Below are 230686 nucleotides of genomic sequence, written 5' to 3' on the forward strand. Positions count from 1 at the left end.
AAGTACAACTCCGCATTTGATTTTTGCCACTTTAATTAGTACTTCTGAAGAAATACGTCCACTAAATACGATGACCTTGTCTTCCATTGAAATCGAATGTTTGAGGCAGTAACCATATATTTTATCTAGTGCGTTATGTCTGCCGATGTCCGTTTTCGCGACAATAATTCCATTTTTATCACATAGTGCCGCATTATGGACACCACCTGTTTCCTGGAAAATCGTAGAGGAATTTTGCATTGTATCCATGAGGCGAAAACAATCCCCTATAGAAATGACTTTCTCCTTCGTTTCAATTGGCTTTACGGTTCTTGCATCATTATAGAAATAAAAGCTTTGGCGGCTTTTTCCACAGCAAGAAGATACAATTCGCTTGGAGTGGAATTTTTCATTTAATTTATTCACTCGATGTGTCGTCACAATTGCTTTTCCAGTTAATTCAATAATTTGAATGTCTTTAATATCCTCATAACGACTAATGATCCCCTCTGATGCCAAAAATCCAACTACAAGGTCCTCAAGATCTTCTGGGCTACAGACAAGTGTTGCGAATTCTTCCCCATTTAAAACAATCGTAATTGGATACTCTGTAACGATCGTATCCTCGACAAGTTGAACCTTCCCGTTTTCATAACGTAACACTTGGTTAGTTACAAGTAGTTCCTGACTCATTTTCCCCTTCTCCCCCGTTCTATTTATTTTGCATTTAAATCAACGGATTCATCGAAAACAAAAACCGTCATCGCAATATCTTGATCAATATTAATATCCGAAAAAAGCCGCAGCACCCTTGCTCCGATTAAATGTTCAAACTTTGCCACTACTTCTGGCTTTTTATAGATTTCCTTTACCATTTTTGTCCGTGCCTGATGAACCATTTGTTTGCCTTGTTCCGAGGTAATCATAAACTTTTCAACATTGGTCAAATTTCCTCTCATTTCACTAATGGCCCAGTTTCCGGTAAAACGAGTGCTAATTTCCTTTGGCCCATTACCAACATACTCTTTTCTGATCTCCCGAACAAGCATACTAAATTGGTGTTCTAAGTTTTTTGCCATCAGTAACGACTCCTTCATAGGTTGGTAAGTCAAATATTGATTATAAAGAGGCGTTCCATTCGGTCATAAAGTGAAACTTCCATCAGGGGGGAGGTTCTTTCTCCTCCACTAGTGGTTAGTTACGCAATGCCTTATTGATTTATCTAAGAGCTAAAGCCCAAAGATAAATCTTATTTCACCAATCAAAGCTTTACGGGCAGTTGAACTCCCTTCTATCTTCTTTTATTGTACTCAGAATTTAGATGTGGGTGCCTAGGTGCCCGTTAAGCTTGATAAGTCCGAATGGAATTTCCTCTTATTATTTTATTACCCTTTTAATCCTTCCCCAACTCCTTTTAGGAGATTCATCCCAAAAGTAATGGCCCGATTCATATCTGGATCCTTTAATGCCTTCATAAGATCTAGAATGCTCGTTTGCGAATCTGATTGAAGCCCTTGTTGTGCTTTTTCTAACCCTTTAGCGACACTGCCCATTAGCTTTTTGGTCGTTTCTGGATCCATTTGCGTTAATACGCCGCCAGCAGCCATGGCGTTGTTAATCAGATTAGTAACCGGCTCACGCGTGATTTGTCCAACCGCAATTTTTGCCACTTCTTCTTTTGTTTTAACAAGGCTGTTTGCTGCCTCTAAAATTCCGCTGTTGTGTAATTCCTGTAATAGTTGGAGTGTTTCAAGCAAGGAATCTTTATTTTCCGCTACTTCACTTAGTAGACTTTCTAAAGTTTGTTCCTTTTTTTGCTCTTCTGTCAGCTCAATTCTTTTAATTTTTCTAATTGGCGCAGCCACTACGCATTCCTCCTGTCATATGAACCAGGTTGTACATGTTCATTTATAGTTGAAATTGGAACATAGTCGCCACGTTCCCATTTACGATAAATTTCAAGTCCCATTTGCGGTGTACGTGTCGCATGACGGTGATTGTATTTAGGAAGCGGATTTTCTCCTCCATCTACTTCTAAAACTTCCATGCGTACCTTCGCTTGTTTATACGCAGGTGTGTTTGTAACAACATCAAAGCCGTTTCCTGTCAATAAGTTTACCGCACTTTCATGACTTGCTGAGTGCATTGGTACATAAACAGTTTTGCCTTCCACACGATCGGTTACAAGAACTGGAAGCTTGATTCTTCCGTATGGTGATATCAAACGAACAAGCGATCCATTTTTAACCCCGCGCTCTTTTGCAAGCTCAGGAGAAACTTCAACAAATACTTTCGGGAACTTATATTGTAGTCCTTCTGATTTGTGCGTTAAGTTTCCTTCGTGGAAGTGCTCAAGCAAACGACCATTATCAAGAGATAAGTCGAATTCCTCTGGGAATTCTACTGGCGGCACATAGTCAAACAATCCAAAACGAGCTTTCTTATCAGGGAAGTTAAAGCCATCCAAGTATAAGATTGGAGTATCTGTTCCATCTTGAGATCCCCAACAGAAGCTACCCCATCCCTCAAGGTAATCATAGTCACATTGTGAGAAGAATGGTGTTAGGCTCGCCATTTCATCGAAGATTTCACTTGGTCCAGCATAGTTCCAGTTGAAGCCCATACGATTTGCAACCTGTTGAAGAATCCACCAGTCTTGTTTGCTATCGCCTGTTTCTTCTAGAGCTTGATATAAACGTTGAACACGACGCTCTGTATTTGTAAACGTTCCTTCTTTTTCTAATGAAGGTACTCCTGGTAAAATCACATCTGCAAACTCAGCTGTTGTTGAGAAGAAGATCTCTTGAACAACAAGGAAATCTAATTTTGCAAGCATATCTTGTGTATGGTTGGAATCAGCATCGACCCATGCCATATCCTCCCCAACGATATACATGCCTTTCAAATTGCCTTTATCAATTTGTTCTAGCATTTGAATGTTATCTAGACCCGGTTTTGCAGGCAATGTTACTCCCCATGCTCTTTCGAATTTCGCACGGATTTCATCGTTTGCCACTTGTTGATATCCAGGGAAAATATTTGGCATTGTACCCATGTCTGATGCACCTTGTACGTTGTTATGTCCACGTAATGGGAACGCACCAGCATTTGCGCGCATCATGTTTCCTGTTGCAAGAAGAAGGTTAGCAATTGCTACAGATGTATGAGATCCAGCAATATTTTGTGTAACTCCCATTCCCCAACAAATTGCTGTTCCATCTGCATCACGAATCATTTCTGCCATTTGGATTAAATTCTCTTGAGAAATTCCAGTGATTCTCTCTGCTTCTTCAAGTGTATATGGTGCCATCATTTCTACGAATTCACCATATTGGTTTACATGCTTTTGAATAAATTCTTCATCATGCCAACCTTGATCAATGATGTACTTTGTAACAGCAGATAACCATACATAGTCAGTACCTTGATTTGGACGAACAAATAAATCAGCACGGTCACCCATTTCATGTCTGCGTACATCCACTGTAATTAACTTTTGGCCATGCAGCTTTTGAGCACGCTTAATGCGTGAAGCAAATACAGGGTGTCCTTCTGCAGGAGCACATCCAACAAGGATCACTAGGCCTGCACCAGCGATATCTTGAAGTGTTCCAGTGTCTCCTCCAATACCCCCTGTTTGCTGTAAGCCCCAAGAAGCCGGTGATTGACAATAACGGGAACAGTTATCAACGTTGTTTGTTTCAAATACTTGACGAGAAAGCTTTTGAACTAAATAGTTTTCTTCATTTGTTATTTTCGAAGAAGAAATGAATCCTAATGCATCGCTTCCATAAGTATCTTTAATCCCGCCTAATTTCTCAGCAACAAGAGTTAAAGCTTCATCCCAAGTTGCTTCTACAAACTGGTCACCTTTACGAATCAATGGTTTTGTAATTCTTTCTTGTGAATTAACGAAATCCCAGCCGAATTTTCCTTTTACACATGTAGATACACTATTAACTGGTGCATTTTCAGATGGCTGAACTTTTAATATGTGGCGATCTTTTGTCCAGACCTCGAATGTACAGCCAACCCCACAGAATGTACAAACAGTTTTTGTCTTTTCGATTCGCTCGTCACGCATTGCTGCTTCTGCTTCTGAAACAGCTAAAATCGTTTGATAGTCGGGTTCTACCGCTTTTACTAGGTCAATCATCGGTGTAAGTAAATCATCACTCATAGAAGTCATAAACCCAGCTTCACCAAGCATTGATTTTTCCATTAAAGCATTACACGGACAAACCGTCACACACTGTCCACAGGAAACACAGGAGGATTCGTTAATGCTTTTTCCGCCATCCCATAGGACACGAGGCTGTTCAGCTTCCCAGTCAATAGTCAATGTTTCGTTTACTTGCAAGTCTTGACAAGTTTCAACACAGCGACCGCACAAGATACATTGATCTGCATCATAACGATAGAATGGATGTGACATATCCACTTCATATCCTTTTGAGCGATGTGGACGTGTTTGGTGCTCAATTCCCATCATCTCTACCGTATTATGTACACGGCAATCTCCGTTGTTATTATCACAAACCGTACAATACAATAAATGGTTTTCTAAAATTCTATCCATTGCTTCTTCTTGTGATTTTCTTGCAATCTCAGAAGATGTAAGAATATCCATTCCATCCTCAACGACTGTTGAACAGGCGCGCATAATGTTGCCATCTACTTCACACATACATGTATCACAACTTTGCACTGGACCAAGAACTTCCGAATAACAAATATGTGGATGCTGGATGTCCTGTGATAGAAGATAATCTAGGATTCGTGTTCCTTTTTCGATTTCGTGTGTAGTACCATTAATTTGAACACTAACCTTTTCTGTAGAATTTGCCTTTTCCAAAGCCTTCGCTTTTTCCAAAACATTCACCATGTCCGTCATGAATGAGTCCCCCTTTTTCATCAAATCCCATAAGAAAGTTTTAAATATATTAATATAGTAAACTGTTTCACTATGAGAACTATCTAAACAAAATTCATAATAACGAGCCTTTTCAATTACTACTAATCAGTTTTAAATTTTTCAAAATCTCAACAGCTGTAAAAATCAACCTGATTTGAAAACCATTAGATTTTATAATAGGCTTTTTAATCTTGCATACGAATGATTCTAATAACGCTTTCAATATAATTATTAGATTTTTCAAATTAAGGCATATAAAAAGGCCACCATAAAACAGGCTCTATGCATGCATACTTGCATAGATACCCCTTTATGGTGGGCTAAATTCTAAGCATTGTAAAATACCAGAAATCCTTCCCGCCAAAATTTAAATTAGAAAATCAGGATGAATATGCAACATAATGGTACACTTCATCAATGATTCTTCTAATTAATTTATAATTAGAATTATTATTATTACTATTAACACCATTACTATATCACAAACATATCCATTTTGTGAACACTTTATGACTTTTTATTTTTTTAAAAGGCAATAATTATAACTATTTTATGGTAAAGTGCGTGCAAGGTTAAATTCCTTTTCCAGATTATGGGTATATATAGAAAATTATGTAAAACCCGGAAAATTTGTATAGGGAAAGGAAAAAGGATTCCCCTAAAGAGAATCCTAAATTATCTATTTAAACTCTATTCCTTAGTTACAAAATTAGGGGTAAGTGAATATTTCCATTAATTAAATTCCTAAACCAAAAGAGAAGAGAATAATCGCTAAGATGGTTCCAAGTGCAGGGACAATTACTGTTAATGCCCCTACTGCATTATATGCTTCTTGATGGGACTCCCCACAAATCCCTCTAATCGTTGTGACAACATAGCCATTGTGCGGAAGAGAATCGAGCGCACCTGACGAAATTGAAACGACGCGGTGCAAGGCTTCTGTATTAACTCCCATATCCATATAATGCGGGGCAAGAAGTGGCAAGGCAATGGCCTGACCGCCGGATGAAGATCCCGTCATCCCTGCAATAACACTAACTGCAATCGCCCCCCCAATTAATGGACTTCCCGGGATATTTGTCATGGCATTTACTGCGGTTTCGAAGGCTGGCACTGCTTTTGCAACCCCACCGAAACCTACTACCGCTGCTGTGTTAGCAATAGCAATAAGGGCTCCTGTTGTTCCATCCGAAACAGCATTCCAAAAGGATTGAAAGTATTTACGATTCAAGATGTATGTTGCAATACACCCACCTAATAGTGCGATAATTAAAGCGGATTGCATTAAAGCATCATGGAAAATAAATGAAACCACTAATACAACAAGCAAAGGAATTAAACTCATTATTGGATTTGGCAGTGCGCGGTTTTCAGCTGCGGCCGGGTCACTGTCTCGACTAATGAAACGCTCCCCCTTTGCGACCGCTTTAGCGATCATTCGTTTAAGCCACCAATATCCAAAAACAGCCATAAATACAGCAACGATTGCACTAACTTCCCAGCCTGCATAAGGAGTAGTGCCTAAATATTCAATGGGAATCCAGTTTTGAATTTCCGGTGAACCGGCAGATGTCATTGTAAAAGTCACGGAACCAAAAGCCAATGCTCCAGGAATAAAACGCCGTGGCAGATCAGCTTGTTTAAATAAACTTAAAGCCATTGGGTAGACACAGAAAGCAACAACAAACAAACTGACTCCACCATACGTTAATACTGCACAGGCAATGACGATGGCTAACACTGCATTTTTCATGCCAAGCTTGCCAACGATCCACTCTGATACACTACTCGCTGCCCCGCAGTCCTCCATCAACTTTCCAAATATTGCTCCCAGTAAGAACATGAGGTACCAAGAGGTCACAAATCCTGTAAATCCGGTCATATAATTTCCAACAAAATTTGCCTCTCCTTCCGCCACTAATTGCGGAAATAGGGGCATTCCACTTAAGACGGCAACAAATAAAGCACTTAGTGGACCAGCAATCAGAAGATTCATCCCTCTCATTGTCAGGAAAATGAGAATTGCAAGACCACCAATTAACCCAATCATGCTTAACATTAATTTCCCTCCCCTGTAATATTCGTAATCGCTTACAAAAATGTAGAAATGTAAAAAGTCCTACACAACTATTTATATAAACAAACCTCTTAATCTAGAATGTTCTTTGAATTTTTTTTGTAAAAAATAGGATAATCAACTAATTTACGTCACTGCACGCATATGGCCAAATATTACATTTCAAAAGAACAGAGAAATCTACTTAAAAGAATGCATTAAAAAGGACGCCTTTCATGTTCAGAAAAGCGCCCAGTAACTGGGGATATGTATTCTCCGATTGTTTTCCATACTTTTAATTAATAAATCCAAATTGCTTGTCCAACAGGCTGGTTATAACATTCCTTACTTTCTGCCAAAATCCGCTTTCACTTCTCCCCATTTTTCGGTTTCCCATTTTAATAGTTGATTCTTATAATCATTGTCTTTTAGCCATTTTTCTGCTCTTTCAATCAATATCCATACTTGCTCAGTATCTTTATTTCTTTTTAGTGAAGTGTTCGCTTTCTTGTTTCTTACCCATTTTAAGGCAGTTAAGGAATCAGAATAGATTGGGACATCCATTTCCCGTTGTTTTAAAAAGCCTAGTCCATGGACAATCGCCAGAAATTCACCAATATTATTCGTTCCTAGAATTGGTCCAAAGTGAAATAAAACTTGGCCTGTTTTTGTATAAACCCCTTTGTATTCCATTGCTCCTGGATTCCCGCTACAAGCCGCATCTACAGATATACTTTCTTCTATATACGAGGATGGGCCTATAAGTTTGGATGTTTGTTGTGCATTTCCTTTCGGCTTTTGGGATCGTTTTGGTCTGCTCTCCCAACCATTTTTGAATGCCAGTTCTGCTTCTTCTAATGTGGGGAAAGCTTTGTATTTAGCTCCCGGTACACCTTGTACTTGCTGTTTACATTCTTCCCATGTTCCATAGATCCCTTCTTTGTTTCCCCTCCAGACGACATAGTATTTTTTAGAGTTTTTTCCCATGCTTAATGCTCCTATCAGATTTTCATCTATAATTTGTTTTCGATCGGTTTCTTTCCTTGGAGTGTACAGTGATTTTACCATAGATGATTGGAATATTTTAGTACAAAGGGCAATTCTTCCTACTAACACGAAAAACGCTGGGAATCCCAACGTTTCTCAAATCCACAGGACTTTATATATCAAAAGACTGTTTCACCAATAGCATCCTTGTTATCCCCTATAAACACTTTCACATGTTCCAGCGATTGGTTCATAAAAACAATGCAGCTTAAATTGACCTGTAAAAGGCTGGTCATACCATGTTGGAGGACATGGAGCATATGGATTAAAGTACCAAAGTGCATATTTGGCAGGATGGTCTCTCCAAAACTCCAAATTCTGTCTGGCTAATCTCCTTTCTGATTCTCTAGGCCTTTGATAAAAAACATTGCCTTTTTGCACGGCTTCAAACGAATAATTTCCACCTTGCACATGAAAAATAACTTGTTCTACGTTTGTCAATTCTTTAAAGTCAGTACAATCGGCTACTACTCGATTAACTATAACATTGCCAACATAGAGCATTCCTTGTTTGCCTTCACCTTCTGCTTCTGCCCTCATCATCCTGGCCATTAAGTCTACATCTTTACTTCGATATGCGATTCTTGCCATTTTACCACCTCCTACATATCGTATGAAAGTCAGCTTACAATCATGACCAAAGAACAGATGACTTCCTATTCATATCGGACCTGCCTCCTATTAAAATTTGTTTCAACCTCTCTCGAATTTTTTATTAAATTCCTAGGAATCGGCAAAGGGCTCTCAAAACATTCTTAGGTGTAAAATTAGAACTAAACTGATATAATATGTATAATATTCAGAAAATAAAAAATCACTGGGAGGGATGTTTATGATTATCGGGATCCCAAAGGAAATTAAAAATAATGAAAATCGTGTAGCAATCACACCTGCTGGAGTAATTTCCTTTGTAAGTAATGGTCATCGAGTATTAGTGGAAAAGGACGCAGGAATTGGAAGTGGATTTACGAATGATGACTATTTACATGCAGGTGCCGAACTCATTGACAAAGCCGCAGATATATGGCAGCAATCGGAAATGATTTTAAAAGTAAAAGAACCTTTAAAAAGTGAGTATTCTTTTTTCCGTGAAGGTCTTATCCTCTTTACATATCTTCATTTAGCCGCAGAACCCGAACTAACAAAAGCACTTAAGGAAAAACATGTGATCGCCCTTGCGTATGAAACGATTGCCATCGGGCGTACGCTACCACTCTTAACCCCCATGAGCGAAGTGGCCGGACGGATGGCTACGCAAATTGGTGCACAATTTCTTCAAAAAACAAATGGAGGTCAAGGAATTCTCCTTGCTGGTGTTCCCGGTGTAAGTCGCGGGAAAGTAACCATCATTGGTGGCGGTGTTGTTGGAACAAATGCCGCAAAAATGGCCATCGGACTAGGTGCAGATGTGACCATTATTGATGTAAGCGCAGATCGATTACGTCAATTGGAAGATCTGTTTGGAAACGAAATTCAAACGTTAATGTCCAATCCTTATAATATTGCAGCGGCTGTGAAAGAAACAGATTTATTAATTGGCGCTGTTTTAATTCCTGGATCAAAGGCACCTAAGCTTGTGACCGAAGAAATGGTAAAAACGATGAAACCCGGATCGGTGATTGTAGATGTTGCCATCGACCAAGGTGGGGTAGTTGAGACATGTGACCATGTTACAACCCATGACAGCCCTACATTCGTTAAACATGGCGTTGTTCATTATTCCGTTGCTAACATGCCCGGAGCTGTTCCAAGGACATCAACCATTGCGTTAACCAATGTCACCCTTCCATATGCTTTACAGGTTGCCAACCAAGGAGTCTACCAGGCTGTGATGAAAAACAGCGGGTTAAAGCTTGGGGTTAACACCGCAAATGGAGAAATTACTTATGAAGCAATAGCTCGAGATCTAGGGTATTCATATGTCCCTGTTGAAAAAGCATTTGAAAATGATCGTTCTCCAAAATAAAATTAAAGCTCTCGACGTTACATAAAAAGCGTTGAGGGCTTTTTTATCTATTGTTTGAAGACTATTTAATGGTAACTACAATCTTACTATATGTTAAACTTCAATTTATTAGATAAATTTATGTTCATATAACTGGTTGCTAGAAGCACATTAGGATAATTTAGTGTAATTGATAATACGCGAAGACACGAATTACAAACATCGCTAGTTCATTCCTTTACTAAGTAAACTTATATTGTAAAAAGGGAACGGACTATTTATTAAAACATAAATTGAAAAACATAATGGAGAAAGGGACTCACATGATTTGGGGAACTGGCGGAAATATCGTTTTAGAAGAAGTAATGATGGATTATTATCAGAATGGATTAAATCTAACACGAGATTAATCTCGTGTTTTTACTAAAAAAGTTTCTTCTATTCTACTAATTTGTGCATTTCGTTTAAGTAACTATTATACCACTTTTTCTCACACAACCAGTGGGCAGCTCCTTTTTTTATGGACATAAGAGAGCCATGCCCCTGTGGTTTGATTAAGCTGGAAAAACTTTAATGAATGCACCCATTTTTGTATAGCGAAGAGGAATTCCTTCTCTTGTATAGGCAAAGCGAATAAGTTGTTTTGCTTCTTGTACCGTTTGTACGTCTGTATATCCTTTTATTTGCGCTTCCATGATCTTTTGTTTTTTCTTATATTCAGGTGTTCCTTGAGTATACTGATTCATCGACTTCTTCTCCCCCCTCTATAGATTAGTAGGGCGAAAATTTAAACGACGAATCGATTAAAGTAAGACCCCTGGGATGCAAGTGACTAAACTCCCTACTAATATATTATCAGACTTCTACTTTTTTGCGACTAATATGAGAACTTCTGCAATTAAAGCAGTAACCGAACCGGCCAGGAACGAATCACCCTCGTTATCTAGTACAATAGCACTTTTTATAAATATAGATAAATGATAGAACCCTCCAATGTTGATTTCACATATTGTATAAGAAAAGGAGTTGATTTTATTGACTACGATTGTATTAGATCCTGGACATGGTGGAAGTGACTCTGGTGCCGTAAATGGATCCTCTTTTGAAAAAGTATTCAACATGGATATCGCTTTAAGGGCCCGTGAATATTTACTAAGAAATTATGATGTCGATGTAATCATGACGAGAACAGCGGATTCGTCACTTAGTTTGCCTACTAGAACCAATCAGGCTAATCAAGCGAAGGCAGATTATTATTGCTCTATTCATATTAATGCTGGCGGTGGAACAGGTTGGGAGAGTTACATTTACAATGGTGCCGTATCTGAGAAATCCGTTAAAGCTCAAGAGACGATTCACAATTATGTGATGAGCCAAATTCGCCCCTATGGAATTAAAGACCGCGGGATGAAACGAGCAAATTTCCACGTACTTCGTGAAACGAATATGCCTTCTATTTTGTTGGAAAATCTATTTATCGATACCACCTTTGACTTACACCTTCTGCAAAACAAGATGTTCCTAGATACATTGGGGAACGCGATTGGTGAAGGACTGGCTCGAGCATTAGCTCTTCCAAAATTAACTGTAGATGTGCCTCTATATGTCGTAATAGCAGGTAGTTTTTCAACACTAGAAAACGCCCACCAACGGAGACTCTTCTTAAGAAACCATGGAATAGAGGCTTTTGCGGTTGCAACAGAAGTAAATGGAGTTACGAAATATCGGGTACAATCGGGTGCCTTTCGTAACCGAGATCTAGCTGTAGTCAGACTGGACGTTGTTAAAAAGATTGGAATTAATGACGCTTTTATCACTACAAGGTAGGGGGTGACAATATGTCCATAGTTTTAAAGAAAAATTATATTTATACAGTAAAAAAAGGCGATACATTATATTCTATTGCTCAAAAATTTGGTAGTTCTGTTGATGCCATCCGACGAGCAAATCATTTATATAGTAAGATAATCGATCCGAATCTTATTTATCCTGGAATTGTTCTTGTCGTTCCTAGTCTTTCAGAAACCGGAAATGTAATTTATATGGTTCAATCCGGAGACACAGTTGCTGAGATTGCCTCTCGTTGCAGCACGTCTGTTGATTTAGTTGCTGGTATTAATGATTTAGATAACCCCAACTTAATTTTCCTCAATCAACCATTACGATTACCTGCATTTGTATATGAAGTACAAAAAGGTGATTCCCTAGCATTGATTTCGAAAAAGTTTGGCATTCCCATATCAAACATATCAGGAGCAAACCAGAAACGGCTCGTTTATCAATTGGATCTCATTTGGGAAGGATTTCATCTCATTATGCCTTTACCAACCTCGCAAAATATGGTCGTTTGGTCTCCACTTCCAGGAACAACAATGGTGGATGGTCAACGATTAGAAGGTCAAGCAAGAGCGTTCGAAGCCAATGTTTTATCTTTGTTAAGAGACAATAACGGTACGGTTGTTTCTAGCGAACGTTCTATAATGGCTGATAATGGGGCACCTAAATACGGTAATTTCACAAGTACTTTACCATTCAACAAGACTCCTACCTCAGATTCTGGTGAACTATGGGTTTACACAAGAAGTGCTGAAACAGGTGGTATCCGAGACTTAATAAAAACAAAAGTTTATTTTTAAGAAATATCTTTGTAAAACAATGCCACTAAAAATTGGACAAGCTAAGAAGGACAAATGTGTTAACACCAATTAACCATCACCCAAGCGTTAAGATACCTTGGGTTTTTTCTCGCCTTAAAACAAAGAAATAACCGGAAATTTTGTGGATTTCAATTAATTGAGATAGGTGCCCTTTAATTAATTTTAATTGTTAACTTTTAATGGTTTTTAGTTTACAATTAAAATTATTCCATTCGTGAATCTGGGGGGATTATATGTTTAAGTTACGTGGACATCATTTATTTTGTCTTTTAGGTTATCAGGGTATGGGCTATTCTCGAGATTATGTTGAAAATATGACACAGTTGCATCAAACGTTGAGAGATCAACCAGAGACGTGGATTCAACTTATTGAAGGGCCTGATCAATTATGTGCAAAGTACCCAAATTCAGGTGAATACCACTGTCATGATCAACATATTACCGCAAGAGATCATGTGATTTTGGAGAAATTAGGACTTATAATCGGACAAATGATAAAATGGAAAGACATTGAAGCATCGATTCGGAATAATGTGGTCCCTTCTGATATCCAAACCGTTTGCGAAACTTGCTCCTGGCGTTCTTATGGGGTTTGTGAAGAAGGGATTCAAAATATTTTAGAGGGTAAAGGCCTAAGAAAAGTTCAATAGGCCTCCTCTCACCTTTTATCATAACAGGTCACCTCGACCTCACAACTAAATATTTAAAACCACGTCAGCACCCTTGTCACTCACTACCTTAACTTTGTAATAGAATCATTTTAACCTTAATGCACTTTTACGACAAAGACGGTAATAGTTGCGGGGGGTTACTCCGATTTTTTTGCTAAGCAGCGATCACATTCCATTAATTGAGATACGATCTTCTCTTTATATTTTAGCCCACATTCAGGACAATATTTTTCTGCAACCTGACTATTAATATTAACTGTACTTTTTAACACGAAAATCCTCTCCTTTTTATAACAATTTTTCGGTTCCGCTTTCTGTTATAGTACAGTGTATGTGAGAGACTTAAAAAAATGTGGGCATTTGCGAAAATATTTATTAATATCTATAAAGTTTTAGCGCGCTTCATCGTAGGAAGCATGGAATAATATTTTAGTTTTCTAGATCTGTTACTCAAAACAATATACCTTAGTCTTAGACAAAGCTCCGTCGTTCCTATTATATTCAGTTATAGTTTTAAAGCTGTGATGTATCACATCGTTTCGACTAATGATTCCTATTAAAACCCCCATTCTTTCTACCATTACCTTCTTTGCTCTTCCTTTAGTAAAAATGCCGGTAATCGTTTCAATATCTTCATCCCATGCCACTTTATAAACCTTTGTTTGGGCAAGCTCCATTACATTCATTTTTCTAATCTTTTGAGCTCGATCTACAAAATTTCCTTCTTCAATTTGATAATGACCCGTAAAGAATGGTGTTCCAAAAATAAGATCATTGGGCTTACCTATATAACGCAGAACATCCTCAATACTTACATATCCTGCAATTTCATTTCGATCATTTACTACAGGGACACCGCTAATCCCATAATAAAGAAACTTTTCAATTACAGCTTGCATATTATCCCGTTCTTTTACCTTAATCACTCGCTTCTTCATGATTTGATGTGCCTTCATTTCTCATAACCTCCTCTTCTACTTCAATAAACTGTAATTTACCTTACCCTTAGTTATTTCTATGTCCTGATCAATTTCTTATTAATTGGCCTTATACTATAAAAATTTTCTTTAATAGTAGGATTATAATTAATATTTCTTCAATAATGGTCTTCTTTCCTTCTTTTAAAAAGATTTTCACGAAATAGAAGGAAACATTTCTTTTGTTCTCCAAAACGGCAAATAGAAAGCCCCTTTTGAATTATCTTTGGTGGTTTTATTACAAAATTAAAACCGTATAAATATTTGATTTCCAAATTCCCAAACAATAAAAAGAATCGGGGCCCCATAATAGACCCCGATTCTTTTTATTCTTTTTCACCCACTACTGTAAACCTTTCATTAAGGTGCTTTGGATTCTCAATTTCATCTACTACAGCAATTGCATAGTCGGAATAGCTGATATAACTTTCTCCTTTTGAATTCACTAGAAGGTGGTCTTTTCCTAATTGATAGGATCCCGTTCTTTTTCCTTCTGGATCAAAAACCGCTGAAGGACTGATAAATGTCCATGTTAGATCCGTTGTTCCTTTTAATTCTTGCAGATTTCTTGCCTGGCCTTTTGCTGTTGGTTTTACGATATCTGGAAATTCAGGCGTATCGATAAGTTCAACCGTTTTCTGTTCATCCACATATAAACTTCCAGCTCCACCTACCACAATGATTCTTGTGTCTATTCCTTTAACCGCTTTTATTAAAGCATGACCTGCATCCACATGGGCTTGTTCTTCCCCAAGGGGAGCACCGAATGCATTCACGACCACGTCAAAGGATTTAAGATCTTCCGTAGTTAGATCAAATATATCTTTTTCTATGGTTGGTACGTTCAAATCTCTAAGTTTAGAGGCATTTCTTACAATAGCAGTAACCTTATGCCCTCTTTCAACCGATTCTCTTAAGATGAGACTACCTACTTTTCCACTTGCTCCGATAATTCCAATTTTCATATGGTTTTCCCCCACTTTATATAGAAAAGTTGTTTTCATAACTAACATTATTTACTATGCCATTTTTTTATTAATAAATACTTAACTGATTGCTTGCCTAATTTTCGGTGCTACTTTGGTTGCTAATAATTCAATACTTCTTGCAACTTTCTCAAATGGGAGTCCACCGATATCTACTTGGGCAAGGAATCGGGTGTGGCCAAATAATTCATGTTGACGAAGGACTTTTTCAACGATTTGGTCTGGGCTTCCTACAAACAATGCTGTATCCTGACCAGCCATTTGTTCAAATTCTTCCCTTGACATTTTCATGCCAAGACCACGTTGCCGATTCACATAATACCAATAATTTGAATAATACGGATAAAACTCATCCTTTGCCTGCTGGGTGGTTTCTGCGATAAAGGCATGTCCAGTTACACCTACTCTCAACACTTCTGGAGAATGGTCAGCCTTCATAGCCGCTTGATGGTAAAGATCGACAAGCGGTTTAAACCGTTTAGGATCCCCACCTAAAATGGCCAGTGCCATTCCAACACCGAATGTACCTGCTCTTACCGCACTCTCAGGGGAACCACCTACACCGATCCAAATAGGAATTTGACTTTGAATTGGTCGTGGAGATATTTCAGCTTCTTTTAATGAAGGGCGAAACTTTCCCGACCATGTAACTTTTTCATTTTTATTTAGTTGTAAAAGCAACTCCATATGTTCTGTGAAAAGTTCATCATAATCATCCGTTCGATAACCAAAAAGTGGAAACGATTCGATAAAGGCCCCGCGTCCTGCCAAAATTTCAGCACGTCCATTTGAGATTAAATCCAAAGTTGCAAAATCTTCAAATAGACGAACAGGATCCAATGTACTTAACACACTTGTCGCGCTCGTTAATTTAATTTTCTGTGTTGCTTGGGCAATCGCTGCTAGTACGATCGCAGGAGATGAGACCGCATAATCGAGTCGATGATGTTCCCCTATCCCAAACACATCTAGTCCAGCTTCTTCAGTCAACACTGCAGCCTTAATAATTTCATCTAATCTCTGCTTCGGATTTGGCGTCTCACCAGACAGAGGATCTGGTCCAATATCGGCTAGTGTATAAATGCCAATTTCAAAGTCCTTGTTCCTTTCTTCGATCAAACGGAATTCCCCCTTCTTAAATAGCTAATACGACCCGATTACCGGAAGGATCCTGAGTGATCCATTCATTCTCTTCTTTTAAAACCGATGCCCCAATCTGTTGCAATTGGTTAATGGCGGCTTGGCGTGCTTCCTCATCTGCATAAACAAGTGTAAATGATTCGAGACCAACACTATTTTCTGCAGGTCTTGGAGCCCCAACTCCACTCCATACATTAACCGCAACATGATGATGGTACTTTTCATCGGACATGAAGAGTGCCTGACCAGCAAATCGACTGACCACGTCTAGTCCAAGACCCTTTATATAGAATTCCTCTGCTTGATCTAAATCGGCAACATGTAAATGGATATGACCCATCACAGTTCCTTCAGGCATTCCTTTCCAAGCTTTTCCAGACTTGGCGCACGTCAACAGATTCTCTATATCGAGCCGAATCGTTGTCATGGCCACATTATTCCCTTCCCATTTCCATGTCGAAGGATCTCTGTCACTATAAATTTCAATCCCATTTCCATCTGGATCATCCAAATACAACGCTTCACTTACTAAATGGTCCGAAGCTCCAAATCGGATACCCTTATCAATTAAATGAACAACGATATCAGCTAAATCAGATCTCTCTGGTAGAAGGATCGCAAAATGATACAAACCTGTTGCTCTCCCTTGTTTAGCGATTACATTTTCAGGTTGTTCCAACGATAAAATACTCGTTTTTCCATCTGTTGTTAGTCTTGCTGCTGAAGAAGTTTGCTCTAAAATATCGAGGCCAAGAACTTCTCGATAAAATGTTAATGAACGCTCTAAATTCTCTACCTTAATTTTTACATGTCCTACGAATGTGGTTGGTTTTGAGTGAAATCCCATGGTAATCCCCCTTATATTGAATTTTGAACTATTAACTTTAATAATCTTAACCTCTTACATCTTTTAAAATATAACTTTCCCTATTTCTGTTCATACATTTTAGTTAGTTTTTTATATATAGTTACTTTATGTAAGTAAGTTTATCTATATAATTAAATTCAGTCAAGTAATTTACTTTATGTTTGTAATACAATAGGGGTTTTTGTGTTATAATGGCATTTAAAGAGGTGGAATAAACTGTGAGTCAACCAACAATATGTCCAAAGTTCGAAAAGGCTATTTCGCTTATAAGTCAAAGATGGACGGCCCTTGTGATTTATCAATTATTATCGGGTCCAATGCGATTTAGCGAAATTGTATCATCAATCGGAATAAGCGGAAAAGTATTATCCGATCGTTTAAAAGAGTTAGAGCATCTTGGAATTGTGAAACGGAAAGTAATTCCTGAAACACCCGTTATCATAGAGTACTCTTTAACAGAAAAAGGCCTTTCAATTGAACCTATTCTTAGAACCATTGAAAATTGGTCTCAAACCTGGGTTGAGTTGGAATCGGAAAGGGCGAAAAATGAATAAATGGCAAAAAGACATGAACAGAAGAATTTCTAATGGAAATTACTTGGTTCATGTCTTTTATAGTAGAATTGAATAATTTAATGTTGTCCCATTATATTTCAACTAAATAGACACGCCCCTATAACTTTAAAAGGCGTCTGATGATATAACTAAATTTACACTGACTTGTTTACCTTTTCCAACTCTTCTGATAACTCATCTTGTTTTGCATGTTTATTATTCAATTTACGTATCTTATAAATGGCAATTAGCATAATAAACCATACAGGGGTAACCATCAATGAAACGCGAGTATCCTCTGCGATCGCTAGTACAACTAGTATAAATGCTAGAAAAGCAAGAATCGCATAGTTAGAAAATGGATAAAGCGGCATTTTAAATTTATTTATTTTTGCTAAATCTGGTCTCGTTTTACGGTATTTCAAATGACTAATGACGGTAATCCCCTATATGAAGATGAAGCATACGGTTGAAATACTTGTTACGAGAGTAAATACTCTTTCTGGAATCACATAGTTTAAGATCGTAGAGATTAAAACAACTCCAGTGGAGAAGAATAATGTATTTGCAGGAACTTTACGTTTATTCAAATTTGCTAGCTTTTCTGGTGCATTTTTCTCTTTTGCAAGTGAATAAAGCATACGGCTTGTACTAAAGATTGCACTGTTACCCGCTGAAGCTGCAGAGGTAAGAACAACAAAGTTAATCATACCCGCTGCCGCAATAATCCCCATTGCAGAAAAAACTTGGACGAACGGACTTTCAGTTGGCACGATTGATTTCCATGGGTATACACTCATGATGACAATTAGAGCACCAAGATAAAAGATAATAATCCGAATCGGAATGTTATTGATCGCTCGTGGGATTACCTTTTCGGGATTTTCCGTTTCACCGGCTGTAAGCCCTACAAGTTCAATCCCAACAAAAGCGAATACAACCATTTGAAATGAGAGGATAAAACCATTCATTCCATTAGGGAACATACCGCCATGACTCCATAAATTCGTAAAACTTGCTGTACCTGATGAAGTTGCAAATCCTTTAAAGATCAGAAAAAGACCAACAACTATTAGACTTAGAATAGCCATTACTTTAATTAACGCAAACCAGAATTCCATTTCTCCAAAAAGTTTGACGGTTGCTAGATTCATTATTAATAATACAACAAGGCAAATCAATCCCGGCATCCATTGAGGCACATTTGGAAACCAATATTGGGTATAAAGACCAACGGCTGTTAAATCGGCCATTGTAATCGAAATCCAACAGAACCAATAGGTCCAACCCGTGATAAATGCTGGCATTTCACCTAAATAATCTCGAACGAAGTCAACGAAAGAATGATAGTTTAAATTACTTAAAAGCAGCTCCCCTAATGCACGCATGATGAAAAAGCAAATAATTTCCTGTTACCAAATAAGCAAATAAAATAGAAGGTCCCGCTAAGTGGATAGACTTACCTGCCCCCAGAATAGACCTGTTCCGATCGCTCCACCAATAGCAATTAATTGCACATGCCTATTTTTTAAACCTCTTTCCAATTTCTGTTCTTGCATAAAGTCCCTCTCCCCGCTTTTTAGGATGTTTGCTAAGTTCTAATTGATTAAAATCTAACGTTTGTTGCAAGATTAAATATCTCCCATCCACTTCAAGAACAATATAATTTAAGTTTTTTTATACAGTAACGCTTACTTGGGTTAAAATCTTCCATAATAATATTCGCTAACCAGTTTAATTTACTTATTACTTCTTCTAAATAATATATTTATTTTCTATTATCCGCATCACCTCGTGCCTAATCATTTTATGCATTGAAGAAACTAGGTCTTTATTGATCTATTTTCTTCTAACCTTATTGTTATATAACTAATTTCTATTTTGTAAAAGTTATATAACAGAAAACAATAAATTTCCACTTAAATTTAAATTTTTTTAAAATACAATATATGAGCTAAATATTCAATACCGACAAAAACTAAGGGTCTTATAATTGAAAATAAAAAAGTCTATCGAATGAAGAAGATTAAAAATAAGGAAGAAGGAGGAAAGAAATTACGAAGTGGGAAAACAAATAATAATGAGGACAGCAAAGGGCTACCCTCATTATTATTTGTACACTTCATTTTAAAATTGTTCGTCCCTAAGAACCCCGTTCAAGATTAAAGGATCTAGTTACTCCGCTTGTTTTGCTAAGCAGCGACTACATTCCATCAATTGTGATTCCACTTTCTCTTTAAATTTTCCCCCGCATTCTAGACAATACTTCTCAGCCGCTTTCCTGTGAATGTTAACTGTACAATTTAACAAAAGAACCCTCTCCTTTTTACAACAATTTTGTCGTTCCACCATCTGTTATAGTACAGTATATGTGGAAAATTTAAAATAATGCAGGCTATGCATTACTTTTTCTTTTTTGAAATATTTAGATCGCTTATCCATTGCCGGGTACCTTGTTTAAACTGACAGGCGCTTGACACTTAAGCTCCTTTCAATTTTTTTCTCACAACTGCAATCAAAAAGAGGAGAGGTATGTAGCCAAAGAGGAAAATCGTTCCATAGTTTGCGTATAATCGAGCCCAAATAAACGAAAATTGAATGTCGATTAACATACTGTTTACAAAATGAAAAACGACAAGTATTCCAATTAATACATATGTCGGTTTTATTTTAGGAATCGTCATTTTAATCGAACGAATTGCTGACCATAGATAAATGCAAATAACAGGCATGACTGCTAATAGCCATGTAAAAATAAAGATAAACTCAAATCTCTCTAAAAATGGCAGTTTAATAATTTTAATCATTGTTAAAGTCGGCCATGTTAAACGTTCAAGCTTGCCTAGCGGAAAAAAGATGAACGTCATAACCGCAATAATTGTATATAAGAACGTAGTAAATAATAAGCCAAAATGCCCCCATCTTTGGGAACTTACTTTATCTTTAATAAAGGGAAAAAAAACGAGAACATTCTCAAATCCTAGATAAACTGGTACAGCTTCTCTTGCTGAAATGAAATGGTCTTTTACTCCCTGTAGATAAATGGGCTGGAGATAGGAAAGTTCAACATAACTAAGTAAATATAGCAAAGAAAGAATCATGAAGCTAGGAATGATGACTCCAAAAAAAGCAATAGCTGTGATAATCCTAAATCCTCCTGCAACAATGTAAAAAATGAGAAAAGAAAATAGCAAAGAAAATTCCCAGCTTGGAATTCCATCAAATACCCAAACCTGAAGAAGATCAATATAGGTATATAATGCAAAAAGACTAGAAATTAAAAAGTAACCTGCTAGGAAGATATTTAACATTCCTCCAAAAACCTTTCCAAACACATCCTTATGGAAAGATAGAATATCACCGGCACTAGAGTGCTTTAAAATAGATAACATCATGATAAAAATTACATGCATGACGAAACCTATTGCTAAAACAGAAAGCCAAGCATTATGGCCTGCTCCTTTTACGATCTGGGATTGAAAGGTTAGGGCAACAACCCCTGTTTGTGCGGAATGCATTAAAAAGAACAGAAAGTAGGGCGATACCATTTTATTTTCTTTTACCGTTGAGTTCATAATAATCCATCCTAAATATTAGCCTTCAAGGCCAGAGTGTGTAATTTTTATATTTACATCTACATGGATTGGCAAGTCAGGATATTGCTTATAAAAGGATTCCTTGTCCCATGTCTTATCCTTTGATCGTAATATATTTCCAATTCCGATCGGATCTACTTCATTTCTTTGTAAAGTGTTCAATAATTCCTCCAACCCTTTTTCTATCCTCATTTCAACTAATTTTTCTATCTTTGCAATTTCACCCTTTTTTTCAACGTTGTATCGATTTGGTAATTGATTTAAGCTCATTTGTAAATTTATACGACAATGTAACTCTTCCTCTTTCTGATCCCAATCCCAATTTTGCTTACTTTGAAAGGCCTGTACAATAATCATTTCACCTCGATTGTGAGAGCCATCAAGCTCCATTTTATAGGTTGCTTGTGTACGTGAATCCTTAATAAATGAAAATAAAACCGTTTGGTCTTGATTTAAATGAAGCTTCAATTTGTCATCTTTAAATACACCAACCCCTTCAACTGTGAGCCGGTCGTTTTTATCTATGGAAATCATTGGAACATAAGCATCCATTCCTTCTCCATAAAAGTGATTTAAAAATATGTGAAGGTTCATTCTAGGCAAATTCTGACGTTCTATATTTTGTTGAATCCGCTCATACAAGGTGAGGGATTTCTCCTTTTTAAAAATATTCAGTGCTTTCCGAGCAGAATCTGTAGCTGCTGCAATTTGTATATGAGTACCGAGCCGTGGAGTCACAATGAGCCGTTCAACCACATCCCGAATCCCTGCTTTAGCGTAACTATTACCAAGTAAGATAACCCTTATTTTTGCGATTTCAACGGGGGTGCTCGTATGTGTCGACATTTTTGATATTAGTAAAGAAGGATTTAAGGCATGTTCTTCTAAAGATTGAATTTCATCACTGTCCTTGCTCTTCGTATATTCAGGAAATAATGCCGTTCCGATTATTTCCCCATTACCTCCTTGGTCAAAACCAAATACGTGAGCAATACTCATTTTGTCAATAATTCTCGTTCTTGCGCAGCCGAAAAGAATCATGATACAAATGAACAGTAAGATTAAGAGTCGTTTCTTTCTTCCCATGTTTATCCAACCTTTATCAGATCATTATTCAGTATTAAGACCATCTTTCGGGTCCTTATTTGAAGCTGGTGAATATTTTTTTAAACTTAAAGGCCTAAAAAACCGAGGACGGTTATCGTATTTTAAAAAACTAGGCCTTACAAAAGAACTAGCAATTCCACCTTTTCGATAAGGAAAAATCGGAAGTAGATACGGAACTCCCAATGATTGAAGTCGTGCTAAATGTCCGACTAACAAGAGTAAGCCCACATAAATCCCTAATCCACCCCATATGGCGGCCAATAAAATAAAGGGATACCGTAATAACCGAACTGCATTAGACATTTTATAATTCGGTGTTGTAAAGGATGACAGGGCTGCAAGCGCGACAATAATGAGCAAAATATTACTTGTGAGGGCCGCCTCAACGGTTGCCTGCCCAATAACAATCGCTCCAACGATCCCAAGGGTTTGCCCAATTTTTGATGGCAGCCTGGCCCCCGCTTCTCTCAAAAGGTCAATGGTTATCTCTAAAAATAATACCTCAGCGACAGGCGGAAAAGGAACATTTGCCCGTGAGTAGATAATCGGACCTAATAATTCCTTCGATACTACTTCATAATGAAAGGTTAATATTGCGACATAAAAGGCAGTTGAAAAAATCGAAAACAACATCCCAAAAATTCGGATCAATTTAAAAAAGGATGCAATGATGGATGGAAGATAAAAATCCTCTGGATTAGAAAAAAATTCCATCAATGTAGCCGGTCCAATGACAGCGTAGGAAGATTTATCACTAATAAGAACAATCTGACCCTGTGTAAGTGCTCCTATTGTTCTATCAACCCGCTCAGTTGTTATATATGTAGGGAAAGGAGATGTGCTGTTATCCGAAATCATTTGTTCAAGCTGTGTATTGTCATAGGAAACATCGATATCTAATGCCCGTAGACGTTGTTTTGCTGTGGTTACATATTCCGGATTGGTAACACCCTCTATGTATATAATCGCTACTTTTTTCTCCGATCTTGTACCGATACTCATCTCTTCAATAATTAGATCGCTCGTGCTCAAATGCTCTCTAATTAAATGAAGATTCGTGGAGATATCCTCAATAAAACCAACTTTTGGTCCAATCACGCTAAATTCATTTTGAGTATCATTTACTTCACGTTGTCCCAGTCGAGGATAACTGATATTGACGAGGGCATATTCCTTTTTATTGTTTTTAAAATAGACAACAGCAGTTCCGTCGTGCAGTGCTTTACCTACTTCAATTGGATCTTTAATGATTTTAATATCATCGATTGGAATCATATTCCTTATATCGGAAACTTCTTTTATTTCGGATCCCTTATCTTTTAAAAAGGGTAATACTGATTTTTGAAGAATGTCTGAATCAATTAATGTTTTATAATAACTGATGATGATTTGTTCATTATTGACTGTAAGTGAAATTGTTGAAAAATCGCTTGATCTCTTGGCTTTATTAATTACTTCAGTAAACGTATTCTCTTCTGTTTCATAGCTTTTTTGGGCTTGTGGTCTAACTCTTCTCTTTCTAAACATTTCTTCACCTAACCCAGTACAAGTATTCTAATGATAATTATAGTATTCAACAATAGTACTGGAATTATGTTCAAAATAATTAAAAGTATAGAAACGTTGGAAGGTTTTTGTTTTCCATCTAAAAAGTTTTTTAATAATAGAGGAACTTTAGCAGCTGATATTTGAGGGGAAGTTGCGATCAGGGATCGATAATCCCGTTCTGAACAATAGACACCTGCCCACCATTAAAAATCTATGCAACGGGGGCAGGTCCTCTTCTAAGTGAAGGGACAGAATATCTAATCTAACTTAATTTTTTTCTTGGTAATGAATAGAAATTCTTGGAAAGAAAAATGTAATAACAAGCTTAGTTTATAACAATCTTTTTATCTTTTAATATTAATCTCTCGTCGTTCAATTTCCTTCCATAATAAATCGATAAATTCCTCATCGTTGATTTAATGGTGTTGACTACATTAATCTTGCAACGGTAAAGGTGGATTTTTATCTAGTAGTCAACCCTGCCCCCTCTTTCCTAATATATTTTTCCTTGCCGAATCCATTTTGTTGCAACCCATTTCTCACCTTCTATGATCGGTACGCTTGAATGTAAGGAAAGGCGGTCTGTTTGTCCTTTTTGATTTCCATAATGAAAATATAAGGCAGATCCCTTTTTCGGTGAAATCTGTAAATTTATTTTTGGAAAAACGGTTTCCCCGCCTTCTGTTACATCATTTAAATAGATTAAAAGAGTTGCGACTCGCTGCCCCCCTTTGGTAGCATCGACTTTACTGTTTGGAAAATAGTCATAATGAGCTTTATATTCGTCGCCCTTATTATAATGTAAAACCTGCAAACTTTCGCCATGGTCAATCGGATAATTCGTTGTCTCTTGTATTCTTCTTTCAATTTTATGAATAAGAGGCGTTTCCCTTAAGGCATATTCTGTCCCTTCACTTGTCCTTCCTGCTACGATTGTTCTTTCTCCTGAAGCAGCATCAATCACTTGCGAATGGGTTAAACGACTTTTCGAAAGGTTAATGAGTTCATCGCATTCCTCTATGCTAAGAAAATTGTCTAAATACATCATAAATGGCTTTTCTAGTCTCATAGTCACCTTTACCTCTCGATCACTTGCAGAAATCACATTTCCTTTTTTACCAATTGGAGGAATTTCTGGTTGATACGGGACTTGTTCCCTATCTACTGTTACGATAGTTTGATTTCGTATCATTTGAAATAAGAGAGTGTAAGAAAACCTCGCATCAAATCCCTTTTTAATTAACGCATCGACAAGTAATTCTGGATTCACGCCACTTCGTAATGCATCTAAGATCCAATCCTTTAATTCAGTTGAAATGCGGGTTATCTTTTCCAATTCGATCGCCCTTTCTATCTATAGTCTTATCTTTATTTTACATCACAAAGAATTTTATTAGAAATCTTTACAATAAATTTAAAAAAGTACAAATTTTCAACGAGACATGCTAAAATATTCTTAATATAGACAACTATTAAATAGTTAAAGTCGAACTTTGGAAGGGCATGTGGAAAACTTGTATAGAATGGTAATTGAGAGAGAAGACGACGTTCACATGGCTAGTACATTAGGAAAACGGGTGTCGGAAGAATATGGTTTAAATAAAAGCGACCAAACAAAACTCGTTGTCTCCATACTAGAACTTACTCGGAATATTGTATTTTATGCAGGCAAGGGAGAACTCTTTATTAAGCCGATTCCAAACTATGGGATTGAAATTCAAGCGATTGACAAAGGCCCTGGTATTCCTCATTTAGACCAGGTATTGAACAATAACATCCGCTCCAAAACAGGTCTTGGCCTCGGCTTATCCGGTGTCAGGCGGCTAATGGACGAGTTTGAAATTAACAGTGATGAAAATGGTACAAAAGTTAGAGCTGTCAAATGGTTTCAGGGAAGGAGGTATAAGCAATGGTCATGACAACACCTAATCAGCAGCTATACGGTTTAATCGAATTAGAACCGGATGGGCTTATTATAAGAGCCAATCCGATAGCAAAAAAACGATTACTCTCAGATCATAATGACTCACAAAACCTCTTTCAAAGAATTAAAAACAATGAACTAAAAACAAAGTTACATGAGTGTTTCATGGGAAAAGTAAGTGAATTTACGATTACGATTGATTCACATCCCTATTTTTTTCTATTTCACCGTTCATATAAAGACGATATCTTAAATCGAATTCATATTTATTTTTTTGATGTATTAAATATTCAAAACTCCATTGAACAAAATAACTGGAATAATCATTTATTATCGTCAATTGGTGAAATGGCAGCTGGAATTGCTCATGAAGTTCGAAACCCACTTACAGCGGTAAAGGGATTTCTCCAGTTAATGGACCAATCTTATAATGAAGAGTATTCTCATATTGCACAAAATGAGCTGGAACGAGCAATCCATATTTTAAACGACTTAATGAGTGTTTCTAAACCAGAGTTTTTCCAAGAAAAACAGACAAGCTTTCATGTGGTATCTGAAATTGAGTCAATTCTGCTATTATTTCAAAACCAGCTCTATCCGATCAATCTAATTAAACACTTTGAAAATGAAAATGCAATCGTCGTCGGACGAAAGGATCAAATTAAAAAAGCCATTTTCAATATCATTAAAAATGCAATTGAAGCCATGCCAGATGGCGGAACTTTAATGATCGATCAAACCGAAGACGTTAAATATGTCCATATATGTATCTCAGACTCTGGTGTAGGAATACCCAAGGATAAACTAAGATTACTAGGTACCCCTTTCTTTACACTCAAACAAGATGGAAAAGGAATGGGATTAGCCCAAGTGTTTAATGCCATTCAAAGCAATAATGGAAAAATTAGTGTCACAAGTGAAGAGGGCAGCGGTACTGCCTTTACTCTCACATTGCCAAAAACAATAAAACATGTTGATACATTAATGGGAGGTCAAACGATGATCGGAACGATTGATTCAAGGGTGGAATTATCAAGGTTTTTAAAGGAAAATATTAATTTCTATACACAAGAATGGATTAAATATCTAGAAGAAAATAAACCGTATATTGCTTCTCTATTGAAGGATAGCGGGGAATTAAATTATTTTTTGGAGCAAGGGAATCCAACCTTGAAGACATTAGCCAATAATATGACAGAGTTAAAACAAGAAGAAATTATGGACCAAGCAAAAGAAAGAGGAATTAACAGTGCCAAGACAGAGTTTCCTATTCATTTGGCTTGGGAGCTGTTTCAATCTTCAAGAGGAATTGCTTGGAATGCAATCAAAACGTTTTATATAGAAAGCGGTATCAAGCTTGAAACCGAAGAGTTTTTCACATTAGAACGTCATGTAAATGACATCATTGATTTATATATTGATTCTTACACTGCTTACTATGTGAGCTATAAAGAAGAACTGCTAAAAAGCCACCGGGAAACGGTTGATGAATTATCCGTTCCAATTATTCCAATGACAGATAAAGTATGTATTCTTCCAATTGTAGGTACGGTTGATACGTATCGGGCAAAGAAAATTCGGGAAAGAACATTAGTACGAGTAAAGGAATTAAAAGCAGATCAATTAATTATTGATATTTCTGGAGTACCATACGTTGATACAGCGGTGGTAAATCATTTATTTAAAATCGTTAAAGGAATCAAATTATTAGGCTGCTCGACGATTCTAACGGGTATTAGTCCAGAAATTGCCGACACAATGATCGAGTTGGGGATCGAAATTGATAATGAAGTCAAAACATTATCAGACTTACAACAAGCTCTACGAAGTTATTTTCAAGAAAACAATCAAAAGATATTTTAAATCCCTTTCAAATCCGACTGGCAAAACTAATCTTAAAAGGCTGTCAAATAAAGACAGCCTTTTATTTGTTATTCTTGTGTAAAAGTTAGGTCGTTGCTTCGAATCGTCATTAATTCATGACGGTCATAATTATTTTGCACTAACAACCTCATCGCTTGCGTCCGGATGGACTTTTCAATTACATTTCGCATATAACGTCCATTAGAAAAACTTGTTGGATTTAACGCCGTTTTCACCCAGTGAAGATGATCCCTTAATTTCTTTTCTGCTTCATGGCTTAATGTATATTCTTTTTCTTTTAACATAATTTCAGCAATGTCCATAAGTTGATTAATTGTATAATCTGGAAAGTCAATGACAAGTGGGAATCTTGATTCCAGTCCTGGATTCAAGGTGAGAAAATGATCCATTTCTCGAGAGTAGCCTGCTAAGATTAAAATAAATTCATGTTGCTTATCTTCCATATGTTTGACTAACGTATCGATGGCTTCTTTTCCAAAATCTTTTTCTCCCCCGCGGCCAAGGGAATAGGCTTCATCAATAAACAAAATACCACCAATGGCTTTTTTAATCAGGTCTCTTGTTTTTTGAGCCGTGTGTCCAATGTACTCCCCTACTAAATCTGCACGTTCTGCCTCAATCAGATGGCCTTTTGAAAGTACATTCATTTTATGAAATAATTTTCCAACGAGTCTGGCAACAGTGGTTTTTCCTGTTCCCGGATTTCCTTTAAACATCATATGAAGGGCTTGTTTCCCGCTTTTCAGGCCACTTTCTTCTCTTTTTTTATTAATATAAATCCATGCATATATTTCTTTTACTAATTTTTTCATTTCCTCCATGCCGACAAGGACTTCTAATTCCTCTTCAATCTCTTTTAAAGCGGCATGTTCAGAAGGAATGGTTTTGGGAGTGATAGAAGGCTTTTTGAGATTTTCTGTAATCGGATTTCGCTTCTGTTTGTTTAGAACAATACTGATTTGACCATTGTTCTTCATTCGCATCGGTTGTTCCAAACTCCTCACCTCTCAATCTACAAACAGTATACGCTTAATTACCACTATTTGTGACAATCGCCCAGTTTATATCCGGATCTATTGTTTTTTTAAAAATAGTTGAACAAAAAATTTCCTGTCACATATGTCCTATTGTTAAGTGCTTCATCTGAAAAGTAGCACTTTATTTTAATTGTATTCATGAAGTTGCTTGTTCATTAGTGAAAGTTTCATTTCTTTTCCTACATAACGAAAAAAGCATTTACACCAATTTAGGGGATGTAAATGCTTTTTTTCGTTATTTTGTTTGTTGGGCTACTTCTGTTTCGATGGTAACATTTCGTTGTGGAGAGAATGTTGAGATCGCATGTTTATAGACAAGCTGTTGTTTCCCTTCACTTTCTAACAATACAGTAAAATTATCAAACCCCTTAATTTGACCTCTTATCTGGAATCCGTTTAATAAAAAAACGGTACAATTTATTCCATCTTTACGAAGTTGATTTAAAAATTGATCTTGTATATTCACTGATTGCTTCATGTTAAAAAGCTCCTCCTCTTTTATCTCTACTAATATGTATTCGATTTTATTTTAAGCTTTCCTTCAATATAGGCTGAAATTTCACTATTTTTTTTTGTAAATTCATTTGAGCTTGAAGTTGCTGATGTCATATCAAACCATTCAACATCCATTTTGTTGCGAAACCAGGTCAGTTGTCGTTTTGCATAGCGCCTGGAGTTTTGTTTTAACTTTTCAACCGCTTCTTGGATTGGCACATCACCATCGAAATATTGATATAACTCTTTATAGCCAATCCCTTGAATAGACTGACAATTCCTCAAACCAGATCGGTATAGACTTTCCACTTCATGCAGAAGACCTTCATTTATCATCAGGTCCACTCTTTGATTGATCCTTTCATAAAGTTTTTCCCGTTCCATTGTTAGCCCAATCACAGCTGTATCAAATAACATCTTCGGGGATTGTGTTCTGACAAGCTCTGTCATTGTTTTGCCTGTACAATGAAAAACCTCAAGCGCGCGAATGACCCGTCTAAGATTATTCGGATGTATCCGATTCGCACTGTCTGGATCAATGTTTATTAGATGTTCGTGGATGTATTGATTTCCCTTTTCATTGGCTAGCATTTCCATTCTTTGTCGGAATGCTTCATCTGAAGGAGCCTCTGAAAATTGAAAGTCATACAAGACCGATTGAATGTATAGTCCTGTTCCCCCGACAATGAAGGGTTGCTTGCCCCGGCCAACTATATCACTGATTTTTTCCCGAACTAGCTCTTGAAATTGGGCAACCGAAAAAGATTCATGTGGGTCTAATAGATCAATAAGATGATGCGGAATTCCCTCCATTTCCGACGTTTTAATTTTCGCTGTTCCAATGTCCAATTTCTTATAAATTTGCATGGAGTCACCACTAATGATCTCTCCATTAAAAGCCTTTGCAAGCTCAATACTCATCTTTGTCTTTCCAACAGCCGTTGGACCTATTAATACGATAAGCTTACCTTCTGCGGTCAATCGTTTTACACTACCTTTTCATATAAGAATTAGATAACGAACCACAATCGTTCCAAATTATGGCTATTTTCACCTACTATTATGATAACATATTTATGAAAAAATGCAGTCAAACATCTACTCATTATGACCAAATTATTCGGAACTATTCACGAATCTTTTTTCATCTGTAATCCTTTTATTGTAATTGTCACATTTCTGTCATTTATTAAAGAGTTCGTCATACTCCTATGACTTCTTTTACATTTTATTTAAGACTTCATAACATTGCCGTCATTCGTCATTTTTCGTGTTAAAGTGATAAAGAATAAGAATGAAGTGAAATTAGGTGAATATATGTTATCTAGTCCTGAGATTGGTATTGATTTAGGAACTGCTAATATTTTAGCATATAGCAAGAATAAAGGAATTGTCCTCAATGAACCAAGTGTTGTGGCGTATAACAAAGCTACGAAAAAAATTCTTGCTTTTGGAAATGAAGCAAAAGAAATGATTGGCAAAACACCAGAAAACGTTGAAATCATTCGTCCACTTAAAGATGGTGTGATTGCCGACTTTGATACAACAACGGAAATGATCCGCCTTGTATTTAAGAAAACAGCTAAAGAGCTAGGTATGTCACTTCGTAAACCCAATGTAGCCGTTTGTACTCCTTTTTCATCCACCAATGTTGATCGGAGAGCGATTATTGATGCGGTGAAAAATGCAGGAGCGAAAAAAGTTTATACGATTGAAGAACCGGTTGCTGCGGCGATTGGAGCGGGCATGCCTGTTGATGAACCGGTTGCGAATGTAATTGTAGACATTGGTGGAGGGTCAACAGAGATAGCGATTATTTCCTTTGGCGGTGTGGTTGCTTGCCATTCCATTAAAATGGGTGGAGATCGTTTTGATGAAGATATTATTCAATATGTGAAAAAGAAGTATAATATTTTAATAGGTGAACCAACAGCCGAAGCCATCAAGAAGGAAATTGGACAGGCCTTACGACAACACGAGGAATTAACAATGGAGGTTCGTGGTAGAAACTTAGTCGATGGACTTCCTAAAACGATTACGCTTTCCTCTTTTGAAGTTTACGAAGCCTTGAGAGAAAGCCTATATCAAATCTTTGAAGCACTACGAGCTACACTGGAAGATAGTCCGCCAGAGCTTAGCGGAGATATTGTTGATCGTGGAGTCATCCTAACTGGCGGATGCTCTTTACTAAAGGGCTTAAAAGAATGGTTATCAGAGGTCATTGATGTCCCTGTTGAAATTGCCGAAAGTCCGCTTGAATGTGTTGCGATTGGTTCCGGAAAATCATTACAATACTTAAGTAAGCTTCCAACGGTTGCCACTTAACAAAAACGTCCATTTATAGGGGTTACTCCTATAAATGGACGTTTTTTAATATCTATTATTAATTACATAATAATGTTATGTTTTATCTATCAACCATTCATTCTCATATCCTGCATTTTAATAACATGACCGAAGAGCCATTCTATATCAAGGATTCCTCAATGAAACAATTACATAACACGTTTGAACATTTTTTCAAGTTCATATACAGATGTATGAATCATTATCGGTCTACCATGTGGACATGTGAACGGATCGGAAGCTAATCGTAGTTCGTCTAATAAAGCTTGAATCTCATCATTCCGCAAGTGACGATTTGCCTTAATGGATCCTTTGCAGCTCATCATAATCGCGGCCTCTTCACGAAGCTTTTTAATATCCACTTTTTTCATTAAAAGAAGCTGTTCGATCATCTCTTCAATGGTCTCCTTTTCCTCTCCTCTTGGGAACCACTGTGGATGCGACTTTACAATGTAACTGTTATAGCCAAAGGGTTCAAGAAATACGCCGACTTTTTCAAGTTCTGATCGGTACTCTTCGATTTTAATATACTCATCTGATGAAAATTCAAAGGTGATCGGAACAAGCAATTCCTGTAGCTCTGAAGCTACTTCACCGACTTTTTCCCGATAAAATTCATATTTAATTCTTTCCTGTGCAGCATGCTGGTCAATGATATATAATCCTTCCTCATTTTGAGCAAAAATATAAGTCCCATGCATTTGTCCGATCGGATATAACGGTGGAACACGGGAAGTCTTTTCTTGTTCATCAGGTTCTTCATATGAAGCAACTTGATGATCTTTTTCGATGTTTTGATCAAACTCAGCTTCACCCGTTGATTCAATCGTTTGAACTTCCTTTACGATCCCAGCATATTCAAATGAACTTTCTGCTTGATTTTCATCATCTACTCGCATTGGAGTGTCATCCTCTTTTTCTATTGATCTCTGAATAGATGAGAGCTTTGGATTTAGCGTAGGAGTCTCGATTTTATGGGTTGGCACTGGAATGTGATCAAGTTCTAACTTCGTTTGTTGAGATAGCTCCTTTTTCCCCTTTTCCCTAACAATTCCTGCTGGAATTAGTTCTTGCTTTTTAAATGCTGCCTTGATTGTATTTGCGACCAATTCATTTAATTCTTGTTCTTTACTAATCCTTACCTCTAATTTGGATGGGTGAACATTCACATCCACTAAAATCGGGTCCATCTCTATCGTAAGAATGGCGATGGGATATCGGCCAATGGGCAATAGGGTATGATATCCCTCTTGAATCGCTTTAACGAGCGAATAATTTTTGATAAATCGCCCATTAATCATCGTTGAAATATAGTTTCTCGATGCCCTTGTAATTTCCGGCAAGGCAATATACCCACTCAAATGAAAGTCAAGACTCGTCGCCTCAATGGGGATCATTTTTTTAACCGTATTCAGGCCATAAATCGCTGCTAATACTTGTCTAATATCCCCATTCCCAGTTGTATGAAGTAATTTTCTCTCGTTATGAAAAAGCCGAAAGGAAACTTCCGGGTGTGCGAGAGCTAATCGATTGGTCGTATCTGTAATATTCCCGAGCTCCGTATGAATCGTCTTCATATATTTCAAACGGGCCGGCGTATTGTAAAATAAATCCGTTACGGTGATTTCCGTTCCTTTACGGCTGGCGGCTTTTTCAAGCGAAACGACTTTACCGCCATCAACGATGATCTTTGTACCTGCATCACCAGTTGAAGTAAGCAACTTTAACTTTGATACAGATGCAATACTTGGCAAGGCTTCCCCACGAAACCCGAGCGTTCGAATGCGAAAGAGGTCATGCTCATCTTTTATTTTACTCGTAGCATGTCGTTGAAAAGCTCGCGGAACATCTCCCTCTTCGATTCCATCGCCATTATCACTAATTCTAATTTTCGCTAAACCCGCTTCTTCCAATTCGATATCAATGGCTGTGCTGCCGGCATCAACGGCATTTTCAACGAGCTCTTTGACAACGGATGCTGGACGTTCGACCACTTCACCGGCTGCAATTTTATTGGAAAGGGCATCATCTAACTGAATGATTTTCCTCATTTTTATTCACCTCCATCCAATTAACCCTTTATTTTTTTGTGTAGTTCATAGAGAACATTCATTGCGTCCATTGGTGTCATGTCTAAAATATCCAAATCTCTGACCTTGTCTAACACCTTTTTTTCCTTTGCTGTAAATGTTTGTGTTTTCCCTTTTGCTTGTTCCTCACTAAAGAAGGACAATTGCTCTTCTTCAATCATTGAATGATCGGTTGCTTCTATCGGTTTCGTTGTAATTGTTTCCTCGGCTTGTCCGACATTCTGTACGAGATCAGGAGATTCTTCTTGATGCCGCTTCGGATCTTGTTTTTCTAGCGAAGCCAAAATCTCATTCGCCCTTGTGATCAGTTCCCCAGGCAGTTGGGCTAATTTAGCTACATGAATTCCATAACTTTTATCTGTTGGGCCGTCCTTTATTTTATGAAGAAACACGACTTTCCCATTTTGCTCCATTGCACTTACATGAACATTCTTAAGATTGTCTAATTCTTTTTCCAATACAGTTAGTTCGTGATAATGGGTTGAAAATAATGTTTTGGCGCCAATAAAATGATGAATATACTCAATAATGGCTTGCGCTAACGCCATTCCATCATACGTAGAAGTTCCACGACCAATTTCATCGAATAAAATGAGACTGTTCTTCGTGGCATTGGCAATCGCATTTTTTGCCTCCAACATCTCAACCATGAACGTACTTTGTCCGGAAACTAAATCATCTGCTGCCCCAATCCGTGTAAAGACTTGATCAAATATCGGCAATACTGCCTCACTAGCCGGAACAAAGCAGCCAATTTGAGCAAGAATCGCGGTTAAGGCAATTTGCCGCATATACGTACTTTTTCCTGACATATTCGGACCGGTAATGAGTAAGACTTCCCTTTCTTTATTCATCACACAATCATTTGGGACATAGTGGTCAACATTCATCACTTTTTCTACAACCGGATGTCGTCCGTCTTTAATGACCATGACACGTTCATTTGAAAAATTAGGTCTTATAAATGAACGTTCTTCACTAATTGTTGCAAAGCATTGCAATACATCTAACTTGCTTACTGTTTTAGCTAAGGCTTGCAGCTCAGGAATATACTCTTTTATGTGCTCTCGAATTCCGGTAAATAAGTCATATTCTAAGTCCATGCTCTTTTCTTCTGCTTGTAAAATTAATGCCTCTTTTTCCTTCAATTCAGGCGTAATAAACCTCTCCGCATTTGAAAGAGTTTGCTTTCGTTCATATCTTCCCTCTTCCAATAAGTGAAGGTTTGCTCTTGTTACTTCAATAAAGTAACCGAACACACGATTGTAACCGACTTTTAAGGATTTTATTCCTGTTTTTTCCCTTTCTTCTCTTTCCAATTGTGCAATCCATGTTTTTCCATTTCTACTTGCATCACGATAGGTGTCCAGTTCCTCATTATATCCATCTTTAATGATATTTCCTTCTTTAATGGATATAGGCGGATTGTCTTCAATCGCCCTTTCCAATAGGTCTGTAACTTCTTCACTTGAGTCCATCTGTTGTGCTAATTTTGTGGCTTCTTCACTATCCAATCTTTCGACAATTTCACGAATCAAAGGGATTTGTTGGAGTGATTTTTTTAATTGAACAAGATCCCTGGCGTTGACATTACCAAATGCCACTCTGCCTGCCAGTCTCTCAAGATCATATACTTCTTTTAATTTCTCCCTTATTTCCTGACGTTCGAAAAATGCCTTTATAAGTGTCTCCACTAAATCATGACGTGCCTTAATGGCTGAAGGATCAATGAGAGGCCGGTCAATCCATTGTTTGAGTAAGCGCCCTCCCATGGCTGTTCTTGTTTCGTCTAACAGCCATAATAACGATCCTTTTTTCCCTTTCGAACGAATCGTCTCAGTTAGTTCAAGATTTCGTTTTGAATAATAATCAATTTTCATATATTGATAGATTTTATACGTTTTAACAGGCTGCAAATGTTCGAGGCTGCGTTTCTGCGTACGGTGTAAATAGTTGAAAAGCCTAGCACTTGTACTTTGCAGTTTAATCCCATCAATATCGGATAGAAGCGGTTGATACTCTGATCTAATTTCTTCATCTTCTTCATTTGAAATGGTCATCACTAAACGCTCGCAAATGAACTTTTTCCACTCCTCTTTAAAGGATGAAGAAACCACGATTTCTTTTGCTCCTATTAAGGAAATTTCGTTAAAAACCTCGTTAAAATCATTATTTAATACAGTTGCTCGCATTTCACCTGTTGATAAATCAGCATAAGCTAAAGCAAACGTTTCATCTGTAAAATGATTGATCGATGCAATATAATTATTTTCCTTTTCTGATAGGCCTTTCCCTTCCATCATCGTCCCCGGGGTTATCAGTTGTACAACTTCACGGCGCACAACTCCTTTTGCATGTTTCGGGTCTTCTACTTGCTCACATATCGCTACTTTAAATCCTCGCTCAATTAATTGTTCAATATAAGATGCCGCAGAATGATAAGGTACCCCACACATCGGGATCCTTTCTTCCCCGCCTCCACCTCTTGCTGTTAAAGTAATTTCTAGTTCTTGTGATGCTTTAATGGCATCTTCAAAGAACAGTTCATAAAAGTCACCAAGACGAAAAAATAAAAAGGCATCTTGATAGTCTGCCTTTACTTGTAAATATTGTTGAATCATTGGCGTATAACCGGCCATTTTTACCTCCAAAAAAATCAAATTAAGCCCCACCGAATTGGCGCTCACGCACGAAAATTTCAATTAAAAAATCCGAGGCACCGCCAGAGGCTTAACCTCATTCAGCTCTAGTTTGAAAGACCCTGAAGAAAATAACTTCATTTTGTACTCATACTTTAACTTTCAAAATAGGCTGCCGAATGAAGTTTTCCATATTTCTTCTAGACTTATTATATCATAAAATAATCTGGAACTTGGTGGGAGCTTTTAACAAGAAAAAACTAGGAAGTCGATCCTTCCTAGTTACAAGTTAATTTCCTTTTTTATCTAAGAAATCTGGATCAAGATCTTCAAAGTCTTCATCGTTTACATCATCAAATCCCCAATCAAAGTCTGATCCATGGCGTTTCTCAGGATATACATGAACAATTACTTTTGTCTCTCCTAACACTTCGACAACAAACTCTCTTTCAACATGAACCACAATTAGATCTCCATCTGAAATCAAACACTCTAAACAATTTGGTTGTTGGATGACTTGGGCAATGACATCCTGTTCGTCAAGGCAATCTTTATCTCGGTATTTTAGTTTAATGACATCACAATAGTCTACTGTTTTTGTTACCACTTCTGTTCTTGTATTATTGTTAAAAGAATACCAAATGTTTATATCGTAAGAGCCGTTAATCTCTACTTTCTTTCCAATCTTTTCCGCTTCATACGTATGATTAATAATCCAACAGCCAAGAATACTTGACGGGTTGTGTAGCGGCTTAACTGTGTGGTTAGACTTTGTAAATTTACGTCCTTTCGCCACTACCGCTTTTGTAATAATCTCTCTGTACTCTCCCATTGCGAGCGAAACCTCCTCATTTATTTTCAATTCATCCTATGCTAATTTGTAGGCTAGTGTGCGATGTTTTTTCACGATTATCTGAAAAATATAGGCATGTAGCATTGTATGTTTTTTAAACGAGAAGGTTCCGGAATGAAATGAACGAATCTTTAAGCACAGCAAAAAAAGGTTTGGCAATGAATCATCCAAACCTTTTTGTCATATCATAATGTTAATGGTGGGAACAACTTTTATTTTTAATTTCTGCTCCAGTTTCACCACTTAATAAATTCCCGCCTGTTGATTTAATGATCTCATCTGTTACGCGATTCGATATCGTTGTTGCAACTAATTGTAATAAATCATTTACTTCTACTTGAGATTCTTTAAATTCATTCACAATCGGAATTTCATCCAGTTCCTGTTCCAGGGCAGAGATTTTTCCTTCAGTCTTCTTCAAGGCTTCCACTTTACCATAATGTTGAAAATTTACCGCTTGTTTTTGAAGTGCCTTTATGGTTGAAATATGCTGACGTACTTTTTCATTTTCATGTATTTTCGCTTCAGCTTTTTTAAAAAAATCAACTTCCTCTGTTTCGGCAATCATTTTGGCAAGATCCTTTGCCTTTTCGACAATATCATCTTTTGTAAATTTCCCCATGGTTACACCTCAAATTTTTTATTTATTTATTCTACCATTTCTCCATTTAACGACCATGTTCTAGTCTCTGTAATTTTCACTTTAACAATTTTGCCAATGGCGGTTTTAGGACCTGTAAAATTAACTAGCTTATTTCTACGAGTATAACCAGCTAATACATCAGGATTGTTCTTGCTCTCACCTTCTACTAAAACTTCCACTACTTTGCCTTCATATTTCTTCATGGCCTCAGCAGATAATTCATTAACAAGAGCATTCAATCGCTGTAATCGTTCTTTTTTGACTTCCATCGGGACGTTATCTTGCATTTTTGCTGCTGGAGTTCCTTCACGAGGAGAGTAAATAAACGTGTACGCACTTTCATACCCTACTTCGCGATACAGGGACATCGTTTCTTCGAATTGCTCGTCCGTTTCATTTGGATAACCAACAATGATATCGGTTGTTAAGGCTACATCTGGAATCGCAGCTTTAATTTTACGAACTAATTCAAGATAGTGCTCCCGAGTATATTTACGAGCCATTATTTTTAACACATCAGTGGAACCTGATTGTACAGGTAAATGAATATGCTCAACTAAATTGCCGCCTTTAGCTAATACTTCAATTAGATGATCATCAAAATCACGAGGATGACTGGTTGTAAAGCGGACTCTAGGGATATCAATTTTTCTAATTTGATCCATTAAATCGCCTAGACCATATTTCATATCTGTAAAGTCTTTTCCATACGCATTTACATTTTGACCTAGCAATGTGATTTCTTGATATCCTTGAGCAGCAAGGTGACGTACTTCTTGGATAATATCCTCTGGTCTACGACTTCTTTCTTTCCCTCTTGTATATGGAACAATACAATATGTACAGAACTTGTCACAACCGTACATAATATTGACCCATCCCTTAATATTACCACGTCTAACCTTCGGAAGATTCTCAATAATATCTCCTTCTTTAGACCAAACCTCTATCACCTGTTCCTTTGACATATAGGCTTCATTTAAGATTTGTGGAAGACGATGGATATTATGGGTTCCAAAAACCATATCGACTTGTTGATATGTTGTTAAAATCTTATTTACGACCGATTCTTCTTGAGACATACAGCCACAAACACCGATTAATAAATCAGGTCTTTCTAGTTTTAAAGGTTTAAGATGACCAAGTTCACCAAACACTTTATTTTCTGCATTCTCGCGGATGGCACATGTATTTAACAAAATAACATTGGCATCTTCTACTGTGTCTGTTGGTTCATATCCGAGTCCAAGGAAGATCCCTGCCATTACCTCTGTATCATGTTCATTCATTTGACAGCCATAGGTACGAATATAAAACTTTCGACCTTGACCAAGGCCTTTGAATTCTTCCGGAATCTCAAAGTCTTTAAAATAGGAAACCTCTTCTTTTCCACGTTTTTTGGCTTCTTTTAAGGATGGCGCTACATAAACCGTTTCAAAATATTTGCTGTAATCCTTTGCGGATTTTTTGTCCGAAGGATCGATAACTTGTTGTCCAGCTTTTCTTTGTTGCTCGTTCATTTAAATACTAACCCCTTTCATATGAAAAGAAAAAAAATCATTCATATACATTGTAAACACACAACTACTCATTATAAACGCTGGATTTAAAACTAACAATAGTAAAACGGATGGAAAACAATATGTAATGGGGTAAAATCATCTTTCGAAGCTGATGATCGTAAAAATCCGTGACATCGACCGGAGACCTAAGCATTTCAGCTGAAGGTCGCATCCCTTTGAAACAAGGAAGGATTGCATTCCTTCTCCACATATAGAATTGGAAATTTTTTAAACCTTCCGAAGTCTTTGGGTACAAAAAGCATGTGCTGAGAAAAGTGTAAAATATAAAAAAAGCAAGTGATCGCATTGTCTATCACTTGCTTTTTTCCTATCCCAATGAATAGGATTATTTAAACTCTGCTACCAATTGTTTAAAGTGTTCTTCATTTAATTGAAGGTCTGCATGTACTAACGGCTCTTCAGAATAACCCTTTAATAATTGTTGGTATGACTGGCGTTCAGTATTTTGATAGATTAAACCTGTCACTAGTCCATTATGTTTCATCAATGTCTGCATCGCTTCTTCACGGTTAGATGGATCATAGCCTTCAACATCACTTAATTTAGTGAGATTTTCCTTAAACCAATCATACGTATTGATTTTATTATATGTGACACATGGGCTGAAAACATTAATTAAAGAGAAACCTTTATGGTTGATTCCGGCTTCAATTAGTGCGGTTAAATCCTTTAAGTCCGTTGAGAAGCTTTGTGCCACAAATGTAGCTCCAGCCGTTAAGGCCATTTCCATCGGGGAAACTGACTGCTCAATCGAACCATGAGGAGTCGATTTGGTCTTAAACCCAACAGCTGAACGCGGGGATGTTTGTCCCTTCGTTAAACCGTAGATTTGGTTATCCATGACAATATACGTGATATCGACATTTCTACGAATGGCATGAATCGTATGTCCCATTCCAATCGCAAATCCATCTCCATCGCCACCAGAAGCAATTACGGTTAAATCACGGTTTGCCATTTTAACACCTTGAGCAATAGGGAGAGAACGGCCATGTATGCCGTGTAATCCGTATGAGTTAATATACCCAGATATACGTCCTGAACAACCAATTCCAGAAATAACTGCTAATTCTTCTGGTTCTAATCCGACATTTGCTGCCGCACGTTGTATCGCAGCTTGCACGGAGAAATCTCCACATCCAGGACACCAGTTTGGTTTTACATTATTTCGAAAGTCTTTAAATGTTGCCATTTAGAACAGCTCCTTGCATTTGGTGTATATCTTTGCATTTTTCATAAACTTCATTTGGTTTAAATGGATTTCCGTCATACTTTAAGACATTATTGATTTTTGCTGCATGCCCGACATTCATTTTGATAATATTTGCAAGCTGTCCTGTAGCATTATTTTCAACAACTGCTACGGCTTTTGCATTCTCTACAAGTGGTAAAAGTTCATCTGTTGGGAATGGGTGTATTAAGCGAATGTGAGCATGATTCACCTTCAACCCATCTTTCTCAAGACGATCCATTGCTTCTTCAATTGCTCCGCGAGTTGAGTTAAAACCAATGATTAATAGATCTGATTTTTCATGTGGTGCATTTTTATAAACAGGTGTATCAAACTTAATGTTTTGCATTTTTCTAAAGCGCTTATCCATTTGAACTTGTCGATTTGCTGCTGCTTCAGATGGCTTACCTGTCTCATCATGTTCAACACCTGTTACATGATGGATTCCATTTTTAACCCCTGGAATGACTCTTGGAGAAACTCCATCTTCTGTTACTTCATAACGTTTGAAGTATTCTTTATTTTCAGTATCTGGTAAGTCCTCAGTGATTAATTTCCCACGACGAATTTCGACTTTGCTAAAATCTAATGGTTCAACCGTTTGCTTTCCAAGTGATAATTGTAAATCAGATAGTATAATAACCGGACATTGATACTCTTCTGCTAAGTTAAATGCTTCCGCTGTATCGTAAAAGGCTTCTTGAACCGTACTAGGAGCTAATACAATTTTTGGAATTTCACCATGAGTTCCATAAATCATTTGCATTAAATCCGATTGTTCTTGTTTTGTCGGTAATCCTGTTGATGGACCGCCTCTCTGAGTATCGACAATAACAAGAGGTGTTTCTGTTATACCAGATAATCCGATCGCTTCCATTTTAAGGGATAACCCAGGCCCCGCAGATGCAGTTAAAGCACGTACGCCACCATAATTTGCCCCAATTGCCATTGTTACGGCTGCGATTTCGTCCTCTGTTTGAATAACAGCCCCTCCTAATGGAGGCAAGTTTGTAATTAAGTATTCCATAATTTCAGAGGCTGGTGTGATCGGGTATGCTGCCATGAAACGGCATCCACCAGCAAGAGCACCTAGAGCAATCGCATCGTTACCAATCATGAACAAGCGATTTTTTCCGTCAGCCTCATTTAATTTAATTGTATTTGCAGAGTCACCGATCAATTCTTTTAAATGATCATAACCCGCCTTGATCGCTTCCATATTCTTATCTACTACTTGCTGACCCTTTTTGCCAAAAATCTCTTGAACTACATCTTTAAAAACTTGCATATCTAAGTTTAAGATTGCACATGTTGCACCTATCGCAACCATATTTTTCATTAAAGATGTCCCTAAGTTAGTTGCGATTTCTGTGAATGGAACCGCATACAGAGTTCCTAGAGAATCATCAGGATTTTTCGGATTAAATTTAGAATCTGCTATAATAATACCTGTTTTATTTAATTCCTTATAGTTAACTTCAATTGTTTCTTGGTCAAAAGCTACTAAAATATCAAGATCGTCTGAAACTGCACGTACTTGTGATGTACTCACCCGAATTTTATTATTTGTATGACCGCCCTTAATTCGCGATGAAAAGTGACGATACCCATATAAATAATAACCTAATCGGTTTAATGCAATTGAAAATATTTCCCCTGTACTTTCGATTCCTTCCCCTTGTTGCCCTCCAACTTTCCAAGAAAGCTGATTAACCATATTTCCACCCCTTTAGTTACGAAAAAAGTTTATGTCCCTATGTAGCTAGTATAGCATCTATCCGAATTTTCTTCTAATTAATTTGCTCACTTCTAGCAATTTTCTTTATATTTGGAATTCGAATAGTTCTAAACGATTTCATTCTATCCCCACAGCATAAAAAAAGCAATCATTTTACACTAAATTTTGTCTAAAATGTGAACATTCTCATTTATTGAAAGTATTTTATTTGTTTTCTATTTACAGGCTCATAATTAAATTATATCTTATATCATTCCTTTCAGATCCTGCTCAACCTTAAATAAAGTGTTTTTTCCTAGCCTCCCATCAGATTGACTGAAAAAAATCATATTCTCCTATAATTAGATCTATATTCTAACCATGTATTATCATTCTCTTTTACTCTTAGAATATAAAAAACCTGCTTCACAAAGTTAGCAGGTTAAGATGCTTCAGCAATAATACCTCCATAGTTACTTAAAAGCAGGCAGATATTATTGAATTCGCGGACACTCTTATTCTCTTATCTAGGTTCAATAATTAATTTGATTGCCGTTCTTTCTTCTCCATCGATTAAAATATCTGTAAATGCTGGAATACAAATTAAATCTACTCCGCTAGGTGCAACAAATCCTCTTGCAATGGCTACAGCTTTTACAGCTTGGTTTAATGCACCCGCACCAATTGCTTGAATTTCTGCTCCACCTCTTTCACGCAGAACCCCAGCAAGCGCACCAGCTACAGAATTAGGATTAGACTTTGCTGAAACTTTTAATATTTCCATTCCTAGCTCCTCCTTGTATCGTTCCCCCACTTTGTTCACGATTTCAATTGGAACAATTAGTTATATCATTCCACTGATACTATATTCAGTAAACTTAACACATATTCCAGCTTGGTCAAAAATAAAGCAAAACTTTCATAAATGGAGGGTTTTCTTTTATTCCCTACTGATGGCTAGTAGAAGCAAGCAGCCGCATGCTGGTACACAGACGTTAGTCTGTTTTGACTTTTCAAAGCTTAACGGGCAAGTTGATCTCCCAGTTTGTTCTTTTATTGTACAACAGAATCTTAAGGTCGGGGGTCTTACTACCCTCCCGTTAAGCTTGATAAAAAAAAGAAACAAAATAACAAGTGCCAGGCATTTACCGAAAAGTGGATAATGCCTGGCACTTCAAATACGCTTTTATGAATAAAACGGATGATCTTCATTGATTTGAATAGGTGTAATTTTTTTCGCCTTGCCTGTTTTTTTATCGATTTCAATACATACTGCACTAAGTTGAGCCCTACCTGTTTTAGGAGCCTCAAAACGTGCTGGTAATCCTGTTAAAAACCTTTTTAAGACAATGTCTCTATCCATGCCCAATATTCCATCATAAGGTCCAGTCATGCCTACATCTGACATGTAAGCCGTCCCATTTGCTAAGATCCGATGATCGGCTGTCTGTACATGGGTATGTGTCCCAATGACAGCAGAAACTTTTCCGTCTAGAAACCAGCCCATTGCTTGCTTTTCACTTGTCGCTTCTGCATGGAAATCAACAAAGATGATCGATGTCCTTTCTTTTGCTTCTTGTACTAATTCTTCCGCCTTTTGAAATGGACAATCGATTGCCGGCAAAAATGTTCTTCCTTGCAAACTAATAACTGCAATTTCATCGTTATTCATTTTTAAATAGACGATACCCTTACCTGGATTGTTCTTAGGAAAGTTTGCAGGTCTCACTAAATACTTTGCGTCATCAATAAATTCAAATATTTCACGATTATCCCAAGTATGATTACCTAGAGTAACTGCTTGTGCACCTGCTTCTAGAAATCCACGATATATTTTCTCCGTGATTCCTTTGCCACCTGCCGCATTTTCCCCATTAATGATGGTTACATGTGGACGATATTTTTCTTTTAATTTCGGTAGGTATTCTTTAACCATATCCCGACCCATTGAACTTACGACATCACCGATAAATAATATATTCATGTTAAAGCCTTTCTATTTATAATTAAGCATTTTTTGAATTGAAGTTAAATAAAAGCGGTGTATGATACACCGCTTTATTTTGCATATTCAACTGCTCTTGTTTCACGGATTACCGTGACTTTTATATGACCCGGATAATCTAGTTCCTCTTCGATCTTTTTGCGAATATCACGAGCAAGACGATGGGCTTCTAGATCATCAATTTGTTCAGGTTTTACTAATATCCGTACTTCTCGACCAGCTTGAATCGCAAATGACTTTTCTACGCCATCATAGGATTCTGATATCTCTTCTAACTTTTCAAGACGACGAATATAGTTTTCTAGTGTCTCTCTTCTTGCCCCAGGTCTTGCAGCCGATAAGGCATCAGCTGCTGCCACGAGGACAGCGATAATAGAGGTAGGCTCTGTATCTCCATGATGAGATGCAATACTATTAATAACAACCGGGTGTTCTTTGTATTTCTTCGCAAGTTCCACACCGATTTCAACATGACTTCCTTCTACTTCATGGTCAATGGCTTTCCCAATATCATGAAGCAAACCTGCACGGCGAGCCAATGTTTCATCTTCACCAAGTTCTGCTGCAAGCAATCCAGAAAGTTGAGCTACTTCGATTGAATGTTTAAGCACATTCTGTCCATAACTTGTTCTGAATTTTAAGCGGCCAAGGATTTTAATAAGGTCTGGATGTAATCCATGGACACCTACTTCAAAAGTGGTATGTTCCCCTATTTCACGAATATGCTCGTCAACTTCACGTCTAGATTTGTCTACCATTTCTTCGATTCGTGCAGGATGGATTCTTCCGTCTTGAACGAGCTTTTCAAGAGCTAAGCGGGCAGTCTCTCGTCTCACTGGATCAAAACCAGATAAAATAACCGCCTCTGGTGTGTCATCAATGATTAAATCAATGCCAGTCAATGTTTCCAGTGTACGAATATTACGTCCTTCCCTACCGATGATACGTCCCTTCATTTCATCATTTGGTAGGTTTACAACTGAGACTGTCGTTTCTGCAATATGATCAGCTGCACATCGCTGTATCGCCAAAGACAAAATTTCTTTTGCTTTCTTGTCAGATTCCTCTTTTGAACGAATCTCACTTTCTTTTATCATTACAGCGGTTTCATGTTTTAGTTCATATTCAACGCGCTCAATAATGATGGCCCTTGCCTCTTCACGAGTTAAGCTAGAAATACGCTCCAACTCTGATTGCTGCTTCTGAACGATCTCGTCCACTTTGCTTTCCATCTCTTCAATATGCTGTTGTCTTTTGTTAAGAGAATCATCTCTTTTCTCTAAAAGTATTTCACGTTTTTCTAACGATTCATCTTTACGGTCAAGATTTTCCTCTTTTTGCAATAAACGATTTTCTTGTTTTTGCAGTTCATTTCTTCGTTCGCGAATTTCACGTTCCGCCTCAATACGAAGTTTATGATTTTCATCTTTTGCCTCAAGCAAGGCTTCCTTCTTTAAAGATTCTGCATCACGTTTGGCATCTTCTAATATTTGTTCTGCTGCACCTCGTGCACCTGCAATCTTTGCTTCAGCAATCGATTTTCGAACAAAATAGCCAACAACTACACCGACGATTAGAGCAAGCAAAATGGAGATGATAGTAGCTAAAAGGTCCATCATTTCACCTCCTTCTGCTATTAAATTCTTGTTACTGTTTTAAGGTTCAACTTGTACATTTTTCAAAATCAAAATACAGCTCAAGGCTTTTATTACAGATAAAATGTAAAAATATACATTTTAATTGTAAAGCTGCAATTTTTTAATGTCAAGTGGTTGTCTTTACGGGTTTTACTAATATTTTCTAAAAATGGCAAAGTCTTTGTAAAAAGACTTTGCCATCACTTATTTAGTCAACTAAGTTTAGTTCATCTTGTTCGGCTTCCTCTTTATCTGGAGAAGCGACCTGAACACCATCTAATCCATAGTAATTGCGGATTTGCTGTTGTACTTCGGCACGAATATCAGGATTTTCTTTAAGAAATTGCTTTGCGTTCTCTCTTCCTTGACCAACACGTTCTCCATTATATGAGTACCATGAGCCACTTTTTTCAATTATATCAAGCTCGGCACCAATATCGACAATTTCTCCTTCTTGAGAAATTCCTTCTCCATACATAATATCTACTTCAGCTGTACGGAATGGAGGCGCGACTTTATTTTTGACAATTTTAATCTTAGTTCGATTTCCAACAATATCATTTCCTTGTTTAATCGCTTCAGCGCGGCGCACTTCTAAACGAACAGTTGAGTAGAACTTAAGTGCACGTCCACCCGGCGTCGTTTCCGGATTTCCGAACATAACTCCAATTTTCTCACGGACTTGGTTAATAAAGATTGCAATCGTATTAGATTTATTAATTGCACCTGAAAGCTTACGAAGGGCTTGTGACATGAGGCGCGCTTGTAATCCCATGTGGGAATCACCCATTTCCCCTTCAATCTCTGCTTTAGGTACTAAAGCTGCAACGGAGTCAACTACAACGATATCCACCGCACCGCTTCGAACAAGAGCTTCTGCAATTTCTAGTGCCTGCTCACCCGTATCTGGCTGAGATAAAAGCAATTCATCAATATTTACTCCTAATTTTTGTGCATAATCAGGATCGAGCGCATGTTCGGCATCGATAAACGCTGCTTGTCCACCTTTTTTCTGAACTTCTGCGATTGCATGAAGGGCAACGGTTGTTTTACCGGAACTTTCAGGACCATAGATTTCGATAATCCGTCCTCTTGGATATCCGCCTACACCAAGTGCAGTATCTAAGGCTAATGAGCCACTAGGAACGGTTGAGATTCTGCGATCTGTTTGCTCTCCCAGCTTCATAATTGAGCCTTTACCAAATTGTTTTTCTATTTGTTTTAATGCCTGTTCAAGGGCTACTTGTCGATCACTCACAAAATTTCCTCCTTTAATATAAAAACAGTATCGTAAATCCCCTACTGATTTTATTATTAATCTATGTTTAATATATATCTTTTTTATCTTTTTGTCTATCAAAATATCGAACGTTTATTCGTTATTTTTCATTGCCAAATCCTACTTAAAATTGAATAATTAGTTATGTTTCTATTAATATTATGTAATCATTTGCTATTAAAATTGAAAGGCAATGTTTCGTTAATCCGATATTGAAAAGAGAAGAGGCTGTTTTTAAGTTAACAGCCTCTCTTCCAAATCAGTTAATATTTTTTAATAAATAGTGGCATCCCCATTTAACTGTACGAATACGAATGTTTGTACGATTACCACTTAACGCTAACTTCTCAACTATTGTTGGTTTTCCTTTTATGCTAATTCCAACATAGACCGTTCCAACGGGTTTTCCTTCCAATTCATCAGGCCCTGCAACACCTGTAAAGCTAATGCCAATGTCTGCATTCATTATATTTGCCACGTTTTCTGCCAATTCTTGTGCGCATTGACTACTCACAACGCCATGAGAGTCAATCGTTTCTTTTTTTACCTTTACTACATTTTGTTTGACTTCAGGTGTATAACAGACAATCCCGCCTTTTAATAGCATTCCAGCACCTGGAGTCGCTGTTAATTCTTTTTGGAACATTCCCCCTGTTAAACTTTCAGCTGCTGCGATCGTTAATTGGTTTTCCTGCAAGACTTTAGAAAGTTCACTCATTAACGATGTTTCATTATAACCGTAAAAGTAATCCCCTACACGGTCTAAAATAAGTCGTTCTGTCCTTTCAATCATTTCAATTGCTTCTGTATCAGATTGATGCTTAGCTGTAATTCTTAATGTTACTTCATTATTTCCAGCTAGTGGCGCAATGGTAGGGTTTGTTTGTCCATCGATTAAATCTTCAATCTCTGTCTCTAACTGAGATTCCCCGATTCCAAAGAATCGTAACACTCTTGAAACAATTCTTTCTTTTAATTGTAGCTTCTCTATCAAATACGGTTGAGCATATGTTAAAAACATTGGTTCCATTTCTGATGGCACACCTGGGAAGAGCATATATGTATGGGTTTCTGTTGAATATGCGATCCCTGGTGCCATTCCGTGATCATTCGGTAGAATTTCTGAGCCTTCAAACACCAATGCCTGCTTTTTATTATTCTCTGTCATTATTCGACCTGTACGATTATAGTGCTCAGCTATCGTTTCTAAAGCTTTTTGATCCATCACAAGCTTCCGATTTAAATGGTCCGAAATGGTTTCTTTTGTTAAATCATCCTTTGTCGGTCCCAGTCCTCCCGTGAAAATGAGCAAATTCGAACGTCTTTCGGCTATTTCAATTACTTGCTTTAAACGAGCTGGATTATCACCAACAACTGTATGATAAAAAACATTAACTCCTAAGTCAGCTAAGTTTTTAGATAAAAAACGAGCATTTGTATTGGCAATTTGCCCTAACAATAATTCAGAACCAACAGCAATGATTTCTGCGTTCAAAAAAATCCCCCTTTTCGTATTTTATCACCCTTTATTTTGATCTCATAAACGGCTCTTTATTTTTCCAGAAATAATCGAGTCCCGACCAAACTGTAAAAAATAACGCCACCCAAAGTGCAATCATATCAAATGGAATCCCAAACCATTCGAAGAAAATATTATGTAATAATAACGAAGAAATAGCCACAATTTGAGCCCAAGTTTTAATTTTACCAAGCATATTAGCAGCGACTACTTCTCCTGCACCTGCCAAGACTAGGCGCAGACCTGTAACAGCAAATTCTCTACTAATAATAATAATGACAATCCAAGATGGTGCCATCTGCAGTTCTACTAATACAATCAGAGCGGCAGAGACAAGCAGTTTATCTGCAAGCGGATCAAGAAATTTCCCCATATTTGTTACTAAATTGTATTTACGAGCATAATAACCGTCAACCCAATCTGTGGTTGCCGCTATAATAAAGATTAAAGCACCAACAAAGTGTGTAACCGGCATGTTTGCTCCTAAAAACGTCATTTCTCCCCATGAGAAATCTACAAGCATAATAAATACAAAAATAGGGATCATAAATATTCTTGAAATCGTGATTTTATTAGGTAAATTCATTTACTACTCCTCCAATGAAACCTCCAATGTGTTTGGAAATAACTTACTTTTTATCTTGAATCTAAAATCGTGAAAAAAGTCATCAGAATGTGATGACTATTGATCGTCTTTTACATAACGAATGGTAATATTTTGACGAACAACCTCTGTTGGAGAAACAGCGTACTCTAACTTTTGGTCATTTACATAGATTTCTGTATCACTTGATCTTCCTGCTACAATCGTTATTTCTGCTTCTTGCGACAAGTCAAACGTTTGACTTTCTGTTTCACCACCTGCTTTCAATAATCCTTGAAAGAAAGAATTTCCACTCCCATTGCTAATACTTACCCAAGTTTCACCCGTTGACACCACTTTTAATTGGAATGTATCCGCACTTTTTAGCTCATAAGTAGATCTAGCGCCACTTGATTCAACAACGGTTAATTCTTGATTAACAGGTTCTGGTTCTGGTTCTTTGGTTTCCTCAGGTTGATTAGTATCATCTTTTGACTCTTCTTCGGCTTTTTCTACTGAATTGTCATTATTGTCCTTGTTATCATTTTCCAACTCTTTAGATTGCTCATATGTAACTTCTTGATTATTTTTCCCTTTTTCAGAAGCCAGATTTGTGTCAGTACCAGTGTTTTTTGAGAAAGCCCACCAAATAAAGACAAAAATACTTATAACAACAGCCACAACCAATAGCTTTGGCAATAAATCGATCACTTTAGAGTGATTCTCATGGAGCATTTGTTTTGTTTGAACCCTTGATAGTTGACCCGGAACATCTTCTGAATGCGTACTCGGAATCTCATTGTCAAATTCCTTGAACAGTTCTTCCGGATTTAGTCCAACCGCTTCTGCATATTGTTTAATAAAAGCCCGAACATAAAATGCTCCTGGCATCAAACTATAATTTCCTTCTTCAATGCCGATTAAATATCTTTTTTGAATTTTCGTAATTTCTTGTAAATCATCTAAACTTAAATTCTTCGACAATCTAGCTTCTTTCAATCGAGTACCAAGCTCTGACATTTGTAACACCTTCCTACTACTTAAAAATCAAACTCTCCGAATTCTGCAGTAGAAAACAAATTGTTTTTTTCCACAATATCGTATGAAATTTCTTCTTCTGGATGATGGCGAAGCTCAATAATATAGTCAAAATCATCCAAAGAATACTCTGTATTTTGCACAAAAATATCGGGATGCTCGATTACTTTTACTGCAGGTAATCTCATAATTTCACGTATAAGCTGCCAATGTTTTTCATTTGCTCTTCTTGTAGAAACAATTCCATCAATAATGAAGAGATTGTCCTCACTGTACTCCTCTTCAATTAGTTGATTGCGAATCGTTTGCTTTAATAAAGTAGAAGAAACAAAAAGCCATTTTTTATTGGCACACACACTAGAAGCCACGATGGACTCTGTTTTACCAACCCGTGGCATTCCTCTAATTCCAATTAATGTATGTCCCTTTTGCTTGAAGATTTCTGCCATAAAGTCAACTAATATTCCTAAATCATTGCGGACAAAGCGAAAAGTTTTTTTATCATCAGCGTCTCTTTGTATGTATCGGCCATGCCTGACAGCCAGTCGATCCCGTAATTGTGGTTTCCTTAATTTAATTAATTTTATTGTATCCATTGTCGTTAATATTGACTCTAACCTTTTAATTTGTTGGTCATCTTTCGCTAAAATGAGAAGTCCCCGTCTTTTTTCCTCTACTCCATTAATCGTTACAATATTAATAGACATCATCCCTAGAAGTGAAGAAATATCCCCAAGCAATCCTGGCCGATTGGCTTGTATTTCGTATTCTAAATACCATTCCTGCTTCTCCATTTCATTCCCCCTATTTCCTTCCCCCATTACCCCCTAGTTGTAAAATAAAAACCGTTCCATACGATATCTCATTATCGTATCATAAAGTGAAACTTCCATCAGTGAGGGCTTTCTTCCATCCCCCACTGATGGAAAGCCGAGGCCTGCAGCATGCTGGTCACGAAGACGTTGCCGTAGGCGTATTTAGTCTGTGTTCCACTTTCGGAGCTTTACGGGCAGTTGATCCCCCACCTATCTTCATTTATCATACTTAGAATCTTGAGTGAGGGTCTTACTGCCGGTTAAACCTGATAAATTCCAAACATCCCATAATTTTCATTAATACCATATTTATAATAGCTGATTTTACTATAAGATGAAAGAAAAAAGAGGATCTTTGCTCATAGATTGAACAAGAAATCCTCTATAACATGATTGGGAGATTAAACCCTAGTAATTCTCTTAATTATCTTGTACTAATTTAACCATTAATTTTGCAATGGCTTGTTGCTCTTCTGGTGTAGCAACAGACCATAAATCTGCAAGAACTCTTTCCTGATGGTTTTTAGGATCTACTTGCTTTGCTAAGTAATCACCAACTTGGTACGCAATTTCATTGATCGTAGATTGAGACATTCCTTGTTGCTGTGCCTCTTGTAGGCGATCACCTAAAAAGTCTTTCCATTGTTCCCAGTTTTCTAAAATAGACATATTTAAACCTCCTTAAATAGTATTACCTCGTTATTTTGTTTAAAGGAGGTTTAAATTATGCATGTTCCATCTAAGATTCAAGTAAAGAATAAGCGGGCATGGCTTATGTATACCAACCACCGTTAACACCTATAATCTGACCTGTAATATAAGATGAGCGCTCAGAAATTAGAAAAGATACAGATTCCGCTATATCTTTTGGGGCCGCTAACCTTCCCATGGGAATTTCACCTTTCACCATCTCGAGCTCTTCACTACTGAACTGTGAAAGCATCGTTGTATCTACCGCTCCAGGTGCAATCCCATTGACACGAATTCCATTCAAAGCCAATTCTTTACTAAGGGATTTAACGAAAGCAATTTGGGCACCCTTTACCGTTGAATAGACCACTTCACAGGCTGCACCTGTCTGTCCCCATATGGATGTGATCAATACGATGCTGCCACTTTGCTGTCGAATCATTTTGGGCAGTAACTCTTTCGTTAATAGCAGAGGAGAGGTCATGTGAATCATTGTCATTTTTTCTAAAGTAGCTGGATCTGTTTCAACAAATAACCCATAATGGCTTACCCCGCTATTGTGTACAATCGCATCAATGGTAAAAACATTTTCAACAATTTTTTTATAACCTTGAGGAGTGGATAGGTCCGCTTGTATCGGGATATATTCACCGTTGTAAATCGACAAAGCTTGAAGCAAGTCTCGAATGGATGAGACATTTTCGTTGTAGTGTAAATAAAGGGAATACCCTTCCTCGGCTAGTTTCATCGCGATGGCTTGACCAATTCCACCGCTCGCTCCTGTAATGAGAGCAAATTTATTCATTGTATCACTTCCTTGAAAATAACAATATACTCCCCTTATTTTACCACTACACGAAAAAAACGCCGACCATGCGGCGTTATTTTTTTGGAACAATTTGACAAACGGTAAATCGGTCTTCTGAAATAAATTCAGCTGCCGTTGTTTTGATTTGATCCAATGTGAGCGATTCCAGTGTTGGTACAATATCAAACAAATTCATTTCATTAAAGGCATAGCGAGTAAATTGGTTAGCAATATATTCGGGTGAATTGATCGCACGAAGGAATGTCCCGATCTTTTTCTTAATCGTCCGCTCTAACCCTTCTGCCGTAAAAGCATCCCCCTCTTTCGCGGCAAGCAACATCGTTTTAAGCTTATTTGCTAATTCATCTGGTTTACGAGTATCCCCGCCAATGATGGCAAAACCAAAGCCATTCTCCTGGCTATAGTCAAAGGAGAAAGTATCATCGATCAACCCTTCTGAATATAATTTATGATAGTTATCCGAACTTTTTCCAAATAGGATATCGAGGATAATATTTAATGATAACTCATTTTTCAACTGGTCTAATCCAGATAAATCTATTTTATTTGCCTTGATACCAACCATACATTTTGAGGTTTGAACATTCATTGGCAGGATTTGCTTGTCACGAGCTACTCCAACAGGTTCTTCCTCAAACTTACGTTTAATCTCGTGAATTTCAGCAAACTGCTTTTTATTTTGATTTTCCTTAATTTGCTTCATCGTCGCTTCAACATCAACAGGTCCAACAACGAATAACAACATATTGCTTGGATGATAAAACGTTCGATAGCATTCATACAATAAATCTTTTGTAATGTGAGAAATCGATTCAATTGTCCCAGCAATATCAATGCTAACAGGATGATTATGATACATATTTTCGATCACACCGTAATATAAGCGCCAATCTGGGTTATCATCATACATCGTAATTTCCTGGCCGATAATTCCTTTTTCTTTTTCAACTGTTTTTTCAGTAAAATAAGGTTCTTGCACAAAGTCCATCAAAGTTTCTAAATTTAACTCCACATCTGAAGTGCTTGAAAATAAGTATGCTGTTCTTGTAAACGATGTAAACGCATTCGCTGATGCTCCTTGTTTACTAAACTGCTGAAACACATCCCCATGTTCTTTTTCAAAAAGTTTGTGTTCTAAAAAGTGAGCAATTCCATCTGGAACTTTTAGATAGTCTTCTTTTCCGAGAGGAATGAAATGATTATCAATGGAACCGTATTTAGTCGTGAACGTAGCATATGTTTTATTAAATCCCTTTTTCGGCAAAATATATACTTCTAGACCATTAGTAAGCTTTTCATGATAAAGCTCTTCATGAAGTTGGCGAAATTGAATTTTTTCCATTCTTATTGCCCCCCTTCAGTTAAAAAGTAGATGGTATCTAAATCAATTTTATTTGCAACTTTCATAATGTCTGCTTTTGTTACCAAATCCATTTTGGTCATCCAATCATCAAGAGAAAAAACAGCCTTTGAAACCACATTATGATAAAGTATTTCGACGATTCCCCTTGACGTGTCAATGGTTTCTAAAAGTTGGTTCTTAATGACAGCCTTTGTTTGAACGATTTCTTCATCTGAGAAATCTCCTTCAGTCATGGCCTTCATTTGTTCCTTAATAATGGAAACTGCCTGATCATAATTTTTATTATCAATTCCTGACATCACGAGCATCAATCCTTTATGGCTTTCTAATCGGCTCGCAACATAATAAGCAAGACTCGCCTTTTCCCGGACATTTAAAAATAATTTGGAATGAGAAAAACCGCCAAATATTCCGTTATAAACTTGCAATGCATAATAATCGTTATCCCCATAATAAATATTTGTTCGATAGCCAATATTTAATTTGCCTTGCTTAACATCCTGAGTTTCTTTAATTTCTTTAACAATACCACTTGATTGCTTGGATTTACGATCTATGCTTTTAGGAGAACGGCTTTCAAAGCTCATTAATTGTTGGACTAACTTTTCTACTTCATCGCTATTCACATCTCCAACTACATATAAATCCAATTCATCTTCTAAAAGCGCTCGCTCATAGTATTGGTAAAGGTTAGTCGGTGTAATGGGCTCGACATCCGCTAATTCCCCATGAACATTTAAAGCATATGGTTCGTCTTTGCACATTTCCTGGATTAGACGAAAGTTGGAGTACTTCATTTTATCATCATAAATTGATTGAATCCGTTGTTTTAAGGAACGTTTTTCATTATCGATTGTAGCTTGGTCAAAGGTCTGTGCCTCCACGTTTGGATTTTTAATCACCTCTGCTAAAAATTGGATGGCTTTTTGTAACAATGGCGTAGAATTGGATAAAAACTTTTCATTTGCGATTTCAACCGTAAAACTAATCACATGATATTCACCTTTTTTAGCTAAATCAATATAAAATAAAGCACCATATAAATCATCCAAGTAAGATCTTAATGCTGCAGTGGTAGGATAGTGTTTTGAACTACTTTGCAATACATGTGGCAGCAAAGCACGTTTCGTTACATCCTCGTGATTTAATGGGGCTTTCATTTTAAACACGATCGTATTTGTTTTAAATTTATCTGTAGGGATTACATGAAGATTCATCCCTTCTAATTCAATCACTTTTTCTGAAAAAACATCCATGAACTTTCCTCCTTCTATTCGCTTATTTAAGCTTATGCTCATACTATATAAGTTATTTTCTACCTTATCCAACATATTCCTACTATACCTTTATTTTCCTTCCCATATCAAGTTTATGGAAGCCTTAAAAGACATTATCTAATATAACTAAAAAAAGTGCAGACCATTCATCTGCACTTTACATATACCCTAATAATGCTAACTTATATCCTCTGAAGATTTCCCCATGAGTACAGTTCGAGGCTTACTCCCTTCATAAGGGCCGACAATGCCTCTTGCTTCCATTTCGTCGATTAATCTAGCTGCTCTTGTATAACCAATCCGAAATCTTCTCTGTAGCATGGATACAGAAGCTGTCTGCATCTCCAGTACTAAATCAACCGCATCAGGATAAAGTTCATCGTCCACTTCGCTATTCGTTTCAGGAATATCCTCTGGAATCATATTTTCTTGATACTGGGCTTTTTGTTGACCAATAACAAAGTCGACCACCTCTTGGACTTCTTCATCCGATAAAAAAGCTCCTTGAATTCGTACTGGTTTTGAGGCACCGACTGGATGAAATAGCATATCCCCTCGTCCTAATAACTTCTCTGCTCCACCCATATCCAAAATCGTCCGGGAATCTGTTGCAGATGAAACTGCAAACGCAATTCGTGAAGGGATATTTGCTTTAATTACCCCAGTAATTACATCTACAGATGGGCGCTGTGTGGCAATAATTAAATGAATGCCTGCAGCCCGAGCCATCTGTGCTAGGCGTGTAATGGAATCTTCTACATCGGAAGAAGCCACCATCATTAAATCAGCCAACTCATCAACAATAACGACTATATAGGGGAGAAGAGGCTGCTCAACATCTTCTGTCGCATTATGTTTTCGTATGTGATCGTTATAGCCTTCTATATTTCTCGTACCCGTATGGGCAAATAATTCGTATCTTCTTTCCATTTCATCTACTACTTTTTTCAAAGCTTGAGACGCCTTTTTGGCATTCGTTACAACAGGTGCCAACAAATGGGGAATTCCGTTGTATACATTTAATTCTACCATTTTCGGATCAATCATCATGAGCTTTACTTCATGTGGCTTGGCCCTCATTAAAATGCTTGTAATAATTCCATTTATACAAACACTTTTCCCGCTTCCTGTAGCACCCGCAACGAGTAAGTGGGGCATTTTATTTAATTCTGCAAGTACCGCTTCCCCAGTAATATCCCGACCTAACCCAATCATTAACTTTGCATCGGGTTTGTCCTTAGGATTAGATTCAATGACTTCTCGAAGCGAAACCATCGCTACCTCTGTATTGGGAACTTCAATCCCAATCGCAGATTTCCCTGGAATTGGGGCTTCCATCCGAATATCTTTAGCTGCTAATGCAAGTGCCAAGTCATCTGTTAAACTTACAATTTTGCTGACTTTCACCCCTGCACTTGGATGGACTTCATACTTTGTAACAGCTGGTCCAAGATGAACCTGTGTTACATTCGCCTTTACACCAAAGCTTTGAAAGGTTTTTTCTAATTTTGCCGCATTTTCATGGATCATTTTATACTCCCCACTTTGGTCCGTATGCTGTGGGAGCTTTAATAAATCCATTGACGGTAATTCATAGTCAACATTTTCGACTTCTGTAAATGTAATGGGCGGTGCATCGTCTTCTACTTCACGAGTCTCTTCCTCCGTCTTTTCAATTTCATCTATGGAAGGCTTTTCGTCAGAACTAGCCTGATAGACTTTATCGGTAAAACTAGAAATAATGGGTTCTGGCTTTTCCTCTTGTTCTTCGATGACAGGTTGTGGTGGCACGTGGTCTCTAATCGGTTTTTCAACAATCAATGGTTTCTTTTCCTTCTTTATGACCTTATCATTGCGATTGACTTTCCATTGCTGAATCCAATGGGACAAATCTTCCCGAAAGGCCAACCATTGTTTTTTTATCAATTTTAAAATCGTGATAAAAAATTTAACAATGGATTGTCCATACGTTTTTCCTGTTACTAAAATCACACCAACTATGATCATGACGAAAGAAAATAGTTGAGTCCCTGCCTCATCAAATAAAAAGTAGAATAGCGCGAACAAAACGGCTCCAATCATTCCACCACCTAAATCGGTCGCGTTTGTTTTTCCGCCTACTTCCATCCAGAATAAATCCCAAGTATTTGATATAACGCTAGGGTTTGCGAATTGATTTCCATTTGATAGAAGCTGAAAGAGTGTCACATGACTTAAGAGAAATAACGAGGAAAAAATAATGTAAATGCCGATCAATTTAATTGAAAACAAAAAGGGTCTTTCCCGTTTCCACATTAAATAACCACCATAAACCATCATTCCGATGAGTGCAACCATGTACCATTCACCAATAAAAAATCGAAAAAACTGCACAATTGTATTTCCGACTGCCCCTAATTCTGCCATCGAAATAATCGCCACAGAGACTAATACACAAGCAACTATTTCATATTTAATTGTTTGCTTAAGATGTTCTTTACTCGTGGAACGTCGCCTTTTTCGTTTGGCCATGGTATCACACCTTAATAAATAATATTACGAAAGAAGAAAGCAGCCTATTGGCTGCCTTGTCTTTACCCTATTTCTATTATATCATACCCAACACCGAACACATATGCCCTATATAAAAATTTTCCCAATCCTTCCAAAGTCTGGATGAAGTTAAAATTGTTTATTAGACAGTACGGTTCCTGGACAATATCGTTCATCTAAATAGTGACATGGATCGCTGCTCATGACCCGGACGACCCGATAATCACGATTTTCATCCATTTCGACTAACAAGGGAACCCCTGAATAGTCAATCATAGTCTGCTTCCCATACTCTAATTCATCGGTTTGAAAAATTAATTCTTGTGGGATGGTTGTATATAAGATCATTGCACAAGCCCCTCATTTTCTCCAATGCTCGAGTTATTTTTTAACTCAATTAATTCGTTTAATTTCCGCATCGCCTCTCCAATTCCGCCTACCGCATCAATTAAACCTGAATCAACAGCATCATTGCCAATCACATTTGTCCCAATATCCCGTGTTAAGTTGCCTTTTGCAAACATAAGATCTTTAAAATCATCTTCACTTATTTCCGAATGCTTTGTCACAAATCGGATCACCCGATCTTGCATTTTATCTAAATATTCAAAGGTTTGTGGAACACTGATCACTAATCCTGTTAGGCGAATCGGGTGGATTGTCATTGTAGCCGTCTCAGCTATAAAGCTATAATCACATGAAACCGCAATGGGCACCCCGATCGAATGCCCGCCTCCTAAAACGATTGATACGGTTGGTTTAGAAAGCGAGGCTAACATTTCTGATATGGCTAATCCCGCTTCGACATCCCCACCAACTGTATTTAAAATCACCAACAATCCTTCAATCTTTGGGTTTTGCTCAATTGCCACTAACTGAGGAATAATATGTTCATATTTCGTTGTTTTATTTTGTGGGGGCAAAGCTAAATGTCCCTCCACCTGTCCGATTATCGTAAGACAATGAATCTTAGAATCTTGTGCTAGTTGAGGTACGTTTGTTTGTCCTAGCTGTTGGATTTTTTCAATTAAACCTGAGGTTTGATCCTCTTTCGGTTTTTCTTGTTCTTGGTTTTGTCCTGCGTTTCTAAGCTTCTCTTTATCCATCTTACATTGACTCCCTTCATTGACATATAAAGTTAGTATGAGAAACAAACTAACTTTTCATGCAACATGAGAGTTCTTTGATGATTTAATCATTTTTTAAGATGGAAAGAAAATGAACTAAGATTTTAGCGGTTAATCCCCAAATCACTTTGCCGTTATATTGATAAAAATATTCATCAATTGGGTGGATTTGCCATTTATAATTTTCCCCACCTATTAGCAAATCTAAAGGAAAATTTTCTTCGGGAACAACTTTAAAGTGAATTTTGTACACTTCTGGTTCCGTAGTTAAGAAATAATTCAATGGAACAGTAAATACCTCTCCGACCTCCAATTGATTCGGTTTTATTTTATCAGGATTCTTTATTGTACCAACAAATGGATAAATAATATTTCCCGTCGCATTGGCCATAAAATCAAGGGGCATCACGTTTGCGATTTCCTCTTCGCTGATCCCCAATTCTTCGGACGTTTCACGAATGGCGCATTGACTGTGATTAGGGTCATCTTTTTCCATTTTGCCACCCGGAAAGCAGATTTCACCAGGCTGCCTTCTTAAATTCATGGAACGAACCTCAAATAACACATGGGTTTCATTATTCTTTTCAAGAAGAGGTAGTAAAACAGCAAATGTTTGTAATTCTTTATGACCTAATATATTCGGCTTATGACCACTTAATTTCGTTATCACCTTTGACAGTTCCATAACAAAACCTCCATTTTTCAAAGTAAGCTCTTTCCATAAGGTGATAAAAATGTAAAACAAGGCTGACTCTAGTCATGAGTCAGCCTTAAAGATGATCAATGGGGGTGAATGAACCCCCACTGATGGAAGTGTCACTTTATTTAACTTCCATTATAATAGGTAAAATCATTGGGCGGCGTTTTGTTTTTTCATATAAATATTGATTAAGAATGTCACGCATATCCTGTTTAATCATGGCCCAGTCGAACGTATCTCTAGAAATACTTTGTTCAACAATCGCTCGGACACGGTTTGAAGCTTCTTCAAGCAATTTCTCTGATTCTCTGACATATACAAAGCCTCTAGAAATAATTTCAGGTCCTGAAGATATTTTCTTTTCTTTTTTATTTAACGTTACTACGACGATTAAAATTCCATCTTGAGATAATAGCTTCCTGTCCCGTAAGACAATATTTCCAACATCTCCAACCCCACTGCCATCAATTAATACATTGCCAGCCGGGACCTTTCCATTTGGACGAATCCGATCATTTTTAAACTCAATAACCTCACCCTTTTCAGGGATATAGATCCGATCATCTGTTAGTCCACATTCTTTAGCCACTCGTTCATGTGCTTTTAGGGCTTTAAAGTCGCCATGAATGGGAACAAAAAATTTCGGTTTCATTAAGTTGATCATGAATTTCAACTCTTCTTGGCTTCCATGGCTTGAGGTATGATAGGATTTATTTCCTCCTAACACAATAGCCCCTGCTCGGTAAAGCATATCGACCGTTTTGGAAATAAGAAGTTCATTGCCTCTAATCGCATAAACGGCAAAAACAACGGTATCTCCTTTTTGAATATTGATATGTTTATGAGTCTGTTTTGCCATTTTCTGAAGGACTTCCAGTGGTTCACCGAGTTTTCCAGTCGTTAAAATAACAATTTCATCCTCTGGATAATTTTTGATTTCAGAAATGGGTATGATAATTTCATCATGAACATGTAAGTAATCTAGCTTTATTCCAATATCGAATATCACCTGTAAACTTTTCCCTACAATCGCAACTTTACGCCTGCTTTCATAGGCAGCATCGAAAATATGTTGAATCCGATATAAGTCAGACGCAAAACAAGCGGCAATGATCCGTCCTTTTGCATTATAGAAAGCATCATTCATTTCCTTGGCAACGATCGCCTCAGATAAAGTATATCCTGGTTTTTCTGCATCTGTACTATCAGATAATAAGCAGAGAACCCCTTTTTCACCTATTTCAACCATTTTGCCGATTTCCGGCTTATATAAATCATTTGCTGACTGATCAAATTTAAAATCACCTGTGTGGACAATGACACCTTTTGATGTATGAATACAAACAGCCACTGAATCAGGGATATTATGAGTCACTCTAAAAAATGAAATCTTTGCTGAATCAAATTCAATAACAGAATCTGATGTAATTTCAACAAATTGAACTTTATTATGAAAATCTTGTTCTTTCATTTTAACTTGTGCAAAGGCTATCGTCAGTTTCGTTGCATATACAGGCACATCGATCTTTTGGAGAAGATAAGATAATCCACCGATATGGTCTTCGTGACCATGGGTTAAAAAGATTCCTTTCACTCTATCTTCATTTTGAATTAAATAACTATAGTCTGGAATGACTATATCAATCCCAAGCATTTCATTCTCAGGAAACATTAAACCGGCATCTATGACAAAAATATCCTCATCTACTTCCACCACGTACATATTTTTGCCAATTTCGCCAACTCCCCCTAAAGCAATAAGCTTTATGGTCTCATTTTCTATTGTGTTCAAATCAAGCTTCCTCCTATGTTGTTTTACGCCGACCGAAATCAGATACTTTCATTATACTTGATTTAGGAAAATCATTACAACTATAAAAGTGGAAGTAAGAGGAAGCTTGTAATAGAAATAAGCAAAATATCAAATTCGCTCCGCCTAATTTGTGCCCGGATTTTTATCACGCTTCAAAATGCAAAATCCAGTGGCTTTCGCCTGACTAGGACGCCCTGTCCGTCGTCGAGCTCGTTCGATAAAGTGAAACTTCCATCAGTGGGTGTTGTTTCCCACTAATGGAAAGCCCGCGGCCAGCATGTATGCTCTTCACGCAGACGTTGCCGAATGGCGTACTAGTCTGTGTTCAACTTTAAGGTCTTTACTGGCAGTTGATTTCGTATACATTTCTACTATCAGTTTCTCTGAGTAACTAGTTGTAGTGAGCTTTCTGCCAGTTAAGACGCGGAAAAACACCATTAAAAATCCGAGGCATCAGCCGAAGGCTTACCTTCATTCAACCGGGGTTTGAACCCCTACTGAATCAAAAAACATTTTGCATTCATTCCCCACTTATAGAAGTCGGGAGTCCTGTACCTGTCGCAAGCTATTGGTACAAAAACATTTACTGAATAAAGTTAAAGAAACCCAGTCGTTTAATAGACGACTGGGTTTCTTTCTTTAATTATAGGTTTTCTAATAGTTTGCTTAATGCTAAACGTTCCTGCTCGTTAAGAGCCACGAGTGGTAAACGTACTGTACCAACATCAAGCCCTTTCATTTGTAAAGCTGTTTTGACAGGAACTGGGTTTGGAGAATTGAACAAACCAACCATGATAGGAAGCAGCTTTTGATGGATCTTTGCCGCATCGTGAATCTGGCCGTTTAAAAACTTTGTTACCATTTCCTGCATTTCGTTTCCAATAACATGAGAGGCAACAGAGATCACTCCCGAACCGCCAATTGATAATACTGGGAGAGTATTACCGTCATCCCCCGTATATAATTCAAAATCATCTGGTGTTTTGGCAATAATTTCCGTCATATCATTCAAATTGCCACTCGCTTCTTTTACCGCTACAATATTTTTAATTTGTGCCAAACGGATAATTGTTTCCGGTTCAATATTAATAGCCGATCTACCTGGGATATTATAGAGTAAAATAGGTAAATCTGTATTTTCTGCAATCGACTTAAAATGTTGATAAAGCCCCTCTTGATTTGGTTTATTATAATAAGGAGCGACTAACATGATGGCATCTGCACCTAAGTCTTCAGCTTTTTTGGTTAATTCTATTGATTCATAAGTATTGTTACTTCCTGTGCCTGCTATTACAGGCACACGCTTATCCACTACTTTAATGACATGATCGATCAACGCTAATTTTTCCTCTTTCGATAACGCTGGTGATTCACCAGTTGTTCCACAAACAACTAAAGATTCACTACCATTTTCAATTAAATAGTTCACTAGCTGAGTTGTTTTTGTAAAATCGATATGTCCTTTACGATCAAATGGAGTCACCATAGCTGTTGCAATTCGACCAAAGCGAACCATACAACCACTCCTTTCAATTAGATGCTCCCATCTAATTTACATCTATCAAATTCACTTTCTCTAATTCGAAAACATCATGTAGTGAGTTAATTGCGGATACTAAATCTTCCTGCTTAACTAGAATCCAAATTGTCGTATGGCTATCAGCTGACTGTAGAATTCTGATTCCATTTTGAGATAATGTCCCGACAATTTTGGATGTTACACCTGGAACTCCAGCCATACCTGCACCTACTACTGCAACCTTTGCACAATCACGCTCAATTACAGGGTTATAACCGAGATCTTGAAGAACAGATATCGCCTTGTTCGTCATTTCATCTGACACAGTATAGATCACTTGGTTCGGTGAAATATTGATGAAATCGACACTGATTCTATGATTTGCCATTGCCTTAAAAACTTCGGATTGTAAGTTATATTGTTCTTTCTTGGCAAATACCTTAAGCTGGGTAATGTTCGATAAATGGGCGATGCCTGTAACCGTTCGCTCTTTTATTATATGATCCTGTTGATTGTTTGTGATTAATGTGCCCTGATGATCTGAATAAGTAGACCGAATCCGAATTGGTACGTTCGCTTGCTGGGCAATTTCAACAGCACGAGGATGAATAACTTTTGCACCTTGATAGGCCATATTACAAACTTCTGCATAGGTTACCACGGATAATGGACGTGCATTTTCAGCTAACCGCGGATCAGCTGTCATGATTCCTTCAACATCCGTAAAAATATCAATATATTCAGCATTGATAGCGGCACCTAAAGCAGCGGCAGAGGTATCACTACCCCCTCTACCAATAGTCGTAATATCCCCAAATTTAGTTTGCCCTTGAAAGCCTGCCACGACCACTACATCGTAATGATTTAATTCGTTTAACAAACGATCACATTTCATATTTATGATCTTCGCATTGGTATGATCATTATTGGTTACAAAACCAGCCTGTGCTCCAGTTAAGGCGGTTGCTCGAATTCCTTCGCTCAGCAGCATATCGCAAAAAACGACACTTGAGATAATTTCTCCACATGAGAGCAATAAATCTGTTTCACGATTACTGATTAATCGATCAGACGATTGAATGAGTGAAAGCAGTGTATCTGTTGCATAAGGATCCCCTTTTCGACCCATAGCAGATACAACCACAACCACTTTATAACCTTTATCTAAGGCAGATTCAATATGGTTTCTTGCATGTTTCCGTCCATTTTCATCACGTACAGAAGTTCCACCAAACTTTTGGACAATTATTTTCATTGCTACACCTCTAAATCCATTCTATGATGGATTTTCATTTTTGCTATACTTTGCTGAAAAGTTTGGGCATCAATGGAAATGAATATCCGAAGTTTTTAGTTTCTATTTAACTAAACCTAATTTAATTAAACTTTCTGCAATTTGGACTGAATTCCAAGCAGCTCCTTTTAGTAAGTTATCAGACACAACCCATAAGTGGAAGCCTTTTGGATTATCAAGATCTTTACGGATTCTGCCAACAAATACATCAGTAGAACCAACGCAATCTGCAGGCATTGGATAAACTTGGTTTGCTGGATCATCCTGAAGAATAACGCCTGGAGCTGATTTTAACAACTCTTTCACTTCTTCAACAGTAACGCCTTCTTTGTCAACCTCAATATAAAGTGATTCTGAGTGACCAACTGCGACTGGGATACGAACACAAGTTGCTGCAACATTCAACTCTGGATTATGCATGATTTTCTTTGTCTCATTGATCATTTTCATTTCTTCATACGTAAAGCCATTTTCCTGAAATAAATCAATTTGAGGAATCGCATTAAATGCTATTTGATAGTGCTTTTTATCGCTGCCAACAGGTAAAATAGCTGGTTCAAACTCTTCATTATTCAAGATTGCTTGTGTTTGGGAATTCATCTCTTCAACAGCCACTGCACCTGAACCAGAAACAGCTTGATAAGTAGATACAATGATTTTGTTTAACCCAAACTGTTGGCGAATGGGTTCAAGTGCTACAACCATTTGAATGGTAGAACAGTTTGGATTTGCAATAATCCCTTTATGATTTAAAAGATCTTTTTCATTCACTTCTGGGACCACAAGTGGTACATTTTCATCCATACGATATGCACTTGTATTATCAACGACGATCGCACCAGCGTTGACAGCGTGGGAAGCTAATTCTTTGGAAATACTACCACCTGCACTAAAGAAAGCAATGTCCACATCTTTAAAACTATCGGATTTTGCCTCTTGTAACGTATATTCAACTCCATTCACCTCTACCTTTTTACCTGCAGAACGAGCTGAAGATAATAAAGTTAATTGTGAAATTGGAAACTTTCTATTTTCCAGTGTTTTGATGATTTGCTGTCCTACTGCTCCAGTTGCTCCAACTACTGCTACATGAAAACCTTTTGTCTGCTCCATTGTTTGTTTCCCCTTTCAAATCCGAAAAATAATGTTCTGGAAATAGTAATACTATATGATATTTTAATATAGTTTACAACATTCATACAAAGAAGGCGAGGTTTAAAACCAATCGCCATCTTTATAATACTTTCATATATTTTATCACAATAAATTAGTAAAGAAATCTTTTTACTCAAAAAAGTTTACCCTTATCAAAATTCAGTAAATTCGAAGAAAATTGTGGAAGATCTAACGCACGTAAAGCCCCAATTATGAAATAAGATTTATCTTTGGGCTTTGCCCTTAGTTAAATCAATCAGGCTCTGCGTGCTAACCATCAGTGGAAAGCCCCACTGATGGAAGTTTCACCTTATTCGTCTTTGAAGCGTTCAACGATGACAGGCTGTAGTTGTTTGCCTGCTATTGCTGCTTCAACCGTTTCTTGTAACATCGTCATCCGTGCCACCATTGAATTAGGTTTATTGACCGGATCATCTTGACCATATGGAATAAAGTAGATATTCTTTGTTGCCATCAATCGCATTAGATTCACGCCATTTAACCCTAATGCATCGTTAGTAGAAATTCCTAATACTACTGGCTTTTGATTTCTTAATGTCGCCTTAGCAGCCATTAGCACAGGTGAATCACTTAAAGCATTGGCAAATTTACTCATAGAAGCACCCGTTAATGGAGCAATTACCATACAGTCTAATGGAACTTTCGGCCCTAGTGGTTCTGCTGCAACAATTGAGTCGATAATTTTATTCCCTGTCAACTCTTCAATTCGGTTGACCCAGTCTTCCCCTTTTCCAAAACGAGTGGTTGTATTCTTAACCGTAAATGTGCAAACTGGAATGACTTCTGCCCCTGCATTTACTAATTTTTCAATTTCAGGAAATATTGCGTCATACGTACAATGAGAGCCTGTTAAACCAAACCCAATACGTTTTCCATTTAAACTCATTATTCATTCTCCTTTCGATTTTCATATACTTCTTCCAGTAATTGTGAAAGGACATTTGCTAAAATGGTTCCCGCCGTTTTCGGCGCTACGATTCCAGGCAGACTTGGAGCTAATAAAGCTTTAACTCCCCTTTTTTCCGCATAACGGAAATCAGTTCCACCTGGCTTTGAAGCCAAATCAATGATCAATGTGTGAACAGGCAGTTTGGCAATAACCTTTGGAGTGACAATTAAATGTGGGATTGTATTTATTAAAATGTCAGTATCTGACACACAATGGGTTAGATCATCAAGATGAAATGGTGTTAAACCCATCTCCGTAATCCGGGCAATATGCGCGGGTTTTCGTGCACCAACCTTCACTTTTGCTCCAAGCAAATGAAAAGTTCGAGCAACACTCATTCCTACTCTACCAAGTCCTAGGACCGTTACATTTGATCCATGGATGGTAATATCTGTATGTTGAATAGCCATCATAATCGTACCTTCTACCGTTGGTATAGAATTATAAATGGCAACATCGTCTCGACTAAATAGTTGAACATGACGACGTTTTGTTTTTTCTATAATATTATTTAAATAAGCATTTGTGATGCCGGAAAAAATGGTGCAATGCTCTGGCGTTTTCATGACCATCTCTTCTACCAGCCTAATTTTCTCATTTGAAAAAATAGTATCTACGTGGCCATCTGGACTAGTACCAGCAACCGGTAAGATAATGGCATCTAAAGCGGAAAAGTCAAGTTCATCAATTTTTTCCTTGCTTGCTCCTGTAAAGGCATGATCGAGCTGTTCAAATCCGATAAGTGATAGCTTTGTGTCAAGTTCTGTTAGTTTACGAATCACTTCGAGCTGCCTTGCATCACCGCCAATAATGGCAATTTGCATATCTGTCAGCATGAAAATTCACCTTCTTTATTAGGGCTAGATTCAACATTTAAAGAGGCCCCATTTTGTTTTGAACGGTCACTTATTCGTAATTTTTTCAAAGGAACTTCAAGTTGGATTACGGGACTACTTCAACATCATATGTATATTAGCGGAAATCTGTGACGGCAGTACAACTAATCAAATTTGAGTTTATATCAACTAATGAGGCCCAACAAAAAAAGTGACCCCGCAGCGAGTCACTTTTTTTCGATATTGTCCATATCCAATATAATCATATCACTACCAATTTTTTTGATGTGATTCCATCCGACACGTACTTCATTTCCTTGTTTTCTCATCCCGAACCACTTTAATGACGGGATAATTAAGGCTTCAATTTGACCATCACTTTCATTAATTTCTAAATCCGTTTGCCCTAGAACTCCTAACCGCTCCGCACGATTGATATCAACAATCTCTTTCCCACTTAATTCACTCAATCTCATGGAATCCCACCTTTTCAATCTTTTCCTTCTCTATATTCATACGATTCATGACAATGGATTAGACTATCGTTCCTATTTAATCACACAAAAAAACAGCCTATTTATAAATAGACTGTTTCATTCTTGTTATAGACTTTTTGGCAGTACTCCGTCTGGGCTTATTAAAGATACAGAAAAATCATCTGTAAAAATTCTTGTTGCCATTTCATTGACACTGCCCTTCGAAACGTTATCAATTTGTTCTACCATATCATCGAGAGAACGATGTCTACCAAGAACAAGTTCATTTTTTCCGTTTCGACTCATCCGGCTATTTGTACTTTCAAGACTCAACATTAAACTACCCTTTAATTGCTCCTTACTATTAGATAATTCTTTATCGGTGATCCCATCTTTTTTCAAGTTTGCTAAAGTTTCTTGAATCGTTTCATATAATACATCCAGTTGTTTAGCTCCTGTTCCACCATAAACCGTTACAATTCCCGTATCCTCAAATGCAGAGTGATAAGAGAAAACCGAATAGGATAACCCTCTTTTTTCCCTGACCTCTTGGAATAAGCGACTGCTCATGCTGCCACCTAAAATATTATTTAGGATAATGAGACTATAAATATCTTCATGTCCCACTTTAAGCCCCTCATATCCAAGACACAGATGGGCTTGTTCGGTATCTTTTTTACGTGCAATTTGGTTCATATGGAAAACAGGCTTTTCTTCGACTTTTGTTCTTTTTCCACCTTCATAAGAACCAAATAACTTTTCGACTTCTTTTATAAAAGATTCATCAATGTTTCCAGCGATTGATATGACCACATGTTCTGGAGTATACATATTATGCATGTATTCTTTTAACGTATTGCCTGTGAACGTGGACAATGTTTCTTCCGTACCCAAAATGGGATACCCAAGTGAATGCTCTTCATAAATGGCTTTACTTAAAAGGTCATGAACGATATCATCTGGCGTATCTTCATACATTTTAATTTCTTCATAAACAACATTCTTTTCTTTTACTAATTCTTCTTCAACAAAAGTGGAATTGAAGAACATGTCCGCAAGTACTTCCAATGCAAATTGTGAATGATTGTCTAATACTTTTGCATAATAGCAAGTATACTCCTTAGAGGTGAAGGCATTAACTTGTCCACCTATACTGTCAAACGCTTCAGCAATTTCTAATGCCGATCTCGTCTTTGTTCCTTTAAAAAACATATGTTCTAAGAAATGAGAGATCCCATTATTGGCTACTGTCTCATTTCTCGAACCTGTTCCAATCCAAATTCCAATGGCAACGGAACGAACGGTCGGAATGTTCTCTAGTACAACTCTTACTCCATTTTGACAAGTATATTTCTTGATCAAACAAACTCCTCCTGTCCTAAAACAAAGATGTTATTACATGCACTAATTGTACACTATTTGTTGTAAAGTATATCCTATCATTCTTATTTTTTCCAAGATCTAAACTTTTACTACTGTGTTGACTCTTTTTGTTCAGTCTGGTGAATGGGTTGATTAATTATTCTTTCTTCAGATAATAACTCTGAAACCGTACCTATTTGCAGTCTTTTTGCCTTAATACTTGTAATCAGTTCATCTAACGATTGCTCTGTTGACTGTGTAGGATGCATTAAAATAATGGCTCCATCATGAACTTTTGACATGACCCGATTAATTAATACGTCCGGAGTAGGTTTTTGCCAATCAATGGTATCTACACTCCACATGATTGTACCTAGACCTTCTTGGGCAGCAATTTGAACTGTATCGTCTCGATAACTTCCACTAGGCGGTGCAAACCATTTTGGCTCCGATCCTATTGTCGCTTTAATAACTTCATTTGTTTTAATAATCTCCTGTCTAATCTTTTCGTTGGAGATATTTTTCATATCCGGATGAGAAAAGGAATGATTGCCAACTTCATGACCCGCTTCATCAATTAACTTTGCCAGATCAGGATTCTTTTGTGCCCATCTGCCCTCAAGGAAAAACGTAGCTGAAACATGGTGCTTTTTCAATGTCGCTAACATACTTGATAAGTATTCATTTCCCCATGCCACATTAATTATAAAACTAACCATTGGCTTTTCGGGATGTCCTTTATAAATCGGTGATGGAGGAAGATCTTCTAAATGTGTATTCGGTGAGATCTGTTTATAAATCAATTTATTCTCATCAAATTTTCCATATTTTTTCATTTTGTCATAGGATGCTTTCACATCGATATCAATCCCATTGTAACCTGGAAGTGCCTTCCAAATAGGATCAATTTTGGCATCACTGGCAGCGATCTTGTATTCACTAGCCTTCATTTCTATTTCATGATAAAGAGGATTTTTATTTTTACCAACAAAAACGACATCCCCTTTTATCTGGCCAATATACTCTTTTGATAAAGGGTTATTCACAATCAGAAACGCCATGATGAATAGTATAACAACAACAAACCATTTTTTCATTCCTCATCCTCCTCCATATAAAATATGAAAAGGGAGGACAAGGTAGAACAGTAAAAGGAATATGTAATATTTTTACAATAATAAACAGTCAGGGATCCTCCACTGACTGCTAATTAGCTTAACTTTGAGTACTTTGCTCATGTTGGCGTTGTTCTTTCAAAACAGCTTTACGTGATAAATTAACTCGGCCTTGTTTATCAATTTCAAGCACTTTGACTAACATTTCATCACCGATCTTGACAACATCTTCGACTTTGCCAACACGTTCTTCCGCTAATTCTGAAATATGAACAAGCCCATCTTTCCCTTGGAAAATTTCCACAAAGGCACCGAATTTTTCAATTCGCTTTACTTTTCCTAGATAAAGTTGTCCTACTACGACCTCACGAACAAGATCCTCGATAATTTGTTTGGCTTTTTTATTCATTTCTTCATTCGTTGAAGAAATGAATACTGTACCATCTTGTTCAATATCGATTTTCACGCCAGTTTCTTCTATAATCTTGTTGATTTGTTTTCCACTTGGTCCGATTACATCACGAATTTTATCCGGATTAATCGTCATCGTTAAAATTTTAGGTGCGAAAGTTGATAATTGTTCACGTGGCTTACCGATTGTCGCGATCATGGAATCTAAGATTTCCATCCGACCTTTTTTAGCCTGTAATAAGGCCTCTTCAAGAATTTCACGTGATAACCCTTCAATTTTGATGTCCATTTGCAGAGCTGTTATGCCTTTTGCGGTTCCGGCTACTTTAAAGTCCATGTCTCCAAGATGGTCTTCCATCCCTTGGATATCTGTAAGAATGGTATAATGCTCATCAGATTTGACAAGTCCCATGGCAATCCCTGCAACAGGCGCCTTAATTGGTACTCCTGCATCCATCATCGCTAAAGTTCCTGCGCAAATACTTGCTTGTGAAGAAGAGCCATTGGATTCTAGAACTTCTGCTACAAGACGAATGGTATATGGAAATCCTTTTTCATCTGGTATTACATAAGATAAAGCTCTTTCACCAAGGGCACCATGACCAATTTCACGACGGCCTGGTCCTCTCATTGGACCTGTTTCACCAACACTAAAGTTCGGGAAATTATAATGGTGCATAAACCGCTTTTCCTCTTCAAGGCCAAGGCCATCAAGAATTTGCACATCTCCTAAAGCACCCAGAGTACAAATACTTAATGCTTGTGTTTGACCACGCGTAAACAAACCTGATCCGTGAGTCCGTGGGAGGATGCCAACTTCTGATGATAACGGACGAATTTCTTCCGGGTTTCGGCCATCTGGTCTGATTTTTTCTTCTGTAATCAGACGGCGTACTTCTCCTTTTACAAGGATGTCTAATACTTGTTTTACTCCTTTGATCACTTCTTCTTCCGCTTCTTGTTCTTCATATTTTGCAAGAACTTTTTCTTTAACACCGTTAATCGCTTCTTCACGAGCATGCTTTTCTTGTACTTGAATGGCCTGTATCATTTCCGTCTCACACAGTTGACGTACTTCTGCTTCTAATTCTGCATCAACTTCTGCAAGAACGACTTCCATTTTTTCCTTCCCAATTTCAGCAACAATCTGCTCTTGGAATGAAATCAATCGTTTAATTTCCTCATGACCAAACATAATCGCTTCTAACATGATTTCCTCAGGAACTTCATTTGCGCCTGCCTCAACCATATTAATGGCATCTTTTGTCCCTGCTACTGTTAAGTGGATATCACTTTTTTCTGCCTGCTCAACAGTAGGATTAATGACGAATTGACCATCAATACGACCCACAATTACACCGGCAATTGGCCCTTGAAATGGAATATCAGAAACACTTAGTGCAAGTGATGACCCAAACATGGCTGCCATTTCAGTTGAACAATCTTGATCTACACTCAAAACTAAGCTAACGACTTGAACTTCATTACGAAATCCGTCGGCAAATAATGGGCGAATCGGGCGATCAATTAAGCGACTTGCAAGTATTGCCTTCTCGCTTGGCCGGCCTTCCCTTTTAATAAACCCACCTGGAATTTTTCCAACCGCGTATAATCTTTCCTCATAATTCACAGTTAAAGGAAAAAAGTCTACATTCTTTGCTACTTTAGAAGCTGTAGCTGTACTCAAAACAGCAGAGTCTCCATAGCGAACTAACGCTGCTCCATTTGCTTGTTTTGCTAACTGACCAACCTCTACAGTTAACTCTCGGCCAGCCCAATCTATTGAATATACATGTTTATCTTGTTTCATTCATTTAATACTCCTCTCTGCCTTGTCTAAAAAGAGAATAACGCTTCCATACGAGCATATCATTTTATAATAAAAAGCACTAAATTTTGCTTGTTTATTCATATCCTTATAACTATCTATTATTATGTACCACTTTTCTAAAAAATAAGCGCGGATTGATATTCCTGTGCATAACAACCATCTAAATGGTATATCCTATTTATGTAAAAAGGGATATAAAAATGTTAAAAATGTTAAAAATCCCTTAAAATGGAATAATTTTAAGCTAATAAAAAAGCGGGAAAATTCCCGCTTTTCTTCGACTAACGACGTAAACCAAGTTTATTAATTAATACACGGTAACGTTGAACGTCTTTATTACGTAAGTAAGTTAATAAATTACGACGTTTACCAACCATCTTCAAAAGACCACGACGTGAGTGATGATCTTTCTTGTGCGTACGTAAATGCTCATTCAAATTGTTAATCTGTTCCGTAAGGACAGCGATTTGAACTTCTGGAGAACCAGTATCAGTGTCATGTACTTTGTACTCATTGATAAGTTCATTTTTACGTTCTTGTGTGATTGCCATCCTGTTCACCTCCTAAAATAATCCCCTGTTACCCAGCATGCGTTGGTGAGTCGCTATGCCAAGCAAAGGTTCAATTTAATACGATAATAAGAATACATCTTTTTATAACAAAATGCAAGTATCTATAGCATTTTTTTCAAAGTAATCCTTTGTTGTTTGCTTATCCTTCTCAATTTGTGCCTTTAATTCTTCTACACCGGAAAACTTCATTTCACTTCTTAATCTCAAAAACCAAATAACGGTAACTTTTTTGTCATAAAGATCTCCAGCAAAATCAAAAATATATACTTCTACCGATGGTTTATCGGCTTTTTCCTTATGGAATGTTGGTTTATATCCAACATTACAAACACCATTATAGATCTCTCCAGACAAGGAAATTTTGAGCTTTACTGCATACACCCCAGTGGGAGGAAGGAGATACTCTTCATTTGTATTAACGTTAGCCGTTGGAAATCCGATCGTTCGGCCTCTTTTTTCCCCGTGTATAACCGTACCGCTCGTATGATAAAAACGACCTAGTAATGGGGGTAATTTGTCTACTATTCCCTCATTAATGTATGATCGAATCAAGGTAGAGCTAATTTTCTCTTCCTGAAATCGAAGTTTACCAATTACAGAAAAAGTAAATTGCTGTCTTGAATGAAAAGGAAGGGTTTCCATTGTTCCTTTGCCCAACCTTCCATATGTATAATCAAATCCAGCTACCACATGTTTTACATTTAAATCAATTAAATAGTAGTCAACAAATTCCTGTGGCAACAGATTGGCGAACTCTTCTGTAAACCGAACAACAAAAAAGTAATCGATATTAAGATATTGAAGGAGCTTAATTTTTTCTTCAAGAGGGGTAATATATTTAACATGCTTAACACTCCTCCCAAGTACAACAGAAGGATGTGGATCAAAAGACATGACTGCACTTTTTAAGCCTTTTGCTTCAGCTTCTTTTTTAGCAGCATTTATTACTTTTTGATGACCCAAATGAACACCATCAAAAAAACCTAATGCCATGACAAGCTTCGGAATTTGATCGCGTTTTATATGGTGCGGATACTCTAGATAATATACTTCCACGTCTGTCTCACCTTTTTCTGTACTTCCAAACCTATCAAAGGACAGTACGTAATACTTTGGATGGCTTCATCCAGCCTACTTTTTCAGGATGATGTGCATAAATAGCTAATGCCTGTCCTGTCTCTGTCTCCACAACAATTAAAGAATTGTCATGCGTAAACATTGGCGGAGTGGGAAGAACTGCCCCATTTTTCACTTTCTCCGCTATTTTATCATTTATCGTATATTTCGGCAAATGAGTTAAAGCTGTCTCTAAAGGAAATAGAACTTCTTCAATTGAACCATTATTCTTTTTTTCCTCAACCTCCTCTAATGTCACACAATCATCCAACTTAAACGTTCCAGACTGAACTCTAGTTAAATCAGACATATGAGCAGGATATCCTAAAGCTTCACCGATCATGACCGCTAATGTGCGAATGTAAGTGCCCTTACTGCATGCGACACGAAAGCGAAAGGTTATTTGGTCCCCAACAAATTCAAAACAATCGTCTAGTAGTTCGAGTGAATAAATTTGCACCTCTCTAGAAGGGCGTTCAACCTCTATTCCTTGTCTAGCATATTCATATAAGCGTTTACCCTTAACTTTAACTGCCGAAAACATTGGAGGTGTTTGTGTAATTGTCCCTGTAAAAGTATGGAAAATATTTAATATCTCACTTCTAGAAATCATTCTTTCAACTTTAGCTTCTTCTATAACATCTCCCGAGGCGTCTTCTGTGGTTGTTGACTTTCCAAGAGTAACCTCTCCTTCATAAGCTTTTCCTGCATCTGTTAAATATTCTGCTACTTTAGTGGCTCTGCCTATACAAATGGGTAAAACGCCTGTCACATCTGGATCTAACGTACCGGTATGACCGATTTTCTTCATTTTTAAAATTTTTCTTAATTTGAATACACAATCATGAGACGTCATCCCTTTTGGTTTAAAAAGAGGGATAATTCCTTCCATTGGTTTAGTCCTTTCTTTAAAAAATGGATAGACGAATGTCTATCCATTTTTATCATTTCTTTGTTATTGATTTTTTTCTTCATTATGAATTTGATTCAGCAAGGTGTCAATTCTATTTCCATAACCAATGGATTCATCAAATTCAAAGGCGATTTCAGGAGTTTTACGCAAACGAATTCTTTGACCGATTTCAGAGCGAATAAACCCTTTTGCTTTGGCAAGTCCAAGCAACGTATTTTCCCGTTGTTTTTCATCCCCTAATACAGAGATATAGACGGTTGCCTGTTGCAGATCACCTGTAACTTGGACATCTGTCACTGTAACAAATCCTATACGGGGATCTTTTATTTTACGAGTAATAATTTCGCCTAATTCCTTTTTCATTTGCTCCCCAACTCGATTGGCTCTCACACTCATAATCACACCTCATTTACTAAAAGCCTAATCATAACTAAAGCCATTCTATACCGGTGATCGTTCTTTCAATTTCCGGAAATGAATCAATAAATTTAAGAACATTTTGCAGTTCCATTTCTACAGGATTGCGAGCTGAAGCAACAGCCGCAATAGCGATTTTACTTCTTTGCCAGCTATCCTGAAAGTCTACTTCTGAAATGGAAACATTAAACTTTTGCTTGATCCTTGTCAAAACCCTCTGTAGAACGGCTCGTTTCTCTTTTAAAGAATGGGCATCATAAATGATGCATTCAAAGGCTAACAAGCCAACTATCATTAACGTCCCACTTCTTCCATAATATATGCTTCAATGACATCATTTTCTTTTACGTCATTATAGTTTTTAATGGTAATTCCACACTCATAACCTTGACTTACTTCTTTAACATCATCTTTGAAACGTTTAAGAGCGTCAATTTCTCCTTCAAAAATAACAACGCCATCACGAATCAAACGGACTCCGCTGTCTCTTGTTATTTTACCGTCAGTAATATAACTACCAGCAATCGTACCAACTTTAGATACTTTGAAAGTTTGACGAACTTCTGCCTGCCCAATAATTTTTTCTTCATATTCTGGATCAAGCATCCCTTGCATTGCCGCTTCTATTTCTTCAATAACTTTATAAATTATGCGGTGAAGACGAATATCTACCCCTTCCGCTTCAGCTGCATTTTTCGCATTGTTGTCGGGACGAACATTAAATCCAATGACAATAGCATTTGAAGCAGCTGCTAAACTAATATCGGATTCATTAATCGCTCCAACAGCTGTATGAATGATCTTAATTTTTACACCCTCTACATCAATTTTGTAAAGAGAAGCAGCTAGAGCTTCTGCAGTACCTTGCACATCTGCTTTAATGATAAGATTGAGTTCCTTCATTTCTCCTTCTTTCATATGTTCAAAGAGATTCTCAAGGCTGACTTTTGTTTTTTCACTTCGTTGAGCTTGAAGCGCGGTTGTAGCTCTTGCTTCACCGACTGCACGTGCAGTTTTCTCATCTTCAAATACGACAAAGCGGTCCCCTGCTTGCGGAACATCACTTAATCCTGTAATTTCAACTGGTGTAGAAGGACCTGCGTCTTTCACACGGCGACCTAAGTCATTGACCATAGCACGAACACGGCCAAATGTATTACCAACGACGATCGGGTCTCCTATTTTTAATGTACCATTTTGTACAAGTAATGTAGCCACAGAGCCTTTCCCTTTGTCTAGGCGTGCTTCGATAACGGTACCAACAGCCTTACGATTCGGATTCGCTTTGTATTCTTCTACTTCACTAACAAGCAAGATCATTTCAAGTAAGTCATCGATTCCTTCACCCGTTTTTGCTGAGAGGGGTACAAAAATGGTCTCTCCACCCCATGCCTCTGGAACAAGGCCATGCTCTGTTAATTCTTGCATTACCCGATCCGGGTTTGCAGCCGGTTTATCCATTTTATTAACAGCTACAATAATTGGAACTTCAGCTGCTTTAGCATGGTTTAACGCTTCAATCGTTTGTGGCATTACACCGTCATCAGCAGCAACGACTAGAATGGTGATATCTGTAATCTTTGCTCCTCTTGCACGCATTGTTGTAAAAGCAGCATGCCCAGGAGTATCCAAGAACGTAATTTTCTTTCCATTTTCTTCTACTTGGTAGGCACCAATGTGCTGAGTAATCCCACCTGCTTCTCCTGCTGTTACTTTCGTATGACGAATGGCATCAAGTGTTGTAGTTTTTCCGTGGTCAACGTGACCCATAATCGTTACAACAGAAGGTCTTTCTACTAGTTCTCCTTCACCGTCGTCTGTAAAATAAACTTCAAGATCTGTTGTGTCAATCTTGATTTCTTCTTCAACTTCTACGCCGTATTCGCCGGCAATTAATTCAATCGCATCTTTATCTAGTTCTTGGTTAATCGTTGCCATGACACCAAGCATAAATAATTTCTTAATAATCTCTGATGGTTCACGATATAACTTTTTCGCTAATTCACCAACCGTTAATGACTCACTAAACGTAATTTTTGCTGGTAATTCTTTTTCTTTTTTCTTCTCGGGTTGTGAATATTGATGAGTGTTTCTGTTATTGTTTTGATTTTTTCCTTTGTTTTTATTATTCTTGTTATTTTGGTTAAAGTTATTATTTTTACCTTTATGATTGCGATTATTCGTGTTTCCACTTTGATTCGTTGGTTTTTTCGGACCATTGTTCGCTTTTTGACTTCCTGCAGCAGCCTGACCCGAACTGCGATTCGCAGTATTTTGTGATGGATTTGGAGCCGTTTTTGGTTTATTTGATCCTGTTTCATTTCCAGTCTTATACGTACTATCTAATTTCTTCATTGCATCATCCTCTATAGTTGCCATATGGTTTGAAACTTCAATCCCGATCTCTTTTAACTTAGTAATTACATCTTTACTAGATACATTATGTTTTTTAGCGTATTCGTACACGCGCATTTTTCCCATTCTTTCACCCCCGCTGATATTCATCGAGCAGCGTTAACAACTTTTTTGCAAACCCTATGTCTAAAATGGAAACAACCACGCGGGCCTCTTTTCCAATCGCATGTCCAAGTATTTCTCGATTTTCAACAATTCTCATTGGAACATGGTAGGATTTACATTTATCTGTTATTTTTTTAGTCGTATTGGCAGATGCATCTGCCGATAACAGTACTAGTTTCGCTTTTCCGTTCCGAATTTCTTTAAGAGATAATTCTTCACCAGATATAATTTTCCCCGCTCGATTTGCTAAGCCTACTAATGAAATCCATCGTTGCTTATCCATTAGGATACAGAATTCCCTTCTTCAATCAATAGTAATAATTCTTCATATATTGAATCATCAATTGAAACTTGCAAGTGGTTAGCTAAAGTGTTCTTCTTTTTTGCTGTGAGAATTGTTTCTTTATCCAAGGTTAGGTATGCGCCCCTGCCAGATTTTTTACCTGTTACATCAACCGATACTTCTCCTTCTTTCGAACGAACGATGCGTATCAATTCTTTTTTAGGCCTCATTTCACCTGTTACAACACATTTACGTAAAGGAATTTTTTTTCGAGTTGCCACCTTTATTCCCTCCCTTGGTATTACTTCGGCTCTTGTTCATCGTGATCATCAAAGTGACTTAGAAGTTGATCTTGATCTTCAAATTCCAAAATATGCTCACTAGGATCACTTTCTTCATTATTCACTTCTTCGTTGTCGTAATTTAATAAAGAATCTTCACGAGGATAAATCCCCGCGGCTCGTGCGTCAGTTTCAGATTTAATATCGATTTTCCAACCTGTTAATTTCGCTGCAAGTCTTGCATTTTGTCCACGTTTACCTATTGCTAAAGATAATTGATAGTCAGGTACAATTACCGTTGTTGCTTTTCCATCTTCATCAACGATGACATCAAGAACTTTAGATGGGCTTAATGCATTAGCAACAAATACGATCGGATCAGGAGACCATTTTACAATATCAATTTTTTCACCTTTGAGCTCATTAACAATTGCTTGGACACGAGTCCCCTTCGGACCTACACAAGAACCGACTGCATCTACTTCAGGGTTATCACTATGAACAGAGATCTTCGAGCGATCTCCCGCTTCACGAGCAACGGACTTAATTTCTACAGTTCCATCATAGATCTCAGGAACTTCAATTTCAAACAATCTCTTTAATAGACCTGGATGTGTTCTTGATACATAGATTTGCGGCCCTTTTGTTGTCTTTTCAACTTTCGTTAGAAAAACCTTTATTCGATCGTGAGGTTTATATCTTTCATTAGGCATTTGTTCATTACTTGGTAAAATTGCTTCAATCTTTCCAAGACTGACATAAATAAATTTAGAATCTTGTCTTTGAACAATTCCTGTCATTATATCTTCTTCACGATCAATGAATTCCGAATAAATAATACTACGTTCCGCTTCACGTACCCGTTGCGTCACAACTTGTTTAGCAGTTTGCGCAGCTATTCGACCGAATTCTTTAGGTGTTACTTCCAGCTCTACTATGTCTTCCACTTGATAATTGGGGTTGATTTTTTTAGCATCTTCTAGTGAAATCTCTAGTCTTGGATCAAATACTTCATCCACGACTTCTTTACGTGCAAAAACGCGCATTGTCCCGGTGCCTAAATTAACATCAATCCTGACGTTTTGAGCTTGATTATAATTTCTGCGGTAAGCCGATATTAATGCTGCCTCGATTGCTTCAATTATAACATTTCGAGAAATGCCTTTTTCTTTTTCAAGTAAAATAAGAGCATCTAATAATTCACTGCTCATAAGAATGGTTCCCCCTTAAGTCTTTTCATCCTCTTATTATGAAAAGCTGACAGCGAGCCTTGCATTTGCAATCTTTTCATAAGGGATGGTTACAGTTGTCTTTCTTGTTTTTATTTTAATTTCGACAGAAACGATATTCCCGTCAAATTCTGTTAAAACTCCTTCAAACTCCTTTTCACCATCTAAGGGTTCGTACGTCTTAATATATACATTTTTTCCAATTGCCTTTTCGAAATCCTGTTTCTTTTTTAAAGGACGCTCCGCTCCTGGTGAAGATACTTCTAGAAAATAGTTATGTGTGATCGGATCAATTTCATCTAATTTTTCACTTAATCTTTCACTAACCATCCCGCATTCTTCAATGTCAACACCACTTGGTTTATCAATAAAAACACGCAGAAACCAATCTTTTCCTTCTTTTACATATTCAACATCCACTAATTCGAGCTCCATCTCATCTAATATGGGCGTCACTAATTGACCTACAGTATCAATGACCTTGCTCATAGAATCCCTCCTTTACTAAAGGCAAAAACTTTTTAAGAAATGATAAAACTCCTGTAAGTGGCTTGCTATCTATTACATGTTGCAAAATAGATAGCGAGGGAACAGGAGTTACGAATCAAGCGTATTGTAAATAAAGCGGGATGAAAACAATCGTAAACAATACGAAAGAGTGGGTTTCCCCACTCTTAATTACCAGAGTTATCCTTAGTATTTCCAATAAAACTATAACATATCCAAAACTTTAATGCAATTAGAACAACGAAAGTTGGTTTTGGTCTGGAAGTGCCTCTAGACAACCCTGTTGTTCGAGAAATTCCATGATCGTTTTTGAAACCTTCCCTCTTGTTTGCAGATCTTCTTTTGAAAGAAATTCACCTTGTTCTCGTGCTTTAACAATATTGAAGGCCGCATTCGTTCCAAGACCTGGAATCGCATTAAACGGAGGGATTAGCGTATTCCCATCAATAATAAATTCATTTGCACTTGAACGATACAAATCGACCGTTGTAAATGAAAAACCACGCTCACACATCTCAAGAGCAATTTCTAAAACAGTTAATAAACTTTTCTCTTTAGGGGCTGCATCAAGACCTTTTGCGTTAATTTCCTCCACTCTTGCGCGAATGGCATTTGAGCCTTTTGCCATTGAATCAAGATCAAAATCTTCTGCACGTACAGTGAAATAGGCAGCATAATAGAGAATCGGATGGTGAACTTTAAAGTAAGCAACACGAACCCCCATTAATACATAGGCAGCTGCGTGGGCCTTAGGGAACATATATTTTATTTTCTTACAAGAATCAATATACCATTCTGGAACTTCATTCTTTCTCATTTCCGCTTCCATTTCATCTGTTAAGCCTTTCCCTTTACGTACGGATTCCATGATTTTAAAGGCTAAGGAAGGTTCTAAGCCTTGATAGATTAAATAAACCATAATGTCATCCCGACAACCGATTACCTCTGGCAGTGTACAAATATTATTATGAATAAGCTCTTGTGCATTTCCAAGCCATACATCTGTACCATGGGATAGACCAGAAATTTGAACTAGTTCAGAAAAAGTTGTTGGTTTTGTATCTTCAAGCATTTGACGAACAAATCGTGTACCAAATTCAGGTATTCCCAGTGTCCCTGTTTTACATATAATTTGTTCTTCGGTCACACCTAAACTTTCTGGACTACTATATATTTTCATGACTTCAGGGTCATCAGTTGGAATTGTTTTAGGATCAATCCCACTCAAATCCTGTAGCATTCTAATGACAGTCGGATCATCGTGTCCGAGAATATCCAGTTTCAAAACATTATCATGGATGGAATGGAAATCAAAATGAGTCGTTCTCCATTCCGCTTTTCGATCATCTGCTGGAAACTGAATCGGTGTAAAATCATAAACATCCATATAATCTGGGATAACGATGATCCCACCGGGGTGTTGTCCTGTTGTCCGCTTTACACCTGTACAGCCTGATGCAAGTCTTTCCACTTCAGCGCCACGGAGTTGAAGATTGTGGTCTTGTTGATACCCCTTAACATAACCGAAAGCCGTTTTATCTGCGACTGTACCAATCGTACCTGCACGATAAACATAATCTTCTCCAAACAGTACTTTTGTATAATCATGAGCGCGTGGCTGATATTCACCAGAAAAATTTAAATCGATATCAGGAACTTTATCTCCTTTAAAACCTAGGAAGGTTTCAAACGGGATATCTTGTCCTTCTTTTATATAGACTGCCCCACAATTCGGACAGTTTTTATCAGGTAAATCAAAACCAGAGCCGACTGAACCATCATTAAAGAATTCGGAGTGTTTGCATTCTGGACAAACGTAATGCGGCGGTAATGGATTTACTTCTGTAATTTCGGTCATTGTCGCTACAAAGGATGAACCGACTGAACCACGTGATCCTACTAAATAACCCTCTTCGATCGATTTCTTTACTAGCTTATGAGAAATTAAGTAAATAACCGCGAAGCCATTTCCTATAATACTCGTTAATTCTTTTTCTAGTCTAGCTTCGACAATTTCCGGTAACGGATCCCCGTAGATTTGACTAGCCATTTTATAGCTCATATTGCGGATTTCATCCTCCGCACCCTCAATTTTAGGAGTGTACAAATCATCCTTAATCGGTTTAACTTCTTCTATGGAATCGGCAATCTTATTGCTGTTATCGACCACAATTTCTTGCGCTTTTTCTTTACCTAAGAATGAAAATGCATCAAGCATCTCATCTGTTGTTCTAAAATGAACATCAGGAAGTTTGTGGCGATTAAGGGGATTCGCTCCACCTTGAGAATGGACTAAGATTTTTCGGTAGATTTTATCATTCGGATTTAAATAGTGAACATTTCCAGTTGCAACAACGGGAATATTTAATTTCTCCCCCAGTTTTACAATGTTTGCAATGATTTCCTCTAATGACTTTTCATTCTTAACTAACTCTAGTTCGATTAAATGTTGATAAACCTCTTTCGGATGCACTTCTAAATAATCATAGAATTCGGCTTTTTTCTCAACTTCTTCAAGGCCTTTTTGCATCATCCCTTCAAATACTTCTCCTTTATCACACCCCGAACCAATGATAATTCCTTCTCGAAACTTCTCTAACTGTGAACGCGGAATTCTTGGTACGCGATAAAAATAGTTTAAATGGGATAAAGAGATTAATTTAAATAGATTTTTGAGTCCAAGATCATTTTTGGCTAATAATGTACAATGATATGGGCGTGCACGCTGATAGGCATTTCCTTTCCCCATATTATCATTAAGCTGATCGTGGTAATCAATTCCCTTTTCAGCGGCCTCACGTAGCATTTTCATTAAAATATATCCAGTTGCTTCTGCATCATAAATCGCCCGGTGATGCTGAGTTAATTCAACATCCAATTTCTTCGCTAATGTATTTAAACGATGGTTTTTCAATTCCGGATATAAAAAACGACCTAACTCTAACGTATCGATGACTGGATTTTCCGCTTTATCCAAACCAATTCTCTTATAACCTGTATTTAAGAACCCCATATCAAAAGAAGCATTGTGCGCAACTAGGATGGCATCCTCTGTCCAACGGTGAAACCTTTTCAGCACTGCTTCTACTTCCGGAGCATCCTGCAGCATATCATCTGTGATACTCGTTAAATTAATAATCGTTGCTGATAAGGGTACATGTGGATTTGCAAAAGATTCAAAACGGTCGATGATTTCCCCATTACGTACCTTCACGGCTGCAAGTTCAATAATCGTATCATATACAGCAGATAACCCTGTTGTTTCAACGTCAAAAACGACATACGTATCATCTGCTAACTTCCGATGTGCTGAGTTATAGGCAATTGGAACTCCATCATCAACTAAGTTCGCTTCAACACCGTAAAGAATTTTTACGTCATTTTTTTTACCCGCATTAAAAGCTTCAGGAAAAGATTGAACGACTGCATGATCGGTTATCGCGATCGCTTTATGTCCCCACTTTTTCGCTTGACCTACTAAAGCACTAACGGAAGAAACAGCATCCATTGAACTCATAGGAGTGTGCATATGCAATTCAACCCGTTTTTCCCCTTCTGGTGCTTTATCCTCTCGCATGGGTGGTCGTAACTCGTTAATGTCATTTCCAATCATGACTAGATCACGAACAAATGTATCATTTTGAATACTCCCACGGACTTTCAACCACATTCCCTTTTGCACTTGAGTAAAAGCCTGAGCATCTTCTTTATCACGAGAAAACATTTTAACCATAATCGAGCTTGTATAGTCCGTAATTTTAAAGGTTAATAGAGTTCTACCACTGCGTAACTCTCTTGTTTCGGCACTGAATACATAACCCTCGATCGCAACACGACGTTCTTCATCAGTAATTTCTTCAAGTCTCTTATATTCCGAGTCATCTCTAATCGTTAAACCAATTACGAGAGGGCCACTACGTTGTGTCGTCTCATCCGCTTTTTCTTCTTGTTTTTGCATATCAACTAAAGCTTGGAATGCTCTCTCTTGATCTTCTTTTTGTTTCGCTTCTAGAAACTTTTCATATTCTTGATTGGATTGTTCTGTATCCAGTTCAGTTTCACACATCAACACTGGAAATCCATATTGTTGATAGATATCGGAAATAATATGAGTATATTTATTCTTGATTGACAAGCTTTCCATTTCACTATTTACTTTTATGAGTAATTTATTACCGTGAAGCTTTGGGAGTTGTCCATTTAACACTTTTGCCAAAGGTGGGGAGATTCCATCGAGTTCTTTTATGCAATGTTGCCAATAATCTATCGCTAATTGTTCAGAATATTCAGCGTCTATCACCTTAATAGAATAGGATATTTGAGCAATATGAGAAAACGTCTTTTCAAGTTGATCGACAAATTTAATTAAAATATTATAAGGTAGAATTTGTTGAAATAAAAAATGAAAATGCCATTTTCTTACTTTCTTATCAATGACCAATTTTTCAATTTGGGCATTTAAGAAGTGCGGAACAATGGCATGGTCAGTAAGTTGCAATTGTTGGAGTAAGAGCTGAAATCGCTCAATTCTTTCTGAGTCATTACTCATTAAGATCTCTCTCCTCCCATCAAAAAATTAATTCTGTCAGACTAGACAACCAATATTATAACATACCTCATTCGGTGTGAGGAGAAAAACTGTTATTGTACAAATCTTAAAGCTATTGTTTCACCAATAAAAAAGGTGCCGTGTACTAGAACGATCTAAATAAATAACTTAGATAAACGCTCGATACAAGACACCAATTAATGATTATAAAGTTGTAAGCAACTCTGAAATAGTGCTCACTAATTCGTCTTTATGAACTTCTTTCATTTCGCCTGTTTTACGAACTTTAACCTCAACAATTCCTTCATTTGCTTTCTTACCTACCGTTACTCTAATTGGCAGACCAATTAGATCGCTATCTGCAAATTTAACACCTGCACGTTCCGAACGATCATCATATAGAACTTCAAAACGATTATGTTTTAGTTCTTGATATAGTTGCTCAGACACATTTGTTTGTGCTTCATCCTTTGTGTTTACCGCAATTAGGTGTACGTGGAAAGGAGCAATATTTACTGGCCAAACTAGACCATTATCATCATTGTGTTGTTCTGCAATGGCCATTACTAGTCTAGATACACCAATTCCATAACATCCCATGATAAACGGCTGAGATCTTCCGTTTTCATCTAAAAACACGGCGTTCATAGCTTCACTATATCGTGTTCCTAACTTGAAAATATGACCAACCTCAATCCCTTTAGCGAAAAGGGTTTTTCCTTGACCATCTGGAGATGGATCACCTTCTTGAATAAAGCGTAAATCTTCATAGCGTGACACTTCAAAGTCACGATCTGGATTTACACCAATATAATGATAATCCTCTTCATTTGCTCCGCAAACACCATTAACAATTGCTTTTACTGCATGATCAGCAACCACTTGTACATTTGAAACACCAACAGGTCCAAGAGAACCAATCGAGCAACCGAGCACCTTTAGTGTTTCTTCTGCTTCTGCTAATTCAACCGTGCCTGCATTATAAAGGTTCTTAAGTTTTATATCATTTACTTCATGATCGCCACGAACAAGTACTAATACATACTGGTCATCCACTTTGAATAGTAATGATTTGATGCATTTCTCCACCGAAACATTTAAGAAAGAGGAAATATCTGCTATTGTTTTTTGATTTTCAGTTAAAACTTTTTCCATTTCTTTAACTTCTTCGTTGCTCTTTTCGTATTGTGTGACAACAGGTGCCATTTCAATATTTGCTGCATAAGAAGAGGTATCTGAATAGGCAATTGTATCTTCTCCGATATGAGAAAGAACCATAAATTCATGGGTACCCTTTCCACCAATTGCTCCTGCATCAGCGATAACTGCACGGAAATCAAGTCCAGCACGGGAAAAAATGTTGGAATAAGCTTGGTACATTTTATCATACATTTCATCCAAGCTTTCTCGTGATGAATGGAAAGAATACGCATCCTTCATAATAAACTCCCGGCCTCTTAATAGCCCAAACCTTGGTCGTTTCTCATCACGAAACTTCGTTTGGATTTGATAAAGAGAAAGAGGTAATCGTTTGTATGATTTTACGTCATCTCTCAGTAAAGTTGTGATCACTTCTTCATGTGTCGGCCCTAAAGCAAACTCCCGATTATGTCGATCATGCAAACGCATAAGCTCAGGACCATATGTATTCCATCTGCCGGATTCCTGCCAAAGTTCAGCCTGTTGTAAGGTAGGCATTAAAAGCTCTACTGACCCTGTGGCATCCAATTCTTCACGTATAATTTTTTCAATATTTTGTAGCACTCGCCAAGCTAAAGGTAAGTAACTGTAAACCCCACTTGCCGTTTGGCGGATATACCCTGCTCGAAGTAATAATTGATGACTTTTAATTTCAGCATCTGCTGGTACTTCTCTTAATGTAGGAATAAGTGTCAAACTCTGTTTCATATACTAGCACCTCAAAAGTAAGTAGATTATGTGTTCATTCTTTATTCTAAAAAAACATAACATGGTGGGGACATATTAGATCCTACCACCATGAAACATGAAACTTACAAAAAGAATCTCTGAATGTCATTCCAGGTTACAACTAGCATCAATAGCATTAATAAAGCAAAGCCCAAGAAATGAATCATCCCTTCTTTTTGTCGATCAATCGGCTTCCCTCTAACAGCTTCAACTGCAAAGAATAGAAGCCTTCCTCCATCTAAAGCAGGGATAGGAAGAAGATTCATAATTCCTAGGTTAATACTCAATACGCCTGCCCATCTCATCAAATAATAAATTCCTGATTGGGCAACCATGTCAGTAGATTGATAAATCCCAACTGGTCCTGATAACGCGTCAATTGAGAACTGACCTGTGATTAGCTTTCCAACCGCAGCAAAGATTTCTTTCGTCCAAAAGTACGTTTCTGTTGCTCCATATTTAACTGCCAGTATCGGAGACCTTTCCATTGGACTATAAACACCAATAATACCGATTGATTGTCCGTCTTCTAATTTATTCTCTTTAGGAATAACGGGGATTTCCATCTCTGAACCATTCCGGTCAATCAAAAAAGTTAATTCCTTTTCAGGGTTTTTTCGAATGACTTCTACTACATCTGTCCAGCTAGATATTTCTGCTCCATTAATCGAGTGAACAATATCCCCTTCTTTTAAGCCCGCTTCAAAGGCGGCCCCATCCTCGGTGAGTTTCCCAAGAATCGGATCATCAGCAGGAATTCCTTGCAATAAACCGATAATAATAAACACCACAAAAGCTAGTACAAAATTCATCATCGGACCTGCGAATATAGCCATTGCCCGTTGCCCGAGCGATTTTGAAGCAAATTGACGGTCATATGGAGCAATTTGAGATTCGATTCCATCTTCGACTAAAACAGCATTAGGAAGAATTTGAAATGTACGAAGTCTTTCCTCCTCATCCCCTTCAAGATAGCCTTTTATTAAAAGTTCATGTTCAATATCTGCATATTCAACTTCCATAACTAAAGCGTTTCGATATTTCTCTTTATTGTTTAAAACAATTTTTTGGACTTGATCTTCATGATCGAGTATTATTCCGACACGGTAGCCTGGCTTAATGTCCACCATTTCAGGGTCCTCACCAGCCATCCGAACAAACCCTCCAATCGGGAGTAATCGGATCGTATAGTTTGTTTCATTTTTGGTAAATGAAAGAACTTTTGGGCCAAACCCAATCGCAAATTCACGACATAAAATGCCTGCTCTCTTTGCAAAGATTAGATGCCCCAATTCATGGAAAAATACAAGAGCTCCAAAAATAACAATGAAGGCTATAACTGTTGTCAATAGATTACCACCTTTGTCAATAGATGAGTATCAAATTCATCCGCCGAATTTGTGCCCGGATTTTTTGTGCTACAAAACGCCATATCTGCATGTCTAGCCTAACTAGGGACGTGCTTCCGGTCCGTCGTCAAGCCCGCTCGGGTAAATATCATAAATTAATCCGAGACATCCGCCGGAGGCATTCCTTCATTCAGCTAAGAGTTGAACCCCGCTGAATGTAAAAGCTCTTTAGCAATCATCCTCCAATTGTAGAAGCGAAGATGAATGCTAAATAAGTTATACAACATTCTATTTTAAGATTTCAGTAATGTCCCAACCCATTGTCTCGTTTCTTGATCAATGGCCTCGATTTCATCTAAACTAGGATTTTTTACTACTTCGTGTCTATTCAAAGCTTGTTCAACAAAATCTTCTATTTGTAGGAATGTAATTTGTCCTGATAAAAAGGCAGCTACTGCAGCTTCATTAGCAGCATTTAATACAGTAGGATAAGAACCTCCAGCTTTACCCGCTTCATAGGCAAACTTTAAACAACGGTATCGATCAAAATCCATCTCCTTGAAATGAAGTTGACCCCATTGGGCTAAATCTAACTTTTTCCCTGATGAAAACGGAACTCGATCAGGATAAGTTAATGCATATAGGATCGGGACACGCATATCTGGGCTTCCAAGTTGAGCAATCACACTACTATCTTGAAATTCAACCATGGAATGAATCACACTTTCCTTATGAAGCAGAACATCGATTTTTTCGTATGGTAGATCAAACAACCAGTGTGCTTCAATCACTTCAAGTCCTTTGTTCATCATGGTGGCAGAATCAATCGTGATTTTTGCACCCATGGACCAATTTGGATGATTTAAGGCATCCTGTACAGTTACATCGATAAGCTCTTCTCGTGTACGGTCCCTAAAACTTCCACCAGAGGCTGTTAATATAATCCTGTCAAGCTGATCTTTGTTTTCCCCTTGTAAGCACTGGAATATGGCTGAATGTTCGCTATCAACAGGCAAGAGAGATACTTCATGTTTATTTGCCGCTTCCATAACAAGATGACCAGCGGTAACAAGGGTTTCTTTATTAGCAAAAGCAATGGTTTTTTTGGCTTCAATTGCATAAAGTGTTGGCTGCAATCCAACACTACCCGTAACTCCATTGACTACAATGTCTGCTTTATGATAAACAGCCACTTCTGCAAGACCCTTATCCCCATAAAGGAAACGAACGTTTGGAAATTCTGCCTGAAGAACTTCAGCATCATGTTTCTCGATTGTTGACACGAGTTCTGGAGTTAAATCGGTAATAATTTTTCGAGCCAAAGCAATATTTCTTCCTACTGACATCGCTACTAACGAAAATTGCTCTTTATATTGTTCAATAATATCTACCGTTTGCGTACCAATGGAACCGGTGGCCCCCAATAAACTTATTTTCTTCAAAACATCACACTCCTACCATCTAAAAACCTACTATTTCATAAGATATTACGGTTTCTTTATATAAATTCCTTAATAATGAGAATATCACTTATATTAATTGTAAAAAGTGGATCAATGGCCAAACAAATAGCAGGCTATCAAATCGATCAAGGATTCCGCCATGTCCCGGAAGGAGGTTCCCTGAATCCTTCACTCCATAATGTCGTTTAAATGCTGATTCAACGAGATCTCCAACTTGTCCAAAGGCAGACAATATAATCGTTATGAGGCCCAGATACATCAAATTACCGTCCATTTCGGTGACTAAACCATAGATCACACCGACAATAACAGCACTTAAAATACCACCGACCGATCCTTCAATTGTTTTATTTGGACTAATATCCGGCCACAGCTTACGTTTTCCCATCGCTTTCCCTATAAAATAAGCTCCTGAATCCGTCGCCCAAATAATAAATAATGAATAAAAAATATAGACAAGCCCTGCTTCACGTGTCTCAAAAAAATAATAAAAGCCCATTCCAATATATAAAATAGACATGATAGAAAATCCTACATCATCAAAAGTAATGCGATTCTTTGTTGCCACTGTATAGCTTAAAAATAACAGCACGGCAAATAACGTGATTTCTACTTTTGTTAAATGTATAAATGAAAATATGTAATTATATTTTGATGGAAGCAAAACAACCCATAGAATAATCATCGATATGATTCCAGGCACAGAAAGTAATTGGAGATTGCGCATTCTTAATAGTTCGTAGAGTGCAATAGTTGCGGTTGAATACGTTAAAATTAGAAACGGTAATCCCCCAACCACCGTTAAAGAAATGAGTATGATTCCAAAAATGACCGCTGTAATAATTCTTTGTTTCATCTAAATAGTCAACACCTTTATTAAACTCCGCCAAAACGCCGTTGTCGGTTTTGAAACTCTTCAATTGCTTGAATTAAATGTTCTTCTGAAAAGTCAGGCCATAGTACATCCGTAAACCAAAACTCCGTATAAGCAAGCTGCCAAAGCATGAAATTACTCAATCGGATTTCACCACTTGTACGAATTAATAAATCTGGATCAGATAAACCCTTTGTCATTAAATAATTCGAAAAAATTTCCTCATTAATTTTATTTTCACTTAGTATACCACTTTTTGTATCAATAACGATACTTTTAACAGCTTCAATAATTTCAGCTCTGCTTCCGTAATTTAAGGCAAAGTTGAGGATTAATCCCGAGTTGTTCTCGGTTTGAGACATTGCTTTTTCAACCGCACGATATGTATGAGATGGCAACTGTTCCTTATAGCCGATCATCTGTACTTTTACATTTTCTGATGTTAATTCAGGTAAATAAGTTCCTAAAAATTCTTCAGGCAATTTCATTAGATAATCGACTTCTGTTTTTGGTCGTTTCCAATTTTCTGTTGAAAAAGCATAGAGTGTTAATGCTTTAACCCCTAGTTTATTAGCCAGGATGGTAATTTTTCGTACAACTTTCATCCCTTCATGATGACCAGCTACTCTTGGCAAAGCCCGTTTCTTTGCCCAACGACCATTCCCATCCATTATTATTGCAATATGTTCAGGTACCGGTCTTTCTCTAATACTTTCCATTCGCTCTAGGAAATTAGAGGGGATTGTTTTTTTTCGTTTGTTAAATTTATCGAACAACATAAGTAACTCCTCCAGAAAGGTTATCTCACCCTCCGAAAAAGATGATTCCCCAAAATCATATTTTTTCCTGTTCACCCATTCCTATCATATCAAAAAAACTTCCAGATATCCTCTTAATAATAGAAAGGGACAAAAAATACTTTTGGTTAGTCTCATCATTTCCTTTTATCGTGTAAAAAAACCCCCTAATCAATAGAGGGTTCTTTCTTACCTGAATTTACACCTTTTATTATTAAGACAATCCATCCTTATCAAATAGGCTCGCCATTTCCATCCGGATTTTATCATGCTACAGCTAAATAAAGATAAGGTTTCTTAAACTTCAAGGATTTCCTTTTCTTTATCCTTAGTCATTGCATCGACTTGGTTAATATTCTCGTCTGTTAACTTTTGAATATCATCCGAATAGCCTCGAAGATCATCTTCTGTAATTTCTCCTGCTTTTTCAAGCTTTTTCAAGTCATCGTTTGCATCGCGACGAACATTGCGTACCGCAATTTTTGCTTCTTCTGCTTCTTTCTTCACAACTTTAACTAACTCTTTACGACGTTCTTCTGTTAAGGCTGGAATAGCAATTCGAATAATATTCCCATCACTTGTTGGGTTTAAGCCCAGATCAGATTTTAAAATTGCTTTTTCAATTTCACCAATAACAGTTTTATCATAAGGCTGTATAACAAGTAATCTTGCTTCTGGTACAGAAATACCGGCTAATTGGTTAACAGGAGTTGGAGCACCATAGTACTCAACCATGACCCGATCTAATAGCGAAGCATTTGCTCGTCCTGCCCGAATACTTGCTAATTCACGAGAATAAGCCGAAATCGCTTTTGCCATTTTATCCTTTGCATTTGCAATCACTTGTTTTGGCATATTATTTCCCCCTAACAATCGTTCCTATTTTTTCACCCATAACAGCTCGTTTAATGTTTCCACTTTCCATAATTGAGAAGACAATGAGCGGTATATTGTTATCCATACAAAGCGATGAAGCCGTTGAATCCATTACAGCTAATCCTTCCTTAATGACATCTAAATAAGATAGCTCATCGTATTTCTTCGCATTTTTATCGAGTCGCGGATCTGCTGAATAAACCCCGTCAACATTGTTTTTTGCCATAAGGATCACTTCTGCTTCAATTTCAGCCGCTCGGAGTGCCGCTGTTGTATCTGTAGAGAAATAAGGATTTCCAGTGCCCGCTGCAAAAATAACTACGCGTTTCTTTTCCAAATGACGAATCGCTCTTCTGCGGATATATGGTTCAGCAACTTGTCTCATCTCAATGGATGTTTGTACACGAGTTTCACAGCCAACCTGTTCAAGGCTATCTTGAAGGGCTAAGGAATTCATAACCGTTGCAAGCATCCCCATATAATCAGCAGTTGCTCGATCCATTCCCATCTCTTCGCCGATTTTACCGCGCCAAATATTGCCACCACCAACGACAACGGCTACTTCAACACCTAAATCCGCAAGCTCTTTCACTTGATCTGCTACAGACTTAATCACTGCTGGATAAATCCCAAAACCTTGATCTCCAGCTAACGCTTCTCCGCTCAGTTTTAAAACAACACGTTTATATTTTGGATTGGTCATATAAACCTCCATATGTATTATACTATTTTTTATCCCTTTGAAAAACAGGGAACACATCGTGTTCCCTAAAAAGATTTGTTCATGACCAGCTTACTTTTTCATTTGGTTCATTACTTCTTCAGCAAAGTTTTCTTCGCGTTTTTCTAATCCTTCACCAACTTCATAACGAACAAATTCACGTACAGTTGCACCTTTTGATTCAACAAACTTACGTACTTTTTGGTCTGGATCTTTAACAAACGCTTGGTCTAATAAACAAATTTCTTCAAAATATTTACTTAAACGGCCTTCAACCATTTTAACAACAATATTTTCTGGCTTTCCTTCGTTTAGAGCTTGTTGTTTTAATACTTCGCGTTCATGCTCTACTTCTTCAGGTGAAACTTGGTCACGTGATACATATTTAGGATTCAATGCAGCAACATGCATAGAAACATCCTTTGCTGCACTTTCATCTGTAGTACCTTCTAAAACAGATAGTACAGAGATTCTTCCGCCCATGTGAAGATATGCACCAAACGCATCGTTATCTGTTTTTGTTTTTACTTCAAAGCGGCGAAGAGTCATTTTTTCACCGATTTTTGCAATTGCAGCGCTGATGTGATCTTGAACTGTAGAACCGTTATCCATAGTAGATGCTAAAGCTTCTTCAACATTTGCTGGATTTTTACTTAATAAATGTTGGCCTAATTCGTTAACAAGGGTTTGGAACGCTTCGTTTTTAGCAACAAAGTCCGTTTCAGCATTAACTTCCAAAATTACTGCGTTATTGCCATCCACTACTACAGATGTTAATCCTTCTGCTGCAACACGGTCCGCTTTTTTAGAAGCAGAAGCCATTCCTTTTTCACGTAAAAAGTCAATTGCTTTTTCCATATCTCCGTCAGTTTGTTGGAGCGCCTTTTTACAATCCATCATACCTGCACCCGTTTTTTCACGTAACTCTTTTACCATTTGTGCTGTAATTGCTGCCATAATTAATTATTCCTCCTTAGGTTATGTATCTTATTTTCCGAGTAAAATGTACTTCCTATTCTTTAAAAAAAGGTGATAAAGGGAGACTCCCTCTTATCACCTTTCCCTACTCGGTTTGAATATTCTTCAATTAATATATAAAACAGAAAAGCATTTTGCAAGGTGTGCGAAGGAATTTACGCGTTTGTTTCAACTACTTCAGTTTCTTCACCTTGTTTAGCTTCTAGAATAGCATCTGCCATTTTACCTGTTAATAATTTTACTGCACGAATAGCATCGTCGTTTGCAGGAATCACTACATCGATTTCGTCTGGATCACAGTTTGTATCAACCATACCAACAATCGGAATGTTTAATTTATGTGCTTCTGCTACTGCGATACGCTCTTTACGAGGGTCAATGATAAATAAAGCATCCGGTAACTGCTTCATGTCTTTAATTCCGCCCAAGAATTTTTCAAGGCGTTCTTGTTCTTTCTTTAATTGAGACACTTCTTTTTTAGGAAGAACATCAAATGTGCCATCTTCATCCATTCTTTCGATATCTTTTAAACGTGCAATACGTTTTTGAATGGTTTCAAAGTTTGTTAATGTTCCACCTAACCAACGGTGGTTCACATAGTACATACCAGAACGGATTGCCTCTTCTTTAACGGAATCTTGAGCTTGCTTCTTTGTTCCAACGAAAAGAACCGTTCCACCATTAGCAGCAAGATCTTTCACCCATTTGTATGCTTCTTCAACCTTTTTTACTGTTTTTTGAAGGTCGATGATGTAGATACCGTTACGCTCCGTAAAAATGTACTTTTTCATTTTTGGGTTCCAACGGCGTGTTTGGTGTCCAAAATGTACACCAGCTTCTAATAATTGTTTCATTGAAATAACTGACATTAACTTTTCCTCCTAATTGGTTTGAATTCCTCCGCTCGTTTCATCTCTAACATGAAACTGTCGAAACAGCACCCTTCATGTCGATCAACAAGCGTGTGTTTTTAACACCGTTTTAAAATATAACATATGTAAGCCTGACATTCAAGTTATTCACGAATATTTCCTTGAAATTTAAGAAGTAGCTCGATTTCAGTCTTCCCTTTATTTAACTTTTTGGCAATATCTTCGATTGAATATCCTTCGTTTTTTAACTGTTTAATTTGTTCCCCAATCGAATAAGTGTAACCCTGCTCAAACTTCGCTGTATTTTTATCCATTATTCCGCTTGATTTATTTAAATTTGATGTTATTTTTTCATTTTGCTTTTGATAGGCGATCATTGCTTGATTGCTAAGTGCTTTACCAAGATTGAGTCGATCATTCTCCTGAAAATCAAGTGAGTCTATTTCAACATCATTTTGTTCAGAAGGTTTCTCGCTTACTTTGGTATCAGCATCATTGTTAAGGGATGAATGATTTTGACTTTCTTTATTAAGCTGGTTCACCTGGCTAATAAAACGATCATTTTCCTCTTTCATTTGTAGTAAATAAGCCGAGATTATGTCTTCCATCTCAACAATTGGATTTTTGAGGTTTTCCTCCATTTTAATTAATTTATTTTGACGCAAAAATAAAATGGCAATAATGATAAAAGCCAACAAATTTAACGTTAGGCTGACAGTTACTAAAAACCCAATCATAAAACCCCTCTATTCACATATAAAAGAAATGTCCATTCACTCCCATTTGATTTTCATTCATATCGTTTAAGGCCGTTTCGATGGCAATCGTGTAATCACTAACTTTGGATAATTCAAGAAATCCATAACTTAAACTGGCTCCAAGCATGTCAATACTAGTTGCGGGTAGGGGTGGATATAAGTTAAGCCCAGTAAAATCTGATAAGGTGGAAAGATATGAGCCTGCCAAAATATTGCCTAATTCTTGTAAAGCCGATAAGGCCATTTCTTCATATGGAGGCTGTTCAAATGAACAAGTATCATCTCCAATCAAATGTCGAATATAAGTATTGGCTTGTTCGATAGAAAGTATAAAAAATAGATTGCTAGGAGAATCCCCTTCAATTCGTAAGAACACACTTGCAACTACATTGTCGGCCCCTCCTGTCACCTCTATCATCTCATTGAAGGTCATAACCCGGACATTGGGTACTCTCATCTCCATTCTTTTATTTAAAATAAGAGAGAGTGATGTAGCTGCATTTCCTGATCCAATATTCCCAACTTCTTTTAATATATCTAATTTTTCTTTTGAAATCTTCTCAATAAATTTCATGTTTACACTTCCGAACCTTCCAATTTTACTATATCCAGGTCCAGAACTTTCACTAGATCAAGTAAAATTAATAAACGGCCGCTCACTTTCACAACACCCTTTACAAACTCATCTGCTTCTACACCAACCATTTCAGGTGAAGGCTCAATATCATTCTCATTAATATCAATCACATCATTAGCCCCATCGACAACTAAACCTACTTCAACATTGTCAGTAGCTACAATAATTACACGAGTTGTGTCCGAATACAGAGCTTCCTCAAGCCCAAACCTTTTCCGTAAATCAATAATTGGAGTAACAACACCACGAAGGTTAATAACTCCTTTCACAAAAGATACGGTTCCCGGTACTCTAGTTATACGCTGGACCTTTTCTACCCCACGAACTAAACGAACCGAGATTCCGTACTCTTTGCCACTTAATTGAAAAACAATAAGCTTCATATCAGCAGCACTTTCAGGCATCAACTACACCTCTTTTTAAGGTTTTAATTCATCACATCTTGTTTCACTTATTTTAATAGTTCGTTGCAATCAACAATTAAGGCAACCTGGCCATCTCCTAAAATAGTTGCGCCTGAAACGGCAAATATATTTGTTAAGTAGTTTCCAAATGACTTTAAAACAACCTCTTGCAGACCAATAAATGAGTCAACAACTAGCCCTGCCATTTTCTCTCCTTTACGTACGATTACGATGGAAATAGACTCATTGTCTTCTTTATAGACAGGTACTTCAAATAAATCTCTAAGGAATAATAATGGAACGATTTTTCCTCGAAAATCGATCACCTTTTGATTGTGCGTATGTAAGATATCTTCCTGCCTGATGATCGCTGTTTCAATAATCGAAGATAGCGGAATTGCGTATTTTTCTTGTTGTATTTCAACAAGCATAACGGAAATAATCGATAATGTTAGAGGTAATTGGATGGAAAAACGTGAACCGCTTCCTTCAATAGAATCTACTGAAACATTTCCACCCAGCGTCTCAATTGTGTTTTTTACAACATCTAATCCAACTCCGCGACCGGAAACACTTGAAATTTGGTCGACTGTTGAGAATCCAGGCACAAAAATTAAATCATATACTTGCTGATCGGTTAAATTTGCGGCCGTTTGTTCACTGACACCCCCATTATTTAATGCTTTTTTTAATACTTTATCTCGATGAATCCCCGCACCATCGTCCTCTATCTCAATGAAGACTTGATTGCCACTATGATAGGCCTTTAATATAACCGTTCCTTCCTCTGGTTTTCCTTCCAACTTTCGAACTTCTGGTGTTTCAATCCCATGGTCTAAAGAATTGCGAATTATATGAACAAGCGGGTCCCCTATTTCATCAATAACCGCCCGATCTAGCTCTGTTTCAGCCCCAATAATTTCTAAATTGACCTTCTTCTGTAAGTCACGGGATAATTGTCTGACCATCCGTGGAAATCGATTAAATACCGTTTCTATTGGAACCATTCTCATATTTAAAATAATATTTTGTAAATCATCTGTTGTTCTTGACATGCGATCAACGGTCTCTTGTAATTCCTGGTTATTTAATTCAGAGGAAATTTGCTCTAATCTGCTTCTATTAATCACCAATTCCTCGAATAAATTTAGTAAAATATCCAGTCTTTCAATATTTACGCGAATCGTTTTATTAGCGGTTTTTCCATTATGTTGCTGCTTATTTGATTCCGTTTCTCGACCCAGTGGGACCTTACTATTTCCGTTTTGATGTTTTGTTAGTTCGGAATTACTTTCTGTAGATTCAGGGATAGACTGATCTGTAGGCATTTCTCTAGAAAAGTTTACAGATTTCACCGTTACACTCTTAACCTCTGAAACTTTTAAAACTTTCTTTTCAATCTCGTCTCCTTCTTCTTTGGAAACAAAAGTAATTGTAAAGAATTGATCAAATTTCTCCTCTTCTAATTCTTCTACAGTTGGCGTTGTTTTTATAATTTCTCCGATTTTCTCTAAAGCTTCAAAAACCATAAAAACCCTGGCTGCTTTTAATAAACAAACTTTGCGTAATGATACCGTAATTTCATACACACGAAAGCCTGGTTCCTGTGATTGTAAAATGACTGTCCGCTCAAATTCATCATAGGTGATCTCTGTGGTATCCGAGATAACAGCTGCTGCAACCTCCTCATGTCCTGCCAAAGCATGAAAGTCTTTCCTCTCTTCGATCCGCTTTAATTTGCTCACAACAACAGAAACATCTCTTTTTCCGTCACCTCCACTTGCTATCGATTGAACCATTTCCTCTAGATCATCTACAGCTGAAAAAACGACATCCAATAGATTAAGTGTAACAGATATGGTATGATGTCTTATTCCATCCAATACATTTTCCATTTGATGAGTCAGTTTTACTATATCATCAAATCCCATTGTCGCAGCCATTCCCTTTAATGTATGAGCTGAACGAAATAGTTCATTTATAGTATTCATATCATCGGGATTTTTCTCTAATACTAATAAATGGTCATTGCAAGACTGTAAATGTTCTTTACTCTCTTCAATGAAAACCTCTAAATATTGACTCATTTCCACTTCGCTACACCTCTTTCAGATAAAGTGAAACTTCCATTAGTGGATATATATTCCACTGATGGAAAGTCTTAGGCCACAGCATGCTGGTCACCAGACGTTGTCGTAGGCGTATTTAGTCTGTGTTCATTATTTCGGGTCTATACTGGCAGTTGATCCCGATTTATGTATGATTAAAAAGTTCCTCAGGATCTTAATTATGGTCTTACTGCCAGTTATGATTGGTTCAAAGATATTTCATCACTGTTTCTGAAATATGCTCAACATCCTTAGTCTCATCAATCAGTCCAGTAGCGTTGGCAGCTTTAGGTATGCCAAAAACAACACTGTTTTCTTTTGATTCCGCAATTGCCTTCACATGAGCACTGCCTTTCAAGGCGATAGGGCCTTTTGTGCCGTCTGAACCCATTCCAGTTATAATAACAGCGATTTTCCCATAATCTTTTAATTGTGCTGCTGACATAAATAATTGATCAACAGAAGGACAATGGATGCAGTCTTTAGAGCCTTGTTCTAAATGAGTCATCACACTTTTCCCAAATGGCCTTAGAGTTAAATGAAATCCCCCGAGAGCAATATAACCTGTACCATCTTGCAAAATTTCACGTCCTCCAGCTTCCTTTACCGTAATCTTAGATACGCCATTTAATCGGTTCGCGAGCGACGATGTAAACCAAGGTGGGATATGCTGAACGATGACAATGGGAATGGGGAGATTTTCTGGAAACTTTGTTAGCACTGTGTGTAAGGCATTGGGTCCTCGTGTCGAAGTACCGATCAATAAAATTTTATGATTCCTACCATTCCAATCTATACAATGAACTATTTTACTTAGTTCTATCTTACTATATTTTGTATGTTGCTCAGTTTTTTTCTTCTAATGTACTATTTTCCCATTGTTCCAAAAGAAGCACTACCTTTCTCTTAGAAGTCGTTTTAGTTTCGTAATAAAGTTATTTTTTGAATGTCAGGCTTGACGTGCTCCTGATGGCAAAGCTTCTCCGTAATTTTATTTAAAACTTTTGATGCAGGGGCTCTATCATTTAACAATACAAATGGGATCTGCCTTTTCACAGCTTGGGGGGACGGTTCGATCTTCGGGCACAATCCCTAAAAAGTGAGAATTTTTGTTCAAGAAATGTTCTAGCACAGTCGAAATTCGTTGATAAGCATCTTCCCCCTTTTTCTCCGATGTAGCTCGATTTACAAGCAAATAAAAAGGGATTCGGTTATTTTTCATCGTAATATACTTCATCGCTGCATAGGCATCCGTAATCGAGGTTGGTTCAGGCGTTGTAATTACAATTACTTCATCAACAGATAAAATAAAACTAAGTGAATCCTCATCAACTCCTGCACCTATATCAAAAATGATATAATCATAATCGGTTAACACGTAAAAAATTCTTTTAAACCCTTTAATAGGATCAATCTTCTCCAGTTAAAATTGAATGGTTTCAGTGAAAATAAAAAACCTTCAATGATTAAAGTCCTGATCATTATGTCATATTTCTTGAATGTCGAAAAATGTTCAATATTATAAAAAAAGTCACCTTATTTAAAAGGTGACTTTTCAATGATTAATTTGTTTTTAATTTGTCTAACTCTAATAAGAACTTATCATTTAACACTTTAATATAAGTGCCTTTCATTCCAAGGGAACGAGATTCAATAACTCCCGCACTTTCTAATTTTCTCAACGCATTTACAATAACTGAACGGGTAATTCCAACACGATCAGCAATTTTTGAAGCAACTAATAAACCTTCTGTTCCATTCAACTCTTCAAAAATATGTTCGATTGCTTCTAACTCACTGTATGATAACGAACTAATTGCCATTTGAACGACTGCCTTGCTTCTTGCCTCTTCCTCAATTTCACCGGACTTCTCATGAAGAATTTCCATTCCAACAACAGTTGCACCATATTCAGCTAGAATTAAATCATCATCGTGGAACTCTTTTTCCATTCTCGATAATATTAATGTTCCTAAACGGTCGCCACCACCAATAATAGGGACAACTGTTGTTAATCCATTTTCAAATAACTCTTTATTCTCAATTGGGAACACCGTATACTTACTGTTTATATCAATATTTGGGGTTGTTTCACTAATAGCAAACAAACTATTCGTATATTCTTCTGGAAATTGACGTTCCTCTAGCATATTTTTCATGCGGTCATTTTCAATTTGTTGTTGAATAGAAAAGCCTAAAAGTTTTCCTCTACGACTTACTACATAAATATTAGCATCAATTACATCTGATAATGTATCTGCCATTTCTTTGAAGTTCACAGACTTTCCTGCTGCCTTTTGAAGCATCGCGTTAATTTTTCTTGATCTTGATAATAAATCCATTTACTATTTCCTCCTATGACTGAAACCAAAAGTATTTCATTTGCTGTATTTGTTTGTTCCCTTTTTTAGCATCTTTAATCCACTTTTTACCAAAGCGAGCTCAGATATGTCGGACCAAAGTTTGTATTGACAAAGTTGAATTAAAGAATAAAACGACTCAAATCTTTATTGCGTGAAATGGCACCTAACTTATCCTCGACATAATGTGGGGTGATCGTAATCTTTTCCATTGTGATCTCCGGTGCTTCAAAGGATAAATCTTCAAGTAATTTCTCTAATATTGTGTGCAGACGCCTTGCACCAATATTATCGGTATTTTGATTTACCTCATATGCGACTTGGGCTATTTTACTAATAGCTTCGTCAGAAAATTCAATTTGTATACCTTCTGTAGCTAATAATGCTACATATTGTTTAATTAATGCGTTATCTGGTTCAATTAAAATTTTGATAAAATCCTCAACTTCTAGTTTTGTTAACTCAACACGAATTGGAAAACGTCCCTGTAATTCCGGAATTAAATCAGATGGTTTTGCCATATGAAAAGCACCTGCAGCAATAAATAAAACATGATCGGTTTTAACTGTCCCATATTTTGTGACAACCGTTGAGCCCTCAACAATCGGGAGGATGTCCCGCTGAACTCCTTCTCTAGATACATCTGCAGAAGATCCACCACTACTTTTACTTGCAATTTTGTCGATTTCATCAATAAAAATAATCCCTGATTGTTCAGCACGATAAATAGCTTCCTGTGTTACTTCATCCATATCAATTAGTTTTTGAGCCTCTTCATGAATCAGGACTTTACGTGCATCACGTACAGATAGTTTCCTTTTCTTTTTACGCTTTGGCATAAGATTTCCTAGGGCATCTTGCATATTAATTCCCATCTGTTCCATACCAGACCCTTGCAATAAATCAAACATAGATGCCTGTTGTTCCTCTACTTCAACAGTCACAATTTCATTCTCAAGCTCGCCGTCAGCTAATTGCTGCTTCACCGTTCTTCTCTTTTCTTGAATACTGTAATCCTCAGATTCAGTATTATTATCGCTTTCTTGAGTTGTGCCGCCACCAAATAACATCTCAAGTGGGTTCTTTATCGTTGTTGATTTCTTATTGGATGGTACTAATAATTCAACTAAACGATCGTTGGCATTTTTCTCCGCGCGATCTTTTACGCTATGCATTTTTTCTTCTTTGACAAGTCTAATTGAAGTCTCTACCAAATCCCTTACCATCGACTCTACGTCACGTCCAACATAACCAACTTCCGTAAATTTGGTCGCCTCAACTTTGATAAATGGAGCATTTACTAATTTTGCAATCCGTCTTGCAATTTCTGTTTTACCAACACCTGTAGGACCGATCATTAAAATGTTTTTGGGACTAATTTCATCACGAATACTTTCATCGAGTAAGCTGCGTCGATAACGGTTTCGAAGGGCAACAGCTACAGCCTTTTTAGCATCTTTTTGGCCAATAATATACTGATCCAGTCTTTCAACAATTTGACGAGGTGTTAAATTTAAACTATTTCCCATTGATTTAAACTCCCTTCTATAACTCTTCGACAATAATATTGTGGTTTGTGTAAACACATATTTCCGCTGCTATTTCAAGGGACGCTCTAGCAATTTCTGTTGCTGAAAGCTGTTCTCCGGAGTATCTTTTTAAAGACCGGCCTGCAGACAACGCATAGTTGCCACCAGAACCAATGGCCAGTATGCCATCGTCAGGTTCAATAACTTCACCAGTTCCGGAAACAAGCAATAAATCGGTTTGATTCATAACAATTAGCATGGCCTCTAGTCGTCGTAGAACCTTATCACTTCTCCACAGTTTGGCTAACTCTACTGCCGCACGTTGTAAATTTCCGTTATACTCTTCAAGTTTACTTTCAAACAGCTCAAAAAGGGTAAAAGCATCAGCAACCGATCCAGCAAATCCAGCTAATACTTTGCCATTAAATAGTCTTCTAACCTTTTTTGCAGTATGCTTCATGACAACCGCATTTCCCATTGTTACTTGACCATCTCCTGCCATCGCACATTGACCCTTATGCTGGATGGCGAAAATCGTAGTTGCATGAAATTCGGACATCTTTCTACCTCCTAGAGTGATTTCAAATTTACGCTTTTATGTATTCCATTCATGTTTACTTCATTTTACGTTCAAACATAAGAATAGATTCAAAAATATTTGTATTACCTAAAAAAGTGTTAAAATACTTATTTTAATAGTTATTCCATATGTAAAATAGATTCATACGCCATAAACTGAATTTTTCCGCTATATAACGTCATTAACACAATTTTGAAACCCCATGTTCATCTCTGAACAATTGTCCCTCTTTTAAATGACCCAATTTTATATTTTGACAAAAATTAACGTTTTAGTAAAGTTTTTTTGTGAAGTTAACAAAACGTTCACATATGGCATGGAATTAAACAGCACGAACGATTTAAGCATAGCATATAAAAATAGTCCGATCAAACTATTCACAAAGTTTTCATAAGGTTCAGAATTATAGTAAATTCCTTTTACTTTTTTACACACACCTTTAACAAAATAATGCAAGATTGGTAATGCGTCAAGTATTTATTAAATAAATTTAGTATTTTTTTATAAAATACCTATTATACATTAATTTTAACTATAATATTTTTCTTCTTAGATTACAAAGAAAAAGAGAGTGAGTATGTAACTCACTCTCTTAACTCTGTGGTTCTTCCTTATAATCACATTGCATACATTGAACTTGGATTCCTTTTTTTAGTTTCTTTTCAATTAATAGAGTTTCACATTTTGGACAAGAACGAGGAATAGGCTTATCCCATGATAAAAAGTCACAAGAAGGATATTGATCACATCCATAGAAGATCCGTCGTTTTTTACTTTTCCTTTCAATCAAATTTCCTTCTTCACATTTCGGACACTTCACGCCAATTTCTTTGACAATGGCTTTTGTATTCCTACAATCCGGGAAATTACTGCACGCCATAAATTTTCCGTATCTTCCCATTTTAAATACCATCGGATTTCCACATTCCACACAATCCTCACCGGCAGGCTCATCTTTTATTTCCACCTCTTGCATTTCCTTCTCCGCTTTGTCAAGACTTTTTTCGAATCCTTGGTAGAAGTCATCGATTAGCTGAACCCAATTCACTTGACCTTCTTCTACATTGTCTAAATCGGCTTCCATCTTTGCTGTAAACTCGACATTCAAAATTTCAGGGAAAAACTCGAGAATTAATTCCATGACGATTCCACCAAGCTCGGTAGGAATGAATCGCTTATTTTCTAGGGCAACATAACCCCTTTTTTGAATGGTATCTAATGTAGGGGCAAACGTTGATGGTCGCCCAATCCCAAGCTCTTCAAGAGTTTTTACTAGTCTTGCCTCTGTATACCTTGGAGGCGGCTGTGTGAAGTGCTGTTTCGGGTCAATTTGCTTTTTAATCACTTCTTCGCCCTCTTTTAAATCTGGAAGTTGGCGATCTTTTTTCTCTTCAACTGGATCATCTGTTCCTTCTACATATACCTTCATAAATCCAGGAAATTTGATTTTGGAACCATTTGCTCTAAAGATAATCGAGCCATTCTTTAAATCAACTGTCATTGTGTCCATAACAGCCGGAGCCATTTGACTTGCGACAAATCTTTCCCAAATTAATTTGTATAGGCGAAGTTGATCCCTTGAGAGAGAATCTTTCAAACTACTTGGTTCTCGTAAAACGCTTGTTGGCCTTATGGCTTCATGGGCATCTTGAGTAGCATTATTTTTCTTTTCCTTACGTTCGCTCTTTTGTAAATAATCGTCTCCGTACGTACTGCGGATATATCCTGCCGCTTCTTCTTTTGCCACATCAGAAATACGGGTTGAGTCTGTTCTCATATAAGTGATGAGTCCAACCGTTCCTTCTTTTCCTAACTCAATCCCCTCATAAAGCTGTTGAGCCAGCATCATCGTTTTCTTTGCACGGAAGTTTAATTTCCTTGCAGCCTCTTGTTGCAGAGATGATGTAGTAAAAGGGAGAGCAGGATTTCTACGGCGCTCTTTTTTAGTAACTGAGTCGACTATAAAGGTTTTACCCTTTAATTTTTCTAATACTTCATCAACCTTTTGTTTTGAGGAAAGTTCAACCTTTTTCTTATCCAATGAAAAGAATGATGCTTCAAAACTTTCCATTCCCTTAAGAAATTCCCCTGTAATTGACCAATATTCTTCCGGAATAAAGTTTTGAATTTCTTTTTCGCGTTCAATAATTAATCGAACTGCCACTGACTGTACTCTTCCAGCGCTAAGGCCTTTTTTAACCTTTTTCCAAAGCAAAGGACTAATATTATATCCGACCAACCGATCCAAAATTCTTCTAGCTTGTTGGGCATCTACTAAGTCCATATTAATTGGTCTTGGATGCTTAAAGGACTCTTTTATTGCATCCTTCGTAATTTCATTGAAGACAACACGGCAATCAGAATTTACATCTACATTTAAACTATTTGCTAAATGCCAAGCGATTGCCTCTCCTTCACGATCAGGGTCGGCAGCGAGATAGATTTTTTTTGCCTTTTTAGCAGCTGTTTTTAAATCTTTTAAAATAGGGCCTTTTCCCCTAATAGTAATGTACTTTGGTTCGAAATGATTTTCTACATCAACACCCATTTGGCTTTTAGGTAAATCTCTTATATGCCCCATAGATGCTTTCACTTTATATTTTTTTCCTAAATACTTCTCAATCGTCTTCGCCTTTGCAGGTGATTCTACGATTACTAGAAACTCTGACATTCTATGTCCTCCTTAAAGAGGGATACTATCCACAATATTTCTTCATTTTACTGTAATCTTAAAATATTCATTATTATTATCCATTACTAACACAACTGTCAAATGCTTAATAGAAAACCGTGCGTGAACGGAAGTTTTTATTACATAGATCGGAAACGGTTTCATCATTTCAATATAATAGAGTTGTATATAAACTTTTTTCTGTTTATGTTGCAAAATGTATAACAGTTTGTAAATTATTTCAACCTTTTTATTCGACATTTAACAAAAAGTTAGTTAATTTGGGTGTATTTCATGCCATCCAAATCAACATTTTCTTTGGTTAGGATGGTTTATAAATAAAGAATTTTTTTCTATTTCATTATTAATTGTTACAAATTTTCGACTTTTACAGGGTATGATAATTCATCGATAATATCTTGAGCGGTTAAAACTAATTTCGCTCCCTGTCCAATCAACTCATTGGTTCCCACTGAATAGGTACTAAATATGGGACCTGGAACAGAAAAAACTTCTCTACCTTCTTGTATGGCATAATTAGCTGTAATCAATGATCCACTGCTTTTTTTCGCCTCTACTACTAATGTCCCATGAGAGATTCCAGCTATAATTCGATTTCGCATCGGAAAATGCCATTTTTGTGGTTTTGTATTTGGTGGATATTCTGAAATCACAAGATGATTTTTCATCATTTCTTGAGCTAAAGGGATATTTTCTTTAGGATATATATGACCAAAGCCCCCTGCAATAACAGCAATGGTTTTACCTTTTAAGTGAATAGCTGCACCATGAGCACAAGCATCAATTCCTAATGCTAATCCGCTTATGATACCATACCCTTGTTGTATTAATGAAGGAAATAGCGAATGAATCACTTTTTTACCATAATTCGTTGCAAGTCTTGAACCTACCACTGCAAGCAAGCGGTCCATCGTTAACAAGCCAATGTCTCCAATACAATAAATAACCCATGGCGGCTTATATGTTTCACGTAATAAAAAAGGATATTCTTCATCAAAAATAGTTATCGCCTTAATATTGAAGTGTTCATAATTTAAAATATCATCTCTTAACTTTTGAGAGTGCAGATCATCAACAACGGCATTAGAGGCTGTTTGTGAAGAAATATAGTCTATTAGGTTATGTTGGTATAGATGTTTTAATTGAGGGTCTTTTTTGAGGATATTGTCAATTAAATTCCAACCTACTCCTCTGCAATGGTGAAGATGGACAAGCCTATTTTTAAATTCATTCATTAAGAGTTCCCCTCCGATAAACAAAATTGGATCAATATCAATGAAGAAACAAATATGTAAGGGAAATAAGCCTCTCCGCTAAGAGAGGCTTTTCACCACAATCAAGGTATTAATGAGTTTTACATTTCTCATATAATCCTTTTTCTTTTAATACAGTAATTAAAGTATCTCCCATTACAGAAGGAGTGTCCGCTACTTTAATCCCACATTCATTCATGACTCGGATCTTTTCATCTGCCGTCCCTTTACCGCCTGAAATAATGGCGCCAGCATGTCCCATTCGTTTTCCTGGAGGAGCTGTACGACCCCCAATAAACCCAACAACTGGTTTGTTCATATTTTCTTTCACCCATAGAGCCGCCTCTTCTTCAGCTGTTCCACCAATTTCACCAATCATAATTACAGCTTCTGTTTCAGGGTCTTCATTAAAAGCTTTTAGTACATCGATAAAGTCTGTGCCGTTAACTGGGTCTCCCCCAATTCCCACTGCGGTGGTTTGGCCAATTCCTGCTTGTGTTAATTGATGTACTGCTTCATATGTTAACGTACCAGAACGTGAAACAACACCAACATGGCCTTTCTTATGAATATAGCCTGGCATAATTCCAATCTTACATTCATCTGCAGAGATGACTCCTGGACAGTTAGGACCGATCAGGCGCGTTTTCTTCCCTTCCATATAACGCTTCACTTTTACCATGTCTAACACTGGAATATGCTCAGTAATGCAAATCGCTAAATCAAGCTCGGCATCTACAGCTTCTATAATCGCATCAGCAGCAAATGCTGCAGGTACATAAATAACTGAAGCGTTGGCACCTGTCGCATCAACAGCTTCCTTAACAGTATTAAAGACAGGTACTCCTTCTACCTCATTGCCGCCTTTACCTGGGGAAGTGCCTCCAACAATTTTTGTGCCATATTCAATCATTTGTTTTGTGTGAAATAGCGCCGTAGAGCCAGTAATTCCTTGTACAATTACTTTTGTATCTTTATTGATAAATACGCTCACAATAATTCTCCTTTCCTATTTAACTAGTGAAACGATTTTTTGTGCTCCATCAGCCATTGACCCGGCAGCAACAATATTTAATCCTGATTTATTTAATATCTGTTTACCTAGATCAACATTTGTTCCTTCTAGACGAACGACAAGCGGGACTTGCAGGCCAACTTGTTTTGCAGCTTCGACAACACCTTCAGCAATTACATCACACTTCATAATTCCGCCAAAAATATTCACAAATATCCCTTTAACACTTTCATCTGAAAGGATAATTTTGAACGCTTCCGTTACCTTTTCCGCAGTTGCACCGCCGCCAACATCTAGGAAGTTAGCTGGCTCCCCACCATAATGCTTAATAATGTCCATTGTAGACATTGCAAGACCAGCACCATTTACCATGCATCCAATATTTCCATCAAGTGAAATGTAGCTTAAATCATATTTAGAAGCTTCAATTTCCTTTGGATCTTCTTCTTCAAGATCTCTAAGTTCAATCACGTCTTTTTGTCTATATAATGCATTTGAATCAAAGTTTAACTTAGCATCTAATGCCATTACTTTTCCATCGCCTGTTACAACGAGAGGATTAATTTCCGCTATTGAGCAATCCTTTTCAGTATAGGCATTATAAAGACTTAGCATGAATTTAACAGCTTGATTAACTAATTCATGTGGGATATTAATATTAAAAGCGATTCTACGCGCTTGATATGGCATTAGGCCCACAACCGGATCAATCTCCTCTTTAAAGATTTTCTCTGGAGTCTCGGCAGCGACTTCTTCAATTTCTGTTCCGCCTTCCTCAGATGCCATTAATACAACTCGAGAGGTAGCTCGATCTAATACAAGGCCAACGTAATACTCTTTTTTAATGTCACAGCCTTCTTCAATTAATAGACGCTTTACTTCTTTTCCTTCTGGACCTGTTTGATGTGTCACAAGGGTCTTGCCTAGAATTTCGCTCGCATATGTACGAACCTCGTCCAAATTTTTTGCCACTTTGACACCGCCAGCTTTTCCACGTCCGCCAGCATGAATTTGTGCTTTAACGACACAAACCTCAGTTCCAAGTTCTTTTGCTGCTTCAACAGCTTCTTCAACAGTGAAAGCAACTTTACCATTTGGAACGGTTACCCCGTATTTTCTGAGGATTTCTTTACCTTGGTACTCATGAATATTCATTTCCCATCCTCCTACTAAACTTTTTAGAGAAGCAGTATTTGTGAGATTACTAGAAACCATATTTCAGAAAATTTATATTATTGGTTTTAGTTAAAATATACTGCGCTTTCATTTTAGCTCAATAAAAAGACACTTGTCTAGTATAATAATCAAAAAAAAGAGATTTTTTTAAAATATTCAAAAATTAGATGTTAATGTAATCGCTTACATTATAAAAGTTATTTTTAAATAGCGGTTAACTTCATAAATAAATCTTTTTTTTACAAAGTTTTTTTTCGCATTTACTTCCCTCTGTCGATAAATAAATGCGAATAAACTCGACCATTCGATTCGGAAAAAACAATGGAGTTTTGACAATTTTCTGCCCTATAGGGTCCATTTCATCATTTAGCATTTATATACCAATTATTTTATTTAAAAGCTTCTGGGCAATTGTTCTCAACGGTTCTGCATGGGCTTCCTTTAAAGAACGAATAGAACTTTCGCCTTGAATTGATGGATGGAATATTACTCTACTAATTACCTTTAGTCTTACTGTCCCACTACTTGTGGACTTGAAACCAATATTGATGGTTGATATCCAATGGCGCTTCAAGCTGTGCTACGAATGAGGGAATTATTTTCCAGCCTAATCAAATTTTTAAAGGCTAAATAATTAAACTTTTACCAAATGGGATTGCTTCATTACAAGTCGGAAATCAGAAAAAGCTCTGGTTGAACAGAGCTCCTCATTCCAGAAAACAAACTGTCGATTTTGTTCACGTACATCATCCTTATAAAGTGAAACTTCCAACAGTGTGGGCTTTCTTTCATCTCCCACTGTTGGAAAGCTTTAGGCCAGCAGGCTTGTTGGTCACGCAGACGTTGCCGGAGGCGTATTTAGTCTATGTTCATTATTTCGGAGCTTTACGGGCAGTTAATCCCCCACCCATCCTCTTTTATTATACTTAAAATCTTGAGGTGGAGGTCTTACTACTACCTGCTAAGCCTGATAAATCTATGTATTCTTTTACAGGAGCGAAAGTTTTGCGATGAATCGGGGTGATTCCATACTTCTTTAATCCATCCAAATGTTCCTTTGTCCCATATCCTGCATTATTCCCAAAACCATACCCCGGATATAATTCATCGTATTCTTTTAATAGACGGTCACGAGTTACCTTTGCAATAATAGAGGCGGCTGCGATAGACACAGAGAGGCTATCCCCTTTTATTAACGAGTCTGAGGAATAAGGGGTGTCAAGCTTTACGGCATCAATCAGAAGAAAGTCTGGCTGTAGTATTAGCCCTTCGATTGCCGTTAACATCGCTTTCTTTGTTGCATGATAGATATTCACTCGATCGATTTCATCATTATCAATTATGCCGGTTCCAATCGCTAGCGCATTTTCAGTGATTTTCTGGAAAAAAAGTTCCCGCTTTGCTTCCGTTAGTTTTTTTGAATCATCGATACCAGGCAAATAAAAGCCTCGCGGTAAAATAACGGCAGCCGCAACAACAGGTCCTGCAAGAGGACCTCTTCCAACTTCATCAATTCCAGCAATATATTGATACCCTTGACTATAATACTTTTTTTCGTAAGCTGTCATGTTTATGTATTTCTCATACTGCAATTGTTTTTTTTCCTGCTCACGCTGCCACTTTTTTAAAAGCGTTTGTACCCCTTTACGCTCGTCCAACATTAAATCCTGCACAAATTGATCATTCGGGTCGGCTATTTTCGATAATTGTTGTTGTACTTCTTTAATTGTTAAACCCATCATACTAACCCCTATCCCATTCAAGTGACGTACTAAGACTAATACATCAATAAATTCTACTCATCTTCTGGGCGTTCTAAAGAAAGTGGCCCTAACTTTTCATTTCGAATATCCCTGATAATTAACTCTGTCACTTTGTCATAATCGGTTTCGCCGTTTCTACTTATACAACCTTTATTTTCACCAATGATGTCAAAGATTTTCGCAATTTCATGGGATAGACCAGCCTCTAAACGAAAATGTTCCTTTAACCGATCTGGATAATGTTGCTCTAAAATCTTCAATCCATATACGGCTACATCTTCAAGATTTAAGATTGCATCTTTAATTGCACCTGTTAGAGCAAGCTTTAAACCAACTTCCTGGTCTTCAAACTTAGGCCATAATATTCCTGGAGTGTCTAATAATTCAAGTTCTTTACCTACTTTAATCCATTGTTGTGCCTTTGTTACACCAGGTGTATTACCCGTTTTTGCAATATTTTTTTTAGCAAGTCGGTTAATTAATGTTGACTTACCGACATTCGGGATCCCGACGATCATCGCCCTTATAGCTCTAGGCTTCACTCCTTTTGCCTTTAAGCGATCGATTTTCTCAGCTAATGTGTCTTGTGCTGCTGAAGTGATTTCTCTCATTCCAGACCCTGCTTTAGAATTAATAGCAATTGCTCGCAAGCCTCGTTGTTGAAAATATTGAATCCATTCTTGCGTTATTTGTTTGTCTGCCATATCAGCTTTATTTAATAAGATTAGCCTTGGTTTATGTTGGATGATTTCATCAATCATCGGATTTCGAGAAGATAAGGGAATCCGTGCATCTACTAATTCAAAAATAATATCGATTAGTTTCAGCTTTTCAGTTACCTGTCTTCTAGCTTTTGCCATATGGCCTGGAAACCATTGAATTGTCAAAAATGCTTCCTCCGTTCTATTTTACTAAACCAATATCTTCAATTGGCCAATATATAATACTTGTCTTCCCAAGCACTTCTTCTATCGGTACAGAACCAATATGCCTGCTGTCTTTACTATAGCGACGATTGTCACCCATGACAAAGAGCTCCCCTTCTGGAACCGTTGCTTGTCCAATTTTTTCCGTTAAGGTAAACGGTTCTGTTAATGGTCCGTCTAGAGTTGATTCTTTTAACTTATCTAAATATGGTTCTTCATATGCCTCGCCATTAACATATAATACATCATCTTTATACTCAATTGTGTCACCTGGTAAGCCAATCACTCGTTTAATATAATCCTTATTCTCGGGAGCATGAAAAACGATGATATCAAACCTCTTTGGTTCGCCAACGGTATAACTAAACTTATTAACAATCATTCGGTCTTGGTCATGTAATGTCGGCGCCATTGACAATCCATCTACAACAATTGGTGCAAAAAAGAAATAACGTATAACTGCAGCAAGTACGACTGCAACGACAAGTGCCTTAACCCATTCCCAGAGTTCATTTTTTTTCTTTGCCAACAATTCTCCCACCATTCTCTGGTAAAATTATTATTTCCGTTCCCTTACACAAACTTAGATACAAAGTATTTTACATTCATTTTAACATAAATCAAATTCGCCCCGCCGAATTTGCGCCCGGATTTTTATCACGCTTCAAAACGCCACATCCTGTGGCTTTCGCCTGACTAGGACGTCCTGTCCGTCGTCCAGCTCGCTCGATAAGGTGAAACTTCCATCAGTGAGTGTTTTTTTCCCACTGATGGTTAGTCACGCAGAGCCTGATTGATTTATCTTAGGGCTAAAGCCCAAAGTTAAATCTTATTTCACCAATCGGGTCTTTACTGGCAGTTATTCATCTACTTTTCTACTATCAGTTCTCTGAGTAACTAGTTGTAGTGAGCCTACTGTCAGTTCAGACGCGGAAAAATACCTTTAAAAAATCCGTGGCATCCGCCGGAGGCTTAACTTCATTCAGCCGGGGTTTGAACCCCCACTGAATTAAAAAACATTTTGCATTAATCCCCCACTTATAGAAGTCAGGGACTTCTGTACCTGTCGCAAGCTATCGGTACAAAAACATTTGCTGAATGAATTTAAAATGAATAAAAAGGAGCTTGATTAACAAGCTCCTTTTCATTGTTTTGATTATCGAATTTCTTTAATACGAGCTTTTTTACCACGTAAATTACGTAGGTAGTAAAGTTTAGCACGACGGACTTTACCGCGGCGAATAACTTCAAGCTTCGCAATTTTTGGTGTGTGGACTGGGAATGTACGCTCTACGCCTACACCATAAGAAATTTTACGAACTGTAAAAGTTTCGCTAATTCCACCACCACGACGCTTAATCACGACTCCTTCGTATACCTGAATACGCTCACGAGTTCCCTCAACAACTTTCACGTGTACACGGACAGTGTCACCAGGACGAAACGCAGGAAGATCTGAACGAAGTTGTTCTTTTGTGATTTCTTCGATTAATTTATGCATCGTTTTCAACTCCTTCCAACAGATGCTCTTACAGACGACAATTTTCCTAATGCAGCGGAACATCTTTATAAGACAAAAAACCAACATGGCCTAAGTCACAAAATGTATAATAGCATAATCTATTACGAAAAACAATAGCTAAACCCGTTCTCAAAAAAATATTTCCAAGAAACCGACTCGTCTTCCAACTATTCTTTTTTTAATTCTTCTAACCATTTTATTTGTCGCTCATTTAACGTGTAATCCTCTAATAAGTCTGGACGGCGTAAATAGGTCCTTCTAAGTGATTCTTTGGCCCTCCACTCCTCGATTAAGCGATGATTTCCTGATATTAATACATCAGGTACCTTCATGCCTCTAAAGTCAGCTGGACGGGTGTAGTGAGGGTGTTCTAATAGTCCAGTACTGAATGAGTCTTTTATATGCGATTGTTCGTTTCCTAACACACCAGGCAGCAAGCGAACGACACTATCGATCATAACCATTGCGCCTAATTCACCGCCTGTTAAGACAAAATCACCAATTGAAATTTCTTCTGTAACAAGTTGTTCTCGAATTCTTTCATCATACCCTTCATAATGACCACAAACAAAAATCAGATGTTCGGAATTTGCTAATTCCTCTGCCTTTTTTTGGTCATAACGCTTCCCTTGAGGACATAATAGAATCACTTTCGGTTTGGAAGTAGAATTTTGGGTTAAATGGTTTACCGCGTCAAAAATCGGTTGCGGCTTTAACACCATACCTGCGCCACCACCATACGGATAATCATCTACTGTTTGATGTTTATTATCCGCAAAATCTCGAAAGTTTACGATATTATATGTAACGGCACGAGTATCCTCAGCCCGTTTTAGAATAGAGTGACCTAGAACACCTGCGAACATTTCTGGAAACAGGGTCAGTACATCGATTTTCATCATGATAGCAATCCCTCGATTGGGGTAATGATAATTTTCTTCTGAGCAACATCAATTTCTTTCACTACATCTTCTATATAAGGGATTAACTGCTCTTTTTTACCTTTCCCTTTTACAACCCAAACATCATTGGCTCCTGGAGTCAGTATTTCTTGCACTTTCCCGATTTCGTCTCCTCCATCAATAATAACCGTACAACCGATAATTTCATGGAAATAGTATTCCCCTTTAGGGAGTTTTCCTAATTGGTTCTCAGGAACTTTTAAGATCCCATCCCGTAGCTTCTCAACCACATTTATATTGTCATATCCTTCAAATGTCAGTAAATCAAAGTTCTTATGAGTGCGATGAGACTTTACCTTTAACTCGATTGGCTCAGTAGAGTTTGGTAAAAACAAAAACAAGGAGTTCCCTTTTTTATATCTTTCTTCAGTAAAGTCTGTTCTTGAGATGACTCGCACTTCTCCTTTTATTCCATGGGTATTGACTATCTTACCAACATTAAACCATTTTTCCATTAAACCATTCACCCCTAACGTATTTCAATAATTAAATCATCTTTTATGACAATGGCTTTGTCTTGGGTTATTTCACTCCAACGATCTCCTTCTTGAACATTGATGAGTGTTTGTACTTCTTGTCCCTTAATTTCACTGCCTAAAGGTAGCATATGTAATTGTTCTAATTGAAACTCTAGGTTTTTTACTTTATCTAATCGAGTCTGGATTTCTTTATCAAATTTAGCTAAGTCGTCTTGCCCGTATTTTTTTGCTTTTTCAAACTTCTTTCTTTGAAACTGTAATTGTTCGCATTCCTTTTCCATTTGCCGAAGAGACGTATGATATTTCTCTTGAAGATCCGTTTTACTTTTTTCTGTTAAGACATGGATGACAGAGACAGATTGCAGTAATTTCATTGTTGATCACTCCATTACTCATCATGTATATAGAAAAAGCGCAAATCTAGTGAGGATTTGCGCTTTTTTTATTCTTGCATTTGCTACTCCTTAATTTCCAAGTACGTCTTTTTTTGCAATGATGTGCTCGCTGCCGCATATACAACCGTGCGTATCGCTTTAGCAACGCGCCCCTGCTTGCCAATCACTTTCCCCATATCGTTCTTATTAACAGAAAGTTGATAGGTTATGCGAGCATCCTCTTCAAGGACTGTCACTTGTACATCATCCGGAAAATCAACAAGCGGCTTGACAATCGTTTCAATCAATTCCTTCATGGCGTTAATGATTACTTGCCATTTTTAAGGTTATGGAATTTCTCCATAATGCCTTGGTTAGAGAAAAGGTTACGTACTGTATCAGATGGTTTTGCACCATTTTGCAACCATTTTAGAGCGATCTCTTCATCAATTTTAACCTCAGCAGGTTGAGTTACTGGATTATAAGTTCCTACTGTGTCGATAAAGCGTCCATCACGAGGAGAACGAGAATCTGCTACTACAATACGATAGAAAGGAGTTTTCTTTGCTCCCATACGTTTTAAACGAATTTTTACTGCCATTATAAAGCACCTCCGAATAGTTTCACACAGGTAAATATATTACCAATTGTTTTTATGTTTGTAAAGTATTTTTTCTTGTCAGTTAAAAAAATCATATTCGCTTCACTGAATCAGTGAATCATTTTGCATTATCCTCCACTTTTAGCGTGGAGAACTCCTGTACCAATCAGAAGCCTTTCAGTACAAAAGTATTTGCTTGGGTACGTTAAAATTTAAAGGGTAATTTAAAGCCGCCTTTTTTCTTGCCTTTTGATCCCATATTAGTCATTTGTTTCATCATTTTCTTCATGTCATCAAACTGCTTCAGTAAGCGATTCACTTCTTGGACAGAAGTACCGCTCCCTTTTGCAATTCTTTTACGTCTGCTTGCATTGATAATTTCAGGACGGACCTTTTCATCCTTTGTCATTGATTTGATGATGGCTTCAACATGAGAGATTTGCTTTTCATCTACTTGGAGATTATTTAAACCCTTTATCTTATTAGCTCCCGGCATCATTTTCAATAATTCATCTAGAGGACCCATGTTACGGACTTGCCCTAGCTGTTCAAGAAAATCATCAAATGTAAAGGAGGCCGTGCGCATTTTTTGCTCCAGTTCGCGTGCTTTTTCTTCATCCACGTTAGCTTGAGCTTTTTCGATAAGGGTTAAAACGTCACCCATCCCTAAAATACGAGAAGCCATCCTCTCCGGATGGAATGCCTCAATGGCATCCATTTTCTCTCCAAGACCAATAAACTTAATCGGTGTATTAGTTACGGAACGAATTGATAAGGCAGCTCCGCCTCGAGTATCACCATCAAGCTTGGTTAAGACAACCCCAGTTAGTCCAAGTTGCTCATTAAAGGATGATGCCACATTGACAGCATCTTGTCCTGTCATTGCGTCAACAACTAAGAAAATTTCATGCGGGTTCGTCAATTCCTTAATTTGTTTAAGCTCATCCATTAAGTTTTCATCGACATGGAGTCTTCCTGCGGTATCAATTAAGACATAATCATGATGCTCTTCCTTTGCCTTTTGAACAGCTGCTTTGGCAATGTCAACCGGGCTCACTTGATCCCCTAGAGAAAACACAGGCATGCTAAGCTGTTTCCCTAAAGTTTCAAGCTGTTTAATGGCTGCAGGTCGATATACGTCAGCTGCCACAAGCATCGGATTTCGATTATACTTTTTACGTAATAAGTTGGCTAATTTCCCAGTTGTCGTCGTTTTCCCGGCCCCTTGTAGACCAACCATCATAATAACAGTTGGCGGCTTGCTTGCAACTGCAATTTTGCTTTGTTCGCCACCCATTAACTCTGTTAATTCTTCTTTAACGACTTTGATCACTTGCTGTCCTGGGGTTAAGCTTTTCATTACTTCTTGTCCGACGGAACGCTCGCTGACCTTTTTAACAAAGTCTTTGACCACTTTAAAGTTAACGTCTGCCTCAAGTAGTGCAAGGCGCACTTCACGCATCATTTCTTTAACGTCTGCTTCCGTTACTTTGCCTTTCCCACGGATCTTCTGAATTGTGCCTTGAAGTCGGTCGGCTAAACCTTCAAATGCCATGCATGCCGCCTCCTAATCTAATTTAGCAAGCTCTAAAACCATTTCAGACAATTTGTGTAGAGATGGTGTGTTCTCGTTTAATAGCTCTTTCATTTCTTGTATGAGCTTGTTTCTTTCCAGAAACTTTTCAAACAATAATAGTTTACTTTCATATTCTTCGAGCATTGCTTCGGTTCGTTTAATGTTATCATAGACAGCCTGACGGCTTACATTATACTCTTCCGCTATCTCTCCTAATGAAAAGTCATCCAAATAATAAAGCGCCATATAACTTCGTTGCTTAGGAGTTAACAACGACTGATAAAAATCGTATAAATAGTTTATTCTCGTTGTTTTCTCGAGCATCACCATTCCCCCAATGTTAAGTAAAAAACCTTAACAAACAATAGTCTACAACATTCCTATATGTCGTGTCAAGAAAATATCTTGACACATAGAAAGGCCGATTAAGAGCGCCACGTCCTGTATCGAGCTTATTCTTCTGTGTCCATTAATCCAGCAAATAATCCATATACATATTTCTCAGCATCAAAGGATTGCAAGTCATCCATTTTTTCACCTAAACCGACAAACTTAACAGGTATATCCAATTCATTCCGAATCGCAAGGACGATTCCCCCTTTTGCTGTCCCATCTAATTTTGTTAACACGATGCCTGTTACATTGGTTGCTTCTTTAAACGTTTTAGCTTGGATCATCGCGTTTTGTCCTGTTGTTGCATCAAGAACAAGCAAGACTTCATGTGGAGCACCTGGTATTTCGCGTTCGATCACTCGTTTTACTTTTTCTAATTCTTTCATTAAATTGACTTTATTTTGCAAGCGCCCAGCTGTATCGCATAAAAGAATGTCTGCCTTTCGCGATTTTGCGGCTTGAATGGCATCAAACATGACAGCAGCAGGATCTGAACCAGCTGATTGTTTGATCACATCAACCCCTACTCTTTCTCCCCATACTTCTAGTTGTTCAATGGCTCCAGCCCTGAAAGTATCCCCAGCAGCCATCAATACCTTTTTCCCTTCCGATTTGAATTGATAGCCTAATTTTCCAATTGTTGTAGTTTTTCCAACTCCGTTTACCCCTACAAAGAGGATAACTGTAAGTTCATTTTCTTGAATGTTTAATTCTGAAGAAGAGTTTTCTCCACTTTGATAAATTTCAACTAGTTTTTCAACAATGGAATCTTGTACTTCTTTTGGATCTTGAATATTTTTTCTTTTTACTTCTTTCTTCAGTTCGTCAATTAACGACATGACCGTGTCGAAGCCAACATCAGCCTGAATGAGTATTTCTTCTAATTCCTCAAAAAACTCTTCATCTACTTTTCGATAACGTGAAACAAGATCATTTACTTTTTCGGAGAAGTTATTTCTCGTCTTAGAAAGACCTTCTTTAAATTTTTCAGTAACACTTTCCGTTTGTTTTGTAAATTTTTCAGTTAATTTTTTAAAAAAACTCATCTCATCACATCCTAGTGTTAATCTATATAAAGTGAAACTTCCATCTGTGGTTTTTTACATCCCCTACTGATGGGGAGCCTGATTGATTTATCTAAGGGCTAAAGCCCAAAGATAAATCTTATTTCACCAATCGGAGCTTTACGGGCAGTTGATCCCCACCTATCTTCTTTTATTATACTTATAATCTTGAGGAGGAGATCTTACTGTCCATTAAGCCTGATAGGTTTGTTAATTTCTATTGAGCTACTAATTCATGTGTATCTTCTAGTCTCACGGAAACAAGCTTTGAAACTCCTGATTCTTGCATTGTGACACCATACAAAACATTTGCTTCCTCCATTGTACCTTTTCGATGAGTGATCACTATGAATTGGGATTCTCTACTGTATCTTTTTAAATACTGACTAAATCGATACACGTTTGCCTCATCAAGAGCAGCCTCTGCCTCGTCCAAAATACAAAATGGAACAGGACGGATTTTTAAAATAGAAAATAATAAGGCAATCGCGGTAAGTGTTCTCTCTCCACCTGAAAGCAAACTTAAATTTTGCAACTTTTTCCCAGGTGGTTGTGCAACAATATCAACACCAGTATTTAATAAATCATCGGGATTGATTAACCGTAAATCGGCTTTTCCACCACCAAATAACTCTCTAAATACAGATTCAAAATGAAAACGAACCCCATCAAAAGTTTGTTGGAACCTTCTCTTCATTTCTTCATCCATTTCACCAATCACTTGAAATAATGTATCTTTCGCTTGAACTAAATCATTTTTCTGTTGAAGCAGAAACTCATAGCGTTGGGAAACCCGTTCATATTCATCTATTGCACCGAGGTTCACATTTCCTAGTTCATCGATCGCTAACTTAATTAATTTTACCTTTTTCTTTGCCTCGTCAATAGGAATCGTTAGCGGGTATTCTTCCTTTGCCGCCTCAAAGGATAATAAATACTCTTCGCTCAAATGCGCCAATTTGTTATCAAGCTCTACATCCAGTCTGTTTAAGCGGACTTCTTCATCTTTCATTATTCCTGTCAGTCCCTTTATTTGACGCTTTAATTCTTTTATCTCTAATTCAAGGTCATCATGTTTGCCCTGCAAGTCTAAACGTTCCTCACGTCTTGAAGAAATAAGTGCAATCGTATCATTCTTATCCGCTAACTTTTCTTCAGCTGCTTTTTTTAACTGTAATTCTCCTGAGGAGCTAACAGACATCTCCGAAGAGAGAAGTTGCAGATCTTCGTTGTAAAAGTTAAGTTTCTCTGTACTTTCTTGAAGGTCATTGATAACAATGGTCAATCTTTCATTTAAGTGATGATATTGTTCATTTTTAGAGGCCACTAGTACCTTTAATTCACTTATGTCTGCTAATAAAGTGTCTTTTGAAAGAGTCTGCTTGTTCTTTCGCTCGTTTAAACTCTCAATTTCACTTTCAAGCTCTCCAATGCTTTTTTGAAATTCGTTAAGTAAAACTTCTACACGCTCTTTCCTATTTTTATTCTTGGAGTGTTCTGTTTCAAACTCTTTTCTTCCTAAGTCATAGAGTGATAATCTCTCATTCATATTTTTCGCTTGAATTTCTGTTTCTCTCAGCCTAGATTCAATTTGTTGTTCCTTTAACCTTAGCGCTTCACCATGATTACGAATTTGTTCTATTTCTGATTCTTTCTCTACTACTTGCTTTTTTAACCCTTTTACTTTTTCCTCTAACTTGATTGTCTTGGCTTCCATATCAGCCATCTTTTCCTTTAATTCGTCCAATTCGGTTTTTCTCGATAATAGCGAAGTCGTATTTTGTTTAAGCGCGCCCCCTGTCATTGAACCGCCTGCGTTAACAAGATCGCCTTCGAGGGTAACAAACCGACAACGATATTGTAGAAGCCGCGCCATTTCATTTGCACCTTTTAGATCGTTTGTAATGACAACCGTTCCGAGAAGATTTGTCATAACCTCTTTGTATTTAGGGTCATACGAAATTAACTCAGACCCTACACCAATAAAAGCCGGATGTTTTTCAATCATACTTAATTGGCCAGATGAGAGCGTTCTTCCTTTAATAACATTTAAAGGGAGGAAAGTAGCTCTTCCATAGCGATTTTGTTTTAAATATTGAATAGCAGATCTTGCATGCTGTTCATTTTGCACAACAACATGCTGCATGCTCGCTCCTAATGCAGTTTCAATTGCTATATCATATTCTTTCGGGACAGATACTAGCTCAAGAATAGCCCCTTCGATTCCAGCCAATCTTTCTCCACGTGCCTTTAATACTTCTTTTACACCTTGGAAAAATCCAGCATACCCTTCTTCCATCTCTTCAAGCATTTCTTTACGAGACTTCGTTTGTTGTACATATTGATAGGCTTGATACAAGGTTTTCTCTTGTTTTTCATACTCATTTTTTAAGTTTATAAACCGTTTATGTTCCTCGCGGTATAGGATTAGATGAGATTTCAATTCTTGTTGAACGGTTCTGAGGCTGTCTTTAATTTCCAAAACTCTAGCTACAATCTCATCCCGCTCAGCAATATACTTCGCATTATCATCCATTTGCTTTAAATTTCTATTTTGCAGCTGCTCTAATTGCTGATTGATGAAATTTAGTTCATTTTTGGCAGCAGCTTGACGATTTAACACCTCAATATATTCACTTTTTAAATCATCAATCTTTTGCTCAATATTTTCACTTATTAAATCTAATTCAGCTTGCTTTTCTTTTAATTGATTTTTTAAAGTTAAAGTTTCTTTTTTCAAAATGTCCAGTTGATTTTTAAAGTTTCGTTTTTGTTCTTGCAATTGAGATACTTTTCCGGTGTATTCTTTTAGATTTCTCTCTAATTGTTCTTTATTTTCTGAAGCATTTTTCTTTCTTTCCTTTAATACTTCCTTCCGGCCTTCAAGCTTCTCTAACTCCTCACTCGTATGCAAAAGTATGGTTTGTAAATCATTTATTGATTCGTCTAAAGCCGCCATTTTGTCTCTTAATTGCTCATATTGGGCTTCTTTTGCCTGTAAGATGGTTGATTGCTTTAACTCCGTTCCTTTATACTCCTCAACTGTATCAGATAACTTTTTCCATTTATCATGAAGTTCTTCAATCTCATAGACAGTAACTGCGACTTCTACTTGTTGTAATTCCTCTTTTTGAGCTAAGTAATCCTTTGCGATCGAAGATTGAATTTTTAATGGCTCAATTTGACGTTCTAATTCAAATAAAATATCATTAACCCGGTTTAAATTCTCTTCTGTATCCTTTAGTTTTCCTTCCGCTTGCTTTTTTCTTGTTTTATATTTTAATACTCCTGCGGCTTCCTCAAAAATCGTACGTCGTTCCTCTGGTTTACTATTTAAGACCTCTTCGACTTTTCCTTGACTAATAATCGAAAACGCTTCACGTCCAAGACCTGAATCCATAAATAGATCAACGATATCTTTTAATCTGCATGCCTGTTTATTAATAGAAAACTCACTTTCACCTGAACGAAATACTCTGCGTGTTACACTGATTTCATTATAATCAACCGGAAGTGCCCCGTCTTCATTATTCAAAGTGAGCGTTACTTCAGCAAAGTTTAGAGGTTTTCGGGAGTCACTGCCCGAAAAAATGATATCCTCCATTTTTGAGCCGCGAAGTGATTTAACAGATTGTTCTCCTAAAACCCAGCGAATAGCATCGGTAATATTACTTTTTCCACTTCCATTTGGGCCAACTACAGCCGTAACACCTGGAACAAAATCCACTGCTATTCGCTCAGCAAACGATTTGAAGCCAATAATTTCTAATCGTTTTAAAAACACCCTTTTTCCTCCTTACTCTGGACGCGTTTCTGAAAGAGGTTCTTGAAGATGGTTTTTAAGCTTTTCCAGAGCCATTTGTGCAGCATGCTGTTCTGCTGACTTTTTCGAACGGCCAGTGCCTGTACCAATCTCAACACCATTTAATAGAACAACCGATACAAATTCCCGGCTGTGGGCAGGTCCTTTTTCTACTAATACTTTATATTGGAGCGGACCTGCATTATCGCGCTGGACCCATTCTTGAAGCTGACTTTTAAAGTCCATAACATATGAAAAAGCGCCTTCATCTACTTTCGGGAACACATGTTTTTCCAAAAATTGATAGACATTTTCAATTCCTTTATCCAGAAATAATGCACCGATAAAAGCCTCAAAAACGTCTGCCAATAATGCTGGTCTCTCTCTTCCTCCCGTTAATTCCTCTCCCTTACCAAGTAAAATATACTTTCCAAAATTTAATTCATTAGCAAATGATACAAGGGATGGTTCACACACAATTGCAGCCCTTAATTTTGTTAATTCACCTTCACTCATCATCGGATATTTTAAGAACAAAAATTTTGATACCGTTAACTCAAGCACCGCATCACCTAGAAATTCAAGTCTTTCATTATCTTCATAAGGCTTCCGTCGATGTTCATTTACATAAGAGGAATGGGTGAAGGCTTGCTTTAATAGTTTCGTCTGGGTGAAAAAAATTCCAATATTCTCTTGGAATTCGTTAAATTGCTTGTCTGTTGTACGCATTGTTTTTTTCTCTTTTCCGTACTTGCTACGCATGAATAATTCCACCTTATAATTATTAATCAGTTCACTAGTAAAAGTTTACGTAATAATAGATAAAAACGCAAAAGTTTATAGATACTTTTTTCTCTCCTAAAAAGCTTTTACAAATTCACTTTCCCGCTATTGTTTATTTTTGTCCATATATTGAAGAAAGCCCCGTAAAAACGGAGCTTTTTTCTTCTAGCTTGTGATTATAGTTTTGCCTGTATGTAAGTTACAGCATCACCGACTGTTGCAATCTTTTCTGCATCATCGTCAGAGATTTCCATATCGAATTCATCTTCAAGTTCCATAACAAGTTCAACTACATCTAGGGAATCTGCACCTAGATCATCTTTGAAAGAAGCCTCTAATTTAACTTCTGATTCTTCTACACCTAGACGGTCTACAATGATCTTTGTTACGCGCTCTAATACTTCTGCCATTGTTTGTTCACCTCCCCTCAGGTCATTATAGTGGATTTCTTTACAAAAGTGAAACCTTTTTTTGAAGAAATAGTTGAAATAAGACGGAAGGAAAATGGATTCTTATTCCATCACCATTCCACCATTTACATGAATGGTTTGTCCTGTAATATATCTACTCTCATTGGATGCTAAAAAGACAACGGCATTGGCAATATCCTTTGGTTCGCCAAATTGCGCTAAAGGAATCGTTTTTAACATTTCCTCTTGTATTTCTTGTGATAATGTATCCGTCATTTCAGTAGTTATGAAGCCTGGAGCCACAGCGTTTACAGTAATCCCTCGAGAAGCAAGTTCTTTTGCGCTAGTCTTTGTTAAGCCAATCACACCTGCTTTAGCAGCTACATAATTAGCTTGTCCAGGATTTCCGCTAACCCCAACAACCGATGAAATATTGATAATACGACCGCTTCTTTGCCTCATCATTTGTCGAGTTACTGCCTTTGTACAAAGAAAAACACCTTTTAAATTCGTATTTACTACGTCATCCCATTCATTTTCCTTCATACGCATAAGGAGATTATCCCTAGTAATCCCTGCATTATTCACTAAAATATCAAGGGCACCAAAACGATCGATGGTTTCCTTTACCATATTTGACACAGATTCGCTATTTGAAACATCCCCCTGAATAATAAAAGCGTCACGACCTAACACTTTTATTTCATCCACAACTTGGGACGCTTTTGCCTCGCTGCCCGCATAATTGACGGCAACATCTGCACCCTGTTTTGCTAATTCAATGGCAATTTCACGTCCAATTCCTCGTGATGCTCCAGTTACTAACGCTTTTTTTCCTGCTAGTTTCATTTTGTTCCCTCCTTCAATGCTTCCATTACGACTTCACTTGATTCCAAATCATTTACAGCATATGTTTTTACAGTGCGACTTACCTTTTTCACGAGTCCTGATAACACCTTTCCTGGACCAATTTCAATAAAAGTATCTACACCAGAATCAATTAAGTATTCCACTGTTTTCTCCCATTGTACAGGTGAATACAGCTGTTGAATTAACTTTTCTTTAATATCAGCGGCTTCAGTCATTTGTGTTGCGGCAACATTAGTAATGACTGGAATTTCAGCCCCTTTTATCGTCATATCATCTAGTACTTCTTTTAATTTTTCGGCTGCTGGTTTCATAAGCTCGGAGTGGAATGGACCACTCACTTCAAGAGGTAGGACCCGCTTAGCCCCCGCTTCTTTTGCTTTAACTCCCGCCAATTCAACCCCTTTTGCCGTTCCAGATATTACGATTTGCCCTGGGCAATTAATATTTGCTAATTGAACAAGATGGCCACTTTCTGTGATCTCATTTGTCACTTCTGCCAGTTTATCGCGGTCAAGTCCAAGCACTGCTGCCATTGTACCTTCTCCATTCGGTACAGCATTCTCCATAAATTCGCCTCTTTTACGCACAGCATATACTCCTTCATCGAATGAAAAAGCACCTGCCGCCACAAGAGCGGTATACTCTCCCAAACTATGACCCGCTACATAATCTGGGGTAATTCCAGACTTTTTAAAATGCTCAAGAATCGCAATACTTGTTGTAAGTAGTGCAGGTTGTGCATTTGTGGTTAATGTCAATTCATTTTGCGGGCCTTCAAAAATAAGCTTCGAAAGCGGGTATCCTAATTTTTGATCAGCTAATGAAAAATACTGTTCCGAAGGTTTATAAGCTTCTACTAAAGTCTTTCCCATGCCAACCGTTTGAGAACCTTGACCTGGAAAAATAAATGCAATTTTACCCATTCTTTTCCTCCTACATTGTCATTTAGCTATTTTGGACAGCTTCTTTAATTTTTTCCGTTACTTTATAATCAACCATCGTTTTAGCTTGTCTAATGGCATTATAAATAGCGTTGGCATCTGATGAGCCGTGTGCTTTAATAACAGGGGCCTTCAAACCAAAAAGTCCAGCACCACCATATTCCGAATAATCCATTTTAGTTTTTAATCCATATAGATTAGGTTTTAAAACAGCAGCAGCTAGTTTGGTTTTTACACTAGACGTTAAAGTGGTTTTTAACATCTTCATAATAGACATCGCTGTACCTTCGATTGTTTTCAAAACCATATTTCCGGTAAACCCATCTGTTACAACAACATCAGCAACCCCATCGAGAAGGTCGCGTGCTTCGACATTTCCGATAAAATGAATATCGGCTTTTTGTAACAGTTCGTATGTATGTTTTGTTAATTCATTGCCTTTTGTTTCTTCTGTTCCAATATTCAATAAGCCTACTCGTGGCCGATTAACCCCTCTTACCTTCTCACTGTAAATGGAACCCATTAATGCATATTGAACAAGGTGTTCCGGCTTTGCATCAGCATTTGCACCAACATCTAAGAGGATAAACCCTTCTCCACCAATTGTGGGTAATGTTGGTGTTAAGGCTGGCCTTTCAATTCCTTGAATCCTGCCAACGATAAATAATCCTGCAGCCATTAATGCCCCTGTATTTCCAGCGGATATACAGGCATCTGCTCTTCCTTCATTTACCTCTTTGGCAGCTAACACCATGGAAGCATTTTTCTTTCTTCGTACTGCTCTTACAGGTTCATCCGTCCCAAGAATCACTTCATCGGTATGGATAATCTCGATTCTCTCTGAATTCTTTATGTATTCCTTAATTTTAGGCTCATCCCCAACTAAAACAACACTCACATCAGAAAAAGCTTCAATCGCTTTTAGGGCACCATGTACAATCTCTTTTGGGGCATGATCTCCACCCATTGCATCAATTGCGATTCTCATATTTGCTTATTCACAACTCCCTTATCCACCTGTTTTACCTGAACATCATAACTGCAGACTTTCATTACATGTTTGTTCGATACATATCAAATTCGCCTTTAAATACAAGCTCCTGATTCACATAACTTTTGACCTCAACTGTAGTTCTACCTGTCTCACGATCAATATTAACGACTTTTGCTTTTGCGACAACACGTTCATTTTCCTTAACAGAACGGATAAAATGAATGTTTGCTTTTGCTGTCAAAGCAAGTTCCTCGTTTATAAGGGCTACAGCTAATGAATTGGCTTGCGCAAACAAATGATGTCCACGAGCGATGCCATTTCGTTTAAACACATGTTCCGTTTTGACATCAAAAATAGATATCGCCGTTTTATCTAATTCGATATCAATAATTTCCCCTATTACCTCATCAATTGGCAGCGAGCGAACTTCATTATCAAACTTTGTTTCTGCTACATTTTTAATTCGTTCTCTTAGTTCAGGAATGGATAACTCAAGGCGATCGAGACGAATCGTTTGTACACTGACGGAGAACTGTTGTGCTAATTCTTCATCGGTTACAAACGGATTTTCTTTTATCGTCTGTTGTAATAGTTTTTGTCTATCCCGTTTATTTCGTTTCATTTTGACACCATCCATGATACTAAGACTAGGTACTAAAAGTAGTATATAATTAAGAAAAGCAGATTGCAAGAAATAAAGTAGTCATTTCTAAACCATCTGCTTTTCGCGTTTAATCTAACTTTTCACCTTGCAAGATCCCAGATTTTGCCAAATAATCCCTTAGCAGCTTATAGTCTTCCGCATTCCAAAAGTAAGGTGATTCTACTAAAATAGCTGCATCCCCTCTTGCTGTTTCTAAAGCCGCAAAATCGTGGACCATATCAGCCATTTTGAATTCGGGCAAGCCGCTTTGTTTTTTACCGAAAAAGTCGCCGGGACCTCGTAGTTCTAGATCTTTTTCACTCAGAAGAAACCCATCATTCGTTTCGGTCATGATTTTCATTCTTTCTTTCCCTGTTTCTGATTTTGGGTCAGCGAGGAGGATACAATAAGACTGATCACTGCCACGCCCAACTCGACCCCTTAATTGATGGAGCTGAGATAATCCGAAACGCTCCGCATCATAAATCACCATAAGTGTTGCATTCGGAACATTCACACCTACTTCAACTACAGTTGTCGAAACAAGAATGTGATATTTATTTTCACTAAAAGCCTTCATGACTTCATCCTTCTCATCCGCAGGCAGCCTTCCATGCATAAGGCCAACTTGAAACCGATTTTGAAAATAATGAACGAGGGAACTATGCACATCAATCGCATTTTGAACATCTAGCTTATCCGATTCTTCAATTAACGGACAGATCACATAAACTTGATGACCTCTTTGTAATTCCTTCTCAACAAAACTAAGAACCCGATCTAACATATTTGGCTTAACCCAATACGTTTCAATACTTTTTCTACCAGCAGGCATTTCATCAATAATCGATACATCCATTTCACCAAAAACAGTAATAGCAAGTGTTCGTGGAATCGGTGTTGCCGTCATAAACAAAACATCTGGATTTTCACCTTTTTCACGAAGAATCCTGCGTTGCTCAACACCAAACCGGTGCTGCTCATCGGTAATAACTAATCCAAGGCGATGAAATTCCACCTCATCTTGGATTAAGGCATGGGTTCCAATTAAAACATCGATATCGCCTGCTTGCAGTTGTGAAAGAATTTCCTTTCGACGCTTTCCTTTTACTGAACTAGTTAATAATTCACAGCGAATCTCTAAATGTACAAACAATTGTTTTAGAGATTCGACATGCTGCTCAGCTAAAATTTCAGTTGGTACCATTAATGCCCCTTGAAACCCTGCTGTTACTGTGGCTAGTAACGATATTGCTGCGACAGCTGTTTTCCCTGAACCAACATCGCCTTGTAAAAGCCGGTTCATCCGATATGGACTTTCCATATCAGACAATATTTCATTTACAACCCGATTTTGTGCATTTGTTAATGGAAAGGGGAGAGTTTCAATAAACTTCTCTACTTTTTCCAATGAAATTTCCTGCAAAATTCCTTTTGAATTCTCCCTCTCAATCTTTCTTAACGCTTGCATTTTTAATTGAAACAATAGAAATTCTTCATATATGAAACGCCTTCTTGCCTGCTTTAAGTCATTTCCGTTTTTCGGGTAGTGAAGCGTCTGTAACGCTTCTTGAATACTCATTAACTTATATTTTTGCCTTAATGAATTTGGGATGGTTTCTTCTACAAGCTGTCCATACTGTGTCATCGCTAATTGCAGACAGCGTCTCATTCCTTTAACCGTCATTTTCCCTTTAACAGGATAAATAGGTTCAAAGTCTTGAGAATGGGATGAACCGATTTTCAGCTCATTCGCAGTCAATGTTTGCCTATGACTATCCCATTTACCTGAGACCGTAACGGTTTCATTAATAGTAATTTTTTTCTTTAAGTACGGTTGGTTAAAAAACACCACACTAATTAAATAGCGGTCAACAAGTAAACGAATCATTAATCGTGATCGTTTCCGCCCATAATAGGTAAGAGAAGGCTCACTATGAACCTTCCCTTCGATTGTAATTTTCTCTTCATGACTTACCTCAGACAAATCACGCAAACGATAATCTTCATATCGATACGGAAAATGAAATAATAATTCTTGAATATTATATATATTCATTTCTGCTAAGGCTTGAGCGGTTTCGTCACCAATTCCTTTTATCTCTGTAACGGATTGAGTTAATACATTAGTCACTTTCATAAGCAGCACAAGAAATCATCATGAATTCTGTTATGCTACTTCACCCCTCCCTTATCTATAAGTTCTATCAAAGGGGAGCATTACTCTACTGAAATAATAAAAGGATATAACGGTTGATTCCCGTTATGAACCTCGACTTCTACATCCTCATACTGTTCTTCGATTAATCCAGTTAGTGATGCAACATCCTCTTCTGTTGCATCTTCTCCCTTTAGAATGGTCACAATTTCTGAGTCTTCATCAATCATTTTTTTCAATAGTTCGTTTGCAGTCACTCGTTTATCTTTATTTTTGATAATGATTTTACCGTCTAAAATCCCCATAAAATCATCCTTTTCGATCGAAAGTCCATCGATCATCGTATCACGAACAGCAAACGTGATTTGACCTGTTTTAACATGTTCGAAAGCTTGGGACATGCTTTGTTTATTCGTTGGTAAATCAGTATTAGGGTTAAAAGCAAGTAAAGCTGCCATCCCTTGTGGTACTGTTTTCGATGGGACAACAACGACCTCTACATCACTTACATCTGCTGCTTGTTCTGCCGCCATAATAATATTTTTATTATTTGGAAGGATAATTACTTTTTCTGCATGCACATCTTCAATTGCTTTTACAATATCCTCTGTGCTTGGGTTCATTGTTTGTCCGCCTTCAATAACTACATTGGCTCCGATACTTTTGAAAAGCTCAGCAATCCCACTTCCCATTGAAACAGTTACAACTCCATACTCTTGTTTTGTTTTTGGCTCATGGTTAACAACAGCATGAGTTTCACCAACAATATTTGTATGTTGTTTTCTCATATTTTCAATCTTCATGTTCAAAAGACTGCCATATTGCTGGCCATAGCTCAACACATCACCTGGATTCTCGGAATGGATATGAACTTTAACAACTTCTTCATCCGAAATGACCAAGAGAGAATCACCGAATTGACTTATTTCTTGACGAAAATCCTCTTCTGAAAAAGGCTTTTGGGCACGTTTTTGATCTTTTAAATCCACCATAAACTCTGTACAATAACCAAACACGATGTCCTCTGTATTCATATGACTCTGAGCACTCATATGATGTTCTGCGCTTACAAGTTCTTCCATTGAAGGCAAAGCCGTCGTAGAATCCGATAATGGTTCTCCTTTTAATTGCGCAAGGAAGCCTTCATAAACATACACAAGTCCTTGACCTCCACTATCTACTACACCGACTTCTTTTAGTACGGGTAATAATTCAGGAGTTCTCTTTAAAGATGCTTTAGCTTCTTTTACAACTTCACTCATTACATATATGATGTCATCATTCTTTTCTGCAGCTCTGACTGCGGCTTTTGCTGAGTCTTTAGCTACCGTTAAAATCGTCCCTTCTACTGGCTTCATAACCGCCTTATAGGCTGTTTCAACTCCAGTTTGAAAGGCTTGCGCAAATTCTTTATTGTTAATAGACTCTCTCTTTTCAATGGATTTAGAAAACCCCCTGAAAAGCTGGGAAAGAATAACGCCTGAGTTGCCGCGGGCTCCCATTAATAAACCTTTTGAAAGAGCTGCACCGACTTTTCCAATGTGCGTTACGGTTTGCCCTTTTACTGCTTTTGCACCGGAATTGATCGATAAACTCATATTTGTTCCGGTATCTCCATCTGGGACCGGGAAAACATTCAGTGCATCTACGTATTCTGCATTAGCAGATAAATGGTTAGCCCCCTGGATCACCATCTCTGCAAAACGTTTACCGTCCAAAACTGTTATTGACACAATCCTTCCTCCCTCAATCACGGATTCGTTACACGAACACCCTGTACGAATATATTTACTGTGTCAACGGCAAGTCCAACTGTTCTGTCCAATGTATACTTTACTTTGGATTGAACATTATGGGCGATTTCGGAAATTTTTGTTCCGTAACTAACAATAATATACATATCAATATGAACTTGTTCATCCTCTTGACGAACAATTACTCCACGGGTAAAATTTTCTTTTCGTAATATATCAGTGAATCCATCTTTAATTTGATTTTTAGATGCCATTCCAACAATTCCATAACAATCGACTGCCGCTCCACCTGCAATGGTGGCAATTACATCATTTGAAATATCAATCTGTCCGTATGTAGTGGTTAATTCGATGGACATGTGTTATTCCCCCTTTTGGAATTTGCTCCTTGACTAAAAACATTTTACTATATCGAACCTCTTTTTGAAAGTTATTCTTATGATGTACTTATTTCGTCATCTCTCCGGGTAATTTTTAACGTGTGTTGCTGATTTTTATTGCATTCAACATGTTTGTGTGATAAATTATTAAGGTATATTTTAATGGACGAAAAACGCAACACTAGCGGTTTTTCACATTAAGGCCCATTTATTTGGGCATGCCAATATGGCTACAGGAGATGTGGCGTAAAAGCCAGCTCTATAAAAATGGAATATAACTGAAAGCAGCTTTCAGTTTTTGCAGCAAGGAGGGAAAATAAATGCCACGTAAATGTGTTGTAACTGGTAAAAAAACAACTACAGGTAATGCACGTTCTCATGCTATGAACGCTAATAAACGTAAATGGGGTGCTAACCTACAAAAGGTTCGTATTCTTGTTGATGGAAAGCCTAAGCGTGTTTGGGTTTCTGCAAGAGCTTTGCGTTCTGGTAAAGTTGAACGCGTATAACATTTGTGACGTCCTGCTTTTAGGGCGTCTTTTTTTATCCGATAAAAATTCTATATTATGAATATTTCGTTAAAAAATGCACTCATTTTAAAATGAGTGCATTATCATATAACAACTCTAGTTATCCTTTTTCATGGATCCTAATACCGCCCGGACAATTCCTCCTAAGAACTTCGGTAATTTAATTGTATAAAATTTCATTATTATGTCCCTCCTAAGCAAACCAAATATCGTTTATGTCAGATATGACAGTTCATCATTCTACAACCATATATCTTATTCAAATGCTAAAAATTAGTACTCATTTAGTAAAGAAAATTAATCGGTACTTCTTACTATCATTAATATGCCATCAGAAAAAGAAAAAGTACCATTATCCATGAGAATCTCGTTACTTATACATAGTGTAGATCCAAGTGGAATATGACGATCGTTTAATGGATATTTAAAGCCCTTTAAGGTCAACCCATTGACTTCACTTGTAATCGGAATGAACGATATATATTTTTTATCGTTGGATTTACCGACTTTGTATGTACCTGGTGCCTTAACAAAAATAATATTCTGTTGATCGATCATTTCAATGTCAAGTTTAGCATCTTTTTTTAACGCTCCAATAAGCAGTTGGAGGTTTCCAAACATATGATCAAGCCGTCCACCAGTGGCACCAAAAATACGGATCTTTTCTGGCTCTTGATCTATTGCCCAATTCAAGGCGAGTTCCATATCGGTTTCATCTTTTTCTGGATAGAACTGATATAACTGGGCGACCTCTTTTTCAACCTCCTGTAATTCTTCCTGTGAGATGGAATCAAAGTCGCCAAACGCTATATTGGGTTTTATTCCATGTTCTAATAACGTATAGACCCCTCTATCGACACCTATCCATGTCACCTCATCTTTTATAAAAACAGACAAATCGGGAAGCAGTTCTACAGGACCCCCTGCTAATATATGTATAATCATTATTTCCCTTCCTTTAATCAAATTCGCCCGTCGAATTTGCGTCCGGATTTTTATCAAACACGTTCGATAAATTCCCCCTAAAAAATCCGAAACATCCGCCGGAGGCCTAACTTCATTCAGCGGGGATTACCTCCCACTGAATCGAAAAGCTATTGCATTCATTCCCCACTTTTAGAAGTGAGGAATGAAGTTAAATGTGAAAAGAAGCCGTACTATTAACGACTTCTTTTTTTAAAAGATACTATTATTATTTTAATAATGAAATCGCCTTTCCACGATCCTCTTGATTGAAAACAGCCGATCCAGCTACTAGAATGGTTGCACCTGCTTCTACACAAGCCCGAGCAGTTTTTTCATTTACTCCACCATCTACTTCAATTTCTAACTTTGCCCCTTTTTGTATCGCTAATTCTTTTACACTTTTGATTTTATCTAGTACTGACGGAATAAATTGTTGGCCACCGAATCCAGGATTAACAGACATTAATAACACCATATCAAGTTCTTCGATAATGGGTTCAATCCATCCAACGGGTGTAGCTGGGTTAAGTACTACCCCAGCCTTTACACCAAATGATTTTATGTAGTGAATGGTTCTGTGTAGATGTTTACAAGCTTCTACATGAACCGTAATGTAGTCGGCTCCAGCTTTTGCAAATGACTCAATATATTGATCAGGATTTTCAATCATTAAATGAACATCTAGAGGTAACTTTGTGATCGGTCGGATACTTTCAACTACTAATGGGCCGATCGTAATGTTTGGGACAAAATGACCGTCCATAACATCAATGTGAATAAGCTCCGCCCCTCCTCTTTCTACATCTTTAATCTCCTCGCCTAATTTTGAAAAATCTGCTGATAAAATCGAAGGTGCTATTTTAACCATGTTTAATACCTCGGCTTTCTGCTTTTTATCTCTTCTAAGAATTCTTTATAATGTTCGTAACGGTAGGAAGGGAGGTCCCCATTCTCCATCCCTTTCTTTACTGCACATTTTGGTTCTGCTATGTGAAGGCAGCCCCTAAATTTACATTCTTCACTTAACTTTTGAATATCTGGAAAACAAAAGTTCAATTCCTCCGCTTCAATATCAGTAAACTCTAATGAACTAAAACCAGGTGTGTCTGCAACAAGACCATCACCAATTTGAATTAACTCAACATGTCTTGTTGTATGCTTCCCTCTTCCTAGATGGTTCGAAATATCATTGGTCTTTAACTCTAATTCAGGGTTAAGAGCATTTAATAAAGATGATTTTCCAACTCCAGATTGTCCTGCAAATACAGAAATGACACCATTTAAATGAGGAAAAAGTTTTTCGATTCCCTCTTCTGTCTCGGAAGAAGTTAGTAAAACCGTGTAATTTGCATCTTTGTAATCTTCAACAATCTCCTTAATAATATGTTTTTCTTCATCATTAATTAAATCCATTTTTGTGATACAAATAATCGGTGTAATCCGATTATATTCAATTAATACGAGAAAACGATCGAGCAAGGCCGTACTAAAACCCGGTTCCGTTGCGGAGAATACTAATATTGCTTGGTCGACATTAGCGATTGGCGGTCTGACTAAACTGTTTTTCCGTTCTTTCACTTCAAGAATATAGCCTTCTAAATTATTTTCAGCTTGAAAAATCACTTCATCTCCGACTAATGGGGTAATTTTATTTTTCCGAAACACCCCTCTGCTTCGACATTGGATGATGTTACCTTCACTTAATACATAATAAAACCCACTCAATGCTTTTACAATTTTGCCTTCAGGCATAAAAACGCTCCTTAATTCTTAATTCATTAATTTCACTTAATTAATAATGTACCGTATTTGTTTCCACAACTTGATCATCTACCACGATCTGATATGTTGCCGTTGTATTTGGGAGAATCGTGAGTTGGAACTCTTTTGTTTCATTTTGAGTGATCTCAAATGTTTGAAATGGCTCATTTAAATCATGATTCATATCATCTACCAATATTACAACTGTTTGTGGAGTTCCTTCTTCCGTAGGCTTATATGGAATATTAACCTTTACCGTTTTTACACTTGGCGGTATTGCTGGTGGCCCTTTCGAAATAATGACTGTGATTTTTGAGCCTTTTTCGACCTTTGTACCAGGTTTTGGATCTTGAGAGATGACATGGCCTAAAGAAATGGTCTCGTGGAATTCTTTTTGAGAGACATCTGCAATTAAGTCGACATCATCCGCATAGTCTTGAACCCCCGATACCGAATATTCACTTAGATCTTTTAAAACGATTTGATCGGGACCCATACTGACTTTAAATTCCAAAATGGTTTCTTCTGGAACAACTTCATTCCCAGCAGGGTAGTTTTGGTCTATAATCGTTCCAGCTACAGATTCATCATACACTTCTTCCATGACAATATCTTTAAAGTTTTTAGCATTTAACAAACTAAAAACATCATCATAATTTTGTTTACGATAATCTAATAACTTAAACTTTGCCTTTCCTGTACTCTTGTAAACCGTAATTTCACTACCCTCTTTTGCCAATCTTCCAGCTTTCGGATCTGTCTTAACAACATCACCATCTTCAATTTCGTCGTGACTGATTTCTTTTGTTTCACCAATAACAAACCCGGTTGTTACGAGTTCTGAAACAGCTTTTTCTAAAGGCATTCCAGTAACATCAGGGACGTCTATGTCTTTAGGAGTAAGAAGAGATGGAAGAAAAATAATTGTTAAAATGGAAATTGCCAGTAAAAAACTTAAAACAGAAATAAATAGGATTCGTCCTTTTTTGCTCTTCTTTGACTTTTGAACCTTTTCATCTGATTCCTTTGTTGTCGCTTGTCCAACCTTTTTTGTTTCAAAATTATGGACAATGGTTTCGTCTAAACTTGAATATGTATGTTCGTGTTCATCAGTAATAATCGGTATTGCTTTTGTTGCATCCTCATCTACTGGGAGCGTAAATTTCGGGTCATTGACACGGCTAGGATCTAGTGCTGTCCGAATATCCTCCTCCATTTCTTCTACACTTTCATATCGATGAAACGGATCTTTTGCTGTTGCTTTTAACACAATATTTTCAACACTTTGAGGAATATTTGGATTCCATCTGCGCAGCGATGGAGTTTCTGTTTGTAAATGTTTTAATGCAATTGAAACAGCAGATTCTCCTGAAAATGGCAATCTACCTGTTAACAGTTCAAACATCACAATTCCAAGTGCATAAATATCAGATTTATGATTAGCCACGCCTCCCCTTGCCTGTTCAGGGGATAGATAGTGAACAGAACCAAGTACAGAATTGGTTTGCGTAATACTTGTCGCACTTAATGCCATGGCAATCCCAAAGTCAGTAATTTTCACATTGCCACTACGATCAAGCAAGATATTTTGTGGCTTTATATCCCGATGAATAATATGGTTTTCGTGTGCATGGGAAATTGCTGAAGTGATTTGTTCCATGATCGCTAATGCGTCTTCAATCACTACAGGTGAATGATTTTGTATGTATTGTTTCAATGTTTGTCCATTAACATGTTCCATGACAATATAATAAATTGAATCTTCTTCGCCCACATCATAAATACTGACAATATTGGGATGAGCAAGACTTGTAGCAGATTGTGCCTCTCGATGGAATCGACGAATAAATTCATCACTGTTAGCAAAGTCTAATCGTAATACTTTAACGGCAACATCTCTATCTAGTATCATATCATGCGCTAAATAGACATTTGCCATTCCACCCCCGCCAATCATTTCTAATATCTTATAGCGGTCACTGATTCTTTTCCCGATCATCATTGTTGATCACCATAAAACTCTTCAGGAGTAAACTCGACAATAATAAGGGATATATTATCCTCGCCGCCATATTCATTAGCCATATCAATGAGAGTCGTTGCTTTCTCTTTAATTGATTTCTCACTGTTTAAAGTACTCTCGATTTCTTCTTCATTCACTTTGTTAGATAATCCATCCGAACAAAGTAGAAGGGTATCATTTTCTTCAATAATGATTGTTTTAATATCCATATCAACAAAAATTGCTGTACCTAGCGCTCTTGTCAATACATTTTTGCGAGGATGATTTTCAGCGTCTTCTTTAGAGATTTGCCCAGTCTTAACTAGTTCATTAACTAGGGAATGATCTTCGGTAATTTGTGATAGCCCCGCTTCATTTAAAATGTAACAGCGGCTGTCACCAATATGGGCGATTGTTGAAAACATTTCTGTAATGATAACAGCGACAATCGTAGTTCCCATCCCCTCGCATTCCACATTTTGTTGGGAATGCTGGAACACTGTTACATTCACAAGCTTAATTTGTTCTTTGAACCAATTCTCAGCTTGTTCAGGTGTCTCGATCTTTTCGGTTTCTTCCCATATTTCTTTTAATTTCATGATGGTTAAGTGGCTGGCCACATCCCCTGCCCGATGACCACCCATTCCATCTGCAACCATTGCAATCCTTTGACCTGCTCGATTAAGAAAAACGCCTCCATTATCTTCGTTATGTTGCCTTACTTTCCCCCGGTCTGTTAAAAAAACGGCTTTCATACCATCCATCACCTACTTTCGACCATTATCAATTTTTCCTTAAACAGGCAATATAAAATCCATCCGAGTTAAAATATTGCGGTAAAATTTGTATTTCACCATTTTGTACAAAAGGTTGTAGTTTGGCAGGCATCCGTTCACTTAAATTAGAATCACGCTCAAAGTCGGGATGTTGTTTTAAAAAGTCCTCAATCACTTGCTGATTTTCTTCAGGATCAATTGTACATGTACTATAAACTAGAATACCATTTTTTCTTAATAACGGGGCCATTGACTTTAGTAACGTTTTTTGAATTTTTTGAAGCTCGTATAAATCGCTTTCTTTTTTTGTATACTTAATATCCGGCTTTCGCCTAACAACTCCGAGACCCGAACACGGTGCGTCTAACAAGATTCGATCAAAGGATGCTTGATCAAAGTGTTCATGAACAAGACGGCTGTCTAATGTTTTCGCTTCAATATTTGGCAATTCTAATCTGGATGCATTTTCACGAATTAATTTCACTTTATGATCATGTAAGTCCAATGAAATAACATGGCCAGTTTTGTTTAATTTCTCAGCAATATGGGTTGTTTTTCCGCCTGGTGCTGCACATGCATCAAGAACACTCTGATTTTCTTCTACTCCTAAAGCTAAAGCGACAGCCATTGAACTTTCATCCTGAATGGTCAAGTAACCTTCCTGAAAGGCCTTAGAACGAGCTAAATTACCTTTTAAGCAATAAATGGCTTCGGGAATAACAGAGCTGACCTCGACTGTATAACCTTCATCAGCTAAAAGGTTTAGACAATGTTCCATCGTTGTTTTCGTCAAATTAACTCTTGCTGTCATAATGGGTGCTGTTAAATTTAACTCACACATTTTTAACGTCTCATCGTATCCGAATAGCTCTACCCATCTTTTCACAAGCCATAAAGGATGACTTGTTTTGATGGATATCCTTTCAATCGGATCTTCAATAACCTCAAATGAAGGCAGTCCTTCTCTTTGAATACTGCGTAAGATTCCATTTACTAAGCCGGTAATTCCTTTATGACCCTTTTTTTTGGCAATTTCAACAGCCTCATAAATGGCTGCTCGATCAGGTATTTTGTCTAAATAAACCATTTGATAAACCGTTAGTCGTAATAGCTGTACAACCCACGTTTCGATCTTTTTCTTTTTAGAAATAAACGGAGATAAATAATAATCAAGTGTCATTCTTCTTTGAATCGTTCCATAGGTTAACTCGGTTAATAAACCAATGTCTTTTTCATTTAAATTATTTTTGTTAATATATTGATTTAAAAGTAAATTACTATAAGACTGCTTTTTTTCAACGGCTTCAAGAATATCTAGTGCTGTTTCTCTTACATTTTTACGTGTTTTATTCATGTGAGTCCCCTAATATTATTCCAGTAGTCAATTGTGATCCTGCCCCTCTTAAAAACTGACCAGCAGACATTCTTTTTTTCCCTGCTGGTTGTAATTCAATCATTTTAATCCCAGTCTCATTCCCTGTTGCGATGATAAAACCATCCTCTTCAATTGAAATAATCGTTCCTGGAGCGGCTTGTTTACTAGTTGGAACTTTGGAGGCTTGCCATACTTTAATGACCGTTCCTTGCAACACGGTATATGCAACAGGCCAAGGGTTTAATCCACGGATGTGATTATAAATAGTTTCTCCGGGACTAGTCCAATCGATTTTTTCTTGGTCCCTTTTAATATTATAAGCAAAAGTAGCTAGTGCTTCATCTTGTTTTTTTGGCGTTAACTCTTTATTTAATAAAGCAGGTATTGTGTTCGATAAAAGCTTCGCGCCTGCTTGACTTAGTTTGTCATGCATCGTTCCCACATTATCATCTTCAAGAATCGGTACTTCTACTTTTGTTAATATATCCCCCGCATCTAGCTTCTCAACCATATACATAATCGTAATTCCAGTTTTCTCTTTTCCTTGAATGATCGCATAGTGGATTGGAGCACCACCGCGAAGTTCTGGCAATAGCGAGGCATGTACATTAATACATCCAAACCGAGGAGCATCAAGGAGTTCTTTAGGTAGAATTTGTCCAAAAGCTGCTGTCACAATTAAATCTGCGTTTAAATCAAGGATCGTTTGCAGTTCTTCTGACTGACGGATTTTCTCTGGTTGAAAAACAGGAATCCCATGCTTTTCTGCTTCTACTTTCACTGGCGGGGGAGTTAAAACCCTTTTTCTGCCGACAGGTCTATCTGGTTGGGTAACAACTCCGATACAGTCGTATCCATCTTCAATTAACTGTCTTAAAATAGGAACAGAAAAATCCGGAGTTCCCATAAAAATAACTTTTGTCATGATTCTTCCACCTCTTGTAAATCTTCTTCCTTCACATACTTTGATATTTTTGACGTGAACAATATTCCATGTAAATGATCGATTTCATGTTGAATGGCCCGAGCTAGGAAACCTTCCGCCTCAATGATTTGCATTTTACCTTTTCGATCAAAGGCCTTTACTTTTACATAATAAGGGCGTTTCACCTCACCATAAAGACCTGGGAAACTTAGGCAACCTTCTACATCGATTTGTTCCCCGTTTGTTTCAAGAATCACCGGGTTAATGAGTTCGAAGGTACCTGAACCATCATCAATATCAACAACCGCAATTTGCGCATCAATGCCAATTTGCGGTGCCGCTAAACCCACTCCGTCAAATTCAATCATTGTGTCATACATATCTTGAAGTAATTTCTTTAACTTTGAATTAAATACAGTAACCGGTTTACAATCCAATTCAAGAATATCTGCAGGATATGTAACAATTTTCTTTATTGCCATTTCATTCCTCCTCTCAATAACTTTTCATATTTGACATCATTTTTATCCCATCTTAACGGGCAGTAAGACCCCCACCTCAAGATTCGAATGATATTAGAAACGAAGATAGGTGGAGGGTCAACTCCCCAAGGCCTAGCGTATTGAACAAATACACCTGCAGCAGCCTTATATAACCAGAAAACTGCGAGCCTCAGGCTAACCATCAGTGAGGAATGAAGTAAGCCCTTCATTGAAGGAAATTTCACTTTATAACTAGCCTTGCCAATTATTTTTAAACATAACAGGTTCGATATCATTTTTTTCTTTACATCATAATATAAGGATTTTTATCGATAGAGATCTGTAGACCTGTTGAGTAGCTCTCTTGCTGATGATAGTCAAGAATCTTTTTTAAGGTAGCGGTTAAATTGGGCTCTTTCTTATATTTCACAATACATTGATAGCGATACTTATTATTGATTCTAGGGATGGAAGAGGCAACAGGCCCGAGTATCTGTGCCTGATTTGATAACCTAGAAGATAACAATTTTGTTATTTTCTCGGTGACGTCAATTACCTTCATGAGTTCTTCATGACTTACTGTAACGAGTGCCAAATAATAAAAAGGCGGATATCCGGAAATCTTTCTAATCATCATTTCTTTTTGATAGAACTGATCAAAATCTTGCTCCCCTGCAAGGATAATACTATAGTGTTCAGGCGTATAGGTTTGAATAACAACCTCACCTGGCAATTCATGTCTTCCAGCCCGTCCACTGACTTGAGTTAACAATTGAAATGTTTTTTCTGAAGACCGAAAGTCGGGTAAATGGAGCATCGTATCAGCTGATAACACCCCTACGAGTGTGATATTTGGAAAGTCCAATCCTTTGGCAATCATTTGCGTTCCAAGAAGAATATCTGCCTTTCCCTCTTGAAAGGCATTTAACAGTTTCTCATGTGAACCCTTTCGAGAAGTAGTATCAATATCCATCCGAATGACCCTCGCTTGGGGGAAAATTTTACCTAATTCTTCCTCCACCTTTTGTGTCCCTGTACCAAAATAACGAATATGCTCACTTGAACATTCTGGACAAACGGCAGGGACGATCGTCTCAAATCCACAATAATGACATTTCATTTGTTGATTAAAACGATGATAGGTTAGGGAGATATCACAATTCGGACAGTCTACCACATAGCCACAATCTCGACACATGACAAAGGAAGAATATCCGCGTTTATTTAAAAACAAGACCGTTTGTTCCTTTTTGGCTAATCGATCTTCGATTTTATTATATAGGAGCCGCGAAAACATTGAACGATTTCCTTCCCGTAATTCTTCTCGCATATCGACAATGTCTACTGAAGGTAGATTATGCTCATTCATACGTTTTGACAATGTTAATAAATGATAGACCCCTTTTTTTGCACGGGCAAACGTTTCTAAAGATGGAGTAGCACTCCCTAATATCACTGGACAACTGTAGTTCTTTGCCCTCTCAATCGCTACATCTCGAGCATGATATCTTGGGTTGTCTTCTTGTTTATAACTTGTTTCATGTTCTTCATCAATGATAATAATACCCAAATTTTCAAACGGTGCAAAAATAGCTGATCGAGCCCCTACAGCAACTCGAACCTCTTTACGTTGAATTTTTCGCCATTCATCATACTTTTCACCAACCGATAACCCACTGTGTAGAACAGCTACTTCATCCCCGAATCTACTTTTAAATCGGTTGACCATTTGGGGAGTTAGTGAAATCTCTGGCACTAGAACAATTCCTTCTTTTCCTCCTTGGAGCACCTTTTGAATGGTTTGAAGGTACACTTCTGTTTTTCCACTGCCTGTCACTCCATAGAGAAGAAACACTTCATGCCTTTGTTCGTTAATCGATTGTAGAATCGGTTTGATCGCAATGGATTGCTCGTCGGTTAATTTGAGAGGAGATGTTCTTTCAAACGTCCGATCTTGATAAGGATCTCGATAAACTTCCTCCATCGTTTCATAGAGAATCCCCTTTTCAACAAGCCCTTTAATGACAGAACTTGATATTGATAGAGTAGATAATATCTTTTGTCTTTCAATCGGTTTAGGATGAGACAGAAAATAGTTTATCACACTAATTTGCTTGTTGCTTCGTTTCGATAACTCTTCTTTCCTCTGTAGTAATCCTTCTGCTGGCAAAGCAGGGGCAACCATCTTTACATGTTTCTTTTTAATTCTGTCTTTAACGATGTACCTTACTTCTAAAGCCCCGTTTGCTACTTCCTTTTGAAATTGAGAAAGTTCCCCAGAGTTAGCAGCATCTTCCCAGTCAATCGTATCTTGCTCATAAAAATAAGGCTGAATCGATTTTGACAAACTTGGAAACTTTTTGCGATCCTTTAATTGAAGTTTTTTTTCATACTTTGCCTTTAATGCAGGCGGCAACATGACTTGGAATGCCGAAATTTTGTAACATAGTGTCTCGTCTGTTAACCAATCTGCAAGTTCTAATAGTTCTTCATTTAAAATCGGCTCAATATCCATCAGTTCAATAATCTCTCTTAATTTAGGAAACTGCGACTCGGTAACGATATCAACAACGAATCCTTGAACTTTTCGTGGTCCAAAAGGGACAATCACACGCATTCCTGGTTTTATAACATTTATTAGACTAGCAGGAATTCGATAGTCAAAAGGTTTATTCGTTTGCTGAGCGGGTACATCCACAATTACTTTCGCTACTGACATTCATGCTGACCCTTTAAAAGCAGCTGCATTTCTTCGATTATTTTTTTAGCTACTTCATTTTTTGTTAAGATTGGCCAATTTGTTACCTCTCCATTTTTCTTATAAAAAGTAACAATATTTGTATCGATATCGAAGCCTGCTCCCTCTAACCCAATATTATTTGCTACAATCATATCAGCATTTTTACCCTCTAACTTTTTCCGTGCATATTCATCCATATTATTCGTCTCTGCAGCAAAGCCAATTAGTAGTTGATGGTCTTTTCTCTTCCCTAGTTCCAACAAGATATCTTTCGTTCTTTCTAACTCAATGACTTGTTCACCTGGTTGTTTTTTTATTTTATAATCAGAATAGCTTTTTGGTCGGTAATCTGCAACAGCAGCTGATTTAATTACTACATCAACTTCTCTAAAGCGAGATATAACTGCTTGGTACATATCTTCTGCACTTTCCACCTTAATTACATCTACTCCATTTGGTGGGGTTAGTGAAACCGGCCCGGATACTAAAATAACGTTTGCTCCTGCTCTCACTGCTTCTTCGGCAATCGCATAGCCCATTTTTCCCGATGAAAAATTTGTAATATAGCGTACAGGGTCGATTTTCTCTCGAGTAGGTCCCGCCGTAATTAAAACCGTTGTACCGGCTAATGAACCTGTACTCTCATTGAAATAATCAATTACCTTCGTGACAATGCTTTCAGGCTCTTCTAACCTTCCTTTTCCTACATACCCACAAGCTAAATATCCTTCACCAGGCTCAATAAAACGATACCCATCTTCTAACAGCCGATTCATATTTCTCGTCACAGCAGGATGCTGATACATATGCACATTCATTGCAGGTGCAATCCAGACTGGTGATGTCGCGGCTAGTAAGGTCGTTGAAATCATGTCATCTGCAATCCCGTTCGCAAGCTTCCCAATGATATTAGCCGTTGCGGGTGCCACCATAATTAAATCGGCCCAATCAGCCAGATCAATGTGGGCAATTTTTTTTGGTTCTTTCTCATCAAATGTATCTGTGTAGACATCATTACGTGATAAGGCCTGAAACGTTAATGGTGGAACAAACTTAGTTGCAGATTCGCTTAAAATTACACGTACATCTGCTCCTGCTTGAGTTAATTTACTGGTCAATGCAGCTGCTTTATAAACAGCAATTCCACCTGTTACACATAATAAAATCTTTTTATCGTTAAGCATGTGCGAAACCTCCCTTTACAATATAGTACTGTATGTTAAAAAGAAAAGGGTCTGACTAAGGTCAGCCCTTCACGCTTTTTACTCATATCTAGAACTAAAATCTGTTCGTTCAGCTAGGCGATAGAACAACTTATCCGCATTAATCTCCTCAAGCGCTTTTCCTACATTTTTTTGTGAGATATATCGGTTTAATAAAGATGCTTCTCCTGTCTGTAGTTTTCGAGCGCGTTTTGCGGCAACCGATACTAACGAATATTTGCTATCAATTTTTGTCATTAATGAATCAATTGAAGGATCTAACATATTTTTACTTTACCTCCAGCATTTTTATATATTTTGGCTGCACTCTTTCTCTGCGACAATGTTCTGCAATAACAATTGCATTGATTTTTTTTACTGCATGGTCAATTTCATCGTTTTCAACAACATAATCATATAAGTGCATCATTTCAATTTCTTCTTTCGCCACATTTAGGCGATTATTAATGATGTCCTCTGTTTCTGTGCCTCTCGTGACAATCCGATTCTTCAACTCTGAGAGACTAGGCGGTGCTAAAAATATAAATAAACCATCAGGAAACTTTTCACGGACTTGGCGGGCACCTTGGACTTCTATTTCAAGAAATACGTCCTTCCCCTTGTCCAATGTTTCTCTGACATAATCTACAGGGGTTCCATAGTAATTCCCTACAAATTCTGCATACTCCAATAATTTCCCTTGTTCAATAAGACTCTCGAATTCCTCTCTCGTCTTAAAGAAGTAATCCACGCCATTTACTTCACCTTCGCGAGGAGCCCGTGTTGTCATTGAAATGGAATATTCAAATGATGTATTTTCTTGTGAAAAAATCGCTTTTCTAACCGTTCCTTTACCTACCCCAGAAGGCCCGGATAACACAATTAATATTCCTTTTTCTAGCATGATGCATCTACCCCTCATCCATAATTTCATCTCGATCATTTAAACGATGTGCAACAGTTTCTGGTTGTACTGCACTTAAAATCACATGATCACTATCCATAATGATAACAGCACGAGTCCTTCTACCATAGGTTGCATCCACGAGTGTGCCTCTATCACGTGCATCTTGAATAATCCGCTTTATGGGTGCTGATTCCGGACTGACAATGGAGATGATTCGGTTTGCAGAAACAATATTTCCGAATCCGATATTAATCAGCTTGATCATAGATGCCCCTCCCACAATAATAAATTAGTTTCACCTTTACATTTCTTTTCTAAACTGGATTTCACTGTATATTTTGGACTTGTTCCTTCATTTTTTCGAGGATGCTTTTCATTTCTACGACTTCTTTAGCAATTTTTGAATCATTGGCCTTTGAACCAATTGTATTTACTTCACGATTCATTTCCTGTAGTAGAAAGTCGAGCTTTCGCCCAATCGGTTCTAATAATGTTAAGATCGAGCGGAATTGTTCTATGTGACTATTTAATCGAGTCAATTCTTCATTGATATCTGCTTTATCTGCAAAAATCGCGACTTCAGTTAAGATTCTCGCTTCATCAATCCCATTCTCAACAAACTCATGAATCCGTTTTGTTAAGCGGTCTCTATACAGACTCACAACCTCTGGTGCCATCTCAGTTAACTTGCCCACGATCGTTTGAAGACTTTTTAGTTGTGTGACAATATCATTTTCAAGTGCTTTTCCTTCAACTTCACGCATTTCCTTAACAGATAAAGCAGCTTCCTCAATGGCTTCAAGCACGATCCGTTCAAGATCTTCATTTCCCAACTCTGTCTCTTCAAAAAGAATAATCTCTTCACTCATTAATAAATCCTGTAGCGATAATCCATGATCTAATCCGTATTTTTCTTTAATTCTTTCAATGGAATCAACATATTGATCAAGCAAATTCCAGTCAACTAATACTTTTCGATCTGTTAATCCTTCACCTTCAACAGTGATAAATACTTCAACTCTACCTCTATGTATTGACGCACTTAGTTTCTTTTTTATTTTATCTTCAATTTTATTAAATTGGCGAGGCATACGTATGTTAAATTCAGAAAAACGGTGATTTACAGTCTTCACTTCCACCGTAACTGAAAAAGAGTCATTGCTACGTTTACTTCTGCCAAACCCAGTCATGCTAACAACCATTAATAACACATCCATTCTGCTCCTGTATATTACTATAAACAGAAGACATTTTCCATGTTTTATTTTTCACTCTAACTGGTTCTTTACTATATTAAAGATGATAAAAAGAAAAGGTAATAGAATGACTTCTACTACCTTAGAAAGTATAACATATTTCATTTTGTTTTTCTTAGTAAAAATGACCCTGCTAGTAAAAAAGTTGGAATGGCAGAAAGTCCAATAATCATTAACCAGTCACTCGCTAAAATCGCGGTCGTATGGAAGATTGGCTGTAGCGGTGGATAATAAATCACAACTAGAACCATTAATAATGATAAAAGAACCGCCCACACTAAATATTTATTTCCAAACGGATTTCTTGAGAGGATTGATTTCTCACTTCGACAATCAAATACATGAATTAATTGTGCTAAAACTAATGTAGTAAAAGCAACCGTTTGTGCATAAACTAGATCATTTGGATTGTTATTATAGGCAAAAATAAATGCTAATAGAGTGACAACTCCGATTAAAAATCCTCGTGAAACGACTTTCCAACCTAATCCTCTTGCAAATACACCCTCTTTCGGATTCCTAGGTTTTCGTTTCATAACATCACCCTCAGGTTGATCTAACCCAAGCGCCATCGCAGGCAAGCCATCGGTCACTAAGTTGACCCATAAAATTTGGATGGGCACTAACGGCAATGGTAATCCTAAAAGCATCGCAAATAACATGACAAGGATTTCTCCTACGTTGGATGCTAACAAATAACGAATAAACTTACGGATGTTTTCATAAATGTTTCTTCCCTCTTTAATGGCTGCTTTAATGGTAGCGAAATTATCATCAAGCAGAACAAGGGAGGACGCTTCCTTTGCAACATCTGTTCCAGTGATCCCCATAGCAATTCCAATATCAGCCGCTTTTATGGCTGGGGCATCATTTACTCCATCACCCGTCATCGCGACAATATGGCCGTTATTTTGCAAAGCTTTAACAATTTTAAGTTTATGTTCAGGTGAAACCCTTGCAAAAACAGATACATCATCAACAACCTCTTCTAGTTCTTCTACTGACATTTTTGATAATGCCTCGCCGTCCAGTACTTTCGAATGATTTGTTAATATCCCTAGTTGTCTGGCAATGGCTTTTGCGGTGATTACATGGTCACCTGTAATCATAACCGTTTTAATGCCAGCTTCTTTACATTCTTTTACTGCTTGTTTCACTTCAGGACGAGGTGGATCAATTATTCCAAATAACCCAATAAAGGTTAAATCTTTTTCCGCTTCCTTTTCGTCCAAAATAACAGTTCCGGCTGGAATCTCTTTAAACCCAATCGCAATCGTTCTAAGTGCTTGTGAAGCAAGATCATTAATTGCACTCTGAACGGTTTGTGTTGTTTCCCCATTAAGTCTCCGTTTTTTATCATTCCAAAGGATATCTTCACTTTTGCCAATTAGAACGTCTGGCGCTCCTTTTGTTACAACAAATTGTCTACCATTCCCTTCTTGAATAATTACGGTCATCATTTTTCTTGTAGAATCAAAAGGAAACTCCTGAACGACATTAAATTCATTTAACAGCCCTTCCCGATTATATCCTGCTTTCATTCCTGCAACGAGTAATGCACCTTCAGTTGGATCGCCATCAATAGCATACTCTTTCTTCTTTTGAATTAGTTCGGCATGGTTACATAATAAACCAAACATAAGCATTTGTTGTAAAGCCTTTTCCTTCTCTAGTTGTACAGGATGTTCTTCCTGATAAAAAGAACCTTTTGGCTCGTACCCCACTCCTTCAACATTCCAGACTTGTCCCCCACTCCATAAATGGGTGACCGTCATTTCGTTTTGGGTCATTGTCCCAGTTTTGTCCGAACAAATGACAGAGGCACATCCAAGCGTTTCAACAGCAGGCAATTTTCGTACAATTGCCCTTTGCTTGATCATTCGTTGAACACCAAGCGATAATGCCACCGTAACAATCGCAGGTAAGCCTTCAGGAATGGCAGCAACAGCAAGAGAGACTCCCGCTAAAAACATCGTATATAAATCATGTCCTTGCAATACTCCTACGACTACAACAAGAGCCGTGAGTATCAAGGCAGTTACAATCAATATTTTTCCAAGTTGTTCTAGTCTTCTCTGTAACGGTGTTTCCATTGATTCAGCACTTTGCAATAAATCAGCAATTTGACCCATTGCGGTTTTCATTCCTGTACCAACAACAACACCAACCCCACTTCCCCTTGTGACCATTGTTCCCATAAAGGCCATATTTTCCATATCGCCAATTCCAATATTGTCCCTGGACAATGAATCAGAAATCTTCGATACAGGTAAAGATTCACCGGTTAAAGCGGACTCTTCAATTTCAAGACTATTCACTTCGATTAATCTAACATCTGCTCCGATTCTGTCTCCACTAGTAAACTTTAATACATCCCCTGGTACAATTTCCTTAGAGGGTGTCTTAACCCAATTCCCATCTCGCAATACTTGAACTTGCGGAGCAGAAAGTTCTTTTAAGGCTTGGAGAGATTTCTCAGCCCTTCTTTCTTGGAAAAATCCTAGAAAGGCATTAATAACCACAATCGCAATAATCGCCATGGCATCCATGTACTCTCCTAAAAAACCAGAAAGTAAAGTTGCTGCCAATAAAACGAGTACCATAAAATCTTTGAACTGACTGAAAAACAAGAGCAGTGCTGATTGTTTTTCACCTTCATCCAGTTCATTTTTTCCATATTGCTTCAGACGCTTTTTGACATCTGAACCTGCTAACCCTGACGAGAGGTCTGTATTTAAGGCTTCCATTACCTCTTTCTTGTCCATCTCATGGTACTTCATCCCGTCATCTCACTTCCCTCTATAATTTAATAACAGAACACTCTATGGAAATCTTATTCACCCTTGTCCGAAAAAATGCTAAGATAGTTGCACTTATCCGAAACAACTTGTAAATTTAAGTTAGATTTCTACATCTTAACTGGCAGTAAGACCTCTACTTTGAGATAATAAGAAATACCTAAGAGTAGCTAGGCAGAAATCAACTGCCATTATAGATCAGAAGTAATGAAAGCAGACTAATTACGCCTTCGGCAATGTCTGCCGACCAGCACCTTGCTGGCCTCAACTAACCATCAGTGGAAAACCACTTCTGATGGAAGTTTCACTTTATTAGTAAAGGATGTTTTGTATGTCTTTTGACGGTTTATTTACGAGGGCTATGTGCAAAGAACTTAATGACTCCTTAAGGGGCGGAAGAATAAATAAAGTTCATCAACCATATAAAAATGAGATTATTTTAGTCATTAGAGCAAAAGGAAGAAATCATAAACTTTTACTCTCAGCCCATCCCAACCACGCGAGGGTACATGTTACAAATGAGGATTATGAAAATCCATCTGAGCCTCCGATGTTTTGTATGCTATTACGAAAACACCTAGAAGGGTATGTTTTAGAAGATATTTCGCAGCCTGACTTTGAGCGAATTTTAATTTTTACTGTAAAAGGGAGAAATGAGATTGGCGACACCTCATATAAGCGTCTCATCGTCGAAATCATGGGACGCCACAGCAATATTATTTTAGTGGATCAAGCAAATATGATTCTCGATAGTGTGAAGCATGTTTCAGCTGCAGTCAATACATATCGAACGGTACTTCCTGGGCATTCTTATATTTTTCCACCCGAACAACATAAAACAAACCCTTTTCAAGCAGATGAAACCGATCTACTAAAAAGGCTTGATTTTAATGCTGGAAGAATTGACAAACAAATGGTCAGTCAATATGCAGGAGTATCCCCTTTATTAGCTCGTGAGATCACCTATCAGGCCGGTCTGGCTAATCGGAACAGTATTCCACCTGCCTTTATGTCCATCATGGATAGAATTAATAGACATGACTATCAGCCGGCCATCATGGAAAAGGAAACAAAGGAAAACTTCTATTTATTTCCGCTAGAGTCCATTTCAATAGAAGCGAAATGTTTCCCGTCCTTGAGCCTGATGTTAGATCGATACTTTTTTGGAAAAGCAGAACGGGATCGTGTAAAACAGCATGCTAGTGATGTCGAGCGCTTAGTCATCAATGAAAAAGAGAAAAATGCAAAAAAGATTATCAAGCTTCAAGAAACATTAAAAGAAGCACATGAGGCACAAAAATATCAACTATATGGTGAATTATTAACCGCTAATTTGTACAATGTCCAAAAAGGCATGGAAAAAATAGAAGTAATCAATTATTATGATGAAAATGGCTCAACAATTGTTGTTCCACTTGATCCATTAAAAACACCAGCAGAAAATGCCCAAGGCTATTTCACTAAATATCAAAAGGCCAAAAACTCTCTTGAAATTATTGAAAAACAAATAGAAAAGGCGAGAGATGAAGTCTATTATTTTGAAGGTCTTCTTCAACAGATTGAAACGGCTTCTCCAAAAGACATTGAAGAAATCCGCCAAGAATTAATAGAAGAAGGTTATTTACGAAAAAAACTAAGAAAACAAGCAAAAAAAACGAGTGGAATGAAGTTAACATTAGAACATTATTATGCAACTGATGGAACGGAAATAATTGTCGGGAAGAATAATAAACAAAATGACTATTTAACAAACCGGTTAGCAGCACGTGATGAAATATGGCTTCACACAAAAGATATTCCAGGATCACATGTCGTCATTCGTAGTAAAGATCCGTCGGAGCATACGATATACGAAGCCGCCCATTTAGCAGCGTATTATAGTAAAGCCCGCAACTCTAGTTCTGTACCGGTAGATTATACGAAAGTCCGCCATGTAAAAAAACCATCTGGAGCAAAACCAGGATTTGTTATTTATGATCACCAACAAACGGTATATGTAACGCCTGATGAAGAAGTTGTACTTCAATTGAAAGCGCATAAGTCTTAGAATTTAAGTTCAAAAAAAGTGCAAGTAAAAACTTGCACTTTTTCTAATTCCCCCACTGGGATGGGTTTTTCCGCCATTCCATTAATTTATCCCAATCTTTTTGTTCAATATAGCCTTTTTCACTAGCAACATCAACAAGCGTAGAAAAATCAGTTAAAAAATAAGCTGTTACATCCGCATTACTTAATTGTTGGCGACCATTTTCAAGCTCATATGTAAAGATCGATACAACCCCCAATACTTCACAACCCGCTTCTCTTAATGCTTGTACAGCAGTAATCACACTTCCACCTGTAGAAATTAAATCTTCTACTACTACCACTTTTTGGCCTAGTTCCGCTTTTCCTTCAATTTGATTTCCTTTTCCATGTCCTTTAGCCTTCGAACGAACATAGCACATTGGTAAATCTAATACATCACTAATCCAAGCAGCATGCGGAATTCCAGCCGTTGCAGTCCCTGCTACCAATTCTGTACCGGGAAATTGTTCATTAATTAAATGGGCTAAGCCTTTAGCAATCTTTTTTCTAATTTCTGGATAGGATAAAGTCAAACGATTATCACAATAAATAGGAGACTTGATTCCTGATGCCCACGTAAATGGTTCATTCGGTCTCAAAGTAACAGCTTTTATCTCTAGTAAACTTTCTGCAATTTCTTTTTTCATTCCCTCAAACACCTTCCCATGCTCTAATAAACTTTCGGTAACTCCCAATTGGATCGCCTGATCTTGTTATCGATCGGCCGACAACCATATATGAAACTCCTGCTGCTCTTGCTAATTCGGGAGTTGCCACCCGCTTTTGATCACCAACCGCATCATCTTTTAGACGAATTCCAGGAGTCACTGTTAAAAATTCATTTCCAATTGTTTCACGAATCATACTGACTTCATGGGATGAACATACTACTCCATCAAGACCGGACTTGTTTGCAAGTGTTGCATAATGTAAAACAGATTCCTGAAGAGGAACGCCTATTAGTTGCTCGCGTTTCATCTGTTCCTCAGATGTACTGGTTAATTGGGTAACAGCAATACATAAAGGTCGCTTAGCTCCCCCTGATACACCAGCTTCTAACCCTTCCAATGCTGCTTCCATCATTTCTTGCCCACCAGCAGCATGCACATTTACAAGGTCACAGCCAAGACTAGCTAACCCTTTCATGGCACTATTCACAGTGTTGGGAATATCATGCAATTTTAAATCAAGGAAGATTCCATGACCCTTCTCCTTAATCTCATAAATAATTGATGGTCCTTCTTGATAAAAAAGTTCCATTCCGACTTTAACAAACAGCTTTTCTTCATTAAATGTATTTAAAAATTTCAATACTTCATATTTGGAAGGAAAATCAAGAGCAATTATGACCGAACTTTGCATTTTATTTCCAGCTCCTTCCTGTACATTGTGAGATATGGTCAAATCCAAGTTTATCTAATAGCTCGGGAAGTTCTTTAATAATGGTTGGACACACAAATGGGTCGACAAAATTTGCAGTCCCGACAGCAACAGCACTAGCACCTGCATAGAAATATTCAATCACATCTTCAGCATTTTGAATTCCACCCATACCGATGATTGGGATATTTACTCTTTGACTCACTTCATGGATCATGCGAATCGCAACTGGTTTAACAGCAGGACCTGATAATCCACCAGTTTTATTAGCAATAACCGGCTTGGCATTTTTAATGTCAAGTCTCATTCCAACGAGGGTATTAATCATTGTAATCCCATCCGCTCCACCTGCTTCAACAGCCTTTGCCATTTCGACTATGTCGGTAACGTTTGGTGAAAGTTTAACATAAACAGGAACTTCAGAAACAGCTTTCACTTTTTCGGTTAACCCTTTTGCTACCTCTGGAACCGTTCCAAAGGTAATACCGCCTTTTTTTACATTCGGACATGAAATGTTTAATTCAAGCGCCTGTACATTCGGTGCTTTTGAAATTTCTTTTGCTACTTCTACATAATCCTCGTCCGTTGTTCCGGCAACATTGGCGATAATCGGAACATCATATTGCTCTAACCACGGTAGCTCCTCAGCTAACACCTGTTTTAATCCCGGATTTTGCAAGCCAATCGCGTTTAGCATTCCTGCAGGAGTTTCTGCAACTCGCGGTGTCGGATTTCCAAACCGCGGCTCCACTGTTGTCGCTTTAATCATAATTGCTCCAAGTTCACTTAAATCATATAACTGTCCAAATTCACGTCCAAACCCAAAGCAACCTGAAGCAGGCATAATCGGATTTTTAAGATTTAGTCCAGGCAACTTTACATCTAGCATACTCATAGTACAACCTCCCCTGCCCGAAATACAGGACCGTCACTGCAAACCTTTTTATATGTGTGACCGGTTTGATCATCAGCTGTATGACACACACATGCAAAACAAGCACCTATTCCACAGCCCATTCTTTCTTCTAAGGATAGAAAAACTTTTTTGTGAGCGTAATTCGTTTCAATGGCTTTAAGCATTGGTGTTGGACCACAGGAATAAAGAGTATCAAAGTCTAATCCTTTATCAGCAATCACATCTGTGACAAACCCCTTTGTACCATAGGAACCATCTGCAGTAGCGATATAGGTTTCCCCTAACTCTGCGAACTCTCTTTCATAAAAAACAGCTGATTTTGTTTGGAACCCTAAAACATGGATAACGTTAACTCCTTTTTTTACAAGCTGGCGAGACAATTCATATAGAGGCGGAACCCCAATTCCCCCACCAACCAATAGTGCCGTTTCACTAGCATCTGTCTCTTCTAACGGGAATCCATGTCCGAGAGGACCTAGAATATCGATTTGATCCCCTGCGTTTTTTTGAGCCAACATACTTGTCCCATGACCTTCAGCTCGATAAATCATCGTAAATTTTTGTTGATCTTTATCTATTTTTGCAATTGATATTGGACGGCGTAAAAGAGGATCCATACCGCTTGACACTTTAATATGGACAAACTGACCTGGTTCATTCATTTGCAAGGCAAGCTCACCTTTTAAGGTGAGCTCAAAAATGGAATCTGCAATTTGATTTTGGGAAACAACCGTACAGAGATCTTTTTTTATCATGATAGTACGGCCTCCCCTGTTACATTTGGTTGTTCCATCGCTTCAGTTGAAAAGTTCATAGATTCAATGACTCGCAAAATCGCTGCAGCGGTATCCAACGATGTTAGACATGGTACACCATTTTCAACAGCTTCACGGCGAATTCTGAAACCATCTCGTTCTGGCTGTTTTCCTTTGGAGAACGTATTAATAACAAATTGCGCTTCTCCGTTCCGGATAACATCTAAAAGATTTGGACCATCTGTGCCGATCTTACCGACAACACTTACTGGAATTCCAGCTTCTTGTATATATGTTGCTGTTCCTTTTGTAGCCATTAAGCGATAACCAATTGCGGAGAATCGCTTGGCAAGTTGAAGGGCCTCTTCTTTATCTTTATCTGAAACAGTAAGTAATACCGTGCCAAAGCTTTGAATTTGAATCCCTGATGCTACTAAGGCTTTATAGAGTGCTTTTTCGACTGTATAATCTTTCCCCATCACTTCACCAGTTGATTTCATTTCTGGTCCTAGTGAAATATCAACATTTCGAAGCTTAGCAAAAGAAAATACCGGTGCTTTTACATAGACGCCAGCTTGTTCTGGAGCGAGCCCTGTTTTGAACCCCTGTTCCTTTAATGATTGCCCTAAAATGGCTTTCGTAGCAACCTTTGCCATAGGTATGTTTGTAATTTTACTTAAAAATGGTACGGTACGGCTTGAACGTGGGTTAACTTCAAGGACATACACTTCATTGTTACTAATTACATATTGAATATTTAAGAGTCCAATAATGTTTAACCCTTTTGCTAATTTCTCCGTATACGTAATTAGCTTTTGTTTGATCTCATCAGATAAGCTTTGTGGCGGATAAACAGCGATCGAGTCACCTGAGTGTACACCAGCACGTTCAATATGCTCCATGATCCCAGGGATTACAACGTCCGTTCCATCACAAATCGCATCTACTTCAATTTCTTTACCCGTTAAATATCGGTCAATCAGTACAGGATGTTCCGGATTAATTTTGACTGCATTCGTCATATAATGAAGCAATTCGTCTTGCTTGTGAACAATTTCCATAGCTCTCCCACCTAGTACATAAGATGGACGCACAAGTACTGGATATCCAATATCATCAGCAATTTTTAAGGCTTCTTCAACAGATAAGGCTGTCTTTCCTTTTGGCATTGGGACATCCATTTCAACTAATGCCTGTTCAAATTTATCACGATCTTCTGCTCGATCTAAATCTTCTAAAGATGTACCTAAAATTTTCACGCCTCTTTCAACAAGACCTGCTGCAAGGTTTATCGCTGTTTGCCCTCCAAATTGAACGACGACACCAAAAGGTTTTTCCAATTCAACAATATGCATTACTTCTTCTAATGTCAGTGGTTCAAAATAAAGTTTATCTGAAATACTGAAATCGGTTGATACTGTTTCAGGGTTATTGTTGATAATAATCGCTTCATAACCTGCTTCTTTAATTGCCCATACGGAATGGACAGTTGCATAGTCAAACTCGACCCCTTGACCGATACGGATAGGACCAGAGCCTAATACGATCACACTTTCTCGATCTGTCACAATCGATTCAGTTTCATCTTCATACGTACCATAGAAATATGGGGTATTTGATTCAAACTCTGCCGCACAAGTGTCAACCATTTTATATGTAGGGATAATCCCTTCTTTTAATCGCCAATCATAAACTTCTTTTTCTGTCGTATTCCATATTTTAGCCATTGCTACATCTGAGAAACCCTTTTTCTTTGCTATTTTAGCCCATTCAAGATCAAATGGATGCTGTGCTAAATCATTTTCAAGTTTGATGATCCCTTCCATTTTATAAAGGAAAAAGCGATCAATTTGACTCCATTCGTGAATTTGTTCAAAGCCAATGCCTCGTCTCATAGCTTCTGCTATAATAAATAAACGTTCATCATCGGCGTTGCGAATCCGCTTTTCAATTGTTTCATCACTGAACGCTTCACCATTTAGCAGTTCAAAATGGTGTGTATTGCTTTCCAATGATCGGATTGCTTTTAACAGTGATTCTTCAAAAGTACGGCCAATCGCCATAATCTCTCCAGTCGCTTTCATTTGTGTTCCTAATAAACGGTTCGCAGATTCAAATTTATCAAAAGGAAAACGTGGGATTTTTGTTACGATATAATCAACAACTGGTTCGGTGCTTGCATACGTTTTTTCAGTAACAGGGTTCATCATTTCATCTAATGTTAAACCAACAGCAATTTTGGCTGCCAATTTAGCGATCGGGTAACCTGTTGCTTTAGATGCAAGAGCAGATGAACGACTAACACGTGGATTTACCTCAATGACATAATAATCATAGCTGTATGGATCAAGGGCTAGTTGAACATTACAGCCCCCTTCAATTTCAAGAGCACGAATAATTTTTAGTGATGCATTGCGAAGAAGTTGATATTCACGGTCACTAAGTGTTTGTGTAGGTGCAACTACGATGGAATCACCGGTGTGAATCCCCACTGGATCCACGTTTTCCATGCTGCAGACAACGATCGCATTATCATTTGAATCCCGCATTACCTCGTATTCAATTTCTTTAAAACCCGCAATGCTTTTTTCTAATAAACATTGTGTGACCGGGCTGTACTTTAATCCACTAGCGACAATTTCAATTAATTCTTCTTCATTATTACAAATTCCGCCGCCTGTTCCCCCAAGTGTAAATGCAGGACGAACAATGACCGGATACCCCACTTCTTCAACAAATGCATAGGCTTCATCAAGATTATGAATAATTTCACTTTCTGGAACCGGTTCATTTAATTCATTCATAAGGTTTCTGAATAAATCCCTGTCCTCGGCTTTTTGAATAGCTGAGAGCTTTGTTCCAAGAATTTCTACACCACATTCATCAAGAATACCAGAATTAGCTAATTCAACTGCCATGTTTAAGCCTGTTTGACCACCCAATGTTGGTAACAGAGCATCTGGTCTTTCCTTCCGAATGATTTGAGATACAAACTCTAGTGTTAATGGTTCAATATAGACTTTATCGGCAATTTCCGTATCTGTCATAATGGTAGCCGGGTTTGAATTAATAAGAATAACACGGTAGCCTTCTTCCTTTAACGAAATACATGCTTGAGTGCCGGCATAGTCAAACTCCGCTGCTTGCCCGATTACAATTGGTCCTGATCCAATTACTAAAATGCTATTAATATCATTACGCTTTGGCATGAGTTGTTTCCCCCTGTTTAGCAATTTCGATCATTTCTATAAATTGATGGAATAAAGAAACCGCATCCTCAGATCCTGGTGAGGCTTCTGGATGGAATTGAACAGAAAAAGCGTTAAAATCTTTATGTTTTAAACCCTCAACCGTTCCATCATTTAAAGCAATATGTGTGATTTCTAATCTTGTATTTGTTATTGAATCTGCATCCACTAGAAATCCGTGATTTTGTGAAGTAAATAAAACTTTTCCAGTTAATAAGTCTTTCGTAGGATGACTAGAGCCACGATGACCAAATTTCATTTTAATTGTCTCTGCACCACAAGCAAGCGCAAAAAGTTGATGACCTAATCCAATCCCAAATAACGGAACTTTCCCAACAACCTCTTTAATCATTTGAATTCCTTCTGTGACGTCTTTCGGATTTCCTGGTCCGTTTGTTAACAGGATTCCATCTGGATTTAATTGAAGGATTTCATTTGCACTCGTATCATAAGGAACAACGACGACATCACAACCACGCTCATTCAATTCTCTTAAGATACCGTGCTTCATCCCAAAATCTACCACAATAATTCTTCTGCCTCGTCCAGGACTTGGGTAAGCCGTTTTTGTAGATACTTGCTTTACTTGTTCATGACGAATCTCTGTTGCGCGAATCCTTTCTAGTACATCCTGATCTTTTTCATTAAAATGACAAATGATTCCTTTTAATGTCCCGTGATCGCGGATGATTCTTGTTAACTTTCGTGTATCAATTCCCGCTATTCCTGGAATATTTTTCATTTTACAATATTCATCCAATGTCATCTCACTGCGCCAGTTGGAGGGAAAATCTGTAGCTTCTTTTACAATCAACCCATTGATTGCTGGTGTAATTGATTCAAAATCATCCCGGTTTATGCCATAATTACCTACTAATGGATAGGTTAACACTACAATCTGGCCACAATAAGTTGGGTCTGACAAGATTTCTTGATAACCTGTCATACCTGAATGAAATACTACCTCTCCAAATGCTGTTGATTCACTTCCAAATGTTTCCCCTACAAATACCGTTCCATTTTCTAAAATGAGCTTTTTCTTCATCTTATTCACGTCCCTTTTCCCAAGCTATGACCCCATCTACAATGGTTACTACTGGCCAACCTTTACAATTCCAACCTGCAAATGGAGTGTTTCTACCTTTCGATAAGAAAGTTTCCGGATTAATCGTCTTTTCAAGATTTAAATCAAGTAAAACAACATCCGCGGGGAACCCTTCTTCCAACTTTCCTAAGTTTAATCCGAATGTTTCTGCTGGTTTTTTGGCCATAAGCTCAATTAACTGTTCTAATGTTAAAATGCCTTTTTCAACAAAGTGAGTATATAAAAGAGGAAATGCTGTTTCTAAACCAACGATTCCAAATGGGGCTAGCACCATTCCTTCTGCTTTTTCTTCACTCGTATGTGGCGCGTGATCTGTAGCAATAAAGTCGATCGTACCATCTAAAAGTCCTTGTATTAAGGCTTCACGATCTAAAGAGCTACGTAAAGGAGGATTCATCTTATAGTTCGTATCTAACCCAGGAATATCTTCATCGCATAGTATTAAGTGATGAGGAGTTACTTCAGCTGTCACATTAATTCCAGCGCGTTTTGCATCTCTTACTGTACGAACGGATTCTTTTGTACTTATGTGACAAACATGATAATGACAATTAGCTGCCTCTGCCAAAAGCACATCTCTCGCAATATGGACTGATTCACAAACGGATGGAATGCCATTAATTCCATGGCTTTCGGAAAACGAACCTTCATGAACAGAACCTTTATTAATTAAGCTATTGTCTTCACAGTGAGCGACAATTGGTAAACCAACCTCAGCAGCCTTTTTCATCGCTTCTAACATCATTCCCGCTGATTGGACTCCAACCCCATCATCTGTTAAAGCAAATGCTCCAGCTTCTTTTAAATCTACAAAGTTTGTTAACTCTTGACCTGCTTCTCTGACCGTAATTGATCCATATGGTAAGACTTTAACTGAAGCTGTTTCTTTAATTCGATTATTTAACCATTGCAATTGTTCCTTGGAATCCGGGACAGGTCTCGTATTTGGCATAGCAGCAACTGTTGTAAATCCACCTTTTGCTGCAGAAAGAGTACCGCTTTCAATGGTTTCTTTCTTTTCACCACCTGGTTCTCGCAAATGAACATGAAGATCAATGAAACCTGGAGCAACGACTAGAGATTTTGCATCAATCATTTTCTCTGCCTCAATATGTGAAAGGTCTCTACCAATTTCTTTAATTAAACCGTCTACAATATACAAATCTCCTTGCACCCATTCTTCATTAATAAGCAACTGGCCATTTTTTATGAGTATTGACATGGTTGATTCCCCCTTTTTGATTTCCTAGTGCCCGTTTAATAACGGCCATTCGTACGAAAACTCCATTTTCCATTTGTTTAAAAATTCTTGATCTTTTGCATTCTACTAATTCATCCGCAATTTCGACATTTCGATTTACAGGAGCCGGATGCATAATAATACTGTTTGGTTTCATGCGTTTTTCTCTATCAATGGTTAAACCGTATTCTTTGTGATAATTTCCCTCAACCGCATTGCCATTATTGTCATGTCTTTCGTGTTGGATTCGAAGTAGCATAACAACATCAGATGTTTCAATAGCAGAGTCAATATTTTCATAACTTCCATTTTCGAGAAGAGAGTCATCAAACCACATTTGTGGTCCTGAAAAAACTACCTTTGCCCCTAATCTTGTTAGAACATCAGCATTTGACCGAGCTACACGGCTATGTGTGATATCGCCGATAATGGCTACTTTAAGTCCTTCAAAACGACCGAATTCTTTTTTGATGGTTAGTAAATCCAGCAGGGATTGGGTAGGATGATGACCACACCCATCCCCTGCATTGATAATCGGGATCCCAACCCTGCCCACTAGCTCATTAAAATAATTATCCATTTGATGTCTAATGACAACTGCGTTTACACCAATAGATTCAAGTGTGCGTACGGTATCATACAACGTTTCCCCTTTTAAAACACTTGAAGTACCGGCCTCAAATGGAATTACCTCTAAACCAAGTTTTCTTTCGGCTACTTCGAAACTAGATTTTGTTCGTGTACTTGGCTCAAAAAATAAATTAGATATAAACATTTGCTCTCCTGGAGTCCATTGTTTACCTTTCGAAAAATCATCAGCATCTTTAAGAATAGCCGTGATTTCACTAATTGATAATGAAGTGGTCGATAATAAATGGTTCATGAACTCATCCCCTTTGTTATGTTTAATCTAATTGCGTTTCAAAAATATCGTCTTCAATTTTTTCCTTCCCAGGTAAAACTAAGTTTAGAACAACCCCAGCGATTGCAGCAAAAGCCATTCCTTGAAGTTGGATGGACCAAACTTGGATAAAAGCTCCACCTATTCCCAAAACTAAGATTACAGAGGCAATGGCCAAGTTGCGATTTTTACTAAAGTCCACTTTATTATCAATTAACATTCGTAATCCCGAGGAAGCGATGATCCCAAATAATAGAATGGAGACGCCCCCCATTACCGGTTGTGGAATTGTATTTATTAAAGCAGTCATCTTTCCAATAAACCCTAAAATCAGTGCAAAAACTGCAGCTCCTAAAATGATATATACACTGTAAACCTTTGTGATTGCCAATACGCCAATATTTTCACCATATGTGGTCTTTGGTGGTCCCCCGATTATTGCTGATATCATTGTACCTAAACCATCTCCAAGAATGGAACGATGCAAACCAGGCTCTTTAATGTAATCTTTACCTACTACTTTACTTAATACCAGTTGATGTCCAATATGTTCAGAAATCGTAACGATTGAAATCGGAATCATTAAAAGCATGATATCTGTAGATATTGTGACCTCATAATCAACAAATGGAACCACAAACTCAGGCCATTCGAACCAACTTGCTTGTAATACTGGAGTAAAATTTACAATTCCAATGATGACAGAGTAGATATAGCCGACGATAATTCCAGCTAATATTGAAACTTGACCTAAAAACCCTTTCGAGAATACTGAAAATAAGATGGTAGCAATCAGTGTTACAATTCCTGCTGAAAAATAGGCTAAATCATATTCACCCTTTGGATTATTCATAGCCATTCCTACCGCTGTTGGTGCTAGTGCGAGTCCGATTACCATAATGACTGGACCTACGACGATAGGCGGCAATAATTTCATAATCCATTGATAGCCAGAAACTTTTATGACAAAAGCTACTATGATATAAACGATTCCGATCATGAAGCAGCCAATCATAGCCCCTCCCGTTCCTTCAGCTGCTGTTGCGGCTATGATGGGTGCGATAAATGCAAATGAAGATCCTAAATATGCAGGTACTTGCCATTTTGTAAAGATGAGAAACAAGATCGTGGCAATTCCACTTGAAATGAGCGCTACTGCTGGACTTAATCCTACTAATACTGGTACTAACACCGTTGCACCGAACATGGCAAATAAGTGCTGGAAGCTTAAAGTCAGCCATTGAAATGGAGACGGTATGTCTTTAATGTCTAAAACTGGTTGTTGTTTACTCAAGATGTTTTCCTCCAAAGCTGTTTAAATAATGTAATTCATTACTTTTCATGTATACTTACTTGGTCGCTTGAATCAACTTCACTTAATTCAACGACGATCTTTTCAGAACTTGATGTTGGTATATTTTTCCCAACATAATCAGCCCTAATTGGCAGCTCCCTATGACCTCTATCCACTAAAACAGCTAATTGAATGGCACTTGGGCGACCGCTATCTATAATTGCATCTAGCGCTGCTCTAACTGTCCTACCTGTATAAAGGACATCATCGACTAAAATGACTGTTTGATCTTGAATATTTTGCTCAATATGCAACCCTTTTACAAGTGGTTCTTGATTGACCGTTTTAACGGATAAATCATCACGATATAAAGTGATATCTAAATCTCCTACCGGAACGCTCTTTCCTTCAATTTGCTTAATTCTTTCAGCAAGTCGATTGGCAATATAAATGCCCCTCGTGCGAATTCCCACTAAAAGTAAATGATCGATTCCTTTATTCTTTTCAATAATTTCATGAGCAATTCTTGTTAGAGCTCTCCGGATTGCTTGTTCATCTAATACAATTGCCTTTTGTGGCATTGTTCTACACCCTTTCTACTGTCTCCTTATTCTTATCTTAGTATGGCTTTATTTCGAAAAATAAAAAACCCTCTTACCAGGAGGCAAGAGGGCACACGAATCCATAAACTAATATCATTTAAAGAAGTATCTCGTACTTTTAAATGATAAATCCGTCTCCTTCTCAGCCTCACGGGACTGATTTAAAGGACTTATTCAGTTAAGTAAATCTTAATGTACATGGAGATCTTTGTCAATGATTATTTTTCACTTTTGCCAGAATCTCTTCAAACTCAGTTGGCAATGGTGCTTCGAATTCTAAGTATTCTTCTGTTGAAGGATGAGTAAAACCAAGAATCGCTGCATGCAGTGCTTGACCATTAATTTCTAAAGTTTTACGTGGACCATATTTTGGATCTCCCACTAAAGGATAGCCTATATATTTCATATGGACACGAATTTGATGAGTACGTCCTGTTTCTAAACGACATTCAACAAATGTATAGTCATTAAAACGCTCGATCACATGAAAATGGGTGACTGCATGTTTCCCATTCTCGACTACAGCCATGCTCTGACGATCCTTTTGATCCCTGCCAATAGGAGCATCTATCGTTCCATAATCATGACTGATATTTCCATGAACGAGGGCTTTATATTTTCTCATTACGGTTTTATTAACAAGTTGGTTCACTAAGTGTTCATGTGCCTTATCATTTTTGGCAACCATTAATAACCCTGATGTATCTTTATCAATTCGATGGACGATTCCCGGTCTTAATACACCATTAATCCCTGATAAATCTTTACAATGGGCCATTAATCCATTAACTAACGTGCCTGTTACATGGCCAGCGGCCGGATGAACAACCATGCCTTTTGGTTTGTTAACAACAATCACATCGGAATCCTCATAATAAATATCTAAATCCATCTCCTCAGGAATAACATCAAGCACTTCAGGAGCTGGAATCATAATTCGGATCGCATCATTAACATTACACTTATAATTTGTTTTAACAGGTTGATCATTAACGAGGACTTGCCCTTCTTTAATCCATTGCTGGACTTGTGTTCTTGACCATTCTGAATTTAGGTTCGTTATTACCTTATCAATTCGCTGAGCTGACTCCTGCTCAAGAACCGTGTGTTCCACTATCTGCATTTACTTTCTCCTTTTCCTTTTTCTCTTCTCGAAACATATGTATAATTAATAATGCTACACCAATTACAAGGGACGAATCAGCAATATTAAAAATAGGAAAATTATAACCAAATGGGTATGTATGAATAAAATCAACGACTTCCTGGCGTAATACTCGATCAATAAAATTTCCAATAGCACCACCTAGCATTAACGATAAGGCCCATTTAAATAAAGCTCCCTCATCTTTTGACTTTTGCATATAAAAGATAATCCCAATTATAACGATTACTGTAATAATATAGAAAAACCACATTTGTCCTTCTAAAATGCCCCAAGCTGCACCACGATTACGATGGGATGTAAAATACAAAAAACCTTCGATAATGGGTATGCTTTCCCCTAGTTCCATATGCTTTATAACCAACCATTTTGTCAATTGATCAAAAACAATAATCAGTATTGCGATAAAATAGTAAAACACAAAGGCACCCTCCAATTAATAACAATAGAGTAATAATTCTCCCTTTGCATTTTAGCATACTACTTTCGAAAACGACAGTCTTTATATTGTTGTTTGATTCATTATAAATTGAAGAGTTTTACAGTCCTCCATTGATTTTAAAGTGGGGACAACCAATAGAAGTTCGCTTGGAATTAACTCACCAGATATTTCACAAGTACCATATGTTCCTTTTTCAAGTTTCATAAGCGCTGTTTCAACATCTTGTAACTCCTCTTCAATAAACGGTTTTACTATTGGTGAGCAAGAGTGAATTTTTTCGATTAATTCTTGTCTCGTTTTACGGAGTTCTGAATAGATTTCAATATATTGTTGATCCATATCGTTACCTCCGTTCATTTTTTGTTTCCTTTTATCATACCCACTGATTTTTTCAAAAAACGATAAAAGTATTGACAAGACAAACAAGTATTAACGTTGAAGGAATATTTAGCTAAAAATAAAAATGCACGAGACTTTTTCACAAATGAAAAGTCTCGTGCATTTTATAAAAAGAATTTATTAAGCTAAATGGCTGTAGTTTTCTTTCACCACTTCTGCACAACGTTTACAAAGGGTTGGATGTTCCGCTACTTTACCAACATGTGGAGTGACTGTCCAACAACGATCACATGTTTCACCTTCTGCTTTGGTAATGACAATTGCCGCATGATCAAGCTTTACTGCTTGCTCTGGAGCTTGTGCATAAGAACCGGCGATTTCAAAATCAGAAACAATGAAAAGTTGTTGTAGATTTTCATTAATCGATTCCAGCAATTCCTTCGTATCATCTTTAACGTATAATGTTACTTTCGCTGTTAAAGATTTACCAATGACCTTCTCATTACGAGCTTCTTCTAATGCTTTTAAAACATCATCGCGTAAATTCATAAACTTAGACCATTTTGTTAATAATTCCTCAGCTTGAGGTACTTCCTTCACTTCAGGCATATCTGTTAATTGAACACTCTGCTCTTTAACTGCAGGGATGAAACTCCATACCTCATCAGCAGTATGAGATAAAATAGGAGCTACTAATTTAGTTAATGAAAGTAAACTTTCGTAAAGCACAGTTTGAATGCAACGACGATCAGATTGATCTTTAGCCTCAATATATAAAATATCTTTGGCAAAATCAAGATAGAACGAACTCAAATCAAGGGTACAGAAATTGTTTACTTCATGATAAATACTTGCATATTCATAATTCTCATAGTGATCGCGAACTTGTTTAACAAGTCGATTTAACTTCGCAAGCATAAATTGATCAACTTCACGTAAATCTCCATAGGCTACTGTGTCCTTTTCTGGATTAAAATCAGTTAAATTTCCAAGTAAGAAACGGAAAGTATTTCTAATTTTGCGATACACTTCAGCCACTTGTTTAAGAATCGCATCTGATACGCGAACATCTGCCTGATAATCAACAGAGGCTACCCAGAGACGAAGAATATCAGCTCCATATTGGTTCATTACTTTTGCAGGAATCACGACATTACCAAGAGACTTACTCATTTTTCTTCCTTCGCCATCTAAAGCAAATCCATGACTTAATACCCCTTTGTATGGTGCTTTCCCTGTAACCGCTACTGCTGTAGACAATGAAGAGTTAAACCAACCACGGTATTGGTCAGATCCTTCTAAGTAAAGATCAGCAGGTCTTTGCAGGTCATCACGTTCTAACAATACAGCTTGGTGGGAAGACCCTGAATCAAACCACACATCCATAATATCAGTTTCTTTTGTAAAGATACCGTTCGGACTGCCTTGATGGATAAATCCTTCTGGAAGTAAATCTTTTGCTTCCCGTTCAAACCATACATTTGAACCATGCTTACGGAATAAATTCGATACATGTTCAATTGTCTCATCCGTAATAATTGGTTCGCCATTTTCAGCATAGAATACTGGAATTGGCACACCCCATGCACGCTGCCTAGAAATACACCAATCTCCACGATCTCGTACCATATTAAATAATCTTGTTTCGCCCCAAGCTGGAACCCATTTTGTTTCTTTCACTGCTTCTAATAATTCTGCTCTAAAATCTTTAATGGAAGCAAACCATTGGGCAGTTGCACGGAAAATGATCGGTTTTTTGGTTCTCCAATCATGTGGATATGAGTGAGTAATAAAGCTTAGTTTTAATAAGGCCCCTACTTCTTCTAACTTTTCTGTAATCGCTTTATTCGCTTTATCATAAAACAATCCTTCAAATCCAGGTGCTTCCTTGGTCATGACACCTTTATCATCAACAGGACATAGCACATCTAAGTCATATTTTTGACCAATATAAAAGTCATCTTCCCCATGTCCTGGTGCTGTATGAACACAACCTGTACCCGCATCTGTTGTTACGTGTTCCCCTAACATAACAAGAGAATCTCTTCCATAAATGGGATGGGATGCAACCATTCGATCTAATTCTTGGCCTTTAATGGTTTGCACTACTTCTGCCTCTTCCCAGCCAATTTCATTTTTCACCGATTCTAGTAAAGCTTCTGCCACAAGATATTTTCGATCTTTTACTGAAACTACGACGTATTTTAAATCCGGATGTACTGAAATCCCAAGGTTTGCCGGAATCGTCCATGGAGTTGTCGTCCAAATCACAATTTCAACATCAGTATCCAATACACCTTTTCCATCTTTTACCTTAAATCCAACATAAATAGACGGGGATTTCTTATCTTTATATTCAATTTCCGCTTCAGCTAAGGCTGATTCACTCGTTGGAGACCAATAGACTGGTTTTAACCCTTTATAAATGTAGCCCTTTTTTGCCATTTCACCAAACACTTTAATTTGTTGTGCTTCGTAAGCAGGCTCTAACGTAATGTATGGACGGTCCCAATCACCACGAACCCCTAGACGCTTGAATTGTGTACGCTGATTATCAATTTGCTCATATGCATACTTTTCACAAAGATTTCTAAATTCTGCAACCGTCATTTCTTTACGTTTTACACCTTTATTTGTTAATGCTTGCTCAATTGGTAAGCCGTGAGTATCCCAACCTGGAACATACGGAGCATTGTAACCACTCATTGACTTGTATCGAACAATAAAATCTTTTAAAACTTTATTTAAGGCATGACCCATATGAATATCGCCATTTGCATATGGAGGTCCATCATGCAATACAAACATCGGACGATCTTTTGTTCTTTCTTGAACTAATTTATAAATATCAACTTCTTCCCATTTCGCTTGAATTTCAGGTTCGCGCTTCGGCAAATTGCCCCGCATCGGAAAATCTGTTTTTGGCATTAATAATGTGTCTTTGTAATCCATTATACTTCCTCCATCTATTCACTAGTAAAAAAAGACAAATAAAAAAACCTTCACATCCCTAAAAGGGACGAGAAGGTTTTCCCGCGGTACCACCCTTGTAGATAAAAATAAATTTTATCCGCTCCTATCATTTTTAACGCAAATGAAACGCCTACGCCTACTACAAATTAGCAAATTTATGCTAGATTTTCAGCAAAGGAACTCAAGGGTGATCTTCCGAACTTAGGCTTATTACTAGGCTTCCACCACCCCTAGTTCGCTGTTTATAAGAATATAAGTCGTACTGTCCCTATCTTCGTCAATTTTAATTTATATATTAAGATTTTTAAAAATTATATTCCTTTTCGTGATAAACGTCAAGTTATGCTAAGGAATCTTCTTCTTTTAAAGCATTTAACTCTGTTGCATCCAACTCATATTGTAAAAGATGATCCCAATCGTCCGTATTTAGCAAGTCTAGCTGAGCTTCAATTAACATTTTAAAACGAGTTCTAAATACTTTAGACTGTTTCTTCAATTCCTCGATTTCCATCGCAATTTTTCTAGCTTTTGATAAAGATTCATTGACAATTCGATCTGAATTTTTTTCGGCTTCTTTGATAATTAGTTTTGCTTCTTTTTGTGCATTACGCTTTACCTCTTCAGCAGCCTCTTGGGCAACGAGGATGGATTTATTGAGTGTCTCTTCAATTGTGTTGAAGTGTCCTACACGTTCAGACATTTCATTTAGACGCTCTTCTAATTCTTTTTTTTCACGGATAACCATTTCGTAGTCCTTGATTACTTGATCAAGGAATTCATTGACTTCATCCTCATCATAGCCGCGGAACCCTTTACTAAACTCCTTATTATGTATATCTAATGGCGTTAATGGCATAGTGCCACCTCCCAAGTATTTTCTCTAGTTTGTCACTGTTACCATTTCGACAAAATCTTTTATATTCCTTCAAAAAAATGGATTATTTTTGTTTTCCAATTAAAATTTTCCATTTTTCCTTTTTAGATTTTCCGTCAAAAGAAAAAATTTTACTTCGTCCATGTCCACGTACAGAGATGGTATCCCCTTCACCACATTCAAAAGAGGTGCTATCTATAAGCTTCCAATTCACCTTAACCAATCCCGACTTAATTAATGTCTGAGATTTTTGCCTTGATATTTGATAAATAGTTGCATTCATCACGTCAAGCCTGAGTGAAGAAACAGTAATCATTGTTTCAACCCATTGTTCTTGTTGAAAGATGGCATCTGAAATAGGCTGTTTAAACAGTTCAACATTTGCTTTTCCGATTGATTGCACTTCTAATTGTACATAATCGGCTATTTCCTCTGCACAAAAAAACTGAATCCTGTCATTTGATAACAAAATATCTCCAAATTTATCTCTTTTCAATCCGATTGACATCAAACTTCCCAATACTTGAGGATGTGTCAAATTAACAAATTTATTAGGGTATTTCACTTCAAACAAAACAATATTATAATCCTCTACTGTAACCTCATAATATTCAGGATAAATAACAGCACGTTTTCGTTCCGTATAATCGGAACCACCAAAATAGCTAATGTTTAGATTTTGATGGCCAACAACGGATTCAAGAATTTGCTGTTCACGAGGATCAAGAAAATCAGTTAATTTAGGTGCATATGTATCTTCTACAAATTGCTTCCAATTGATCGCTTGGTCTATAAAACCTCGCTCCTCGGGACGAAAGTGCTGATAAATGGACATATTCTTCACCTTTACTCTAATTGTAACTCTTTCCAACAGAAAAAGGGACTAACTTTTGAGCCCCTTCAAATTGCTCGATAATCAAATTTCTCTCCGCCGAATTTGCGTCTGGATTTATAAAGTTAAAAATCACATAAATAACCTAGGTAAATTATAGAGACCGACCGTTGCAAATCTCAACACAAATAATGCGACAAGCGGAGAAAGATCAATCATTCCAAGTGGAGGAATAAATCGCCTAAACGGCTCCAAATAGGGTTCACAAATTCGTGCTAAAAGTTGCCCAATTCTTGTGCCTCTAGCATTTGGAAACCATGACATTAAAATATAGATAATTAATGCCCAAGAATAAATACTGATTAACCGTGCTATAAGATCAATAATAAAGAACATTAAACTTTACCACCTCGAGTGTTCAAATTCCTTGTCCGAAAGAAGTTCTGAAATTGATCCAGTAACTTCGATATTATCTGGAGTACAGAGGAAAATATCTGTTCCAATCTTTTGAATGTCTCCACCAATGGCATAGACAGTACCACTTAAAAAGTCTACAATTCTTCTTGCTTGGTCATGCTCAATCCGTTGAAGATTTACAACTACTGCTTTCCGGTTTCGTAATTCATCCGCGATATCTTGGGCTTCTGCATACACACGAGGTTCAATTAAAATTACTTTGGATGATTGTTGAATGCTTTGAAGGCTAACAACATTTTGCTTTTGAACCGGTTTATGTTTTTTTTCCGGTTCATATTCTTCCTCGTATTCTTCTTCCTCTGCATAGTCATCATCCAAAAAGAAGAATGTTTTAAATTTAGATTTAATACTCATATTGGGAACCTCCTACTTTTCTTCCCCGACGAGAGCTGTTCCTATGCGTATCATTGTTGCCCCTTCTTCTACTGCAATTGCATAATCATTTGACATTCCCATCGACAACTCTGTACACGGCGCATATTCTAGTTCCATTTGCTGTACTTGTATTTGTAAAGATTTTAATGTTTGAAAACAATGTCTTAATACTGATTCATCATCCGTTAGAGGTGCCATCGTCATTAATCCAACCACTTCAACATTGGGATAATCCTTTAAAGCCTCTATAAAGCTTGTTAACTCTTCAGGTTGGATTCCGTGCTTGGATTCTTCACCAGAGACATTTACCTGCACGAAACATTTGATGACTCGATTACTCCGTTTATTAATCTCTTTCGCTACCGAAAGTCGATCAAGGGAATGAATGTAATCGACCTTATCAATAATATTCTTCACTTTTCGGGATTGCAGTGAACCGATAAAATGCCAATTTGGCTTGTCCTGCAACTCTTCCCATTTCGCATTTAAGCCTTCAGCATAATTTTCACCGAGATGGGTAACCCCTGCGTCAAGCGCCTCTTTTGCGCGCTCAATTGAAACGTATTTTGTAACGGCTATAATGTTTACTTCATCTGGATTGCGATTTGCCTTCACACAGGCGTTTGCAATTTTTTCTTGTATAGCTTGTAAGTTTTGTTCGACTTTCATTTCTTTAAAAATTGGCCTCCTTCCAGCCAATAAAACTAATCATTCGGCCGGTACTACCTTGGTCTCTTCGATGGGAATAAAAATAGTCTTTACTGCAACTGGTGCAAAGTTGGGTAACAAGGATGTTCTCTCGCAGTACTCCTGCCGATATAAGTATTTCTTTATTACATTCTTTTAAATTTAATGCATATTGATTTGGACTAACTTCCTTGTATGGTTTAGATTCGACACCTTCTAGTCTATTTTGCACTAAATTTATGACATAGTCATCAACTATATAACAATTTTCGCATATAGAAGGGCCGATTGCCACTAGAATCTCACTTGGATGAATTCCATAGAATTGAAAATTCTGAATCATCTTTTGGGCAATGCCACCTACTGTACCTTTCCATCCCGCATGGGCAACTCCAATTGCTTTTGATTGGGGGTGTAAGAAGTAAATAGGGACACAGTCAGCATAACATAAAGTCAGTAAAATGCCACGTTCAAAGGTAATAAATCCATCGGTACGGCTAAATGCTGACTCATAATCATTTCCACCCTTGCCTTTATCAGTGGATGAAATTGTTTTTATATTTACTTCATGTGTTTGTTCTGCACCAACCCAATGATCGGTCGGAAAACCTAATTTTTGTGCTACTATTTGACGGTTCTCGCAAACATTGTTTGTACGGTCATTTACATGAAACCCCATATTCAAACTATCTAGTTTACCTTGACTAAGACCGCCGTTTTTGGTTGTAAATCCAACTGCTAAATCAGGAGATTTTCGGACCCAATCAGGAAGGTGAAAGTACTCTTTATCTTTAAGAATAAAAGGATCCATAAACATACCTCGTTTTAAATTTCTATTTTTCTATTTTATCATACAACCAAAGCAGTTCCTAGTAAAAAAAGGAATCTAATCATCCTCATCCTGTCCACTAAATTCATTTGCTTCTTTAAACCTAACTAATATTACATCTTCACCAATTTTTAAAATATTGCGCCATGGAATAATGACTTCTTCCTCCTTACCGAAAAAGCCAAGGATTTTACCGGTTCCGGATATAATAATTGCTTCTATTTTTCCTGTTTGTAAATTGATATCAATATCACTGATATTCCCAAGCTTTTTTCCATCTCCGACATTTACAACATCTTTTATTTGAAACTCAGAAATTCTTACCATTCATCTCACTCCTATTATCTCTCGCCTTATCACATGTATATGACAATCAATAGGGTAAAAATGAATGAAATAAAAAAATCAACTTCACTTGCTAATTTGCGCCGAGAAAATTGGTGGCATCCACGGATGGTTAAACCTTAATTATAGAATTAACGTTAAAAAAACTGCCATGATGGCAGTTTTAACTTTGAATATTTTTGTTCATCTGTTTGATTGCGGCTTTTTCTAGACGAGAAACTTGGGCCTGTGATATACCAATTTCCTCAGCAACTTCCATTTGTGTTTTACCCTGAAAAAATCTTTTTCGTAAAATTAATTTTTCTCGGTCATTTAATCTCCGCATGCCCTCTTTGAGAGCAATTTCCTCAATCCAATTAATGTCCTTATTCTTTTCATCACTTAATTGATCCACAACAAAAATAGGATCTCCTCCATCATTGTAGATGGGTTCAAATAGCGAAACAGGATCTTGAATCGCATCTAATGCAAATACAATTTCCTCATGTGGCACATCAAGCTCTTTTGCAATTTCTTCAGCTGTTGGTTCCCGTGATGTTTTACTCATCAATCGCTCACGAACTTGTAATGCTTTGTATGCAATATCCCGTAATGACCGAGAAACACGGATCGGATTATTGTCCCGCAAATAGCGTCGTATTTCTCCAATAATCATTGGCACTGCATAAGTAGAGAACTTCACGTTTTGACTTAAATCAAAATTATCAATTGATTTCATAAGTCCAATACAGCCAACTTGAAATAGATCATCAACAAACTCTCCCCTATTATTAAAACGTTGGATGACGCTTAATACAAGGCGCAAGTTTCCGTTAACGAGCTGTTCACGTGCGGATAAATCTCCTTCTTGCTGTACTTTCTTAAAAAGCAATCTCATTTCTTCGTTCTTTAATACTGGAAGTTTTGATGTATCAACACCGCAAATTTCAACTTTATTTCGAGTCAATCCATTTCCCTCCTTACAGGAGTTGCTGTACAAAAAACAGTATTTCCCCTGCAAGGAAAAATATGCATGAGCGAAAAAGCGGATCCAGTCAAAAAAAGGTAGAATTCCTCATAAAATGTTGAATCCTACCGCATTTTATAATATATAAAATTTTTTCTTTAAACCATTTTATTAAATTCCTTTTTTAATCTTTTAATGATTCTTTTTTCAAGTCGTGAGATATAGGATTGAGAAATTCCCAGCATATCCGCAACATCTTTTTGCGTTTTTTCCTCACCGCTGCCAAGCCCAAACCTAAGCTCCATAATTTGTTTTTCTCGATCAGAAAGTTGATGAAGTGCTTTTAATAATAGTTTTTTATCCACACTTGCTTCTAAATCCTTTGTAATGATGTCTTCTTCAGTTCCTAATACATCCGAAAGAAGTAATTCGTTTCCATCCCAATCAATGTTTAATGGTTCGTCAAATGAAACTTCTGAGCGAATCTTATTATTCCTTCTTAAATACATTAATATTTCATTTTCAATACATCTAGATGCATATGTAGCCAATTTAATTTTCTTCTCTGGATTAAATGTATTAACAGCTTTAATTAGACCAATCGTGCCAATACTTATTAAATCCTCAATGTTGATTCCAGTGTTTTCAAATTTCCTTGCTATATAAACAACCAACCTTAGATTCCTTTCAATAAGGATTGATCTGGCTGCTTTATCCCCATTCGGTAACTTTTCGATTAACATAGCCTCTTCTTCTTTATTAAGAGGAGGTGGCAATGCTTCACTTCCACCAATATAAAAAACCTCATCAGTTCTCAAGCCTAGTTTCATTAATAGTTTGTACCAAATATAAGATAATTTGAGTTTAAGAGTTTTCATCGTTTTCCTCCTCATAGTCGATTAAAATTAGACCGTTAACTCTATTGATTCATTACATTGTTTATTAATATTTATGTTCTTCCCATTAATCAGCATTTTGGGATGAACAATACATTGGAAAGCATCGTCTGATGAAAGCTGTTGTGTGGTTAAAGAAATTAAGCCCTTCTCTATTTTTTTAAGCTCATTATTGTGTTGGATTGTCATTTGATCAGGCCTTAGTGCAATAATGAGTTGATGTTCTTTCCCCATTACTTTGTAAGGAACGACACGCATTTTGTGCTCCCAGTTTTCGGCTATTGACCTGTCTCCCATCATGACTGCTTCAGCTTCTCCAGTGATTGTTTTTAATTCTTCACTTAAATCATTGAATATTTTACGTACAGAGACAAACATAACAGGCCATTTCGTAATCGGATCATATAACTGATTTCCACTATCAACAAGTCCTTTAAATGAATAGACTTTCCCCTCTAATTCGATTTCCACATTGACAAGTTGATCATATTGAATTTTAGTCATTTCAATTCGGTCAAAATTTTTTCTAGAAAAATGCCAAGCAATTGGAAAACCTAGGATGACAAACAACCAGCTGACTGGATCACCAAATCCTTGAACATTCGCCATAAACAAAGAGGATGAGAAATTCATATCAAATCTCGTAAAATAATGGACACCAATCAGTGATCCTCCTACTAAAAAAGTGATTAAATAGAACGTCATTAATCCGCTTATAAAGTATTTAAAGCGTTTAAATCCAAATACCGAAAGAATCATAAAAATGGAAAACATTAATTTTGTGAACGGATGACTAAATGTTGCATGGTAAGGGGTCATCGATAATAAGATAATAATAGAACCGATCAATCCTCCTACAGCAACTCTCCAAAAATGCACATCTCTCTTAAGAATTAATGCAGTTAAATAAAGAAGGAGGCTATCAAATAAAAAATTCAACAGCCAAATAATATCAAGATATACATTCAAATAGCACCCTCCTCTATTTTTTTCAATCTCATATTAAAAAGTATACCGTACATGTACTGGAGAAGTGTGTCACTTTCTGTTCATAAAAAACCAGTAATTTTCAGCTTTTCCTCCGCTTTTTGTCAAAAATAAAAAGCATAGTCGATAGACTATGCTTTTTAGATTATCTTCTTCTATTACGATTTCTTAAGAATGTTGGAATATCAAGAATGTCTTCACCTTGTTGAACATTCGTATTTCTAGTTGGTTCCGCTTGAGGTTCTTCACGTTTTGGCTCTCTCTTAGGAATACTCTGCGCTGGTTTCTGTTGTTGACCTAAAGCAGGTCTAGTTGGTTTAGGCTGCAATACTTCTTCATTGAACCCTGTGGCAATAACTGTAACGACAATTTCATCCTTCAAATTATCGTTAATAACGGAACCGAAGATCATATTTACTTCTTGGTCAGCTGCAGTTGCAACAATATCTGCTGCCTCTTGAACTTCATAAAGACTTAAATTGGAGCCTCCTGTAATGTTTAACAAAACCCCTTGTGCTCCATCAATTGATGTTTCAAGTAGAGGGGACGAAATCGCCTTTTTCGCTGCCTCTGCGGCACGATTTTCACCTGATGCAACTCCAATTCCCATTAGTGCAGATCCTTTATTAGACATAATCGTTTTAACATCAGCAAAATCCAGGTTAATCAATCCTGGAACAGCAATTAAGTCAGAGATCCCTTGTACCCCTTGACGAAGAACGTTGTCTGCTTCACGGAATGCTTCAAGCATTGGTGTGCTTTTGTCAACAATTTCAAGAAGCCGATCATTTGGGATTACAATTAACGTATCAACGGATTCCTTCATCGCAGCGATTCCACCGGTAGCTTGTGTTGCCCTTTTTCTTCCTTCAAATGAGAATGGTCTCGTGACAACACCTACTGTTAAAGCGCCTAAGTCTCTTGCGATTTGAGCAACAACAGGAGCTGCTCCTGTTCCTGTACCGCCTCCCATACCACAAGTAACAAAAACCATATCGGCACCTTGTAAGGCCGCTTCAATTTGTTCTTTACTTTCTTCAGCAGCCTTTTTACCAACTTCAGGGTTAGCTCCGGCCCCTAAACCTCTTGTTAATTTTGCACCTATTTGCATTTTCACTTCAGCTTTGGATAAATTTAAAGCTTGCGAATCGGTATTAACAGCTATAAATTCAACACCTTGTACACCATGCTCAATCATCCGATTGACCGCATTATTCCCACCACCACCAACACCTATTACTTTTATTCTTGCTAATGTATCTAAACTTGTTTCAAATTCCAGCATGACAAATCCTCCTAATTCGTCGATATTCCTGATAGCATTGCATACTTGGATCGCTACATTTTTATCAGTAAAATGGACTCTTTTTTACTCAAAAAAGTAACCAAAAAACTTTTTCATTTTTGTAGAAACTTTTTCCTCTGGTTGCTTTTCTTGTTTTGGTTGCTTTGTTTGAGTTTGCTTTTTAACAGGACGCTTCTCTTTCACTTCTTGAGCAACAGTAGGATCACTCATTTGTTTTCCTTGAACTCTAGCATTTTTATAGGCGAATTTGATAAGTCCGACTGCAGTTGTATATTGCGGTTCTCTAACACCAATATAATCAGGACTAGCAATCCGCACACGACTTTGCAGGACAATTTGAGCAATTTCTAAAACACCCGGCGTATTGGCGACTCCACCCGTTAATACAAATCCGCCAGGCACATCTTGAATACCTAATCGATTCAATTCGGCAAGTACTAGTTCAAATATTTCTTCCATCCTTGCTTCGATGATATCACTTAATTCCAATTGGCTAAACCGCTGATGTTGATCGCTGCCAATCATTGATACGTCAAAGACAATATCTTCTGATGCATGATCATAGAAGGCATTCCCGTATTTTAACTTTATCTTTTCTGCCTCCTCGGATGTTGTACGTAGACCAATTGAAATATCTTTCGTTATATGATCTCCACCCACCGGAAGAACAGTAGTAGAAATCAATTCACCTTGATCAAATATGGCAATTGTTGTAGATCCTCCACCGATATCAACAAGCACAACACCCAGATTCTTTTCATCTTTCGATAAAGCATATGCACCTGCAGCTAATGGCTGTAAGGTAATGTCCAAAATTTCTAAGCCAGCTTTTTCTACACAGCGTAAAATATTATGTAGTATCGTTTTGGAACCAGTAATAATCGATCCTTCCATTTCAAGGCGAACTCCGATCATCCCCCTTGGATCATGGATTTCATCAAGTCCATCGACAATAAATTGCTTTGGAATGACATCAATGATTTCTCTTTCAGGAGGAATCGATACGACTTGCGCAGCGTCGATAACTCTTGCTATGTCATCGTCTGTAATCTCCCTATTTTCACTTGAAACGGCTACAACTCCGTGTGAAGACTGAAGCATAATATGATTTCCTGTAATTCCAACAATCACTTGCTGGATATCCATGCCAATCATTCTTTCAGCCTGTTCTATTGCTCTTTTAATAGAATGAACGGTTTCATCTATATCAACAATTGAACCTTTTCGTAATCCTTCTGAAGGAACATTCCCGACTCCAATAATATTAAGTGTATCATTTACCATTTCACCTATGATTACTTTCACACTGGATGTACCGATGTCAAGGCTAACGTATATTTCATTGCTGTTCATTCTATGGCACCTCCCTTTACAATTCCTAATTGAACAACAAAAGTCAAAATCTAGCAATAATTATATTTGACTGATTAGTGACTAATTGATTAACAATCTTAGTATTTATCACTATTTCGATTACTTTTCATTAGTCATGTTTTCTTTTATCATAAAATTATTCGTCAAATTTAATATATTCCCTCTTAAAAAAAATAATTTTTTTACATATTTTCCTTCTTTGCAGACCATTTCACCAGTAGAATTCTGCGAATAACCGCTATGTTTTGAAAAAGCCTTACTCCAAAGGCAAAAACAGCCGCTAAGTATAAGTCTACACCAAGATGAACACCTAGAAAAGATAAACTTGCTGCTAAAATTATATTAAAGAAAAAACCTGATACAAATACTTTTTCTTCATATACATTTTGCAAATGGGCTCTCATCCCACCAACTAAAGAATCTAATGCCGCTAAAATAGCGATAGATAGATAGTTCGAATACTCTGCCGGTATTTTAATATCCGTGAGAAAACCAAGTAAAAGGCCAATCAACAATCCTACCATTGGAAGCCACATGTTTACCCTCCTTTATTATTCTCTGCCAACTCCATATTCCGGACTACAATGTTGCCTTTATAAGAAGGAATTGAAATACTTGAAAGTGGAGCCGAGATCGATAATTGATAATTATCCACAAAGAATTCAGCGGAGGATTTAGAAACTTGCATACGCTTAGATAATTCTTCTGCCCTTTGCAAATCTTCTACTCCTACTTTAATGGTAATTGGAATTTGTTCTATGATTTGGCCATCAACTTTTGTTGTTCCATTTATTTCTCTGATGACAGAAGTATTAATGATTCGATTCTCATTAATAGCTAAATGTTTGGCACCATATTGATTTAATTCATTGATAAGACTTTGTAACAGGTAAGCAGAGACAGGGCGGATTGTTTCCCCCAATAACAGCCCTTCGTTCGCATAATCAATGGTGATGATTAGTCCTGGAGACTTAATTTCTGTTAATCCCGCCTCCGTCTTCAGTTCCTTTAATGTATCTTTTAACACTTTTTCTTTTTCTGGAACTCTTTCTGTTTCATATTGTTTAATTTTCTCATCATTCGATTCGATTTCACGCAGTAAATTTAGGTATCGTTCTTTCTCTATTACCAAATCTTCCCTTAACTCCCATGTATCACGTGTATCTCTTACAACTGGCTCTTGAACTGTTTGATATTGAACAGATAGCATAAAACCAGTTGTAAGAGTAATCACCGACATACTGATATATTTTTTTCCCTTCAAATACCATTCTCCTAGCCAATCAATTTCATCTCTCCGAATTTGAACAAGATTTACCCAATCTCACTTAATAAAACACCGTAAAAAAATCGCAAGGATCATCAAGTCCAAACCTCATTCAGCATACGTTTCAAATTAATCCTACTCACTTAATAAACTCCTTGGGCATTCACCCAAAAACTTACAGAAGTGAGGAGCTATAGTGAATGAAGTTAACCTTCTAATTTTGTATTGATGACAATATCTTCCTTTTTTTCTATAGTAAATTGGACATTTTCATTTACTAAAACGTCTTTAACCCCACCTTTAATATTAAGGGAAGCAGCCATTATGTCTCCATCACCAATGGCCGTAATAACGAAAGGTGCGGGATGTTGTTTTCCATCAATTTCTATGACTGGACCATTGCAAAGTATGTACGAATCGTGTGAAATCTTTTGCCCGTTAACTGCTATAGAACTAGCACCTGAAATTTTTAGTTCATTGATTACTTTAAAAACATGATGCTCATGAACGATATATTGGTTTGGATTTTGATGTTGCGGATTATATTCTGCATCGTCTAACGTAACTTGAATTCCACTTCCTTTCACCTTCACCTTTCCTAAATACATTCTAAATTTCTCTGTATCCTCTGTAAGGTTATAAAATTCTGTCGTTTCATCGGAAAGGTTTTGTTCAATTTGTAACAAGTGTTTTTGTTTTTCATTTAATTCCTTTTGTAGGATTAGATTTTTTTCCTCTTGTTGAATTAATTCATTTCTTAACTCCATATCCCTTTCATACTGGCTGCTAGTAATAGTTGAAGACCCTTGTTGCTGGGATGTTAAATGATAGGAATAAGAAATCATAAAACCAAAAACAAGTGCGACAATTGTCAAGATCAAATATTTAGTCTGAAATTTCTTCTTGAACGTCATTTTCTTCAGAGGCTTGTCCTCTTTCTTCATTTGGTTCATCTCCTTCTGGCTCAAACGCCTTAAAATATGAACCTACCTCTAAATTAATGACTCCCTTTTGATTTGGCTCTAACTGACTTACAATTGCTGGATAATGGACCATTTTCTCTGCAAACGTGCGAATCGTAGCACTTACTTCATTACCATCATTCATATACAGGGAAATATGAAATTCATCAGAATCCGTAGGATCATAGTGAACTTCCGAAATGGAATTTAACACTTCTTCAGGAAGCTGTTCAATTGCTATTATCATTTCCTTTAAAGCTTTATCTTCTGTAAAGCTGAACAGAATCGGGGCATTTAAGGGAATGGTTGTACTTTGATTTTCACTAAGGATTTTTCCGTTTTCTAAAACAGGTAAAAAGTAATTTTCTACAGAGACATAAGCAATTCGCTTTAATTCTTCTATTTGTACAAGAATTGTAGATGGAAATTTCTTTTTTACTTCTACTTTTCTAATTTCAGGTAATTGGCCGATTTTTTCTTCAACTTCTTCGTTTTCAACTTTCCAAATATTGGTGTCATGCGTTAAATCCGCCTGATCGATTATGTCTTGTTCAGAATATACATCATTTCCGCCAACCTTTATGGCCTGGACATGACTTAATGGGGATTGAAAATACAAGATACATGCGATCAAAATAAAAAACAGTAGTAATAAAAAAATTAGTCTACGGTTTGCTTTTTTTCTCCGTTGTTCTTTTAACTTTGGAATTCGATCTTCAATTGAGACAACGTTCTTTTTTTCAACCATTTTTTCACCCACCTTAACCAGCGACATGTCTCCATAAAGCAAATTGTATTCATCATGACTAAAAACAACGGCACGATAATTCATGCCGTTATTGGTACTTACTATATCAATATTTAATTATAACATATTATTAGAAATTTTGATTGTTACATTTCCTTTACTTTTCCAATAATTTCCACTTCTGTCTCCATTTGGACATTGTACTTTTCATAAATGGTCTTTTTCACATAGTTTATGAGGTCAAGAACATCCTCTGCTTTCGCATTTCCAGCATTAACAATAAAGTTTCCATGCATTTCAGAAATTTGCGCTCCACCAATTTGGAACCCTTTAAGTCCGGCTTCTTCAATCAGCTTGCCTGCATAATTGGGTAATGGATTTCTAAATATACTGCCTGCACATGGAGAATCATACGGTTGTGTTACCTTTCGATAATCTTTATTTTTTTGCATAACCGCAACGATTTCCTCTTTATCGCCCTCCGTTAACACAAACCTGGCTTCCACTACAATTCCAGGCCGTTTTTTCTGTAAAACAGAGGTACGGTATGAAAATTCCATCTCCTGATTGGATACCCATTGCATTGTGCCATCTGCAAATAGGATGTGAGCCTCAGTTAAAATCTTAGAAATATCAGACCCATGGGCACCAGCGTTCATATATACTGCGCCACCTACTGAGCCAGGGATTCCGCTAGCAAATTCCAACCCTGACAAGCCCTTTCTACTGATCAGCACCGCAAGTGCAACGAGAGAATATCCAGCACCAACCGTTAAATCGGACCCGTTTAATTCCATATGGTTCAAATTGTTTCCTAGCTTTATAACAGCCCCTTCAATTCCTTCATCTGAAACAAGCAGGTTCGAACCTCTACCAATGGCCCGCCAATTGACTTTATATTTCTTTAACGCCCTCATTGTTTTTTCTAAACCTTCCACCGAGAAAGGCTCAATAAAAACTTGGGCGGGACCACCGATTTTCATGGTTGTATGACGTGCTAACGGTTCATCTTTTTTGACTTTTCCTACATTGTTTTCAATAAGTTCCCGCATTAACTCATTTATTGTATTGTCCATAATGTCCTCCCAAAATCATAATTATCATCAGTGTATGCAGATAGAATCAACAGGCTACTGTCTATGATCAACAAGTTCCTTCATTAATTTATATAATCTAGTGGAAGCATCCTGTATCCCTAGTTCTCTTGCTGCATTTTTCATTTCTAATAATTTATCTTTATCTAATAATATTTTGTCAATTTCCTCAACTAATTTCTTTCCGCTTAACTCTTTTTCCAACACAAGTTTCGCTGCGTGATGATCACTTAAGGCACGAGCATTTTTTTCTTGGTGATTATTCGTAACGTACGGACTAGGTATTAAAATACTTGGAATTCCAAGTGAAGTAAGTTCAGCTAAAGTTGTAGCCCCTGCCCGAGCCACAGTAAGGTCTGTTCCTGCTAGAATTTCTGGCATATTGTGGACAAACGGCTTAATCACGACATTCTCCGGATTACCAACTAAATCCACTTCTTTTTTGACTTCCTCATAATGAACTTCGCCAGTAACATATAATATTTGATATGGTTTTTGTCCAAGAGTCGATAATGATTTCAATACAGCCTCGTTAATCGGCTTTGCTCCACGGCTCCCTCCGACAATTAAGACGGCGGGCTGATCTTTGTTCAAGCCTACAGATAATCTTCCTTTATTGCCGTCTTGATTTAATACTTCAGAAGCGCGCGGATTCCCTGTTAGAACAACTTTTTTTTCCGGAAAATACTGTTTGGCTTCCTCAAAACAAACAGCAATGCGATCCACATAACGACTTAAGAATTTATTCGTTAATCCCGGTACACTATTTTGCTCATGGATAATGGTTGGAATTCCTAGCTTAGATGCAGCATAAACAACAGGACCACATACATAACCACCTGTTCCTATCACCACATCTGCCTTGAATTCCTTTAGCATTTTTTTGCTGTCTTTTACTCCTTTTAAAAATCTAGTTACTGTTTTAACATTTTCTAAAGAAATACTTCTTTTAAATCCGGTTATATGTATCGACTTAAAAGGGATATTTTCTCTCACAACAAGTTTACTTTCAAGTCCTTTTTGGGTTCCAATATATAGGAATTTAGCATCCTTTGTTCTCTTCTTTATTTCACGGATAAGCGCTAATGCCGGATATATGTGTCCGCCTGTTCCCCCACCGCTTACAACAATATTCATGGTTTCACCTCATAAATCATCTAAATTAAAACTTCAATGTTCTTCGATAAGAACATCATAAGATTCTTACCCTATTCTACTATATTCTAAAGTTAAAAAAGTTACCACCCGAAATGCATCTCACTATAAAAAAATGCTGACCCCAAAGGTCAGCATTTCTTTTGCTTTTAATAGCGCGAATACCGGCTAATATTTAATAAAACCCCAATTGCCATCAGCATTAAAGTTAGGGATGATCCTCCATAGCTTAAAAACGGCAATGTAATTCCTGTTACAGGCATAAGTCCTGTGACAACACCAATATTAATCATCACTTGGATCGCTACCATTGCAATGATACCAACGGCCAGAAAGCTTCCATATAAATCAGGTGCACCTAAAGCAATCCGAATTCCTCGCCATAATAAAAGCGAAAATAAAAGTAAGATTAATGAGCCACCGATAAAGCCTAATTCTTCGGCTAAAATGGCAAAAATGAAGTCGGTTTGCGGCTCAGGTAAATAGAAGAATTTCTGGCGACTTTCCCCAAGGCCTAGCCCAAATAGACCACCAGGACCAATCGCATATAGTGATTGAATTATTTGGAATCCACTTCCAAGGGGATCTTCCCAAGGGTCAAGAAACGATGTGATCCGCTTAATCCGATAAGGAGCAGACAAAACAAGAGCAACAAATCCTGCCACACCCATCAATCCAAGTACAACAAAGTGACTAATTCTGGCTCCAGCGATAAAAATCATGACCACACAAGTCCCCACCATTACTGTCCCTGTCCCTAAGTCCGGTTGAAGCATAATCATCCCAAATGCTAGGAACACTAAACCTAGCGAAGGCGCTAAACCCTTTTTAAAAGAAGTAATATACTTTTGGTTTTCAGATAAAAACCTGGCTAAAAAAACAATCATGGCTAATTTCATAAATTCAGACGGTTGAATGGAGAAAGCCCCTATTCCGATCCAACTTCTTGACCCGTTTCGAACATTTCCAATTCCCGGAATTAGCACTAATACAAGGAGGACAAAGCAGATAATAACTAATACTTTAGACCATGTTCTCCATGACCAGTAATCTACATTCATGATACAAAACATCCCAACAATTCCAACACATGCAAATAGCAATTGACGTTTGGCAAAGAAAAAAGAATCGTCAAATTTATATTCGGCCCAAATTGCACTGGCACTATATACCATAATAAGTCCAATTGCTAAAAGTAAAAAAGTCAATAACATTAAAATAATATCAGGAGTCGTTTTTTTAGTTGGCAAAAGACCACACCTCGAAATGCAAGTTATTTGGCTTGTAAAGAAGCGCAGCTTAAACCTTCCCTCATGAAATCAAAGTAGGTAACTACCACCTTAAAGACAAGCCTTTACTTAAGCTTATGCACCATTTCCACAAAAATGTCTCCTCGTTCTTCAAAAGTTTTATGCTGATCCCAGCTTGCACACGCTGGGGATAAAAGAATTACATCTCCCGGTTCTGATAAACTGAAGGCTCTAGGGACGGCATTTCCAACATTATCGACACTCTCAATCATTTTTATTCCTGCCTCTTTCGCCACCTTCTCTAATTTGACTGCGGTCTGACCAAAGGTTATTACTGCCTTTACATTTTTGAAAGCAGGAATTAACTCATCAAATTCATTTCCGCGATCTAACCCTCCAGCAAGTAAAATCGTTGGCTTATCAAATGCAAACAAAGCATTTTTCGTAGCTAAAATATTTGTTGCCTTAGAATCGTTATAGAACTGTCTTCCTTGAACTTCGTCTACAAACTGAAGTCGGTGTTTGACACCTTTAAATGTATTTAATACTTTAAAAATAGCTTCATTAGAAACACCAGTTATCTTCGCTGCAGCAACAGCAGATAAAACATTTTCTAGATTATGTTCTCCAGGTAAGCGGATATCCGCGGTGCTCATAATCTGTTCTCCATTATAACTGATCCATCCATCTTTTATATAAGCACCAGATGAAAGTTCTTTCTTTACTGAGAATGGAATCACCTTTGCTTTTGATTTCGCCGCAATTTCCCTTATGATTTCTTGATCATTATTTATAATAAAATAATCGTCATTTGTTTGGTTTTTTGTAATATTCGCTTTCGCTTTTGCGTATTCTAGTCTTGTCCCATGATAATCTAAATGTGCATCATAAATATTCGTTAAAATAGCAACTTTTGGACGAAAACTCGGTGTACCCATTAACTGAAAAGAAGAGAGCTCTATAACAATATTATCTTCTGCCTTTGCCATTTGAGCTACTTCTGAAGCTACTGTTCCAATGTTTCCTGCGATCAGAGGGGACTTATTCCCCTCTTTCAACATTTCAAAGATAAGGGTAGTTGTTGTTGTTTTCCCATTTGTACCAGTAATTCCAATGAACGGTGCCTCTGAGATTTGATAAGCAAGTTCAACTTCAGTAATGATTGGAATATTCAAATCTAGTGCTTTTTGAACCATCGGGTTATGATAGGGAATTCCCGGGTTCTTCACAACAAGTTCAAATCCTTCCTCTAATAACTCCAAAGGATGTTCTCCACAAATCACAGTTATTCCTTGTTCTAGCAGCTTCTGTGCTTCGGGATTTCGTGATAAAGGTTGATAATCATTAACCGTCACAAACGCACCTAGTTTATGTAATAGTGTTGCGGCACCCACTCCGCTTTTTGCCAATCCTAAAACTAATATTTTTTTATGAAGATACGTAGAAATCCTTTTCACCTATAACCACACCTCAATATAAATTCCAATTATTGAAAATAACAGCCCAGCACTCCAAAAAGTAACAACAACTTTCCATTCACTCCAACCTAATAACTCATAGTGATGGTGCAAGGGACTCATCCGAAAGATCCGTTTCCCCGTCATCTTAAAGGAAATAACTTGTAGGATAACCGATAAAGTCTCAATGACAAAGACACCACCAATAACGAGGAGGATAATTTCTAGTTTTGTCATGATCGCAATTGCAGCTATTGCCCCTCCTAATGCTAATGAACCAGTATCGCCCATAAATACTTTTGCCGGATGAGCGTTAAATACTAAAAATCCAAGAACAGCACCAACAATAGCCACCGAAAAGATCGCCACCTCGAATTGCGAGAGACTCCATGCTAAAACCGCAAAGGCTCCAAATGCAATGGCAGAAGTACCTGAAACAAGACCGTCTAGACCATCCGTTAGATTAACAGCATTTGAAAATCCAACTAACCAAAAAATGATAAACAACGCATAAAAATATCCAAGGTCAAATGAATAATTTACTAATGGAATTTCAATCGTTGTTGAAAAACCAATCTGCTTTAAAGCGATGAAAAATATAACAGATATAATAATCTGTCCGATTAACTTCTGTAAGGATGTTAAGCCTAGATTTCGTTTCATTACCACTTTAATAAAATCATCTAAAAAGCCAAGGAGGCCAAAACCAATCGTGACAAATAAAAGTAAGTACGTTGTCATCGTCGGTTCACTGAATTTTTCAGTCATAACAAGTGTTGTAACTATAATCGAAAAAAGGATCATAATTCCACCCATTGTTGGGGTCCCTGTTTTCTTTTGGTGAGATTTTGGACCTTCATCACGAATACTTTGTCCAAATTTCAATCTTCTCAAGAAAGGAATAAAAATGGGGGATAATAAAACTGTAATTAAAAAACCTAGTAGGATGGTAAAGAATAATACCTGTTCTAACATGCTAGTCCCTCCCCCCACTCTTCTCTTCTGATTCGTTTGTATTTAGCGTTTCAATGATTCTAGTAATGTCAATTGTTTGATTATTTTCATGAAGGTGGCTATCTTCCAATAAAAATTGAGTATACCACCCATCATCATTATTCAGTAATTTCTTTTCATATTTCTCTAACATGATTCTTAAATCCTTCCATATATCTTTTGTGTAAAAAACAATAAAATGATTAGGAGTATACGGAGGCAGTGGGGAGTCTGATTCCCATAATGTCCCAATCGCGCCATTTTTTATGGCTTCTTTTAACTCTCCAGAGTGACGATACAAAGGTATAAAGATTCCTTTCTGTTGTGGATAGTGAGCAAAGGCTGATACTGTAAGAAACTTCATAGATGGGTTCACAAATTTTACCTTTTTTGGAAAAATTTGTGACAAGTCATCATAAGTTAGCATCTTTTTAATCTCTCCTCAATAGCCATTTTAGCAACTTTACGATCGTCAAAATCAAAAATGTCTTTCCCTATGATTTGATAAGTCTCATGCCCTTTTCCTGCAATTAAAATTACATCATCTGCAGTTGCTTCGTTAACAACAGACTGGATGGCTTGCTTTCGATCAATAATACACTGATAAGCTGCTCCGGTAACACCAGATTCCATATCTCGAAGAATTTGCTGCGGATCCTCTGTTCGTGGGTTGTCGGCAGTAAAAACTGGGTCTGAAGCTAACTCACAGGCAACCTTTGCCATTAACGGGCGCTTATTTCTATCCCGGTCGCCTCCACAACCAACGACAACAAATATCCGTTTTTTCGCAAATTGCCGTATTGTTTTTAATGCATTTTCTAAGCTGTCAGGTGTGTGTGAGTAATCAACAATCACCGAAAAGTCTTGACCTGCATTAACAGCCTCAAACCGACCCGATATTCCTTCCATGTCTTCAATGGATTTAATAGCTTGTTGTAGAGGTATATTTGAAACTGCAGCCGCTGCAATACTTGCTAATACATTATAAACATTAAATTTACCGATTAAATTCATTTCTACTTTATAGGTTCCTAGCGGACACTTTAATTCAAAGGATGTACCCTTTGCTGTCATTTTTATGTCGGCCGCTTGAAAATCGGCGTCACGATCAATTCCATATGTGATCACGCGTGCAGGGGTCATCTGGCGATAGATATCACTTACCTCATCATCTGCATTTAGAATCGCATACTTTGGTTTAGTTACATCGTAAACATTCCCAAGCTGTGCAAACAACAACCCTTTAGCCTCACGATAGGCACTCATTGTTTTGTGAAAATCTAAATGATCTTGAGATAGATTGGTAAAAACAGCTATATTATAGTCACACCCTTGGACTCTCCCCTCCACTAAGGCATGAGACGAAACTTCCATTACCGCTGTTGTTACCTCTTCATCAACCATTTGTTTAAACATTTTTTGCAAAGTTAAACTTTCAGGAGTCGTATTTTTAGTTTCGTATCTTTGATCTCCGATTTTGGAATACATCGTACCGATTAAACCTGTTTTTTCCCCTTTATCAGTAAAAATTTTATCGATTAAGTGACTCGTTGTTGTTTTACCATTTGTACCTGTAATTCCTATTAAATGTAATTTCTGTGTAGGCTGGGCATAAAAATAATCAGCCATAAGAGCCATTGCCTTTTTTGAGTCTTTAACAATAATAACAGGAATATTTAAAGGGAGTTCTTTTTCAGCTAAAATGGCAACTGCCCCTTTTTCTACCGCACTTTGAGCAAATTCATGACCATCTACGGAATACCCTTTTATACAAACAAATAGAGATCCTGGCTGTACTTTTTGACTATTATTTTCAATGCTAGAAATTTGCGGATTATCCATACCTTCGATCGGTAAGTACGGATTTAAATAATGAATTAAAGTATGTAGTTTCAATTTTTTCATCCTCTCCATAAAACATACGCATAGAAATGATAAAAATGTACAGCTATCTTATTTTACATGATAACCAACAATTAATCTATTTTGATTTTCATTAAGATTTCCCTAAAAATAAAGGGCAGCGTTTAATAACAAGCCGCCCTTATCTCTATATATGAATTTATTTTTCTACAATTCTCTTTATTCCTCATTTATTGGTTGAGAATCACCAAAATATAATCGAATCATTGATCCTTCTTTTAATTTTACCCCTGGCTTTGGTGTTTGTTTGACAACAACTTCCCCTTCACCACTCGAATCAATTTTTAAGTTGACCATTAACTCGCGGATTTCCTTTTTAGTAATTCCCACAAGGTCTGGAACCTCTACCATCACGGGGTCATCCCATTTTAATTCTTTTTCTACTTGTTCCTTTCTCGGCTCTACTTTGAGAACACGCATACTATCAGCGATAATATTCCCTACAATCGGAGCGGCTACTACTCCACCAAATTGAACGGTACCTTTTGGATTGTCGACAGCAACATAAACAACAATTTCTGGATGATCAGCAGGTGCAAACCCAATAAATGAAACGATATGATTATTCTCTAAGTAACGGCCATTTTGAGCTTTTTGAGCTGTTCCTGTTTTTCCACCTACACGATATCCGTCAACAAATGCATTTCCCCCACTTCCATGGGCCACAACTGTTTCTAAAGCATACCTTATTTGTTTTGACGTTTCCTCAGAAATTACCTGCCTTTTTGCTTTCGGTTCTTTCTTCATGACAACTTCACCCGTCCTTGGGTCAATCAATTCCTTTGCCACATATGGAGTATAGAGTGTTCCACCATTGATTGCTGCTGAAACAGCTGCCACTTGTTGCATTGGTGTAACAGAAACTCCCTGGCCAAAAGCTGTTGTAGCTTGTTCAACTGGTCCAACCCGGTCTAGATTAAATAAAATCCCCTTAGCCTCTCCTTGAAGGTCTATCCCCGTTTTCTGCCCAAAACCAAAACCTTTAATATATTTAAATAACGTATTCTTTCCGAGTCTCTCTCCAAGTTCAACAAAACCAGGGTTACATGAATTTTGAACTACTTCTAAGAAGCTCTGTGCTCCATGACCTCCGCTTTTCCAGCACCGTAATCTAGCTCCTCCTACCTTAACGAATCCTGGGTCATTAAAGTTTTCTTTCTCAAGATTGACTTTCCCTTCTTCAAGGGCGGCAGCGAGCGTGATAATCTTAAACGTTGAACCTGGTTCATAAGAACTCCAAATCGGCAAGTTTCGATTATAAATATCTGGGTCAACATGGCGAAAATCTGCTGGATCAAAACTTGGTCTTGAGGACATCGCTAATATTTCCCCTGTATTTGGATTCATCGCAATCCCAATCAATCCATCTGGCTGATATGTAGCAACTGCATTGTCAAATTCACGTTCCATTATCGTTTGTATTTTTGAATCAATTGTAAGTTTTAAGTCTAGACCATCAATAGGTGGTTCATAATCATCGGCCATATCATTCATTCGTTCGCCTTTGGCGTTGGCATAGAACTTAACCGAACCCTCTTCTCCACTTAATTCTTTATCATAAGATAGTTCTAATCCCATTAGTCCTTGATTATCAATACCAGCAAACCCAAGAACATGTGAAAGATAATTTCCAAAGGGATAATGCCGTTTCGAATCTTCTCCTATATAAACCCCTTCAATTTCTAATGCCCGAACTTCCTTTGCTTTTTCGTGTGAGATTTTCCTTCCCTCTGGTATTTTTACAGAGCTTGTCTTTTTTGTCAGGTACTCATAAGCTTTTTCCGTTGACATATTTAATACTGACGCTAACTTTTCAGCAGCCTCACCGGGATTTTTAATTTGCCTTGGTACAACATAAACTGTCGGAGAACTAATATTGGTTGCTAAAGCAACTCCATTACGATCGATAATTTCACCTCTTTTAGGTTCAAAAGGAATATTACGACTCCACAGTCCTTTTGCTTTCTCTGTTAAATCATCCCCAAGCAAAAATTGCACATAACCAAGGCGCATATCAATAACAAAAAATATAAATATTCCCACCAATAAAACAGTCATCAACCTTTTTCTAACAGTTACATTTGATACACGCATAAAAGAACGAACCTCCTTAAATTATGGCTCGTTCCAATATATGCTTGTACATTTTTCAATAGAACAATCGTGAATGAATTGATGAACATCATGTAGTCATAACCACCTATTAGCTCTAAGGTGTTTCATCCAGACCTTCATTTGAAGTTTCAACGGTCTCTTTTTCAGTTTGTTCTTCCTCAATCTCGCTATTTTCAATAGGCTCTTGGGTAATCACACCTGGTTTATCTAAATCGACAATCAAAAATTCCTCTTCTCTCATCATTGAACCTGGCTTGAAATTCTGCTTAACAACAAATCCATTACCAACAGAATTTAGTTTCATATTAGCTGCTTTTGCAACCTTCATGACATCCCTTAACGACCAACCAGTCATATCAGGTGCAATTAGGTCTCCATCTGTTTTCAAGACTACTTTTTCACCTGGCATCAGAACCTCACTTTTTGCCGGAATCTGACTTGTCACTTTAGAACCATTTCCAATCACAATGGCTTCTAAGCCTTGCCGGGATAATTCTTGTTTTGCCTCTTGTACAGATTGTCCTTCTAAATCAGGGTTTGTTACCTTTGTTACTGTTTTATTATCACTTGGTTCAACTTGTAAATACTGAAGACTATTTTTCATTACTGGTTTAAAAATTTCTGAGACTGCTTTTGATCCATCACCATAATTGAGACTATCTGGTTCTTGAACCGATACATACACAATTAATTCTGGATCATCTTTAGGAGCCATCCCAATAAAGGAATAGACATAACTTGTAGGTCCTCTTAAATACCCGCCACTTTTACTAGGGATTTGCGCAGTCCCTGTTTTTCCAGCAACTTCATAACCATCTATAGCATATCTTTTACCTGTACCATGTTCTCCTGTTATGACTGTTCCCAGGTAATCTCGTACAATTGCTGCTGTTTCTTCTGAAATCGGCTTTCCGATCACTTCAGGTTTCGTATCTTTAATTGTTTTTCCCGTATCAGGATCTATGACTTTATCAATTACATGGGTCTGCATCATCTTTCCATCATTGGCAATAGCTGTTGCGCCTTGAACTAGCTGTATGGGTGTTACAGTCGTTCCTTGCCCATACGCTGTTGTTGCCTTTTCCCTTGGATAATTATAAAGGAATTTACCTGGCTTTTCGTTAGGTAGATCAATTCCAGTTAGTTTAGTGATACCAAAACTCTTTAAATAAGCTTCTAGCTTATCAAACCCAAGCTTTTCATTTGCCAGCATCGTAAACAAAACATTTGAAGATCTCTGTACACCTTCTAAATAGGAAATGGTTCCCCAGCCTCTTCCACCGTTGTGGTCTGATATAGGCGTTGATTTTTGATCAATTACATATTGACCTGACATAAATTGTTCATTCGGATTAAAAACCCCTTCTTCAACAGCTGCAGCAAGGGTGAAAATCTTCATTGTCGATCCAGGTTCAAAAGGCAGTTCAATGGCTTCGTTATACCAACTTCCTTCAAGCCCTTCTTTTGTTTCTGGATTAAAGGTTGGTCGCTGCCCCATTCCAAGAATTTCCCCGGTCTTAGCATTTGCGACAATGGCAACCATTTTTTTCGGATTATACTCTTGATCGACTTTATTTAAAGTATCTTCAAGCATGATTTGAATTCTTTGATCAAGGGTCAAATAAACACTTTTACCATCCTGTGCAGGAGTAATCTTTTCCTCCCCATTAGGAAGTAAAAATCCCCAAATATCACTTTCAAATTGGTAGGAACCATCCTTGCCTGTTAATATTGAATTCAAACTTTTCTCGATTCCCATCATCCCAACCGTTTCATTTTTCTTGTCTTCATTGAGTTTATTTTCCGTATACCCAATTACATGTGATGCGAAAACACCATTTGGATAAAACCTTTTCATACTCCTTGAAAAGGAAATGCCAGGAAGCTTCAAATCTTCTATTTTTTCTTTTGCTTCTAATGAGATATCTCTACCTGCTGAGCCAAATTCAACTTGGAATCTATTATTATCCTTACCTGTTTTAAGAATTTTATAAATATCAGATTTTGGAAGATCAATAAATTTTGCTAATTCTGAAGCTGTTTTCTCAAGATCTACAACATGATTTGGTTTTTCTGGATCAGGCGACATTTTTTCTGATAAAATCGCGATTAAGCTATATGAACTACGGTCTTCTGCAATTACTTCCCCATTATTGTCATAGATTGTCCCACGTTTTGCATCAATCTTCGCCGATTCGGAATACATTTGTTCTGCTTTTGCAGCTAACGTTTGTCCTTTTACTTCCCCCGTTGTCTGGATGATTAGAAAACGGAGAAATAAGACAAAAAAGAGCAGGCTAAATAGTGCAAATAATGCCGCTGCTCCTAAATTAATATTTCTCTGTTTTTTGATCATTAATCTTGCACAACCTTAACATTTTGTTCATTTAATTGGAGCCCTAATTCCCGAGCCTTTTCTTTAATTCGATTATACTGACTTAGCTCATTTACTTGGACGGTTAAATCGCTAATTGATTTTTGCTGTGTTTGTATTTCCCTCTCTGTTAATTGAATGCCTTTGTTTAATTGATATATGTCTGACTGATTGGAGATAATTTGGGTCGAGCCAATACAAACGAATGCTCCAAACACAAGTCCTAATATTTTCTCCCCTGGTGAGAGTCCTTTTCTATGTAGATGCTTTTTTTTCGGGGCTTTTACTGTTTGTTGTTGCTGCTCTTGTCGAAGCTGTCGTGCTAAATTGGCCATTCGCTTATCCCTCCAATAATATCATAAAGTTTTACTTTTGATCGATATAAAGTTTAGTTTTTTTCTGCAATCCTTAATTTAGCTGATCTTGCCCGATTGTTATTTTCTAATTCTTCCTCAGAGGGAATTATCGGCTTCCTTGTAATTAACTTTAATTTAGGCTGATATTCCACTGGGATAATCGGTAAGCCATGCGGTAAATTTTGATTTTCACTTTCCTTCTTAAATGTAACTTTGCAAATTCTGTCTTCTAATGAATGAAAAGTGATCACACTAATTCTGCCACCTGAATTCAACAAGTCAATGGCCTGACTTAATGATTGTTCGAAAACTTTTAATTCATCATTTACAGCAATACGAATGGCTTGGAAGATCCGTTTCGCTGGATGGCCACCTTTTCTTCTTGCTGGAGCTGGTATGGCTTCTTTTATTAACTCTACTAATTGACCAGTTGTTTCGATGGGTTTCTCCATTCGTACGGCTTCAATTTTACGAGCAATTTGTTTTGAAAACTTTTCCTCGCCATATTGAAAGAAGATACGAACTAGCGCCTCGTAAGTCCATTCATTCACTACATGATAGGCAGATACATTTGCCTCTTTATCCATCCGCATATCTAGAGGGGCATCATGATGATAGCTAAATCCTCTTTCCGGGGTGTCAAGCTGTGGGGATGAAACACCTAAATCATATAAAATACCATCGACCTTATCGATGTTTCTATTTGCAAGTTCTTCCTTTAAATATTGGAAATTACTTTTAATTACTTGAAACCGATTCCCATAAGAAGCTAATTTTGCTTGTGCGTGCTGGATAGCGATTTCATCTTGATCAAATCCATATAACTTTCCTTGATCTGAAAGTTTTGTAAGGATTAATTCACTGTGGCCTGCTCCTCCAAGTGTACAGTCCACATATATCCCATCAGGCTTAATATTTAAACCTTCAACCGCTTCCTCTAATAAAACTGTTTTATGATTAAACATTGTTGTCCACCTTTTCGATTTCAGTGATTAAGGGGTCATATATAAATCAATCTAACTTGATTAGATATCAAACCCGATCATATTTTCTGCTATATCAGCAAATGAATCCGCTGACTCATTAAAGTAATCTTCCCAAATTTCTTTATTCCAAATCTCAATTCGATTGGAAACCCCTAAAACAACACATTCTTTCTCAAGTTTCGCGTAATTGACAAGCGGCGCTGCTATATTTATACGCCCTTGTTTATCAATTTCACATTCAGTCGCTCCAGAGAAAAAGAAACGAGTAAACGCACGAGCGTCTTTTTTAGTTAAAGGAAGATTCCTTAATTTATCTTCAATGATTTCCCACTCATTTAGGGGATAGCCAAATAAACATTGATCTAAGCCACGTGTCAAAACAAATGATTCACCTAGCTCTTCTCGGAATTTTGCAGGCACAATCAAGCGACCTTTCGTATCAACATTATGATGATATTCGCCCATGAACATACCTGCTACCCCCCACTTTCTAGAATTACTTTACCACATCCCCCCACTTTCCTCCACATTATTTTTATAATTCTCCCCGCATTACAAAAATCCTTCAAAAAAGCAGGAAAAGTAGTTAATTATCTTTAAAATCGTAATAATAGTAAATTTCCCACAAAAAAGAGACCTTCTATACAGAAAGTCTCTGTGTTATCGACCCAATCAAATACGCCATCAAATTTTATGTTAAATTTTGATTACTTTATGCATCCCATCAAATTCATATGGTAAGTACGGCAATTCAGAAAAAAAGGATGTTCCATATTGATTCAAATACAATAAAGGATTTAATATTCTCTCTTGAGGAGAGTTTAATGGTTTGAGCTTGTTTTCTATCCGTTCATATTTATTCAAAACCACTTTATGTTTGTCGAGAATCGATTGATTAACCTTGTCCTCTAAAAATTTAATTTGTTGCAATATAATCTGTTGATTTTTGTTGAACAGCGACGACAGCCCTTTATCAATTTTCTTCTCTATATATCCATAACGCTTTTGCAACTCATCTTTAGCTGCTTGAAATAACTCCTCTAATTCTGTATCTTTGAAAGTCAATAAATAATCATCTTGATATTTCTCAATCCCACTTGTTAACACTTGCTCAACCGTTAAACCCAATTCCTGAAGATCGGTCTGAACTGACCGGTCCAATAATGTAATATTTAACCGAGGGACAATAGGAGGCATTTTCAAAGAAAATATTTCAAAGGCTTGTTTCAGTTCGGCCCAATAAGCAATTTCTCCTGGGCCTGCAATGAATGCTAATGTTGGAAAAAGGACCTCTTGTGTCATCGGGCGAGTAACGACATTATTACTTAATTTAGTTGGATATTCTGAAGCGATTTGTAATAACTCATCAGCCGTAAATCGAACCGTTCCATTTTTACCGAAAAACAACCCTTCCTCTTGTTCAAACTCGAGTAAAACGCGTTCTTTTTCACTTTCATCATAATAAAACAAGTTGGCTGCTTGATCACTTAAATCAATGGTTGACTTAAATCCCTTTTGAATCAGTTGCATCTGTACTGCCTTGACACGATTAGTAATTTCATTGACTTGTTGAATTTGTGAAATAAAAATCTCTTTTTCAAGACGTCTTAGCCCAGGAAAGCCAGAATCAATAATTAACAAGCCTTCATTTTTGAATAATTCCATGACTATATTAGCAAAAAAGTCAACAAAAGTTCGTGAACGTTGAATACAGACTTTCATAAATTGACGGAGTTGATTCGTGTGATCTGTTTCACCTAGTTCCCTGATGATATCCTCAACCCACTTCAAACATACTTCTTGATTCAACTCTATATCTGTGACCATTTTCTTATCTATAACTTTTTCTGGATAGGTGACTTTTTGAACTTTCTTATCCTTTTCCATATAAATATGATTCACTTCTTGGAAATCATGATCTTCTCCTGCAATCCAAAAAACTGGTACGACAGGTACATTCAGTTCAGCCTCTTTTTGCTTCGCTAAAGCAATGATCGAAATCACCTTATGAATCGAATAAAGCGGACCGGTAAGAATCCCTGCTTGTTGTCCGCCAATGACGACAACGCTCTCCTCGCTAGCAAGCTTCGAGAGAGAATTCTCCACTTCTTTAGAAGTTGGAAATGGCTTCATAAATTCTTCGATACAATTCACCAATTTCATTCTCATAAATTCTCGATTTTGTAATTCTAATAATCTTTGCTTATAGTCGTCTGGATTTTGAAATTGATAATGAAAAAACTCTTGGATCTCAGATGAACCAGCAAGATAACCTGTCGCAAATGCGTTCGTTGCCGGTAGCGAGAGATTTAACATCTCCATGTAAGACTTCCTTTCTAAACATCATTAAACCTATTCTTAGCCTTCCAGTTAGGAACTAGAAATCGCTATGCTAATTCGTAAGATAAGACCATATGTAAGTAATAATAGATAAATCAATCCGAAACATAAAAAGTTAAATCGCCAAAAACCTTTAAACACTTTTACAAGTACGATTTCGTGTTTTAATCTCCAATGAACAAATACGAAAACGATGGCAACGAGGATCATAAATAATAAGATCACCCAAAAAAGTGAAAGCCCCCAAATTGCCGTAATAAAATAATGAACAGCGATCACGAATAATAACGTCGTAACATCAATAGCGATTTTTACAGATTTACGGTGATTTTTCGTGATTACTTTACTAATTACAAAAACGATTATATACCCTATTAAAGGAATAGTCACGAAAGTTGCAATGATTGAAGAGATAAGATCTGACACGTACTTTAATCCTCCACCCTACACTCTTTTCCCTTCACCGCCTGATAAAACAAGTCGATAATAGGAGTATGTATTTCATTTTCAGCCGCTTTTTCTAGAATATAACCCAAAATTGCATCAACCTCTGTAAGTCTTTTTTCTTTTAAATCACGAAGCATGGACGAATCATTATGTGCTGTTAGTTTACAAACTTCAATAACATTTAAAAAATACTCTTCTGACTCTTTTAACTGAAGACTTTCTATAATTTCCGCAAACATGCTTTTAACTAATCGGAAATAATAAGGATTATTGATAAGTTCTCCATTCTTAATTTGTAAAATAGATGTTAATGGATTAATTACAGCGTTGGCAACTAACTTTTTAATAAGCATTTTTTCATACTGTTCTTCAACCACAAACGAAAAAAAGTCATCTTCTATCGATTGGACAAAATCCATAAAGTTTGGACTATCCCCACGGAAAAGTGCGGTCTTTGTTGTTCCTACTCCCGTATGGATCACATGATTATGTCCTACTTTCATTGCTCCATGCTCAACTGATCCAACATAAATATCTCCATTTAGCCCATCAAACCATTTTAAATGCCCCATTCCATTTTGTAAAAAACATAGAGCATGACCGTTTGTACTATAAGTAGATAGCATATCAATTATATGCGGTAAATGGTATTGTTTTAAAGCAATAAAAGTTACCTCTTCCTCTCCACGCCATTGCGTAGATAATTTTACTTGTACGAATTCCCTTGCCCTATGACCATTCTTTTCAAATAGAAAACCCTCTTCTTGAATTAAATTACGTTGCTCACTGCTATGTACATACAGACATACGGAGTGTCGCCTGCTTAAATAATAGGAAAATAGTAAACCAATTGCCCCCCCACCGATGATCCCGATCTTCATTTATATCTGTTCCCTTCATATCAAATTCACCCACCGAATTTGTGCCCGTATTTTTATTACGCTTCAGAACACCACACAGCATGTCTCGCTTGGCTAAGACATGCATCCTGTCCGTCATCGAGATGCTCGGCACAATGAAAAACTACCCTCAACAAGTGTTCTTTCCCAATGTTGGTTAATTGAGGCCAACAGCATGCTAGCCATGTAGACGTTGCTGTAGGCATGCTTAGTCTGTGTTCAACTTAATTACCTTTATAATAATCCGCAACATCCATCAAAGGCGCAAACCATTCTGCCCTGTTTAAGCCCTCCTAAATCGGAACAGTTTCATTCATCTCTTACTATTGAAGAGGGATAACCCCTGTTCCTGCCGCAAATCTCGGAACAATTGCATTTGCTTAATGAGGTTAAATAAAGATATTTCCTTCATTATATAGGATTAATGTCATGAGCGTATAGATTTTAAACCAAAAAAATAAATGGTGTCTACATTTCCCTCTGGCCGTTATGGATTATTGATTCCAACCATTAAGAACTAGACACCATTTATTAACTTATTCTTATCAAGCTTAACAGACAACCTCCTTCTCATGATTCTGAGTACATAAATAAGGGGGATAGTTGATCAATTTCCCATCAATGAGGATGAAAGAAGCCCAACTTTTAAACAGGATACACCGGATGTTTTCTTGTGCTGAAATGATGCTTTTTTGTTTCGTACAGGGCAAACCTTGATATAAGGACATTTCTTAAATCTTTCGGATGTACAATATCATCTACAATTAGTTCTGACGCTAGTTTATAGAGATCAATCGCCTTCCTATACTCCTCTTGTTTTTGACCAATAAAAGCAGCTCGCTCACTCATGTTTTCTAAAGAATTAATCTTATTTGCATAAACAGCGTTGACAGCCGCTTCTGGACCCATTACTGCAATCTGTGCTGTTGGTAGTGCCAAACAGCAATCAGGTTCAAATGCCGGCCCTGCCATTGCATATAAACCCGCTCCATAAGCCTTTCGAACGATAACTGAAATTTTTGGAACTGTTGCTGAGCTAACCGCTGCAATTAACTTAGCCCCATGACGGATGATGCCAGCTCTTTCAACTTTTGTACCAATCATAAATCCTGGAACATCTGCCAAGAATAGTAAAGGGATATGGAAGGCATCACATAAAGTAATAAACTTAGCTCCTTTATCGGCTGAATCTATAAATAACACGCCACCCTTTACTTTTGATTGATTCGCAACAATCCCAACTACTTTCCCATCAACTCTCGCCATTCCGGTAATTAATTCAGGGGCAAATAATGCCTTAATTTCAAAAAAACTTCCTTCATCAATGATAGTGTCAATGCAATCATACATATTAAAGGGGGTATTTTGGTTATCAGGAATGATATTTTCAAGTTGCATTCCAGTTTTTGGCCCTTTTCCTGATTGAGTTGGGGGTTTCTCCTGATAGTTAGTAGGAAAATAACTCAAGTACAATTTTGCTTTTTCAATTGCTTCCTCTTCATTTTGGACTAAAATATCCCCGCATCCACTTACTGTGCAGTGCATTCTAGCTCCGCCCATTTCCTCCAAGCTTACCTTTTCACCAATGACCATTTCAGCCATCCGTGGTGAACCTAAATACATGGATGCGTTATCCTCTACCATAATTACAACATCACAAAAAGCTGGGATATATGCGCCACCAGCTGCTGATGGACCAAAAAGCAGACAAATTTGAGGTATGACTCCTGAAAGCTTTACTTGATTATAAAAAATCCGACCAGCCCCCCGTCTATTTGGAAACATCTCTAATTGGTCTGTGATTCTTGCACCAGCGGAGTCAACTAAATAAAGTAAGGGGACTTTTAACTTTTCGGCACTTTCTTGAATTCTAATCATCTTTTCAACTGTTCGGGGTCCCCATGATCCTGCCTTTACAGTTGAATCATTTGCCACCACACAAACTGTTCGACCGTTTACTTTACCGATTGCTGTTATTACTCCATCTGCGGGTAATTCAGAGTCTCCGCAATTGGCAAATAAACCATCTTCCTCATATCTTCCCTCATCAAATAATCGCCCTAAACGTTCCCGTACAAAAAGCTTATTTTGAACTGCTAATTTCTTTAAGGACTTTTCCTTCTTCCCGTCTTTTACTGTTTGTTTTTTTATTTCTAAGCTCTTATAACGCGACCTATTAGAAGACATAGAATTCCTCCTTACTCAACTTTCCTAAAGGTTGTAGTTATTCGCCCGTTGAATTTACGTCAGGTAGCTTGGGTTAGAACCGCCACTGAATCGAAGAGCGATTATCCATTCATGCCACACTTTTAGACGTGAGAGAACTTTTGACTGAATGAGGTTAGATTATTGTTAACAGTACATCATCCTCACTAACAAATTGACCAACTCTTACCTTAATTTCAGATACTGTCCCTGAAATACTACTTTCAATTGGAATGGCCATTTTCATTGATTCGACAATCACCACTTCCTGACCCACAGAAACTTGCTCTCCCTCATGTATCTGGATAGCCAGCACAACACCTGTAATAATAGATTTTACCTCCTTCATCCACCAGTCCCCCTTGCCTATATTTAATAAAGTGAAAACTTCCATCACTGGGGTTTTCTAACATCCCCTTCTAATAGAAAGCCCTATCCCACAACTTCCACCTATTTTCTTTTTTAAACTCGGAGTGGGGTGGGGTCTAACCTTCCCGTTATGTCTAATAAAAAATTTGTAACCGTTTTCTAATCGAAAAGAAGGTATTTATAATGAAAATGTTATATAATCATATACAAATAGTTATTAAGATTAAGACTAGTTTAAATTTTTGGTTTACTATAATACGTATTCGTATCATGGAGTTGTCATGCACTTTTGCCACAAAAAGGGGGAAATAATATGGTCAAAACGGATATGGATCTAAGCAAGAATATTGTTAAATTAAAGGTTAACTTTAAAACACTTGAAGATTTTAAAAGTTTTAAAGAATACGGGATTCAAGAATTATCGATGAGTGAAGACCTTCAAGCCAATATTATTGAAAATGACAGCGAATCTCCATTTTATGGTATTTACTTTGGTGATAAACTTGTTGCACGAATGAGCGTTTATCAGGTGAGCGGAAAATATAACCGTTATTTCGATCCACCCGTTGATTATATAGAAATATGGAAGCTAGGAGTATTGCCCGACTATCAAGGTAGGGGGTATGGGACAGCACTTGTAAATTTCGCCAAAAACCTTGGGATGCCAATTAAAACAAACCCTCGAGTTAAATCACGAAGCTTTTGGGAAAAGATGGGGTTTAACTCAGTTAATTATGATATGGAAAGGGATTTAGGGGAGAATCCACTGATCTGGGCTCCAGATCATGTAACCGAAGCAAAATAATAAAATTAGCTCATTATTAAATAATAAAAATAAGCAGACCTTCGCCTGCTTATTTTTATTTATCGATTTTTTCTAAATTTCCATTTTTGTCCATTTGAAATCTCACCTTTTGTGCGAACTCTTCATCCTTTAAGACAACCATTTTTCTTGCTCTTTCCATAATCTCGACTAAGGCTTTATAATCATTTTCCATTGTATAAAATTCTTTTTGTAGCCTCATATTTTCAGCAGAGATTTCACTTACCCTTTCCTCTAGTACTTTAACCTTTTCTTTATACGCTACTATGTTTTCTTCATATTCTTGCAGGTCAAGAATTCGTTCATGCATTTTATTTAAATAGACTAGTATATCAGCAAAATTCAGTTCTTTTTGTAATGGAGGAGTTATGATTTCTTCTAAATCCTCAGTATAACTAGAAGTATCCTGTAAGATATCCTCATTTAGCTGCTCTAAATTTGAGCTTTTTTTGCCTTCTTTTCTTTGCTTTTTTGCTAATTCAATTCCTGTTTTGTATTGTTTTCGGATCGTTGAATTCCATCGAAACCCGCACGCAGCTGCGGTTCTTGAAAGTTTCTTTCCTACTTCTTCAAAAGCTTGCAGCTGGGTCCCACCTTCACGAATATAGCGGAGTACAACCTCTGCTAGAAGCAAATCTTCATCTTGAGTCCAAGCATCTTGACGTGTGGATGACATTCAAAATCCCTCCTAGTGTTTTTTATTCATACATATGCATCTACTAGAAAAGATAGAATGTATTAATAAATGAAATAGAACATTATTCCAAGTAACTTATTTCGAGATCGATAGAAATAACATGAACTAAAAAAGAAACAGCACAGGAACTTTCAGCTCCTGTGCTGTTTCTTCTATCCATTAGTTATTAATTACTTCTTTACCTTTGTATGTTCCACATGCTTTACATACACGGTGAGCAAGTTTCATTTCACCGCAGTTTGGGCACTCAGTCATACCAGGCACCTGTAATTTAAAATGCGTACGACGCTTTCTTTTTGCCGTTTTCGAAGTTCTTCTAAAAGGTACAGCCATTATTCCCACCTCCTTAAAGAGTATTAAGAAGTTTGAAGATTAAAATAATCTTCAACCGCGTTATCAATCTCCCCATTAAGAATCTGAAGATTGATCATTTTGTTCAAAAAACTTAGCAAGACCTGCAAGACGCGGATCTACTTTGTCTTTCTTATCCTTTTTATGAATGACTTCCCAATCTTTTCCCGATTGAGGAGCACCTTCTTCTGTGCTATTCTCTGCAATCACTTGCATCGGAACCTCAAGTAGTAGGATTTCATAAATAATTGGGTTTAAATCAATCACATCCCCTTTTACTCTATGTACCTCTTCATCGGTTTCATAGTTAGGGCCATTCAATAGGAATGTTTCGATTGTGTCAACATTTATAGGATAGTCAACATCAACTAACGTACGTGAACAAGGAAGGATAAGCTGACCTTTAATATTTAAATGAAAAGTAATCTTTGAAGAGCCGATATCTGCCATTCCGGTTACATGTATTGGTGGAACTCCCCGAATGCTTTGATCAATCTTCATAATTTCTTCAGCATTTACATACTCGTCAATTTTCAATTCCTTGCTTCGATGTTTTTGTAACTGATTTATTGTCCACTTCATCTGTATCACCTCAAGGCAACAAAAGTAATTATAGCTTTCAAAGAAATAATTGTCAATATTTTTTCTTTACACTATTTTAGAATCCCCTGTTGCATTTTAAGTCAATAAAAATTAGGAAAGTTGGCTATAGTTATAACAGCACATATAGTATTCTAACCTATTATATTGTTCACAAACAATATTTTAGTTAAAATATTTTATATACAAAAACGATTTAATTGATAAAGGGGTATTTTTAATGAAAGCAGTTGGCCTAATTGTTGAATATAATCCGTTCCATCATGGACATGCCTATCATGTCAATAAAGCAAAAGAGATTACAGGTGCAGAGATTGCGATCGCCGCAATGAGTGGGAACTTTTTACAAAGGGGAGAGCCGGCCCTTATCTCAAAATGGACAAGGACTGAAATGGCCCTACGCGGTGGGATTGATCTAGTTTTTGAATTACCTTATACTTTTGCTGTTCAAAAAGCGGATACATTTGCAAATGGGGCCTTATCCTTATTAAGTGCAGCTGAGTGTGATTATATTTGTTTTGGCAGTGAATCCGGGAATATTGAAGCTTTTTATCAGACCTACAATTTTCTAAAAAATAACAAACATAAATATAATGAATCCGTACAGACATTTATTAAGCTCGGAAATAGTTACCCGAAGGCCATGTCCCTTGCCTATCAAGAATTAGGACCAGCCTCGAATCTTCTTGACCTCTCCAAGCCGAACAATATACTTGGTTTTCAATATGTTAGGGCGGCAATTGAAAAGCAATTACCGATAAAAATGACTACAATTACAAGAAAAGATGCTGGGTATCATGATGAGTTTTTTGCCTCCCCTTCGATTGCCAGTGCGACAAGTATACGTAAAGCACTATTTACCTTGCCTGAAGACCTTTCTGCCGTCCAACCTTATATTCCTAATCAGACATACGACTTATTATTACAATATAGGGAGCAATTTGGAGCTTTTCATAGCTGGGATATGTATTGGGATTACTTACAATTCATCTTACTCCGAACGAACGCCAACCAATTAAAGGCTATTTATGAAATCGAAGAAGGGATGGAAAACCGTATCCTTTCAAACATAAAAACATCACAATCTTTTACTCATTTGATGGGAGCACTTAAAACGAAACGTTATACATGGACTCGCCTTCAAAGGGTCTTAACCCATATTCTTACAGGCACTACAAAAGATGAAATGAAAATGTTAAAAGAACGTGTTACATATCTTCGCCTGTTAGGAATGACAGAAAAGGGACGTCTTTATCTAAATAGATTAAAAAAAACATGCCCACTTACAATCGTTACAAAGAGAGCATCCTTTAATAGTCCACAAATAGACATCGATTCTAGAGCAGCCGAACTTTACACTATAGGGTTACCAACTAACAGTAGACAATTTGCTCTCCAACAAGAATATTATCAAAAACCGATTTATTTAAAATAGGAGCAACGATTATCGTTGCTCGTAATTTTTATTTTTTCGGCTTAAGATTCTCCAAATATGACACTGCTCCATCAAAATTGTCAACAGGGATAATTTTCATGTCTGTTTTAATATCTTTAGCTGTTTTTAAGGCAACACGATAATTAGAATCTTTAGCGCCATTTTGGTTTGGTGCAAGAAAAATCTCCGCTCCAGCTTTATCAGCGGCAATGACTTTTTGGTGTATTCCACCTATTTCACCTACTTCCCCATTAGATGAAATCGTACCCGTTCCAGCTATGTTATACCCCTTAGTTAGGTCTTCTTTCATTAACTGATTGTAGATTTCTAGGGAAAACATAAACCCTGCGGATGGACCGCCAATTTCCTTACTATTAACCGTCACATGGGGCTCAACAATTAATTCCTTATCATCAACAAGACCAATTCCTATTCCTACTTTTCCTTTATTTTCTCCATCATTAAATTGATCAAGCTTCAGGCTTGTCTGATAGACTTTTGATTTTCTTTCAAAAGTTAGGACAAGTTCCTCACCTGTAGATTTTTGACTAATATAGTCCATGAACTCGGAAGATGTATGAAAATCATTGCCATCAACTTCAAAGATCCGATCAGCTGGCTCTAACTTTTTCTCTGCAGGCATACCAGGGACCACATGAAGTACGTAAACGCCCTTATATTCATAATTCACTGGGAGACCTGCTTTCCTATAAGCAACTTCAATCGCATTTATTTTAGATGAGTCCATTAAATGAAGTTGACGAACCATATATTCTTCTTCGGTTTCATCCTCAGATCTAATCTGATCGATTGGATAGATCTCTTGATATGGACTAAATTTAGCTATTAGATAAGAATAAATATTAGCTCTTCCCATCCTTACCGTTGTTAACATAAAACTACCTTCCTCAGTATAACCATCTTCGACTTCAATAATTGGCTCTAATTCCTTGGCCATTCCGGGTTTAGAAATATAAAAAGGCATAAAATAAAAGCAAGGAGCTACGAGAATTATTACAACCAAGATAAGAATCCTGATTCTTTTTTTGCGTTTCATTGGTACTAAGCCCCTTCCCATTCATGGATGATTTTTTTAATTTGTTCAATATGTTTGCGAGCTTCTTCTTCTCCCATTATAATAATTTCCTCTATGTTGGTAAAAGCCCTAGCACTGTACTTTTCTACTTGCGGGCGAATCATAACATCTGATGCGAATTGCCGATTTTCTACTAACTCCATTTGCATAATATCTAAACTTTGCATAATAACATCATAAATGTTTGAGATTTCGGCATCCCTTTTCACCCGTGAAACATCAACAGCTATGACAAGATCCGCTCCCATTTCTTTTACAACAGATACCGGGACACGATCAATTACCCCTCCATCTACTAGCAAACGGCCGTCTTTTTTCTCAGGAACAAAAATCCCTGGGATCGATATGCTCGAACGGACCGCTTCAGCAATCGGGCCTTCTGTAAATACAATTTTCTCGCCTTTCATTAAATCTGTCGCAACAACCGCAACAGGGATATTCAATTCCTCAAGTTGTTTTCCTTTTGTAAATAAACGAATTAAATCTTTAATTCTCTTGCCAGCAACAAACCCCATTCTAGGTACAGTAAGGTCCAAGTAATACTTTCGTTTAAAGGAAGTAGCCAATTTATAAAGACGATTTAGATCTAATCCACTAGCATAGAAACAAGCAACTAGTGACCCCATGCTGCTCCCTGCAATATAATCAATTGGTATCTTATTTTCAACCAACACTTTTATTATGCCCAAATGAGCAAAACCGCGTGCTCCCCCAGACCCAAGCGCCAAACCAATTTTAGGCCGATCCAAATCCTCCACTCTCCCATCTTATTAGATAGCTGGATAAAGCCAATTCGCTCTAATTCTCTATACAATCTTATGGTCTATTTTCCCATTCTATGAGTATATTGATGTTAGTAGGGTTTCTTCCTTATTCAAACAAGGATTAGAACAGGACAAGACTGAAGAGTACCTTCAATAATTAACCATTCTACAGCTTGAGGGAGGATCATACGTGTTTCATTCAAAATTAAAAACCATTGTATTAGCAGTAACCTCAACGTTATTAGCCTTATCCATTATTGCCTTTCCTCAAGAATCAGTATCTGCTTCCATTCGAGGTTTGGATACATGGCTTGAAATTGTTTTCCCATCCTTATTACCTTTCTTCATTGTATCCGAATTGCTGATTGGTTTTGGGGTTGTGAAATTTATCGGAATGCTATTAGAACCCTTCATGAGGCCTCTATTCCGTGTCCCTGGTGTAGGTGGTTTTGCGTGGGCAATGGGAATGGCTTCTGGCAATCCTGCTGGAGCCAAAATTACTTCAAGGCTTAGACAAGAGGGACAAGTTAGTAAGATTGAAGCAGAACGATTAGTGGCATTCACGAATTCTTCAAATCCATTGTTTATTTTTGGCGCGGTCTCGGTTGGTTTTTTTGGTAACGCAACACTTGGCATCGTCCTTGCTGTCGCTCATTATCTGGGAAATATTACAGTTGGAATCATCATGAGATTTTATGGAGATAACAGTACCAAAAAAACCGATTCTGATCAAAAGCGCCAATCTATTAAAAACGCATTGTCCGCACTTCATCAAGCACGAATTAAAGATAAACGCCCAATCGGAAAGTTATTAGGTGATGCGGTAATGTCTTCGATTCAAACATTGTTAATGATTGGTGGCTTTATTATTCTATTCTCAGTAATTAACAAATTATTATATCATCTACATATCTCTTCATTTTTAGCAATAGGATTAGAAGTTATCTTGAGCCTTTTTCAATTTCCAATCGAGTTAAGTATTCCTTTGTTTTCAGGTTTATTTGAAATGACAATCGGAAGCCAGCTAGTAAGCGGAGTACAAGAATCAACGCTCATGCAGCAAGCCATTATTGTCAGTCTTCTACTTGGTTTCGGTGGTTTAAGTATACATGCACAAGTAGCCAGTATATTAGCACAAACAGATATAGGATTTAAGCCATTTTTTATTGCTAGAATCATGCAGGGTCTTTTTGCAGCGATTTATACTTTCCTATTATGGAATCCGCTATATGAACAGTTAATCAAAGGTGAGCAGCCTTCCAACTCTATTCCTGTAAATCTATTGATCGAAGGACCGTTCTTCACGAACATGACAAATCGACTTGTTGAGTTTGGAGGGATCTTTACCATTTCAATGTTAGCTCTGTATGTGCTTCTATATGCTAAAAAGATGGCTTACAGTAAGAAAAGTTAATATATTCTAAAAAATGGTGTCCAGGATCCCTTAAGATGAAGTCTCTGACTACTACTCTTATTTTTTAGGATTCTAGACACCATATATATAAATTTTTCCTTTTTTAATCATGTACGATTATTTCTCCCTAAACTTTTCCAACAATGCTTTTTCAACCACTGCTGGCACAAGCTCTGAAATATCAGCCCCATATTTAGCCACTTCTTTAACAATGCTTGAACTTAAAAATGAATATTGATTCCGTGTCATAATAAAAAAGGTTTCTAACTCTTGATTTAATAAACGGTTCATTGAAGTGATTTGCATCTCATATTCAAAATCCGAAACCGCTCTTAAACCCCTTAAATTGACGGTTGCTCCAACTTTTCGAGCATAATCCACTAGCAAACCGCTGTACGATTCCACGTGGACATTAGGGTATTTTTCCGTTGCACCTTTAATTAATTCGATTCTTTCTTCGACTGTAAATAAAGGGTTCTTGGATGCGTTTTTTAAAACAACGACATATAGTTTATCAAAAATTTTAGAACCCCTTGAAATAATATCCATATGTCCATTTGTAATCGGATCAAAACTTCCAGGGCAGATGGCAACTCTATCCATAATATATTTCTACTCCTCTCCTGTGTATAGACTTAAAGCGATTATTCCATAATTTTCACTTTTTCTTTTAACCAAGCTTCCAACTACTTGGGGTAATTCAATATCAGACGAGTGCTCACATACAATCGTTCCAGTTGAGTCTAGCAATTGATGTTCATGTATGAAATCTAATAATTTTGCTAACTGCTGTTGTTTGTATGGAGGATCCAAAAATATATAATTTAGACTAATCTGTCTTTTTTCGATAACCTTAATAGCTCTCAGTGCATCATTTCGATAAATTTCAACCTTATCATCTAGTCCACAACTATGTATATTCTCACGTAAGGTTCCGATAGCCTTTGCATCTCGATCAACAAAAATGACATGATCCAAACCTCTGCTTAACGCTTCAATTCCAAGACCTCCGCTTCCGGCAAACAAATCCAATCCGTATCCTCCATCAAAATAAGGGCCTATCATGTTAAACATGGCTTCCTTTACCTTATCTGTCGTCGGTCTAGTTGAACTTCCTGGAACGGCTTTTAATCCCTTGCCTTTAAGAATTCCTGAAACAACTCTCATCTATATCACCACTACCATTCATTGTCCTATTTTTTATTATTAATCCTATCACATTAGTTACCATTATCCAATGTAGATAAGAAAATAAGTTAGGAAAAATGATTTTATATGTATAAGAGATTCTGTATCCGGTCATAATAATATTAACAACATCATTCGAGGATGTTGTTGCCAACCGCGGAGAAGACTTACGTTTCCCCATAAGTTCTTCCTCCGGTTTCTCCTCTCCCTTTACCTTCAATCCTCAATAAGGATATAGAAGGACCCTGCATTCAGTTGCAGGGCTTTTTTTATTCGCAAAAAAAGACGCCACTACAAGAAAACCATCGTACATACATATGAATCGTGTTAGATGATGACTCTATACCTACGGCTTCCTTTTTGTTTCGTCCTTTAAATCCCCATCTTATAGTCATATTCTTTTGCTTTATCTGGCTTAGAATTTTCATATTCGATTTTAAGAAAAGGTTTGTAAGAAGGCTCTACTTTTTTTACGAATGAGAATGTATTTAACTTTGCTGTCAATTCCTCAATGTCAACTTGATTACAATAAAGGACCGCATACTTTAACCTTTTTGAAACATAATGGACATTTCCAAATCTTCTTAACATTTTAGCTTGTTTAACTGAATTCAACCAAACAATTAATCCTTGTCGTTGACTTAACATTACATTTCCCCTCTAATTTATTCTTTTTTCAGTTTACCATAAAGTAGGAAACCTGTTCAATATACCAAGCAAAACAAACTTAGGGATTTCTTCAAATGAAGAAATCCCTTCCAGTTTCACGCAGAACAGCCACAGCCACCACCTGAGCCACAACCTCCGCCACAACTTGTGCTTTCAAAAAATGGATTGCCAGTAGGAACTTTTATTTGTTGAGACACAGAATGACCAACGATCACACTAATTTCATCGAGTAAACTTTGTATTTCGGTTTCTATCCTTCTAAATTGTGCGATGTTTTCATCTAAGTCCATCTCTCGTTTTATATCACGGACTTTTTTCATGATAGCACTATAATCTGGATGATACTTTCCAAACCGCTGAACGTCTTCGTATTGCTCTTTAACTTTGACAAAATTACGAATCTTATCCTGTGTTTCTCGATTAGTCTTTATTTTATATATACACCGGAAATATTTCTCTGCAATTTCCGATTGCAAAATCATGTTTGAAATTTCTTCTGCCTTATCCAAAATCAACACTCTTTCAATTGTAGCAAGCATTCGCTCACCTCCACATCATATTTTAACATGAAATGGATTAAATGAAAAATTTGCAGATAAATATATAGCTCTATTTGATTTTTACATTAAATTCCTTAGAAACGGTAGCTTTCACTGATAGTTCGGTTTGTAAAACTAACTTAATATGATGGTTCCCAGGCTTTAATCCTTTTATAATAAAGGCTGCCTGATTAACCTCTTCTCTTTTTATCCCATCGATATAAACGATAATTTTAGCTTCTTTTTCCCGAAAAGAAGTTCCCTCTACGATACACTCGATGAAAAGATCTTTATCTTTAATATGATGTTTCACAAAAAAAGAATTCTCTTTGTTATCCTGTTCTTCAAAACTTGAAGCGGCTGCTTGTATTTCTCCATATAAAGAAAAGTTTTGATTCGTTTGAGGTGGTTCCGGCTTATCACTTTGACAGGCACCCATTATAAATAAAAGGGGAAAAAAGATCGGAATCAATTTCTTTTTCATCGTAACCGCTCCTTACACTTTCCACAAAAGTGTTTTGATTTGTTGTCATTCGTGACTTGCTCTTATTGTTTACATAAGAGTACATTTTTCATGCATGTGTAAACAAATAAGAAAAAGCCTTCTCTATGTATAGAGAAAGCTTTTTCAAGACTGTTCGTTCATGACTTTAAACATACTAACCATCATTGAAGCCATTTGAACTCCTTGAGAGAATTTTTCAACTTGATGTGGAATCGTTTTTTGATAATAATGAAGAGCCGCAATTTCCAAATTCCGTAACTGACTAGGGTCTCTCCCTAGTTTTCGGTACCAAATTGGTTGTTCATGTAGAAAGTCCATTAATTCTTTGTTTTTTTGTAAGTAAAGGTAAACATCTTTCCTCATTTACTAATCCCCCTAATCCTTTCTAAAGAAAAAGGGATGGTTAGGTTTTTCTTGCGGTTTGCCTGAGGTTGTTGGTTTTCCTGTTTGAAATTGGGCTAGTACTCCTTGAATCGTATGAAGAGCTTGACTTAAATGACCCACATAATGTTGTATTTGCCCGGGGTCCATCTTTTTCATGGATCCCAAAATGTTATTAACCCAATCCACTTTTACATTTTCAGTATCAGTTGCTAAATTCTCGGACAGCAAGTTTTCCCATCTCACATCCTCTTCACCTAATAAATACCAATCCTCATATAACTCTTGTAAGGTTGCATTACCGTTTTTTACTTCATCTAGTATTTTGGGATGGGCTGTAACAAACTTTTTAAATTCTTCTACCGATGGATGAAGCTTTTGATTTGTCATATCGATCACCCCGAACCTTCAACTGTTGCCTATATTACGATATGACATAAAAGAAAATTGGTGAATGACTATAATAACTATTGCACTTCCTCTAAATCATTAGGAGAAAACTTTTGAACTAAATATTCGCTATAAATACCAATACCGGTTTCGCGGAAATTTTCACTTAATATATTCTGTCTATGAACTGCGCTGTTAAACCAACTTTCAACAATCGCAGGTGCATCTAGTTCAGGAATTGCAACATTTTCGCCATCTAAAAAATAGATAAACATTTGTTGATCTTTCATTGGACTTATTTGTTCATGTTGGTATTCCTTATCTATAGATTGTTGATCCTCTTTATGTAGTTCAACACTTCTTTCAAACGCGCTTTTAGAAAGACGCTCATCCCATTTTAATGATCTCATTCGATATCGATCCCTTAATACATTTGTTAAATCAAATATTTGTTTTTGGAGCGCCTTACCTAAGGCACGATCCAGCTCATACTTTTCCATAGGAGTCTCGATATATTCTTCGCGATAATCAAATGGTTTAAGTTTGATTAATGTTGGCGCATCCATAGCACGAATGCTAGAAAGAGTACCTGTAAATTTATCAATGTATAATTGCACATAAAAATGTTCTAACTTAATGATTGGTCGTATATTAACATCCTCTTCTGAGAGCTCAAAGAGATACTCTTGTCCTTCATATTTAAGCTGAATATCAGATGGAATAAAGTAACTGGAATAAATATCCGCTACTGATTGTCCAATCTTAAAAGGCTTTATATTTAACCTCTCACCCATAACAAAAAAGGTAACCACTTTATCATTCTCTATTCCAATTTGTACATATTTTTTATTATTATCATTATAAATCCACCAATGATAACCAAATGAAGATGGGTCAATCCGATTCGGATCTCCAAACTGATCTTTAACCTTGGATGAATCTTCTCCGATTAATTTAAAGAGCCCCTCAATCTTGATTCGTTCACTCATTTCTTGTTCTGACGGTGTATTGAGTGTTTTATTTTCCAAGTCTATACCATTTTGTCCACTATCGCTTTGTTCTTTTTCAAATATACTATAGACCATACCTATGATAAATAAAATTAAAATAATTGCTAAAATACGTATAAGAGTTCTCAGAGGTTTACCTCCTCTCACAAAAACATAAGTTTACCCAATTATTTTTATCAGGCTTAACCGACAATAAGACCCACCCTTCGTAATTTTACATGAATTAAAAAAAGATGAGTCGGAGACCAACTGCCCTTAAAGTTCCGAAATAATGAACACAGATTAAATACGCCTTCAGCAACGGCTGTGAAACCTCCTGGCCTCAACTTGCCATCAATCTTGATAAAAGTTTCACTTTATTTATTATATTATAACATTACTTTTATATAGAATAATTTTAATTTATTCTAATTAAGATAAAAGAAAAAAGGCACTATAAGCGCCTTATCTTTATTGTATAAAATTTTCTCTTTCTGAAATGTCAGAAAGTGCTCTTCCTGCTTGTTCATCCGTCCGTTCTTCAATAGCAAAGTCTCCAAGACTAACCATTCCGATTAGTTTTTCTCCATCGACAACAGGTAAACGTCGAATTTGATGTTCTGCCATTAATTGTAATGCTTCTTTTGTTGTCATATCAGCTTTTGCTGTAATTAATTTGTCACTCATAATTTTTTCTACTTTTGTTGAGCCAGGATTCTTTTCAGCTACCCCTCTTACCGCAATATCCCGATCCGTGATCATTCCAACAAGTTTATCTTCATCGACGATCGGAATTGCCCCGACATTTAACTCTTTCATTTTTACTGCTACTTCAAACATATTGTCAAGTAAAGAACAACTTTCAACATCTTTAGTCATCATTTCACGGACAAGTTTCACTTTAAGCGCCTCCTGTATATCGATTCGTATTTCATTATCATTACAATAAAAGTGGTAGTAGCCACTAATGAATAAGATTTACCAAAACAGAAGGATTTATACAAAAATTACATTTTCCGTTACAATAGATTGAAACTTTTTACTTTTTCTACTATTATTAATATTAATTAGGTTGAATGTTCCGAAAATTAACAACCGACGATTACTGTTATATGGAGGTATTAAAATGAAGTTGGATCATACAGGAATTGACACTGTTAAAACAGATTTGAATTTATTAGATGACACAATGAAAGAATATGGATTAGAAAGAGGAGAACATTGGGATTACGAAAGAGTTACTTATGATCGAAAGTTCGAAATAAATGAAGGTGTTTATTACTTAAGAATTTTCGGGGTTGCTACAGAAGGAGATGTTGGGGCTAATAAAGCGACAATTCAACTATTAACACCGTTACTCGGAAAACATTATTATCCGCATGGTGTTGAATATGGACAAGATGAGGTTTTTCCCGACGACTTAGTAAAACAATGTGAAAAAATTTTAAAAAATGTGAAGTCGCAACTTGATGAATTCCTACCCACAAAATAAAAATAAGAAAAGGCACAGGTTAAACTGGCCTTTTCTTATTTTATATAATCATGGTCTAAATTCATCTTACGTAATATTCCACCACTTTTATATATCGATTAAAACCCTAGAATCGCTTTAATTACAGATGTCGTTTCCCCACCTGGATAAAGCACATATAACAATAAGAAGACTAATACTCCAGTGATGGCGGTGAAAAACCAAATAATGCTTGTAACTGGTCCCAACTTTCGATGTTTGACAAGGTTGTTTTTCCAACCTGTAATCAATGTAATAATCCCCAACACTGCACCTATGGTTGCTAATGTGATATGAAAGATTAAGAAAATCGTATAATATATCTTCATGTCGTCTGGACCGCCAAAAGAAGTGTTTCCTATAAAAATGGTTCTACTTGCATAAATGATAAAAAATATGATAGCAAAAAGAGCCGCAAAGAACATCGCTTTTTTATGGGCTTCTATCTTCCTCTTTTTAATTAAATACCATCCAATTGCTACCATAATTGCACTTAAAACAATAAACGTGGTACTAATCGTTGGTAATACAGGCAATGTATTTTCCATTGTTGCATCCTCTCAGTTCCTATTATTCTATTATTATTTTAGTTTACTATGTATTATTTATCAATAATATTCTAACTTTGTTCACAATTTGTTCTGATTTAATTAAATTGATTGTGATTAAATTAGTTGACAATATTTATAATATAAAAAACCACTCTATATAGAGCGATTTTTTCTTCCTACTATTCAACTGCTTGTGGATTGTACATAGCAGCTCTTTGTTCTTCAGATTCTTTTTGATCGTTCTTATACCATTCTAAAAATACACGGGATAATACATAACCGTATACAATTTCTTGAATAATCTTCATCAAAACCCCACCAAGTTGTTGATCATGGATTAAGGACAGGGATGTAAACATCTCTGGACCACTTAAATCTAATGATGCCAACAAAGAAGCTGGTACGCATAAAGCTAGAGACTTTGCCCATAAATCCGGATTTGAATACGTGGCGTACATCGGACTATCATTAAATATTATTAACGCACATGCAGGCAAAATAAGAGCACTATTTGCAAAAATATAGGCAACCTTTTTTAAACCGGTGAGACTCCGATAAATTTCAACTTTATTGACGATAGGCCACCACATGACAAATGCAAAAAGCATGAGCATGCCTGTATAAATTTCATGAAGAAGCACATTGGTTTTTATTACATCAAAAACAATAGGAATATGGTAGATAGAAAGTGTTGCCGTAAAAAGTACGATTGCAAAAAGAGGTTTTGTTAAAAGACCAAATATCTTTTTAAACAATAATTTTGACCACAGTGTTTTCCAGATCCATTCTGGAATGGCAAGTATCATAATCGGAGGGATAATAAATAATAAAATGGACATTTGAACCATATGGGCGTAAAACATTAAATGCCCCATTAAATCAAGAGGTCCCCCTTTGACAAAATAAAACAAACACATTGATAATATAAATAAACTAATTTGCGACTTCGTTAGTGGGTTACTATCCTTAAAAATATGCCTGTATTTTATAGTTATCAGAAAATAGCTCACGGTTAATAATCCGATTGTTATCAATAAGTAAGGACTCCATAAAGCTCTAAATCCAAATATTTCAAGTGACATCTTATTCACCTCATTTTCTCTACATTGACAAAAGGAAATCAGTGCAAACTGATTTCCTTTTTTTACTTTATTACCACCAAATAATTGTTAAAAAAGCTAAAACAGTTAAAAAAGCTACAAAAATGCCACCATACATAAATGTTGCAACCATCCCATGCCCTTTATGACTCATATGCATAAAGTAATATAATTGATAGGCTACCTGAATAAACGCTAGTAACAGAATAAACGGGATTGTAAACCAACTGCTGAAACCATCATAAGCAACAGCTACAAATGCAACTAATGTAAGGAAAATCATCAATGCAAAGGTGATCACTTGGTGCTTCATTTCCTCTGCACTTTTCTTGAGTCGATAGTTGACGCTCTTACTGGAATTAACTGAGTTTGATTTATGATTATTCATCAGATCATCCCACCATTCCCATTAAATATACGACTGTAAAAATAAACACCCAGACAACATCAATAAAGTGCCAATAGAGACTTGCTACATAAAACTTTGGAGCATTGTATAAATTTAAACCGCGTTTTGCATTGCGAACCATTAAGGTAATAATCCACCCCAGCCCAAATGCCACGTGTACACCGTGAAATCCAGTCAATGTATAAAAGGCGGAACCAAAAGCACTGCTTGTGAATGTATGTCCATATTCATGAATATAGTGATTAAATTCATAAATTTCAAGTGCCAAAAACGATCCACCTAAAAGAACTGTCACACCTAACCAAATCATCATCTTCTTAAAGTTATAGTTTTTCATATGATACATCGCATATACACTAGTTAGTGAACTCGTTAAAAGTATCATTGTTGTTGCTAAAACTAGTGGCATTTCGTATAAATCTTTGGCGAGTGCATGATCAGCACTCGGTACTTTGTCTTTTAAAGCAAGATAGGTAGCAAATAAAGTGGCAAATAGAGCTGTTTCTCCACCTAAAAATAGCCAAAAACCAAGAAATTTATTTTTTGCTTCTAATGTTTGTCTTTCAGGTGACTCAGGCCATGTTTCTACAGTAAATCTCTCTTGTATTTCCATTATGCCTTCACCCCTTTATCATCATCTTCCATTAAATCTTCCTTATGAATATGATATCCATGATCATCCTTAACCGACCGGAAGATCATCGCTCCAAAGGTAATGACTAAACCTAATATAAATACAACAACAGCCCATTTATTAGCCCACACATCCCCAGTGCCCAAGTCAATCTGATACATCGCTCCAAATGCAGCTATAAATAATCCTAGTGAGATAATGAACGGCGTAAAAGATGAATTCGGCATATGAATATCTCCAAGTGGTTCTGCAGGAGTTAAGCTTTTCTTTCCATCCATCTTTTCAATCCAATAAGCATCTAAACCGCGTACAAGTGGCGTTTGTTTAAAATTATAATATGGTGGTGGCGAAGGTATCGCCCACTCCAGTGTACGACCATCTTCCCAAGGGTCATTTCCGACTCTCTCATTTTTTACAGAAGTAATAATCACATTGATTATTAACACAATTACTCCTATAGCCATGAAAAAAGCACCTATAGTACTAATGAAGTTCCCTGTCTCCCACCCTTGATTTGGAAGGTAGGTAAACACTCGTCTTGGCATTCCCCATAACCCTAAGAAGTGTTGAATAAAGAAGGTTAAATGGAAGCCGATTAAAAAGAACCAAAAGGTTACTTTCCCTAATTTTTCACTTAACATGGTTCCAAACATTTTAGGCCAATAGAAATGAGTTGCGGCTATTAACGAAAAGACAACTCCACCAACAATAACATAGTGGAAATGAGCAACGATAAAATAACTATCATGGTATTGGTAGTCTGCTGGAGCGACTGCTTGCATAACCCCTGTAACTCCTCCCATGACAAAGGAAGGGATAAACGCTACTGCCCATAACATTGGTGTTGTAAATTTAATGCTCCCACCCCACATAGTAAACAACCAGTTAAAAATTTTAATTCCAGTCGGAACCGCAATTGCCATGGTTGCAACTGCAAAGATTGCATTCGCGACAGGACCTAAGCCTGTTGTATACATATGGTGAGCCCAAACCATAAATCCAAAGAATCCGATTAACATGGTTGCAAAAACCATCGAAGAATAACCGAATAGTCTTTTTCTTGAGAAGGTTGAAAAAATTTCAGAGAAAGTTCCAAACGCTGGTAAAATTAAAATATATACTTCAGGGTGACCGAAAATCCAGAAAATATGTTCATAAATAATCGTATTCCCGCCACCAGCCACATTGAAAAAGTTAGCCCCAAATAAGCGATCGAATGTTAATAAAAATAGACCTATCGCCAGAGGCGTAAAAGCAAATAAAATCAGAGTAGATGAAACAAATGTTGTCCAGGTAAACAACGGCATCCTCATGAAGGTCATACCTGGGGCCCTCATATTAATAATTGTTACGAGAAAATTAATTCCGGATATTAAGGTACCAAATCCAGCGATTTGCAATCCTAATGTATAAAAGTCAATCCCGTGCCCTGGAGATTCAAGAGACAATGATGCATATGAAGTCCAACCTGCATCAGGAGCTCCACCTAAAAACCAAGATAGATTTAGAAAAATCCCGCCAAACAGGAATAACCAAAAACCAAGTGCATTTAAAAATGGAAAAGCAACATCCCTTGCCCCAATTTGCAAAGGCATTATAGCATTCATAAACGCAAATAATAGTGGTGTTGCTGCTAAAAAGATCATCGTTGTTCCATGCATCGTTAACAATTCATTGAAAAATCCTGCACTGACAAAATTGCTGTCTGGTTTTAGAAGTTGAATACGAATAATCATCGCTTCAATTCCACCAAGAACAAAGAACAGTGCACCTGCAACAAAATAAAGGTGAGCAATTTTTTTATGGTCGACTGTTGTTAAGTAGTCCCATAAAAATGCTCCTACTCCCCTTTTCTCCGCATAGGTACTCAACGTAACTACCTCCCCTTTACACAATCGTCCAATTATTCTTGAACCTTTAATCCCATTAAATACTCTGTTAAAGCATCTAATTCCTCTTCTGTTAAGTTTCCATACGTGCCAGTCATTTTATTACCTGGTTTAATCGCCTCTGGGTCACGGAGCCATTTTTTCAGATTTTCCTCATCATGCTCTAAAAATCCGGCAATGGTTTCACGCTCTCCAAAGTTACTCAAATTTGGTGCCATTCTAGCTGCTTCTGGTGTTGCATTTGACGGTGTTACCGCATGACATCCGATACAACTATTATTATAAATTTCTTGACCTTGAAGAGCTAATGGTGTTGTTGCCTCTTCAGGTTCTGTCACAGCCTGCATATCAGCAACCCACCCATCAAATTCAGCTCTTGAAACTGCTTTAACTTTAAAGTCCATTAATGCATGTGACGGTCCACAAAGTTCAGCACATTTACCATAAAAGATATTTCCAGCTTCCTGTGCCTTCTGACTATCAAATGTCAACCAGAACTTATTAATATTGTCGGTATTGGTATCCATTTTACCGCCAACAGAAGGAATCCAAAAGGAGTGTTTGACATCAGATGCTATTAAATTAAAGTAAACCTTTTCATCGGTGGGAACGACTAGATCCTGACTAGTAACGATTTCTTGATTCGGGTACTCAAACTCCCACCAATATAAATTAGCTCGTACATTGACAACTAACGCATCTGAATCCTCTTTATCCATTTCAGCTGTATCAGCTAAGTTAAATGTCGCCGCAACAGTTGGAACGGCAAGAATCACTAATAAAAGAATTGGTATTGAAGTCCAAATAATTTCTAGCTTATGACTCCCTTCTACTTGCTTTGGTATTTTGTCATCTTTCCTTCTAAACTTAAATAGAACATACATGAATATGATGACAACTACTATAATAACTCCAACCATGATTGCCGTACTTAACAGCATTAAATCTAATTGTTTTTTTGCCACTTCACCGGCTGGCTGTAATGCAGAAATATGAGGTTCACCACAACCGGATAGAACAAACGCTAGTGCCACTAACAGTGGATAAAGATGCCACTTTAAACGTTTCTTCATATTTTATTCATTCCCCTCTTTCTCTAAAGATTTTAAATATTTAATAAGGCAAAAAAATATAGTTAAACCCTTTCTCCATTTTTATGTTGGAGAAAGAGCTTTCTACTATGTGTAGAGAAGGGCATCCAAAGAAACTTCATATTATGTATAAAACTTAAGTTGCAAACCCTATTTAATCAACTTGTACGCTATGTCTTTTATCTATTGATGATCAAATAAGTGTAAATATGACCATGGCGACAAACAAAATCGTTAAATATTGTAGGGAATAAATGAACATCAATCTCGCCCATTTCAAGTCATCTTTAAACTTATTTCCATATATTCCTGCAACAATCCAGCCAATATTAAGAATTGTTGCTAATACAACAAACGGAATTCCTAATTGTGACATAAAAAACGGAAATGGTAACAAGTGCAATGACCCATAAGAAGATATGTCTTTTTGTTGTTGCAAATCCTTTTACAACCGGTAACATTGGAATTCCAGCTGTCCGATATTCCTCAACTCTTCTCATTGCCAATGCATAAAAATGTGGAGGTTGCCAAGCAAACATAATTAAGAATAACATCCACGCGATAATATCAAGCGTTGGGTCAACTGCTGCCCAACCAATCAATGGAGGAACAGCACCAGAGAGACTGCCAATGACTGTATTTGAAACATGCTGCCTTTTTGACCACATGGAGTATACTACGACATACGAAAGTACCCCAATGATTCCGATAATAAAAGCGGTTAAAGTTGTTAAAGCCAAAAAGAATAAACCAATACTGACAAATATAATTCCAATCAGCGCTACCTTAGAAGGGCTAATTTTGCCTGTTACAGTAGGTCTTGTCTTTGTTCTTTCCATTAAATAATCAATATCACGATCAATATAATTATTTAAGCTGCAAGAACCAGCCATAATCAAAGCAGAACCAATCAAAGTATAAAAAACCGTATCTAAGGAGGCAAAGAATCCCTTATTTGAAAAATAAATAGCAAGCCATATTCCGGTAAAAGTTGTAATTAAGTTTGAATTAACAATTCCTATTTTAATTAATGCTAGAAAATCTTTCCACGCCGTTGTTTCAGGGACATTGGCTTTTAAATTATTAGAAATAGACCTTGGGCTAGACATATCATTTCCCCCTTACTCAGACTTTAGCTTCTAATCTATTAATATAAAGTGTCGGAACTTTAAAAAAATTAAATATTATGTATTCCCTCAGTATATTAAATCACATTTTTAACGGTTTTTGTGAACTTTTTTTGAATCTCTCGAGAAAAATATGTGTCTGAGAAGTTATTTTGCTTTCATTCCTGTTGCTTTAGTGCCATAATATAGAAAATTATCAAACTTTGCAAAATATTTAATTATTATCCCTTACTATATTTCTAACAAACTCTGATTTAAGTTTCAACCTTTTTAACTGTCTTAATAGTAAATAATTAGTTTCCTATAAATAAATGATTGTAAAAACAACTAAATGTAGAAAACTTAGTATAATCGAATTATAATATTATTTTGTATAATTAGTTTATACTGTTAATTAATGTATTACGATAGCAATAAATAAGAACTTCATTTAAGTAGGTGAATCTTTTGCGTGCACTCAAATGGTTTTCGGTATTAACAACAATTGGTATGCTATTCATTTTATTAGGCGGAGCATTAGTAACAAAAACAGATTCTGGTATGGGATGCGGACAGTCCTGGCCGTTATGTAATGGACAATTGATTCCTGATGAAATATCCTCTGAATTAGTCATTGAACTTGCTCATCGCGTTGTTTCAGGATCAGTAGGTATTATGGTCATTATTTTATCGATAGCAGCGTGGAAATCAATTGGTCATATTCGCGAAACAAAGTTTTTAGCAGTTAATTCAATCTTTTTTCTCGTCCTCCAAGGTTTAATTGGAGCTGCAGCGGTTGTATGGGGGCAATCAGATTTTGTTTTAGCCGTCCATTTTGGCATTTCCCTAATTTCCTTTTCCACCGTTTTACTACTAACGTTCCTTATCTTTGAAGTAGACAAAAAGTTTGAGGCCGAAAAACTAATCCTTGATAAACGAATGCAGAAACATATCATCGGTGTTACCATATATAGCTTTATCGTTGTATATACCGGGGCACTAGTTCGACATGTGAATGCAAGTCTCGTTTGTAAAGACTGGCCACTTTGTTCAAATGATCAAATTACACTGCCCACCAATATGTATGAATGGATTCAAATGGGACATCGGGCTGCAGCCGGGTTGATCTTTATATGGATTGGCTATATTACCTTTTTAGCGATTAAAAATTATCGTCACCAAAAAGTGATGTACTGGGGCTGGATCATAGCTTTTATTTTAGTATTTTTACAAGTAATTGCAGGTGCCTTCATCATCTATTTGAGAGGAAACTTATTTGTCGCCTTATTCCATGCTTTCTTTATATCCTGTTTATTTGGACTGTTAAGTTATTTCCTGTTATTTTGTTACCGAAGTTCAATTCATTCGAACAAAAAGAAACCTTCAAATCCGTTATCATCTACACTGTAAGAAAAATAGAGATACAGCAAACACTGTATCTCTATTTTTCTTATTTATTTAGTTCGATGAGAAGGTCTCCTGTTTGGATCGCTTCACCGCTTTGAGCAAAAACATCCTTAACTACACCAGAGAACGGAGCTTGTACAGTGGTTTCCATTTTCATGGCTTCTGTAATCATTAAGTGATCTCCTTTTTCAACCTTTTCCCCTTTTTCAACAAGCACCTTAACAACTGTACCTAGCATTGTTGCAGAGATGTGGTTAGGATTCTTTGGATCCCCTTTAACCTTTGTTTGAACAGTCGCTTTAACGCTCTCATCCTTAATAAGGACTTCACGAGGTTGACCATTTAATTCAAAGTAAAGAATTCTGTTCCCGTCTGTTCGTGGTTCTCCAACAGATATCAGTTTAACAATTAACGTTTTACCTGTTTCAATCTCTACTTCAATTTCTTCCCCTAAACGAAGCCCGTAGAAGAATGTTGGAGTATCTAATACAGAAACATCTCCGAATTGTTGGACCGTATTATTATATTCCAAAAACACTTTTGGATATAATGCATAGGCTAAGGCATCAAAATCAGTCACTTGTCTGCCTAATTCTTGATGCAATTCTGCCTTTAACTCATCAAAATCTACAGCTTCGAGTAACTCTCCAGGTCGAACAGTAATCGGTTCCTTGCCTTTTAAGACTACCTTCTGTAAGTCTTGCGGCCAACCACCTTGTGGCTGTCCAAGGTATCCCATAAGTAATTCAATAACAGAATCTGGGAAATCAATTGTTTCACCTTTTGTTAATACATCATCTTCTGTTAAGTTATTTTGAACCATAAATAATGCCATATCCCCAACAACTTTAGAAGATGGAGTTACTTTAACAATGTCTCCAAACAATCTGTTCACTCTTGAATACATTTCTTTTACTTTGTCCCATTCATCCCCTAGGCCAACAGCTTTTGCTTGTTGTTGTAAGTTGCTGTATTGTCCACCTGGCATTTCATGTTGATATACTTCTGGCATTGGAGCATTCATACCTGATTCGAAGTCTTGATAATATTTGCGAACATCTTCCCAATAATGAGATAGACGATCAAGATCTTGAATATGAACAGAAGGCTGACGCTCAGAACCTTGAAGCGCATAAAATAATGTGTTCGCACTTGGTTGCGATGTATGACCTGCCATTGAACTTACCGCAACGTCAACAATATCTACACCAGCTTCAATTGCTTTCGCATACGTATAAATTCCATTTCCACTTGTATCATGTGTATGAAGGTGGATTGGAATATCAATTGTTTCTTTTAGCTCAGAAATTAATCGATAAGCTGACTCTGGTTTCAATAAACCAGCCATATCTTTAATCGCAAGAATGTGTGCACCTTGTGCCTCTAATTCCTTTGCAATGTTTTTATAATAATTAATATCATACTTTGGTCTAGACGGATCTAGTATATCACCAGTGTAACATACAGCTGCCTCAGCGATTTTCCCTGTTTGTCTTACAGCATCTATCGCTACCTCCATGCCTTTAACCCAGTTTAAACTGTCAAAAATACGGAACACATCAATTCCTGCATGAGCTGATTTCTCAACAAATTCTCGGATAACATTATCTGGATAGTTTTTATATCCGACCGCATTAGCTGACCTTAATAACATTTGGAACATTACATTTGGAATTTTTTCTCTTAATGTAATTAAACGATCCCATGGATCCTCTTTCAAGAAACGATAAGCAACATCAAATGTAGCTCCTCCCCACATCTCTAAGGAGAATAGATCTGGAAGAAGTTTTGCTGTCGGTTCAGCAATTTGAGCAAAGTCATTTGTTCTTACCCTTGTTGCCAGTAACGATTGATGTGCATCACGGAAAGTTGTATCCGTAAGTAATACTTGATTCTGGTTTTTAACCCATTGAACAAGTCCATCTGCACCTTGTTGATCTAAAATTTGTTTCGTTCCATTTTTCAATTCAACATTAGAAGGAACTTTTGGAACTCTTGGTATATCGAAAACAGGTCTTTTTCTTTTTTCAATTCCAGGGAAACCATTGATTGTTACATTTCCAATATAATTAAGCAGTTTTGTTCCACGGTCTTTCCGTTGTGGGAAAAGGAACAATTCTGGTGTTTCATCAATAAATGATGTGTCATATTCCCCTGTGCGGAACTTTTCATGTCCAACCACATTAATTAAGAATGGAATATTCGTTTTAATCCCTCTAATACGGAATTCTTGTAAATTTCGGATCATTTTTGATGCAGCTTGTTCAAATGTATGCGCATGTGTTGTGACCTTCACAAGTAATGAATCATAGAAAGATGTAATAACAGATCCTTGGAAAGCATTTCCTGCGTCTAAACGTACTCCGAATCCTCCACCAGATCGGTAAGCATTTATTCTTCCAGTGTCCGGCATAAAATTATTTAGTGGATCCTCTGTTGTTACACGAGATTGGATCGCAAAACCACTTGTCCGAATGTCTTCTTGACGTGGGATATCAATTTCACTGCCAAATAGCTCATAACCCTCGGCTATAAGGATTTGTGTTTGAACGATATCAATTCCTGTGATCATCTCTGTGATTGTATGTTCTACTTGAACTCGAGGATTTACTTCAATGAAGTAGAACTCACCATCAGCAACTAAAAACTCGACTGTTCCGGCATTCAAATAGTTCACATTTTTCATTAAACTAACTGCTGCCTCACAAATGTCCATTCTTAATTGAAGCGGTAACGAAACGCTTGGAGCAATTTCAACCACTTTTTGATGACGTCGTTGAATTGAACAATCCCTCTCATATAGATGAACAATATTTCCGTGAGAATCTCCAAAAATCTGTACTTCAATATGCTTTGGTTTATTAATATATTTCTCTACATATACCTCGTCACTACCAAATGCTGCTTTAGCCTCTGATTTTGCCCGATCGTATGCTTCTGATACTTCACTAACCTCATTAACTATTCTCATTCCACGGCCACCGCCGCCTAGTGAAGCCTTAATGATAATTGGATACCCATATTTTTCACCAAAACTTTTAACTTCTTCTAAGCTTTGAACAGGTCCATCACTTCCAGGTATAACAGGAATATTCGCCTTTATCGCTTGTTCTCTTGCTTTTACCTTATCACCAAACATATCAAGATGCCCGGATTTCGGACCAATAAAAACAATTCCTTCTTCTTCACATCTTCTAGCAAAGTGAATATTTTCTGATAAAAATCCATATCCTGGATGAATCGCGTCTACATCGCTGTTTTTAGCAATTTCAATGATCCCTTCAATATCTAGATAGGCATCAATCGGTTTTTTACCTTCCCCAACAAGGTAAGCCTCATCTGCTTTATAACGATGCAAAGAGCTTGAATCCTCTTTTGAATAAATTGCAACAGTGCGAATATTTAATTCGGTACAAGCCCTGAAAACTCTTATTGCAATTTCACCCCGATTTGCAACTAACACTTTGTTAATGCGTCTGGTCACATATAACACCCCATCTTTACTATATATTTTGGCTTGGCTTCATTAACCTCACACATAATAAAACACTAAATCATTCACTCTATATTGTTAACCTTGTGATGAATATCATGTATTAATGAAACCTATATTAAAAAGTGAGGGAATAAATCCCTACACTTATTTACGGAAGATATACTTTTTAGTTATGAATGACCTTGATTCAACGGGCCGTTCTTTACTATCTTTTCCTTTATAATTTTGCTCATAATTCACAAACATAGAAATATTCACTAATATCCCCATGGAGATGCACAGCTGTAATAAAGAGGAACCACCATAACTAACAAATGGTAATGGGACACCTGTTAAAGGAATAACTCCTGAGATGCCGCCTAAGTTGATAAAGGACTGAATCCCAATCATAGAAGAAATTCCTATCGCTAGTAAACTTCCAAATGGATCCTTACATCTAATTCCAATCAATATTCCACGCAATACAATGTAACTAAGACAAAGCAGGACAAATGTCACACCAAATATTCCTAACTCTTCAGCTATAACAGCCATGATAAAGTCGGTGTGTGACTCAGGCAAATAACCTAGCTTTTGAACACTTTGTCCAAGCCCTAGCCCTTTAATGCCACCTGTTCCTAGCGCAATATAAGAATTAGCCAATTGCCATCCAAACCCTTGTTCATCTAAAAATGGATCTTGAAACGCTGAAATTCGACCTAATCTTACAGATGAAAACAACTGATCCTTTACTAAAAGAATGAAGGGAATGGATATCATTAACCCAAATCCACCTAGTTTAAATATATTTCGGTAGCTCATACCAGAAGATAGAATTATCGTACTAGCAATCAAAAATATGATCGCAGCTGTTCCCACATCCGGTTGAATCGCTACAAAAACAAGAACAAGCGCTAAATAAACGAGAGGCGGTACAACCCCTTTATTAAACTCATTAATATAGGTTTGTTTTTTAGCATAAACAGCAGATAAATATATGATAACACATAATTTGACAAATTCCGATGGCTGGAGACTTGAAGCGCCAACTTTAAACCAGCTTAAAGCATTACCTGACACATGACCAAAAACGAATAATCCGCCTAGACCAACGAGAGATAAAATTACCATCGGAATAAGAACTTTATTGCTTTTTAAAATCTTATACGGAACAAACGCAATAAAGATAAACGCGAACATTGAGAGGATGATATGAAGCTTTTGTCTTTGAAAAAAATAATCACTCTCATAATTATAACGTTGGACAGCCCAGACCATACTAGCGCTATACACCATGACCAGACCAAAAATTATCAGCATCACCATTACAATAATTATCGAATAATCATATGACTTTAATATTTTTTTAAACATCGATCGATCCCTCATCTAACTTATTATGAATGCATGAATCTATAATACTATCATTCAACTAGTAGAGAGAAGCATGGTGGTAAAACATATTTTTTATATCATACTAGTTAATAAAACTTGGCGCAATATGTAAAATAAAATTTATCCGACGAATTTGCGTTCGGATTTTATCACGCTTCCAATGTGAACAAACTAGAACGTCCGATCTTTCGGCAAGTTCACTCGGTTAATTACTCAAAAAATCCGAGACATTCGCTGAAGACATAATTTCTGTCAGCAAGATTCGATACAAAAGCATTTGCTGAAAAAAATTAATCTTAATCATATAGAAAGATCATACATTCATCAACCCATAGATAAAAAAACTCAAACAAAAACACTAGATTGTTTGAGTTTTTAGGTTTATTTTTTTAGTATCGACTGATGTAAAAGCAGTAATTCCTTTTCCAAGTCATTTAAAAGTTTTTTACCTTCAACTTCATCCATAAGACCTAATCTCACAGCAAAGTCAATTTCACGTGAAAGTCCAAACATCTGTGTATCTAATACATCTTCATAGAGTGGACATTGTGGCATAGTCAGATTGTCCATCTGAACTTTAATAAGTTGAAGAATTTTCTCTGCATCTGACTTTAACAATGAACTTGCTCTTTCTTTATAGTCAAGAGTCGTTTCAGAAGTCAAAATCGTCCCCTCCAAATCCGATCAAATATCCGTTCTAATAAATTTTATCCTTTCTATATAAAAAAAGCAAGATATTCGTCTATTTCACCAGAATTCTCTCCTATGAAAGTTATAGATGATTGAAGTATAATATATTGACAGAAATAATCCAGCACGAATTTATACACACCAAAGATTAAATTATAAGGAGGCCATTATGGAGAATATCATTGCAATAAAAGGAAAAGTTAAATTTCCAATAACAATTGATCCCAGCGTATGGATTTTTGATGACCGTAAAGCTGAACTACATACTTTTTTCGAAGAAACAACGACAGAACAAAATCAACTTGAAGAATATACGAAATCAATTTCTAAGCATTGGGATCGTGAAATTACCGAAGGAGCTACGATTCCACAACAAGGAAAAACCGTTAAGAAAAAAGGGGTCAAGGAATCTTTATTAACAGGCACCTTCGGAATCCCATTTCTTCCCTTTTTACAAAACTCCGAACCATATGACGATGCAAAGTTCATTAAGGTCCATTCAAGCGATCAGGATTATTTGATTCCAATCGATAAAGCTAAGGACCTAGTTTTTTGTTTCTCCACGAATGGTAAACCATTAAAAGAGGATGGTCCCATTTATATTTATTTCAAAGATGGAAGCAACAGAAATAAGCCAATTAAAAATGTTCAAAGTTTTGACATTCAATAGTTCCGTACGAAAAGGAGAAAAAGTGACTACTTTTTCTCCTTTTCTTATTATTCCTACAATAAATCGGCCGCAAGCTGAGCTAGACCCGACCTTTCCCCTTTTACTAACTTTACATGACCTGCAATATTCTGATCCTTAAACTTCTCGACCACGTATGTAAGGCCGTTATTATATGCATCTAAATAGGGGTGATCAATTTGTTCAGGATCCCCCATCAACACAATTTTACTTCCTTCTCCAACCCTCGTTAAAATCGTCTTGACTTCATGTTTTGTTAAATTTTGTGCTTCATCGATAATAATATATTGATCTGGTATGCTTCTTCCACGAATATAAGTAAGAGCCTCAACTTCAATTGAACCCATCCCCGCCAATATCGCTTCGAGTTCCCCTGGTTTTTTTGTATTAAATAAAAACTCTAGATTATCAAAAATCGGCTGCATCCATGGTCGTAATTTCTCCTGTTTTTCACCTGGCAAATAACCCAAATCTTTTCCTACCGGAACAATCGGTCTCGCTACTAATAATTTTTTGTAGTCACCTAAATCCTCTGTCTGCATTAACCCTGCTGCAAGGGCCAGTAATGTTTTACCTGTACCAGCTTTTCCAATTAAAGTAACGAGTGGGACTTCATTACGCAACAATAATTCTACAGCCATTGTTTGTTGAACATTTCTTGGCTTAATTCCCCAAATATGATCATGATCAAAAACTAATTTTTTCAACTTTTGTCCATGTTGATCAACGATTCCAATCGCTGAAGAAGAGGAGCCAAGTGCATCCTTTAAAAGAACGAATTGATTTGGGTAGAAAGGATGATTAGCTATATCGGATAATAACAATTCTCCTTTTTCGTAAAAGCGACTTAATAATTCAGTACTAATAAAAATATTGAGAAATCCAGTGTAAATATGATCATTTTCTATGACACGATCACTAAGAAAATCTTCTGATAATAATCCAATCGCATCCGCTTTAACCCTAACAAGTGCATCTTTACTCACCAAGATTACTTGTTTTCCATTTTCCTTTGTTTCTTCTTCTAATGAAAGGTTTTTCGCTACTGCTAAAATACGATTATCATTTGTTTTTTCAATAAAAACTTCCTGTAATTGCTGAAAGGATCGGTGATTTAATTCAATGCGAAGATCACCGCCATTTTCCAGAGGAATTCCTTCATGTAATCTGCCTGTTTTTCGCATTCCATCAATTATTCTAGCAACCTGTCTCGCATTTCTTCCGATTTCATCCATGTATCTTTTTTTTGAATCTATTTCTTCAAGAACAACTGCTGGAATAATCACTTCATTCTCTTCAAACGAATAAATTGCATATGGATCTTGCAATAACACATTGGTATCTAACACGTATATTTTACTCAAACTGATGCCTCCTGCTCCTATGTGTTTTATTTGCTGTGATGCGTTCTCTTTTCCCCTAAAGAAATACATACGCAGAGTTGTACAATTCTCCGATTTAGAGCCCAATAAATGAGGTTTTTTTCAGGTTGTCACACCCCTTCATTTTATGTGCTAACTATAGATAGTTTTAACCTTGGTAAAATATATGTTTTTTCGCATAAAGATAGAAGATATTTCGCACAATATCTAATAATGATTTTAACTTTTATAGTAAATAGCCTCTTCGTTACAAATGAAAAATAAGGAGATGTTCCACATGAAAGTATATTTAGTGGTCGTTATTAGTTTATTTGTTTTATTTGGTTGTACAGGAAAAAATGAAGAAACAGCGAGGAATCATAACAATCAAAATACGTTCAATGTGAAAAATAGTACAATTCAACATGTTGATAAACAAACCGGCCAACAAGTGTCAAAACACCTAACCGACTTGGCAACTAGTATTCCAAAAGTAAATGATGCAACAGCTGTAGTTTTAGGTAATTATGCCATTGTTGGAATTGATGTTAATAAAGACTTAGATCGTTCTGAGGTTGGATCCATCAAGTATTCTGTAGCTGAAAGTTTAAAAAAAGATCCGCATGGGGCTAGTGCCATTGTCGTAGCAGACCCAGATATAAATGCTCGTTTAAAAGAGATTGGAGAAGATATCAGAAAAGGTGAAC

211 protein-coding genes, 2 pseudogenes and 1 other annotated feature (2 of these 214 running past the window's edge) are annotated in these 230686 nt (G+C 37.1%); of the genes and pseudogenes, 17 read left to right on the forward strand and 196 right to left on the reverse strand.

The annotated features are described in order from the left end of the window. The 7 genes from fdhD to R4Z10_RS13160 form a co-directional block, all read right to left on the reverse strand. Positions 1–672: the 5' portion of a formate dehydrogenase accessory sulfurtransferase FdhD gene (fdhD, locus tag R4Z10_RS13130; RefSeq protein ID WP_338469751.1), read on the reverse strand. 171 nt of this gene lie to the left of the window's left edge; 672 of the gene's 843 nt are visible here — the first part of the coding sequence; it begins with the start codon at positions 670–672; its stop codon lies off the left edge, out of view. Positions 673–695: 23 nt separating this feature from the next. Next, positions 696–1058, reverse strand: a complete 363-nt coding sequence (locus R4Z10_RS13135; RefSeq protein ID WP_338469752.1) for a DUF2294 domain-containing protein — start codon at positions 1056–1058, stop codon at positions 696–698. A 306-nt stretch (positions 1059–1364) separates the two neighbouring features. Next, complete coding sequence (locus tag R4Z10_RS13140; protein ID WP_338469753.1) at positions 1365–1844, reverse strand: DUF1641 domain-containing protein; 480 nt, start codon at positions 1842–1844, stop codon at positions 1365–1367. After that, the gene (gene fdhF / locus R4Z10_RS13145; RefSeq protein ID WP_338473240.1) at positions 1844–4864 is read right to left on the reverse strand and encodes a formate dehydrogenase subunit alpha; all 3021 of its coding nucleotides are present in this window, start codon (positions 4862–4864) and stop codon (positions 1844–1846) included. The genes R4Z10_RS13140 and fdhF overlap by 1 nt, the downstream gene beginning before the upstream one ends. A 766-nt stretch (positions 4865–5630) precedes the next feature. Continuing rightward, entirely contained in the window at positions 5631–6953 is a 1323-nt protein-coding gene (locus R4Z10_RS13150) for a GntP family permease (protein ID WP_338469754.1), read from the reverse strand. A 342-nt stretch (positions 6954–7295) separates the two neighbouring features. Beyond that, positions 7296–7937, reverse strand: a complete 642-nt coding sequence (locus R4Z10_RS13155) for a ribonuclease H family protein (RefSeq protein ID WP_338469755.1) — start codon at positions 7935–7937, stop codon at positions 7296–7298. Between the two features lie 210 nt (positions 7938–8147). Further along, a complete protein-coding gene (locus R4Z10_RS13160; RefSeq protein ID WP_338469756.1) occupies positions 8148–8588 on the reverse strand; it encodes a cell wall hydrolase in 441 nt (146 codons plus the stop codon). Positions 8589–8829: 241 nt separating this feature from the next. Between R4Z10_RS13160 and ald the strand changes: the two genes are divergently transcribed. Further along, on the forward strand, positions 8830–9963 hold the full coding sequence (ald, locus tag R4Z10_RS13165; protein WP_338469757.1) for an alanine dehydrogenase: 1134 nt from the start codon (positions 8830–8832) through the stop codon (positions 9961–9963). A 533-nt stretch (positions 9964–10496) separates the two neighbouring features. On the opposite strand, the gene R4Z10_RS13170 is transcribed toward ald, so the two are convergent. Next, positions 10497–10688 carry a hypothetical protein gene (locus R4Z10_RS13170; protein WP_338469758.1) on the reverse strand — a complete coding sequence of 64 codons (192 nt, stop codon included), beginning with the start codon at positions 10686–10688 and terminating at the stop codon, positions 10497–10499. A gap of 289 nt (positions 10689–10977) precedes the next feature. Between R4Z10_RS13170 and R4Z10_RS13175 the strand changes: the two genes are divergently transcribed. The 3 genes from R4Z10_RS13175 (at position 10978) to R4Z10_RS13185 (ending at position 13249) form a co-directional block, all read left to right on the forward strand. Beyond that, complete coding sequence (locus R4Z10_RS13175) at positions 10978–11769, forward strand: N-acetylmuramoyl-L-alanine amidase (RefSeq protein WP_338469759.1); 792 nt, start codon at positions 10978–10980, stop codon at positions 11767–11769. A gap of 11 nt (positions 11770–11780) precedes the next feature. After that, positions 11781–12578 (forward strand): LysM peptidoglycan-binding domain-containing protein, encoded by a 798-nt coding sequence (locus R4Z10_RS13180; protein WP_338469760.1) that lies wholly within the window; start codon positions 11781–11783, stop codon positions 12576–12578. Positions 12579–12832: 254 nt separating this feature from the next. Further along, positions 12833–13249, forward strand: a complete 417-nt coding sequence (locus R4Z10_RS13185; RefSeq protein WP_338469761.1) for a DUF1284 domain-containing protein — start codon at positions 12833–12835, stop codon at positions 13247–13249. 467 nt (positions 13250–13716) lie between these two features. Here R4Z10_RS13185 and R4Z10_RS13190 read toward each other — a convergent pair whose 3' ends face one another. The 4 genes from R4Z10_RS13190 to R4Z10_RS13205 all read right to left on the reverse strand — a co-directional run bounded on the left by R4Z10_RS13190 (position 13717) and on the right by R4Z10_RS13205 (position 17220). Beyond that, entirely contained in the window at positions 13717–14226 is a 510-nt protein-coding gene (locus R4Z10_RS13190) for a CBS domain-containing protein (protein ID WP_338469762.1), read from the reverse strand. A 347-nt stretch (positions 14227–14573) separates the two neighbouring features. Further along, complete coding sequence (locus R4Z10_RS13195) at positions 14574–15212, reverse strand: NAD(P)-dependent oxidoreductase (protein ID WP_338469763.1); 639 nt, start codon at positions 15210–15212, stop codon at positions 14574–14576. 81 nt (positions 15213–15293) lie between these two features. Beyond that, complete coding sequence (locus R4Z10_RS13200) at positions 15294–16352, reverse strand: LLM class flavin-dependent oxidoreductase (protein WP_338469764.1); 1059 nt, start codon at positions 16350–16352, stop codon at positions 15294–15296. A gap of 16 nt (positions 16353–16368) precedes the next feature. Further along, positions 16369–17220, reverse strand: a complete 852-nt coding sequence (locus R4Z10_RS13205; protein WP_338469765.1) for a VOC family protein — start codon at positions 17218–17220, stop codon at positions 16369–16371. 239 nt (positions 17221–17459) lie between these two features. On the opposite strand from R4Z10_RS13205, the gene R4Z10_RS13210 reads away from it, so the two are divergent. Further along, entirely contained in the window at positions 17460–17795 is a 336-nt protein-coding gene (locus R4Z10_RS13210; RefSeq protein WP_338469766.1) for a helix-turn-helix domain-containing protein, read from the forward strand. 155 nt (positions 17796–17950) lie between these two features. Here the strand turns inward: R4Z10_RS13210 and R4Z10_RS13215 are convergent. From R4Z10_RS13215 to R4Z10_RS13235, 5 genes and pseudogenes are all read right to left on the reverse strand, one after another. Next, positions 17951–19354 (reverse strand): annotated as a pseudogene (locus R4Z10_RS13215) (amino acid permease). A gap of 921 nt (positions 19355–20275) precedes the next feature. Continuing rightward, complete coding sequence (locus R4Z10_RS13220; RefSeq protein ID WP_338469767.1) at positions 20276–21370, reverse strand: GerAB/ArcD/ProY family transporter; 1095 nt, start codon at positions 21368–21370, stop codon at positions 20276–20278. A gap of 18 nt (positions 21371–21388) precedes the next feature. After that, on the reverse strand, positions 21389–22477 hold the full coding sequence (locus R4Z10_RS13225; protein ID WP_338469768.1) for a Ger(x)C family spore germination protein: 1089 nt from the start codon (positions 22475–22477) through the stop codon (positions 21389–21391). 24 nt (positions 22478–22501) lie between these two features. Next, positions 22502–24025 carry a spore germination protein gene (locus tag R4Z10_RS13230; RefSeq protein WP_338469769.1) on the reverse strand — a complete coding sequence of 508 codons (1524 nt, stop codon included), beginning with the start codon at positions 24023–24025 and terminating at the stop codon, positions 22502–22504. Positions 24026–24539: 514 nt separating this feature from the next. Beyond that, a complete protein-coding gene (locus R4Z10_RS13235; protein ID WP_338469770.1) occupies positions 24540–25382 on the reverse strand; it encodes a 2OG-Fe(II) oxygenase in 843 nt (280 codons plus the stop codon). Between the two features lie 187 nt (positions 25383–25569). On the opposite strand from R4Z10_RS13235, the gene R4Z10_RS13240 reads away from it, so the two are divergent. Further along, a complete protein-coding gene (locus R4Z10_RS13240; RefSeq protein ID WP_338469771.1) occupies positions 25570–25965 on the forward strand; it encodes an anti-sigma regulatory factor in 396 nt (131 codons plus the stop codon). Next, on the forward strand, positions 25956–27833 hold the full coding sequence (locus tag R4Z10_RS13245; protein WP_338469772.1) for an ATP-binding protein: 1878 nt from the start codon (positions 25956–25958) through the stop codon (positions 27831–27833). The genes R4Z10_RS13240 and R4Z10_RS13245 overlap by 10 nt, the downstream gene beginning before the upstream one ends. Before the next feature lie 68 nt (positions 27834–27901). Here R4Z10_RS13245 and spoVK read toward each other — a convergent pair whose 3' ends face one another. The 3 genes from spoVK to miaA all read right to left on the reverse strand — a co-directional run bounded on the left by spoVK (position 27902) and on the right by miaA (position 30367). After that, on the reverse strand, positions 27902–28849 hold the full coding sequence (gene spoVK / locus R4Z10_RS13250) for a stage V sporulation protein K (protein WP_338469773.1): 948 nt from the start codon (positions 28847–28849) through the stop codon (positions 27902–27904). Between the two features lie 277 nt (positions 28850–29126). Next, positions 29127–29369, reverse strand: coding sequence for an RNA chaperone Hfq (gene hfq / locus R4Z10_RS13255; protein WP_338469774.1), 243 nt, complete (start codon positions 29367–29369; stop codon positions 29127–29129). Between the two features lie 29 nt (positions 29370–29398). Then, positions 29399–30367, reverse strand: coding sequence for a tRNA (adenosine(37)-N6)-dimethylallyltransferase MiaA (gene miaA, locus R4Z10_RS13260; protein WP_338469775.1), 969 nt, complete (start codon positions 30365–30367; stop codon positions 29399–29401). A 336-nt stretch (positions 30368–30703) separates the two neighbouring features. Between miaA and mreBH the strand changes: the two genes are divergently transcribed. Continuing rightward, on the forward strand, positions 30704–31711 hold the full coding sequence (gene mreBH / locus R4Z10_RS13265) for a rod-share determining protein MreBH (RefSeq protein WP_338473241.1): 1008 nt from the start codon (positions 30704–30706) through the stop codon (positions 31709–31711). A gap of 170 nt (positions 31712–31881) precedes the next feature. Here the strand turns inward: mreBH and mutL are convergent, their stop codons facing one another. From mutL to R4Z10_RS13705, 88 genes are all read right to left on the reverse strand, one after another. After that, positions 31882–33783: a DNA mismatch repair endonuclease MutL gene (mutL, locus tag R4Z10_RS13270; RefSeq protein WP_338469776.1), complete on the reverse strand. Its 1902-nt coding sequence runs from the start codon at positions 33781–33783 to the stop codon at positions 31882–31884. Positions 33784–33803: 20 nt separating this feature from the next. Beyond that, positions 33804–36461 (reverse strand): DNA mismatch repair protein MutS, encoded by a 2658-nt coding sequence (mutS, locus tag R4Z10_RS13275; protein WP_338469777.1) that lies wholly within the window; start codon positions 36459–36461, stop codon positions 33804–33806. Between the two features lie 289 nt (positions 36462–36750). After that, positions 36751–37293, reverse strand: a complete 543-nt coding sequence (locus R4Z10_RS13280) for an outer spore coat protein CotE (protein ID WP_338469778.1) — start codon at positions 37291–37293, stop codon at positions 36751–36753. Between the two features lie 214 nt (positions 37294–37507). Continuing rightward, positions 37508–37936, reverse strand: coding sequence for a RicAFT regulatory complex protein RicA family protein (locus R4Z10_RS13285; protein ID WP_338469779.1), 429 nt, complete (start codon positions 37934–37936; stop codon positions 37508–37510). A gap of 26 nt (positions 37937–37962) precedes the next feature. Beyond that, a complete protein-coding gene (gene miaB, locus R4Z10_RS13290) occupies positions 37963–39477 on the reverse strand; it encodes a tRNA (N6-isopentenyl adenosine(37)-C2)-methylthiotransferase MiaB (protein WP_338469780.1) in 1515 nt (504 codons plus the stop codon). 388 nt (positions 39478–39865) lie between these two features. Next, complete coding sequence (locus tag R4Z10_RS13295) at positions 39866–40732, reverse strand: 2-oxoacid:ferredoxin oxidoreductase subunit beta (protein ID WP_338469781.1); 867 nt, start codon at positions 40730–40732, stop codon at positions 39866–39868. Next, positions 40719–42488, reverse strand: coding sequence for a 2-oxoacid:acceptor oxidoreductase subunit alpha (locus tag R4Z10_RS13300; RefSeq protein ID WP_338469782.1), 1770 nt, complete (start codon positions 42486–42488; stop codon positions 40719–40721). The genes R4Z10_RS13295 and R4Z10_RS13300 overlap by 14 nt, the downstream gene beginning before the upstream one ends. A gap of 523 nt (positions 42489–43011) precedes the next feature. Further along, positions 43012–43272: a stage V sporulation protein SpoVS gene (gene spoVS / locus R4Z10_RS13305; RefSeq protein ID WP_071395267.1), complete on the reverse strand. Its 261-nt coding sequence runs from the start codon at positions 43270–43272 to the stop codon at positions 43012–43014. 402 nt (positions 43273–43674) lie between these two features. Continuing rightward, complete coding sequence (locus R4Z10_RS13310) at positions 43675–44472, reverse strand: TIGR00282 family metallophosphoesterase (RefSeq protein WP_338469783.1); 798 nt, start codon at positions 44470–44472, stop codon at positions 43675–43677. 74 nt (positions 44473–44546) lie between these two features. Next, on the reverse strand, positions 44547–46109 hold the full coding sequence (gene rny / locus R4Z10_RS13315) for a ribonuclease Y (protein ID WP_338469784.1): 1563 nt from the start codon (positions 46107–46109) through the stop codon (positions 44547–44549). A 229-nt stretch (positions 46110–46338) separates the two neighbouring features. Further along, positions 46339–47388: a recombinase RecA gene (gene recA / locus R4Z10_RS13320; protein WP_338469785.1), complete on the reverse strand. Its 1050-nt coding sequence runs from the start codon at positions 47386–47388 to the stop codon at positions 46339–46341. Positions 47389–47668: 280 nt separating this feature from the next. Continuing rightward, complete coding sequence (locus tag R4Z10_RS13325) at positions 47669–48904, reverse strand: competence/damage-inducible protein A (protein ID WP_338469786.1); 1236 nt, start codon at positions 48902–48904, stop codon at positions 47669–47671. Positions 48905–48935: 31 nt separating this feature from the next. Beyond that, entirely contained in the window at positions 48936–49514 is a 579-nt protein-coding gene (pgsA, locus tag R4Z10_RS13330; protein WP_338469787.1) for a CDP-diacylglycerol--glycerol-3-phosphate 3-phosphatidyltransferase, read from the reverse strand. Between the two features lie 96 nt (positions 49515–49610). Next, on the reverse strand, positions 49611–50531 hold the full coding sequence (locus R4Z10_RS13335) for a RodZ domain-containing protein (protein ID WP_338469788.1): 921 nt from the start codon (positions 50529–50531) through the stop codon (positions 49611–49613). A 20-nt stretch (positions 50532–50551) separates the two neighbouring features. Beyond that, positions 50552–51343, reverse strand: a complete 792-nt coding sequence (locus R4Z10_RS13340) for a DUF3388 domain-containing protein (protein ID WP_338469789.1) — start codon at positions 51341–51343, stop codon at positions 50552–50554. Positions 51344–51784: 441 nt separating this feature from the next. Next, complete coding sequence (locus R4Z10_RS13345; RefSeq protein WP_338469790.1) at positions 51785–52033, reverse strand: DUF3243 domain-containing protein; 249 nt, start codon at positions 52031–52033, stop codon at positions 51785–51787. A 103-nt stretch (positions 52034–52136) separates the two neighbouring features. Continuing rightward, a complete protein-coding gene (locus R4Z10_RS13350; protein ID WP_338469791.1) occupies positions 52137–52859 on the reverse strand; it encodes an SDR family oxidoreductase in 723 nt (240 codons plus the stop codon). A 76-nt stretch (positions 52860–52935) separates the two neighbouring features. Further along, entirely contained in the window at positions 52936–54225 is a 1290-nt protein-coding gene (locus R4Z10_RS13355; protein ID WP_338469792.1) for a pitrilysin family protein, read from the reverse strand. 2 nt (positions 54226–54227) lie between these two features. Further along, a complete protein-coding gene (locus R4Z10_RS13360; protein WP_338469793.1) occupies positions 54228–55502 on the reverse strand; it encodes a pitrilysin family protein in 1275 nt (424 codons plus the stop codon). A gap of 198 nt (positions 55503–55700) precedes the next feature. Next, positions 55701–58034, reverse strand: a complete 2334-nt coding sequence (locus R4Z10_RS13365; protein WP_338469794.1) for a DNA translocase FtsK — start codon at positions 58032–58034, stop codon at positions 55701–55703. Positions 58035–58184: 150 nt separating this feature from the next. After that, on the reverse strand, positions 58185–58403 hold the full coding sequence (locus R4Z10_RS13370; RefSeq protein ID WP_338469795.1) for a YlzJ-like family protein: 219 nt from the start codon (positions 58401–58403) through the stop codon (positions 58185–58187). Then, complete coding sequence (locus R4Z10_RS13375) at positions 58400–59161, reverse strand: ATP-dependent Clp protease proteolytic subunit (protein ID WP_338469796.1); 762 nt, start codon at positions 59159–59161, stop codon at positions 58400–58402. Before R4Z10_RS13375 ends, R4Z10_RS13370 begins: the two co-directional genes overlap by 4 nt. A gap of 85 nt (positions 59162–59246) precedes the next feature. Next, complete coding sequence (locus tag R4Z10_RS13380; RefSeq protein ID WP_338469797.1) at positions 59247–59867, reverse strand: CoA pyrophosphatase; 621 nt, start codon at positions 59865–59867, stop codon at positions 59247–59249. A gap of 136 nt (positions 59868–60003) precedes the next feature. Beyond that, positions 60004–61674, reverse strand: coding sequence for a ribonuclease J (locus tag R4Z10_RS13385; protein ID WP_338469798.1), 1671 nt, complete (start codon positions 61672–61674; stop codon positions 60004–60006). A 664-nt stretch (positions 61675–62338) separates the two neighbouring features. Beyond that, positions 62339–63211, reverse strand: a complete 873-nt coding sequence (dapA, locus tag R4Z10_RS13390; protein WP_338469799.1) for a 4-hydroxy-tetrahydrodipicolinate synthase — start codon at positions 63209–63211, stop codon at positions 62339–62341. A 31-nt stretch (positions 63212–63242) separates the two neighbouring features. After that, complete coding sequence (gene dapG, locus R4Z10_RS13395; RefSeq protein WP_338469800.1) at positions 63243–64469, reverse strand: aspartate kinase; 1227 nt, start codon at positions 64467–64469, stop codon at positions 63243–63245. 102 nt (positions 64470–64571) lie between these two features. Then, positions 64572–65621 (reverse strand): aspartate-semialdehyde dehydrogenase, encoded by a 1050-nt coding sequence (gene asd / locus R4Z10_RS13400; protein ID WP_338469801.1) that lies wholly within the window; start codon positions 65619–65621, stop codon positions 64572–64574. Between the two features lie 352 nt (positions 65622–65973). Beyond that, positions 65974–66570 carry a dipicolinate synthase subunit B gene (gene dpaB / locus R4Z10_RS13405; RefSeq protein ID WP_338469802.1) on the reverse strand — a complete coding sequence of 199 codons (597 nt, stop codon included), beginning with the start codon at positions 66568–66570 and terminating at the stop codon, positions 65974–65976. Then, complete coding sequence (gene dpaA / locus R4Z10_RS13410) at positions 66570–67469, reverse strand: dipicolinic acid synthetase subunit A (RefSeq protein WP_338469803.1); 900 nt, start codon at positions 67467–67469, stop codon at positions 66570–66572. The genes dpaB and dpaA overlap by 1 nt, the downstream gene beginning before the upstream one ends. A gap of 227 nt (positions 67470–67696) precedes the next feature. Next, complete coding sequence (locus R4Z10_RS13415; RefSeq protein ID WP_338469804.1) at positions 67697–67945, reverse strand: YlmC/YmxH family sporulation protein; 249 nt, start codon at positions 67943–67945, stop codon at positions 67697–67699. A 126-nt stretch (positions 67946–68071) separates the two neighbouring features. Continuing rightward, positions 68072–69307, reverse strand: coding sequence for a pitrilysin family protein (locus tag R4Z10_RS13420; protein WP_338469805.1), 1236 nt, complete (start codon positions 69305–69307; stop codon positions 68072–68074). Between the two features lie 110 nt (positions 69308–69417). Next, positions 69418–70404: a polysaccharide deacetylase family protein gene (locus tag R4Z10_RS13425; RefSeq protein WP_338469806.1), complete on the reverse strand. Its 987-nt coding sequence runs from the start codon at positions 70402–70404 to the stop codon at positions 69418–69420. Positions 70405–70522: 118 nt separating this feature from the next. After that, positions 70523–72643 carry a polyribonucleotide nucleotidyltransferase gene (gene pnp, locus R4Z10_RS13430; RefSeq protein ID WP_338469807.1) on the reverse strand — a complete coding sequence of 707 codons (2121 nt, stop codon included), beginning with the start codon at positions 72641–72643 and terminating at the stop codon, positions 70523–70525. 302 nt (positions 72644–72945) lie between these two features. Beyond that, on the reverse strand, positions 72946–73215 hold the full coding sequence (rpsO, locus tag R4Z10_RS13435; protein WP_338469808.1) for a 30S ribosomal protein S15: 270 nt from the start codon (positions 73213–73215) through the stop codon (positions 72946–72948). A 102-nt stretch (positions 73216–73317) separates the two neighbouring features. Further along, positions 73318–74292, reverse strand: coding sequence for a bifunctional riboflavin kinase/FAD synthetase (gene ribF, locus R4Z10_RS13440; RefSeq protein WP_338469809.1), 975 nt, complete (start codon positions 74290–74292; stop codon positions 73318–73320). Between the two features lie 34 nt (positions 74293–74326). After that, complete coding sequence (gene truB, locus R4Z10_RS13445; RefSeq protein ID WP_338469810.1) at positions 74327–75244, reverse strand: tRNA pseudouridine(55) synthase TruB; 918 nt, start codon at positions 75242–75244, stop codon at positions 74327–74329. A gap of 63 nt (positions 75245–75307) precedes the next feature. Continuing rightward, a complete protein-coding gene (gene rbfA / locus R4Z10_RS13450; RefSeq protein ID WP_338469811.1) occupies positions 75308–75661 on the reverse strand; it encodes a 30S ribosome-binding factor RbfA in 354 nt (117 codons plus the stop codon). Between the two features lie 34 nt (positions 75662–75695). Beyond that, a complete protein-coding gene (locus tag R4Z10_RS13455) occupies positions 75696–75977 on the reverse strand; it encodes a DUF503 family protein (RefSeq protein WP_338469812.1) in 282 nt (93 codons plus the stop codon). Further along, complete coding sequence (infB, locus tag R4Z10_RS13460) at positions 75977–78163, reverse strand: translation initiation factor IF-2 (protein WP_338469813.1); 2187 nt, start codon at positions 78161–78163, stop codon at positions 75977–75979. Before infB ends, R4Z10_RS13455 begins: the two co-directional genes overlap by 1 nt. 4 nt (positions 78164–78167) lie before the next feature. Continuing rightward, positions 78168–78485 carry a YlxQ family RNA-binding protein gene (locus R4Z10_RS13465; protein ID WP_338469814.1) on the reverse strand — a complete coding sequence of 106 codons (318 nt, stop codon included), beginning with the start codon at positions 78483–78485 and terminating at the stop codon, positions 78168–78170. Further along, positions 78485–78766, reverse strand: a complete 282-nt coding sequence (locus R4Z10_RS13470; protein WP_338469815.1) for a YlxR family protein — start codon at positions 78764–78766, stop codon at positions 78485–78487. Before R4Z10_RS13470 ends, R4Z10_RS13465 begins: the two co-directional genes overlap by 1 nt. A gap of 20 nt (positions 78767–78786) precedes the next feature. Continuing rightward, the gene (gene nusA, locus R4Z10_RS13475) at positions 78787–79977 is read right to left on the reverse strand and encodes a transcription termination factor NusA (RefSeq protein ID WP_338469816.1); all 1191 of its coding nucleotides are present in this window, start codon (positions 79975–79977) and stop codon (positions 78787–78789) included. Between the two features lie 36 nt (positions 79978–80013). Further along, positions 80014–80484 (reverse strand): ribosome maturation factor RimP, encoded by a 471-nt coding sequence (gene rimP, locus R4Z10_RS13480; protein WP_338469817.1) that lies wholly within the window; start codon positions 80482–80484, stop codon positions 80014–80016. A gap of 250 nt (positions 80485–80734) precedes the next feature. Next, entirely contained in the window at positions 80735–85051 is a 4317-nt protein-coding gene (locus R4Z10_RS13485; RefSeq protein WP_338469818.1) for a PolC-type DNA polymerase III, read from the reverse strand. A 204-nt stretch (positions 85052–85255) separates the two neighbouring features. Beyond that, positions 85256–86959: a proline--tRNA ligase gene (locus R4Z10_RS13490; protein ID WP_338469819.1), complete on the reverse strand. Its 1704-nt coding sequence runs from the start codon at positions 86957–86959 to the stop codon at positions 85256–85258. 104 nt (positions 86960–87063) lie between these two features. Beyond that, a complete protein-coding gene (rseP, locus tag R4Z10_RS13495; protein WP_338469820.1) occupies positions 87064–88329 on the reverse strand; it encodes an RIP metalloprotease RseP in 1266 nt (421 codons plus the stop codon). Positions 88330–88622: 293 nt separating this feature from the next. Beyond that, positions 88623–89771: a 1-deoxy-D-xylulose-5-phosphate reductoisomerase gene (gene dxr / locus R4Z10_RS13500; protein WP_338469821.1), complete on the reverse strand. Its 1149-nt coding sequence runs from the start codon at positions 89769–89771 to the stop codon at positions 88623–88625. A gap of 88 nt (positions 89772–89859) precedes the next feature. Then, positions 89860–90648, reverse strand: a complete 789-nt coding sequence (locus R4Z10_RS13505) for a phosphatidate cytidylyltransferase (RefSeq protein WP_338469822.1) — start codon at positions 90646–90648, stop codon at positions 89860–89862. A gap of 20 nt (positions 90649–90668) precedes the next feature. Further along, entirely contained in the window at positions 90669–91445 is a 777-nt protein-coding gene (locus R4Z10_RS13510) for an isoprenyl transferase (RefSeq protein ID WP_338469823.1), read from the reverse strand. A 315-nt stretch (positions 91446–91760) separates the two neighbouring features. Then, the gene (gene frr, locus R4Z10_RS13515) at positions 91761–92318 is read right to left on the reverse strand and encodes a ribosome recycling factor (protein ID WP_338469824.1); all 558 of its coding nucleotides are present in this window, start codon (positions 92316–92318) and stop codon (positions 91761–91763) included. Position 92319: 1 nt separating this feature from the next. Continuing rightward, positions 92320–93042 carry a UMP kinase gene (pyrH, locus tag R4Z10_RS13520; protein ID WP_338469825.1) on the reverse strand — a complete coding sequence of 241 codons (723 nt, stop codon included), beginning with the start codon at positions 93040–93042 and terminating at the stop codon, positions 92320–92322. Between the two features lie 90 nt (positions 93043–93132). Then, a complete protein-coding gene (gene tsf / locus R4Z10_RS13525; protein ID WP_338469826.1) occupies positions 93133–94017 on the reverse strand; it encodes a translation elongation factor Ts in 885 nt (294 codons plus the stop codon). 176 nt (positions 94018–94193) lie between these two features. Next, positions 94194–94907 carry a 30S ribosomal protein S2 gene (gene rpsB, locus R4Z10_RS13530; protein WP_338469827.1) on the reverse strand — a complete coding sequence of 238 codons (714 nt, stop codon included), beginning with the start codon at positions 94905–94907 and terminating at the stop codon, positions 94194–94196. A 146-nt stretch (positions 94908–95053) separates the two neighbouring features. Next, positions 95054–95647 (reverse strand): hypothetical protein, encoded by a 594-nt coding sequence (locus R4Z10_RS13535; RefSeq protein WP_338469828.1) that lies wholly within the window; start codon positions 95645–95647, stop codon positions 95054–95056. 13 nt (positions 95648–95660) lie between these two features. Beyond that, the gene (locus R4Z10_RS13540) at positions 95661–96242 is read right to left on the reverse strand and encodes a chemotaxis protein CheC (RefSeq protein ID WP_338469829.1); all 582 of its coding nucleotides are present in this window, start codon (positions 96240–96242) and stop codon (positions 95661–95663) included. A 2-nt stretch (positions 96243–96244) separates the two neighbouring features. Continuing rightward, positions 96245–96709 carry a chemotaxis protein CheW gene (locus tag R4Z10_RS13545; protein WP_338469830.1) on the reverse strand — a complete coding sequence of 155 codons (465 nt, stop codon included), beginning with the start codon at positions 96707–96709 and terminating at the stop codon, positions 96245–96247. Positions 96710–96756: 47 nt separating this feature from the next. Further along, positions 96757–98802 carry a chemotaxis protein CheA gene (locus R4Z10_RS13550; RefSeq protein WP_338469831.1) on the reverse strand — a complete coding sequence of 682 codons (2046 nt, stop codon included), beginning with the start codon at positions 98800–98802 and terminating at the stop codon, positions 96757–96759. A gap of 223 nt (positions 98803–99025) precedes the next feature. Beyond that, positions 99026–99580 (reverse strand): CheB methylesterase domain-containing protein, encoded by a 555-nt coding sequence (locus R4Z10_RS13555; protein ID WP_338469832.1) that lies wholly within the window; start codon positions 99578–99580, stop codon positions 99026–99028. A gap of 258 nt (positions 99581–99838) precedes the next feature. Next, positions 99839–100195, reverse strand: coding sequence for a hypothetical protein (locus R4Z10_RS13560; RefSeq protein ID WP_338469833.1), 357 nt, complete (start codon positions 100193–100195; stop codon positions 99839–99841). Positions 100196–100379: 184 nt separating this feature from the next. Further along, positions 100380–101159: a GTP-sensing pleiotropic transcriptional regulator CodY gene (gene codY / locus R4Z10_RS13565; protein WP_338469834.1), complete on the reverse strand. Its 780-nt coding sequence runs from the start codon at positions 101157–101159 to the stop codon at positions 100380–100382. 140 nt (positions 101160–101299) lie between these two features. Beyond that, on the reverse strand, positions 101300–102706 hold the full coding sequence (hslU, locus tag R4Z10_RS13570) for an HslU--HslV peptidase ATPase subunit (RefSeq protein ID WP_338469835.1): 1407 nt from the start codon (positions 102704–102706) through the stop codon (positions 101300–101302). A 16-nt stretch (positions 102707–102722) separates the two neighbouring features. Beyond that, positions 102723–103265: an ATP-dependent protease subunit HslV gene (hslV, locus tag R4Z10_RS13575; RefSeq protein WP_338469836.1), complete on the reverse strand. Its 543-nt coding sequence runs from the start codon at positions 103263–103265 to the stop codon at positions 102723–102725. 613 nt (positions 103266–103878) lie between these two features. Beyond that, positions 103879–105957, reverse strand: a complete 2079-nt coding sequence (gene topA, locus R4Z10_RS13580) for a type I DNA topoisomerase (protein WP_338469837.1) — start codon at positions 105955–105957, stop codon at positions 103879–103881. A 371-nt stretch (positions 105958–106328) separates the two neighbouring features. Continuing rightward, the gene (gene dprA, locus R4Z10_RS13585; RefSeq protein WP_338469838.1) at positions 106329–107213 is read right to left on the reverse strand and encodes a DNA-processing protein DprA; all 885 of its coding nucleotides are present in this window, start codon (positions 107211–107213) and stop codon (positions 106329–106331) included. A 109-nt stretch (positions 107214–107322) separates the two neighbouring features. After that, positions 107323–108225: a succinate--CoA ligase subunit alpha gene (gene sucD / locus R4Z10_RS13590; protein WP_338469839.1), complete on the reverse strand. Its 903-nt coding sequence runs from the start codon at positions 108223–108225 to the stop codon at positions 107323–107325. A 15-nt stretch (positions 108226–108240) separates the two neighbouring features. After that, positions 108241–109401, reverse strand: coding sequence for an ADP-forming succinate--CoA ligase subunit beta (gene sucC, locus R4Z10_RS13595; protein WP_338469840.1), 1161 nt, complete (start codon positions 109399–109401; stop codon positions 108241–108243). Between the two features lie 947 nt (positions 109402–110348). Continuing rightward, entirely contained in the window at positions 110349–111164 is an 816-nt protein-coding gene (locus R4Z10_RS13600) for a ribonuclease HII (RefSeq protein WP_338469841.1), read from the reverse strand. Between the two features lie 53 nt (positions 111165–111217). Continuing rightward, positions 111218–112072 (reverse strand): ribosome biogenesis GTPase YlqF, encoded by an 855-nt coding sequence (gene ylqF / locus R4Z10_RS13605; RefSeq protein ID WP_338469842.1) that lies wholly within the window; start codon positions 112070–112072, stop codon positions 111218–111220. A 16-nt stretch (positions 112073–112088) separates the two neighbouring features. Beyond that, a complete protein-coding gene (lepB, locus tag R4Z10_RS13610; RefSeq protein ID WP_338469843.1) occupies positions 112089–112640 on the reverse strand; it encodes a signal peptidase I in 552 nt (183 codons plus the stop codon). A gap of 627 nt (positions 112641–113267) precedes the next feature. Continuing rightward, positions 113268–113612, reverse strand: coding sequence for a 50S ribosomal protein L19 (gene rplS, locus R4Z10_RS13615; protein ID WP_338473242.1), 345 nt, complete (start codon positions 113610–113612; stop codon positions 113268–113270). 188 nt (positions 113613–113800) lie between these two features. Then, on the reverse strand, positions 113801–114532 hold the full coding sequence (gene trmD / locus R4Z10_RS13620) for a tRNA (guanosine(37)-N1)-methyltransferase TrmD (RefSeq protein ID WP_338473243.1): 732 nt from the start codon (positions 114530–114532) through the stop codon (positions 113801–113803). Continuing rightward, on the reverse strand, positions 114532–115050 hold the full coding sequence (gene rimM, locus R4Z10_RS13625; protein WP_338469844.1) for a ribosome maturation factor RimM: 519 nt from the start codon (positions 115048–115050) through the stop codon (positions 114532–114534). Before rimM ends, trmD begins: the two co-directional genes overlap by 1 nt. A gap of 14 nt (positions 115051–115064) precedes the next feature. Beyond that, on the reverse strand, positions 115065–115448 hold the full coding sequence (locus tag R4Z10_RS13630; RefSeq protein WP_338469845.1) for a YlqD family protein: 384 nt from the start codon (positions 115446–115448) through the stop codon (positions 115065–115067). Positions 115449–115531: 83 nt separating this feature from the next. Continuing rightward, positions 115532–115765, reverse strand: a complete 234-nt coding sequence (locus R4Z10_RS13635) for a KH domain-containing protein (protein ID WP_338469846.1) — start codon at positions 115763–115765, stop codon at positions 115532–115534. Positions 115766–115776: 11 nt separating this feature from the next. After that, the gene (rpsP, locus tag R4Z10_RS13640; RefSeq protein WP_338469847.1) at positions 115777–116049 is read right to left on the reverse strand and encodes a 30S ribosomal protein S16; all 273 of its coding nucleotides are present in this window, start codon (positions 116047–116049) and stop codon (positions 115777–115779) included. Positions 116050–116254: 205 nt separating this feature from the next. Beyond that, complete coding sequence (gene ffh, locus R4Z10_RS13645) at positions 116255–117604, reverse strand: signal recognition particle protein (protein WP_338469848.1); 1350 nt, start codon at positions 117602–117604, stop codon at positions 116255–116257. A 12-nt stretch (positions 117605–117616) separates the two neighbouring features. Continuing rightward, complete coding sequence (locus R4Z10_RS13650) at positions 117617–117949, reverse strand: putative DNA-binding protein (protein ID WP_338469849.1); 333 nt, start codon at positions 117947–117949, stop codon at positions 117617–117619. A gap of 128 nt (positions 117950–118077) precedes the next feature. Next, positions 118078–119064 (reverse strand): signal recognition particle-docking protein FtsY, encoded by a 987-nt coding sequence (gene ftsY, locus R4Z10_RS13655; protein ID WP_338469850.1) that lies wholly within the window; start codon positions 119062–119064, stop codon positions 118078–118080. Positions 119065–119299: 235 nt separating this feature from the next. After that, a complete protein-coding gene (gene smc, locus R4Z10_RS13660) occupies positions 119300–122866 on the reverse strand; it encodes a chromosome segregation protein SMC (protein ID WP_338469851.1) in 3567 nt (1188 codons plus the stop codon). Between the two features lie 12 nt (positions 122867–122878). Then, positions 122879–123646, reverse strand: a complete 768-nt coding sequence (rnc, locus tag R4Z10_RS13665; RefSeq protein WP_338469852.1) for a ribonuclease III — start codon at positions 123644–123646, stop codon at positions 122879–122881. 197 nt (positions 123647–123843) lie between these two features. Then, positions 123844–124077: an acyl carrier protein gene (locus tag R4Z10_RS13670; protein WP_338469853.1), complete on the reverse strand. Its 234-nt coding sequence runs from the start codon at positions 124075–124077 to the stop codon at positions 123844–123846. A 102-nt stretch (positions 124078–124179) separates the two neighbouring features. Continuing rightward, positions 124180–124926: a 3-oxoacyl-[acyl-carrier-protein] reductase gene (gene fabG, locus R4Z10_RS13675; RefSeq protein WP_338469854.1), complete on the reverse strand. Its 747-nt coding sequence runs from the start codon at positions 124924–124926 to the stop codon at positions 124180–124182. After that, positions 124923–125870 (reverse strand): ACP S-malonyltransferase, encoded by a 948-nt coding sequence (fabD, locus tag R4Z10_RS13680; RefSeq protein WP_338469855.1) that lies wholly within the window; start codon positions 125868–125870, stop codon positions 124923–124925. Before fabD ends, fabG begins: the two co-directional genes overlap by 4 nt. A 22-nt stretch (positions 125871–125892) precedes the next feature. Continuing rightward, positions 125893–126876, reverse strand: coding sequence for a phosphate acyltransferase PlsX (gene plsX, locus R4Z10_RS13685; protein WP_338469856.1), 984 nt, complete (start codon positions 126874–126876; stop codon positions 125893–125895). A gap of 64 nt (positions 126877–126940) precedes the next feature. Beyond that, positions 126941–127504: a transcription factor FapR gene (gene fapR / locus R4Z10_RS13690; protein ID WP_338469857.1), complete on the reverse strand. Its 564-nt coding sequence runs from the start codon at positions 127502–127504 to the stop codon at positions 126941–126943. 109 nt (positions 127505–127613) lie between these two features. Next, positions 127614–129665 (reverse strand): ATP-dependent DNA helicase RecG, encoded by a 2052-nt coding sequence (recG, locus tag R4Z10_RS13695; RefSeq protein WP_338469858.1) that lies wholly within the window; start codon positions 129663–129665, stop codon positions 127614–127616. A gap of 80 nt (positions 129666–129745) precedes the next feature. After that, the gene (locus tag R4Z10_RS13700) at positions 129746–131416 is read right to left on the reverse strand and encodes a DAK2 domain-containing protein (RefSeq protein WP_338469859.1); all 1671 of its coding nucleotides are present in this window, start codon (positions 131414–131416) and stop codon (positions 129746–129748) included. Between the two features lie 17 nt (positions 131417–131433). Further along, positions 131434–131796: an Asp23/Gls24 family envelope stress response protein gene (locus R4Z10_RS13705; RefSeq protein WP_338469860.1), complete on the reverse strand. Its 363-nt coding sequence runs from the start codon at positions 131794–131796 to the stop codon at positions 131434–131436. A 341-nt stretch (positions 131797–132137) separates the two neighbouring features. On the opposite strand from R4Z10_RS13705, the gene rpmB reads away from it, so the two are divergent. Continuing rightward, positions 132138–132326, forward strand: a complete 189-nt coding sequence (gene rpmB / locus R4Z10_RS13710; RefSeq protein WP_338469861.1) for a 50S ribosomal protein L28 — start codon at positions 132138–132140, stop codon at positions 132324–132326. A gap of 117 nt (positions 132327–132443) precedes the next feature. Here the strand turns inward: rpmB and spoVM are convergent, their stop codons facing one another. From spoVM to R4Z10_RS13790, 16 genes are all read right to left on the reverse strand, one after another. Beyond that, a complete protein-coding gene (spoVM, locus tag R4Z10_RS13715) occupies positions 132444–132527 on the reverse strand; it encodes a stage V sporulation protein SpoVM (RefSeq protein ID WP_338473244.1) in 84 nt (27 codons plus the stop codon). Positions 132528–132644: 117 nt separating this feature from the next. After that, complete coding sequence (locus tag R4Z10_RS13720) at positions 132645–133292, reverse strand: thiamine diphosphokinase (RefSeq protein ID WP_338469862.1); 648 nt, start codon at positions 133290–133292, stop codon at positions 132645–132647. A 247-nt stretch (positions 133293–133539) separates the two neighbouring features. Further along, the gene (gene rpe, locus R4Z10_RS13725; protein WP_338469863.1) at positions 133540–134181 is read right to left on the reverse strand and encodes a ribulose-phosphate 3-epimerase; all 642 of its coding nucleotides are present in this window, start codon (positions 134179–134181) and stop codon (positions 133540–133542) included. A 2-nt stretch (positions 134182–134183) separates the two neighbouring features. Then, entirely contained in the window at positions 134184–135065 is an 882-nt protein-coding gene (gene rsgA, locus R4Z10_RS13730) for a ribosome small subunit-dependent GTPase A (RefSeq protein WP_338469864.1), read from the reverse strand. 40 nt (positions 135066–135105) lie between these two features. Then, the gene (gene pknB / locus R4Z10_RS13735; protein ID WP_338469865.1) at positions 135106–137076 is read right to left on the reverse strand and encodes a Stk1 family PASTA domain-containing Ser/Thr kinase; all 1971 of its coding nucleotides are present in this window, start codon (positions 137074–137076) and stop codon (positions 135106–135108) included. Then, positions 137073–137831, reverse strand: coding sequence for a Stp1/IreP family PP2C-type Ser/Thr phosphatase (locus tag R4Z10_RS13740; protein WP_338469866.1), 759 nt, complete (start codon positions 137829–137831; stop codon positions 137073–137075). Before R4Z10_RS13740 ends, pknB begins: the two co-directional genes overlap by 4 nt. Positions 137832–137859: 28 nt before the next feature. Further along, on the reverse strand, positions 137860–139206 hold the full coding sequence (gene rsmB / locus R4Z10_RS13745; protein ID WP_338469867.1) for a 16S rRNA (cytosine(967)-C(5))-methyltransferase RsmB: 1347 nt from the start codon (positions 139204–139206) through the stop codon (positions 137860–137862). Then, positions 139199–140152 (reverse strand): methionyl-tRNA formyltransferase, encoded by a 954-nt coding sequence (fmt, locus tag R4Z10_RS13750; RefSeq protein ID WP_338469868.1) that lies wholly within the window; start codon positions 140150–140152, stop codon positions 139199–139201. The genes rsmB and fmt overlap by 8 nt, the downstream gene beginning before the upstream one ends. Then, positions 140149–140634: a peptide deformylase gene (def, locus tag R4Z10_RS13755; RefSeq protein ID WP_338469869.1), complete on the reverse strand. Its 486-nt coding sequence runs from the start codon at positions 140632–140634 to the stop codon at positions 140149–140151. Before def ends, fmt begins: the two co-directional genes overlap by 4 nt. A gap of 304 nt (positions 140635–140938) precedes the next feature. Continuing rightward, entirely contained in the window at positions 140939–143353 is a 2415-nt protein-coding gene (gene priA / locus R4Z10_RS13760; protein WP_338469870.1) for a primosomal protein N', read from the reverse strand. Continuing rightward, complete coding sequence (coaBC, locus tag R4Z10_RS13765) at positions 143344–144558, reverse strand: bifunctional phosphopantothenoylcysteine decarboxylase/phosphopantothenate--cysteine ligase CoaBC (protein ID WP_338469871.1); 1215 nt, start codon at positions 144556–144558, stop codon at positions 143344–143346. The genes priA and coaBC overlap by 10 nt, the downstream gene beginning before the upstream one ends. A 78-nt stretch (positions 144559–144636) precedes the next feature. Continuing rightward, entirely contained in the window at positions 144637–144861 is a 225-nt protein-coding gene (rpoZ, locus tag R4Z10_RS13770) for a DNA-directed RNA polymerase subunit omega (RefSeq protein WP_338469872.1), read from the reverse strand. A gap of 4 nt (positions 144862–144865) precedes the next feature. Further along, entirely contained in the window at positions 144866–145480 is a 615-nt protein-coding gene (gene gmk, locus R4Z10_RS13775; RefSeq protein WP_338469873.1) for a guanylate kinase, read from the reverse strand. Between the two features lie 7 nt (positions 145481–145487). Then, positions 145488–145748 carry a DUF370 domain-containing protein gene (locus tag R4Z10_RS13780; RefSeq protein WP_338469874.1) on the reverse strand — a complete coding sequence of 87 codons (261 nt, stop codon included), beginning with the start codon at positions 145746–145748 and terminating at the stop codon, positions 145488–145490. 61 nt (positions 145749–145809) lie between these two features. Further along, a complete protein-coding gene (locus R4Z10_RS13785; protein WP_338473245.1) occupies positions 145810–146685 on the reverse strand; it encodes a YicC/YloC family endoribonuclease in 876 nt (291 codons plus the stop codon). A 155-nt stretch (positions 146686–146840) separates the two neighbouring features. Then, positions 146841–149519, reverse strand: coding sequence for a calcium-translocating P-type ATPase, SERCA-type (locus R4Z10_RS13790; RefSeq protein ID WP_338469875.1), 2679 nt, complete (start codon positions 149517–149519; stop codon positions 146841–146843). A 349-nt stretch (positions 149520–149868) separates the two neighbouring features. On the opposite strand from R4Z10_RS13790, the gene R4Z10_RS13795 reads away from it, so the two are divergent. Further along, complete coding sequence (locus tag R4Z10_RS13795) at positions 149869–151584, forward strand: NFACT RNA binding domain-containing protein (RefSeq protein ID WP_338469876.1); 1716 nt, start codon at positions 149869–149871, stop codon at positions 151582–151584. A 43-nt stretch (positions 151585–151627) separates the two neighbouring features. On the opposite strand, the gene pyrE is transcribed toward R4Z10_RS13795, so the two are convergent. The 47 genes from pyrE to R4Z10_RS14030 form a co-directional block, all read right to left on the reverse strand. Next, positions 151628–152251: an orotate phosphoribosyltransferase gene (gene pyrE / locus R4Z10_RS13800; RefSeq protein ID WP_338469877.1), complete on the reverse strand. Its 624-nt coding sequence runs from the start codon at positions 152249–152251 to the stop codon at positions 151628–151630. A 4-nt stretch (positions 152252–152255) separates the two neighbouring features. After that, positions 152256–152966 carry an orotidine-5'-phosphate decarboxylase gene (gene pyrF / locus R4Z10_RS13805; RefSeq protein WP_338469878.1) on the reverse strand — a complete coding sequence of 237 codons (711 nt, stop codon included), beginning with the start codon at positions 152964–152966 and terminating at the stop codon, positions 152256–152258. 1 nt (position 152967) lies between these two features. Next, positions 152968–153879: a dihydroorotate dehydrogenase gene (locus R4Z10_RS13810; protein ID WP_338469879.1), complete on the reverse strand. Its 912-nt coding sequence runs from the start codon at positions 153877–153879 to the stop codon at positions 152968–152970. Next, positions 153876–154655 (reverse strand): dihydroorotate dehydrogenase electron transfer subunit, encoded by a 780-nt coding sequence (locus R4Z10_RS13815; RefSeq protein ID WP_338469880.1) that lies wholly within the window; start codon positions 154653–154655, stop codon positions 153876–153878. Before R4Z10_RS13815 ends, R4Z10_RS13810 begins: the two co-directional genes overlap by 4 nt. Beyond that, positions 154652–157864, reverse strand: a complete 3213-nt coding sequence (carB, locus tag R4Z10_RS13820; protein ID WP_338469881.1) for a carbamoyl-phosphate synthase large subunit — start codon at positions 157862–157864, stop codon at positions 154652–154654. The genes R4Z10_RS13815 and carB overlap by 4 nt, the downstream gene beginning before the upstream one ends. Then, on the reverse strand, positions 157851–158948 hold the full coding sequence (locus tag R4Z10_RS13825; protein ID WP_338469882.1) for a carbamoyl phosphate synthase small subunit: 1098 nt from the start codon (positions 158946–158948) through the stop codon (positions 157851–157853). Before R4Z10_RS13825 ends, carB begins: the two co-directional genes overlap by 14 nt. Before the next feature lies 1 nt (position 158949). Continuing rightward, positions 158950–160230 carry a dihydroorotase gene (locus R4Z10_RS13830; RefSeq protein ID WP_338469883.1) on the reverse strand — a complete coding sequence of 427 codons (1281 nt, stop codon included), beginning with the start codon at positions 160228–160230 and terminating at the stop codon, positions 158950–158952. Continuing rightward, positions 160193–161131 (reverse strand): aspartate carbamoyltransferase catalytic subunit, encoded by a 939-nt coding sequence (locus R4Z10_RS13835; protein WP_338469884.1) that lies wholly within the window; start codon positions 161129–161131, stop codon positions 160193–160195. Before R4Z10_RS13835 ends, R4Z10_RS13830 begins: the two co-directional genes overlap by 38 nt. A gap of 22 nt (positions 161132–161153) precedes the next feature. After that, positions 161154–162443 (reverse strand): solute carrier family 23 protein, encoded by a 1290-nt coding sequence (locus R4Z10_RS13840; RefSeq protein ID WP_338469885.1) that lies wholly within the window; start codon positions 162441–162443, stop codon positions 161154–161156. Between the two features lie 38 nt (positions 162444–162481). After that, complete coding sequence (gene pyrR / locus R4Z10_RS13845) at positions 162482–163024, reverse strand: bifunctional pyr operon transcriptional regulator/uracil phosphoribosyltransferase PyrR (RefSeq protein WP_338469886.1); 543 nt, start codon at positions 163022–163024, stop codon at positions 162482–162484. Between the two features lie 232 nt (positions 163025–163256). Continuing rightward, on the reverse strand, positions 163257–164168 hold the full coding sequence (locus R4Z10_RS13850) for an RluA family pseudouridine synthase (RefSeq protein WP_338469887.1): 912 nt from the start codon (positions 164166–164168) through the stop codon (positions 163257–163259). Continuing rightward, on the reverse strand, positions 164140–164631 hold the full coding sequence (lspA, locus tag R4Z10_RS13855) for a signal peptidase II (RefSeq protein ID WP_338469888.1): 492 nt from the start codon (positions 164629–164631) through the stop codon (positions 164140–164142). Before lspA ends, R4Z10_RS13850 begins: the two co-directional genes overlap by 29 nt. 81 nt (positions 164632–164712) lie before the next feature. Beyond that, positions 164713–164991, reverse strand: coding sequence for a hypothetical protein (locus tag R4Z10_RS13860; protein ID WP_338469889.1), 279 nt, complete (start codon positions 164989–164991; stop codon positions 164713–164715). Positions 164992–165171: 180 nt separating this feature from the next. Continuing rightward, complete coding sequence (gene ileS / locus R4Z10_RS13865) at positions 165172–167943, reverse strand: isoleucine--tRNA ligase (protein ID WP_338469890.1); 2772 nt, start codon at positions 167941–167943, stop codon at positions 165172–165174. 60 nt (positions 167944–168003) lie between these two features. Beyond that, positions 168004–168248 (reverse strand) — a binding site (T-box leader). A gap of 56 nt (positions 168249–168304) precedes the next feature. Then, complete coding sequence (locus tag R4Z10_RS13870; protein ID WP_338469891.1) at positions 168305–168820, reverse strand: DivIVA domain-containing protein; 516 nt, start codon at positions 168818–168820, stop codon at positions 168305–168307. 82 nt (positions 168821–168902) lie between these two features. Then, positions 168903–169673, reverse strand: coding sequence for an RNA-binding protein (locus R4Z10_RS13875; protein ID WP_338473246.1), 771 nt, complete (start codon positions 169671–169673; stop codon positions 168903–168905). 129 nt (positions 169674–169802) lie between these two features. After that, complete coding sequence (locus R4Z10_RS13880) at positions 169803–170066, reverse strand: YggT family protein (RefSeq protein WP_338469892.1); 264 nt, start codon at positions 170064–170066, stop codon at positions 169803–169805. Positions 170067–170072: 6 nt separating this feature from the next. Beyond that, positions 170073–170501 (reverse strand): cell division protein SepF, encoded by a 429-nt coding sequence (locus tag R4Z10_RS13885; protein WP_338469893.1) that lies wholly within the window; start codon positions 170499–170501, stop codon positions 170073–170075. Between the two features lie 12 nt (positions 170502–170513). Further along, the gene (locus R4Z10_RS13890) at positions 170514–171191 is read right to left on the reverse strand and encodes a YggS family pyridoxal phosphate-dependent enzyme (RefSeq protein WP_338469894.1); all 678 of its coding nucleotides are present in this window, start codon (positions 171189–171191) and stop codon (positions 170514–170516) included. Positions 171192–171195: 4 nt separating this feature from the next. Continuing rightward, complete coding sequence (gene pgeF, locus R4Z10_RS13895) at positions 171196–172020, reverse strand: peptidoglycan editing factor PgeF (RefSeq protein ID WP_338469895.1); 825 nt, start codon at positions 172018–172020, stop codon at positions 171196–171198. 75 nt (positions 172021–172095) lie between these two features. Beyond that, a complete protein-coding gene (locus tag R4Z10_RS13900) occupies positions 172096–172365 on the reverse strand; it encodes a YlmC/YmxH family sporulation protein (protein WP_338469896.1) in 270 nt (89 codons plus the stop codon). A gap of 181 nt (positions 172366–172546) precedes the next feature. Then, positions 172547–173329, reverse strand: coding sequence for an RNA polymerase sporulation sigma factor SigG (gene sigG / locus R4Z10_RS13905; protein WP_338469897.1), 783 nt, complete (start codon positions 173327–173329; stop codon positions 172547–172549). A gap of 158 nt (positions 173330–173487) precedes the next feature. Next, the gene (sigE, locus tag R4Z10_RS13910; RefSeq protein ID WP_338469898.1) at positions 173488–174207 is read right to left on the reverse strand and encodes an RNA polymerase sporulation sigma factor SigE; all 720 of its coding nucleotides are present in this window, start codon (positions 174205–174207) and stop codon (positions 173488–173490) included. A 27-nt stretch (positions 174208–174234) separates the two neighbouring features. Further along, on the reverse strand, positions 174235–175194 hold the full coding sequence (gene spoIIGA / locus R4Z10_RS13915) for a sigma-E processing peptidase SpoIIGA (RefSeq protein WP_338469899.1): 960 nt from the start codon (positions 175192–175194) through the stop codon (positions 174235–174237). A 163-nt stretch (positions 175195–175357) separates the two neighbouring features. After that, positions 175358–176497: a cell division protein FtsZ gene (gene ftsZ, locus R4Z10_RS13920; protein WP_338469900.1), complete on the reverse strand. Its 1140-nt coding sequence runs from the start codon at positions 176495–176497 to the stop codon at positions 175358–175360. 84 nt (positions 176498–176581) lie between these two features. Continuing rightward, positions 176582–177871, reverse strand: a complete 1290-nt coding sequence (gene ftsA / locus R4Z10_RS13925) for a cell division protein FtsA (RefSeq protein WP_338469901.1) — start codon at positions 177869–177871, stop codon at positions 176582–176584. 203 nt (positions 177872–178074) lie between these two features. Then, positions 178075–178428, reverse strand: a complete 354-nt coding sequence (locus R4Z10_RS13930; RefSeq protein ID WP_338469902.1) for a small basic family protein — start codon at positions 178426–178428, stop codon at positions 178075–178077. 2 nt (positions 178429–178430) lie between these two features. Continuing rightward, complete coding sequence (locus R4Z10_RS13935) at positions 178431–179156, reverse strand: DUF881 domain-containing protein (protein ID WP_338469903.1); 726 nt, start codon at positions 179154–179156, stop codon at positions 178431–178433. A gap of 209 nt (positions 179157–179365) precedes the next feature. After that, the gene (locus R4Z10_RS13940) at positions 179366–180103 is read right to left on the reverse strand and encodes a DUF881 domain-containing protein (RefSeq protein ID WP_338469904.1); all 738 of its coding nucleotides are present in this window, start codon (positions 180101–180103) and stop codon (positions 179366–179368) included. Then, positions 180045–180869: an FtsQ-type POTRA domain-containing protein gene (locus R4Z10_RS13945; RefSeq protein WP_338469905.1), complete on the reverse strand. Its 825-nt coding sequence runs from the start codon at positions 180867–180869 to the stop codon at positions 180045–180047. The genes R4Z10_RS13940 and R4Z10_RS13945 overlap by 59 nt, the downstream gene beginning before the upstream one ends. A gap of 146 nt (positions 180870–181015) precedes the next feature. Further along, the gene (murB, locus tag R4Z10_RS13950) at positions 181016–181933 is read right to left on the reverse strand and encodes a UDP-N-acetylmuramate dehydrogenase (protein WP_338473247.1); all 918 of its coding nucleotides are present in this window, start codon (positions 181931–181933) and stop codon (positions 181016–181018) included. A gap of 66 nt (positions 181934–181999) precedes the next feature. Beyond that, on the reverse strand, positions 182000–183100 hold the full coding sequence (gene murG / locus R4Z10_RS13955; RefSeq protein WP_338469906.1) for an undecaprenyldiphospho-muramoylpentapeptide beta-N-acetylglucosaminyltransferase: 1101 nt from the start codon (positions 183098–183100) through the stop codon (positions 182000–182002). 167 nt (positions 183101–183267) lie between these two features. Continuing rightward, positions 183268–184368: a stage V sporulation protein E gene (spoVE, locus tag R4Z10_RS13960; RefSeq protein ID WP_338469907.1), complete on the reverse strand. Its 1101-nt coding sequence runs from the start codon at positions 184366–184368 to the stop codon at positions 183268–183270. 104 nt (positions 184369–184472) lie between these two features. Continuing rightward, positions 184473–185825 carry a UDP-N-acetylmuramoyl-L-alanine--D-glutamate ligase gene (murD, locus tag R4Z10_RS13965; RefSeq protein WP_338469908.1) on the reverse strand — a complete coding sequence of 451 codons (1353 nt, stop codon included), beginning with the start codon at positions 185823–185825 and terminating at the stop codon, positions 184473–184475. Continuing rightward, the gene (mraY, locus tag R4Z10_RS13970; protein ID WP_338469909.1) at positions 185826–186800 is read right to left on the reverse strand and encodes a phospho-N-acetylmuramoyl-pentapeptide-transferase; all 975 of its coding nucleotides are present in this window, start codon (positions 186798–186800) and stop codon (positions 185826–185828) included. A gap of 1 nt (position 186801) precedes the next feature. Further along, entirely contained in the window at positions 186802–187245 is a 444-nt protein-coding gene (locus R4Z10_RS13975) for a hypothetical protein (protein ID WP_338469910.1), read from the reverse strand. Next, a complete protein-coding gene (locus tag R4Z10_RS13980) occupies positions 187239–188714 on the reverse strand; it encodes a UDP-N-acetylmuramoyl-L-alanyl-D-glutamate--2,6-diaminopimelate ligase (RefSeq protein WP_338469911.1) in 1476 nt (491 codons plus the stop codon). Before R4Z10_RS13980 ends, R4Z10_RS13975 begins: the two co-directional genes overlap by 7 nt. A gap of 186 nt (positions 188715–188900) precedes the next feature. Continuing rightward, entirely contained in the window at positions 188901–190835 is a 1935-nt protein-coding gene (locus R4Z10_RS13985; protein ID WP_338469912.1) for a stage V sporulation protein D, read from the reverse strand. Positions 190836–190950: 115 nt separating this feature from the next. Next, on the reverse strand, positions 190951–193212 hold the full coding sequence (locus R4Z10_RS13990) for a penicillin-binding protein (RefSeq protein ID WP_338469913.1): 2262 nt from the start codon (positions 193210–193212) through the stop codon (positions 190951–190953). Beyond that, complete coding sequence (ftsL, locus tag R4Z10_RS13995; RefSeq protein ID WP_338469914.1) at positions 193212–193565, reverse strand: cell division protein FtsL; 354 nt, start codon at positions 193563–193565, stop codon at positions 193212–193214. Before ftsL ends, R4Z10_RS13990 begins: the two co-directional genes overlap by 1 nt. Before the next feature lie 53 nt (positions 193566–193618). After that, positions 193619–194551, reverse strand: coding sequence for a 16S rRNA (cytosine(1402)-N(4))-methyltransferase RsmH (gene rsmH, locus R4Z10_RS14000; RefSeq protein WP_338469915.1), 933 nt, complete (start codon positions 194549–194551; stop codon positions 193619–193621). A 60-nt stretch (positions 194552–194611) separates the two neighbouring features. Further along, positions 194612–195043: a division/cell wall cluster transcriptional repressor MraZ gene (mraZ, locus tag R4Z10_RS14005; protein WP_338469916.1), complete on the reverse strand. Its 432-nt coding sequence runs from the start codon at positions 195041–195043 to the stop codon at positions 194612–194614. 225 nt (positions 195044–195268) lie between these two features. Continuing rightward, positions 195269–196894 (reverse strand): bacillithiol biosynthesis cysteine-adding enzyme BshC, encoded by a 1626-nt coding sequence (gene bshC / locus R4Z10_RS14010; protein WP_338469917.1) that lies wholly within the window; start codon positions 196892–196894, stop codon positions 195269–195271. A gap of 48 nt (positions 196895–196942) precedes the next feature. Further along, on the reverse strand, positions 196943–197338 hold the full coding sequence (locus R4Z10_RS14015) for a DUF3397 domain-containing protein (protein WP_338469918.1): 396 nt from the start codon (positions 197336–197338) through the stop codon (positions 196943–196945). Between the two features lie 5 nt (positions 197339–197343). Then, positions 197344–198240, reverse strand: a complete 897-nt coding sequence (locus tag R4Z10_RS14020) for a 2-dehydropantoate 2-reductase (protein ID WP_338469919.1) — start codon at positions 198238–198240, stop codon at positions 197344–197346. Between the two features lie 663 nt (positions 198241–198903). After that, positions 198904–200445, reverse strand: a complete 1542-nt coding sequence (locus R4Z10_RS14025) for an acyl-CoA carboxylase subunit beta (RefSeq protein WP_338469920.1) — start codon at positions 200443–200445, stop codon at positions 198904–198906. Between the two features lie 154 nt (positions 200446–200599). After that, complete coding sequence (locus R4Z10_RS14030; RefSeq protein WP_338469921.1) at positions 200600–200812, reverse strand: acetyl-CoA carboxylase biotin carboxyl carrier protein subunit; 213 nt, start codon at positions 200810–200812, stop codon at positions 200600–200602. 333 nt (positions 200813–201145) lie between these two features. Between R4Z10_RS14030 and R4Z10_RS14035 the strand changes: the two genes are divergently transcribed. After that, the gene (locus tag R4Z10_RS14035; RefSeq protein ID WP_338469922.1) at positions 201146–201637 is read left to right on the forward strand and encodes an N-acetyltransferase; all 492 of its coding nucleotides are present in this window, start codon (positions 201146–201148) and stop codon (positions 201635–201637) included. 55 nt (positions 201638–201692) lie between these two features. Here R4Z10_RS14035 and R4Z10_RS14040 read toward each other — a convergent pair whose 3' ends face one another. The 3 genes from R4Z10_RS14040 to R4Z10_RS14050 all read right to left on the reverse strand — a co-directional run bounded on the left by R4Z10_RS14040 (position 201693) and on the right by R4Z10_RS14050 (position 203285). Continuing rightward, positions 201693–202331, reverse strand: a complete 639-nt coding sequence (locus tag R4Z10_RS14040; RefSeq protein ID WP_338469923.1) for an RsfA family transcriptional regulator — start codon at positions 202329–202331, stop codon at positions 201693–201695. A gap of 180 nt (positions 202332–202511) precedes the next feature. After that, positions 202512–202685 carry a 50S ribosomal protein L32 gene (gene rpmF / locus R4Z10_RS14045; RefSeq protein WP_338469924.1) on the reverse strand — a complete coding sequence of 58 codons (174 nt, stop codon included), beginning with the start codon at positions 202683–202685 and terminating at the stop codon, positions 202512–202514. A gap of 75 nt (positions 202686–202760) precedes the next feature. Further along, positions 202761–203285, reverse strand: coding sequence for a DUF177 domain-containing protein (locus R4Z10_RS14050; RefSeq protein WP_338469925.1), 525 nt, complete (start codon positions 203283–203285; stop codon positions 202761–202763). Positions 203286–203523: 238 nt separating this feature from the next. Between R4Z10_RS14050 and R4Z10_RS14055 the strand changes: the two genes are divergently transcribed. Beyond that, the gene (locus R4Z10_RS14055) at positions 203524–204738 is read left to right on the forward strand and encodes a nucleotidyltransferase (RefSeq protein ID WP_338469926.1); all 1215 of its coding nucleotides are present in this window, start codon (positions 203524–203526) and stop codon (positions 204736–204738) included. A 28-nt stretch (positions 204739–204766) separates the two neighbouring features. Here R4Z10_RS14055 and R4Z10_RS14060 read toward each other — a convergent pair whose 3' ends face one another. Together R4Z10_RS14060 and R4Z10_RS14065 are read right to left on the reverse strand one after the other, a co-directional pair. Further along, on the reverse strand, positions 204767–205795 hold the full coding sequence (locus tag R4Z10_RS14060; RefSeq protein WP_338469927.1) for a SepM family pheromone-processing serine protease: 1029 nt from the start codon (positions 205793–205795) through the stop codon (positions 204767–204769). Positions 205796–205800: 5 nt separating this feature from the next. After that, entirely contained in the window at positions 205801–206583 is a 783-nt protein-coding gene (locus tag R4Z10_RS14065; protein WP_338469928.1) for a patatin-like phospholipase family protein, read from the reverse strand. Positions 206584–206788: 205 nt separating this feature from the next. Between R4Z10_RS14065 and ylbJ the strand changes: the two genes are divergently transcribed. Further along, on the forward strand, positions 206789–208012 hold the full coding sequence (gene ylbJ, locus R4Z10_RS14070; RefSeq protein WP_338469929.1) for a sporulation integral membrane protein YlbJ: 1224 nt from the start codon (positions 206789–206791) through the stop codon (positions 208010–208012). A gap of 117 nt (positions 208013–208129) precedes the next feature. On the opposite strand, the gene coaD is transcribed toward ylbJ, so the two are convergent. The 9 genes from coaD to R4Z10_RS14115 all read right to left on the reverse strand — a co-directional run bounded on the left by coaD (position 208130) and on the right by R4Z10_RS14115 (position 213573). Continuing rightward, entirely contained in the window at positions 208130–208615 is a 486-nt protein-coding gene (gene coaD / locus R4Z10_RS14075) for a pantetheine-phosphate adenylyltransferase (RefSeq protein WP_338469930.1), read from the reverse strand. Between the two features lie 9 nt (positions 208616–208624). Next, a complete protein-coding gene (rsmD, locus tag R4Z10_RS14080; RefSeq protein ID WP_338469931.1) occupies positions 208625–209179 on the reverse strand; it encodes a 16S rRNA (guanine(966)-N(2))-methyltransferase RsmD in 555 nt (184 codons plus the stop codon). Positions 209180–209572: 393 nt separating this feature from the next. Then, positions 209573–209848, reverse strand: coding sequence for a YlbG family protein (locus R4Z10_RS14085; protein ID WP_338469932.1), 276 nt, complete (start codon positions 209846–209848; stop codon positions 209573–209575). Positions 209849–209964: 116 nt separating this feature from the next. Further along, complete coding sequence (locus tag R4Z10_RS14090; protein WP_338469933.1) at positions 209965–210408, reverse strand: YlbF family regulator; 444 nt, start codon at positions 210406–210408, stop codon at positions 209965–209967. Between the two features lie 70 nt (positions 210409–210478). Beyond that, positions 210479–210892, reverse strand: coding sequence for a hypothetical protein (locus tag R4Z10_RS14095; protein ID WP_338469934.1), 414 nt, complete (start codon positions 210890–210892; stop codon positions 210479–210481). Positions 210893–211036: 144 nt separating this feature from the next. Next, positions 211037–211276, reverse strand: a complete 240-nt coding sequence (locus tag R4Z10_RS14100) for a YlbE-like family protein (RefSeq protein WP_338469935.1) — start codon at positions 211274–211276, stop codon at positions 211037–211039. Between the two features lie 12 nt (positions 211277–211288). Further along, positions 211289–211684 (reverse strand): YlbD family protein, encoded by a 396-nt coding sequence (locus R4Z10_RS14105; protein ID WP_338469936.1) that lies wholly within the window; start codon positions 211682–211684, stop codon positions 211289–211291. 77 nt (positions 211685–211761) lie between these two features. Next, positions 211762–212841 carry a CAP-associated domain-containing protein gene (locus R4Z10_RS14110; protein WP_338469937.1) on the reverse strand — a complete coding sequence of 360 codons (1080 nt, stop codon included), beginning with the start codon at positions 212839–212841 and terminating at the stop codon, positions 211762–211764. Positions 212842–213144: 303 nt separating this feature from the next. Next, positions 213145–213573 carry a CBS domain-containing protein gene (locus tag R4Z10_RS14115; protein ID WP_338469938.1) on the reverse strand — a complete coding sequence of 143 codons (429 nt, stop codon included), beginning with the start codon at positions 213571–213573 and terminating at the stop codon, positions 213145–213147. Between the two features lie 226 nt (positions 213574–213799). Between R4Z10_RS14115 and R4Z10_RS14120 the strand changes: the two genes are divergently transcribed. Continuing rightward, entirely contained in the window at positions 213800–214165 is a 366-nt protein-coding gene (locus R4Z10_RS14120) for a YugN family protein (protein WP_338469939.1), read from the forward strand. Between the two features lie 98 nt (positions 214166–214263). Here R4Z10_RS14120 and R4Z10_RS14125 read toward each other — a convergent pair whose 3' ends face one another. The 7 genes and pseudogenes from R4Z10_RS14125 to cyoE form a co-directional block, all read right to left on the reverse strand. Further along, entirely contained in the window at positions 214264–214731 is a 468-nt protein-coding gene (locus R4Z10_RS14125) for a DUF420 domain-containing protein (protein ID WP_338469940.1), read from the reverse strand. Positions 214732–214913: 182 nt separating this feature from the next. Continuing rightward, positions 214914–215816, reverse strand: coding sequence for a cytochrome c oxidase assembly factor CtaG (gene ctaG, locus R4Z10_RS14130; RefSeq protein ID WP_338469941.1), 903 nt, complete (start codon positions 215814–215816; stop codon positions 214914–214916). A gap of 70 nt (positions 215817–215886) precedes the next feature. Beyond that, on the reverse strand, positions 215887–216222 hold the full coding sequence (gene ctaF / locus R4Z10_RS14135) for a cytochrome c oxidase subunit IVB (RefSeq protein WP_338469942.1): 336 nt from the start codon (positions 216220–216222) through the stop codon (positions 215887–215889). A gap of 4 nt (positions 216223–216226) precedes the next feature. Further along, positions 216227–216856, reverse strand: a complete 630-nt coding sequence (locus R4Z10_RS14140; RefSeq protein WP_338469943.1) for a cytochrome (ubi)quinol oxidase subunit III — start codon at positions 216854–216856, stop codon at positions 216227–216229. Further along, positions 216856–218748 carry a cytochrome c oxidase subunit I gene (gene ctaD, locus R4Z10_RS14145; protein WP_338469944.1) on the reverse strand — a complete coding sequence of 631 codons (1893 nt, stop codon included), beginning with the start codon at positions 218746–218748 and terminating at the stop codon, positions 216856–216858. The genes R4Z10_RS14140 and ctaD overlap by 1 nt, the downstream gene beginning before the upstream one ends. A 32-nt stretch (positions 218749–218780) precedes the next feature. Then, positions 218781–219839, reverse strand: a complete 1059-nt coding sequence (gene coxB / locus R4Z10_RS14150; RefSeq protein WP_338469945.1) for a cytochrome c oxidase subunit II — start codon at positions 219837–219839, stop codon at positions 218781–218783. Between the two features lie 211 nt (positions 219840–220050). Further along, a pseudogene (gene cyoE / locus R4Z10_RS14155) lies at positions 220051–220966 on the reverse strand (heme o synthase). A gap of 456 nt (positions 220967–221422) precedes the next feature. On the opposite strand from cyoE, the gene R4Z10_RS14160 reads away from it, so the two are divergent. Continuing rightward, entirely contained in the window at positions 221423–222373 is a 951-nt protein-coding gene (locus R4Z10_RS14160; RefSeq protein WP_338469946.1) for a heme A synthase, read from the forward strand. A gap of 40 nt (positions 222374–222413) precedes the next feature. On the opposite strand, the gene pyc is transcribed toward R4Z10_RS14160, so the two are convergent. The 3 genes from pyc to R4Z10_RS14175 form a co-directional block, all read right to left on the reverse strand. Next, the gene (gene pyc / locus R4Z10_RS14165) at positions 222414–225854 is read right to left on the reverse strand and encodes a pyruvate carboxylase (RefSeq protein ID WP_338469947.1); all 3441 of its coding nucleotides are present in this window, start codon (positions 225852–225854) and stop codon (positions 222414–222416) included. Positions 225855–226010: 156 nt separating this feature from the next. Further along, complete coding sequence (locus R4Z10_RS14170; RefSeq protein ID WP_338469948.1) at positions 226011–227219, reverse strand: FtsW/RodA/SpoVE family cell cycle protein; 1209 nt, start codon at positions 227217–227219, stop codon at positions 226011–226013. Between the two features lie 402 nt (positions 227220–227621). After that, the gene (locus R4Z10_RS14175; RefSeq protein ID WP_338469949.1) at positions 227622–227903 is read right to left on the reverse strand and encodes a YlaN family protein; all 282 of its coding nucleotides are present in this window, start codon (positions 227901–227903) and stop codon (positions 227622–227624) included. A 196-nt stretch (positions 227904–228099) separates the two neighbouring features. Here R4Z10_RS14175 and R4Z10_RS14180 point away from each other — a divergent pair, with 196 nt between their 5' ends. Then, complete coding sequence (locus R4Z10_RS14180; protein WP_338469950.1) at positions 228100–228600, forward strand: peptidyl-prolyl cis-trans isomerase; 501 nt, start codon at positions 228100–228102, stop codon at positions 228598–228600. A 53-nt stretch (positions 228601–228653) separates the two neighbouring features. On the opposite strand, the gene R4Z10_RS14185 is transcribed toward R4Z10_RS14180, so the two are convergent. Beyond that, positions 228654–229982 carry a PhoH family protein gene (locus tag R4Z10_RS14185; protein WP_338469951.1) on the reverse strand — a complete coding sequence of 443 codons (1329 nt, stop codon included), beginning with the start codon at positions 229980–229982 and terminating at the stop codon, positions 228654–228656. A gap of 295 nt (positions 229983–230277) precedes the next feature. Here R4Z10_RS14185 and R4Z10_RS14190 point away from each other — a divergent pair, with 295 nt between their 5' ends. Continuing rightward, positions 230278–230686, forward strand: the 5' portion of a protein-coding gene (locus R4Z10_RS14190; RefSeq protein WP_338469952.1) for a YhcN/YlaJ family sporulation lipoprotein. 185 nt of this gene lie beyond the right edge of the window; only the first 409 of its 594 coding nucleotides appear in the window; it begins with the start codon at positions 230278–230280; its stop codon lies off the right edge, out of view.

Source organism: Niallia sp. XMNu-256, assembly GCF_036670015.1.
Classification (GTDB): Bacteria; Bacillota; Bacilli; order Bacillales; family Cytobacillaceae; genus Bacillus_BD.

Coding starts and splice junctions, on each gene's coding strand:
- mutS (WP_338469777.1), bottom strand. CDS start 36,461: ATGGCCGGTTATACGCCAATGATTCAACAATATTTACAAGTAAAGGCA.
- infB (WP_338469813.1), bottom strand. CDS start 78,163: ATGGGAAAAATGCGCGTGTACGAATACGCTAAAAAACATAATGTATCT.
- sigE (WP_338469898.1), bottom strand. CDS start 174,207: ATGAAAACTCTTAAACTCAAATTATCTTATATTTGGTACAAACTATTA.
- R4Z10_RS13505 (WP_338469822.1), bottom strand. CDS start 90,648: ATGAAACAAAGAATTATTACAGCGGTCATTTTTGGAATCATACTCATT.
- rplS (WP_338473242.1), bottom strand. CDS start 113,612: ATGCATAAATTAATCGAAGAAATCACAAAAGAACAACTTCGTTCAGAT.
- R4Z10_RS14105 (WP_338469936.1), bottom strand. CDS start 211,684: ATGACAAATCAAAAGCTTCATCCATCGGTAGAAGAATTTAAAAAGTTT.
- rpsP (WP_338469847.1), bottom strand. CDS start 116,049: ATGGCAGTAAAAATTCGTTTAAAACGTATGGGAGCAAAGAAAACTCCT.
- dpaB (WP_338469802.1), bottom strand. CDS start 66,570: ATGAGTTTAAATGGAAAACGTATTGGGTTTGGTTTAACAGGCTCTCAT.
- sucC (WP_338469840.1), bottom strand. CDS start 109,401: ATGAATATTCATGAGTACCAAGGTAAAGAAATCCTCAGAAAATACGGG.
- R4Z10_RS13740 (WP_338469866.1), bottom strand. CDS start 137,831: ATGAAAGCCGTTTTTTTAACAGACCGGGGGAAAGTAAGGCAACATAAC.
- coaD (WP_338469930.1), bottom strand. CDS start 208,615: ATGGATAGAGTTGCCATCTGCCCTGGAAGTTTTGATCCGATTACAAAT.
- hfq (WP_338469774.1), bottom strand. CDS start 29,369: ATGAAGCAATCAGTGAATATACAAGATCAATTTTTAAATCAACTTCGT.
- R4Z10_RS13670 (WP_338469853.1), bottom strand. CDS start 124,077: ATGGCAGAAGTATTAGAGCGCGTAACAAAGATCATTGTAGACCGTCTA.
- rbfA (WP_338469811.1), bottom strand. CDS start 75,661: ATGAGTGTGAGAGCCAATCGAGTTGGGGAGCAAATGAAAAAGGAATTA.
- plsX (WP_338469856.1), bottom strand. CDS start 126,876: ATGAGAATCGCAATTGATGCAATGGGTGGAGATCATGCCCCAAAAGAG.
- R4Z10_RS13825 (WP_338469882.1), bottom strand. CDS start 158,948: ATGAAGAAAAAGCTCATTTTAGAAAATGGAACGGTATTTGTAGGGGAA.
- ftsL (WP_338469914.1), bottom strand. CDS start 193,565: ATGGCCAATTTAGCACGACAGCTTCGACAAGAGCAGCAACAACAAACA.
- R4Z10_RS13830 (WP_338469883.1), bottom strand. CDS start 160,230: ATGTCAATACTCATAAAAAATGGCCAGTTGCTTATTAATGAAGAATGG.
- R4Z10_RS13225 (WP_338469768.1), bottom strand. CDS start 22,477: ATGGGAAGAAAGAAACGACTCTTAATCTTACTGTTCATTTGTATCATG.
- gmk (WP_338469873.1), bottom strand. CDS start 145,480: ATGCTAGAAAAAGGAATATTAATTGTGTTATCCGGGCCTTCTGGGGTA.
- R4Z10_RS13930 (WP_338469902.1), bottom strand. CDS start 178,428: ATGTGGCTTCCAATGGTAGGATTGTTGATTGGCCTTTTACTTGGTTTT.
- hslU (WP_338469835.1), bottom strand. CDS start 102,706: ATGGGAAATAGTTTAAATTTAACACCTCGTCAAATTGTTGAAAGACTG.
- rimM (WP_338469844.1), bottom strand. CDS start 115,050: ATGGAAAAATGGTTTAATGTTGGTAAGATAGTCAATACCCATGGAATA.
- rpmB (WP_338469861.1), top strand. CDS start 132,138: ATGCCACGTAAATGTGTTGTAACTGGTAAAAAAACAACTACAGGTAAT.
- tsf (WP_338469826.1), bottom strand. CDS start 94,017: ATGGCAGCAATTACAGCACAAATGGTAAAAGAGTTACGTGAAAAAACG.
- R4Z10_RS13850 (WP_338469887.1), bottom strand. CDS start 164,168: ATGCAGATAGTGGAACACACGGTTCTTGAGCAGGAGTCAGCTCAGCGA.
- R4Z10_RS14100 (WP_338469935.1), bottom strand. CDS start 211,276: ATGAGGAAAGATGTTTACCTTTACTTACAAAAAAACAAAGAATTAATG.
- rpoZ (WP_338469872.1), bottom strand. CDS start 144,861: ATGTTAGATCCTTCAATTGATTCATTAATGACAAAAATTGATAGCAAA.
- R4Z10_RS13540 (WP_338469829.1), bottom strand. CDS start 96,242: ATGAAATTTATTGAGAAGATTTCAAAAGAAAAATTAGATATATTAAAA.
- mraY (WP_338469909.1), bottom strand. CDS start 186,800: ATGTTAGAACAGGTATTATTCTTTACCATCCTACTAGGTTTTTTAATT.
- R4Z10_RS13245 (WP_338469772.1), top strand. CDS start 25,956: ATGGTCATGACAACACCTAATCAGCAGCTATACGGTTTAATCGAATTA.
- trmD (WP_338473243.1), bottom strand. CDS start 114,532: ATGAAAATCGATGTACTGACCCTGTTTCCAGAAATGTTCGCAGGTGTT.
- R4Z10_RS13365 (WP_338469794.1), bottom strand. CDS start 58,034: ATGGCCAAACGAAAAAGGCGACGTTCCACGAGTAAAGAACATCTTAAG.
- R4Z10_RS13150 (WP_338469754.1), bottom strand. CDS start 6,953: ATGTTAAGCATGATTGGGTTAATTGGTGGTCTTGCAATTCTCATTTTC.
- coaBC (WP_338469871.1), bottom strand. CDS start 144,558: ATGCTTAACGATAAAAAGATTTTATTATGTGTAACAGGTGGAATTGCT.
- R4Z10_RS13940 (WP_338469904.1), bottom strand. CDS start 180,103: ATGAAGAAAGAGGACAAGCCTCTGAAGAAAATGACGTTCAAGAAGAAA.
- R4Z10_RS14050 (WP_338469925.1), bottom strand. CDS start 203,285: ATGAAGTGGACAATAAATCAGTTACAAAAACATCGAAGCAAGGAATTG.
- recG (WP_338469858.1), bottom strand. CDS start 129,665: ATGAAAGTGACTAATGTATTAACTCAATCCGTTACAGAGATAAAAGGA.
- dprA (WP_338469838.1), bottom strand. CDS start 107,213: ATGAATGAATTTAAAAATAGGCTTGTCCATCTTCACCATTGCAGAGGA.
- R4Z10_RS13380 (WP_338469797.1), bottom strand. CDS start 59,867: ATGGAACTGTCAAAGGTGATAACGAAATTAAGTGGTCATAAGCCGAAT.
- R4Z10_RS13185 (WP_338469761.1), top strand. CDS start 12,833: ATGTTTAAGTTACGTGGACATCATTTATTTTGTCTTTTAGGTTATCAG.
- murG (WP_338469906.1), bottom strand. CDS start 183,100: ATGAATATTGTTGTAAGCGGTGGGGGAACAGGCGGACACATATATCCG.
- R4Z10_RS13835 (WP_338469884.1), bottom strand. CDS start 161,131: ATGAACCATTTATTATCGACCACTTCATTATCAATTAGTGAAATCACG.
- R4Z10_RS13370 (WP_338469795.1), bottom strand. CDS start 58,403: ATGATCTTATATACAACCATCCCACAAGAATTAATTTTTCAAACCGAT.
- fdhF (WP_338473240.1), bottom strand. CDS start 4,864: ATGGTGAATGTTTTGGAAAAAGCGAAGGCTTTGGAAAAGGCAAATTCT.
- frr (WP_338469824.1), bottom strand. CDS start 92,318: ATGCCAAAACAAGTGATTGCAAATGCAAAGGATAAAATGGCAAAAGCG.
- fabD (WP_338469855.1), bottom strand. CDS start 125,870: ATGGGTAAAATTGCATTTATTTTTCCAGGTCAAGGTTCTCAAACGGTT.
- R4Z10_RS13160 (WP_338469756.1), bottom strand. CDS start 8,588: ATGGCAAGAATCGCATATCGAAGTAAAGATGTAGACTTAATGGCCAGG.
- R4Z10_RS13705 (WP_338469860.1), bottom strand. CDS start 131,796: ATGTCCATCGAATTAACCACTACATACGGACAGATTGATATTTCAAAT.
- def (WP_338469869.1), bottom strand. CDS start 140,634: ATGGCAATAAAGAAAATTGTTACATATCCTGCAGATATTCTTGAATTG.
- R4Z10_RS13780 (WP_338469874.1), bottom strand. CDS start 145,748: ATGATCAAGCTGATTAATATCGGATTCGGAAATATTGTTTCTGCAAAC.
- R4Z10_RS13900 (WP_338469896.1), bottom strand. CDS start 172,365: ATGGTAAGAATTTCTGAGTTTCAAATAAAAGATGTTGTAAATGTCGGA.
- R4Z10_RS13810 (WP_338469879.1), bottom strand. CDS start 153,879: ATGAGTATGCTAGATGTAAAGTTGCCTGGACTAAATCTTAAAAATCCG.
- bshC (WP_338469917.1), bottom strand. CDS start 196,894: ATGGAGATGTTAAATCTCTCGCTACCGGCAACGAACGCATTTGCGACA.
- rsmH (WP_338469915.1), bottom strand. CDS start 194,551: ATGTTTAATCATAAAACAGTTTTATTAGAGGAAGCGGTTGAAGGTTTA.
- R4Z10_RS13985 (WP_338469912.1), bottom strand. CDS start 190,835: ATGCGTGTATCAAATGTAACTGTTAGAAAAAGGTTGATGACTGTTTTA.
- R4Z10_RS14030 (WP_338469921.1), bottom strand. CDS start 200,812: ATGAAGGAGGTAAAATCTATTATTACAGGTGTTGTGCTGGCTATCCAG.
- R4Z10_RS14020 (WP_338469919.1), bottom strand. CDS start 198,240: ATGAAGATCGGGATCATCGGTGGGGGGGCAATTGGTTTACTATTTTCC.
- topA (WP_338469837.1), bottom strand. CDS start 105,957: ATGTCAGAGTTTCTAGTAATCGTAGAATCACCTGCAAAGGCGAAGACG.
- R4Z10_RS14055 (WP_338469926.1), top strand. CDS start 203,524: ATGAAAGCAGTTGGCCTAATTGTTGAATATAATCCGTTCCATCATGGA.
- R4Z10_RS13190 (WP_338469762.1), bottom strand. CDS start 14,226: ATGAAGGCACATCAAATCATGAAGAAGCGAGTGATTAAGGTAAAAGAA.
- R4Z10_RS13790 (WP_338469875.1), bottom strand. CDS start 149,519: ATGAAGTACCATGAGATGGACAAGAAAGAGGTAATGGAAGCCTTAAAT.
- pnp (WP_338469807.1), bottom strand. CDS start 72,643: ATGAAACAAGATAAACATGTATATTCAATAGATTGGGCTGGCCGAGAG.
- R4Z10_RS13880 (WP_338469892.1), bottom strand. CDS start 170,066: ATGTTCTTTATTATTGATCTTATAGCACGGTTAATCAGTATTTATTCT.
- ctaG (WP_338469941.1), bottom strand. CDS start 215,816: ATGTCACTTGAAATATTTGGATTTAGAGCTTTATGGAGTCCTTACTTA.
- R4Z10_RS13815 (WP_338469880.1), bottom strand. CDS start 154,655: ATGATAAAAAAAGATCTCTGTACGGTTGTTTCCCAAAATCAAATTGCA.
- R4Z10_RS13345 (WP_338469790.1), bottom strand. CDS start 52,033: ATGTCTATTTTAGAAAACTGGGAACAATGGAAAGACTTTTTAGGTGAT.
- rimP (WP_338469817.1), bottom strand. CDS start 80,484: ATGAGCAAGGTCATTGATACTGTAGGTCAATTAGTGACGCCCATATTA.
- R4Z10_RS13885 (WP_338469893.1), bottom strand. CDS start 170,501: ATGAGTATTAAATCTAAATTTAAAACATTCTTCTTTTTGGATGATGAC.
- rsgA (WP_338469864.1), bottom strand. CDS start 135,065: ATGCCTGAAGGCAAAATTGTAAAAGCATTGAGTGGGTTTTATTATGTA.
- R4Z10_RS13195 (WP_338469763.1), bottom strand. CDS start 15,212: ATGAAAATTGGAATTATCGGAGCAAGTGGAAAAGTAGGTAGTCTCATC.
- ffh (WP_338469848.1), bottom strand. CDS start 117,604: ATGGCATTTGAAGGTTTAGCCGACCGACTTCAAGGCACAATTCAGAAG.
- truB (WP_338469810.1), bottom strand. CDS start 75,244: ATGGAAGGAATTATCCCTCTTTTTAAACCAAAAGGGATGACGTCTCAT.
- R4Z10_RS13340 (WP_338469789.1), bottom strand. CDS start 51,343: ATGGAGAAGCAGGAATGGTATTTAGAATACGAAATACAAGCCAATCGG.
- fabG (WP_338469854.1), bottom strand. CDS start 124,926: ATGAAACTAGCAGGAAAAAAAGCGTTAGTAACTGGAGCATCACGAGGA.
- R4Z10_RS13350 (WP_338469791.1), bottom strand. CDS start 52,859: ATGAATAAATTTGCTCTCATTACAGGAGCGAGCGGTGGAATTGGTCAA.
- R4Z10_RS14090 (WP_338469933.1), bottom strand. CDS start 210,408: ATGCTTGCTACAATTGAAAGAGTGTTGATTTTGGATAAGGCAGAAGAA.
- R4Z10_RS13455 (WP_338469812.1), bottom strand. CDS start 75,977: ATGATAGTTGGCTTGTTAGCCTTTGAATGCATCATTTATGATGCCCAT.
- R4Z10_RS13635 (WP_338469846.1), bottom strand. CDS start 115,765: ATGAAGGAATTGATTGAAACGATTGTCAAGCCGCTTGTTGATTTTCCG.
- ctaF (WP_338469942.1), bottom strand. CDS start 216,222: ATGAATAATCATAAATCAAACTCAGTTAATTCCAGTAAGAGCGTCAAC.
- R4Z10_RS13375 (WP_338469796.1), bottom strand. CDS start 59,161: ATGGATAAAGAGAAGCTTAGAAACGCAGGACAAAACCAAGAACAAGAA.
- carB (WP_338469881.1), bottom strand. CDS start 157,864: ATGCCAAAGCGTAATGATATTAATAGCATTTTAGTAATTGGATCAGGA.
- R4Z10_RS14170 (WP_338469948.1), bottom strand. CDS start 227,219: ATGTTTAAAAAAATATTAAAGTCATATGATTATTCGATAATTATTGTA.
- R4Z10_RS13535 (WP_338469828.1), bottom strand. CDS start 95,647: ATGATTGGGTTTTTAGTAACTGTCAGCCTAACGTTAAATTTGTTGGCT.
- asd (WP_338469801.1), bottom strand. CDS start 65,621: ATGGAGCAGACAAAAGGTTTTCATGTAGCAGTAGTTGGAGCAACTGGA.
- R4Z10_RS13295 (WP_338469781.1), bottom strand. CDS start 40,732: ATGGCAACATTTAAAGACTTTCGAAATAATGTAAAACCAAACTGGTGT.
- R4Z10_RS13135 (WP_338469752.1), bottom strand. CDS start 1,058: ATGGCAAAAAACTTAGAACACCAATTTAGTATGCTTGTTCGGGAGATC.
- R4Z10_RS13170 (WP_338469758.1), bottom strand. CDS start 10,688: ATGAATCAGTATACTCAAGGAACACCTGAATATAAGAAAAAACAAAAG.
- priA (WP_338469870.1), bottom strand. CDS start 143,353: ATGTCAGTAGCGAAAGTAATTGTGGATGTACCCGCTCAGCAAACGAAT.
- rnc (WP_338469852.1), bottom strand. CDS start 123,646: ATGCGTAGCAAGTACGGAAAAGAGAAAAAAACAATGCGTACAACAGAC.
- pgeF (WP_338469895.1), bottom strand. CDS start 172,020: ATGGATCCTTTTATTCTTAAAGATAAAGAGTACTTTCACCTTCCTGAT.
- R4Z10_RS13795 (WP_338469876.1), top strand. CDS start 149,869: ATGTCTTTTGACGGTTTATTTACGAGGGCTATGTGCAAAGAACTTAAT.
- R4Z10_RS13490 (WP_338469819.1), bottom strand. CDS start 86,959: ATGAAACAGAGTTTGACACTTATTCCTACATTAAGAGAAGTACCAGCA.
- ileS (WP_338469890.1), bottom strand. CDS start 167,943: ATGGATTACAAAGACACATTATTAATGCCAAAAACAGATTTTCCGATG.
- R4Z10_RS13240 (WP_338469771.1), top strand. CDS start 25,570: ATGGTAATTGAGAGAGAAGACGACGTTCACATGGCTAGTACATTAGGA.
- R4Z10_RS13280 (WP_338469778.1), bottom strand. CDS start 37,293: ATGGGAGAGTACAGAGAGATTATTACAAAAGCGGTAGTGGCGAAAGGA.
- fapR (WP_338469857.1), bottom strand. CDS start 127,504: ATGAAACGAAATAAACGGGATAGACAAAAACTATTACAACAGACGATA.
- ftsY (WP_338469850.1), bottom strand. CDS start 119,064: ATGAGTTTTTTTAAAAAATTAACTGAAAAATTTACAAAACAAACGGAA.
- R4Z10_RS13335 (WP_338469788.1), bottom strand. CDS start 50,531: ATGTCAGAGCTTGGTACTCGATTGAAAGAAGCTAGATTGTCGAAGAAT.
- pyrH (WP_338469825.1), bottom strand. CDS start 93,042: ATGACCAATCCAAAATATAAACGTGTTGTTTTAAAACTGAGCGGAGAA.
- ftsZ (WP_338469900.1), bottom strand. CDS start 176,497: ATGCTGGAATTTGAAACAAGTTTAGATACATTAGCAAGAATAAAAGTA.
- ald (WP_338469757.1), top strand. CDS start 8,830: ATGATTATCGGGATCCCAAAGGAAATTAAAAATAATGAAAATCGTGTA.
- R4Z10_RS14060 (WP_338469927.1), bottom strand. CDS start 205,795: ATGAAACGCAAAAAAAGAATCAGGATTCTTATCTTGGTTGTAATAATT.
- pyrF (WP_338469878.1), bottom strand. CDS start 152,966: ATGCAAAGTTCGGTCATAATTGCTCTTGATTTTCCTTCCAAATATGAA.
- R4Z10_RS13650 (WP_338469849.1), bottom strand. CDS start 117,949: ATGCTCGAGAAAACAACGAGAATAAACTATTTATACGATTTTTATCAG.
- R4Z10_RS13975 (WP_338469910.1), bottom strand. CDS start 187,245: ATGCTAACTTATGATGACTTGTCACAAATTTTTCCAAAAAAGGTAAAA.
- R4Z10_RS13310 (WP_338469783.1), bottom strand. CDS start 44,472: ATGAATATATTATTTATCGGTGATGTCGTAAGTTCAATGGGTCGGGAT.
- dapA (WP_338469799.1), bottom strand. CDS start 63,211: ATGGTTCGCTTTGGTCGAATTGCAACAGCTATGGTGACTCCATTTGAT.
- R4Z10_RS14120 (WP_338469939.1), top strand. CDS start 213,800: ATGAAGTTGGATCATACAGGAATTGACACTGTTAAAACAGATTTGAAT.
- codY (WP_338469834.1), bottom strand. CDS start 101,159: ATGGATTTATTATCAAGATCAAGAAAAATTAACGCGATGCTTCAAAAG.
- R4Z10_RS13155 (WP_338469755.1), bottom strand. CDS start 7,937: ATGGGAAAAAACTCTAAAAAATACTATGTCGTCTGGAGGGGAAACAAA.
- R4Z10_RS13870 (WP_338469891.1), bottom strand. CDS start 168,820: ATGCCATTAACGCCATTAGATATACATAATAAGGAGTTTAGTAAAGGG.
- R4Z10_RS14180 (WP_338469950.1), top strand. CDS start 228,100: ATGGAGAATATCATTGCAATAAAAGGAAAAGTTAAATTTCCAATAACA.
- R4Z10_RS13230 (WP_338469769.1), bottom strand. CDS start 24,025: ATGTTTAGAAAGAGAAGAGTTAGACCACAAGCCCAAAAAAGCTATGAA.
- R4Z10_RS13360 (WP_338469793.1), bottom strand. CDS start 55,502: ATGGATGTTTTTTCAGAAAAAGTGATTGAATTAGAAGGGATGAATCTT.
- R4Z10_RS13600 (WP_338469841.1), bottom strand. CDS start 111,164: ATGATGGGTTTAACAATTAAAGAAGTACAACAACAATTATCGAAAATA.
- rpsO (WP_338469808.1), bottom strand. CDS start 73,215: ATGGCAATCACACAAGAACGTAAAAATGAACTTATCAATGAGTACAAA.
- R4Z10_RS13630 (WP_338469845.1), bottom strand. CDS start 115,448: ATGAAATTACTGCAATCTGTCTCTGTCATCCATGTCTTAACAGAAAAA.
- ftsA (WP_338469901.1), bottom strand. CDS start 177,871: ATGAACAGCAATGAAATATACGTTAGCCTTGACATCGGTACATCCAGT.
- R4Z10_RS13875 (WP_338473246.1), bottom strand. CDS start 169,673: ATGTCCATTTATCAGCACTTTCGTCCCGAGGAGCGAGGTTTTATAGAC.
- R4Z10_RS13510 (WP_338469823.1), bottom strand. CDS start 91,445: ATGTTGTTCGATAAATTTAACAAACGAAAAAAAACAATCCCCTCTAAT.
- R4Z10_RS13425 (WP_338469806.1), bottom strand. CDS start 70,404: ATGAAAAAATGGTTTGTTGTTGTTATACTATTCATCATGGCGTTTCTG.
- R4Z10_RS13220 (WP_338469767.1), bottom strand. CDS start 21,370: ATGAACTCAACGGTAAAAGAAAATAAAATGGTATCGCCCTACTTTCTG.
- rny (WP_338469784.1), bottom strand. CDS start 46,109: ATGGACCTTTTAGCTACTATCATCTCCATTTTGCTTGCTCTAATCGTC.
- mreBH (WP_338473241.1), top strand. CDS start 30,704: ATGTTATCTAGTCCTGAGATTGGTATTGATTTAGGAACTGCTAATATT.
- rpmF (WP_338469924.1), bottom strand. CDS start 202,685: ATGGCTGTACCTTTTAGAAGAACTTCGAAAACGGCAAAAAGAAAGCGT.
- pknB (WP_338469865.1), bottom strand. CDS start 137,076: ATGATGATCGGGAAAAGAATCAGTGACCGCTATAAGATATTAGAAATG.
- mraZ (WP_338469916.1), bottom strand. CDS start 195,043: ATGTTCATGGGCGAATATCATCATAATGTTGATACGAAAGGTCGCTTG.
- R4Z10_RS13285 (WP_338469779.1), bottom strand. CDS start 37,936: ATGGGGAAATTTACAAAAGATGATATTGTCGAAAAGGCAAAGGATCTT.
- rpe (WP_338469863.1), bottom strand. CDS start 134,181: ATGGTTAAAATAGCACCTTCGATTTTATCAGCAGATTTTTCAAAATTA.
- R4Z10_RS13465 (WP_338469814.1), bottom strand. CDS start 78,485: ATGGATAAGCAACGATGGATTTCATTAGTAGGCTTAGCAAATCGAGCG.
- nusA (WP_338469816.1), bottom strand. CDS start 79,977: ATGAGCAGTGAATTATTAGATGCTCTTATTTTACTTGAAAAAGAAAAA.
- miaB (WP_338469780.1), bottom strand. CDS start 39,477: ATGAACGAGCAACAAAGAAAAGCTGGACAACAAGTTATCGATCCTTCG.
- dpaA (WP_338469803.1), bottom strand. CDS start 67,469: ATGCTGACAGATATGCAAATTGCCATTATTGGCGGTGATGCAAGGCAG.
- R4Z10_RS14035 (WP_338469922.1), top strand. CDS start 201,146: ATGGTCAAAACGGATATGGATCTAAGCAAGAATATTGTTAAATTAAAG.
- pyrE (WP_338469877.1), bottom strand. CDS start 152,251: ATGAAAAAAGAAATTGCAGAAAGTTTACTAGAGATAAAAGCTGTTACT.
- R4Z10_RS13485 (WP_338469818.1), bottom strand. CDS start 85,051: ATGAGTAATGACTCAGAAAGAATTGAGCGATTTCAGCTCTTACTCCAA.
- coxB (WP_338469945.1), bottom strand. CDS start 219,839: ATGAAGAAACGTTTAAAGTGGCATCTTTATCCACTGTTAGTGGCACTA.
- R4Z10_RS14095 (WP_338469934.1), bottom strand. CDS start 210,892: ATGAAAAAGAAATTGATTCCGATCTTTTTTCCCCTTTTATTTATAATG.
- R4Z10_RS14025 (WP_338469920.1), bottom strand. CDS start 200,445: ATGTCTTCTAATAGGTCGCGTTATAAGAGCTTAGAAATAAAAAAACAA.
- R4Z10_RS14125 (WP_338469940.1), bottom strand. CDS start 214,731: ATGGAAAATACATTGCCTGTATTACCAACGATTAGTACCACGTTTATT.
- fmt (WP_338469868.1), bottom strand. CDS start 140,152: ATGACAAAAGTTATTTTTATGGGAACTCCGGATTTTTCTGTTCCTATT.
- rpsB (WP_338469827.1), bottom strand. CDS start 94,907: ATGTCAGTTATTTCAATGAAACAATTATTAGAAGCTGGTGTACATTTT.
- R4Z10_RS13205 (WP_338469765.1), bottom strand. CDS start 17,220: ATGGGATTTCACTCAAAACCAACCACATTCGTAGGACATGTAAAAATT.
- dapG (WP_338469800.1), bottom strand. CDS start 64,469: ATGAAAATAATTGTCCAAAAGTTTGGTGGAACTTCTGTACGTGATGAA.
- R4Z10_RS13945 (WP_338469905.1), bottom strand. CDS start 180,869: ATGGTTGAAAAAAAGAACGTTGTCTCAATTGAAGATCGAATTCCAAAG.
- R4Z10_RS14140 (WP_338469943.1), bottom strand. CDS start 216,856: ATGGAAATACAAGAGAGATTTACTGTAGAAACATGGCCTGAGTCACCT.
- mutL (WP_338469776.1), bottom strand. CDS start 33,783: ATGAGGAAAATCATTCAGTTAGATGATGCCCTTTCCAATAAAATTGCA.
- R4Z10_RS13180 (WP_338469760.1), top strand. CDS start 11,781: ATGTCCATAGTTTTAAAGAAAAATTATATTTATACAGTAAAAAAAGGC.
- R4Z10_RS13990 (WP_338469913.1), bottom strand. CDS start 193,212: ATGATCAAAAAACAGAGAAATATTAATTTAGGAGCAGCGGCATTATTT.
- R4Z10_RS13545 (WP_338469830.1), bottom strand. CDS start 96,709: ATGCCTGAAAGTGCTGCTGATATGAAGCTTATTGTTTTTCAATTAAGT.
- R4Z10_RS14040 (WP_338469923.1), bottom strand. CDS start 202,331: ATGTCATCCACACGTCAAGATGCTTGGACTCAAGATGAAGATTTGCTT.
- spoVM (WP_338473244.1), bottom strand. CDS start 132,527: ATGAAATTTTATACAATTAAATTACCGAAGTTCTTAGGAGGAATTGTC.
- R4Z10_RS13300 (WP_338469782.1), bottom strand. CDS start 42,488: ATGGTTAATCAGCTTTCTTGGAAAGTTGGAGGGCAACAAGGGGAAGGA.
- rsmD (WP_338469931.1), bottom strand. CDS start 209,179: ATGAGAGTTGTTTCAGGAATTCTTAAAGGCAAGGGATTAAAAGCCGTT.
- R4Z10_RS13355 (WP_338469792.1), bottom strand. CDS start 54,225: ATGGAAAAAATTCAATTTCGCCAACTTCATGAAGAGCTTTATCATGAA.
- spoVS (WP_071395267.1), bottom strand. CDS start 43,272: ATGGAAATATTAAAAGTTTCAGCAAAGTCTAATCCTAATTCTGTAGCT.
- pgsA (WP_338469787.1), bottom strand. CDS start 49,514: ATGAATTTACCTAATAAAATCACGATTTCAAGAATATTTATGATCCCT.
- R4Z10_RS13785 (WP_338473245.1), bottom strand. CDS start 146,685: ATGGTTGTTAGCATGACTGGGTTTGGCAGAAGTAAACGTAGCAATGAC.
- R4Z10_RS13415 (WP_338469804.1), bottom strand. CDS start 67,945: ATGAGATTGAGTGAATTAAGTGGGAAAGAGATTGTTGATATCAATCGT.
- rsmB (WP_338469867.1), bottom strand. CDS start 139,206: ATGAATAAAACACGTAAAAATGTAAGAGAAACAGCACTAGATATTCTT.
- R4Z10_RS13860 (WP_338469889.1), bottom strand. CDS start 164,991: ATGGATCAACAATATATTGAAATCTATTCAGAACTCCGTAAAACGAGA.
- R4Z10_RS14085 (WP_338469932.1), bottom strand. CDS start 209,848: ATGTTAAGTCAACGACAAGGATTAATTGTTTGGTTGAATTCAGTTAAA.
- pyrR (WP_338469886.1), bottom strand. CDS start 163,024: ATGCCACAAAAGGCAATTGTATTAGATGAACAAGCAATCCGGAGAGCT.
- hslV (WP_338469836.1), bottom strand. CDS start 103,265: ATGTCCGAATTTCATGCAACTACGATTTTCGCCATCCAGCATAAGGGT.
- R4Z10_RS13720 (WP_338469862.1), bottom strand. CDS start 133,292: ATGATTATACATATATTAGCAGGGGGTCCTGTAGAACTGCTTCCCGAT.
- R4Z10_RS13890 (WP_338469894.1), bottom strand. CDS start 171,191: ATGAAAGTCGAACAAAACTTACAAGCTATACAAGAAAAAATTGCAAAC.